At 70.9% G+C, this 226,491-nt stretch carries 204 protein-coding genes, 1 tRNA gene and 1 pseudogene (2 of these 206 cut by a window edge); 78 read left to right on the top strand and 128 right to left on the bottom strand.

Annotated elements, in window-relative coordinates:
- The 9 genes from ACFY0U_RS29525 to argH form a co-directional block, all read right to left on the bottom strand.
- Positions 1-506 carry the 5' portion of a response regulator transcription factor gene (locus ACFY0U_RS29525; protein ID WP_388640974.1) on the bottom strand. Its footprint begins 163 nt before the window's first position, so 506 of the gene's 669 nt are visible here — the first part of the coding sequence; its start codon is at positions 504-506; its stop codon lies off the left edge, out of view.
- A 26-nt stretch (positions 507-532) separates the two neighbouring features.
- Complete coding sequence (locus ACFY0U_RS29520; RefSeq protein ID WP_388640972.1) at positions 533-1,438, bottom strand: S1C family serine protease; 906 nt, start codon at positions 1,436-1,438, stop codon at positions 533-535.
- Between the two features lie 118 nt (positions 1,439-1,556).
- Complete coding sequence (locus ACFY0U_RS29515) at positions 1,557-2,507, bottom strand: VWA domain-containing protein (RefSeq protein ID WP_388640970.1); 951 nt, start codon at positions 2,505-2,507, stop codon at positions 1,557-1,559.
- A 28-nt stretch (positions 2,508-2,535) separates the two neighbouring features.
- Complete coding sequence (locus ACFY0U_RS29510) at positions 2,536-3,480, bottom strand: DUF58 domain-containing protein (protein WP_388640969.1); 945 nt, start codon at positions 3,478-3,480, stop codon at positions 2,536-2,538.
- Entirely contained in the window at positions 3,477-4,475 is a 999-nt protein-coding gene (locus ACFY0U_RS29505) for an AAA family ATPase (protein ID WP_388640968.1), read from the bottom strand. The genes ACFY0U_RS29510 and ACFY0U_RS29505 overlap by 4 nt, the downstream gene beginning before the upstream one ends.
- 145 nt (positions 4,476-4,620) lie before the next feature.
- On the bottom strand, positions 4,621-6,147 hold the full coding sequence (locus tag ACFY0U_RS29500) for an MFS transporter (RefSeq protein ID WP_388640966.1): 1,527 nt from the start codon (positions 6,145-6,147) through the stop codon (positions 4,621-4,623).
- Entirely contained in the window at positions 6,144-6,695 is a 552-nt protein-coding gene (locus tag ACFY0U_RS29495; protein WP_388640964.1) for a TetR/AcrR family transcriptional regulator, read from the bottom strand. The genes ACFY0U_RS29500 and ACFY0U_RS29495 overlap by 4 nt, the downstream gene beginning before the upstream one ends.
- Before the next feature lie 83 nt (positions 6,696-6,778).
- Complete coding sequence (locus tag ACFY0U_RS29490) at positions 6,779-7,750, bottom strand: aldo/keto reductase (protein ID WP_388640962.1); 972 nt, start codon at positions 7,748-7,750, stop codon at positions 6,779-6,781.
- Between the two features lie 152 nt (positions 7,751-7,902).
- Positions 7,903-9,333: an argininosuccinate lyase gene (argH, locus tag ACFY0U_RS29485; RefSeq protein ID WP_388640960.1), complete on the bottom strand. Its 1,431-nt coding sequence runs from the start codon at positions 9,331-9,333 to the stop codon at positions 7,903-7,905.
- 202 nt (positions 9,334-9,535) lie between these two features.
- Here argH and ACFY0U_RS29480 point away from each other — a divergent pair, with 202 nt between their 5' ends.
- From ACFY0U_RS29480 to ACFY0U_RS29455, 6 genes are all read left to right on the top strand, one after another.
- On the top strand, positions 9,536-10,429 hold the full coding sequence (locus tag ACFY0U_RS29480) for a hypothetical protein (RefSeq protein ID WP_388640958.1): 894 nt from the start codon (positions 9,536-9,538) through the stop codon (positions 10,427-10,429).
- Positions 10,430-10,574: 145 nt separating this feature from the next.
- Positions 10,575-11,159: a pyridoxamine 5'-phosphate oxidase family protein gene (locus ACFY0U_RS29475; protein WP_388640956.1), complete on the top strand. Its 585-nt coding sequence runs from the start codon at positions 10,575-10,577 to the stop codon at positions 11,157-11,159.
- Between the two features lie 3 nt (positions 11,160-11,162).
- Positions 11,163-11,864, top strand: coding sequence for a L,D-transpeptidase (locus ACFY0U_RS29470; protein ID WP_388640954.1), 702 nt, complete (start codon positions 11,163-11,165; stop codon positions 11,862-11,864).
- 124 nt (positions 11,865-11,988) lie between these two features.
- Positions 11,989-13,371 (top strand): ferric reductase-like transmembrane domain-containing protein, encoded by a 1,383-nt coding sequence (locus ACFY0U_RS29465; RefSeq protein WP_388640952.1) that lies wholly within the window; start codon positions 11,989-11,991, stop codon positions 13,369-13,371.
- 39 nt (positions 13,372-13,410) lie between these two features.
- The gene (locus ACFY0U_RS29460) at positions 13,411-14,202 is read left to right on the top strand and encodes an FMN-binding protein (RefSeq protein ID WP_388640950.1); all 792 of its coding nucleotides are present in this window, start codon (positions 13,411-13,413) and stop codon (positions 14,200-14,202) included.
- Positions 14,195-14,995, top strand: a complete 801-nt coding sequence (locus tag ACFY0U_RS29455) for an FAD:protein FMN transferase (protein ID WP_388640948.1) — start codon at positions 14,195-14,197, stop codon at positions 14,993-14,995. The genes ACFY0U_RS29460 and ACFY0U_RS29455 overlap by 8 nt, the downstream gene beginning before the upstream one ends.
- Positions 14,996-15,076: 81 nt before the next feature.
- Here ACFY0U_RS29455 and ACFY0U_RS29450 read toward each other — a convergent pair whose 3' ends face one another.
- The 9 genes from ACFY0U_RS29450 to ACFY0U_RS29410 all read right to left on the bottom strand — a co-directional run bounded on the left by ACFY0U_RS29450 (position 15,077) and on the right by ACFY0U_RS29410 (position 26,626).
- A complete protein-coding gene (locus ACFY0U_RS29450) occupies positions 15,077-15,616 on the bottom strand; it encodes an arginine repressor (RefSeq protein ID WP_388640946.1) in 540 nt (179 codons plus the stop codon).
- 20 nt (positions 15,617-15,636) lie between these two features.
- Positions 15,637-16,824 (bottom strand): acetylornithine transaminase, encoded by a 1,188-nt coding sequence (locus ACFY0U_RS29445; protein ID WP_388640945.1) that lies wholly within the window; start codon positions 16,822-16,824, stop codon positions 15,637-15,639.
- Complete coding sequence (gene argB, locus ACFY0U_RS29440) at positions 16,821-17,729, bottom strand: acetylglutamate kinase (protein WP_388640943.1); 909 nt, start codon at positions 17,727-17,729, stop codon at positions 16,821-16,823. The genes ACFY0U_RS29445 and argB overlap by 4 nt, the downstream gene beginning before the upstream one ends.
- Positions 17,726-18,877 carry a bifunctional glutamate N-acetyltransferase/amino-acid acetyltransferase ArgJ gene (gene argJ / locus ACFY0U_RS29435; protein WP_388640942.1) on the bottom strand — a complete coding sequence of 384 codons (1,152 nt, stop codon included), beginning with the start codon at positions 18,875-18,877 and terminating at the stop codon, positions 17,726-17,728. Before argJ ends, argB begins: the two co-directional genes overlap by 4 nt.
- On the bottom strand, positions 18,874-19,902 hold the full coding sequence (gene argC / locus ACFY0U_RS29430; protein ID WP_388640940.1) for an N-acetyl-gamma-glutamyl-phosphate reductase: 1,029 nt from the start codon (positions 19,900-19,902) through the stop codon (positions 18,874-18,876). Before argC ends, argJ begins: the two co-directional genes overlap by 4 nt.
- A gap of 45 nt (positions 19,903-19,947) precedes the next feature.
- The gene (locus ACFY0U_RS29425; protein WP_388640939.1) at positions 19,948-20,331 is read right to left on the bottom strand and encodes a GtrA family protein; all 384 of its coding nucleotides are present in this window, start codon (positions 20,329-20,331) and stop codon (positions 19,948-19,950) included.
- The gene (locus tag ACFY0U_RS29420; protein ID WP_388640937.1) at positions 20,331-21,281 is read right to left on the bottom strand and encodes a glycosyltransferase family 2 protein; all 951 of its coding nucleotides are present in this window, start codon (positions 21,279-21,281) and stop codon (positions 20,331-20,333) included. The genes ACFY0U_RS29425 and ACFY0U_RS29420 overlap by 1 nt, the downstream gene beginning before the upstream one ends.
- Before the next feature lie 22 nt (positions 21,282-21,303).
- Positions 21,304-23,928, bottom strand: coding sequence for a YfhO family protein (locus ACFY0U_RS29415; protein ID WP_388640935.1), 2,625 nt, complete (start codon positions 23,926-23,928; stop codon positions 21,304-21,306).
- A 223-nt stretch (positions 23,929-24,151) separates the two neighbouring features.
- The gene (locus tag ACFY0U_RS29410) at positions 24,152-26,626 is read right to left on the bottom strand and encodes an alpha-L-arabinofuranosidase C-terminal domain-containing protein (RefSeq protein WP_388640933.1); all 2,475 of its coding nucleotides are present in this window, start codon (positions 26,624-26,626) and stop codon (positions 24,152-24,154) included.
- A gap of 144 nt (positions 26,627-26,770) precedes the next feature.
- Between ACFY0U_RS29410 and ACFY0U_RS29405 the strand changes: the two genes are divergently transcribed.
- Entirely contained in the window at positions 26,771-27,214 is a 444-nt protein-coding gene (locus ACFY0U_RS29405; protein WP_388640931.1) for a DUF6314 family protein, read from the top strand.
- Between the two features lie 3 nt (positions 27,215-27,217).
- Here the strand turns inward: ACFY0U_RS29405 and ACFY0U_RS29400 are convergent, their stop codons facing one another.
- The 3 genes from ACFY0U_RS29400 to ACFY0U_RS29390 all read right to left on the bottom strand — a co-directional run bounded on the left by ACFY0U_RS29400 (position 27,218) and on the right by ACFY0U_RS29390 (position 29,867).
- Positions 27,218-27,811 (bottom strand): histidine phosphatase family protein, encoded by a 594-nt coding sequence (locus ACFY0U_RS29400; RefSeq protein WP_388640929.1) that lies wholly within the window; start codon positions 27,809-27,811, stop codon positions 27,218-27,220.
- 122 nt (positions 27,812-27,933) lie between these two features.
- The gene (locus tag ACFY0U_RS29395) at positions 27,934-28,359 is read right to left on the bottom strand and encodes a GNAT family N-acetyltransferase (RefSeq protein WP_388640928.1); all 426 of its coding nucleotides are present in this window, start codon (positions 28,357-28,359) and stop codon (positions 27,934-27,936) included.
- A 74-nt stretch (positions 28,360-28,433) separates the two neighbouring features.
- The gene (locus ACFY0U_RS29390; RefSeq protein WP_388640926.1) at positions 28,434-29,867 is read right to left on the bottom strand and encodes a PLP-dependent aminotransferase family protein; all 1,434 of its coding nucleotides are present in this window, start codon (positions 29,865-29,867) and stop codon (positions 28,434-28,436) included.
- Here ACFY0U_RS29390 and ACFY0U_RS29385 point away from each other — a divergent pair.
- Together ACFY0U_RS29385 and ACFY0U_RS29380 are read left to right on the top strand one after the other, a co-directional pair.
- Positions 29,866-30,780, top strand: a complete 915-nt coding sequence (locus ACFY0U_RS29385) for a DMT family transporter (protein WP_388640925.1) — start codon at positions 29,866-29,868, stop codon at positions 30,778-30,780. The two genes, ACFY0U_RS29390 and ACFY0U_RS29385, sit on opposite strands and share 2 nt — an antisense overlap.
- 92 nt (positions 30,781-30,872) lie before the next feature.
- Positions 30,873-31,067: a DUF1918 domain-containing protein gene (locus ACFY0U_RS29380; RefSeq protein ID WP_388640924.1), complete on the top strand. Its 195-nt coding sequence runs from the start codon at positions 30,873-30,875 to the stop codon at positions 31,065-31,067.
- A gap of 1 nt (position 31,068) precedes the next feature.
- Here the strand turns inward: ACFY0U_RS29380 and ACFY0U_RS29375 are convergent, their stop codons facing one another.
- Entirely contained in the window at positions 31,069-32,298 is a 1,230-nt protein-coding gene (locus tag ACFY0U_RS29375) for a glycoside hydrolase family 10 protein (RefSeq protein WP_388640923.1), read from the bottom strand.
- Between the two features lie 167 nt (positions 32,299-32,465).
- On the opposite strand from ACFY0U_RS29375, the gene ACFY0U_RS29370 reads away from it, so the two are divergent.
- Together ACFY0U_RS29370 and ACFY0U_RS29365 are read left to right on the top strand one after the other, a co-directional pair.
- The gene (locus ACFY0U_RS29370; protein WP_388640922.1) at positions 32,466-33,326 is read left to right on the top strand and encodes a 3-hydroxybutyryl-CoA dehydrogenase; all 861 of its coding nucleotides are present in this window, start codon (positions 32,466-32,468) and stop codon (positions 33,324-33,326) included.
- A gap of 223 nt (positions 33,327-33,549) precedes the next feature.
- The gene (locus ACFY0U_RS29365; protein WP_388640920.1) at positions 33,550-33,807 is read left to right on the top strand and encodes a hypothetical protein; all 258 of its coding nucleotides are present in this window, start codon (positions 33,550-33,552) and stop codon (positions 33,805-33,807) included.
- Positions 33,808-33,831: 24 nt separating this feature from the next.
- Here the strand turns inward: ACFY0U_RS29365 and ACFY0U_RS29360 are convergent, their stop codons facing one another.
- The 10 genes and pseudogenes from ACFY0U_RS29360 to infC form a co-directional block, all read right to left on the bottom strand.
- Positions 33,832-34,377 carry an NUDIX hydrolase gene (locus ACFY0U_RS29360; protein WP_384173930.1) on the bottom strand — a complete coding sequence of 182 codons (546 nt, stop codon included), beginning with the start codon at positions 34,375-34,377 and terminating at the stop codon, positions 33,832-33,834.
- Between the two features lie 107 nt (positions 34,378-34,484).
- Positions 34,485-35,825 carry a transcriptional regulator gene (locus ACFY0U_RS29355; RefSeq protein WP_388640919.1) on the bottom strand — a complete coding sequence of 447 codons (1,341 nt, stop codon included), beginning with the start codon at positions 35,823-35,825 and terminating at the stop codon, positions 34,485-34,487.
- A 285-nt stretch (positions 35,826-36,110) separates the two neighbouring features.
- Entirely contained in the window at positions 36,111-37,142 is a 1,032-nt protein-coding gene (locus ACFY0U_RS29350) for a PP2C family protein-serine/threonine phosphatase (RefSeq protein ID WP_388640917.1), read from the bottom strand.
- Positions 37,143-37,338: 196 nt separating this feature from the next.
- On the bottom strand, positions 37,339-39,849 hold the full coding sequence (gene pheT, locus ACFY0U_RS29345; RefSeq protein WP_388640915.1) for a phenylalanine--tRNA ligase subunit beta: 2,511 nt from the start codon (positions 39,847-39,849) through the stop codon (positions 37,339-37,341).
- On the bottom strand, positions 39,849-40,970 hold the full coding sequence (gene pheS / locus ACFY0U_RS29340; protein ID WP_388640914.1) for a phenylalanine--tRNA ligase subunit alpha: 1,122 nt from the start codon (positions 40,968-40,970) through the stop codon (positions 39,849-39,851). Before pheS ends, pheT begins: the two co-directional genes overlap by 1 nt.
- A gap of 129 nt (positions 40,971-41,099) precedes the next feature.
- The gene (locus tag ACFY0U_RS29335; protein WP_388640912.1) at positions 41,100-42,236 is read right to left on the bottom strand and encodes an ATP-binding protein; all 1,137 of its coding nucleotides are present in this window, start codon (positions 42,234-42,236) and stop codon (positions 41,100-41,102) included.
- Positions 42,237-42,286: 50 nt separating this feature from the next.
- Positions 42,287-43,129, bottom strand: a complete 843-nt coding sequence (locus ACFY0U_RS29330; protein WP_388640910.1) for a TrmH family RNA methyltransferase — start codon at positions 43,127-43,129, stop codon at positions 42,287-42,289.
- A gap of 92 nt (positions 43,130-43,221) precedes the next feature.
- Positions 43,222-43,605, bottom strand: coding sequence for a 50S ribosomal protein L20 (gene rplT, locus ACFY0U_RS29325; RefSeq protein WP_020132316.1), 384 nt, complete (start codon positions 43,603-43,605; stop codon positions 43,222-43,224).
- 101 nt (positions 43,606-43,706) lie between these two features.
- Positions 43,707-43,901, bottom strand: a complete 195-nt coding sequence (rpmI, locus tag ACFY0U_RS29320) for a 50S ribosomal protein L35 (RefSeq protein ID WP_003977225.1) — start codon at positions 43,899-43,901, stop codon at positions 43,707-43,709.
- A gap of 112 nt (positions 43,902-44,013) precedes the next feature.
- A pseudogene (infC, locus tag ACFY0U_RS29315) lies at positions 44,014-44,704 on the bottom strand (translation initiation factor IF-3).
- A 348-nt stretch (positions 44,705-45,052) separates the two neighbouring features.
- Here infC and ACFY0U_RS29310 point away from each other — a divergent pair.
- Positions 45,053-45,412: a DUF1844 domain-containing protein gene (locus tag ACFY0U_RS29310; RefSeq protein WP_351686537.1), complete on the top strand. Its 360-nt coding sequence runs from the start codon at positions 45,053-45,055 to the stop codon at positions 45,410-45,412.
- A gap of 3 nt (positions 45,413-45,415) precedes the next feature.
- On the opposite strand, the gene ACFY0U_RS29305 is transcribed toward ACFY0U_RS29310, so the two are convergent.
- Positions 45,416-46,144 carry an SseB family protein gene (locus ACFY0U_RS29305; RefSeq protein ID WP_388640908.1) on the bottom strand — a complete coding sequence of 243 codons (729 nt, stop codon included), beginning with the start codon at positions 46,142-46,144 and terminating at the stop codon, positions 45,416-45,418.
- A gap of 150 nt (positions 46,145-46,294) precedes the next feature.
- On the opposite strand from ACFY0U_RS29305, the gene ACFY0U_RS29300 reads away from it, so the two are divergent.
- Complete coding sequence (locus ACFY0U_RS29300; RefSeq protein ID WP_388640906.1) at positions 46,295-47,242, top strand: serine hydrolase; 948 nt, start codon at positions 46,295-46,297, stop codon at positions 47,240-47,242.
- Between the two features lie 90 nt (positions 47,243-47,332).
- Here the strand turns inward: ACFY0U_RS29300 and mycP are convergent, their stop codons facing one another.
- On the bottom strand, positions 47,333-48,499 hold the full coding sequence (gene mycP, locus ACFY0U_RS29295) for a type VII secretion-associated serine protease mycosin (RefSeq protein ID WP_388640992.1): 1,167 nt from the start codon (positions 48,497-48,499) through the stop codon (positions 47,333-47,335).
- A 5-nt stretch (positions 48,500-48,504) separates the two neighbouring features.
- The gene (locus ACFY0U_RS29290) at positions 48,505-50,301 is read right to left on the bottom strand and encodes a hypothetical protein (RefSeq protein ID WP_388640904.1); all 1,797 of its coding nucleotides are present in this window, start codon (positions 50,299-50,301) and stop codon (positions 48,505-48,507) included.
- Between the two features lie 243 nt (positions 50,302-50,544).
- On the opposite strand from ACFY0U_RS29290, the gene ACFY0U_RS29285 reads away from it, so the two are divergent.
- Positions 50,545-51,747 carry an amino acid deaminase/aldolase gene (locus ACFY0U_RS29285; protein WP_388640902.1) on the top strand — a complete coding sequence of 401 codons (1,203 nt, stop codon included), beginning with the start codon at positions 50,545-50,547 and terminating at the stop codon, positions 51,745-51,747.
- A 1-nt stretch (position 51,748) separates the two neighbouring features.
- On the opposite strand, the gene ACFY0U_RS29280 is transcribed toward ACFY0U_RS29285, so the two are convergent.
- Genes ACFY0U_RS29280 through ACFY0U_RS29265 form a run of 4 tightly spaced genes read right to left on the bottom strand, consistent with a single transcriptional unit; the run spans position 51,749 to position 56,235 of the window.
- Entirely contained in the window at positions 51,749-52,678 is a 930-nt protein-coding gene (locus ACFY0U_RS29280; protein WP_388640991.1) for a DUF2510 domain-containing protein, read from the bottom strand.
- A 28-nt stretch (positions 52,679-52,706) separates the two neighbouring features.
- Entirely contained in the window at positions 52,707-53,498 is a 792-nt protein-coding gene (locus ACFY0U_RS29275; RefSeq protein WP_388640900.1) for a 3-oxoacyl-ACP reductase, read from the bottom strand.
- Positions 53,495-54,868 carry an aldehyde dehydrogenase family protein gene (locus ACFY0U_RS29270; protein WP_388640898.1) on the bottom strand — a complete coding sequence of 458 codons (1,374 nt, stop codon included), beginning with the start codon at positions 54,866-54,868 and terminating at the stop codon, positions 53,495-53,497. The genes ACFY0U_RS29275 and ACFY0U_RS29270 overlap by 4 nt, the downstream gene beginning before the upstream one ends.
- An 8-nt stretch (positions 54,869-54,876) precedes the next feature.
- Positions 54,877-56,235 (bottom strand): glutamine synthetase family protein, encoded by a 1,359-nt coding sequence (locus ACFY0U_RS29265; protein WP_388640897.1) that lies wholly within the window; start codon positions 56,233-56,235, stop codon positions 54,877-54,879.
- Positions 56,236-56,329: 94 nt separating this feature from the next.
- Here ACFY0U_RS29265 and ACFY0U_RS29260 point away from each other — a divergent pair, with 94 nt between their 5' ends.
- A complete protein-coding gene (locus ACFY0U_RS29260; RefSeq protein WP_388640895.1) occupies positions 56,330-57,064 on the top strand; it encodes a FadR/GntR family transcriptional regulator in 735 nt (244 codons plus the stop codon).
- Between the two features lie 76 nt (positions 57,065-57,140).
- Positions 57,141-57,827, top strand: coding sequence for a gamma-glutamyl-gamma-aminobutyrate hydrolase family protein (locus ACFY0U_RS29255; protein ID WP_388640893.1), 687 nt, complete (start codon positions 57,141-57,143; stop codon positions 57,825-57,827).
- On the opposite strand, the gene ACFY0U_RS29250 is transcribed toward ACFY0U_RS29255, so the two are convergent.
- Entirely contained in the window at positions 57,824-58,753 is a 930-nt protein-coding gene (locus tag ACFY0U_RS29250) for a LysR family transcriptional regulator (RefSeq protein ID WP_388640892.1), read from the bottom strand. The two genes, ACFY0U_RS29255 and ACFY0U_RS29250, sit on opposite strands and share 4 nt — an antisense overlap.
- Positions 58,754-58,823: 70 nt before the next feature.
- Between ACFY0U_RS29250 and ACFY0U_RS29245 the strand changes: the two genes are divergently transcribed.
- Complete coding sequence (locus tag ACFY0U_RS29245; RefSeq protein ID WP_388640890.1) at positions 58,824-59,963, top strand: TDT family transporter; 1,140 nt, start codon at positions 58,824-58,826, stop codon at positions 59,961-59,963.
- On the opposite strand, the gene ACFY0U_RS29240 is transcribed toward ACFY0U_RS29245, so the two are convergent.
- The 4 genes from ACFY0U_RS29240 to ACFY0U_RS29225 all read right to left on the bottom strand — a co-directional run bounded on the left by ACFY0U_RS29240 (position 59,911) and on the right by ACFY0U_RS29225 (position 65,258).
- Positions 59,911-60,630: a helical backbone metal receptor gene (locus tag ACFY0U_RS29240; protein ID WP_388640888.1), complete on the bottom strand. Its 720-nt coding sequence runs from the start codon at positions 60,628-60,630 to the stop codon at positions 59,911-59,913. The genes ACFY0U_RS29245 and ACFY0U_RS29240 overlap by 53 nt on opposite strands.
- On the bottom strand, positions 60,627-61,196 hold the full coding sequence (locus ACFY0U_RS29235) for a helix-turn-helix domain-containing protein (RefSeq protein WP_388640886.1): 570 nt from the start codon (positions 61,194-61,196) through the stop codon (positions 60,627-60,629). The genes ACFY0U_RS29240 and ACFY0U_RS29235 overlap by 4 nt, the downstream gene beginning before the upstream one ends.
- Before the next feature lie 374 nt (positions 61,197-61,570).
- The gene (locus tag ACFY0U_RS29230) at positions 61,571-64,177 is read right to left on the bottom strand and encodes an ABC transporter permease/substrate binding protein (protein ID WP_388640885.1); all 2,607 of its coding nucleotides are present in this window, start codon (positions 64,175-64,177) and stop codon (positions 61,571-61,573) included.
- Positions 64,170-65,258, bottom strand: a complete 1,089-nt coding sequence (locus ACFY0U_RS29225) for a glycine betaine/L-proline ABC transporter ATP-binding protein (RefSeq protein ID WP_388640883.1) — start codon at positions 65,256-65,258, stop codon at positions 64,170-64,172. Before ACFY0U_RS29225 ends, ACFY0U_RS29230 begins: the two co-directional genes overlap by 8 nt.
- A 157-nt stretch (positions 65,259-65,415) precedes the next feature.
- Here ACFY0U_RS29225 and ACFY0U_RS29220 point away from each other — a divergent pair, with 157 nt between their 5' ends.
- Entirely contained in the window at positions 65,416-66,345 is a 930-nt protein-coding gene (locus ACFY0U_RS29220) for a 5'-3' exonuclease H3TH domain-containing protein (RefSeq protein ID WP_388640989.1), read from the top strand.
- A 147-nt stretch (positions 66,346-66,492) separates the two neighbouring features.
- Positions 66,493-67,332 (top strand): siderophore-interacting protein, encoded by an 840-nt coding sequence (locus tag ACFY0U_RS29215; protein WP_388640881.1) that lies wholly within the window; start codon positions 66,493-66,495, stop codon positions 67,330-67,332.
- Positions 67,333-67,385: 53 nt separating this feature from the next.
- Here ACFY0U_RS29215 and ACFY0U_RS29210 read toward each other — a convergent pair whose 3' ends face one another.
- From ACFY0U_RS29210 to ACFY0U_RS29200, 3 genes are all read right to left on the bottom strand, one after another.
- Positions 67,386-68,162, bottom strand: coding sequence for an ABC transporter permease (locus ACFY0U_RS29210; RefSeq protein WP_388640879.1), 777 nt, complete (start codon positions 68,160-68,162; stop codon positions 67,386-67,388).
- Complete coding sequence (locus ACFY0U_RS29205; protein WP_388640877.1) at positions 68,159-69,157, bottom strand: ATP-binding cassette domain-containing protein; 999 nt, start codon at positions 69,155-69,157, stop codon at positions 68,159-68,161. The genes ACFY0U_RS29210 and ACFY0U_RS29205 overlap by 4 nt, the downstream gene beginning before the upstream one ends.
- 174 nt (positions 69,158-69,331) lie before the next feature.
- Complete coding sequence (locus ACFY0U_RS29200) at positions 69,332-69,922, bottom strand: PadR family transcriptional regulator (protein ID WP_388640874.1); 591 nt, start codon at positions 69,920-69,922, stop codon at positions 69,332-69,334.
- Between the two features lie 255 nt (positions 69,923-70,177).
- On the opposite strand from ACFY0U_RS29200, the gene ACFY0U_RS29195 reads away from it, so the two are divergent.
- Together ACFY0U_RS29195 and ACFY0U_RS29190 are read left to right on the top strand one after the other, a co-directional pair.
- Entirely contained in the window at positions 70,178-71,704 is a 1,527-nt protein-coding gene (locus ACFY0U_RS29195; protein ID WP_388640872.1) for an amino acid permease, read from the top strand.
- 117 nt (positions 71,705-71,821) lie between these two features.
- The gene (locus ACFY0U_RS29190; protein ID WP_388640869.1) at positions 71,822-72,769 is read left to right on the top strand and encodes an RluA family pseudouridine synthase; all 948 of its coding nucleotides are present in this window, start codon (positions 71,822-71,824) and stop codon (positions 72,767-72,769) included.
- Here the strand turns inward: ACFY0U_RS29190 and ACFY0U_RS29185 are convergent.
- The 6 genes from ACFY0U_RS29185 to ACFY0U_RS29160 form a co-directional block, all read right to left on the bottom strand.
- Positions 72,763-74,238 (bottom strand): cytochrome P450, encoded by a 1,476-nt coding sequence (locus ACFY0U_RS29185; RefSeq protein ID WP_388640867.1) that lies wholly within the window; start codon positions 74,236-74,238, stop codon positions 72,763-72,765. The two genes, ACFY0U_RS29190 and ACFY0U_RS29185, sit on opposite strands and share 7 nt — an antisense overlap.
- 63 nt (positions 74,239-74,301) lie before the next feature.
- Positions 74,302-74,922, bottom strand: a complete 621-nt coding sequence (locus tag ACFY0U_RS29180; protein WP_388640864.1) for an ATP/GTP-binding protein — start codon at positions 74,920-74,922, stop codon at positions 74,302-74,304.
- Positions 74,903-75,310: a DUF742 domain-containing protein gene (locus tag ACFY0U_RS29175; RefSeq protein WP_388640861.1), complete on the bottom strand. Its 408-nt coding sequence runs from the start codon at positions 75,308-75,310 to the stop codon at positions 74,903-74,905. Before ACFY0U_RS29175 ends, ACFY0U_RS29180 begins: the two co-directional genes overlap by 20 nt.
- Positions 75,307-75,714, bottom strand: coding sequence for a roadblock/LC7 domain-containing protein (locus ACFY0U_RS29170; RefSeq protein WP_046261836.1), 408 nt, complete (start codon positions 75,712-75,714; stop codon positions 75,307-75,309). Before ACFY0U_RS29170 ends, ACFY0U_RS29175 begins: the two co-directional genes overlap by 4 nt.
- Entirely contained in the window at positions 75,711-77,294 is a 1,584-nt protein-coding gene (locus ACFY0U_RS29165) for a sensor histidine kinase (protein ID WP_388640858.1), read from the bottom strand. Before ACFY0U_RS29165 ends, ACFY0U_RS29170 begins: the two co-directional genes overlap by 4 nt.
- 251 nt (positions 77,295-77,545) lie before the next feature.
- Entirely contained in the window at positions 77,546-78,172 is a 627-nt protein-coding gene (locus tag ACFY0U_RS29160) for a TetR/AcrR family transcriptional regulator (protein WP_388640856.1), read from the bottom strand.
- Between the two features lie 210 nt (positions 78,173-78,382).
- Here ACFY0U_RS29160 and ACFY0U_RS29155 point away from each other — a divergent pair, with 210 nt between their 5' ends.
- Genes ACFY0U_RS29155 through atzF form a run of 4 tightly spaced genes read left to right on the top strand, consistent with a single transcriptional unit; the run spans position 78,383 to position 84,985 of the window.
- Positions 78,383-79,207 (top strand): urea amidolyase associated protein UAAP1, encoded by an 825-nt coding sequence (locus ACFY0U_RS29155; protein ID WP_388640854.1) that lies wholly within the window; start codon positions 78,383-78,385, stop codon positions 79,205-79,207.
- Positions 79,204-79,821: an urea amidolyase associated protein UAAP2 gene (locus tag ACFY0U_RS29150; protein ID WP_388640851.1), complete on the top strand. Its 618-nt coding sequence runs from the start codon at positions 79,204-79,206 to the stop codon at positions 79,819-79,821. Before ACFY0U_RS29155 ends, ACFY0U_RS29150 begins: the two co-directional genes overlap by 4 nt.
- Positions 79,818-83,321, top strand: coding sequence for a 5-oxoprolinase/urea amidolyase family protein (locus tag ACFY0U_RS29145; protein WP_388640849.1), 3,504 nt, complete (start codon positions 79,818-79,820; stop codon positions 83,319-83,321). Before ACFY0U_RS29150 ends, ACFY0U_RS29145 begins: the two co-directional genes overlap by 4 nt.
- Positions 83,322-83,332: 11 nt before the next feature.
- Positions 83,333-84,985 carry an allophanate hydrolase gene (gene atzF / locus ACFY0U_RS29140; protein WP_388640847.1) on the top strand — a complete coding sequence of 551 codons (1,653 nt, stop codon included), beginning with the start codon at positions 83,333-83,335 and terminating at the stop codon, positions 84,983-84,985.
- 89 nt (positions 84,986-85,074) lie between these two features.
- Here the strand turns inward: atzF and ACFY0U_RS29135 are convergent, their stop codons facing one another.
- The 12 genes from ACFY0U_RS29135 to ACFY0U_RS29080 form a co-directional block, all read right to left on the bottom strand.
- Entirely contained in the window at positions 85,075-87,936 is a 2,862-nt protein-coding gene (locus ACFY0U_RS29135; protein ID WP_388640845.1) for a DEAD/DEAH box helicase, read from the bottom strand.
- A 40-nt stretch (positions 87,937-87,976) separates the two neighbouring features.
- Positions 87,977-88,867, bottom strand: a complete 891-nt coding sequence (locus ACFY0U_RS29130) for a diacylglycerol kinase (RefSeq protein WP_388640842.1) — start codon at positions 88,865-88,867, stop codon at positions 87,977-87,979.
- A gap of 31 nt (positions 88,868-88,898) precedes the next feature.
- Positions 88,899-89,855 carry a twin-arginine translocase subunit TatC gene (tatC, locus tag ACFY0U_RS29125; protein ID WP_388640839.1) on the bottom strand — a complete coding sequence of 319 codons (957 nt, stop codon included), beginning with the start codon at positions 89,853-89,855 and terminating at the stop codon, positions 88,899-88,901.
- A gap of 47 nt (positions 89,856-89,902) precedes the next feature.
- Entirely contained in the window at positions 89,903-90,193 is a 291-nt protein-coding gene (gene tatA / locus ACFY0U_RS29120; RefSeq protein WP_388640836.1) for a Sec-independent protein translocase subunit TatA, read from the bottom strand.
- Positions 90,194-90,454: 261 nt separating this feature from the next.
- Positions 90,455-90,649 carry a hypothetical protein gene (locus ACFY0U_RS29115; protein ID WP_388640834.1) on the bottom strand — a complete coding sequence of 65 codons (195 nt, stop codon included), beginning with the start codon at positions 90,647-90,649 and terminating at the stop codon, positions 90,455-90,457.
- Positions 90,650-90,659: 10 nt separating this feature from the next.
- Positions 90,660-90,953 (bottom strand): hypothetical protein, encoded by a 294-nt coding sequence (locus ACFY0U_RS29110; RefSeq protein WP_388640831.1) that lies wholly within the window; start codon positions 90,951-90,953, stop codon positions 90,660-90,662.
- Positions 90,950-91,990 (bottom strand): helix-turn-helix transcriptional regulator, encoded by a 1,041-nt coding sequence (locus ACFY0U_RS29105; protein WP_388640829.1) that lies wholly within the window; start codon positions 91,988-91,990, stop codon positions 90,950-90,952. The genes ACFY0U_RS29110 and ACFY0U_RS29105 overlap by 4 nt, the downstream gene beginning before the upstream one ends.
- A gap of 18 nt (positions 91,991-92,008) precedes the next feature.
- Positions 92,009-92,962: a helix-turn-helix transcriptional regulator gene (locus ACFY0U_RS29100; protein WP_388640826.1), complete on the bottom strand. Its 954-nt coding sequence runs from the start codon at positions 92,960-92,962 to the stop codon at positions 92,009-92,011.
- Between the two features lie 129 nt (positions 92,963-93,091).
- A complete protein-coding gene (locus tag ACFY0U_RS29095; protein WP_388640823.1) occupies positions 93,092-93,463 on the bottom strand; it encodes an FKBP-type peptidyl-prolyl cis-trans isomerase in 372 nt (123 codons plus the stop codon).
- 60 nt (positions 93,464-93,523) lie between these two features.
- Complete coding sequence (locus tag ACFY0U_RS29090) at positions 93,524-94,531, bottom strand: FKBP-type peptidyl-prolyl cis-trans isomerase (protein ID WP_388640821.1); 1,008 nt, start codon at positions 94,529-94,531, stop codon at positions 93,524-93,526.
- Positions 94,532-94,659: 128 nt separating this feature from the next.
- Entirely contained in the window at positions 94,660-96,021 is a 1,362-nt protein-coding gene (gene pafA / locus ACFY0U_RS29085; RefSeq protein ID WP_046261820.1) for a Pup--protein ligase, read from the bottom strand.
- Positions 96,022-96,030: 9 nt separating this feature from the next.
- Positions 96,031-97,290 (bottom strand): MFS transporter, encoded by a 1,260-nt coding sequence (locus tag ACFY0U_RS29080; protein WP_388640819.1) that lies wholly within the window; start codon positions 97,288-97,290, stop codon positions 96,031-96,033.
- A 119-nt stretch (positions 97,291-97,409) separates the two neighbouring features.
- Here ACFY0U_RS29080 and ACFY0U_RS29075 point away from each other — a divergent pair, with 119 nt between their 5' ends.
- The gene (locus ACFY0U_RS29075; protein ID WP_388640817.1) at positions 97,410-98,426 is read left to right on the top strand and encodes a LacI family DNA-binding transcriptional regulator; all 1,017 of its coding nucleotides are present in this window, start codon (positions 97,410-97,412) and stop codon (positions 98,424-98,426) included.
- Between the two features lie 63 nt (positions 98,427-98,489).
- Here ACFY0U_RS29075 and prcA read toward each other — a convergent pair whose 3' ends face one another.
- The 6 genes from prcA to arc all read right to left on the bottom strand — a co-directional run bounded on the left by prcA (position 98,490) and on the right by arc (position 104,445).
- Positions 98,490-99,227 carry a proteasome subunit alpha gene (gene prcA / locus ACFY0U_RS29070; protein WP_046261817.1) on the bottom strand — a complete coding sequence of 246 codons (738 nt, stop codon included), beginning with the start codon at positions 99,225-99,227 and terminating at the stop codon, positions 98,490-98,492.
- Positions 99,228-99,288: 61 nt separating this feature from the next.
- Positions 99,289-100,134 carry a proteasome subunit beta gene (gene prcB, locus ACFY0U_RS29065; RefSeq protein ID WP_388640815.1) on the bottom strand — a complete coding sequence of 282 codons (846 nt, stop codon included), beginning with the start codon at positions 100,132-100,134 and terminating at the stop codon, positions 99,289-99,291.
- Positions 100,086-100,304: an endonuclease VII domain-containing protein gene (locus tag ACFY0U_RS29060; RefSeq protein ID WP_388640813.1), complete on the bottom strand. Its 219-nt coding sequence runs from the start codon at positions 100,302-100,304 to the stop codon at positions 100,086-100,088. Before ACFY0U_RS29060 ends, prcB begins: the two co-directional genes overlap by 49 nt.
- A 209-nt stretch (positions 100,305-100,513) precedes the next feature.
- Positions 100,514-100,732, bottom strand: coding sequence for a ubiquitin-like protein Pup (locus tag ACFY0U_RS29055; protein ID WP_206327399.1), 219 nt, complete (start codon positions 100,730-100,732; stop codon positions 100,514-100,516).
- 189 nt (positions 100,733-100,921) lie between these two features.
- On the bottom strand, positions 100,922-102,433 hold the full coding sequence (gene dop, locus ACFY0U_RS29050) for a depupylase/deamidase Dop (protein WP_388640811.1): 1,512 nt from the start codon (positions 102,431-102,433) through the stop codon (positions 100,922-100,924).
- Between the two features lie 245 nt (positions 102,434-102,678).
- A complete protein-coding gene (arc, locus tag ACFY0U_RS29045) occupies positions 102,679-104,445 on the bottom strand; it encodes a proteasome ATPase (RefSeq protein WP_353695638.1) in 1,767 nt (588 codons plus the stop codon).
- A gap of 434 nt (positions 104,446-104,879) precedes the next feature.
- On the opposite strand from arc, the gene ACFY0U_RS29040 reads away from it, so the two are divergent.
- Positions 104,880-105,185, top strand: a complete 306-nt coding sequence (locus ACFY0U_RS29040; protein ID WP_388640809.1) for a ferredoxin — start codon at positions 104,880-104,882, stop codon at positions 105,183-105,185.
- 52 nt (positions 105,186-105,237) lie between these two features.
- Here the strand turns inward: ACFY0U_RS29040 and ACFY0U_RS29035 are convergent, their stop codons facing one another.
- The 3 genes from ACFY0U_RS29035 to ACFY0U_RS29025 form a co-directional block, all read right to left on the bottom strand.
- Positions 105,238-105,816 carry a hypothetical protein gene (locus tag ACFY0U_RS29035; RefSeq protein ID WP_388640806.1) on the bottom strand — a complete coding sequence of 193 codons (579 nt, stop codon included), beginning with the start codon at positions 105,814-105,816 and terminating at the stop codon, positions 105,238-105,240.
- A 214-nt stretch (positions 105,817-106,030) separates the two neighbouring features.
- The gene (locus ACFY0U_RS29030) at positions 106,031-106,933 is read right to left on the bottom strand and encodes a tRNA (adenine-N1)-methyltransferase (protein ID WP_388640803.1); all 903 of its coding nucleotides are present in this window, start codon (positions 106,931-106,933) and stop codon (positions 106,031-106,033) included.
- A gap of 46 nt (positions 106,934-106,979) precedes the next feature.
- Positions 106,980-108,563, bottom strand: a complete 1,584-nt coding sequence (locus ACFY0U_RS29025; protein ID WP_388640800.1) for a site-2 protease family protein — start codon at positions 108,561-108,563, stop codon at positions 106,980-106,982.
- Between the two features lie 174 nt (positions 108,564-108,737).
- Between ACFY0U_RS29025 and ACFY0U_RS29020 the strand changes: the two genes are divergently transcribed.
- Together ACFY0U_RS29020 and ACFY0U_RS29015 are read left to right on the top strand one after the other, a co-directional pair.
- Positions 108,738-109,712 (top strand): RecB family exonuclease, encoded by a 975-nt coding sequence (locus ACFY0U_RS29020; RefSeq protein ID WP_388640797.1) that lies wholly within the window; start codon positions 108,738-108,740, stop codon positions 109,710-109,712.
- A gap of 14 nt (positions 109,713-109,726) precedes the next feature.
- A complete protein-coding gene (locus ACFY0U_RS29015; RefSeq protein ID WP_046263744.1) occupies positions 109,727-110,398 on the top strand; it encodes a response regulator transcription factor in 672 nt (223 codons plus the stop codon).
- 77 nt (positions 110,399-110,475) lie between these two features.
- Here ACFY0U_RS29015 and ACFY0U_RS29010 read toward each other — a convergent pair whose 3' ends face one another.
- From ACFY0U_RS29010 to metH, 4 genes are all read right to left on the bottom strand, one after another.
- Positions 110,476-112,056, bottom strand: a complete 1,581-nt coding sequence (locus ACFY0U_RS29010) for an ABC transporter substrate-binding protein (RefSeq protein ID WP_388640795.1) — start codon at positions 112,054-112,056, stop codon at positions 110,476-110,478.
- A gap of 77 nt (positions 112,057-112,133) precedes the next feature.
- On the bottom strand, positions 112,134-113,738 hold the full coding sequence (locus tag ACFY0U_RS29005) for an ABC transporter substrate-binding protein (protein ID WP_388640792.1): 1,605 nt from the start codon (positions 113,736-113,738) through the stop codon (positions 112,134-112,136).
- A gap of 422 nt (positions 113,739-114,160) precedes the next feature.
- Positions 114,161-114,862, bottom strand: a complete 702-nt coding sequence (locus ACFY0U_RS29000) for an HAD family hydrolase (protein WP_388640790.1) — start codon at positions 114,860-114,862, stop codon at positions 114,161-114,163.
- Between the two features lie 150 nt (positions 114,863-115,012).
- On the bottom strand, positions 115,013-118,528 hold the full coding sequence (metH, locus tag ACFY0U_RS28995) for a methionine synthase (protein WP_388640787.1): 3,516 nt from the start codon (positions 118,526-118,528) through the stop codon (positions 115,013-115,015).
- Between the two features lie 305 nt (positions 118,529-118,833).
- Between metH and ACFY0U_RS28990 the strand changes: the two genes are divergently transcribed.
- The 5 genes from ACFY0U_RS28990 (at position 118,834) to ACFY0U_RS28970 (ending at position 124,355) form a co-directional block, all read left to right on the top strand.
- Positions 118,834-119,598, top strand: a complete 765-nt coding sequence (locus tag ACFY0U_RS28990) for an IclR family transcriptional regulator (protein WP_388640784.1) — start codon at positions 118,834-118,836, stop codon at positions 119,596-119,598.
- A 338-nt stretch (positions 119,599-119,936) separates the two neighbouring features.
- A complete protein-coding gene (locus ACFY0U_RS28985) occupies positions 119,937-120,737 on the top strand; it encodes an MIP/aquaporin family protein (protein ID WP_388640781.1) in 801 nt (266 codons plus the stop codon).
- Positions 120,738-120,799: 62 nt separating this feature from the next.
- Positions 120,800-122,341 (top strand): glycerol kinase GlpK, encoded by a 1,542-nt coding sequence (glpK, locus tag ACFY0U_RS28980; protein ID WP_388640779.1) that lies wholly within the window; start codon positions 120,800-120,802, stop codon positions 122,339-122,341.
- A 51-nt stretch (positions 122,342-122,392) separates the two neighbouring features.
- A complete protein-coding gene (locus tag ACFY0U_RS28975; RefSeq protein ID WP_388640776.1) occupies positions 122,393-124,009 on the top strand; it encodes an FAD-dependent oxidoreductase in 1,617 nt (538 codons plus the stop codon).
- A gap of 154 nt (positions 124,010-124,163) precedes the next feature.
- Entirely contained in the window at positions 124,164-124,355 is a 192-nt protein-coding gene (locus ACFY0U_RS28970) for a hypothetical protein (RefSeq protein WP_388640773.1), read from the top strand.
- On the opposite strand, the gene mtnK is transcribed toward ACFY0U_RS28970, so the two are convergent.
- From mtnK to ACFY0U_RS28950, 4 genes are read right to left on the bottom strand one after another with little or no spacing between them, the layout of a single operon-like run.
- Positions 124,344-125,516, bottom strand: a complete 1,173-nt coding sequence (mtnK, locus tag ACFY0U_RS28965) for an S-methyl-5-thioribose kinase (RefSeq protein ID WP_388640770.1) — start codon at positions 125,514-125,516, stop codon at positions 124,344-124,346. The two genes, ACFY0U_RS28970 and mtnK, sit on opposite strands and share 12 nt — an antisense overlap.
- A gap of 15 nt (positions 125,517-125,531) precedes the next feature.
- Positions 125,532-126,578 carry an ABC transporter permease gene (locus ACFY0U_RS28960; protein WP_388640767.1) on the bottom strand — a complete coding sequence of 349 codons (1,047 nt, stop codon included), beginning with the start codon at positions 126,576-126,578 and terminating at the stop codon, positions 125,532-125,534.
- 38 nt (positions 126,579-126,616) lie between these two features.
- Positions 126,617-128,146 (bottom strand): sugar ABC transporter ATP-binding protein, encoded by a 1,530-nt coding sequence (locus tag ACFY0U_RS28955; protein WP_388640764.1) that lies wholly within the window; start codon positions 128,144-128,146, stop codon positions 126,617-126,619.
- Positions 128,133-129,230, bottom strand: a complete 1,098-nt coding sequence (locus ACFY0U_RS28950) for a substrate-binding domain-containing protein (RefSeq protein ID WP_388640762.1) — start codon at positions 129,228-129,230, stop codon at positions 128,133-128,135. Before ACFY0U_RS28950 ends, ACFY0U_RS28955 begins: the two co-directional genes overlap by 14 nt.
- Positions 129,231-129,769: 539 nt before the next feature.
- On the opposite strand from ACFY0U_RS28950, the gene ACFY0U_RS28945 reads away from it, so the two are divergent.
- Genes ACFY0U_RS28945 through mtnB form a run of 3 tightly spaced genes read left to right on the top strand, consistent with a single transcriptional unit; the run spans position 129,770 to position 131,696 of the window.
- The gene (locus ACFY0U_RS28945) at positions 129,770-130,369 is read left to right on the top strand and encodes an acireductone dioxygenase (protein ID WP_388640760.1); all 600 of its coding nucleotides are present in this window, start codon (positions 129,770-129,772) and stop codon (positions 130,367-130,369) included.
- A complete protein-coding gene (mtnC, locus tag ACFY0U_RS28940; RefSeq protein WP_388640758.1) occupies positions 130,366-131,091 on the top strand; it encodes an acireductone synthase in 726 nt (241 codons plus the stop codon). Before ACFY0U_RS28945 ends, mtnC begins: the two co-directional genes overlap by 4 nt.
- Positions 131,088-131,696, top strand: a complete 609-nt coding sequence (gene mtnB, locus ACFY0U_RS28935) for a methylthioribulose 1-phosphate dehydratase (protein ID WP_388640755.1) — start codon at positions 131,088-131,090, stop codon at positions 131,694-131,696. The genes mtnC and mtnB overlap by 4 nt, the downstream gene beginning before the upstream one ends.
- A 58-nt stretch (positions 131,697-131,754) precedes the next feature.
- On the opposite strand, the gene mtnA is transcribed toward mtnB, so the two are convergent.
- Positions 131,755-132,786, bottom strand: a complete 1,032-nt coding sequence (mtnA, locus tag ACFY0U_RS28930) for an S-methyl-5-thioribose-1-phosphate isomerase (RefSeq protein ID WP_388640753.1) — start codon at positions 132,784-132,786, stop codon at positions 131,755-131,757.
- Between the two features lie 297 nt (positions 132,787-133,083).
- On the opposite strand from mtnA, the gene ACFY0U_RS28925 reads away from it, so the two are divergent.
- The 8 genes from ACFY0U_RS28925 to ACFY0U_RS28890 all read left to right on the top strand — a co-directional run bounded on the left by ACFY0U_RS28925 (position 133,084) and on the right by ACFY0U_RS28890 (position 141,708).
- On the top strand, positions 133,084-134,133 hold the full coding sequence (locus ACFY0U_RS28925; protein ID WP_388640750.1) for a BMP family ABC transporter substrate-binding protein: 1,050 nt from the start codon (positions 133,084-133,086) through the stop codon (positions 134,131-134,133).
- Entirely contained in the window at positions 134,114-135,643 is a 1,530-nt protein-coding gene (locus tag ACFY0U_RS28920) for an ABC transporter ATP-binding protein (RefSeq protein ID WP_388640747.1), read from the top strand. The genes ACFY0U_RS28925 and ACFY0U_RS28920 overlap by 20 nt, the downstream gene beginning before the upstream one ends.
- 1 nt (position 135,644) lies before the next feature.
- Positions 135,645-136,697 (top strand): ABC transporter permease, encoded by a 1,053-nt coding sequence (locus ACFY0U_RS28915; RefSeq protein WP_388640746.1) that lies wholly within the window; start codon positions 135,645-135,647, stop codon positions 136,695-136,697.
- A complete protein-coding gene (locus tag ACFY0U_RS28910; RefSeq protein ID WP_388640743.1) occupies positions 136,697-137,563 on the top strand; it encodes an ABC transporter permease in 867 nt (288 codons plus the stop codon). Before ACFY0U_RS28915 ends, ACFY0U_RS28910 begins: the two co-directional genes overlap by 1 nt.
- A complete protein-coding gene (locus ACFY0U_RS28905; RefSeq protein WP_388640740.1) occupies positions 137,560-138,312 on the top strand; it encodes a nucleoside phosphorylase in 753 nt (250 codons plus the stop codon). Before ACFY0U_RS28910 ends, ACFY0U_RS28905 begins: the two co-directional genes overlap by 4 nt.
- Entirely contained in the window at positions 138,309-139,604 is a 1,296-nt protein-coding gene (locus ACFY0U_RS28900) for an amidohydrolase (protein ID WP_388640737.1), read from the top strand. The genes ACFY0U_RS28905 and ACFY0U_RS28900 overlap by 4 nt, the downstream gene beginning before the upstream one ends.
- A 98-nt stretch (positions 139,605-139,702) precedes the next feature.
- Positions 139,703-140,374: a FadR/GntR family transcriptional regulator gene (locus tag ACFY0U_RS28895; RefSeq protein ID WP_384177092.1), complete on the top strand. Its 672-nt coding sequence runs from the start codon at positions 139,703-139,705 to the stop codon at positions 140,372-140,374.
- Positions 140,375-140,724: 350 nt separating this feature from the next.
- Entirely contained in the window at positions 140,725-141,708 is a 984-nt protein-coding gene (locus tag ACFY0U_RS28890; RefSeq protein ID WP_388640734.1) for a PAC2 family protein, read from the top strand.
- Positions 141,709-141,744: 36 nt separating this feature from the next.
- On the opposite strand, the gene ACFY0U_RS28885 is transcribed toward ACFY0U_RS28890, so the two are convergent.
- Positions 141,745-142,683 (bottom strand): SMP-30/gluconolactonase/LRE family protein, encoded by a 939-nt coding sequence (locus tag ACFY0U_RS28885; protein WP_388640731.1) that lies wholly within the window; start codon positions 142,681-142,683, stop codon positions 141,745-141,747.
- Positions 142,684-142,959: 276 nt separating this feature from the next.
- Between ACFY0U_RS28885 and ACFY0U_RS28880 the strand changes: the two genes are divergently transcribed.
- Positions 142,960-144,690: a S8 family peptidase gene (locus tag ACFY0U_RS28880; RefSeq protein WP_388640728.1), complete on the top strand. Its 1,731-nt coding sequence runs from the start codon at positions 142,960-142,962 to the stop codon at positions 144,688-144,690.
- A gap of 41 nt (positions 144,691-144,731) precedes the next feature.
- Positions 144,732-145,406, top strand: coding sequence for a hypothetical protein (locus ACFY0U_RS28875; RefSeq protein ID WP_388640725.1), 675 nt, complete (start codon positions 144,732-144,734; stop codon positions 145,404-145,406).
- Between the two features lie 65 nt (positions 145,407-145,471).
- Here ACFY0U_RS28875 and mshC read toward each other — a convergent pair whose 3' ends face one another.
- The 4 genes from mshC to ACFY0U_RS28855 form a co-directional block, all read right to left on the bottom strand.
- Positions 145,472-146,701, bottom strand: a complete 1,230-nt coding sequence (mshC, locus tag ACFY0U_RS28870; RefSeq protein ID WP_388640722.1) for a cysteine--1-D-myo-inosityl 2-amino-2-deoxy-alpha-D-glucopyranoside ligase — start codon at positions 146,699-146,701, stop codon at positions 145,472-145,474.
- Between the two features lie 113 nt (positions 146,702-146,814).
- Positions 146,815-147,624 carry an SCO1664 family protein gene (locus tag ACFY0U_RS28865; RefSeq protein WP_388640720.1) on the bottom strand — a complete coding sequence of 270 codons (810 nt, stop codon included), beginning with the start codon at positions 147,622-147,624 and terminating at the stop codon, positions 146,815-146,817.
- Entirely contained in the window at positions 147,588-148,178 is a 591-nt protein-coding gene (locus tag ACFY0U_RS28860) for a DUF3090 domain-containing protein (RefSeq protein WP_388640718.1), read from the bottom strand. Before ACFY0U_RS28860 ends, ACFY0U_RS28865 begins: the two co-directional genes overlap by 37 nt.
- 66 nt (positions 148,179-148,244) lie before the next feature.
- Entirely contained in the window at positions 148,245-148,931 is a 687-nt protein-coding gene (locus tag ACFY0U_RS28855) for a histidine phosphatase family protein (protein WP_388640716.1), read from the bottom strand.
- Between the two features lie 149 nt (positions 148,932-149,080).
- On the opposite strand from ACFY0U_RS28855, the gene corA reads away from it, so the two are divergent.
- Entirely contained in the window at positions 149,081-150,076 is a 996-nt protein-coding gene (corA, locus tag ACFY0U_RS28850; protein ID WP_388640713.1) for a magnesium/cobalt transporter CorA, read from the top strand.
- 9 nt (positions 150,077-150,085) lie between these two features.
- On the opposite strand, the gene ACFY0U_RS28845 is transcribed toward corA, so the two are convergent.
- The gene (locus ACFY0U_RS28845) at positions 150,086-150,874 is read right to left on the bottom strand and encodes a ferritin-like domain-containing protein (protein ID WP_388640710.1); all 789 of its coding nucleotides are present in this window, start codon (positions 150,872-150,874) and stop codon (positions 150,086-150,088) included.
- A 234-nt stretch (positions 150,875-151,108) separates the two neighbouring features.
- Entirely contained in the window at positions 151,109-152,164 is a 1,056-nt protein-coding gene (locus ACFY0U_RS28840) for an LLM class F420-dependent oxidoreductase (protein ID WP_388640707.1), read from the bottom strand.
- 178 nt (positions 152,165-152,342) lie between these two features.
- Between ACFY0U_RS28840 and ACFY0U_RS28835 the strand changes: the two genes are divergently transcribed.
- The gene (locus tag ACFY0U_RS28835; protein ID WP_388640705.1) at positions 152,343-153,326 is read left to right on the top strand and encodes an aldo/keto reductase; all 984 of its coding nucleotides are present in this window, start codon (positions 152,343-152,345) and stop codon (positions 153,324-153,326) included.
- Positions 153,323-155,485, top strand: coding sequence for a helix-hairpin-helix domain-containing protein (locus ACFY0U_RS28830; RefSeq protein WP_388640702.1), 2,163 nt, complete (start codon positions 153,323-153,325; stop codon positions 155,483-155,485). Before ACFY0U_RS28835 ends, ACFY0U_RS28830 begins: the two co-directional genes overlap by 4 nt.
- Before the next feature lie 114 nt (positions 155,486-155,599).
- Here ACFY0U_RS28830 and ACFY0U_RS28825 read toward each other — a convergent pair whose 3' ends face one another.
- The gene (locus ACFY0U_RS28825; RefSeq protein ID WP_388640700.1) at positions 155,600-156,289 is read right to left on the bottom strand and encodes a hypothetical protein; all 690 of its coding nucleotides are present in this window, start codon (positions 156,287-156,289) and stop codon (positions 155,600-155,602) included.
- A 47-nt stretch (positions 156,290-156,336) separates the two neighbouring features.
- Between ACFY0U_RS28825 and ACFY0U_RS28820 the strand changes: the two genes are divergently transcribed.
- Positions 156,337-156,525: a DUF5703 family protein gene (locus ACFY0U_RS28820; protein ID WP_005485166.1), complete on the top strand. Its 189-nt coding sequence runs from the start codon at positions 156,337-156,339 to the stop codon at positions 156,523-156,525.
- Positions 156,526-156,590: 65 nt separating this feature from the next.
- Here ACFY0U_RS28820 and ACFY0U_RS28815 read toward each other — a convergent pair whose 3' ends face one another.
- From ACFY0U_RS28815 to ACFY0U_RS28805, 3 genes are all read right to left on the bottom strand, one after another.
- Positions 156,591-157,403, bottom strand: coding sequence for a chaplin (locus ACFY0U_RS28815; protein ID WP_388640697.1), 813 nt, complete (start codon positions 157,401-157,403; stop codon positions 156,591-156,593).
- Between the two features lie 124 nt (positions 157,404-157,527).
- Positions 157,528-157,761 carry a chaplin ChpH gene (gene chpH, locus ACFY0U_RS28810; protein WP_093774589.1) on the bottom strand — a complete coding sequence of 78 codons (234 nt, stop codon included), beginning with the start codon at positions 157,759-157,761 and terminating at the stop codon, positions 157,528-157,530.
- 158 nt (positions 157,762-157,919) lie between these two features.
- Complete coding sequence (locus ACFY0U_RS28805) at positions 157,920-159,245, bottom strand: M20/M25/M40 family metallo-hydrolase (protein WP_388640695.1); 1,326 nt, start codon at positions 159,243-159,245, stop codon at positions 157,920-157,922.
- A 187-nt stretch (positions 159,246-159,432) separates the two neighbouring features.
- Between ACFY0U_RS28805 and ACFY0U_RS28800 the strand changes: the two genes are divergently transcribed.
- From ACFY0U_RS28800 to ACFY0U_RS28785, 4 genes are all read left to right on the top strand, one after another.
- A tRNA-Leu gene (locus ACFY0U_RS28800) sits at positions 159,433-159,520 on the top strand.
- A gap of 156 nt (positions 159,521-159,676) precedes the next feature.
- Positions 159,677-161,230: a polysaccharide lyase family 1 protein gene (locus ACFY0U_RS28795; RefSeq protein ID WP_388640693.1), complete on the top strand. Its 1,554-nt coding sequence runs from the start codon at positions 159,677-159,679 to the stop codon at positions 161,228-161,230.
- A 265-nt stretch (positions 161,231-161,495) separates the two neighbouring features.
- Positions 161,496-165,347 carry a Pls/PosA family non-ribosomal peptide synthetase gene (locus ACFY0U_RS28790; protein ID WP_388640691.1) on the top strand — a complete coding sequence of 1,284 codons (3,852 nt, stop codon included), beginning with the start codon at positions 161,496-161,498 and terminating at the stop codon, positions 165,345-165,347.
- A gap of 74 nt (positions 165,348-165,421) precedes the next feature.
- Positions 165,422-166,786 (top strand): M1 family metallopeptidase, encoded by a 1,365-nt coding sequence (locus tag ACFY0U_RS28785; RefSeq protein ID WP_388640987.1) that lies wholly within the window; start codon positions 165,422-165,424, stop codon positions 166,784-166,786.
- A gap of 33 nt (positions 166,787-166,819) precedes the next feature.
- Here the strand turns inward: ACFY0U_RS28785 and ACFY0U_RS28780 are convergent, their stop codons facing one another.
- Genes ACFY0U_RS28780 through ACFY0U_RS28750 form a run of 7 tightly spaced genes read right to left on the bottom strand, consistent with a single transcriptional unit; the run spans position 166,820 to position 176,428 of the window.
- Positions 166,820-168,361: a M20/M25/M40 family metallo-hydrolase gene (locus ACFY0U_RS28780; protein ID WP_388640689.1), complete on the bottom strand. Its 1,542-nt coding sequence runs from the start codon at positions 168,359-168,361 to the stop codon at positions 166,820-166,822.
- A complete protein-coding gene (locus ACFY0U_RS28775) occupies positions 168,358-169,557 on the bottom strand; it encodes a hypothetical protein (RefSeq protein WP_388640687.1) in 1,200 nt (399 codons plus the stop codon). Before ACFY0U_RS28775 ends, ACFY0U_RS28780 begins: the two co-directional genes overlap by 4 nt.
- 12 nt (positions 169,558-169,569) lie before the next feature.
- Complete coding sequence (locus tag ACFY0U_RS28770) at positions 169,570-172,479, bottom strand: carboxypeptidase regulatory-like domain-containing protein (RefSeq protein WP_388640685.1); 2,910 nt, start codon at positions 172,477-172,479, stop codon at positions 169,570-169,572.
- Between the two features lie 22 nt (positions 172,480-172,501).
- Complete coding sequence (locus ACFY0U_RS28765; protein ID WP_388640683.1) at positions 172,502-172,966, bottom strand: hypothetical protein; 465 nt, start codon at positions 172,964-172,966, stop codon at positions 172,502-172,504.
- A 2-nt stretch (positions 172,967-172,968) separates the two neighbouring features.
- Positions 172,969-174,321 carry a hypothetical protein gene (locus tag ACFY0U_RS28760; protein WP_388640681.1) on the bottom strand — a complete coding sequence of 451 codons (1,353 nt, stop codon included), beginning with the start codon at positions 174,319-174,321 and terminating at the stop codon, positions 172,969-172,971.
- A gap of 13 nt (positions 174,322-174,334) precedes the next feature.
- Positions 174,335-175,426 carry a hypothetical protein gene (locus ACFY0U_RS28755; protein WP_388640678.1) on the bottom strand — a complete coding sequence of 364 codons (1,092 nt, stop codon included), beginning with the start codon at positions 175,424-175,426 and terminating at the stop codon, positions 174,335-174,337.
- A 33-nt stretch (positions 175,427-175,459) separates the two neighbouring features.
- Positions 175,460-176,428, bottom strand: a complete 969-nt coding sequence (locus ACFY0U_RS28750) for a hypothetical protein (protein WP_388640676.1) — start codon at positions 176,426-176,428, stop codon at positions 175,460-175,462.
- A gap of 228 nt (positions 176,429-176,656) precedes the next feature.
- Here ACFY0U_RS28750 and ACFY0U_RS28745 point away from each other — a divergent pair, with 228 nt between their 5' ends.
- Both ACFY0U_RS28745 and ACFY0U_RS28740 read left to right on the top strand, forming a co-directional pair.
- Positions 176,657-177,079, top strand: coding sequence for a LuxR C-terminal-related transcriptional regulator (locus ACFY0U_RS28745; protein ID WP_388640673.1), 423 nt, complete (start codon positions 176,657-176,659; stop codon positions 177,077-177,079).
- Between the two features lie 78 nt (positions 177,080-177,157).
- Positions 177,158-177,559, top strand: coding sequence for a YchJ family protein (locus ACFY0U_RS28740; protein ID WP_388640671.1), 402 nt, complete (start codon positions 177,158-177,160; stop codon positions 177,557-177,559).
- 217 nt (positions 177,560-177,776) lie between these two features.
- Here ACFY0U_RS28740 and ACFY0U_RS28735 read toward each other — a convergent pair whose 3' ends face one another.
- Positions 177,777-178,478, bottom strand: coding sequence for a FadR/GntR family transcriptional regulator (locus ACFY0U_RS28735; RefSeq protein WP_388640668.1), 702 nt, complete (start codon positions 178,476-178,478; stop codon positions 177,777-177,779).
- Between the two features lie 148 nt (positions 178,479-178,626).
- Between ACFY0U_RS28735 and ACFY0U_RS28730 the strand changes: the two genes are divergently transcribed.
- The 5 genes from ACFY0U_RS28730 (at position 178,627) to ACFY0U_RS28710 (ending at position 183,710) form a co-directional block, all read left to right on the top strand.
- Entirely contained in the window at positions 178,627-179,133 is a 507-nt protein-coding gene (locus ACFY0U_RS28730) for a gluconokinase (protein ID WP_388640666.1), read from the top strand.
- A gap of 51 nt (positions 179,134-179,184) precedes the next feature.
- Complete coding sequence (locus ACFY0U_RS28725) at positions 179,185-180,582, top strand: GntP family permease (RefSeq protein WP_388640663.1); 1,398 nt, start codon at positions 179,185-179,187, stop codon at positions 180,580-180,582.
- 10 nt (positions 180,583-180,592) lie between these two features.
- Positions 180,593-181,351, top strand: a complete 759-nt coding sequence (locus tag ACFY0U_RS28720) for an SDR family oxidoreductase (RefSeq protein WP_388640660.1) — start codon at positions 180,593-180,595, stop codon at positions 181,349-181,351.
- The gene (locus tag ACFY0U_RS28715; protein ID WP_388640657.1) at positions 181,351-182,379 is read left to right on the top strand and encodes an L-idonate 5-dehydrogenase; all 1,029 of its coding nucleotides are present in this window, start codon (positions 181,351-181,353) and stop codon (positions 182,377-182,379) included. The genes ACFY0U_RS28720 and ACFY0U_RS28715 overlap by 1 nt, the downstream gene beginning before the upstream one ends.
- Positions 182,380-182,591: 212 nt before the next feature.
- On the top strand, positions 182,592-183,710 hold the full coding sequence (locus ACFY0U_RS28710; protein ID WP_388640654.1) for a hypothetical protein: 1,119 nt from the start codon (positions 182,592-182,594) through the stop codon (positions 183,708-183,710).
- Here the strand turns inward: ACFY0U_RS28710 and ACFY0U_RS28705 are convergent.
- From ACFY0U_RS28705 to ACFY0U_RS28690, 4 genes are all read right to left on the bottom strand, one after another.
- Positions 183,621-184,241 carry a cytochrome b/b6 domain-containing protein gene (locus tag ACFY0U_RS28705; protein WP_388640652.1) on the bottom strand — a complete coding sequence of 207 codons (621 nt, stop codon included), beginning with the start codon at positions 184,239-184,241 and terminating at the stop codon, positions 183,621-183,623. The two genes, ACFY0U_RS28710 and ACFY0U_RS28705, sit on opposite strands and share 90 nt — an antisense overlap.
- Positions 184,225-184,950 carry a molybdopterin-dependent oxidoreductase gene (locus ACFY0U_RS28700; RefSeq protein WP_388640649.1) on the bottom strand — a complete coding sequence of 242 codons (726 nt, stop codon included), beginning with the start codon at positions 184,948-184,950 and terminating at the stop codon, positions 184,225-184,227. The genes ACFY0U_RS28705 and ACFY0U_RS28700 overlap by 17 nt, the downstream gene beginning before the upstream one ends.
- 74 nt (positions 184,951-185,024) lie before the next feature.
- Complete coding sequence (locus ACFY0U_RS28695) at positions 185,025-186,554, bottom strand: APC family permease (RefSeq protein ID WP_388640646.1); 1,530 nt, start codon at positions 186,552-186,554, stop codon at positions 185,025-185,027.
- Between the two features lie 33 nt (positions 186,555-186,587).
- Complete coding sequence (locus tag ACFY0U_RS28690) at positions 186,588-187,538, bottom strand: hypothetical protein (RefSeq protein ID WP_388640643.1); 951 nt, start codon at positions 187,536-187,538, stop codon at positions 186,588-186,590.
- Between the two features lie 356 nt (positions 187,539-187,894).
- Between ACFY0U_RS28690 and ACFY0U_RS28685 the strand changes: the two genes are divergently transcribed.
- A complete protein-coding gene (locus ACFY0U_RS28685; protein WP_388640640.1) occupies positions 187,895-188,791 on the top strand; it encodes a DMT family transporter in 897 nt (298 codons plus the stop codon).
- Positions 188,792-188,932: 141 nt separating this feature from the next.
- Positions 188,933-189,448, top strand: a complete 516-nt coding sequence (locus ACFY0U_RS28680) for an NUDIX hydrolase (protein ID WP_388640637.1) — start codon at positions 188,933-188,935, stop codon at positions 189,446-189,448.
- On the opposite strand, the gene ACFY0U_RS28675 is transcribed toward ACFY0U_RS28680, so the two are convergent.
- A complete protein-coding gene (locus ACFY0U_RS28675; protein WP_388640635.1) occupies positions 189,430-190,218 on the bottom strand; it encodes a hypothetical protein in 789 nt (262 codons plus the stop codon). The genes ACFY0U_RS28680 and ACFY0U_RS28675 overlap by 19 nt on opposite strands.
- Before the next feature lie 65 nt (positions 190,219-190,283).
- On the opposite strand from ACFY0U_RS28675, the gene ACFY0U_RS28670 reads away from it, so the two are divergent.
- The gene (locus tag ACFY0U_RS28670) at positions 190,284-190,676 is read left to right on the top strand and encodes a YidH family protein (RefSeq protein WP_388640633.1); all 393 of its coding nucleotides are present in this window, start codon (positions 190,284-190,286) and stop codon (positions 190,674-190,676) included.
- Positions 190,673-190,996: a DUF202 domain-containing protein gene (locus ACFY0U_RS28665; protein ID WP_388640630.1), complete on the top strand. Its 324-nt coding sequence runs from the start codon at positions 190,673-190,675 to the stop codon at positions 190,994-190,996. The genes ACFY0U_RS28670 and ACFY0U_RS28665 overlap by 4 nt, the downstream gene beginning before the upstream one ends.
- Positions 190,997-191,002: 6 nt before the next feature.
- Here the strand turns inward: ACFY0U_RS28665 and ACFY0U_RS28660 are convergent, their stop codons facing one another.
- On the bottom strand, positions 191,003-191,974 hold the full coding sequence (locus ACFY0U_RS28660) for an NADP-dependent oxidoreductase (RefSeq protein ID WP_388640627.1): 972 nt from the start codon (positions 191,972-191,974) through the stop codon (positions 191,003-191,005).
- A 112-nt stretch (positions 191,975-192,086) separates the two neighbouring features.
- Between ACFY0U_RS28660 and ACFY0U_RS28655 the strand changes: the two genes are divergently transcribed.
- The 3 genes from ACFY0U_RS28655 to ACFY0U_RS28645 all read left to right on the top strand — a co-directional run bounded on the left by ACFY0U_RS28655 (position 192,087) and on the right by ACFY0U_RS28645 (position 194,854).
- The gene (locus ACFY0U_RS28655) at positions 192,087-192,383 is read left to right on the top strand and encodes a hypothetical protein (protein ID WP_388640625.1); all 297 of its coding nucleotides are present in this window, start codon (positions 192,087-192,089) and stop codon (positions 192,381-192,383) included.
- A 218-nt stretch (positions 192,384-192,601) separates the two neighbouring features.
- Positions 192,602-193,624, top strand: a complete 1,023-nt coding sequence (locus tag ACFY0U_RS28650) for a phosphotransferase family protein (RefSeq protein ID WP_388640622.1) — start codon at positions 192,602-192,604, stop codon at positions 193,622-193,624.
- A 6-nt stretch (positions 193,625-193,630) separates the two neighbouring features.
- Complete coding sequence (locus ACFY0U_RS28645) at positions 193,631-194,854, top strand: acyl-CoA dehydrogenase family protein (RefSeq protein ID WP_388640619.1); 1,224 nt, start codon at positions 193,631-193,633, stop codon at positions 194,852-194,854.
- 59 nt (positions 194,855-194,913) lie between these two features.
- Here the strand turns inward: ACFY0U_RS28645 and ACFY0U_RS28640 are convergent, their stop codons facing one another.
- From ACFY0U_RS28640 to ACFY0U_RS28630, 3 genes are read right to left on the bottom strand one after another with little or no spacing between them, the layout of a single operon-like run.
- Positions 194,914-195,507, bottom strand: coding sequence for a TetR/AcrR family transcriptional regulator (locus ACFY0U_RS28640; RefSeq protein WP_388640616.1), 594 nt, complete (start codon positions 195,505-195,507; stop codon positions 194,914-194,916).
- A 25-nt stretch (positions 195,508-195,532) separates the two neighbouring features.
- The gene (locus tag ACFY0U_RS28635) at positions 195,533-197,200 is read right to left on the bottom strand and encodes a class I adenylate-forming enzyme family protein (RefSeq protein ID WP_388640614.1); all 1,668 of its coding nucleotides are present in this window, start codon (positions 197,198-197,200) and stop codon (positions 195,533-195,535) included.
- Positions 197,197-197,970 carry an SDR family oxidoreductase gene (locus ACFY0U_RS28630; protein ID WP_388640612.1) on the bottom strand — a complete coding sequence of 258 codons (774 nt, stop codon included), beginning with the start codon at positions 197,968-197,970 and terminating at the stop codon, positions 197,197-197,199. Before ACFY0U_RS28630 ends, ACFY0U_RS28635 begins: the two co-directional genes overlap by 4 nt.
- Before the next feature lie 112 nt (positions 197,971-198,082).
- Between ACFY0U_RS28630 and ACFY0U_RS28625 the strand changes: the two genes are divergently transcribed.
- Positions 198,083-199,315, top strand: coding sequence for an exo-beta-N-acetylmuramidase NamZ domain-containing protein (locus ACFY0U_RS28625; protein WP_388640610.1), 1,233 nt, complete (start codon positions 198,083-198,085; stop codon positions 199,313-199,315).
- 96 nt (positions 199,316-199,411) lie between these two features.
- On the top strand, positions 199,412-200,728 hold the full coding sequence (locus ACFY0U_RS28620; RefSeq protein ID WP_388640607.1) for a serine-threonine protein kinase: 1,317 nt from the start codon (positions 199,412-199,414) through the stop codon (positions 200,726-200,728).
- An 18-nt stretch (positions 200,729-200,746) separates the two neighbouring features.
- Here ACFY0U_RS28620 and ACFY0U_RS28615 read toward each other — a convergent pair whose 3' ends face one another.
- Complete coding sequence (locus tag ACFY0U_RS28615; protein ID WP_388640604.1) at positions 200,747-203,530, bottom strand: penicillin acylase family protein; 2,784 nt, start codon at positions 203,528-203,530, stop codon at positions 200,747-200,749.
- A 222-nt stretch (positions 203,531-203,752) separates the two neighbouring features.
- On the opposite strand from ACFY0U_RS28615, the gene ACFY0U_RS28610 reads away from it, so the two are divergent.
- Positions 203,753-204,355, top strand: a complete 603-nt coding sequence (locus tag ACFY0U_RS28610) for a hypothetical protein (RefSeq protein ID WP_388640601.1) — start codon at positions 203,753-203,755, stop codon at positions 204,353-204,355.
- 116 nt (positions 204,356-204,471) lie between these two features.
- Positions 204,472-205,200, top strand: coding sequence for a 3-keto-5-aminohexanoate cleavage protein (locus tag ACFY0U_RS28605; RefSeq protein ID WP_388640598.1), 729 nt, complete (start codon positions 204,472-204,474; stop codon positions 205,198-205,200).
- A gap of 300 nt (positions 205,201-205,500) precedes the next feature.
- On the opposite strand, the gene soxR is transcribed toward ACFY0U_RS28605, so the two are convergent.
- A complete protein-coding gene (gene soxR, locus ACFY0U_RS28600) occupies positions 205,501-205,989 on the bottom strand; it encodes a redox-sensitive transcriptional activator SoxR (protein WP_388640595.1) in 489 nt (162 codons plus the stop codon).
- Positions 205,990-206,100: 111 nt separating this feature from the next.
- On the opposite strand from soxR, the gene ACFY0U_RS28595 reads away from it, so the two are divergent.
- Positions 206,101-206,562, top strand: coding sequence for a MaoC family dehydratase (locus ACFY0U_RS28595; protein ID WP_388640593.1), 462 nt, complete (start codon positions 206,101-206,103; stop codon positions 206,560-206,562).
- A gap of 4 nt (positions 206,563-206,566) precedes the next feature.
- On the opposite strand, the gene ACFY0U_RS28590 is transcribed toward ACFY0U_RS28595, so the two are convergent.
- The 3 genes from ACFY0U_RS28590 to ACFY0U_RS28580 form a co-directional block, all read right to left on the bottom strand.
- Positions 206,567-207,193 carry a TetR family transcriptional regulator gene (locus ACFY0U_RS28590; protein ID WP_388640590.1) on the bottom strand — a complete coding sequence of 209 codons (627 nt, stop codon included), beginning with the start codon at positions 207,191-207,193 and terminating at the stop codon, positions 206,567-206,569.
- 70 nt (positions 207,194-207,263) lie between these two features.
- Positions 207,264-207,509, bottom strand: coding sequence for a YiaA/YiaB family inner membrane protein (locus ACFY0U_RS28585; RefSeq protein WP_388640587.1), 246 nt, complete (start codon positions 207,507-207,509; stop codon positions 207,264-207,266).
- Positions 207,510-207,569: 60 nt separating this feature from the next.
- Positions 207,570-208,721, bottom strand: coding sequence for an acyl-CoA dehydrogenase family protein (locus tag ACFY0U_RS28580; RefSeq protein ID WP_388640985.1), 1,152 nt, complete (start codon positions 208,719-208,721; stop codon positions 207,570-207,572).
- 90 nt (positions 208,722-208,811) lie between these two features.
- Between ACFY0U_RS28580 and ACFY0U_RS28575 the strand changes: the two genes are divergently transcribed.
- From ACFY0U_RS28575 to ACFY0U_RS28565, 3 genes are all read left to right on the top strand, one after another.
- Positions 208,812-209,453: a TetR/AcrR family transcriptional regulator gene (locus tag ACFY0U_RS28575; protein ID WP_388640585.1), complete on the top strand. Its 642-nt coding sequence runs from the start codon at positions 208,812-208,814 to the stop codon at positions 209,451-209,453.
- A 34-nt stretch (positions 209,454-209,487) separates the two neighbouring features.
- Positions 209,488-210,210 (top strand): ArsR/SmtB family transcription factor, encoded by a 723-nt coding sequence (locus ACFY0U_RS28570; RefSeq protein ID WP_388640582.1) that lies wholly within the window; start codon positions 209,488-209,490, stop codon positions 210,208-210,210.
- Between the two features lie 112 nt (positions 210,211-210,322).
- Positions 210,323-211,237, top strand: a complete 915-nt coding sequence (locus ACFY0U_RS28565; RefSeq protein WP_388640983.1) for a DMT family transporter — start codon at positions 210,323-210,325, stop codon at positions 211,235-211,237.
- Here ACFY0U_RS28565 and ACFY0U_RS28560 read toward each other — a convergent pair.
- The 12 genes from ACFY0U_RS28560 to ACFY0U_RS28505 all read right to left on the bottom strand — a co-directional run bounded on the left by ACFY0U_RS28560 (position 211,229) and on the right by ACFY0U_RS28505 (position 225,456).
- Entirely contained in the window at positions 211,229-212,551 is a 1,323-nt protein-coding gene (locus ACFY0U_RS28560; RefSeq protein ID WP_388640579.1) for an MFS transporter, read from the bottom strand. The two genes, ACFY0U_RS28565 and ACFY0U_RS28560, sit on opposite strands and share 9 nt — an antisense overlap.
- A 187-nt stretch (positions 212,552-212,738) precedes the next feature.
- Positions 212,739-213,818, bottom strand: a complete 1,080-nt coding sequence (locus ACFY0U_RS28555; RefSeq protein ID WP_388640577.1) for a Zn-dependent alcohol dehydrogenase — start codon at positions 213,816-213,818, stop codon at positions 212,739-212,741.
- Between the two features lie 10 nt (positions 213,819-213,828).
- The gene (locus tag ACFY0U_RS28550) at positions 213,829-215,217 is read right to left on the bottom strand and encodes an aldehyde dehydrogenase family protein (RefSeq protein ID WP_388640575.1); all 1,389 of its coding nucleotides are present in this window, start codon (positions 215,215-215,217) and stop codon (positions 213,829-213,831) included.
- Between the two features lie 107 nt (positions 215,218-215,324).
- Complete coding sequence (locus tag ACFY0U_RS28545) at positions 215,325-215,768, bottom strand: DUF3574 domain-containing protein (protein WP_388640572.1); 444 nt, start codon at positions 215,766-215,768, stop codon at positions 215,325-215,327.
- 65 nt (positions 215,769-215,833) lie between these two features.
- Positions 215,834-217,174 (bottom strand): ABC transporter ATP-binding protein, encoded by a 1,341-nt coding sequence (locus tag ACFY0U_RS28540; protein ID WP_388640569.1) that lies wholly within the window; start codon positions 217,172-217,174, stop codon positions 215,834-215,836.
- A 166-nt stretch (positions 217,175-217,340) separates the two neighbouring features.
- A complete protein-coding gene (locus ACFY0U_RS28535; protein ID WP_388640567.1) occupies positions 217,341-218,273 on the bottom strand; it encodes a class F sortase in 933 nt (310 codons plus the stop codon).
- Positions 218,274-218,331: 58 nt separating this feature from the next.
- The gene (locus ACFY0U_RS28530; RefSeq protein WP_388640565.1) at positions 218,332-218,955 is read right to left on the bottom strand and encodes a hypothetical protein; all 624 of its coding nucleotides are present in this window, start codon (positions 218,953-218,955) and stop codon (positions 218,332-218,334) included.
- 101 nt (positions 218,956-219,056) lie between these two features.
- Positions 219,057-220,289, bottom strand: coding sequence for an MFS transporter (locus tag ACFY0U_RS28525; RefSeq protein WP_388640562.1), 1,233 nt, complete (start codon positions 220,287-220,289; stop codon positions 219,057-219,059).
- Positions 220,290-220,356: 67 nt separating this feature from the next.
- Positions 220,357-221,769, bottom strand: coding sequence for a CitMHS family transporter (locus ACFY0U_RS28520; RefSeq protein ID WP_388640560.1), 1,413 nt, complete (start codon positions 221,767-221,769; stop codon positions 220,357-220,359).
- A gap of 138 nt (positions 221,770-221,907) precedes the next feature.
- The gene (locus ACFY0U_RS28515; protein ID WP_388640557.1) at positions 221,908-224,145 is read right to left on the bottom strand and encodes a molybdopterin oxidoreductase family protein; all 2,238 of its coding nucleotides are present in this window, start codon (positions 224,143-224,145) and stop codon (positions 221,908-221,910) included.
- Between the two features lie 103 nt (positions 224,146-224,248).
- On the bottom strand, positions 224,249-224,863 hold the full coding sequence (locus ACFY0U_RS28510; RefSeq protein WP_388640555.1) for a TetR family transcriptional regulator: 615 nt from the start codon (positions 224,861-224,863) through the stop codon (positions 224,249-224,251).
- Positions 224,860-225,456, bottom strand: coding sequence for a hypothetical protein (locus tag ACFY0U_RS28505; RefSeq protein WP_388640553.1), 597 nt, complete (start codon positions 225,454-225,456; stop codon positions 224,860-224,862). Before ACFY0U_RS28505 ends, ACFY0U_RS28510 begins: the two co-directional genes overlap by 4 nt.
- A gap of 171 nt (positions 225,457-225,627) precedes the next feature.
- Between ACFY0U_RS28505 and hmgA the strand changes: the two genes are divergently transcribed.
- On the top strand, positions 225,628-226,491 hold the 5' portion of the coding sequence (hmgA, locus tag ACFY0U_RS28500) for a homogentisate 1,2-dioxygenase (RefSeq protein WP_388640551.1). The gene runs 453 nt beyond the window's last position; 864 of the gene's 1,317 nt are visible here — the first part of the coding sequence; its start codon is at positions 225,628-225,630; its stop codon lies off the right edge, out of view.

Raw genomic sequence — 226,491 nt, 5'->3', positions numbered from 1 at the left:
GGTACGACGCGGCCGGGGCGGGTCATCAGATAGTGCAGGACGCTGAACTCCTTCGGGGTGAGCTGGAGTCGGCGGTTGCCGCGGTAGGCCTCGAAGCGGGCGGTGTCCAGGCGGAGCTCGCCGACCTCGACGACCGCGGTGCCGCCGTCCTCGCGGCGCAGCAACGCCCTGATGCGGGCGAGGAGTTCGGGCAGCGCGAAGGGTTTGACGAGGTAGTCGTCGGCGCCCTCGTCGAGGCCGCGTACCCGGTCGGCGAGGCGGTCGCGGGCGGTGAGCATGAGGATACGGGGGCCGCCGGGGGTGGCCCGGATGGCGCGGCAGACCGAGAAGCCGTCGCCGTCGGGGAGGTTGAGGTCCAGCAGGACGAGGTCGTAGTCGTTGACGGCCAGTTTCTCGGTCGCGGAGTCGACGTCCGGGGCGACGTCGACGGCGTAACCCGCCCTGACCAGGCCGACCTTGAGCGCGACGACCAGGTCCTCCTCGTCCTCGACCACGAGCAGTCGCATGTCCGCCCCCTCGGTCTCCTCGGCATTCAGCCGCCGTCGATGATGGTGCGGGCCGCGGCCGCCGCGTCGCCGACGGGGATGGCGAAGCCGATGCCGATGGAGCCGCCCCTCTGCTGGTCCAACGTCGCGATGGCCGTATTGATGCCGATGACCCGCCCGTCGGAGTCGACCAGGGGCCCGCCGGAGTTCCCGGGGTTGATCGAGGCGTCGGTCTGCACCGCCCGCTGCTGCCGGCCACTCTCGCCCAGCCGCACGTCACGGTCCAGGGCACTGACGATCCCTGAGGTGACCGTGCCGCTGAGGCCGAGCGGGGAGCCGATGGCGAGGACGGTGTCGCCGACGCCGGGACGGGTGCCGGGCGTGGCCAGCTGGGCGGGGCGCAGTCCGCGCGCCGTCTCGGGCTGGAGGACGGCCACGTCGTGGTCCGGGTCGTCGCCGATCACCTCGGCGCTGAGCCGGCGGCCGTCCTGGAGCTCGACGGTCACGGTGGAACTGCCGTCCACGACATGGGCGTTGGTGAGGATCCGGCCGCGGGCGTCGAAGACGAATCCGGAGCCCTGGCCGTCGGGGGTGACCACGGAGACGACGCTGGGCAGGACGCGCGCGGCGACGGCTTCCAGGTCACCGGAGGGGCGGGCGGCGACGGCCGGGGCGGCGGGGTCGTCGTCGCCGAGGGTGCCGGCCGCGTATCCGGCGGCGCCGCCCGCGAGGACGGCGGCGAGGAGGGCGGTGGCGAGGGGACGGGGGGTGCGGGTGCCTTTGGGGGGCGGGGGCTTCGGGGTCTCGTACGGGGTGGGTACCGGTGGTGCGGTCGGGGTGGGGAGCGTCGGGGGGCGGCCGGCCAGGAAGGCGGGGCCGCGCGGGGTGCCGAGGCCGGTGGGCGGGGTGGGGGCCGGTGCGCCCGGGGGGCCGGAGTGCTCGGGGTGCGTCACGGCTGGCTCCTTGGTCGGGGGGATCGGTGAACCGGTGGCTGTCCTCAGGGCCGTTGCGGCGCCGGCCGGCTGCGCCGCGCTCCGGAGCCGCCGCGATCGGGCTTTCTCGGCCGCCCGTTCACGGCAGCCTCGAGAACCACAGCAACGACGTCGCCGCCGCGATCAGCGCGGTGCCGAGGCCCGCTGCCACGAACCACTGCCAGATCTCGCGTTCCTCGGTGCGGTGGCCGACGGAGCTGCCGATGTCGTCGTAGACGGCCTGGAGCTCCTCGCCCGTGGCGGCCTCGTGGTAGTCACCGCCCGTGACGGCGGCGAGGTTCTCCAACGCGGGTCCGTCGACGGGGACTTGGAGGACCCGGCCGTCGGGGAACTCGACGACGCCGTCTTCGGTGCCGTACGCGATCGTCGAGACCGGGATCTTCTCGGCGGCCGCTTCCCGTGCCGCCGACTCGACCGAGCGGCCCACCGTGTTGGAGCCGTCGGAGAGGAGCACGATGTGGGCCGGGGGCGGTTCGGTCTCGGCCTGTTTGTCGAGCGCGCGGATGGCGTTGCGGGCGGCGATGACGGCCTCGCCGATCGCGGTGCCCTGGCCGGTGGTGAGCTGCTGGATGGCCGAGCGGAGCAGGGCGCGGTCGGTGGTCGGCGGTACGGCGACCGTGGCGTTGCCGCTGAACGTGACCAGCCCGGTGTTGAAGCGTGCGGGCAGCCGGTCGACGAAGGCGAGGGCGGCGCGCTGGGCCGCCACGAACCGGGTGGGCTCCACGTCGGTGGCCTCCATGGACCCGGACGTGTCGAACGCGACGACGATCGTGGCCCGTTCGCGCGGGACCTGCACCTCGGCCGTCGGGCGGGCGAAACCCACCACCAGCAGGGCGAGCGTGGCGCAGAAGGCGCCCGCCGGGACGTGCTTTCGCCAGCCGGGCCGCGCGGGCGCGACCTTGTCGAGCAGGTCGAGATTGGTGAAGCGGACGGCGTACCGGCCGCGGCGGCGCTGCGTCAGCAGATACGCGACGATCAGCGCGGCGAGCGGCACCAGGAGCAGCAGCCAGCCCGGTGAACGCAGACCCATGATCCCTCCTTTCCCGCGAGCGGACGCGTCACGCGGCACCGCCTCCCGCTCGGCGCCGCTGGTCCTCGACGTACTTCACGACGTCCCGCACCCAGTCCCGGTCGGTGCGCAGCCGCAGGTGGGCTGCGCCGGCCCGGTGGATGGTCTGTTTGATCAGGGCCCGCTGCTCCAGCGCGGCCTCGGCGTACCGGTCGCGGAACTTCCGTGCGTGCGTGGGCACTTCACGTCGGCGTCCGGTCTCCGGGTCCACGAGGGTGAGCAACCCGACGGCGGGCAGCTCGAGTTCTCGCGGGTCGACCGTCTCGATCGCCAGTACCTGGTGGCGGCGGGCCACGGTCCGCAGCGGCCGCTCCCAGCCGGTCTCCAGGAAGTCGGAGACGACGGCGACGAGGCCTCTGGCGGGCAGCGCGCGCAGGGCGCCGAGCGCGTCGGCGAGGGTGCCGGTGGCGGCTCCCGGCTGGACGCGCGGGCGGTCCAGGGCGGCGCGCAGGATGGTGAGCAGGTGCTGTCTGCCGGTGCGCGGCGGGATGCGGCGGAGGCCGTGCGGACCGCGTCCATCGGGGGGATGACCCCCTGGCCCCCAGCCGGAGAAGATCGCGCCGAGCCGGTTGCCGGCCCGCTCGGTGAGGAAGGCCACGGCCGCCGCAGCGCCCACGGCCAGGTCCCGTTTCTCCATGCGGGCGGTGCCGAAGTCCATGCTCGCGGAGGCGTCGAGGACGATCCAGGTGGTGAGTTCGCGGTCGGCGAGGGTGAGGCGGACGTGCGGGACGGTGGTGCGAGCGGTGGCGTTCCAGTCCATCCGGCGTACGTCGTCGCCGATGACGTAGGGCCGGGTCTCCGCCGGCTCGCCGCCGGGGCCGGGGAAGAGGGAGGGGTGGTCGCCCTGGAGGAGCCCGTCGGGGTGCCGGGTGAAGAGCAACTCCAGGTGCTTCAGGGCTTGTTCGGGGGTGAGTTCACCCAGCGTGGGGGTCATGCGACGACCTCCCCGACGTCGGTGGCTGCCTGGCGGGGGCTGATCCGCGGCTGCTCCACGGCGGCGAGGACCTCGTCGACGATCTCGCCCGGTGTCACACCGTCGGCGAGCGCCTCGAAGGAGAGGACCAGCCGGTGGCCGATCACCTCGTGGGCCAGGTCGCCGATGTCCTCGGGGAGGACGTATCCGCGACCGCGCAGCAAGGCGAGCGCACGGGCCGCGGCGACCAGGCCGAGCGTGGCGCGGGGGCCCGCCCCGTGCGCCAGCCGCTGTGCCGGTCCGGCGAGTTCACGGGTCGCGCAGACCAGTCGTACGGCGTATTCGGCGATCGCGTGGTGCACGAACACCTCGTCGGCGGTGCGCTGGAGGGCGATGAGCCGGGCCGGGGTGAGGACGCGGCGGGGGCTGGGCGGGTCCACGCTCATCCGGTAGAGGATGGCCAGTTCCTCGGACTCGCTGGGTGCGGGTACCTCGACCTTGAGCAGGAAGCGGTCGCGTTGTGCCTCGGGGAGGCGGTAGACGCCCTCGGACTCGATGGGGTTCTGGGTGGCGAGGACGAGGAAGGGCTCGGGGACGGACAGGGTGGTGCCACCGATGGAGACCTGGTGCTCGCCCATGACCTCCAGGAGGGCGGACTGCACCTTCGCGGGGGCGCGGTTGATCTCGTCGGCGAGGACGACGTTGGCGATGACCGGGCCCGGTTCGATGTCGAACGCCTCTTGGGAGGGGCGGTAGATGCGGGTGCCGGTGATGTCGGAGGGGATGAGGTCGGGGGTGAACTGGAGGCGGGCGAAGTGGCCGCCGGCGACGTGGGCGAGGGTTTTTGCGGCGAGGGTCTTTGCTACGCCCGGGACGCCTTCGAGGAGGCAGTGGCCTCTTGCCAGGACCGCGGTGAACAGGCGTTCCACCATGCGGTCCTGGCCGACTATGACTCGCTTGACCTCGAAGAGGGCCTCTTCCAGGAGCTTGGCCTCCGGGGGTTCGGGGGTTGTCATGGAGGCAAGACCATCAGGCCGGGGCGAAAAGGGGCTTAAAGCCGTCGGATGTGGGGGCTGGTCGGGGTTCGGTTTGCGGCTGCCGGCCGGTGGGGGTTGATCGCGCCCACGCGGCGGAGCCGCACACCGACACAGCCCCGCGCCCCTAAACCCCGCCTTCCAGCCGTTGGTCCCGGAGCATGAACCACGCTGCTACCGCCGTCGCCAACAGGACCGCCGCGCCCACACCCGCCGCCAGCGACAGGCCGTCCACGAACGCCTGCCTCGCCGAGTCCAGCAGCGCCGCCGACTGCTGCGCCGGCATTCCCGCCGCAGCCTCCACCGCGCCGCCCAGCGACTCGTGCGCCCCTTGCGGTGTGCCCGCCGGGCCGGTGAAGTCGCGGTACACGCCCGTCACGATCGAGCCCAGCACCGCGATACCCAGGGCCGCGCCCAGTTCGTACGCCGTCTCCGAGACCGCCGACGCCGAGCCCGCCTGTTCCTTCGGCACGCTCGACAGGATCACGTCGGCCGTGACCGTGAAGGAGAAGCCGGCCCCGATGCCGACGACCAGCAGGGCCGCACCCAGCAGCGGGTAGCCCGTCGACTGGTCGAGCACTGTCAGCGCGGCCAGTGCCACACCCACCGCCGCCAGTCCGCCCGCGACCACCGAGCGGACCGAGAAGCGGCGGGCCGCGCGCCCGGCGATCAGGCCTGCCGCCACCGCGCCGATCGCCGCGGGGAGTTCGGCCAGGCCAGCCTCCAACGGGCGCCTGCCCTGGACGAGTTGCAGGTACTGGGACAGGAAGAACACCAGGCCCGACAGGCCGAGGATGGTGAGCAGATCGGCCAGGACCGCCGCGCTGAAGCCCCGGTTGCGGAACAGCCGCATGTCCAGCAGCGGCGTCGGCAGGGTGAGCTGGCGGCGGACGAACCAGACCAGCGCGCCCGCGCCGAGCAGGGCGACGGCGGCGGCCTCGCCGCCGATGCCGTGGGTGGCGGCCTCCTTGACGGCGTAGACCAGGGCGATCATGCCGATCAGGGACAGGGCCACGCTGAGCATGTCCCACGGACCCGGGTTCGGGTTCTTGGACTCCGGCAGCAGCTTGACGCCGACGACGACGAGGACCGCCATCACGGGCAGGTTGATGAGGAAGACCGAGCCCCACCAGAAGTGTTCGAGCAGGAAGCCGCCCGCGATCGGGCCGATCGCCGTACCGGCGGAGGCGGTCGCGCCCCAGATGCCCACGGCGAGGCTGCGTTCACGCGGATCGTGGAAGAGGTTGCGGATCAGGGCGAGGGTCGCCGGCATCAGCGTCGCGCCCGCCACGCCCAGCAGGGCGCGGGCGAGGATCATCAACTCCGGTGTCGTGGCGTAGGCGTTGAGGACGGATATCGCGCCGAACGCCGTGGCGCCGACGAGGAGGATCCTCTTGCGGCCTATGCGGTCGCCGAGGCTGCCCATCGAGACGAGCAGGCCGGCGATGACGAAGGAGTAGACGTCGCCGATCCAGAGGAGCTGGGTGCCCGACGGCTTCAGGTCCTCGCTGATGTAGGGGGTCGCGAGACCGAGGACGGTCGCGTCGACGGCCACCAGCAGCACGGCGAGCACGAGGACGGACAGCGCGAGCCACCGTCCGGGGCGCTTGGTCACCGCCTCGGTCGTCGACACCGGCTGCAAGGCGCTGGTCATGATTCCTCTCTCCGTAGTGCGCCGCCGAGCAACAGCTCGACGATCATGTAGGTGAAGTCCTTGGCGGCCACGCGGCCTTCCGACACCGCCCAGGCGCCGGAGGCCAGCAGGCCGTACACCGCCTCCGTCAGCCAGGCCGGCGTCAGGTCGATACGGAACTCGCCGCTCTCCTGTCCGCGCCGGAACAGCGCGGAGACGCGGTCGTCGATACGGGTCCAGCCCGCGTTCTGCTCCTCGCCCTCGAACAGCTGGTTCTCGGTGTAGAGGAAGGCGAGCAGGGCGGCGGCCGGTTCGATCTCGCGCACCAGCCGGCGTACGGCGTCGCTCGCGGGGCCTTCGTCGAGGCCGGCCGCGTCCAGGGCGGCCTCGCACTCGGCGATGCCGAGCGCCTCCAGGGCCCGTACGAGCGCGTCGCGCCCGGCGAACTGGCGGTGCAGGGTGGCGCGGCTGATCCCGGCGGCCTTCGCGACCTCGTCCATGGTCGCGGTGGATTTGCGGGTCAGCAGGGCCGCGGCGCTGCGCAGCACGTGGTCACGATCGACAGCCATGAGACAACGATAGCCCATGTGAGACATTCTTGTCTCACCACGGGCATGTGCGTCTCATGGCTGGCTGTCGAGCCGCGTTTCTGTCAGTGCCAGGGCAGCTGCCCGCGCCGCGCCCAGTACGCCCGCGGCTCCTCCACGAGCGTCGCGAGCCGGGTCAGCTGGTCCTCGTCGAGGTCGACGACGGCGGCGTGCAGGTTGGAGGCGAGCTGATTCGTCGTGGCGGCACCGGAGAGGACCACGCCCGCCCAGGGCCGGCGAAGGATCACCGCGAGGGCGACCGCGTCGCAGCCCAGGCCCGTCTCCGCGGCCACCGCCTTCAGGGCGTCCGGCGCGTACGGGTCCGCGAGCCTGCCGTTGGCCATGCCCTCCTTGACGATCACCGTCAGTCCGGCGTCGTGGGCCTCGGCGAGGGCGGGGGCGGCCGAGGTCTCCAGGGCGTTGTAGGTGGACTGGACCGTTCGGAAGAGGGGCTCGCCGTCGACCGTCACGGCGAGGGCGGCGCGGATGGCGTCGGCCTGGGCGGGGCCGCTGGTGGAGAAGCCGATGCTCACGCCCGCGGCGGCCGCTTCGGCCAGCTTCGCGTGGAGTTCCTTGTCGGTGAGGGCCGGGCTGTCCGGGGTGACCGAGTGGATCTGGTACAGGTCCAGGCGGTCGCCGAGGAGTTCGGCGGTTTCGCCGCGCTGGCGGACGTAGGTCTGGACGCTGTGGTCCTTGACCTCGTGCTGCTCGGCGTCGGTGGTCCAGCCGGCCGTGTAGGTGTAGCCCCATTTGCTGCCTACGACGATGTCGTCGATGTCGGGGCGGGCGTTGAGCCAGTCGGCGAGGAACTCCTCGGAGCGGCCGTAGGAGCGGGCGGCGTCGAAGTAGCGGACGCCCTGGAAGTAGGCGGCGTCGAGGAGTTCGTGGGTGCGTTTGCGGAGCGCTTCGACGCTGCGGTTCTCTCCGAGGGCTTCGTCGCGGCCGAGGTTGATGTAGCCGGGGCGACCGACTGCGGCGAGGCCAAGGCCGATGTGGCAGGTGGGGGTTGTCGCTGTTGCCAGGCGGGCGAAGGGCATCGCGGGCTCCGTTCGGTCGGTTCCTTACGGCTTCGACCAACGTAACCCGCGATGACCTTCGCTTCAGAGCTCGGGTGGTGCGGTGCGTTCGCGAGTGCGGGTGCTTCGTGGTTGCTCGCGCAGTTCCCCGCGCCCCTATCGGGGCGCTTTCCTTAGGCCTTCTTGGCCGTTGCCCACTCGTGCTGTGCCGCCACGTTCGCCTTCACCTCTGCCAGTTGGATCGCCACCGCGCTCGGTGCCGTGCCGCCGCGGCCGTTGCGGGAGGCCAGCGCGCCCGGCACGTTGAGTACCGTCCGCACCTCCGGCGTCAGATGGGCGCTGATCTTCGCGAACTGTTCGTCCGTCAGGTCGCCCAGCTCCTTGCCCTCGGCCTCGGCGGCCTTGACGCACTCGCCGGCGACCTCGTGGGCGACGCGGAAGGGGACGCCCTGCTTGACCAGCCACTCGGCGATGTCGGTGGCGAGGGAGAAGCCGGCCGGGGCCAGTTCCTCCATGCGCTCGCGGTGGACGGTGAGGGTGGCCATCATGCCGGTGAAGGCGGGAAGGAGGACCTCGAGCTGGTCGCAGGAGTCGAAGACCGGCTCCTTGTCCTCCTGGAGGTCGCGGTTGTACGCCAGCGGGAGCGCCTTGAGCGTGGCCATGAGGCCCGTCAGGTTGCCGATGAGGCGGCCGCTCTTGCCGCGCGCCAGCTCCGCGATGTCCGGGTTCTTCTTCTGCGGCATGATCGACGAGCCGGTCGAGAACGCGTCGTGCAGGGTCACGAAGGAGAACTCCTTCGTGTTCCAGATGATGATCTCCTCGGCGATCCGGGAGAGGTTCACACCGATCATCGCGGTGATGAAGGCGAACTCGGCGACGAAGTCACGCGACGCCGTGCCGTCGATCGAGTTGCCGACGCTGCCGTTCTCGAAGCCGAGGTCCTTCGCCACCGCCTCCGGGTCCAGGCCCAGGGAGGAGCCGGCCAGGGCGCCCGAGCCGTACGGGGAGACCGCCGTCCGCTCGTCCCACTGACGCAGCCGCTCCGCGTCCCGGGACAGGGACTGCGCGTGCGCGAGGACATGGTGGGCGAAGAGCACCGGCTGGGCGTGCTGGAGGTGGGTGCGGCCGGGCATCGCCACGTCCGGGTGGGCCTCGGCCAGGCCGACCAGCGCGTCCTGGAGGTCGGCGATCAGGCCGCCGATGATCCGGGCGTGGTCCCGGAGGTACATCCGGAACAGGGTCGCGACCTGGTCGTTGCGGGAGCGGCCGGCGCGGAGCTTGCCGCCGAGGTCGGGGCCGAGGCGCTCCAGGAGGCCGCGCTCCAGAGCGGTGTGGACGTCCTCGTCGGCGATGGTGCCCACGAAGGAGCCGTCGGCGACGTCTGCCGCGAGCTGGTCCAGGCCCGCGATCATCCGCGTCAGCTCGTCGTCCGTGAGCAGCCCCGCCTTGTGGAGCACGCGCGCGTGGGCACGCGAACCGGCGATGTCGTAGGGCGCCAGCCGCCAGTCGAAGTGGACGGACGCGGACAGCTTCGCCAGGGCCTCGGCGGGACCGTCGGCGAAACGGGCGCCCCAGAGCCGGACATCACCGCTGTTGCTGCTCACTTGCGTTGCTCCTAGAGAGGGTGTGGCGCCTTCACTGTCATGCATGAGTATGCAGTGCTATGCATGATTCGTCAATTGCGGGCGGTTCGGCCGCGAATTTGAAGATCCTTTGAACGCGGGTAACCGCTTACCCGTACTTGCCGCCGAACGCAGGCGCCGCGTTTGTACACGACGACACCCCCGACCCTTGTGAGGCATCAGCATGTCCAGGGCTCTTCCGAAGTACAACAAGCGCCGCGTCGCGTTGATCGGCGGTGCCACCGCCCTCGTGCTGACCGGTGCGGTGATCGCCGGTTCCGCCCTCGCCGGGGAGACCTCCAAGGGCAACGGCACGACCAACGCGCAGACCCTCGCCGGCCCGGGCACCATCAGCTGCCCGGACGTGGCCTCCCAGCTCCCCGCGATCCCCGCGACCGCGCAGGCCGAGGTCGACCGCAACATCGCCCTCCTCCAGACCCAGATCGACGAGGCCAACCAGCGTCTGATCGACACGGTCGGCCAGGGCGGACCCAACTTCGTCCAGAACGCCATCCTCGGCCCGCTGGAGGACAAGCGGATCGCCGTGGTCAACCGCATCGCCACCGCCATCGGCCGCACCGCCGACCGCCCGGCGGGCCTGGAGGCACTCGCGCCCTGCACCCTGAACGCGGGCGGTGTCGCCGAGGAAGAGGCGGGAGCGGGCGAGGAGGCCGGCGCCGGCGAGGAGGCCGAGGCCGCCCCGAGCGCCACGGCGTCGGACGCCGCGGAGGGCGCCGGCGAGGAGGCGGGCAACGAGGCCAGCGGGGACGCGGGCAACGCCGGCGTCGGGACCATCAGCTGCCCGGACGTCGCCTCCCAGCTCCCCGCGATCCCGGCGACCGCGCAGGCCGAGGTGGACCGCAACCTCGCCCTCCTCCAGACGCAGATCGACGAGGCCAACAAGCGCCTGGTCGACACCGTCGGCCAGGGCGGACCGAACTTCGTCCAGAACGCCATCGTCGGCCCGCTGGCCAGCAAGCGCACCGCCGCCATCGAGCGCATCGCCATCTCCATCGGCCGTACCGCCGAGAAGCCGCAGGGCCTGGAATCCCTCGCCGCCTGCACGGTCACCCAGTGACGTGACAGGTGCTGCGGCCGCCCCGACTCCAGCGCCGGCCGGGGCGGCCACGGCGATGCCGTTCAGGACTCCGCCAGGACGTTCTGCGAAACGGATGCCGCAATTCATTAGACAGGCGAAAGAGTCGCACCCATAATCGTTAGACATGGGAAAGATCTATGAACGCATAGACGGCAGGCTGCGCACCTTCATCGAGGCGCAGCCTCTTTTCTTCACCGCGACCGCCCCGCTCTCCGGGGACGGCACGGTCAACCTCTCCCCCAAGGGCCTCAAGGGCTCTTTCGCGGTTCTGGACGAACTCACCTTCGCCTACCTGGACTTCGCGGGCTCCAACGCCGAGACGGTCGCGCATCTGCGGGAGAACGGCCGGATCACCCTGATGTGGTGCGCGTTCGAGGGCCCGCCCAACATCGTCCGGGTCCACGGCCGCGGCGAGGCGGTCCTGCGGGACGACCCGCGCTTCAAGGAACTCCTCGGCCGCTTCCCCGACATCGACCCGAGCCTGCACGGACTGCGGGCGATCATCGTCGTGACGGCCGAGACGATCCGCGACTCCTGCGGCTACGCGGTGCCCTTCATGACGTACGACGAGGACCGCGACCTGCACGCCAGGCGCTTCGCACGCGAGGACGACGACTCGCTGAGCGCCTACTTCGCCACGCGGCAGATCGCCACGAGCCTGGATGGCCTACCCGGGCTGCCGCTGCCGCTGCCGCCCTCTACGGTCTGAGCCATGGCCTCCCCCGCCGTCGCCACGGCCCTCGTGTCCGCGTCCCTTCTCGTACTCGGTGCCGCGCCCGGCGGCGGGCAGCCCCTGCCCGCCCGTATGGCCGACACCGGGGGCGGCACGCAGTTGATCACCGCGGTCGCCGCGCGGTCCGGCTCCACCACCGGCACGCTCACCTGGTGGGATCTGCGCGACGGGCAGTGGGTGCGGGCCGGTTCGGCCAAGGCCCGGTTCGGGGCGAACGGCCTCGTCGAGGGAGCCTCGCGCAAGCAGAACACCAGCACCACACCGACGGGGCTCTACCACCTGCCGTACGCCTTCGGCATCAAGGCGGCGCCGGGCGGGACGTCGTACAAGTACCGTGCCGTGCGCGCGAAGTCCTGGTGGTGCCAGGACAACGACTCGCGCTCCTACAACCGTTGGAGCGAGCCCCGCGCCAAGGACTGCCGGGCCGCCGAGTCCGAGCGTCTGATCTCGTACCCGAAGCAGTACGCCCACGCCATGGTCATCGGCTTCAACTACACCGAGCCCGTGCGCGGCCGGGGCGCCGGGATCTTCCTCCATGTCAACGGCAGCGGGGCGACGGCGGGTTGTGTGTCGGTGGCCGCGGACGCCATGCGGCGGATCCTCAAGTGGGCCGACCCGGACGACGATCCGCACATCGCGATCGGCACGACGAGCGGGCGGACGGCGATCACCCGGTACTGAGGGTTACCCCGAGTCACTCGAGTCCACCTCGAACTCGAACGGGCACTGAACACACCGGCGTCGCCGCACGTACCTCTGGGCCAAGGGACCACGCCACCCCCCTTGCCCCGCTCCCGGAGGAACCGTGACCACCACGCTCGCAGGCGGCCGCGCCGCCCGCCGCCAGACGATGCGCCGCATCCGCCCGCGCCGCTCCCCGGCCGTCCCCCTGGTGATCGCCCTGTGCGCGGGCGCGGCCGCGGTGCTGTGGCTGTGGTGGGACAACACCCCGTCCCTCGCGGACAACACCGCCAAGATCCTCGCCGCGGGGCGGATCACCGGTCTGCTCGCCGGCTACCTCATGGCACTCGTCGTGCTCCAGATGGCCCGGGTGCCCGCCCTGGAACGGCGGGTCGGCTCGGACCGGGTGGCGCGCTGGCACGCGATGAGCGGCCGCTACACGATCTTCCTGGTCGTCGCGCATGTCTTCCTCACCATGTGGGCGTACGCGCTTCAGGCCGGCAAGTCGCTCGGCGACGTGGTCCAGCAGACGATCGACTCGGTCAACACCCTGCCCGACATGGGCAAGGCGGGCATCGGCACCCTGCTGCTGTTCGCCATCGCGTTCCTCTCGATCGGCGGGATCCGCCGGATCATCGGGTACGACACCTGGTACCACATCCACCTGCTGACCTACGCGGTCGTGTACCTGACGTTCTGGCACCAGATCAGCACCGGCAACGAGTTCGCCGTGCAGCCGGCCGCGAAGACCTTCTGGTACGGGCTGTACGGCGTGGTCACGGCGCTGGTGGTCTGGTACCGGATCCTCACCCCGATCCGTCTCAACCTGCGGCACCGGATGTATGTCGAGGCGGTCATCGAGGAGACGCCGGGCATCGTGTCGGTGCTCATCGGCGGCAAGAAGCTGCACCGGATGGGCGCGGAGGCGGGGCAGTTCTTCCGGTGGCGGTTCAAGGCGCCGGGCATGCGGTTCAGCTCGCACCCGTACTCGCTGTCGGCGGCCCCCCGCCCGGACATGCTGCGGATCACGGTCAAGGCGATCGGCGACCACACCGAACGGCTGCGCGAGCTGACGCCCGGCACCAAGGTGTGGGCCGAGGGCCCGTACGGCGCCCTCACCGCCCAGCGCCGCAGCCGCGGCAAGGTGCTGCTGGTCGCGGGCGGGGTCGGCATCACGCCGATGCGGGCGCTGTTCGAGACGCTGCCCGGGGCGTCCGGTGACATCACCCTGCTCTACCGGGCCAACAGCACCCAGGACCTGGCGCTGTGGGACGAGCTGGCCGCCATCGCCGACGAGCGGGGCGCCCGGCTGATGTACGCGGTCAACAGTCCGGACGGTGAGCGGCCCGACATCTCGGCGGAGCGGCTGCAACAGAAGCTGCCGGACATCGACGAGCACGACGTCTTCATGTGCGGGCCGCCCGGCTTCGCGCAGGGCGTGTACGAGGCACTGCGCGGCGCGGGTGTACCCGCCCGCCGCATCCATCACGAGTCGTTCGAGATGTGAGCGACGGGAACTTCAAGGACTTCAGGAGCTGTTGAAGCGATGAGGAAGAGTCACCCCCTTCGGCGTGTCGTCCTGGCCGGCGTCGCCACGGTCTCCGGGATCGTGGTGCTGCTGTCCCTGAAGCCGGGGACCGCCGCGACCGACGCGTCCGCGGCCGGCGGCGCGGCCCCGCAGCAGTCCGCGGCGGCCCAGGAGTCCGCGCAGGGCGGCGCCCAGGCGGCCACCGGCACGGCCACCGGGGACGCCGTGGACACCCAGTACGGGGCCATCCAGGTCCGTATCACCTTCGTCAACAACAAGATCACCAAGGCCGAGACGGTCCAGCAGCCCAAGGGCGGCCAGAGCGACCAGATCACCGGCAACGCGGTGCCGAAGCTCAACGCGGCCACGCTCGCCAAGCAGAGCGCGCAGATCGACACGGTCTCCGGGGCGACCTACACCAGCGAGGGCTACAAGAAGTCGCTCCAGTCCGCCATCGACAAGGGCAACGCGGCGGCCGCGTCGGGAGCGTCCTCGCCGGCCCCCTCGAAGAGCCCGGGCAACGCCCAGGCCGCGGCCCCCAAGACCGTCACCGGCGCCGTCTCGCAGACCCAGTACGGGCCCGTCCAGGTCCGTGTCACCGTCGCCAACGGCAAGATCACCAAGGCCGAGGCGGTCCAGCAGCCCAAGGGCGGCCAGAGCGACCAGGTCAACGGCAACGCCATCCCGAAGCTCAACCAGGCGGCGGTGGCGGCGGGCAACGCCGACATCGACGCGGTGTCGGGCGCGACCTACACGAGCGCCGGCTACAAGCAGTCCCTGCAGTCGGCGCTGGACCAGGCCGGTGGCTGACACGGTGGCCGAACCGGCAGAAGCTCCCGCCGCGGTGCGTCACACGGAGGAGGTCATGGGGACCGTCTTCTCCTTCGACGTCCGCGGCGGGGAACCGGCCGCCGTCGAGGCGGCCCTGGCGAAGGCGGTCGCGGGTCTGCACCGCGCCGACGCCGTCTTCAGCACGTACCGCGACGACAGCCAGATCTCCCGGCTGGTCCGCGGTGAACTGACGGTCGACGACTGCGACCCCGAGGTCGCCGAGGTCCTGGCCCTGGGCGCCAAGGCCGAGGAAGCGAGCGACGGCTGGTTCAGCCTGCGCTACGAGGGCCGGCTGGACCCGACGGGCATCGTCAAGGGCTGGGCCGTGGAACGCGCGGCACGCACCCTCTCCGAGGCCGGCGCGACCGGGGTGAGCCTCAACGGCGGCGGCGACGTACAGCTGCTGGGGACGCCGGGGCCGGCGCGCCCGTGGCGGGTGGGAGTGGCCGATCCGCTGCGGCCGGGGGGCCTGGCGGCGGTGGTCTCGGCGGCGGGCACGACCGAACTGGCCGTGGCGACATCCGGTACGGCCGAGCGCGGCGCCCACATCGTCGACCCCCGCACGGGCCGCTCGGCGGTCACGGACCTGGTCGCGGTGACGGTGGTGGCCCCGAGCGTGACGTGGGCGGACTGCTGGGCGACAGCGGCGTTCGCGATGGGGTCGCGGGAGGGCCTGCGCTGGCTGGAGTCGCTGCCGGACGTGGAGGCACTGCTGATCACAGCGGGCGACGAGGTCAGGTGCACCGGGGGCTTGGCTTCAAGACTGGGCTGAGTGGATCGACCTCAGGGGCGCGGGGAACTGCGCGACCAGCCACAGACGACCCGCACCCGGCCCCTTTCGTCACCACCCCACTCAGTGGCCGTTCTGTGCCAATCGCAGGAGATGCTCGGCCAACGCCTGCCCGCCCATGGGATCCCGGCTGATCAACATCAACGTGTCGTCCCCCGCGATCGTCCCGAGAATGTCATGCAGCTCGGCCTGATCGATCGCCGACGCCAGAAACTGCGCAGCACCGGGCGGCGTCCGCAGCACGACCAGGTTCGCGGACGCCTCCGCGGAGATCAGCAGCTCCTGGGAGAGCCGCCGCATCCGCTCCTCCTTGGCGGACTCCCCCAGCGGCGCCCGAGGAGTACGGAAACCGCCCTCGCTCGGCACCGCGTAGATCAGGTCACCGTCGGTGTTGCGGATCTTCACCGCGTTCAGCTCGTCCAGGTCCCGGGAGAGCGTCGCCTGGGTGACGCTCAGCCCGTCGTCGGACAGCAGCTTCGCCAACTGGCTCTGCGAACGCACCGGTTGCCGGTTGAGGATGTCCACGATCCGGCGGTGCCGTGCGGTGCGGGTCTGCGGTACGGCGGGCCCGTGGGCCTGCTCGTGATCCTGCGCCTGGCTCATCGACGTCTCATCTCTCCGGCTCATCCATCCCCGTTGGCCACGTCCAGAACGCCCGGCAGCGCCTGGAGCAGCGCCGCCACGTCGTCGTCGCCGAGGTTCAGCGGTGGCATCAGTCGTACGACATCGGGGGCGGGCGCGTTCACCAGGAAACCGGCGTCCTGAGCCGCCTGCTGCGCCTGGGGCGCGAGCGGCTCGGTGAGCACGATACCCAGGAGGAGGCCGGAGCCCCGGACGTGGGAGACGAGCGGGTGCCCCAGTGCCTCGATTCCGTCGCGCAGCGCACCGCTCTGCCGCTTGACGTTGTCGAGCAGCCCCTCGTTCGCGATGGTGTCCAGCACGGCGAGTCCGGCGGCGCAGGCGACCGGGTTGCCGCCGAACGTCGTGCCGTGGTGGCCGGGCTGGAACAGCTCGGCGGCCCGCCCGAAGGCGACGGTCGCGCCGAGCGGCAGGCCGCCGCCGAGCTGCTTGGCGAGGGTGACGATGTCCGGCAGGACGCCTTCGTGGGCCTGGTACTCGAACCAGTGCCCTGTCCGGCCGATCCCGGTCTGCACCTCGTCCAGCACCAGCAGCGCGCCCTTGGCCGCCGTGATCGCCCGGGCCGCCTTGAGGTAGCCGGCGGGCGGCATGATCACGCCGTTCTCGCCCTGGATCGGCTCGATGACGACGAGGGCGGTGTCCTCGGTGACCGCGGCGGCCAGCGCCTGCGCGTCGCCGTAGGGCACGTGCGTGACGTCACCCGGCAGCGGCAGGAACGGCTCCTGCTTGGCGGGCTGGCCGGTGAGGGCGAGGGCGCCCATGGTCCGGCCGTGGAAGCCGCCGCTGGTGGCGACCATGTGGGTCCGCCCGGTCAGCCGGCCGATCTTGAAGGCGGCCTCGTTGGCCTCGGCGCCGGAGTTGCAGAAGAAGACCTTGCCGTCCCGCCCGAAGTGCTGGAGGAGCCGTTCGGCGAGGGCGATGGTGGGCTCGGCCATGAAGAAGTTGGAGATGTGGCCGATCGAGGCGATCTGCGTGCTGACGGCCTCGACGATCGCCGGGTGGGCGTGGCCGAGCGCGTTGGTGGCGATGCCGCCGACGAAGTCGTAGTACTGCTTGCCCTCGGTGTCCCAGACCTTGAGGCCCTCACCGCGGACGAGGGGCAGCCGGGGGGTGCCGTAGTTGTTCATGAGCGAGCCCTGCCACCGCTGGGTGAGCTCCTGGTTCCCGGTCATTCCCCATCCCCCTCTGCCGCGTCCGGCACGACCATCGTGCCGATGCCTTCATCGGTGAAGATCTCCAGCAGGATCGAGTGCTGGACCCGCCCGTCGATGACCCGAGCCGTGGTGACGCCGTTGCGCACGGCGTGCAGACAGCCCTCCATCTTCGGGACCATGCCGGAGCTCAACTCCGGCAGCAGCTTCTCCAGTTGGGAAGCCGTGAGGCGGCTGATCACCTCGTCGCTGTTCGGCCAGTCCTCATAGAGACCCTCGACGTCCGTGAGGACCATGAGAGTTTCCGCTCCCAGAGCAGCCGCGAGTGCCGCAGCCGCCGTATCAGCATTGACGTTGTAGACATGTCCGTCGTCCTGGCTACGGGCGATCGACGAGACGACCGGGATCCGGCCGTCGGCGAGGAGTGCCTCGATCGCGCCCGTGTCGATCGCGGTGATCTCGCCCACCCGCCCGATGTCGACCAACTCGCCGTCGATCTCAGGCTGGTGCTTGGTGGCGGTGATGGTGTGCGCGTCCTCGCCGGTGAGTCCCACGGCGAGAGGTCCGTGCTGGTTGAGGAGCCCGACGAGCTCCCGCTGCACCTGCCCGGCGAGCACCATCCGTACGACGTCCATGGCGTCCTCGGTGGTGACGCGCAGGCCGGCCTTGAACTCGCTGACGATGCCGGCCTGGTCGAGGGCGGCGCTGATCTGCGGGCCGCCGCCGTGCACGACGACCGGCTTGAGGCCGGCGTGGTGCAGGAAGACGACGTCCTGGGCGAAGGCGGCCTTGAGGTCCTCGTCGATCATGGCGTTGCCACCGAACTTGATGACGACCGTCTTGCCGTTGTGGCGGGTCAGCCAGGGCAGCGCCTCGATGAGGATCTGGGCCTTCGGCAGTGCCTTGTGCTTCCTGGTCTCGCTCATGAGGAGTACGCGCTGTTCTCGTGGACGTAGTCGGCGGTGAGGTCGTTGGTCCAGATGGTGGCGGTCTCGGCGCCCGCGGCCAGGTCGGCGACGATGTGCACCTCGCGGTAGCGCATGTCGACCTTGTCGCGGTCCTCGCCGACCCCGCCGTTCTTGCAGACCCAGACGCCGTTGATGGCGACGTTGAGCTGGTCCGGCTCGAAGGCGGCCTTGGTGGTGCCGATCGCGGAGAGCACGCGGCCCCAGTTGGGGTCCTCGCCGTGGATCGCGCACTTGAGGAGGTTGTTGCGGGCGATGGAGCGGCCCACCTCGACGGCGTCGGCCTCGGTCGCGGCGTTGACCACCTCGACCTTGATGTCCTTGCTGGCGCCCTCGGCGTCCCGGATGAGCTGCTGACCGAGGTCGTCGCAGACGGCCCGTACGGCCTCGGCGAACTCCTCGTACCCCGGGGTGACCTCGGCGGCACCGGAGGCGAGCAGCAGCACGGTGTCGTTGGTGGACATGCAGCCGTCGGAGTCGACCCGGTCGAAGGTCGTGTGCGTGGCGGCGCGCAGCGCCTTGTCCAGGACGTCGCTCTCGACGTCGGCGTCGGTGGTGAGGACGACGAGCATCGTGGCGAGGCCGGGGGCGAGCATGCCCGCGCCCTTGGCCATGCCGCCCACGGTCCAGCCGTCCTTGGTGACGACGGAGGTCTTGTGGACGGTGTCGGTGGTCTTGATGGCGATGGCGGCCTTCTCGCCACCGTGCTCGGAGAGCTGGGCGGCGACCGTCTCGACTCCGGGGAGCAGCTTGTCCATCGGAAGCAGCACACCGATGAGCCCGGTGGACGCGACCGCCACCTCTCCGGCACCGATGCCCAGCACGTCGGCGACCTTCTCCGCGGTGGCGTGGGTGTCCTGGAAGCCCTTGGGACCCGTACAGGCGTTGGCGCCGCCGGAGTTGAGGACGACGGCCGTCAACTGGCCGCTCTTCAGCACCTGCTCGGACCACAGGACCGGAGCGGCCTTCACACGGTTGGAGGTGAAGACGCCCGCGGCGGCGCGGCGCGGCCCGGTGTTGACCACGAGGGCCAGGTCCGGGTTGCCGTTCTCCTTGATCCCGGCGGCGATGCCCGCCGCCGTGAATCCCCTGGCTGCCGTGACGCTCACGGTGCGACTCCGATCGTGGAAAGCCCGGTGGACTCGTCGAGTCCGAGGGCGATGTTCATGCTCTGTACGGCACCGCCCGCGGTGCCCTTGGTCAGGTTGTCGATGGCGCTGATGGCGATGATGCGGCCGGCGGCCTCGTCGTACGCGACCTGGATCTGAACGGCGTTGGAACCGTAGACGGACGCCGTGGCAGGCCACTGCCCCTCGGGGAGGAGGTGGACGAAGGGCTCGTCGGCGAGTGCCTTCTCGTAGGCGGCGCGGACGGACTCGGCGGTGACGCCGGGCTTCGCCTTGGCGCTGCATGTGGCGAGGATGCCGCGGGACATCGGCGCGAGGGTGGGCGTGAAGGAGACGCTCACCGCAAAACCGGCCGCCGCGCTCAGGTTCTGGATCATCTCGGGCGTGTGCCGGTGGCCGCCGCCGACGCCGTACGGCGACATGGAGCCCATGACCTCGCTGCCCAGCAGATTGGCCTTGGGCGCCTTGCCGGCGCCGGAGGTCCCGGAGGCGGCGACGATCACGGCCTCGTTCTCGGCGATTCCGGCGGCGTAGGCCGGGAAGAGCGCCAGCGACACGGCGGTGGGGTAGCAACCGGGCACCGCGATGCGCTTGGACCCCTCCAGCGCGGCGCGGGCGCCCGGAAGTTCGGGGAGCCCGTACGGCCAGGTGCCGGCGTGCGGGGAGCCGTAGAACTTCTCCCAGTCGGCGGCTTCCTTGAGCCGGAAGTCGGCGCCCATGTCGACGACGAGGACGTCCGGGCCGAGCTGCTCGGCGACGGCGGCGGACTGTCCGTGGGGCAGGGCGAGGAAGACGACGTCATGGCCGGCGAGGACGTCGGCCGTGGTCTCCTGGAGCACGCGGTCGGCGAGCGGGAGCAGGTGCGGCTGGAGCGCGCCCAGCTTCTGCCCGGCGTTGGAGTTGCCGGTCAGGGCGCCGATCTCGACCTCGGGGTGCGCCAGGAGCAGCCGCAGGACTTCGCCGCCCGCGTATCCGCTCGCTCCGGCCACTGCCGCACGTACCGCCATGGAATCCTCCTCTTGGATGGCATGACTATACGTTTCGATGCACGTTTATGCAATCTCGGCAGTCTCCGCCTTGGGCACCATGATCCGCCGGGAGACGACGAAGGTCACCGGGATCGCCGCCAGGGAGGCGAGCAGGGGGGCGTACCGGCTGTCGAGGTGGAGGAGATCGACGAGCACGTAGACACCTGCCGTGGTGACCAGGAAATTCGCGGCGTTGGTGAGGGGGAACAACAGGAATTTCCGCAGGGTCGGACGGGTGCGATAGGTGAACCGGGCATTGAGGAAAAAGGATCCGGTCATACTGAGCAGGGTCGCGAGAACATGTGCGACGAGATAGGGGAAGCGGGTCAGGAGCACGAGGTACGGACCGTAGTAGGTGCCTGTGTTCACGACCCCGATGACCGCGAATGTGAGAATCTGCCGCGACATCACGGAACGAGGTCCTTCGCCGGCTCCGTATTGGTCGCCTTCACCAGGAAATGCGGGCGCCCCTTGACCTCGTAGTAGATCCGCCCGGTGTACTCACCGATCACCCCGAGCATGATCATCTGCACTCCGGCAACCCCGGTGACGGCGGTGATGATGGTGACATAGCCGGGTGTCTGCACTCCGTGGATGAGCGCGGCCCCCACGATCCAGGCGGTGTACAGCCCGGCGACGGTCAGCAGCCCCATGCCGAGGTAGAGGGCGGCGCGCAGCGGGCGGTTGTTGAAGGAGAGCAGCCCGTCGAGCCCGTAGTTGAGCAGGCCCCGCATGCTCCAGGAACTGCGGCCGTGGGCGCGTACGGCGTTGGTGTACTCGAACGTGGTGCCGGGGAAGCCCACCCAGGCGAACAGGCCCTTGGAGAAGCGGTTGGACTCGGTCAGGTCCAGCACCGCGTCCACCACCCGCCGCGACAGCAGCCGGAAGTCGCCGACGCCGTCCACGAGTTCCACGTCCACGAGACGGTTCACGAGCCGGTAGTAGAGCCGGGCGGTGAGGGTGCGGGTCATCCGGTCGCCGGTCCTGGTGCGCCGGGCGATCACCTGGTCGTAGCCCTGGGCACGCAGCTCCACCATCCGTTTGATCAGCTCCGGCGGGTGCTGGAGGTCCGCGTCCATGACGACGACGGAGTCCCCCGAGGCGTGCCGCAGTCCGGCGAGCAGCGCCGCCTCCTTGCCGAAGTTGCGGCTGAAGGAGACGTACCGCACGCGCGGGTCCTGTCCGGCCAGCCGCTCCAGCACGGCGAGCGTGCGGTCGCGGCTGCCGTCGTCGACGTACACGAACTCGACGTCATGGCCGAGCGGCAGCAGTTCCTCCGCCACCTTCTGCACCTCTTCGTGGAAGCGTTCGAGGACGTCTTCCTCGTTGTAACAGGGTGCGACGATCGATATGAGCATGGTTCTTCCCCCTGGTACGCGGTCAGCGAGCGTCGGTCACGCGCTCGCGTGGTCGTGCGGTGATGGACTGGGACGCCGGTGGCCACGCGAGCCGCCGACGGCGGAGTGCGGTGGCGGCGCCGAGCACGAGCAGGGTCAGCAGCGACACGCCCCCCACGGCGACGCCAAGGCGCAGCCCGGGCGGATGGAACGTGCAGGTCAGAGTGGTCGAGGAGGCGTCCAGCGGTACGGCGATCAGGCCGTGGTACGCCTGTGCCGGTACGGCGGTGGCGTCGCCCGTGGCACAGCGCCAGCCCGCGATGCGGGGAGCCGCCACGACGGCGATTCCCTTGCTGCCCGCGGGGAGTTCGGCCCGCAGTGTGGCGCCGGAGACGCTCACCCGGGTGGCGCCGGTGGCCCTGAGGCGCTCGGCGGCGGTGTGCAGCCGGTCGGTGTCCAGGCAGCCGACGGCGCCCTCGGGGATGCGGCCGGCCCGGTCGGGCGCCAGCTCGATCGTCAGCCGCCCGGAGGATGGGACCGCTCCCAGGCGCTGCATGGCGGCGATCTTCTTGCCGTCGCCGTCCGACCGGAACCGTCCGGTCGGACCGTCGTCCAGCCGCGCGGCGCCGTTGAAGTGCGGCGCCCACAGATAGACCTCGTCGCCGGCCGGGCACTGGGTCGTGATCGTCGGCTTCCGCTCGCTTCCGGGAGCGGGGGCGCCGACGAGGAGGCCGGTGGCGCCGCGGCTCGGGGGCTTGCCGGTGCCCGTGCGGACGGTGATACGGGGGACCGTGTAGACGCGGGTGCCGAGCAGCAGTTCCTGGTTGCGGTAGGGCGAGGGGCCGAAGGCGGCGCGGGACGCGTCGGAGGGCCGTACCGTCACCAGCGGCGGCACGTCCTGCCGGGTGACGGTGAGCCGCTCGCCGTTCTGCGGGAACCAGTTCTGGTGCGGGTCGGGCGGGGAGTGCACGCGGGCGCCGACCGAGAAGACGACGTCGGTGACGGCGTTGTCGAGGCTCTGCAGGCTGCGGCCCCGTGAGGTCCAGCCGCCACCGAGGGCGGTGAGGGTGCGGCTGAGGACGTCCGAGGTGAGGCTGCTGTAGTACTGGGCGCCCTGGCCGCCCACCAGGAGCGGGTCGTTGGAGACCGTCTGGTCCCGGCCGGGGTCGGTGCGGTACCGGGGCCAGCCGTCGGCCTGTGCGATCGCCTCCGCCTGCCGCTGCTGCCGGGCTCCCCAGGGCGCGTAGTCGTCCAGGTGCCCGTAGCGCAGCCGGGTCGCTTCGGCGGAGGTGGCCACCGCCTCGCCGAACTGTCCGCCGAACAGCAGCGCCAGGGCCAGCCCGGCGATCACCGTGCGGTGTCCGCCGTCGGCGCGGCACAGCAGGGCGAGTCCGCCCAGCGCGCCCACGACGGCGAGGAGCAGCACCGCCCAGGTGACGGTGTGCTGCGCGATGGGGCTGCGGCCTGCGGCGACGGCGATCAGGGCGAGCAGACCGCCCGCCGCGCCCAGAGCGCGCGGGTCGGGCGGGCCGTACGAGAGCGCGTGCCAGGCGGCGATCACCAGCAGCGCGCACAGGACGAAGGTCTGGCGGTACGGGCTGCCCTGCGGGGTGGCGAAGGCGTGCCAGAGCAGATGGGTCGGGCCCCACTGGAGCGAGAGGGGCACGAGGACGGCCAGCAGTGTCCACCCGGCGCGCACCCGCCGGGGCACCGCCCGGTGGAAGGGCAGCGCCAGGGCGAGCAGCAGCGCGGCGGTCCCCACGTACAGGGCGGGGCTGCCGAAGGTGTACGTCGTCGGCAGCAGCCGGGCGAGCAGGTCCTGCGTCGGTACGGGCGCGAAGTCCACGACCCGGCCGGGGTAGGCGTGCTCGGTGCCGAAGTACACGACGGCCACCAGCGGTGCGGCCAGGCCCACGCCGAGGGCGACGGTGGCGACGGCGCGGCCCGCCGCCACGAGCCGTCTGCGGACCGTGAGGTCGGACAGCCACAGCCGGAGCAGCAGCACCAGTCCGGCGCCGAGGGTGGCCATGTACGCGGTGTAGAAGTTGGCGATCCAGGCGAGGGCCACGATCAGCGTGCCGAGGAGCGGGCGGCGCTTTTGGAGCGTCCACTCGCCGACCAGGCACAGCAGCGGCAGGGCGACGAGGCCGTCGAGCCACATCGGGTTGTACGAGGCGACCGCCACGCTCCAGCCGCACAGCGCGTAGGAGGCGCCCACCAGTCCCGCCGCCCACCAGCGGCCCGGGCGCAGGGCGAGCAGCAGGAAGGCCATGGCGGCGCCCGCGGACGCCGTCTTCAGCACGGTGATCACATACACCGCGAGGTCGATCTCGTCGCGTGGAAACACGGCGACGAGCAGGGCGAACGGGCTGCTGACGTAGGTGCCGAGGTCGGGCAGGAAGCTCGCGCCGTATCCGGACCGCCAGTTGACGAGGAGACCGCCGTCGGCCCTGCCGTGCAGCAGGTCCCACAGGTGTGCGTGGAACGGCACGTACTGGTTGCCCAGGTCGTTGACGCTCCGGGTGCGGGGGCCGAAGGGGTAGCTGTGGGCGAGGGCGTCGGCGGCGCAGAAAGCGGTGACGGTGATGACGGCCGCGAGCAGCGCCGCGGCCTGCCTCGGCCGTGCCGGAGAGGTTATCCGTTTCACACCGTATTCCTGTCCGGACATCGCCGCGAGTTCCTGTGGATTCGCCGACTTAGACGGCCCGAGTTTCCGGTTGGTTGTGCCGTCCACAAAAATGGATGCGGTGAATTCCGAATACAGGTGAGGCAGTACGGAAGGAATTGGTGAACGCCTGGGAAACGGATGATTTACCAGGTGTCATACGACGGTGAACTGCCGTGGGCTGCCGCCGTCGAGGACGGCAGCCCACGGCTGAAAGAGGGCGCTCCTACCTCTGCTTGATCCTCAGGAAGGTGATGGAGTTCGCCGGGAAGGTGTACGTGAACTCGGCGGCGACCCCGTCGAAGGTGGATTTCACGGGGGCGACCGGTGTCTCGGTCTCCGAGTTCACCGCGTTCGGGTCGGCGGTCAGCGTGGTCACCCGGGCCTTGGACGCCACCTTGGCGCCGCCCAGGTCGATCGCCGTGCGGGCGGCCGCCGCCTGGGCGTTGACGACCTTGACGATCAGGTCACCGGTCTTCTTGTCCTTGGTGACGACCTGCCGGAACGGCTCGGCCGGCTTGTCGTCGGTGAAGCTGCCCCACTCCTGGCCGTCGAGGTAGAGCGTGACCTGGCGGCCCCGCACCTTGACGTCGATGTCGTAGGCGCGGCCCGTCTCGACGGATCCGGCCTTGGAGATCAGCGTCGACTTGCCGCCATCCACGGCCTGCTCGACGGCGGACTGGGTGTTGTTCCAGCCGCCGAGGTTCCACCAGTAGTAGTTGCCGGTGTCCTTGACGCCGAAGGCGACGAGGAAGCCCTCCTTGCCGGACTTCTTGGTGGCCTTCACATGCAGGTCGTAGTCGTGCCACTCGGTGTCGCCGGCCGAGACCATGGTGTTCTCGGCGGCCACGTCGGTCTGCACGTACTGGCCGTCCTGGACGCTCCAGCTGCCGCCGCCGGTGTGGGTCCACTTCGAGGCGTCACCGGAGAAGTCGTCGGTCAGCAGGGGGTTGCCGTCCGCGTCCGTGACCCGCACATCGTCGTACGCCGCTGTCGTCGCCCAGGTCGACAGGCCGACCGCACCCGTGATGGGGCCCGTCAGTGACGGTGTCCCGGTCGCGGTGGAGGGCACCACGCGGTCGCCCACGTTGGTCATGAACAGCTTCTGGACCTCGTAGTTGGCGGAGTTCCAAGAGGCGTGGTTGTTGAACCACACCATGTCCGGACTCCACTGGACGTAGTCCTCGTTGGCGAACAGCGGGGCGTAGGAGGCGAGTTTGACGACGTCCGCGTTGCGTTCCAGACCGGTCATGAAGGCGGCTTCGGCGAGGCCGTTCTTGAAGGCGTTGCCCCAGGAGGCGTATTCGCCGAGGAAGACCTTCGGGCCGTTGCGGTCGTAGGAGTCGTAGCGGTCGTTGTTCTGGAGGAACCACTGCGTGCTGTTGTAGTAGTGCTCGTCGACCATGTCGACGTTCTCCTGGCGGTTGAGCTGCCAGGCCGTGTCGAAGGTCTGACCGGCGTCATCGGGGCCGGAGTTGGAGACCACGGTGATGTCCGGGTACTTCGCCTCGATGGCCGCGCGGAACTGCTTGAACCGGGCCATGAACTCGACGGGCAGGTTCTCCTCGTTGCCGACCCCGAGCGTCGTGAGGTGGAAGGGCCTTGGGTGGCCCATCTGGGCACGCTTCTTGCCCCAGGTCGAGGTGACGGGGCCGTTGGCGAACTCGATGAGGTCGAGGGTGTCCTGGATGTGCCGCTTGAGCAGGGCGTCGTCGTCGGTGGCCCTGTTCTGGCCGCAGCCGGTCACCAGGGCGGGGACGACGGGCAGCGGCATGGCGCCGATGTCCTCGGCGAAGCGGAAGTACTCGTAGTAGCCGAGGCCGTAACTCTGGTTGTAGCCCCAAAAGTTGGAATTGGTGGCGCGCTCCTCGACCGGGCCGATGGTGTCCTTCCACTGGTAGGACCGCTTGCGCTCATAACCGGAGGCCTCGCTGTAGTCCTCCATGGAGCCGGTGTTCACCAGGCAGCCGCCGGGGAAGCGCAGGAAGCCCGGCTTCAGGGCGGCGACCTTCTCGGCGAGGTCCTTGCGCAGGCCGTTGGGCTGGTGCTTGTAGGTGTCGCGCGGGAAGAGGGAGACCATGTCGAGGGCGGCCGCGGCCGTGGAGGCCACGGTCAGCCGGCCGTCGCTGCTGGTGCGGGTGGCGGTGAAGGTCGCCCTGTACTTGGCCCAGCCGCCCCTCGCGGCGACCTGCCGGGCGGTGGCGAGGCCGCCGTCGGCGTCCTGGAGCGAGACCGTGAGGGTCGTGCCGTTCTCGGCGCGGGCCCACACGGAGAAGTCGTACTTCTTGCCCTCCTCGACATGGACACCGGTGTTGTATCCGGCGTTGGTTACGCTCGAACCGGCGCCAAGGGAGAGGTAGTTGCGGTTGCGCGCGTTGAGCCGGCCGTCGTCGTTCACGACCTGTCCGGTGCCGTCGACGGTCCAGGAGGTGAGGGGGGTGTACGAGCGGTTGTCGTCGGTGGAGTACTCGAAGGACCGGTTCTGGACGAGTTCGGCGTACAGGCCTCCGTCGGCGGCCCGGTTGATGTCCTCGAAGAAGACGCCGTACATCGTGTCGTCGATCTTCGCGCCCTTGGCGGCGGGGTCGACGGTGATGGCGTAGTCGGTGGCGTCCTCGGCATGGGCCGGGGCCGGAACGAGACCGGCCGCCACCAGGAACGCGGTGGCGGCGAGGCCGAATCTCCAGCGGGTGCGTGACATGGATACTCCGCGGCTCGATCGGGGGAGCTATGCGACTGTTCGAAATACCAGACACTGATCAGGACTTCGAACGGCAAGATAGGGAGGGGGATTCGCGAGCGTCAACGGGTCGCGCGGTACCGAAAGTGTCGGAAGGGAGAGCGGATGGGCGGATTCTGGCCAGTGCCGGAGGTACTGACCTATCTGGCCGGGAGCTGGCGGGCCGAACGTTCCGTGCGAGACCTGGCGAGCGGGGAGGCCGGGCACTTCACGGGCACGACGGTTTTCGGCCCCTGGGACGGCGAAGGGCTGTTGCACCAGGAATCCGGCACGTTCACCTGGCAGGGCGTCTCCCGCCCCGCCGAGCGCACCCTGCGCTTCCTGCCCGGGACTTCGGCGGGAGAGGCCGACGTGCGCTTCGCCGACGGCCGCCTCTTCCACGACCTGGACCTGACCTCCGGCCACCACATCGCCGACCACCCCTGCGCGGCGGACCTCTACCGCGGCGAGTTCACCGTCCTCGACGAGCACCACTGGCGGACGGTGTGGCGGGTGGGCGGCCCCGCCAAGGACCTCGTCCTCACGACCGAGTACACGCGCGAGACCTGACCGCTACAGGTGCGGAACCTGAGCCCGGGCCCCGTCGAAGCGCAGGTTCCAGCGCCCCGCGTGACCGGTGACGGTGGTGGTCGACAGGGGGCGGACGTCGATGTTCCAGTACGTCGACGGCGGCGCCTTCAGGGCGTACACCAGCGCGGCGCGGACCACCGAGGGCTCGGCGACGGCGACGATACGGCCGCCGTCGCCCACGGGTCGGGTGTCGAGCCAGCCGCCGACCCGGCCGATGAAGGCCAGCAGCGACTCACCGCCGTGCGGGGTGCCGCGCGGGTCGGCGAGCCAGGCGTCCACCAATGCCGGTTCGCGCGCCATCGCCTCGCCCAGGGTCAGTCCGCGCCAGCGGCCCATGTCGCAGTCCCGCAGGGCGAGTTGCACGAGCGGGGCGTAGCCGAGGGCGTCCCCGGTCGCGCGGCTGCGTGGAGTCGGTGAGCAGTAGCGCAGCTCTGCCGCGGCCAGCGGCAGCAACTCCCCCGCGGCGCGCTGCACCTCGTCCCAGCCGGCCTGGTCGAGCGGCCGGTCGTCCTCGAAGCGCTCCGCGAGCAGCGGGGAGCTGCGGGCGGCTGCGACGAATGTGACCCGAAGTGACATGCGGCGATGGTGAGTGGAGAAAGTGCGCAGGTCAAGAGGTGTTACCCGGGAGTTACGCAGGGTTGGCAAAACCTTACTGCAAGGTCAGGACCTGCCAGACAACTCACCCGAAACGAGGGGCCTTAGTAGAGGTGCGCCATCCACTGGTCCGGGTTCGCGAGCGGCGCGAAGCCGGCCTTCTCGTACACCCCGTGCGCGTCATGCGTGGCGAGCAGGATGCGGCGCAGCCCGTGAGGCCGCAGTTCCTCGCGTACGGCCTCGACGAGCGCGGTCCCGATCCCCTTGCCCCGCACGGACGGATCGACGTACACATCGCACAGCCACGCGAACGTGACCCGGTCGGTGATGATCCGGGCATACGCCACCTGCTCCCCCGAAGCCGTCTCATAGACGCCGAAGTTGAGCGATCCCTCGATCGCCCGGTCCTGCTTCTCCCTGGGGCGGCCGATCGCCCAGTAGGCGTCGGTGGAGAGCCAGTGATGGACGCGGGCGGCGTCGATACGGCCGGGGTCGGTGGAGATCTCGTAGCCAGCGGCGAGGTCGGTCATGCCGGGATCCTCGCAGTCCCGCAAGCCGGGGGGCGAACGGTTTCCCGGGGGCGTTGTCGGTGCCGGGGCCGCCGCTAGAGCACCTCGTCGCAGGCCGCCCGCAGGCGCCGTACCCCCTCCGCGATCTCCCCGACCCCCGCCACGGCCGCGAAGCTCAACCGCACATGCCCCGCGGGCGGTTCCGCGCTGAAGTACGGGCGCCCCGGCGTGATCGCCACCCCCGCGCGCAGGGCGGCCGCCGTGAGCGCGCTCTCGCTCACCCCGTCCGGAAGACGCAGCCAGAGGTGGTAGCCGCCCGACGGGACGTGCGGGAGGGCCAGTTCGGGCAGGTGCAGGCCGAGCGCCGTGGTCATGGCGTCCCGGCGCGTCTTCAAGTCCGCGGAGATCGCCCGCAGATGGCGCGGCCAGGCGGCCGAGCCCACGAGTTCCAGCGCCGCCTCCTGCAAGGGACGGGGCACGAAGAAGGTGTCGACGACCTGGATGGCTCGGAGCCGTTCCAGCACCGGGCCGCGCGCGGCCAGCGCGCACACCCGGAAGCTGGGCGAGGTCGCCTTGGTCAGCGAGCACACATGGACGACGACCCCGTCGGCGTCCTCGGCGGCCAGCGGACGCGGCAGTTCGCCCGCGTCCGCGTGCACGAGCCGTCGTACGAAGTCGTCCTCGACGACGAACGCGCCGGCCTCACGCGCGATGCGCAGCACCTCGCCCCGGCGTTCGGGGGCGAGCACCGCGCCGGTCGGGTTCTGGAACAGCGGCTGGCAGACGAACACCCGGGCGCCGGTGGCCCGGAAGGCGTCGGCCAGCAGCTGCGGCCTGACCCCGTCCGGGTCGACCGGGACCGGCACGGGCCGCAGCCCCGCCGCCCGGGCGATCGCCAGCATGCCGGGATAGGTGGGCGACTCCACGAGCACCGGCGCCCCGGGAGAGGCCAGCGCACGCAGCGCGATGGTCAGCGCCGACTGCCCGCCGGCGGCGATCAGCACCTCCGCCGCCGTGACCGAGCCGCCGATGCTCCGCGCGAACCACGAGCGCAGCTCCGTCAGCCCCTCCATGGGCGGCCGGCCCCAGGCACCGGGACGGCGTGCGGCACGGGAGAGCGCGGCGGCGAGCGCCTGCTCGGGCTGGAGCGAGGGGTGCAGATAGCCGCCGGTGAACTCGATCACCCCGGGCGGCGGCTCGGCCAGCGAGACCAGGACGCCGCTCGCGTCCACCGAGCGCGGCACGAGGTCGGTGGCGGCGTCCGCGCTCAGCGCCACCTCCTGCCAGGAGGTGTCCCCGACCGGCGCGACCGCCGTCCGCGGCGCCGCCCGGAACACCCCGGCGCCGGGCCGGGTGACGACGAGCCCCTCGGCGGCCAGCTGCGCCAGCGCGCGGGAGACGGTCACCGGGCTCACCCGGTACTGGTCGACCAGAGCTCGGCTGGACGGGAGCTTTCCACCGATAGAGTAGCGGTTCAGTTCACTTCTTAGCCGTTCCGCCAGCTCATTGACGCTGCTACGCTCTTGCATGAGAGTACAGAGTAGCGCTACTGACCCGATCACGATAGCGGTCGACGCCAAGCCGAACACCGCTGCCGGCACCCTGGTGGCAGCCCTCGGTGTGGTCGCCTTCTCCCTCACCTTCCCGGCGACGGCATGGGGTCTGGAGGGCTTCGGGCCCTGGTCGCTGGTCGGGGTGCGCAGCGTCCTCGCCGCGCTGATCGCCGGGTCCTGTCTGCTGGCGCTGCGCGTTCCCGTTCCCGCCCGGCGGCACTGGGCGGGGCTCGCGGTGGTGGCCGGCGGTGTCGTCGTCGGCTTCCCGTTGCTCACCACGCTCGCGCTCCAGACCTCGACCACCTCCCACGCCGCCGTGGTGGTCGGTCTCCTCCCCCTCACCACCGCGCTGTTCTCCGCCCTGCGCATGGGCACCCGCCCGTCCCGCACCTTCTGGACGGCCGCTCTCGCGGGCGCCGCCGCGGTGCTCGCCTTCACCGTGCAGCAGAGCGGCGGCACCCTCACCTCCGCCGACCTGTATCTCTTCGGCGCCCTGCTGGTGTGCGCGGCCGGCTACACCGAGGGCGGCCGGCTGGCCAAGGTCATACCGGGCTGGCAGGTCATCGGCTGGGCGCTGGTGCTGTGCCTGCCGCTCACCGTGCCCGCCGCCGCGGTGGCCCTGTCGTACGAACCCGTGCACCTCACCGCGCACAGCGTGACCGGACTGCTGTGGGTCGCGGCGGGCTCGCAGTTCCTCGGTCTGGTCGTCTGGTACCGGGGCATGGCCATGATCGGCATCCCCAAGGCCAGCCAGTTGCAGTTGGCCCAGCCCCTGCTCACACTGGTGTGGTCGGTGCTGCTGCTGGGCGAGCACCTGACGCCGGCCGCCCCGCTGACGGCCGCGGCGGTGCTCGTCTGCATCGCCGTCACCCAGCGGGCGCGGGGCTGAGCGGCGCGCACGGGCCGGTCCAACCGGGCCCCCGCGCCGTAAACTCAAGGCCAGGGACCGCTGCTCCCGCACCTCGTGAGGAGGACCGACAGATGCGTGCAACCGTGGGCGACCAGCTTGTCCAGCACGGCAGGGTGGTCGGACAGCACGACAAGATCGGCGAGATCGTCGAAGTGATGGGACAGGGGGGCAACCCCCCTTACCGCGTCCGCTTCGAGGACGGGCACGTGGGCGTGTGCTCGCCCGGCCCCGACACCGAGATCCGCCACAAGGACACCGCGAACTAGTTCAGCGTGACGACCTCGCCGGCTGCTGATAGTGGTCGGCGACCACGCGTGCCATCGCACCGATGGGATCCGCCGACACCTCCTTGGCCGCGAAGAAGACATGCCCGCACAGCTCCGGGTGGTCCTTGGCCAGGGTGAGGTGCCGGGACAGCTCGGCGGGGTCCTGCCAGGCGGCGGGCTGAGCCGGGTCCCCCGCCTTGTACAGGGCCTCGCCCAGGTACAGCTTCGTCCTGCTCCCCCGCGCCACATCGGCCCACCAGCGCGCCAGTTCCGCGTAGTCGGCGGCGGCGAAGCCGATGTTCCAGTAGAGCTGCGGCACGAGGTAGTCGATCCAGCCCTCGCGGACCCACTTGCGGGTGTCCGCGTAGTTGTCGTCGTACGACTGGACGCCCGCCCGTGTGCTGGAGCCGAGTGGATCGGTGGCGACGTTGCGCCACACCCCGAAGGGGCTGATGCCGAACCGGGTGGTGGGCCGGGTCTGCCGGATGCGGGCCGCGGTCTCCAGCACGAGCCGGTCGATGTTGTCCCGCCGCCAGTCGGCCCGGGTGGCGAAGCCGCCGCCGTACTCGTCGTAGGCCGCGTCGTCGTCGAAGGTCTGGCCCGCCACCGGGTACGGGTAGAAGTAGTCGTCGAAGTGGACCGCGTCCACCGGATACTTCTCCACCGCGTCCAGGATGGCGTCCTGCACGAAGGCGCGGACCTCGGGCAGCCCGGGGTTGTAGTAGAGCTTCCCGCCGTACGTCACCACCCATTCCGGATGCTGCCGGGCCGGGTGCGAGGCGACCAGTTTCGTCGGGTCCGCCTGGAGGGAGATGCGGTAGGGGTTGAACCAGGCGTGCAGTTCCAGGCCCCGGTCGTGCGCCTCCCGCACGGCCGTGCCGAGCGGATCCCAGCCGGGGGCCTCGCCCTGGGTGCCGGTGAGGTACTGCGACCAGGGCTCGTACGGCGAGGGCCAGAGCGCGTCCGCGGTGGGCCGTACCTGGAGGATCACCGTGTTGAGCCGGTCCGCCACCGCCTTGTCGAGGTGCGCGATCAGCTCGGCGCGCTGCTGGGCGGCGGTCAGCCCGGTGCTGGAGGGCCAGTCGCGGTTGGCCACACTGGCGATCCAGACGCCCCGCATCTCACGGACCTCGCGCGACCGGCGGGCCGGTGCGGCCTGCGCGGTGCCCGACGCGGTCGTGACCGTGGAAAGCAAGGCCAGCCCGAACGCCCGACGTGACAAACGCCCCATCCGTACACCCCGAAACACTGCGGATCCGCCCGTCCGCGGACCGTTCGCGCCCAGGATGCCCGACCCCGTCGATCGATCATCGATACTTTCCAGTAACGTGCACGAACGGAGCAGGGCATCTCCACAAAGAGCCCCTGCACAGTCCGTAGACCAGCGAAAGGGACGATGTGAGCGACATCGAGCGCGTCGGAGTAGTGGGCTGCGGCCAGATGGGGGCCGGCATCGCCGAGGTCTGCGCCCGTTCCGGACTGGACGTGAAGGTCGCCGAGACCACCGGTGAAGCCCTGGAGATCGGCCGGACCCGGTTGCTCAACTCACTGACGAAGGCCGCCGAACGCGGCAAGATCAGCGAGGAGGAGCGCGACGCGACCCTGGCGCGGCTGTCGTTCACCACCGACCTCGGCGAGTTCTCCGACCGCGATCTGGTGATCGAGGCCGTCGTCGAGAACGAGCAGGTGAAGATGGAGATCTTCCAGGTGCTCGACCAGGTCATGACCCGGCCGGACGCGATCCTCGCCTCCAACACCTCCTCCATCCCCCTGGTGAAGCTGGCGGTCGCGACCTCGCGCCCCGACCATGTCATCGGCATCCACTTCTTCAACCCGGCCCCGGTGCAGAAGCTCGTCGAGCTGATCCCGGCGCTCACCACCTCCGAGGGCACGATCAGCCGCGCCCAGACCTTCGCCGAGAAGCTGCTCGGCAAGCACGCGATCCGCGCCCAGGACCGCTCGGGCTTCGTGGTCAACGCGCTGCTGGTGCCGTATCTGCTCTCCGCCATCCGGATGTTCGAGTCGGGCATCGCCGGCCGCGAGGACATCGACAACGGCATGGAGATGGGCTGCGCCCACCCGATGGGCCCGCTGAAGCTGTCCGACCTGATCGGTCTGGACACGATCGTCTCCATCGCGAATTCGATGTACGAGGAGTACAAGGAGCCGCTGTACGCCGCTCCCCCGCTGCTCCAGCGCATGGTCGACGCGGGCCGTCTGGGCCGCAAGACCGGCTCCGGCTTCTACACCTACGGCTGACACCTCTCGGCGTCTTGCACAGTGCCCGTTACAGGGTGCTGATGACACAGTGCGACGAACACGGGCTCGGCACTCTTCGGAGCGCCGGGCCCGCCGTATTCACACACCGTGTGCGCGCCGGGCCCGCATATGCCTGTCGCACACGCTCCCCACGCGTCCACCAGGCGAGTTGACTCTTCATGCGCATGCAAGGGATGTGACGACTACGGAAAGGAGCGGACCAGTGACCGCCGACCCGGAGCATCCCGTGGTCCATGGAGAACTCGCAGAGTTACGCCGCCGGCTCGATGTCGCGTACGCGCGCGTCGAGGGAGGGCTCGCTCTGCTCAGCCATCGCACGGAGGAGACGGACAAGGAACTGGACGACCTCAGCGCACGCATCGTCGTACTGGAGCACGCCCGTTGGCCGCTGCCCGCCGTCGCGGCCATCACGGCCATAGGCGCGCTGATCGCGACGGTCTGGCAGGCCATCGGGCACTAGGGCGTGGGACGCGGTGGGGGGAAGTCAGGGCAAGGCGTCCTGTCCGAGCCTGAGATGGTGCAACAGGAGCAGCGCGGCCGCCATGTTGGCGGCCGGGACCTCGCCCCGGGCGACCATGTCGGGGACGAGCTTGAGGGGGACCCATTCCCGGCGGTCCGACTCGAAGTCGTCGACCGGGTGTCCGACGTACTCGCCTTCCTCGGCCCAGTAGATGTGGTGCCGGGCGTCGGTGAGTCCGTTGGACGGTTCCACGCTCATGAGGTGGTGCAGAGGTCCCGGTCGCCAGCCGGTCTCTTCCTCGAGTTCCCTGGCGGCCGCGCACACGATGTCCTCGCCGTCCTCGACGACGCCCGCGGCCAGTTCCCACCCCCAACTGTCGGTGATGAAGCGGTGGCGCCACAGGAGGAGGACCTCATTGGCCTCGTTCACCACCGTGGCCACGGCGACGGGCCGCAGCCGTATCAAAAAGTGATCGAGGTGCCGACCGTCCGGCAGCTCGACATCCGCGAGGTTGACGCTGAACCAGCGGTTTTCATACACAGTTTGTTCGTTCTGTTTCGTCCACTGCACGGTTCTGCCACCTTCCGCCGAGTAAGTGGCAATATCGCAGCAGGAGCAGTTCGGCAGCAGACGCAGAACGACCTCTCACAGCTGTGGCGCAGTGTGGTGCCAGGGGTTCACAGCGGTACGCGCAGGGCTCCGTCGATCAGTTCGGCTGCCTCGGCCGTGCCCGCGCAGCCGCTGCGGACCAGGTGTTCGCGCACCGCGCGGAGTCTGTCGCGCAGGCGCTGGGACTCCATTCCACGGGCCTGCTCGGCCATCTGCACCGCGGTGGCCACCGCCTTGTCGGCGTTGCCCTGCCGCAGCTCGATCGTGCTGAGCATCGCGAGCCGGTGCACCCGGCCCCGGTCGTGGGCCGGATTGTCGACGGCCACGGAGGCGTGCTCCCGCGCCGCCACCAGCTCGCCGAGGCTGAGCAGCGCCTCCGCCACCTGGACATTGACCAACCCCGGCTGGACATAGCCGGTTTCGTCGGGTTCGTATCCCCGCCGGATGCGTTCGGCGGCCTGCTCGGCACGCCGGATGCAGGACAGCGCGCTCGTGCCGTCGCCGAGGTGTGCGTACGCCTTCGCCTGCATCGCGTACAGGTCGGAGGCGAGCGCGGGGGTGATGTGCTTGCCCGCGGCCCGCAGCGCGGCCTCCGCGAAGGCGACGGCCTGCCGGTTCTCCCGCATGAACAGCGACTGGTTGACGAGGAGCGCGATCACATACGCGCCGAGTCCGCGGTCCCCACTGGCCTTCGCGAGCCGGAGCGCCTGGTGGAAGTAGCGCTGGGCGAGGCCGTGGGCGTCGGAGTCGTAGGCGCAGATACCGGCGACCGCGACCAACCCACCGGTGGCCCGGTGCAGTTGACGCCCGGTCTCGTCGGTGTAGCTGCCGCGCAGCAGCGGGGCGGCCTCGGCGTTGAGGAAGCCGACGATCCGGGTGCGGGTCGCGATGCCGCCGGCCTTCCGGTACATCTGCTCGTAGTGCGTACGGGCGGCGCGCAGCATCTCCAGATCACCGGCGGTGACCCGGTGCCGCCCGCCCCGCGACACATCGACGTCCTCGGGCGGGTTCTCCCACTCCCACACCGGCATGACGGCGGGCGTGCCGGTGACCGCGGGGGCGCCCAGTATGTGCGGCCGCTGCTGCTCGTCGGAGCGCCACAGGGCGGTGGCCCGCTCCACGAACCCGGACAGCGAGGTGCCGTGCGGGGCGGAGGGCTCGCCGGGGACGCCGAGGCCGATGTCGTCGAGGTTGACGGTGCGGTGCAGCCGGGCGGCGAGCACCTCGCAGATCAGGTCGGGCACCTGACCACGGGGGCGCTGGCCCTTCAACCACCGTGCTACGGCGGTGTGTTCGTACCGGAGCGCGAGCCCGCGCGCACGTCCGGCCTGGTTCACGTGTGCGGCCAACCCCGCGTGCGAGATCCCCGCTTCGTCCAGGATCGCGTCGAGCAGAGTGTTGGGCTGCATATATGCCCCCCGGGTGGCTCGGTGCCGACCGTGCCGTCAGAGTAATGGGTGTGTCTTCACACGGGGTGTGAACGGAGTGCCCGAATCCGTAGCGTGCGCGCACTGTCGCGGAGAGTTTCCAGCCGGTTGACTGAAATGCCTCGCAAGAGGCCGGCCGGGCCGCCGGCTCCCCCTCGTACAGTGCGGCGGCCCGAATCCGCGCCGTCCGCCCAGCTGCCTGCCCGACACTCCGTGGCGGGGCGGACGGCTGCCGCCGGCTTGGCCGCACGACTGATCGCCGGGTGCCTAGAGGTGCGTTGTCGGCTGCGGGTGCATCGTGGCTGGTCGCGCAGTTCCCCGCGCCCCTAAGGCATGCCGCGGGCAACGTTCGTTTCGCAGTACCAGTAGCGCGATGTCGTCCGCGGGAGCGCCCGCCGCGTGGCGCATCAGGTCCGCGAAAACCGAACCGAGCACAGCCTGAGGAGCCTCGCCCGCAGCTTTCACCAAAGCCCCTGACAAAGAGAAGAACCGGCCATGAGCGTCTCTCGCGTCCTCGGCTCCGTCCGTGTGGAGGACCAGGGTCTCGCCGGGGAGCAGGAAGCCGCACTGCATGGGCTGTAGTTCGGGCGGGAGCGGGAACGGCCCGAGCGGAGGGAGGGGGTCCGCTCGGGTCAGGGGGTCGACCCGGGCGCCGCTGAGCAGGTACGGCCACGGGTGACCGCAGTTCAGTGCGTACACGTCGCCGTCCCGGCCGATCTCCAGGAGCAGTACGGTGACGAACTCCTCGGCGACCGGGTCGTCGTCCCGGGCCCGCTCGCGCAGGTGTCTGGCCAGCGCGCGCTCCAACCGGCGCAGCACACCGCCCAGTTCGGGCTCGTCATGGACGGCCTCGCGGAAGCTGCCGAGTACGGCGGCGACGGTACCGAACGCGGCGAGGCCGTGCCCGCGGACGTCGCCCATGACGACGCGGACGCCATGCTCGGTGGCGATCACCTCGTACAGATCACCGCCCACGGAGGCACCACGGTCCGCGGAGAGCTGGGCGGCGGCGATGTCCAGCCCGTCGACGCGCGGCGGCAGCGGTCGCAGCAGGGCGCGCTGCGCGGCACCGGCGACCTGCCGGATCTGCCGGAGCTCGCGCAGCAGCGCTTGCCGGACGTGAAGTATCAACCCGGTGCCGACGGCGAAGAACACGGCACTGGTCACCAACCGCGCCTCGAAGTCGTTCTGCTGAGCGAGCGGGCAGGTCAGCTTGTACGTGACGGCCACGGCACCCCACGCAGTGGGTAACCCCAGCGAGAGCACCCGGCGGGGAACCCGACCCCTGATACGGATCATGCCGATGGCCCCCCAATAGGCCCAGACAGCACAGACGGACCGACCCCTAGAGGCCGGTCCGATTCTGTCGACAGCATGACCCGGAAGGACCAGATCACCCGCAAACGTCACCCTATTGAATGAGGTGACTGAATGCCGCTAGGGGCGCGGGGAACTGCGCGACCAGCCACAGCTCACCCGCACCCGGCACACAACATCAGCCGCGCAGGACCGCCCCCGTACGCTCACCCGCAAGAGCAACAGCCGCATCCCGCGCAGCCGAAGCCTCATCCACGGTCAGCGTCCGATCCACCGCCCGGAACCGCAACGCATACGCCAGCGACTTCTTGCCCTCACCAAGCTGATCGGCGTTCTCATACACGTCGAACAGCCTGATCGCCTCAAGCAGCGACCCCGCACCCTCACGCAGCGCGGCCTCGACATCGGTGTGCGGCACGAACCGGTCCACGACCAGCGCGACATCCTGCGTGGCGACCGGGAACGTGGAGATGCTCGGCGCCTGAGGCGTGTCGTCCCCGACGGCCTCCAGCGCGTCCAGGTCCAGCTCCATCGCGGAGGTACGCGCGGGCAGCCCGAACGCCTTCACCACCCGCGGGTGCAGCTCACCGGCATGACCGACGACCTTCTCCACACCCTCGGCGACGACCACGAGCTCGGCGCACCGCCCCGGGTGCCACGGCCCGTACTGCCCACCGCGGACGACCAGTTCGGCACCGGCCTCACGGGCGACCGCCCGCGCCGCCTCGACGGCGTCGGCCCAGTCCGCCGGACGGCCCTTGCCCCACCAGCCGGCCTGCTCACGGGCGCCCGCGAGCACGGCGGCCACATGCCGCGGCTGCGCGGGCAGCGCGGCGTTCAGGGAGGCGAGCTCGTCGTCCGTGGGACGCCGGTCGACGGGCAGCGAGGCTGCGACGCGCTGCTCCTCGCGCGGCTGGAACACCAGCCCCGTCTCGAAGAGCGCCAGGTCGTGCGAGCCCCGCCCGTCGTTGCGCCGCAGCGCACCGAGGAGGCCCGGCAGCAGCGACGTACGGAGCGCGGGCTCCTCGTCGTTGAGCGGGTTCGTCAGCTTGACGACACGGCGGGCCGGGTCGTCGGCCTCCAGGAGGAGCTGGTCGAAGACCTGCTCGCCGATGAAGGGGTAGTTCGGCGCCTCGACGAACCCGGCACCGGCCAGCGCCCGGCCGACGCGGCGGTGCAGCCGCTGCCGGTGGGTGAGGCCGCGGCCCGACGGGGGCTTGGGCAGCGTGGAGGGCAGGTTCTCGTAGCCCTCCAGGCGGATGACCTCTTCGGCCAGGTCGTTGACCTCGGTGAGGTCGGGGCGCCAGGACGGCACGGTGACGATCAGCTCGTCCTGCCCGTACACATCGCAGCCGACCTGCTGGAGACGGCGTACGACGGTCTCGCGGCCGTACTCCACTCCCGCGACCTTGTCCGGGTGGTCGGCCGCGACAGCGATGGTGTGCGGCGCGGACGGCGTGGCGACCTCGGTGACACCGGCGTCGGCGGTGCCGCCCGCGAGCAGCACGAGGAGGTCGACGGTGCGCTGGGCGGCGGCAGCCGCGGCGGCCGGGTCGACACCGCGCTCGAAGCGCCGGGACGCCTCGGAGGAGAGCTTGTGGCGGCGGGCCGTACGCGCGATCGACACCGCGTCGAAGTGGGCGGCCTCGATGACGACGTCGGTCGTGCCCTCCCCCTCCTCGTGGTCGGCGATCTCCGTGTTGGCGCCGCCCATGACACCGGCGAGGCCGATCGGGCCCCGCTCGTCGGTGATGACCAGGTCCTCGGCGTGCAGCTTCCGCTTCACCCCGTCGAGGGTGACGATCTCCTCGCCCTCACCGGCCCGGCGGACGCCGATGGTGCCCTGGACCAGCTTGCGGTCGTAGGCGTGCAGCGGCTGGCCGAGCTCCATCATCACGTAGTTGGTGACGTCGACGGCGAGCGAGATCGGGCGCATGCCGACCTTCTGGAGGCGGCGCTGGAGCCAGAGCGGGGAGCGGGCCTCAGGGCTGAGGCCCGACACCGTACGGGCCGTGAAGCGGTCGCAGCCGAGCGGCTCGGAGACCTGCACCGGGTAGCCGTAGGCGTTGGGGCCCGGGACGTCGAGGAGGGCCGGGTCGCTCAGCGGCAGGCCGTAGGCGATGGCGGTCTCGCGGGCGACGCCGCGGATGGAGAGGCAGTCGCCGCGGTTGGCGGTGACGGCGATGTCCAGGACCTCGTCGACCAGTTCGAGGAGCTCGATGGCGTCCTTGCCGACCTCGGTCTCCGGCGGCAGCACGATGATGCCGTGGCTGCCGTCGTCGCCCATGCCCAGCTCGTCGCCGGAGCAGATCATGCCGTGGGACGTCTTGCCGTACGTCTTGCGCGCGGAGATCGAGAAGCCGCCCGGCAGGGTGGCGCCGGGGAGGACCACGACGACCTTGTCGCCGACGGCGAAGTTACGGGCGCCGCAGACGATCTCCTGGGGCTCACCGGTGCCGTTGGCCTGGCCCACGTTGACCGTGCAGAAGCGGATCGGCTTCTTGAAGCCCTCCAGCTCCTCGATGGTCAGCACCTGGCCGACGACGAGGGGGCCCTTGAGGTCGGCACCGAGGTGCTCGACGGTCTCCACCTCAAGCCCTGCCGAAATGAGCTTGGCCTGGACGTCACGGCCGGTTTCGGTCGCCGGCAGGTCGACGTACTCCCGCAGCCAAGAAAGCGGGACCCGCATCAGATCTCCATCCCGAACGGCCGAGTGAACCGGACGTCACCCTCGACCATGTCTCGCATGTCTTCGACGTTGTGGCGGAACATCAGCATCCGCTCGATACCGAACCCGAAGGCGAACCCGCTGTACTTCTCCGGGTCGACGCCACAGGCGGTCAGCACCTTGGGGTTGACCATGCCGCAGCCGCCGAGCTCGATCCAGCCCTCGCTGGAGCAGGTGCGGCAGGGGCGGTCGGGGTTGCCGACGGACTCGCCGCGGCACACGTAGCAGACCATGTCCATCTCGGCGGACGGCTCGGTGAAGGGGAAGAAGTTCGGCCGCAGCCGGGTCTTCATGCCCTCGCCGAACAGGGCCTGGACCATGTGGTCCATGGTGCCCTTGAGGTCGGCCATGGTGAGGCCCTCGTCGACGGCCAGCAGCTCGACCTGGCGGAAGACCGGGGTGTGCGTGGCGTCCAGCTCGTCGGTGCGGTACACGACGCCGGGGCAGATCACGTAGACCGGCAGCTCACGGTCGAGCAGCGAGCGGATCTGCACGGGCGAGGTGTGGGTGCGCAGCACGACGCCGGACTCGGTGCCGCCTTCCGGGCCCTGCACGAAGAAGGTGTCGGCCTCGCCGCGGGCCGGGTGGTCCGGGCCGATGTTGAGGGCGTCGAAGTTGAACCACTCGGCCTCGACCTGCGGGCCCTCGGCGACCTCGTAGCCCATGGCCACGAAGACGTCCTCGATGCGCTCCGACAGGGTGGTGAGCGGATGCCGGGCGCCGGCCGGTACCCGGTCGTACGGCAGCGTGACGTCCACCGACTCCTCGACCAGCACGCGGGCGTCGCGCTCTTCCTCCAGCTCCGCCTGACGGCCCGCGAGGGCCTTGTTCACGGCGCCACGGGCCTGTCCGACGAGCTTTCCGGCGGCGGCCTTGGCCTGCGGGGGCAGGGCGCCGATCTCGCGGTTGGCGAGGGCCAGCGGCGAGGTGCCGCCGGTGTGGGCGACCTTGGCCTCCTGGAGCGCGTCGAGGGAGTCCGCGGCGGCGAAGGCGGCGAGCGCCTCGTCCCGCATGCGCTCGATCTCTTCTGGCTTCAACGCCTCGACCTCTACAGGGTCGTACGACTTGTTCGGTGCCGACATCTCTTCCCGTGCTTCCGATTGGCTGGCTGACGGTCCCCGTCACCGACTCTCGACGGCCGTGTGAAGGACACAAAGGTGCCAAAGGCCGAGTCTAACGGGGTGGAGGTATACGAATGCGCCCGTGGGCCGCTAGGCGAGATACGCCGGCGCCGCCACGGGCAACGTAAATCGGAACTCCGCGCCGCCCTCGGGGGCGCGGCCGACGGTGATGGTGCCGCCGTGGGCTTCGACGATGCCCTTGACGATGTACAGCCCGAGGCCCGTGCCGCCGCGCTTGCTGCCCCGCCAGAAGCGGGTGAAGACGCGGTTCATGGACTCCTCCGGGATGCCGGCCCCCTCGTCGCTCACCGTGACCGACGTACCGGTGTCCTCCCCTTCCCGGGGGGACGCCGAGGGCGTGACGTCAATCGTGACCGTTCCCTCGCCGTGACGCACGGCATTTTCGAGCAGGTTGCTGAGCACCTGGTCGATCTTGTCGGGGTCGGCCCACAGCATGGGCAGCGGCTGTTCGATACGGAGCAGGAACCGGTCCGCGGTCTGCCCGGCAGCGACGTACGCCTGGATGTGCCGCCCCACGGCCGCCCCGATGTCGACGGGCTGGCGGCGCACTTCGAGCCGCCCGGAGTCGATGCGCGAGATGTCGAGCAGCTCGGCGATGAGCCGGGTGACCCGGTCGGCGTCGGCGTCGACGGTCTCCAGCATCAGCCGCTTCTGGTCGTCGGTGAACCGTTCCCACTTCGCGAGCAGCGTGGCGGTGAAGCCCTTGACGGAAGTGAGCGGCGAGCGCAGCTCGTGGGCGACGGTGGCGATCAGCTCGGCGTGGCTGCGCTCGGTACGGCGCCGGGCCTCGGTGTCCCGCAGGCACACCACGACACGGTGGACGGGTCCGGTGGGCTCGGTGCGCACGTACTGCGCGGAGACGAGGACCTCACGTCCGCCGGGCAGGAGCAGATTCCGCTCGGGCTGGCGCCGCCGGATGGCGAGGCCGCCGTACGGATCGGTCACCTGCCACCAGCGCCGCCCTTCCAGGTCCTCTAACGGCAGCGCCTTGTCGAGCCGCTGTCCGAGGGCCTCGGCGGCGGGGACGGCGGTGATGCGTTCGGCGGCGGCGTTGAAGCAGACGACCCGGCCGTGCTCGTCGGCGACGACCAGTCCGTCGGGCAGGAGGTCGGGGTCGATGCCGAGCCCGGCCAGATCACCGGCGCCGGACGCGGACTCGTGCCGCACGCCCCGTGCTCCCGGTGCGCTGCTCGTGCCGACGCTCATATCCCCGTACCCCACCTCTTCGACGGAGGGCCCCCGAGCTGGTCACCCTACTAGCTCTCGGTGACGGAGCGGCACCCTCCGGAGGCGCGCTGTGCACGGGCCGACGCGTAGAGACATACGGCCGCGGCGGTCGCCAGGTTCAGACTCTCGGCCTTCCCGTGGATCGGGACGCGCACCACGGCGTCCGCGAGTGCGCGGGTCTCCTCCGGGAGCCCCCACGCCTCGTTGCCGAACACCCAGGCGGTCGGCCCGCCCATGGTCCCCTTGTCGAGCTCGTCGTCGAGGTCGTCGGTCCCGGCCCCGTCGGCGGCGAGGATCCGCACACCGGCGTCCTTGAGCCCCTGGACCGCCCGCTCCACGGGGACACCGACGGCGACGGGGAGATGGAAGAGGGAGCCCACGGAGGCCCGTACGGCCTTGGGGTTGTACAGATCCACCGACGCGTCGGTCAGTACGACGGCCTCGGCCCCGGCGGCGTCCGCGCACCGCAGGACGGTCCCGGCGTTCCCGGGATCCCGGACGTTCGCGAGCACGGCGACGAGCTTGGGGCGGGCGGCGAGGATCTCCTCGAAGGGGGTGTCGAGGAACCGGCACACCCCGACGAGCCCCTGCGGGGTGACGGTGGTGGAGATGTCGGCGATGACGTCCTCGGAGGCGAGGTGCACCCGCGCTTCGACGGCACGGGCCTCCCCGATGATCTCGGCGTACCGCTCCGCGGCCTCGACGGTGGCGAACAGCTCCACGAGCCCGTGCCCGGCGGCCTCCCGCACGGCCTGCGGCCCCTCGGCCAGGAACAGCCGCTCCTTGCTCCGGAAGTTCCGCCTGGCGAGCCGCCGGGCGGCGGAGACTCGGGGGGAACGAGGGGAGATCAGCTCAGGGGTTGCGGAGTGCATGAGGCTCACTTTCAAGAACTACACAACAGGACCCGCAAGCCCGAAAGCCTGCGGGTCCCTCATGTCACGTCGGCTCGAAGCCGGCGCTTACGTCACGCGGCCTTGGGCGCGTTGACGTCGGCCGGAAGAGCCTTCTGCGCAACCTCGACCAGCGCGGCGAACGCGGTGGCGTCGTTGACGGCCAGCTCGGCCAGGATCTTGCGGTCGACCTCGATGTTCGCCGCGTTCAGACCCTGGATGAAGCGGTTGTACGTGATGCCGTTGGCGCGGGCAGCGGCGTTGATGCGCTGGATCCACAGCCGACGGAAGTCGCCCTTGCGCTTCTTGCGGTCGTTGTAGTTGTAGACCAGCGAGTGGGTGACCTGCTCCTTGGCCTTGCGGTACAGGCGCGAACGCTGACCGCGGTAGCCGGAGGCCGCCTCGAGGATCGCCCGGCGCTTCTTGTGGGCGTTGACTGCCCGCTTGACGCGTGCCACTTTTTAACTCCTTGTAGCGGGGCCGTGGTTGGACTCACACGGCCCGGAATCGAATAGGTCCCGGTCCAGACGTACGGCGCTCAGTCAGGGCGCCGCGTACGTCACTTGCCGAGAAGCTTCTTGATCTTCGCGGCGTCGCCCGGGGCCATCTCGGCGTTGCCGGTGAGGCGGCGCGTCACGCGGGACGACTTGTGCTCGAGCAGGTGGCGCTTGCCGGCGCGCTCGCGGAGCACCTTGCCGGAGCCGGTGATCTTGAAGCGCTTGCTGGCACCGCTGTGCGACTTGTTCTTCGGCATAGCGCCGTTCTCTCCTCTGGGTGGCGCTCCGGTGCCCGGTCGTGAAACCGGGCACGCGGTGGAGCGTCGCTCTTGTATCGGTTACGTCCTGGGGGACTCGCGTCCCCTGGGATCACGCCTCGGCGGGAGCCTCGGCAGGGGCCTCGGCCTCGGCGTCCGCGTTGACGGCGTCGGGGTCCGCGGCGTTCTGCGACTTGCCGGGGTTGGCCTTCGCCTCGGCCTTGCGGGCTTCCTGCGCCTGACGGGCCTCGGCCATCGCCTCGGTCTTCTTCTTGTGCGGACCGAGGACCATGATCATGTTTCGGCCGTCCTGCTTCGGGTTCGACTCAACGAAACCGAGGTCCTGGACATCCTCCGCGAGACGCTGCAGCAGTCGGTAGCCGAGCTCCGGCCGGGACTGCTCGCGACCACGGAACATGATCGTGATCTTGACCTTGTCGCCCTGCTTGAGGAACCGGACGACGTGACCCTTCTTGGTGTCATAGTCGTGCGGGTCGATCTTCGGCCGGAGCTTCATCTCCTTGATGACCGTGTGCGCCTGGTTCTTGCGCGCCTCACGGGCCTTCATGGCCGACTCGTACTTGAACTTCCCGTAGTCCATGAGCTTGCACACGGGCGGACGGGCGTTCGCCGCGACCTCGACCAGGTCCAGGTCGTACTCCTGCGCAAGCTCCAGTGCCTTGGCCAGCGGGACAATGCCCACCTGCTCGCCACTGGGACCGACAAGTCGCACCTCGGGAACGCGAATCCGGTCGTTGATGCGGGGCTCGGCGCTGATGGATCCTCCTCGGTTAGCACCACACAGCCGTCTGGCGGACGGCCGCGTTTGTCTCTTTTCGACAGACCTAACCGCGCCGAGGTACAAAAAATGCCCCGGACGATCACAAGACGGGGCTCCAAAGCACTGCCGGAGCACCGCCGCGATGTGATCGCGGGGCGCACATTCGGGCGACTCCATCGTCCGTACGGAACGATGGTGGCCGCCTGACCGGGGTGACCCGCCGTCCCGGGGGACGGTCAGGTGGGAGATCGGAGCCTCCACTTGTGGGCCGGGCACGCGAGTGTCCAGCCGGTCGTCAAACAGGTTAGCAGGATCGCTTGACAAGGACCAATTGGAGGAACGGCATCAGGGACCGCCTATCGTGTGGGCCATGAGTGACACCCCTCCTGAGTCCCCCGCCGGCTTCGACGAGATGACCCGCGACATCGCCGAGGTCCCCGCCGTCGAGGTGATCGTGACGGTCGCCGTGAACCTGATGAGCGCCGCCGCGGTGAAGCTCGGTCTGACCGAGGAGGGCGACAAGTACAAGGACCTGGACGAGGCCCGCAAGCTGATCCACGCCCTGGCCGGCCTCCTGGACGGCAGCGCCACCGAGATCAGCTCCTTCCACGCCGCCCCGCTCCGCGACGGCCTGAAGTCCCTCCAGCTGGCCTTCCGCGAGGCGTCGATCGTCCCGGACGAGCCGGGCCAGGGCCCGGGCGAGAAGTACACGGGCCCGGTCTACGGCTAGGGCCTACCGCACGTACAAGGGCTCGCCCGGAGGCGTCGCCCCGGCCGGCAGCAGTGCCAGGTCGAGGCCGCGCACCAGGCGGGCCCTCAGTGTTTCGTCGGCGGCGAGGCGCCGGGCGACGGACCGGGCCGCCTCGGCGGGTGCGGCGGAGTCGTCGAGTACGAGGGCCAGGGTGCCGTCGGCCTGTCCGGGCCCCAGATGAGCACGGAGTACGGCGGACTCGGCGGCCACCGCGGCGCGTACCGCCTCCCGGACGGCCGGATCGGCCAGCGGGTCGGTCGTCGTACGACCCTCGGCGAGGGCGAGCAGCGCAGGGCCGGTCAGTTCGAACGGCACCGGACCGGCCAGGTCCAGCACGACCGTGTCCGCCTTCTCGTGCGCGGCGGCCTGGAGCGCCTGGTGCAGCGGTACGGCGACGGGGCGGGCCGCCGGGTCCCAGCGCGCCAGCGAGTCGGTGGAGGTGAAGGCGGGCAGGGCGGTGCGGCCGCCGGCCTTCAGGGTGGGGACGGCCATGTCGCTGGTCTTCTCGCGGCGCAGTCCGTTCTCGTCCTCCTCGACCTCGCCGAGCACGGCCACGACGGGGACGAGCAGCCGGGCGCCCTTCAGGGCCTCCAGGACGGGTCCCACGGCGGTCCGGTCCTCGGTCCAGGCGGCGAGCGCCGCGCTCAGCCGGGGGTCGGCGGAGCCGTCGTCGTCGGAGAAGCCGGGGTCGGGAATGTTCTTGTTCGCCACGGTCACCGACCCTATAGGGGGGATGCTGCTGGGCTTGTGCGGCCCCGGAAACCTCTCCGTGACGCACTTCACCGGAATCTCAGATTTCCCTGACACACATCTAACTTCCGTCTAACGGCCCACACAGTCGGCGGCCCGACCATCACGGTCATGGAGTCCTCCAGAGCCCGCCGAAGCCGTAGCTCGCGCCCGTCCCGGCGGCGCCCGTTGATGTACGCCGCCCTCGCCTCCGTGGCGGTCGTCGGCGCCACGGCCGGGGGGACCGTGTACGTGAAGGCCCAGGCGCACTCCGGCGCTCCCTCCGTATCCTCGGCCCCGTCGCCGACCCCGGAGGCGGCGAGCGAGGAGGCATCGGTGGAGCCCGTGACGCAGCCGACGGTGGACTACGACAAGCTGCTGGCCGACGCCATGGAGTCGGTGACCGTGCCGGGCGACGCGGACGTGTCGGTCGCCGTGCTCGACCTGGACGCCGGGGAGAGCGCCACGTACGGGGATGCCGCGTTCGACACGGCGAGCATCGTCAAGGTCGACATCCTGGTGGCGCTGCTGCTCCAGGCGCAGGACGAGGACCGGCATCTCACGGCGGCCGAGAAGTCGTACGCCACCTCGATGATCGAGAACAGCGACAACGCCTCCGCGTCCGCGCTGTGGCGGATCATCGGGCAGGCAAAGGGGCTGGACGCGGCCAACTCCCGTCTCGGGCTCACGGACACCGAGGGCGGTGACGGGATGTTGTGGGGGCTGACCCAGACCACGGCCGCCGATCAGCTCACCTTGCTTCAGCAGGTGTTCGGTGACGACTCGGAGTTGAGTGAGGCTTCGCAGCGGTATGTGCAGGGGCTGATGGGTGAGATAGCCGTCGGCCAGCACTGGGGGGTGTCGGCCGCCGCCAAGGGATCCGCGTGGGCTCTGAAGAACGGGTGGCTGCCGCGGTCGACCACCGGGCTGTGGGACATCAACAGCGTCGGGCGGGTCACCGCGTCGGACGGGAACGCGTACTTGGTCGTGGCGCTGTCGAACGGCAACGCGACGAAGGAGAAGGGGATTTCGCTCGTGGAGGCGGCTGCGAAGGCTGCGGTGTCGGTGTTCACGGGTTGAGAGTGCCTCGGTAGGCCGTCGGCGGGCTGCGGCAGCGTCGTGGCTGGTCGCGCAGTTCCCCGCGCCCCTGACGGGGCGCCATGCGCACCGTCAGACTTCTTCGTACTGCCCTCTTCTGCCCCGCCACAGCACCACCGCCGCGATCAGCAGGACTCCGCCCGCACCACCCGCCAGGGGGGCCGCCCAGCCTGCCGCGTCGTCGTCCTTCTCGGCCGCGTCCGGGCCCGAGCCGAAGTACTTCTCGCCGTAGGACGCCGCTTGCAGGCCCTCCGGCTTCAGCTTGGCCGCGGCCTTGATCGCGGCGGCCGGGTCGACCATGCCGTAGCCGCGGGAGTCGTCGCGACCGCCGACGGGGGCGTCGCGGGCCGTGTCCTCCAGGAGCTTCTTGATCTGGGCCGGGGTCAGGCCGGGGTGGGCCGCCTTGACCAGGGCGACGGCTCCGGAGACGAAGGCCGCGGCGGCGCTGGTGCCCCAGCCCTCGTAGTACTTGTGGTCGGGGTCGGCGATGACGACCTTGTCGCCGGGGGCGCTGACCGTGGAGTACCAGCGGCGGGTGGAGAAGGCGGCGCGGGTGCCGTACCGGTCGACGGCGGTCGCGGCGATGACACCCGGGTAGGCGGCCGGGTAGGAGATGTGGTCGCCCTTCTCGCCGCCGTTGCCGGCCGAGGCGACGACGACGGAGCCCTTCTTGAGGGCGTACTGGACGGCCTCGTCCTCGGCGGGTTCGGGGTGGGCGGACTTGGAGTCGTCGCCCAGGGAGAGGTTGATGACGTCGGCGCCGTGGTCGGCGGCCCAGCGGATGCCCTCGGCGAGGGCGTTGCCGCGGGTGTTACGGGCCTTGCCGCGGGCCGAGTCGCCGTCCTCCAGGATGACGCGGACGGGGAGGATCTTGGCCTCGGGGGCGATGCCCATCACGCCGTCGCCGTTGCCGATCCCGTGTCCGTGGCCGGCGATGATGCCGGCCATCGCGGTGCCGTGGCGGGCCCAGGCGCGGTCGCCGCGGCTCGCTCCGAAGCCGACCATGTCCTTGCCTTCGAGGACGTTGCCGACGAGGTCGGGGTGGTCGTCCTCGACGCCGGTGTCGAGGACGGCGACGGTGATGCCCTTGCCCTTGGTGGTCTGCCAGGCCTCCTGGGTGTGCATGGCGTCGAGGGCCCACTGCTGGGCGCGGATGCCGTCGGCGTGCGCCGCGGTGGGCGGTACGAGGGCGAGGGAGGCGGCGAGGAGGGCGCTGAGGAGGCCTGCGCGGCGGGTCATGGCGTTCACGACGGTTTCTCCGTGGCCGAGGCGACGGTCTTGCGGAAGCCGCGTTCGATGCGGTCGACGAGACCCTGGGCCTCGTGGCCGAGACCGGCCTGGGCGATGTCCGTGGTGGCGCCGGACGCCGTGGCCTTCCCGGCGGGCTCCGGCTCGTCGACGGTACGGCCGTCGGCCCAGCCGGAGACGGCGTAGGCGACGACGGGGGCGTCGGTGAGGACGGAGACGGCCCAGGAGGCGCGCTGCTTGGTGCCGAAGCCGGCGGCGGCGGTGTTCTCGGCGGCGTAGGTCCGGGGCATGAGGTCGGTGCGGTCGCCGAGTTTCTCCTTGCCGAACCGGGTGTCGAGGGCGGTCATGCCGGCGGCGTCGGCCTTGGTGAAGAGGAGTCCGACGGTGGTGACGTAGCTCTGGGTGGCGTCGGTGTAGGTGGCGCGGAGCAACCGCTGGCAGCCGACGGGGGCGAGTGCCTTGCGCAGGAGGGGGTCGAAGGCGTCCTTGCAGCCGCTGTCGGGGGCGACGGCGATCCGCGTCCAGGTCCGGTCGGCGCCGCCGGGGCCCGCGCCCTGTCCCTGGACGGTGGGCGGGAAGAGCTGGTCCACGGGAACGCTGTGCCACATCTCGGCGGCCGCCGCGAAGCTGCTGCCGGACCCGGCGGCGGCCGAGTCGCCGACGAGCCAACTCCCGGTCGCGGCACCGCCGATGAGCCCGAGCCCGAGCACGAGACACACGGCCACACCGACGGCCCGCAGCCGCCCCCGCCCGCCGAGCACCCGCGGCCGCGCCTGCTCGTCGTACCCCTCGGGCTGCCCGAACGACACGACGGGCCGCCCGGACCCAGGGGTGTCACCGGGTGCCAGGGGGGCGCTCCAGGAGAGGGAGGGGTCGGGTTGCCGGGGGGACGGGTGCCCTCCGGGGATGTCGGCGGGCGCCGAGGCCGACCGGGGGCCGGGCATGGACGCGTCACCGAAGGGAGCCGAACCACCGAATGCGTCAGCGGACGTGGCGGCCGGACGGGAGCCGGGCCGGGGCGGCACACCGGCCGGAGCACCGGAGGACGCCGCAGGGCCGGGCGCGGAGGTCGGGCGGGTGCCGGGCCGAGGCGGAGCGTCGGAGGACGCCGCTGGACCGGACGCAGAGATCGGGCGGGTGCCCGGCCGAGGCGGAGCAGCCGAAGGGGCCGTCGAAGCGGGCCCGGAGGACGGGCGGGTGCCTGGGCGAGGCGGAGCGTCGGGGGACGTGGGGCGGCTCAGGGAGGGGTCGCGGTCCGTGTCGACCGGTACCGGGCGGAGGCGGAACGTGGTCTCGAAGGCCGTCTCCGGGGGTGTGCCGTTGCGGCGCGGGGGTGTCGCGGGGCGGGGCGGCGTGGTGGTTCCGCGGGTGTCCTGACCGGTGGGCGGCGGCGTGTCCGGGAAGCGGGCGGAGGCCTTCGGCGGGGGCGGGGTCAGCGGGGCGGCGTCGCCGGAGGACGGGGCGCGCAGGCGGGGGAAGCGCGGAGGGGTGTCCAGGGAGGCGTCACGGGTCGGTTCCGCGGTGCCGCCGTGCCGGGAAGGCACCTCACGTGCCCCCTGCTGCTCCCCCGGTCGCGAACCCGGCATCGGAGGAACGGCCGTCGTCGGCGTGGGCGCCCCGCCCGTCGGCTGCGTACCCGGCGCCTGGGCCGCCGGCCGTTCCTCGGTGGTGTCCGGGGTGGGCACCGGCTCCTCGCGGTCCGTGGCCTCGGGGCCCGGCTTCGGAGGGGCCGTGGGGCGTGGGGGTGTCGTGGGGCGCGGGGGGATGGAGGCGTGCCGCGCTTCCGTGCTCATGCGCCCCCCGTTTCCCTTGTGCCCGGGTCCGTCGTCGTGCCCGGTGCGAACAAGCCCGCCCGGCACACGCATACCCGCACGGACGGACCGGCATCCCCTGACTGCGGGCCCCTGCCGTCCTCACATGCGTGCGCGTCACTCTACGGGTTGTCCCGGGCCGGACGGGAACCAGTCCACGAGCCCGGGGCTTTAGCCCGGATCGTCCCCCTACCCTGCGGTAATCCTGTCTGGCAGGCTTCGTTCATGACTGCGCGCGCCGCCGACCGGGCCCGTTACGACCGGGCCACCGCCCACCTCGACGCCCCTGTGGCGATCGTGGATCTGGACGCCTTCGACGCCAACGCGGACGATCTCGTCCGCCGGGCCGGCGGCAAGCCGATCCGTGTGGCCAGCAAGTCCGTACGGTGCCGAGCGCTGCTCGAACGCGTCCTCGCCAAGGACGGGTTCGAAGGGCTCATGTCCTTCACCCTCGCCGAATCCCTGTGGCTGGCCCGCTCCGGCTTCGACGACATCCTGCTCGCCTACCCCTCCGCGGACAGCGCCGGGTACGCCGAGCTGACCTCGGACCCCAAGCTCGCCGCCGCCGTGGCCGTCATGGTCGACGACGTCACCCAGCTCGACCTCATCGACCGCTCCCGGGACGGCGGACGTGAAGTCGTCCGCGTCTGCCTGGAGTTGGACACCTCCCTCAGGCTCCTCGGCGGCCGGGTGCGGGTGGGCGCCCGGCGCTCCCCGCTGCACTCCCCCGCGCAGGTCGCCGACCTCGCCCGCGCGGTCGCCCGGCGGCCCGGATTCAAGGTCGTCGGGATCATGGCGTACGAGGGTCATATCGCCGGTGTGGGCGACTCCGTCGCCGGGCATCCGTTCCGGTCCCGTGCCGTGCGGCTGATGCAGGCCACCGCCCGCAAGGAGCTGGCCGAGCGGCGCGCGGAGGTGGTGCGGGCCGTCCGGGCCGTCGTGCCCGACCTGGAGTTCGTCAACGGCGGCGGCACCGGCAGCGTCCAGACCACCGCCGCCGAGGACGCCGTCACGGAGATCGGGGCCGGGTCGGGGCTGTACGTGCCGCGGCTCTTCGACAACTACACGTCGTTCAGCGGGCGTCCGGCCGCGCTCTTCGCCCAGCCCGTCGTACGGCGGCCGGGCGTCGGTGTCGTCACGGTGCTCGGCGGCGGCTATCCGGCCTCCGGGGCGCCCGGGCCCGACCGGCTCCCGGTGCCCTATCTGCCCGAGGGGCTGAAGTACGACCCGCAGGAGGGGCCCGGCGAGGTGCAGACTCCGCTGCTCGGCTCCCCCGCCGACGACCTCCTCCTCGGGGACAAGGTGTGGTTCCGGCACGCCAAGGCCGGGGAGCTGTGCGAGCGGTTCGACGTACTGCATCTGATCGAGGGCGACTCCGTCACCTCGACCGTCCCGACGTATCGGGGCGAGGGCCGGACGTTCCTGTAGGTCAGTCCGTCGGGCCGATGCTGCTGCCCACGCCGCCGCCGTTCGCGTCGCCGCTGGACCGGATGCCCTTGGTGATCCGGTCCATGTCGGCCAGCGGCGGCCCGTCCTCGCCGGCGTCGAAGACGTAGCGCACGACGACCGGGGACTCGGTGCCGACGCTGGACTGGAAGGCGAGGGACTGGACGTAACCGCCGGGCCCCTTGGCGGTCTTGACGCGCCAGCGGACGAAATACCCGGCACGGCCCGCCACCGCGACCGGTCCCGACTTCACGACCTCGTGGGACTCGATGCCGCCGAAGGGCCGCTTGCCGACGAGGTCGCGGTCGTAGGCGTCGTCGGCCGCGTCGGAGATGTCGGCCTTGGCGAGGGCTTCGGGGGACGTCTCGTCGTCGGAGGTCACCGTGCGCGAGATGACGAGTCCGTGCCGGCACACTCCGGGGTCGCCGGGGCAGTCGTAGGTGCCGTCGGTGGACATGAGGACGTCGTCGTCGACGATGTACTGCGGCCGCACCCAGCCGTCGAGCAGCGGCACGGTGATGCCGTTGAGCTGGTCCTCGACGACGGCCGGGTCGTCGGCGGAGGGCTCGCTGGTGGACTCCGACGGCGTGGGCGTGGGCGTCGGGCTCGTCGGGGCGAAGGTGGGGGTGATGGACTCGGTCACCGTCGTACTGTCCTCGGCGCCCTGGTCGTCACGCAGCACGAACGCTCCTGTCACGATCGCCGCGACCAGGACCACCCCCGCCGTGGTGAGGGCGATGACCTTCGCGCGCCCCGAGGCCTGGTCACCCGGCGGCCGCCCCGGCACCGGCGGCACCGGCGGCGGGCCCGCGGGTGCGGGCTCGCGCCGGTGCTCGGTCCAGGCCGTGCCGTCCCACCAGCGTTCCAGATGCGGATGCTTGGGGTCGCGGTACCAGCCGGGCGGGGGCGTCATGCTCATCCCGGCACTCTAGGCCGCGGGCCTACAGCGGTGTGACGTAAGCCCCCGAGATCCCGCCGTCGACGAGGAAGTCGCTGGCGTTCACGAACGAGGAGTCGTCGCTGGCCAGGAAGGCGACGGCGGCGGCGATCTCCTCGGCCTCGGCGAAGCGGCCGAGCGGGATGTGGACGAGCCGGCGGGCGGCGCGCTCGGGGTCCTTGGCGAACAGCTCCTGGAGCAGCGGGGTGTTGACCGGGCCGGGGCAGAGGGCGTTCACGCGGATGCCCTCGCGCGCGAACTGCACGCCCAGTTCACGGGACATGGCCAGGACACCGCCCTTGGACGCGGTGTACGAGATCTGGGACGTGGCCGCGCCCATCCGCGCCACGAAGGACGCCGTGTTGATGATCGAGCCCTTGCCCTGGCGCCGCATGTAGGGGATCGCGGCCTTGCAGCACAGGTAGACGGAGGTCAGGTTGACCTCCTGGACGCGCTTCCAGGCATCGAGGCCCGTCTCCAGGATGGAGTCGTCGTCGGGCGGGGAGATGCCCGCGTTGTTGAAGGCGATGTCGACGCTGCCGTAGGTGTCGTAGGCCGTCTTGAAGAGGGCCTCGACCTGCTCGGCGTCGGTGACGTCGACCTTCACGAAGATCCCGCCGACCTCCTCGGCGGCCGCCTTGCCGCGCTGCTCGTCGACGTCGCCGCAGACGACGTGCGCACCTTCGGAGGCGAGCCGGCGGGCGGTGGCGAGTCCGATGCCGCTGCCGGCCCCGGTGATGACGGCGGTACGGCCGACCAGGCGTCGGCAGACAATCTCTTCGGTCGATGCGGTCACTGTGCGGGGCCCTCCGTGCTGATGAAGACGTTCTTGGTTTCGGTGAAGGCGGCCAGGGCGTCCGGGCCGAGCTCGCGGCCGACGCCGGACTGCTTGTAGCCGCCGAAGGGGGTCCAGTAGCGGACGCTGGAGTGGGAGTTGACGGACAGGTTGCCGGCCCGGACCGCCTGGGAGACCCGGAGCGCACGGCCGACGTCCCGGGTCCAGATGGAGCCGGAGAGGCCGTACGGGGTGTCGTTGGCGAGACGGATCGCGTCCTGCTCGTCGGTGAAGGGCAGGAGGACGGCCACGGGGCCGAAGATCTCCTCCCGGGCCGCCGCGGAGTCGTGCCGCTCCCCCGTGAGGACGGTCGGCGGGAACCAGAAGCCGGGTCCTTCGGGGGCGCTGCCGCGCAGGGCCGGGGCGTCGTCCGGTACGAACGACCGTACGCGGTCCAGCTGCTGACGGGAGATCAGCGGACCCATCTGGGTCTTCTCGTCGGCCGGGTCGCCCACGACGACGGCGGAGAGCGCGTCGGCGAGCAGCTCGCGGACCTCGTCGTACACGGACTCCTGGACCAGGACGCGGGTGCGGGCGCAGCAGTCCTGGCCGGAGTTGTCGAGGAAGGAGAAGGGGTCGACGGCAGTCGTGAGGTCGGCGTCGGCGAAGACGATGTTCGGGCTCTTGCCGCCGAGTTCGAGGGTGACCGGCTTGACCTGGTCGGCGCAGAGGGCCATGACGCGCTTGCCGACCCGTGTGGAGCCGGTGAAGACGATCTTGGCGACGCCGGGGTGCCGTACGAGGGCGTCTCCCGCGATGTCGCCGCGGCCCGGCAGCACCTGGAAGAGGTGTTCCGGGAGTCCGGCCTCCAGGGCGAGTTCGGCGAGGCGCAGTGCGGTCAGCGGGGTGGTCTCGGCGGGCTTGAGGAGCACCGCGTTGCCCGCGGCGAGGGCCGGGGCCGTGCCCCAGGCCGCGATCGGCATGGGGAAGTTCCAGGGCGCGATCACCGCGACGACGCCCAGCGGTTCCAGGAGGGTGACGTCGAGGCCGCCGGGCACGGGGATCTGCCGGCCGGTGAGCCGCTCCACTCCGCCGGCGGCGTAGTCGAGGAGGTCGCGGACATTGCCCGCCTCCCAGCGGGCGTTGCCGATGGTGTGGCCGGCCTCGCGGACCTCCAACCGCGCGAGTTCCTCCACGTGTTCGTCGACGACGGCGGCGAACCGGCGCAGCAGCCTGGCCCGGTCGGCGGGCGCGACGGCCGCCCACGCGCGCTGTGCCCGCTCGGCCCGCTGGACGGCGGCGTCCACGTCCTGCTCGACGGCGCCCGGAACGGTGGCGATCACCTCCTCGGTCGCGGGGTTGAGGACGTCGAGTTCGTACTGTTGCGACAAGAGATGCCTCACAGGCGTTCGAAGGAGCGGCGCAGCTCCCAGTCGGTCACCGCGGCGTCGAAGGCGTCCAGCTCGACACGCGCCATGTTGCGGTAGTGGGCCACGACCTCGTCGCCGAAGGCGGCCCTGGCGATGGGGCTGTTCTCCCAGAGCTCGGCGGCCTCGCGGAGTGTGGTGGGGACGTGCGCGTACTCGGCGGTGTAGGCGTTGCCGGGACAGGCCTCGGGCAGCTCCAGCTTCTGTTCGATGCCGTAGAGGCCCGCCGCCACGAGTCCGGCGACCGCGAGGTGGGGGTTGACGTCGCCGCCGGGCAGCCGGTTCTCGAAGCGCATCGAGCGGCCGTGGCCGACGACCCGCAGGGCGCAGGTGCGGTTGTCGTGGCCCCAGGCGACGGCGGTCGGGGCGAAGGAGCCGGGCTGGAAGCGCTTGTACGAGTTGATGTTGGGGGCGTAGAGCAGGGAGAAGTCCCTCAGGGCCGCCAGCTGTCCGGCGAGGAAGTGCCGCATGACCTCGGACATACCGCCGTTGCCCGCCATCACGTTGTTGCCGGCCGTGTCGGCGAGCGAGAGGTGGATGTGGCAGGAGTTGCCCTCGCGCTCGTTGTACTTGGCCATGAAGGTGAGCGAGACGCCCTCCTGGGCGGCGATCTCCTTGGCGCCGGTCTTGTAGATGGCGTGCTGGTCGCAGGTGACCAGGGCCTCGTCGTACTTGAAGGCGATCTCGTGCTGACCGGGGTTGCACTCGCCCTTGGCGGACTCGACGGTGAGCCCGGCGCTCGCCATCTCGTTGCGGATGCGCCGCAGGAGCGGCTCGATACGGCCGGTGCCGAGGACGGAGTAGTCGATGTTGTACTGGTTCGCCGGCGTGAGCCCGCGATAGTGCGCGTCCCAGGCCTGCTCGTAGGTGTCCTTGAAGACGATGAACTCCAGCTCGGTGCCGACCATGGCGGTGTAGCCGAGTTCGGCGAGGCGCTCCAGCTGGCGGCGGAGGATCTGGCGCGGGGCGGCGACCACGGGTGAGCCGTTGTCCCAGGCGAGGTCGGCGATGAGCATGGCGGTACCGGCGTTCCAGGGGACGCGGCGCAGGGTGGAGAGGTCGGGGTGCATGGCGAAGTCGCCGTATCCCCGGTCCCAGGACGACATCGCGTACCCGTCGACCGTGTTCATCTCGGTGTCGACGGCGAGCAGGTAGTTGCAGCCCTCGGTGCCGTGGTGGAGGACCTCGTCGAGGAAGAAGCGGGCGGCGAACCGCTTGCCCTGGAGCCGCCCTTGCATGTCGGGGAAGGCCAGGACGACAGTGTCGATCTCACCGCCGGCGACGAGAGCGTGCAGCTCCTCGACGCTCAGCGGGGGTGTGCGGTCTGCCACGGGAGAGCTCCTTCGGCTTCTGCGCTTTTTTCGGCCGGGCCGGAAGCCATAAGGTATTGCCGAGAACCATTGCTTGGGAAGGGGGTGCGACGGGATGTCACTGGATCCGGAGGGCGATCTGGAGGACCGGTTGACGCCGGTGCTGCGGCCGGTACGGGCGGGCAACGGCTTCGAGGAGGCACTGGAGCAGATCCTGCAGGTCGTACGGCTCGGTCTGGTGCCGGGGGGCGAGCGGCTGCCGGCCGAGCGGGAGCTGGCGGAGCGGCTCGGGATCAGCCGGGTGACGCTGCGCGAGGTGTTGAAGGTGCTCCAGGACCAGGGGCTGGTGGAGTCGCGGCGCGGGCGGTACGGCGGGACGTTCGTGCTGCCGAAGTCGGACGCCGGGGGCGAGGACGAGCTGCGGCGGCGGATCTCCGAGGTCGACATCGAGGACGTGCTGCGCTTCCGTGAGGTCCTGGAGGTGGGGGCGGCGGGTCTGTGCGCGGCGCACGGGCTCGCCGACGACCAGGCGGAACGGCTGCGCGAGGCGCTGGCCCGCACCCAGGACGCTCCGCTGGCGGACTACCGGCGCCTGGACACGATGCTGCATCTGACGCTGGCCGAGCTGTGCGGATCTCCGTCGCTGACCGCGCAGTACGCGGCGGTACGGGCCACGGTGAACGACCTGCTGGACTGCATCCCGCTGCTGGTGCGCAACCTCGAACACTCCCAGCGGCAGCACACCGCGCTGGTGGAGGCCGTGCTGGACGGGGACGCGGACGGGGCGCGGGAGATGATGCGGGAGCACTGCGGGGGGACGGCGGCGCTGCTCAGGGGGTTCCTGGCGTGAGAACGGTGGACCTTGTCTTCGAGGGCACCTCTGGGCAAAGGTATGGAAACAATCCTTTGCGGGACCGGGAGGGCGCATGGCGGACAGGCCGCTGATCGGCATCAGTACCTATCTGGAGGCCGGGGCGCGCTGGGGCGTGTGGGAGCTGGCGGCGGCGCTGCTGCCCGTCGGGTACCCGCGGCTCGTGCAGCGGGCGGGCGGGCTGGCCGCGATGCTTCCGCCGGACGCGCCCGAGCATGCCGCCGGGGCCGTGGCACGTCTCGACGGGCTGGTGATCGCCGGCGGGCCGGACGTCGAGCCGGTGCACTACGGCGCCGAGCGCGAGCCCCGTACCGGGCCACCGGCGCCCGAGCGCGACGCGTGGGAACTCGCCCTCATCGACGCCGCCCTCGCCGCGGGCGTCCCGCTGCTCGGGATCTGCCGGGGCATGCAGCTGCTGAACGTCGCCCTCGGCGGCACGCTCGTCCAGCACATCGAGGGGCATGCGGAGGTGGTCGGCGTCTTCGGGTGGCACACGGTGAAGCCGGTGCCGGGAACGCTGTACGCCGGCGCGGTCCCGGAGGAGACGTCCGTACCCACCTACCACCACCAGGCCGTGGACCGCCTGGGCACCGGCCTCCTCGCCTCGGCCCACGCGTCGGACGGAACGGTCGAGGCGGTGGAACTGCCTTCCGCCGACTGGGTGTTGGGGGTGCAGTGGCATCCGGAGATGGGTGAGGATCAGCGGGTGGTACGAGGGTTGGTGGAGGCTGCGGGAGGCTAGCCCCGTGTCAGGGACAGCAGTTCACGTGCGGGTCCCACCGGGCGGTGTCCCGTCGGCCAGACCGCTCGCAGGTCGCGGGCCAGGGAGACCCCCTCCACCGGCACCCGGACCAGTCGGCGCATGGCCAGCTCCTCCCCCACCGCCAGCTCGCTCAGGACCGCCGGCCCCGCCCCGCTGACCGCCGCCGCCTTCACGGCGGTCGTCGAGGACAGCTCGATCAGGGGTCTGGCCAAGCCGCCCAGCGCCGCGTCCAGCACCTGTCGCGTCCCTGAGCCCTTCTCCCGCAGGATCAGTGGGGTCACCGCCAACTCGTCGGCGGCCAGGGGCCGTCGGCGGCGCGCCCAGGGGTGGGCCGGGGCGGTCACCACGATCAGGTGGTCGTGGGCGATGACGACCGAGTCGAGGCCCGTCGGTACGTTCAGACCCTCCACGAACCCCAGATCCGCCTCATCCGAGAGCAGCCGGTCGGCCACCGCCGCCGAGTTGCCGGCCAGCAACGACACCGCGGTGTCCGGTCGTTGGGCGCGCAGCGCCAGCAGCCAGCCCGGCAGCAGATACTCCGCGATCGTCATGCTCGCCGCCACTCGCAGCCGCGAGTCCCGCCGGTCCCGCAGGGCCTGCGCCCCCGCGTCGAACGCCTCCGCCGCCTCCACGATCCGCCGCGCCCAGTCCGTCACCAGCGCCCCCGCGTCCGTGAGACGGGAACCGCGCGGAGAGCGGTCCACCAGCGCCACACCCAGCTGACGTTCCATCGAGCGGATACGGCTGCTGGCCGCCGGCTGGGTGATGCCGATCTCCCGCGCCGCCGCCCCCAGGCTGCCGAGCCGGGCCACCGCCAGCAGCAGTTCCAGCGCCCCCAGATCGGGGACGCGGTGCGCCAGCATGCCACCGGGGGTCGAGGGAGAGCCCTCCCGCTCACTGCTCATAAATCCAGTTTATGCCCTCATAGAGGCGTCGTCCCTGGTGGCGGCCCCACATCCACGCGATCGTCGAATCATGGTCACCGCAGCCCAACCCCTGCTCCCCCGTGCCACCGCACGAACCCCGCGCGCCATCGCCGTCCGTCACCTCGGGCCCAACTGGTACGCCACCGTCATGGGCACCGCCATCGTCGCCACCGCCGGAGCCGGACTGCCGGTCTCCGTTCCCGGTCTGCGCACCGCCCTCACCGGCGTCTGGGCACTCTCCCTCGCCCTCCTCGCCGTGCTGCTCTGCGCCCGCGCCCTGCACTGGATCCACCATCGGGACCAGGCCCGCACCCATCTCCTCGACCCGGCCATGGCGCCCTTCTACGGCTGTCTGTCCATGGCCCTTCTCGCCGTCGGCGGCGGCGCCGTCACCGTCGGCTCCGACTGGATCGGCACACCGGCCGCGGTCGCCCTCGACGCCGTGCTGTTCACCGCCGGCACGGCCATCGGACTCACGGCGGCCGTCGCCGTCCCGTACCTCATGGCCGTACGCCATCGGATAGAGCCGTCACAGGCCACGCCCGTGTGGCTGCTGCCGCTCGTTGCGCCCATGGTGTCGGCCGCGCTCGGTCCGCTGCTGGTGCCCCATCTCCCGGCCGGGCAGGCGCGGGAGACCCTGCTGCTGGCGTGTGTGGCGATGTTCGGGATCAGTCTGCTGGCGACCCTGCTCATGCTGCCGCTCGTCTTCGGACGGATCGTCACCGGCGGTCCGCTGCCCCTCGCCCTCACCCCGACCCTGTTCCTCGTGCTGGGCCCGCTCGGGCAGTCCACCACCGCCGTCAACCACTTCGCGGACGTCGCGCCCGGTGTCGTACCCACGCCCTACAGCGGCGGCTTCGGCGTCCTCGCCGTGCTCTACGGCGTGCCCGTCATGGGGTTCGCGCTGCTGTGGTTCGCGCTCGCCGGCGCGCACGTCCTGCGCGCCCGGCGGGACGGCATGGGGTTCGCGATGACGTGGTGGGCCTTCACCTTCCCGGTCGGCACCTGTGTCACCGGGGCGGAGGGTCTGGCCCGGCACACCGGGCTGATCGCCTTCCAGTGGCTCGCCGTCGCGCTGTACGTCGTGCTCGTCGCCGCCTGGGCCACCGTCGCCCTGCACACCGCGCGCGGGCTGCTCAGCGGCGCGCTGCTCGCAGGGCCTTCGTCAGCAGCCGTGGCGCCTCGGTGAGGGACGGGCCGTACCAGGTGAGGTGTCTGCCGCTGACGAGGGCGCAGGGCAGGCCGGGGAAGGCCTCCGGGCCGTCGTCGGCGGTGAAGCGGTAGGGCTCGTCCGGGAGGACGACGACGTCCGGAGCGGCCGCGTTCAGGTCGTCGATCAGGATGCGGGGGTAGCGCTCGGGGTGGGTCGCGTACACGTGGTCGACGCCCAGGCGGGCCAGCACGTCTCCGGCGAAGGTGTCCCGGCCCAGGACCATCCAGGGCCGGCGCCAGATCGGCACCACGGCCGTCGGCCGGTACGACGGTTCCGGCAACGCCTGCCACGCCGACTCCGCCTCGTCCAGCCAGCGCGGGCGGGTCCGCGCGCCGCAGGCCGTCAGTACGCGGGCCAGTTCCCCGAAGGCCTGCGGGACGTCCCGCACCTCGGTCACCAGGACCTCGACGCCCGCCTCGCGCAGCGCGGCGAGGTCCGGCTCCCGGTTCTCCTCCTCGTTGGCGATCACCAGGTCGGGGGTGAGCGCGAGGACGCGGTCGAGCTTGGGGTTCTTGGTGCCGCCCACGCGTGCGACGTCGAGGTCCGCCGGGTGGGTGCACCAGTCCGTGACGCCGACGAGGGCGCCGGGGACGGAACGGGCCACCGCCTCCGTGAGGGACGGGACCAGGGAGACGACCCTCACTTGCCGGGCCGGTCCCGGACCGCCTCGATGTGTTCGGCCACCGCGACGACCACGATCCGGGTCTCGGGCACGGTCGCCCGCCACCGGTGCCGTACCCCGCCGGTGAGATAGAGCGTGTCGCCGCGGCCGAGCCGGTAGGCCCGGCCCTCCGCCTCGATCTCCACCGCGCCGTCGGCGACGTACATCAACTGGTCGTTGCGGAACTGGAATTCACGGCCGGCGTCATGGTCGCCGGTGAACTCCTGGGCGTGCATCTGATGGTGACCGCGCACCAGGGAACGCACCCGGGACCGGCACTCCGGATCGGTGTCGTCGGCGCGGACGACGTCGACGCTGCACGCCGGGTCGGCGGCGGCGAGGAGTTCCACGGCGGTGGTGCGCAGGGCGTCGGCCACCTTCTCCAGGGAGCTCTGGCTGGGCCGTGCCCGTTCGTTCTCGATCTGGCTCAGGAACGGCACCGACAGGCCGCTGCGTTCGGCCACGACGGCGAGGGTGAGCTCCAGCGCACGGCGTCGCCGCCTGACGGCCGCGCCCACCCGCAAGGGTTGTTCTTTGTGGTCGCCCATCGCTCCGGCTCCCTCCTTCGCTCGTCGGTCCGTTCACACTCTCTGATGAGTTGTCTGCACCCTACGCATGTTCGGCAAACCGTTTCATGCGCCCGTCACATTGCCGTAAACCCCGCGAGGGCCATCTCGCCAACTCCGGCCAGTAGATCAGCTCTCCGCCCGCCCCGTGCGGGGTTTGCGCCGTCAGGACGAACCAGCTGACCACGACGGTCCGATGAGGCTCAGGGGGCGGCATAGCTCTATGTGGTTGTCCGGATCCTTTTCATCGACCGCGTACGGACGCACCGGCCCCGGACATGCCCGAGGGGCGGGTCTCGCCACACGCCGTCAGGTCACGTGGGGAGCCCGCCCCTCGGGCGGCTTCACCGGGCCGGCTACTGCGGTGTCATCCGCTCCGCCACGTCCGGGTGCTCCTTCAGCCAGGCGGCGACGGCCTCTTCCTCGTGGCCCTGGCCCCGCTGGTTGATCTCGGCCTCCAGGGTGCCGAGCTCGTCCTCGCTCATCCTGAAGTTCTTGATCCACTTGGTGAGCCGCGGGTACTGCTCGGGGAACTTCTCGTTGGCGATGGTCCGGATCGTGTTGCCCTCGCCGAAGAGCTTCTTGTCGTCCTTCAGCTTGGTCAGGTCGTACTGGCTGTACGCCCAGTGCGGCGACCAGAGCACGACGGCCACGGGCTGCTTCTTGGCGTACGCGCGCTTGAGCTCGGCGAGCATCGCGGGCGTGGAGCCGTCGACGACGTCGTACTCCTTGTCCAGGCCGTAGCCCGGCAGCACCTTCTTCTTGAGGAGGTTCATCTCGCCGGTACCCGGCTCAATGCCGATGATCTTCCCGTCGAAGAGGTCAGCCTTGCCCTTGAGGTCCTCGTACGACTTCACGCCCTTGACGTACGAGGGCACCGCGATCTCCAGCGAGGTCGGCTCGTACCAGGTGCCGAGGTCGGCGAGTCTGTCCTTGTTCTTGTCCCAGTAGTTCGCCTGCGCGTACGGCAGCCAGGCGTCGAAGTTGAGATCGAGGTCCCCGGAGGCGAGGCCGGTGTAGACCGGGCCGACGTCCATCTGCTTCAGGTTCAGCCGGTAGCCGCGCCGCTCCAGGACGTTCTTCCAGAGGTAGGTGACGGCGATGTCCTCGTCCCAGGGGAACCAGGCCACGTCGACGGGCCGCTTCGCCTCGGCGGGGGCGGCGGTGTCCGCGACCGGTGCGAGCTTGTCCAGCACACCGGGGTTGGCCTTCAGCCAGGCGCGTACGGCGTCCTGCTGCTTGCCCTTGCCGGCCTTGTTGATCTCGGCTTCCAGACCGGTGAGCTGCTTCTCGCTCATCGTGAAGTCCTTCAGCCACTTCGCGACGACCGGGTTGTCGTCGGCGAAGCCCTTGCGGGACACCGTGTGCACCCCGTCGCCCTTGCCCCAGGCGCCCTTCGGGTCCTTGAGCTTCTTCAGCTTGTAGTCGCTGTACGCCCAGTGCGGCGACCAGAGTGTGGCGACGATGGGCTCCTGCTTGCTGTACGCCCGCTTCAGCTCGGCCAGCATCGCCGGCGTGGAGCTGTCGACGACCTTGTACTCCTTGTCGAGGCCGTACTCCTTGAGGACCTTGCTCTTGAGCAGGCCCATCATTCCGGCGCTGGACTCGATGCCGGTGATCTTCCCGCCGAACTCGGCGGACCTGCCCTTCAGGTCCTCCAGGGAGTCGATGCCCTTCATGTACGAGGGGACGCTCAGCTCCAGGGAGGTCGGGCCGTACCAGGAGCCCAGGTCGTCCAGCTGGTCGCCGTACTTCTTCCAGTACTCGGCGTGCGTGGTCGGCAGCCAGGCGTCGGTCTGGAAGTCGACGTTGCCGGAGGCCAGGGAGGTGTAGAGCGGGCCGGCGTCGAGCTGCTTGGCCTCCACCTCGAAGCCGCGCTCCTCCAGGAGCTCCTTCCACAGGAAGGTGGAGGCGACGCCCTCGTCCCAGGGGATGTAGCCGATGGTGACCTTCTTGCCCTGGCCGACGTTCTCGCCGACCGGAGCGGTGCTGTCGGCCTTGCCGCCGAACATCCCCATGCCGCCCGCGACGAGGGCGAGGACCACGACACCGATGACCGCGACCTGCGGACGGGGGCGGTACGACCAGATCTTCAGGCCCTGTGCGGCACGCGCCTTGGCGGCGGCGCGGCGGCCCAGCGGGGAGACCTGGGTGCCCAGGGCGCCGGTCATACGGTCGAGGTAGATCGCGAGGATCACGATGGCGACGCCGGCCTCGGAGCCCAGGCCCACGTCGAGCTGTCCGATGGCCTCGTTGACGCGTCCGCCGAGGCCGCCGGTGCCGACCATGCCGGCGATCGCGGCCATGGACAGGCCGAGCATGATGACCTGGTTGACGCCGGCCATGACCGTGGGCAGGGCGAGCGGGAGCTGGACCCGCACAAGGGTGTCCCTGGGAGTCGTGCCGAACGCCTCGGCCGCCTCGACCAGTTCCTTGTCGACCTGGCGGATGCCCAGCTCGGTCATGCGCACGCCGGGGGCGAGCGCGAAGATCAGGGTGGCCACGATGCCCGCGGAGGCGCCGGTGCCGAAGAAGAGGATCGCCGGGATGAGGTAGATCATCGCGGGCAGCGTCTGCATGAAGTCCAGGACCGGCCGGACCAGGCCGCTGACCCGGTCGGAGCGGGCCGCCCAGATGCCGACGGGCACGGAGATCACCAGGGCGATGATCGTGGCGACGAGGACCAGCGAGAGGGTCACCATCGCGTCGTCCCACAGTTCGAGGGAGTCGATGAAGGCGAAGCCCGCGAAGGTGAGGACGCCGGCCGTGGTGCCGCGCAGCCAGAAGGCGATGACGGCGAAGATGCCCGCGAGGAGCAGGGGCTGGGGCGCCTGGAGGACGGCGTCGATACCGTCGTAGGTGCCGGTGAAGACGGTCTTGAGGAAGTCGAAGAGCCAGGCCATGTGGCCGAGCAGCCAGTCGACCGCGTCGTTGACCCAGTCGCCGAGCGGGATCCTAGGCACGGGCCACCGCCTTGTCGCCGCCCTTGTCCCGGGGCGAGTCGCAGGCGGACGGGTCGGACTGCTCGTCGCCGAGGAAGGCGACGAGGCGTTGTCTCGGGACGCGGCCGACGAGTTCGCCGGTCTTGTCGAGGACGGCGACGGGGTGCGTCAGCCGGGCGCTGATCGCGCAGAGCTCGGTGAAGGGGGTGTCCGGTGTCGCGGTCTCGCAGCGACAGCTCACCTCGTCGCCGAGGACGTCGGTGTCCATGACGGAGCCCGCGGTCAGGACCCGCGAGCGGTCGACGTCCTGGGTGAAGGAGGCCACGTAGTCGTCGGCGGGCCGCACGAGGATGTCCTCGGCGCTGCCGATCTGGACGATGCGGCCGTCGCGCATGACGGCGATGCGGTCGCCCAGGCGCATGGCCTCGTTGAGGTCGTGGGTGATGAAGACGATGGTCTTCTTCAGGGTCTTCTGGAGCTCCAGGAGCTGGTCCTGCATGTCGCGGCGGATCAGCGGGTCCAGGGCGCTGAAGGACTCGTCCATGAGGAGCAGGTCGGCGTCGGTGGCGAGGGCGCGGGCTAGGCCGACGCGCTGCTGCATACCGCCGGACAGCTCGTCGGGCCAGGACTTCTCCCAGCCGGCCAGCCCGCACAGGGCCAGCGCCTCGGTGGCGCGCTTCTCCCGCTCGGCGCGGGGCACGCCCTGCACGGCGAGGCCGTAGGCGGCGTTCTCCAGGACGCTGCGGTGCGGGAAGAGCGCGAAGTGCTGGAAGACCATGCTGATCTTCCGCGCCCGGACCGCGCGCAGCTCACGGTCGCCGAGGGCGGTCAGATCCTGCCCGTCGAAGCGGACGTGTCCGGCGGTGGGTTCAAGGAGGCCGTTGAGCATGCGCAGCAACGTGGACTTGCCGGATCCGGACAGTCCCATGACGACGAAGATCTGGCCGGGCTCCACGGTGAAGGAGGCGTCGACGACCGCGGCGGTGGTGCCGTCGGCGCGCAGCTCCTCCCGGTCGGCTCCATCGCGCAGTCTCTCGACTGCCTCACTCGGTCGTCTGCCGAACACCTTGTAGAGATGTTCGGCCTCTAGGCTGGCTGACACGCGTACCTCTTGACTCGGGGGCGGGGGTCAGTGGCGGCGCCTGCCCTCGACCGACCAGGGCAAACGCCGAAGTGGTTCAGTTCACAACCAGTCCGTGGGATCGCCGTCGGGGCTTCACATCGTCGAGGAGCCGTCACTGTCGGCGCCGTACGGCATGATGCGAGGCGTGACCGGACGACTCATGCTCCTCGACACCGCCTCCCTCTACTTCCGCGCCTACTTCGGCGTCCCGGAGTCCGTGAAGGCCCCGGACGGCACGCCGGTGAACGCCGTGCGCGGACTCCTGGAATTCATCGACCGCCTGGTCAAGGACCACCGCCCCGACGAGCTGGTGGCCTGCATGGACGCCGACTGGCGTCCCCAGTGGCGGGTCGACCTGATCCCCTCTTACAAGGCGCACCGCGTCGCCGAGGAACGTGAGGTGGGGCCGGACGAGGAGGAGGTGCCGGACACGCTCTCGCCGCAGGTCCCGGTCATCGAGGAGGTCCTCGACGCGCTCGGCATCGCGCGCGTGGGCGTCGCGGGGTACGAGGCGGACGATGTGATCGGCACGTTCACCGCGCGGGCCAAGGGCCCGGTCGACATCGTCACCGGCGACCGCGACCTGTACCAGCTGGTCGACGACGGACGCGGGGTACGGGTGCTGTACCCGCTCAAGGGTGTGGGCACCCTCCAGCTCACCGACGAGGCGTGGCTGCGCGAGAAGTATGGGGTCGACGGGCGGGGGTACGCGGATCTGGCGCTGCTGCGGGGCGACCCGAGCGACGGTCTGCCGGGGGTGCCCGGCATCGGGGAGAAGACGGCCGCCAAGCTGCTGGCCGAGTTCGGCGATGTCGCCGGGATCATGGCGGCGGTCGACGACCCGAAAGCCAAGCTCACGCCCTCGCAGCGCAAGCGTCTGGACGAGTCGCGGCCCTATGTCGCGGTGGCGCCCACGGTGGTGCGGGTCGCGGACGACGTGCCGCTGCCGGACGTGGACACCGTGCTGCCGCGCGGCCCTCGCGATCCGGCGGCGGTGGAGCGGCTGGCGGCGCGCTGGGGGCTGGGCGGGTCGCTTCAGCGGCTGCTGACCACCCTGGCGCCGTAAATCATGTTCTCTGCTGAGTGAATGAGCTTCTCGTCGGAAGGGATCCCGGCTCTCCACAATGGCTTAATCTTGCCCTCATACAAGGGGTGTTAACTGGGGGGAGATGCTAACTTAGGTAAGCCTAAGCCAACAGGCAGGGAGGCCGCCATGGCAGAACGACCGGGACGCAAGCCGCGGAAGCCGCATTCCGCTCAGGTCGTCCGCACCGAGCGGCTGACCCCGCACATGCAGCGGGTGGTACTCGGAGGTGAGGGGCTCGCCGACTTCGCGGCGGACACCTGCTCCGACCACTATGTGAAGCTGCTGTTCCCGGCCGGGGGCGCGACCTACCCGGAGCCCTTCGACATGGAGCGCATCCGCGAGGAGTTCCCGCGCGAGCAGTGGCCGGTGACCCGGACGTACACCGTGCGCCACTGGGATGCCGAACACCGTGAGCTGACCCTGGACTTCGTGATCCATGGCGACGAGGGCCTCGCCGGCCCCTGGGCGGCGAGCGTGCAGCCGGGCGAGACCGTCCGGTTCATGGGCCCCGGCGGCGCCTACACCCCCGATCCGGCCGCCGACTGGCATCTGCTCGCCGGAGACGAGAGCGCGCTGCCCGCGATCGCCCGCTCCCTGGAGGTGCTGCCCGACGGCGCCACGGCGTACGCCTTCATCGAGGTCTCCGGGCCCGAGGAGGAGCAGAAGATCGACTCCGATGTGGAGGTCGTCTGGCTGCACCGCGGGGACCGGCCGATCGGCGAGACGCTGACCGAGGCCGTGCGGGCGCTGGAGTTCCCGGCGGGCCGGGTGCACGCCTTCGTCCACGGCGAGGCGCACTTCGTGAAGCAGCTGCGGCACCTGCTGCGCGTCGAGCGCGAGATCCCGCGCGAGGACCTGTCGATCTCCGGCTACTGGCGCCTTGGCCACAACGAGGACGGCTGGCAGGCCTCGAAGCGGGACTGGAACGCGCGGATCGAGGCGGAGCAGGAGAGCACGCCCGCCTAGGCTCGCCGGGCAGATATTCGGGCGGGAGGACGCACTGGCGCCCTCCCGCACTGCTACACGGACCGCTGGTAGGACCGGAACGTGCGGATCGACAGCCACACCGCCGCCACCGCCAGCGCGAGCAGCGCACCGCCCCGGATCAGCACATCGCCCCAGTCGGGGTTCTCCGACAGTGCCGAACGCCCCGCCACCATCGCCCAGTCGAGCGGGTTGAGGTCGGCGATGTGCCGCATCCACCCCGGCATCCGGTCGGGCGCCATGAAGGCGGACGACAGGAACGTCAGCGGCAGCAGCAGGAACGTGTTGATCCCGATGATCGACTCCCGCTCCCGCACCAGCATCCCCAGCGCGTTGGACAGCGCCCCGAAGACCGTGCCCAGCAGCACCGAGGCGAGCACCAGGACCGCGATCCCGGCGATCCCGCCCGGGTAGTCCGCCCCGCCAAGGAGCCCGAGCAGCACGATGATCACCGACTGCGCGGCGGTGACCAGGCCGTTGTTGACGACATTGCCGTTCATCAGCGCGGCCCGGCTGACCGGGGTGGTCAGGAAGCGGTCCAGGGTGCCGCGCTGGATCTCGTCGAGCGTGGTCATCCCCGCCCACATGTTGGAGCTCAGCGCGCTCATCACGACCACGCCGGGGACGAGGTAGTCGAGGTACGAGGTGGTGCCGAAGCCGCCGAGTTCGACGACCTCGCGGAACAGGCTGCCGAACAGGAACAGCCAGATCACCGGCTGGATCAGGGTGATGACCGCGTACGCGGGCTGCCGTACGAACACCATGAGTTGACGCTGCGTCATATACCAGGTCTGGGCGACGGCGGTGCTCATCGGGCACCTCCGGTGAGCACGAGGTCGTCGGCGTCCGAGTAACGGCGGCCCGCGTAGCGCAGGTAGACGTCGTCGAGCGAGGGCCGGGCGACGGTCGCCGCGGCGACACCGACTCCGGCGCGTTCGAGTGCCGCCAGCAGCGAGGGCATCGCCACCGCCCCGTCGTCGGCGCGGACACTGACCCGGCGCCCGTCGACCAGCACCTCGTGCACGCCCGGAAGTCCGCCCAGCGCGCTCCTGAGCAGCGTACGACCGGCTTCCCCGACGCCGGAGCGCAGCTCCAAGTGGACGGCGTCGCCCCGGAGTTCACCCTTGAGACAGTCCGGGGTGCCCTCGACCACGACCCGTCCGCGGTCGACGATGGCGACGCGCCCGGCGAGCCGGTCGGCCTCTTCGAGATAGTGCGTGGTGAGCAGGATGGTCAGCCCCTCCTCACCGGAGAGCCGGCCGATCTCGTCCCACATCGCGCCGCGGGCCCGGGGGTCGAGACCGGTGGTGGGCTCGTCGAGGAAGAGCACCTCGGGGCGGTGCACCAGGCCGAGGGCGACGTCGAGGCGGCGCCGCATACCGCCGGAGTAGCCCTTGACCTGACGGTCCGCGGCGTCGGTGAGGGTGAAGCGATCGAGGAGTTCGGCGACGCGCCCGTCGAGGCCGGCTCCCCTCAACCCGTAGAGCCTGCCCTGGAGTCGGAGGTTCTCGCGGCCGGTGGCCCCCGGGTCGGCGCCGGAGTTCTGCGCGACCACGCCGATCGCGCGGCGCACCCGGTCCGGGTGGCGCAGCACGTCGTGGCCGGCGACGGTGGCCGTGCCGGAGTCGGGGCGGGCCAGGGTGGTGAGGATCTTGACCGTGGTGGACTTGCCGGCGCCGTTGGGGCCGAGCAGGCCGAAGACGGTGCCGGGTTCGACGGTGATGTCCATGCCGTTGAGGGCGGTGACATCGCCCGGGTAGGTCTTGGTCAGCTGACGCGCCTCGACTGCGGGCGCACGGGTGTTCATGACAGGTGCTCTCCTGGGTGAGCGGATGACAGCTGATCCGCGTGAGGAGCACCGGGCTATCCTGGGTGTGCCGCACCTCGATCGCCTGGATGTGCCTCACGGCGGATTCAGCTCGGGGTTCGAGGCCCCGGCGGGCTGCTGCAACAGCCGTGCCGGGGCCTGTTCTTCGTCAGGTCACGGTTCGTGGAACGCCTTCCACTCCTCGATGCCGGGCAGCTCGCCCTTCCTGATCTCGTCGAGGAAGCCACGGACCCAGCGCGCCTCCGCCTCGGTCATGTGGAGCTGGTACTCGTTCTCCACCAGGAAGAGCCGGGGCAGCGTCTCGTACAGCTTCTCCAGTGCGCCCCGGCCGGCGGCGATCCGGACCTCCAGGGCCTCCAGCCGTTCCTCCAGCAGTGACACCACGTCGTCGGGGTGCAGTACGCCGAGCAGCGAGAGCGCGGTCTCGAAGATCGGGTACTCCTTGGCCGGGGAGGCGACCAGGTCCGACATCCACTCGGTGGTCTCCTGGCGGCCGGCCTCGGTGATGCCGTAGACCGTCCGCTCGGGCCGGTTGCCCTGCCGCTCCACGTCCGTGACCTCGACGAAGCCGTGCTTCTCGAGGTTCTGCACGACCGTGTAGAGCGAGCCGTAGTTGATCTTCGTACTGGAGTCCTTGCCCTGGCGGCGCAGGGTCTGGGCGATCTCGTAGGGGTGCATCGGCTTCTGCCACAGGGTCGCCAGCACGGCGAGCGCCAAGGGGTTGCGGAGTTTGCGACGTTTCATGGGCCGATTCACCTCGCACCTCTACCTCGTAACCGAATATCCGTGGCCGAACATATCGCGACCCACGGCAACCCGTCAATAGACACGATGTATCGCGTTTGGATCGGGCACGCAAGAGAGGTGAGGACTTGGGCCCCTCTTCGACATGGTCGCGTCACGCGGGCGAAACAGGCTCTCCCTAATTTCTGTCGCCCGACAGGAATTCAGCGCCCGCACCGCTGTCCCGCTCTTCCGCCGCCGAAGGCAGGTGCCGCCGTGACGACGACCAGCCCCTCCGAACTCCGCCCCGATCCACCGCACTCCCCCGACGACCGCTCGCTCGCCGAGTTCGGCTACCGCCAGGAACTCCACCGCAGCCTGGGCCGGTACGCCTCGTTCGCGGCCGGGTTCTCCTTCATCTCCGTCCTGACGACGGTCTTCCAGTTCTTCGCCTTCGGGTACGCGTTCGGCGGCCCCGTCTTCTTCTGGGCCTGGCCGGCGGTGCTGGTCGGGCAGCTGCTGGTGGCCGCCTGCTTCGCGGAGCTGGCGGCGCGCTATCCGATCTCGGGCGCGATCTATCAGTGGTCGTCGCGGCTGTCCAACGTCACCTTCGGCTGGTTCGCGGGCTGGATCATGGTGATCGGACAGATCGTGGTGGTCGCGGCGGCCGCGCTGGCCCTGCAGATGGTGCTGCCGGCGATCTGGTCGGGCTTCCAGCTGATCGGCACCGATCCGGCGCCGACGTCGGCGGACGGCGCGGCCAACGCGGCGCTCCTCGGCGTGTTCCTGCTCGCGCTGACGACCCTCGTGAACGTGCTCGACAACCGGGTGATGTCCGTGATCAACCGGGTCGGGGTGACAGCCGAGATCATCGGCGCGGTCCTGATCGTCGTCCTGCTGCTCACCCACTCCGAGCGCACCCCCGGCATCACCTTCCACACCGAGGGCGCGGCCCAGTCCGGCCTGCTCGGGGCCCTGCTGGTGGGTTCGTTCACGGCGGCGTACGTGATGATCGGGTTCGACAGCGCGGGCGAGATGAGCGAGGAGACCCGCGATCCACGGCGTACCGCGCCCCGCACGATCCTCACGGCACTCGGCGCGGCAGGCCTCCTGGGCGGTCTGATCGTGCTGGGCGGCCTGCTGGCGGCGCCGAGCCTGACCGACGGCCGGCTGGCGGTCGACGGGCTGAGCTACGTCCTCACGAGCAGCCTGGGCGACGGGGTCGGCAAGGCGCTGCTGGCGGACGTGGTGGTGGCCATCGTGGTGGCGACCCTCGCGATCCAGACGTCGGCCTGCCGGATGCTGTTCTCCATGGCCCGCGACGGCCAACTCCCCTTCGCCGCCCGCCTCGCCCGCGTCCACCCCCGCACCGGCATGCCCAACGCCCCCGCCCTGGTGGTCGGCGTCCTCGCCGCGGCCCTGCTGCTCCTCAACTTCGCCTCCCCGGAGGCGTTCCTGGCGATCGGCACGACCTGCATCGTGATGCTGTACCTGGCGTACGCGATGGTCACCGGCCCCCTCCTGGTGGCCCGCCTCCGCGGCCGCTTCACCTCCGAGGGCACGGACGAGAAGGGCGGCAAGCTCTTCTCCCTGGGCCGCTGGGGAGTCCCGGTCAACGCCCTCGCCCTCCTCTACGGCCTGTTCATGACGATCAACCTGGCCTGGCCGAGGGCGGACGTCTACGACCCGGCGGGCGGCCACTGGTACTTCCAGTGGTTCACGGTGCTGTTCCTGGGAGTGACGCTGGTACTGGGGGCGGGCTGGCGGCTCTACTACCGGCGTACGTCAGCGGTCGCGCCCTGAAGGGGCGCGGGGAACTGCGCGACAAGCCACGACGCCGCAGCACCCGACCACCGACACATCCCGGCACCCCCTTGGTCGCCCCCGCCCACCGCCGGAGGCCCCCGTAGGCTTGATCCGATGAGACGCCGCACCCCTCCCCCGCCCTCCCCGCTGCCCCAGCGTGACGGTGTGGACCCGGTGCGGGTTCGGCTGCCGGGCGAGGGCGACTGGGCCACCGTGCGGGAGCACCTGGTGGAGCGGCTCAGGGGTGCGGGTGCCGGAGTCGTCGAGAAGATGTTCGCGCGGGGGCTCGTCGTCGGGGCGGACGGCATCCCCGTGGCACCCGACGCCCCGTATGTCCCCGGCATGTACGTGTGGTTCCACCGCGATCTGCCGTACGAGGTGCCCGTGCCGTTCGAGATGGAGATCGCGTACCGCGACGAGCACATCGTCGTCGTGGACAAACCGCACTTCCTCGCCACCACCCCGCGCGGCAGCCACGTCACCGAGACCGCGCTCGCGCGGCTGCGGCGGGAGCTCGGCATTCCGGAGCTCGGGGCCGCGCACCGGCTCGACCGGCTCACCGCCGGACTGGTGCTGTTCACGGTGCGGCCCGAGGAGCGGGGCGCCTACCAGTCGCTGTTCCGGGACCGGCGGGTGCGCAAGGAGTACGAGGCCGTCGCACCCTACGATGCCGCGCTCGCCCTGCCGCGGACCGTGCGGAGCCGGATCGTGAAGGAGCGCGGGGTGCTGGCCGCCTACGAGGTCGAGGGCGAGCCGAACGCCGTCAGCCATGTCGAACTCGTCGACCGACGTGACGACTTGGGCCGGTACCGGCTCACGCCCACCACCGGCCAGACCCACCAGCTGCGCGTCCACATGAACGCCCTCGGCGTGCCCATCCTCGGCGACCCGCTGTATCCCGAGGTCGCCGCCCCCGTGCCGGCCGGTGAGTTCCGGCGGCCGCTCCAACTGCTGGCGCGGGCACTGGACTTCACCGATCCGATCACAGGGGCGGAGCACCGGTTCCGCAGCACCCGGGTGCTGGGAGCCTGGGCCGACCACGGCGACTGGGCCGGTCAGTAACCGCGCCACCAGCGCAGGAAGCGGCGCCAGGCGCCCATCGGACGGGCCGGTTCCGGCATCGGCACGGGCTGTGGCGGGGCGGCGGGCTCGGGCCGGGGTTCGACGGCCACGGGTTGCGGCCGCTCCGTGCCGACCTGCCAGCTGGGCCGCTGCTGCGGGACCGGGGCGTGGCCCGGCTTCTGCATGATGTCCTGCTGCGGCTTGGGCGCGAAGCGGACGGGCAGTTCCACGAGGTGGCGCGAGGAGATCGACTGCCGCCAGTCCAGCTCGTCCTCGTCGCAGTCGAGCTGGACGTCCGGCAGCCGCATCAGCAGCGCGTCGACACCGGTGTCCGCGATGCCACGGGCGATGTCCTGACCGGGGCACTCGTGCGGGCCGCCGCCGAAGGCGAGGTGCGAGCGGTTGCCCTGCATGTTGGCGTCCAGGTCGGGCCGTACCCGCGGGTCGACGTTGCCCGGCGCGATGCCGAACAGCAGACCGTCGCCCTTGCGGATGCGCTGGCCGCCCAGCTCGGTGTCCTGCTTGGCGTAGTAGGCGAAGACGGTGCTGAACGGCGGCTCGTCCCACAGGGACTGCTCGACCGCCTGCGGCACCGTCATCTGACCGCCGTTGAGCTGGGCGCGGAAGCCCGGGTTGGTCAGCACGGCGCGCAGGACGTTGCCGATGAGGTTCACCGTCGCCTCGTAGGCCGCCATGAGGACGAGCCAGAGGTGGGTGGTGACCTCTTCGTCGGTGAGTTTCGCCGGATGCAGCACGAGATGGCTGGCGAAGTCGTCGCCGGGCCGCTCACGGCGGCGTGCGGCGAGCTTCTGGAGGACGCCCATGACGTACGCCTGGCTGGTGTTGGCGGTCTCGGTGCCCTTGAGGAGGTCGCGGGTGGCCTGTACGAGCCGGTCGTTGTACTCCTCCGGCATGCCGAAGATCTCGCACATGATGGCCATCGGCAGATGCTCGGCGAACTGGGCGATGAGGTCGGCCTCGCCCCGCTCGCAGAACTCGTTGACCAGGCGCTGGGTGTAGCGGTTGATGTGGCGACGGATGGAGCGGTAGTTGATGGTCGACATGGCGCCGGTGACGGCACCGCGCAGCCGCAGGTGCTCGTCGCCCTCGGCGTAGGAGCAGATGGGCGCCCAGGCGATGTGCGGCATCATCGGGTGGTCGGGCTTGACCATGCCCTCGATCTGCGGGGTCCAGATGCGGCTGTCCCGGCAGAAGTGCGAGGGCGTGCCCACCATGTGGAGGTTCTCGGCGTGGCCGAGGACGATCCACATCGGCACGTCGTCGTGGAGGAGAACGGGCGCCACCGGGCCGTGTTCCTCACGGAGTTTCTCGTAGAGGCCTTCGAGGTCCTCCGCCTCGGGTCCGTACAGCCGGTGCAGCCCTCCGGGGCCACGGCCGTGGGCGGGGCAGCCGGGGGGCGGGCCGGCCGTGGGGTCGGCACCGGTCAGGGATTGGGGTTCAGGCGTCACTGTGATCGCTCCGAAGTGGATCCGGTTGCTGGGGAGTCGGGGTCGGGTGGCGTCACCGGGCGGTCAGGTGAGCCGGCCCGTCAGCGCGAGCGAGTGCAGGAAGCGCATCAGGGTCATCAGGGTGTCGCGGCTGGAGGCCCGGCGGCGCGCGTCGCACTCCACGATGGGGATGCCCTCGTCGAGGTCGAGCGCGCCGCGCAGGTCCGCGATGGGATAACGGGGACCGTCCGGGAAGGAGTTGACGGCGACGATGAAGGGCACGCCGCGCTCCTCCAGCCGTCCTATGACGTCGAAGCTGACCTCCAGACGGCGGGTGTCGACCAGCACCACCGCGCCGAGCGCACCCTCGAACAGGCCGTTCCACAGGAACCAGAAGCGTTGCTGGCCGGGGGTGCCGAAGAGATACAGCACGAGTTGGTCGGTGATGCTGATGCGACCGAAGTCCATGGCCACGGTGGTGGCCGTCTTGGTCTCGGAGCCGTAGTTGTCGTCCACTCCGATCCCGGCCTGGGTCATGGTCTCCTCGGTGGTCAGCGGCCTGATCTCGCTGACCGAGCCGACCATCGTCGTCTTGCCGACTCCGAAGCCGCCCACGATCACGATCTTCACCGCGGCCTGGGCCGTGTGCGGCAGTTGATCCTCTGCGCGTGGTCCGGGGATGGTGTCAGAGCCTTTGAAGTCCATGCATCACCGCTTCGAGAAGGGAACGGTCGGGGAGCGCCTGGCGGACGATCGGGGCGCGCGCCGTCACCAGTTCGGCCGTCAGCATCTCCGTGAGCAGGACGGTCATCACACTGAACGGCAGGCTCAGATAGGCCGAGAGCTCGGCGACCGAGATCGGGGCCGTGCTGAGCCGGAGGATCGCCGTCTGCTCCGGGGTGGCGGAGGGCGGCGGGTCGGCGCGCGCCACGATTAACGCGACGAGGTCGAGGTCGGCCCGCTCCCCGTCCGGTCCGGCGACCACGTAGAGCCGCTCCGGGGGACGCTTTCCGTCGCCCTCGCCCACGGGTTTCGGGGGCGGTTGTTCCGGCGCTTGACTGGGGTACCGCCGCCGGCGTTGCGGAGGAGTCATACGGTCTGCCCGTTCCGCCGGGGCGGACTCGTGAGGTGGGCGCCGATTCTGACGACGAGGTCGCGCATGCGGTTGCTCATCAGGCCGGGTTCGGCGACCACGTCGGACAGGACCGCGAGATAGGCGTTGGCCCCCGCGGCCATCAGATAGAAGTAGCCGCCGTTGATCTCGATGATGACCATCTTCATCCGGCCGTCGCTGTCCGGGATCTCGTGGGCGACGGCATGGGCGAGGCTCTGGAGCCCCGCACAGGCCGCGGCGACACGGTCGGCGGCGTCCGGGTCGCCGCCGTAGCGCGCGATGCGCAGGCCGTCGGCGGAGAGCACCACGATCATCTCGATGCCCGGTACCCCGTCGGCGAGATCCTTGAGCATCCAGTCGAAGTTGGCGCGCTGCTGGATCACGTGTGGTCCCTCTCGTCGTCGGCCTCGATGCGGGCCGGCTCGTTGGTCGGCTGGGTGAGTGTGCTCGGGTCGGGGTCGCCCTTGAGTCCGTTCCAGAAGGCCTCCACCCACAGTCCGGGCTCGGGTTCCTTCTTCTCCGGCTCGGGGGCGGGCGCGGGCGTGGACCAGATGGTCGGCCTGCCCTCCCGCTCGGCCTTCTCGATGGCGGCCTGCTCGGCGAACCGCTGTGCCAGCGGTGTCTTGACCCGGCTGCGGCGCTGCGGCAGCCCTCCGGCGGTCCACTCGGTGACCTCGGGGACGTCGTCCTCCATGGACATGCCGGCGGGGATGCGCGGGCTGGTGGGGCGCCGCCTCTTCGGTGCGCGCTTGGGACCTTCGAGCGCACCTTCGGTCTTCGGCACGGCGCCGGCGCCGATGCCGTGGGCGAGTCCGGGGGCCGGATCGCTGGTCATCATCTCGCGCGGCACGATCAGGACGGCGCGGACGCCGCCGTACGCCGAGGAGCGCAGCGAGACCTGCATGTTGAACTGCGTGCACAGCCGGCCGACGACGGCCAGGCCCAGGCGCGGGGAATCGCCCAGGTCCTGGAGGTCGACACCGGCCTTGGCCTGCTCCAGCATGGACTCGGCCTTGGCCCGGGCCTCCTCGCTGAAGCTGACTCCGGCGTCCTCGATCTCGACGGCGACGCCGGTCTGCACCTCGCTCGCGGTGACGTGGACCTTGGTCTGCGGCGGCGAGTAGCGCGTGGCGTTGTCCAGGAGCTCCGCGACGGCGTGGATGACCGGCTCGACGGAGATGCCGCGGATGTTGACCTGGGCGATGGAGTCCAGCTTGATGCGGCGGTACTCCAGGATGCGGGACATGCCGCCGCGCAGCACGCTGTACAGCGGGACGGGATCGGGCCACTGACGGCCGGGGCGGCCGCCGCCGAGGACGGAGATGGAGTCGGCGAGGCGGCCGATCAGCGCGGTGCCGTGGTCGATGCGCAGCAGGTCGTCGAAGACCTCGGGGTTGCGCCCGTGGTCCTCCTCCATCTCGCGGAGTTCGTTGTTCTGCTGGTGCACGATCGCCTGCACACGGCGGGCGATGGAGACGAAGGAGCGCTGCGTGGAGTCGCGGAGCGCTTCCTCGCGGTCGATGATCTCGAGGACTGTCCTGATCAACATCAACTGCGACTCGGGGAGTTCGCGGTAGGAGGGGTCGATGTCGCCGATGTGGCGAATCACCTCCCCGGGGGAATTTCCGGATCGCAACCGGTGGATGGCGGCGGGTGCGATCTCCTGCGCGAGGCGGAGCATGTCCTCCTCGTGCGTGGCGACCCGTCGTTCCAGATACGCGCTGTTACGGGCGTGCTCGGCACGCAGGTCACGCAGGGCCCGGCCACGGCGCACCACTTCGGAAGCCACCGCGAGCACCAGGAGCGTGGCGACGGCACCGCACCAGACGACGGCCGTACGGGCCGGTTCCTGGACCACGGCGGCTGCGGCTCCGGTGGCCGCGGCCATCAGTATCGCGGGGAGCAACAGCACGCGCGCGTAGGGAAGTTCACGGCGTACGGGTGGAGATTGAACACTCACCATGTAAGGCCCTCGAAAAGGAATCGGCTTGGATGCGCATACATAGGGAACAAGCGCACGAATACATCTCAACTCGGTGCGCCGCGGGCGAGCTTAGTCCGACCGGATCATCGCTGTGTCATATTCGGCAAGCACCTGAAATGGGGTGCGGACAAGGAGTACTCTCAGCTCCATTTACACGCAGAGGCTCCGCTCGTACACGCTGCGTGACGGCGTACGGGCATGCGAAAACCACTCACCGTGACGGGTGAAGGTCAGCTGCCCGCGATCCTCAGCGCCGCGTCCGCGGTGGCTTCCGCAAACACCGCCACCGGACGGTCGGGGTCCGAGCGATGGACGAGGATGACCCCCTCGATCAGCCCGAACAGCAGATCCGTACGGAGATCGAGCTCGCTCTTGGCGAGTGCGCCGCCGGCCTCGGTCGCGGCGAGCAACTGCCGGTAGGCGTCCTTGAGTTCGGCGCGCACGGCATGGAAGCCGGCGAACCGCTCGGCGCGCACCTCGGGCAGCAGATAGAGGCCGCCCAGATTGTGCGGGCCGCCGCACAGCAGCTCCACGTCCGCGCGGCACAGCTCCCACAGCCGGTCCTCGGCCGCGGTCGTGTCGTCGGCGAGGAGCTCGCGGGCGTACCCGAGCGACGGGGTGACCGTGGACTCCAGGAGCCGGGCGAGCAGCTCCTCCTTGCCGGAGACGTAGTGGTACATGGACGCCTGACGCATGCCCGCACGTTCCGCGACGGCCCGGGTCGTGGTGGCCGCGTAACCCCGGGTGGTGAACAACTCGGCCGCGGCGGCGAGCAGTTCGTCACGCGGCTCCAGCCCACTGTCCGGCCGCTGCGCGGCACGCGGCCTGCCGACCCGCCGTCCACCCGTCGTTCCCATACGCCGATCCTCGCACAGGGCCCCATCCGGTGATCTTCGACGGAGCCCGGCCAGCACGGACGAGGCGCCTGGCGCGCACGGATGAGGCGCCCCGCGCACACGGGTGAGGGCTCGGTAACCACCCCGCAACCCCCGGGCAATCCCCGCGACCCACCCCGCTCCTAATTTCTGTCGCACGACAGAAATAGCACCGGAGCCGGAGGTCCCGCGATGGCGACATCGACCACTTACGGAGCCCGCGATCACGCTCGCGCCCAGGAGGGCGCCCGCGCCGAGGCCATGCCCGTCGTGCCGGCGGCGGACTGGCCGGAACCGCCGCACGAGGCGGGACCCCTGGTCTGGGCCGAGACAGTGGCGGGCGGCAACTACACGCACCGCGTCCTCGCCCGCGGCACCGAACTGCGCCTGACCGACCTGCGCGGCGACGCCTGCGCGCATCTGCTCCTGTACGCCGCGGACCGCCCCTGGGAGCGCCTGAACGTGGCCGACACGGTGAAGGTGCAGTGGAACGCCTATCTGGGTGAGGGCGTGCTGCTCCTGTCCGACCAGGGCCGGGTCCTCGCCTCGCTGGTGGCCGACACCTCCGGCCGGCACGACGCCCTGTGCGGCACCTCCACCCTCGTCCGCAACACCGAGCGGTACGGCGACGGCACCCCGCAGTCCGCCTCCCCCGCCGGACGGGAGCTGTTCAAGCTGGCTGCCGCGAAGAACGGACTCGCCCCGCGCGATCTGCCGCCCTCCCTCTCCTTCTTCCAGGGCGTGGAGGTCCGCGAGGACGGCGCCCTCGACTTCACCGGATCGGCGGGCCCGGGCGCGAGCGTGACGCTGCGCACCGAGCAGGACGTCACCGTGCTCGTCGCCAACGTGCCGCACCCCGCCGACCCGCGCCCCGACTACGTCAGCACCCCGCTGGAGGTGCTCGCCTGGCGCGCCGCCGCGACCGAACCCGTCGACCCGCTGTGGGACGCCACCCCCGAGGGCCGCCGCGCCTTCCTCAACACCGCCGAACTCCTTGCCGCGAGGGGGCTCGTATGACCACGACCGTCGTTCCCGCCCGTGCCGCCTGGTCCGCCGTCGTCCGCGCCGGTCAGACCCTCACCGTCACCGATCTGCACGGCAACCAGGCCGTCGACTTCCTCGTCTACGACGCCCACGACACGTCCGTGCGCTACAGCGCGCCCGACACGATCCACGCCCAGGGCAACGTCTTCCTGACCACGGGCACCGTGCTGATGTCGAACGAGCACACCCCGCTGATGACCGTGGTCGACGACGAGGTGGGCCGCCACGACACGGTCGGCGGCGCCTGCTCCAAGGAGTCCAACACGCTCCGCTACGGCCACCACACCTGGTCGCAGCACGCGTGCGTGGACAACTTCCTGGCGGAGGGCGCCCGTCACGGCCTCGGCAAGCGGGACCTGGTCTCCAACATCAACTGGTACATGAACGTGCCGGTCGAGAAGGACGGCACCCTCGGCATCGTCGACGGCATCTCGGCCCCCGGTCTGAAGCTGACCCTGCGCGCCGAGTGCGACGTCCTGGTGCTCGTCTCCAACTGCCCGCAGATCAACAACCCCTGCAACGGCTTCGAGCCGACCGCGGTGGAGATGACGATCGGGGCCGCGGTGACGATCGGGGCCACCGGATGACCTTCGACACCCTGCTGGTCGCCAACCGGGGCGAGATCGCGGTACGGATCATCCGCACCGCCCGCGAACTCGGCCTGCGCACGGTCGCCGTGTACTCCGACCCGGACCGCTCGGCACCCCATGTGCGGCTCGCGGACAAGGCCGTACGACTGGGCCCCGCGCCCGCCAAGGAGTCGTACCTCGACGCGGACCTGGTGCTGAAGGCGGCCAAGGACACGGGGGCGGGGGCCATTCACCCCGGATACGGCTTCCTGTCCGAGGACGCGGCCTTCGCACGACGCTGCGAGGAGGCCGGGATCGTGTTCGTGGGCCCGACGCCGGAGCAGCTGGAGCTCTTCGGCGCCAAGCACACGGCACGGGCGGCGGCCGAGTCGGCGGGGGTGCCGCTGGCGCCGGGGACGGGACTGCTGGCCTCGCTGACGGAGGCGCAAGCGCAGGCGGAGGTCATCGGCTATCCCGTCATGCTCAAGGCGACCGGCGGTGGCGGCGGCATCGGCATGTCGGCATGTCGCTCCGGCGATGAACTCGCGGACGCCTGGGAGCGCGTGCAGCGCGTCGCCGCCGCCTCCTTCTCCTCCGCCGGTGTCTTCCTGGAACGCCTCGTCGAGCACGCCCGCCATGTCGAGGTGCAGGTCTTCGGCGACGGAGCGGGCCGGGTCGTCACCTTCGGCGACCGCGACTGCTCTCTGCAGCGCCGCAACCAGAAGGTGCTGGAGGAGGCACCGGCACCGGGGCTGCCGGACCGCGTGCGCCAACAACTCGCGCGCTCGGCACGCGACTTGTGCTCCTCGGTCGGCTACCGCTCCGCCGGAACCGTCGAGTTCGTCTACGACGCCGCCCGCGAGGAGGCGTACTTCCTGGAGGTCAACACCCGCCTCCAGGTGGAGCACCCGGTCACCGAGGAGATCTACGGCGTCGACCTGGTCGCCTGGATGCTGCGGCTGGCCCGCGGCGAGAGGGACGTCGTGCGCGAGCCGGACGCCCCTCGCGGCCATGCCGTCGAGGCCCGGATCTACGCCGAGGACCCGTCACGCGAACACCGGCCCAGCGCCGGGCTGTTGACGCGGGTCGAGTTCCCGCCGGGCGTGCGCGTCGACGGCTGGGTGGAGACCGGTACCGAGGTGACGACGTCGTACGACCCGATGCTCGCGAAGGTGATCGCGTACGGCTCGGACCGGGCCCACGCGCTCCAGCGGCTCGACGAGGCGCTGGCCCGCACCCGCGTCGACGGCATCGAGACGAACCTGGGCCTTGTCAGGGCGGCGCTAGCGGACCCCCGGTTCGCCGGGGCGACCCACTCCACGGCGACCCTTGCCGGGGTGCGCGACCGCACGCCCCGGATCGAGGTCGTCTCCGCGGGCACCCTCACCACCGTGCAGGACTGGCCGGGCCGCACCGGCTACTGGCAGGTCGGGGTGCCCCCGTGCGGCCCGATGGACGACCTGTCCTTCCGGCTCGGCAACCAGGCACTCGGCAACCACGAGGGGGCGCCGGGCCTCGAATGCACCCTCCAGGGCCCGTCGTTGAGGTTCAGCCACACCACCACCGTGTGTGTGACGGGAGCCCCCGCACCGGTGACCGTGGACGGCTCCGCGGTCGCCCAGTGGGAGCCGGTGACCGTGCCCGCGGGGGCCGTGCTGGACATCGGGGCGCCCCTGGAACACGGTCTGCGGACCTATGTGCTGTTCGCCCGGGGGCTCGACGTACCCGCGTTCCTGGGCAGCGCGAGCACCTTCACGCTGGGCCGCTTCGGCGGACACGGCGGACGGGCGCTGCGGACCGGTGACGTCCTGCACGGGGGCGGCCGGGTCGAGGGCAGGCCGGTCGAGGACCCGCCCCGCTTCACCCGGACCTGGCACATCGGCGCCGCCGAAGGCCCCCACGCGGCACCGGAGTTCTTCACCGAGGACGACATCCGCGACTTCTACGCCGCCGACTGGAAGGTCCACTTCAACTCGGCCCGCACCGGAGTCCGCCTCGTCGGCCCGAAGCCGCGCTGGGCGCGCACCGACGGCGGTGAGGCGGGCCTGCATCCCTCCAACATCCACGACACCCCCTACTCCGTCGGCGCCGTCGACTACACCGGCGACATGCCGGTGCTGCTGGGCCCGGACGGCCCCTCGCTCGGCGGTTTCGTGTGCCCGGCGACCGTGCTGAGCGGCGAGCGCTGGAAGCTGGGCCAGCTGCGGCCCGGCGACACCGTGCGGTTCCTGCCGGTGGACGTCGACGGAGAGCCCCGCCCCGCCATCGTCGACGGCGGCATCCTCGCCCGCGACGGCGATGTGACCTACCGCCGCAGCGGCGACGACAACCTGCTCGTCGAGTTCGGCCCGATGCAGCTCGACCTGGCGCTGCGCATGCGCGTCCACGCGCTGATGGAGGCGGTGTCCGACGCCTGCCCGGACGGGGTCACCGACCTCACGCCCGGTATCCGCTCGCTCCAGATCCAGACCGACCCACGGCGACTCCCGCAGCACGAACTCCTCGCCACGGTACGGGAGATCACCGCGTCCCTCCCCCCGAGCGACCAGCTCGTCGTGCCCTCCCGGACCGTCCACCTCCCCCTGTCCTGGGACGACCCGGCGACCCGCGAGGCGATCGCCCGCTACATGGCGGGGGTACGGGACGACGCGCCCTGGTGCCCGTGGAACATCGAGTTCATCCGCAGGGTCAACGGGCTGGACTCGGTGAACGACGTCTACGACACGGTCTTCGACGCGGAATACCTCGTCTTGGGCCTGGGCGACGTCTACCTGGGCGCGCCCGTGGCCACGCCCCTCGACCCACGGCACCGCCTGGTGACCACCAAGTACAACCCGGCCCGCACCTGGACCGCGGAGAACTCCGTCGGCATCGGCGGCGCCTATCTGTGCATTTACGGCATGGAGGGGCCCGGCGGCTACCAGTTCGTGGGCCGTACGACCCAGGTGTGGTCGGGGTGGCAGCAGCGCGGCGCGTTCGAGCCGGGGTCGCCCTGGCTGCTCAGGTTCTTCGACCGGATCAAGTGGTATCCGGTCGACGCCGACGAACTCCTGGAGCTGCGGGCCGACATCACCTCCGGGCGGTTCGTGCCGCGGATCGAGGAGGGCACCTTCTCCCTCTCCGCGTACCAGGCGTTCCTCGCCGAGAACGCCGAGTCCATAGCGGAGTTCAGGGACCGCCAGCAGACGGCCTTCGCCGCCGAGCGGGACGCCTGGGAGGCGGCGGGCGAGTTCGCCCGGGCGGACGCGGTGAGCGCCCCGGCCACACCCCCGGCGTCCTTCGAGGTCCCCGAGGGCGGCCGGATCGTCGAAGCCGAGTTCACGGCCTCCGTCTGGCAGGTGAACGTCGAGCCGGGCGACGAGGTCACCGCAGGCCAGCCGCTGCTCGCGCTGGAGGCGATGAAGATGGAGTCCAGGGTGCACGCACCGATGGACGGCGTGGTGACGGAGATCCTGGCGAGGCCGGGCGACCAGGTGGAGGCGGGGACGGCGTTGGTCGTCCTCGCGCCCGTGAAGTGAGAGAGGCACACATGCTGTCGAGAGTCCGAGCGGCCTACGCACGCATCGAGGCGGTGGACCGCCCCGAGATCTGGATCGACCTGCGCCCGCAGGACGAGGTCGAGGCGGAGGCCCGCGCCCTGGCCGAGCGCGTGGCCGCCGGTGAGCACCTCCCCCTCGCCGGCCGCCTCCTCGCCGCCAAGGGCAACATCGACGTCGCGGGGCTGCCCACGACGGCGGGCTGTCCGGCGTACGCCTACCACCCCGAGGCCGACGCACCGGCGGTGGCCCGACTGCGGGCGGCGGGCGCGATCGTCCTGGGCACCACGAACCTGGACCAGTTCGCGACCGGCCTGGTCGGCACCCGCTCCCCCCACGGCGCGGTACGCAACGCCCACGACTCGCGGCGCATCAGCGGCGGCTCCAGCTCCGGTTCGGCAGTGGCGGTGGCCCTCGGCATCGTCGACCTCGCCCTCGGCACCGACACCGCGGGCTCGGGCCGGGTACCGGCCGCCTTCAACGGCATCGTCGGCCTCAAGCCCACCCGGGGCCTGGTCCCGACGGCGGGAGTCGTCCCGGCCTGCGCCTCCCTCGACTGCGTGACGGTCTTCGCCCGCACCCTCCCGGAGGCCGAACAGGCACTGGCCTTCATGACCTCCCCGCCGACCCGCGACCTCCCCCCGCTCCCCCAGCGCGAGCCGGGACCATGGCGCGTCGCGGTCCCGTCCCGCGACCAGCTCGGCGAACTGGACGAGGGCTGGGCGGAGGCATACGAGGCGACGGTGGAGCAGCTGGTCACGGCGGGCGCGTCGGTCCGCGAGATCGACCTCGCCCCGTTCACCGAGGCGGCCGCGATGCTCTACGAGGGCGCCTTCGTCGCCGAGCGCTACACCGCGGTCGGGAGCTTTGTCGACAAGTTGACCTCAGAAGGCGGCGCCGGTCTCGACCCCACCGTCGCCGGCATCATCACCCGCGCCCGCGACATCCCGGCCCACCAGCTCTACACCGACCAGGACCGCCTCACGGCCCTGAGGGCACGGGCCGAGGCCGAACTCGCCGACGCGGACGCCCTGCTGCTCCCCACCACACCGGGCCACCCCACCCTCGCCGAGGTCACCGCCGACCCCCTGGGCGCCAACGCCCGCCTGGGCCGCTTCACCAACTCCACCAACCTCTTCGACCAAGCGGCCGTGGCCGTCCCGGCGGGCGAGGTGAACGGCCTCCCCTTCGGCGTGATGCTGATCGGCCCGGCGTTCACGGACGAGCGACTGGCACGGATCGCCGCGCTGCTTCAGCCGGAGACACGACTGGCCGTGGTCGGCGCCCACCTCTCGGGCCAGCCCCTCAACCCCCAACTCCTGGCCTTGGGGGCCCGCCTGGACCGTACGACCACGACGGCCGCCGTATACCGGCTGCACGCCCTGCGCACGACCCCACCGAAGCCGGGCCTGGTGCACGTCGGTGAGGGCGGGGCCGCGATCGAGGCAGAGGTGTGGCACCTGCCGCCCGAGGGCCTGGGCCGCCTGCTGTCCGCACTCCCCCGCCCGATGACCCTGGGCAGCGTGAAACTGGCAGACGGATCCGAGGTCCCCGGCTTCCTGTGCGAACCAAGCGCCTTGGAGGCAGCCGAGGACATCACCCAGTACGGAGGCTGGCGGTCCTATGTGAACGCCGAGGAGGCCTGACTCCCCAGGGGCGCGGGGCTGTATCGATGTGCGGCTCCGCCGCGTGGGCGCGACCAGCCACAGTCCCCCCGCACCCGCCCACGCACCCGTCACCCCACAGACGAGTAGGCGACAACTCCCCGCAACAGCTCATCAACCGCCTTACGCGCGTTCTTCGCGACCGTAGACCCCTGCCCACCGGAAACAGGCGCGGCCGCGGAGATCTGCCCCAGCACATCGATCACCTGCTTGCACCACCGCACGAAGTCCCCCGCCGGCATATCCGCCTCACGCAGCACCTCGTCGAGCCCCTTCCCGGAAGCCCACATGTACGCGGCCCAGGCGAACCCCAGATCCGGCTCCCGCTGCCCCACACCCTCGGTCTGGGTGATCCGGAAGTCCTCCTCCAGGGCGTCGAGCCGCCCCCAGATCCGCACCATCTCCCCGAGCGCGGCCTTCGCCTTGCCCGACGGCAGCTTGGGCGCCATCGCATCGTCACCGACCCGCGCCTCGTACACCAACGCCGAGACGCACGCCGCGAGTTCGGCGGGAGCGAGCCCCTCCCACACCCCGGCCCGCAGACACTCGCTGGCCAGCAGATCGAGCTCGCCGTAGAGCCGCGCCAGCCGCTTGCCGTGCTCGGTGACCTCGTCGCCGCGCAGATAGTCCAGCTCGGTCAGCAGCGCGACGATCCGGTCGAAGGTCCGCGCGATGGTGTTGGTGCGGCCCTCGATACGCCGCTCCAGCTGCGAGGTGTCCCGCAGCAGCCGGTGATAGCGCTCGGCCCACCGCGCATGGTCCTCACGCTCGTCGCACCCATGGCAGGGATGGGCCCGGATGGCCGTCCGCAAGCGCGCGATCTCACGGTCGTCCGCGGCCTGCGAGCGCTTCTTGCGCGCCCGCTCCGGCGGAATGTGCCCCGCCTTGGTGCGCAGTGCGGAGGCGAGGTCCCGACGCGACTGCGGGGAGCGCGGGTTGAAGGACTTCGGGATCCGCATCCGCTCCAACGCCTCGACCGGCACCGGGAAGTCCATCGAGGCGAGCCGCTTGACCTGCCGTTCGGCGGTCAGCACCAGCGGGCGCGGCCCGTCGTGCTGCTCGAATCCGCGATGCCCGTTGGACCGCCCGGCGGGCAGCCCCGGATCCAGCACCAGCGCGAGACCGGCGTACTTGCCCGTCGGCACATGGATGACGTCACCCGGCTTGAGCTTCTCCAGCGCGACGGCCGCCTCGGCCCGCCGCTCGTTGGCACCCTGCCGGGCCAGCTCGGTCTCGCGGTCCTTCAGCTCGCGCCGCAGTCGCGCGTACTCCTCGAAGTCGCCGAGGTGGCAGGTCATGGACTCCTTGTAGCCCTCGAGCCCCTCCTCGTTGCGCTGCACCTGCCGCGAGATCCCCACGACCGACTTGTCGGCCTGGAACTGCGCGAAGGACGTCTCAAGGAGCTCACGCGAGCGGTGCCGCCCGAACTGCTCGACGAGGTTGACCGCCATGTTGTACGACGGCTTGAAGCTGGAGCGCAGCGGATACGTACGCGTGCCCGCGAGGCCCGCCAGATGCTCGGGGCTGCTCCCGCGCTGCCACAGCACGACGGCATGTCCCTCGACGTCGATACCGCGCCGCCCGGCACGCCCGGTCAACTGCGTGTACTCACCCGGGGTGATGTCCGCGTGCTGCTCGCCGTTCCACTTGACGAGCTTCTCCAACACCACCGACCGCGCGGGCATGTTGATGCCCAGCGCGAGCGTCTCGGTCGCGAACACGGCCTTCACCAGGCCCCGGACGAACAGTTCCTCGACGACCTCCTTGAACGTCGGCAGCATGCCCGCGTGATGGGCCGCGATGCCGCGCTCCAGGCCCTCCAGCCACTCGTAGTAGCCCAGGACGTGCAGGTCCTCGGTCGGAATGGCGGCGGTGCGCTCCTCGACGAGGGCACGCACCTTGCCCCGCGCCTCGTCGTCGTTGAGCCGCAGACCGGCGTACAGACACTGCTGTACGGCGGCCTCGCAGGCGGCCCGGCTGAAGATGAAGGTGATCGCGGGCAGCAGCCCTTCGGCGTCGAGCCGCTCGATGACCTCGGGCCGGCCGGGGGTCCACACCCGCGACCGCTGTCTGCGGTCCCGCTCCCGGTCGGCCTCGCGCATCGCACGGCCGCGTCTGCGGTCCTGGTACGACGGGCGCTGGGCCTCCATCCGGGCCAGCCGTTTGAGGTCGGGGTTGACGGCCTTCTTCTGGCCCTCGCCCTCCTCGAACAGGTCGTACATCCGCCGCCCGGCGAGCACGTGCTGGAACAGCGGCACGGGCCGGTGCTCGGAGACGATCACCTCGGTGTCGCCGCGGACGGTGTCCAGCCAGTCGCCGAACTCCTCGGCGTTGGACACGGTCGCGGAGAGGGAGACCAGGGTGACGGACTCCGGAAGGTGGATGATCACCTCCTCCCAGACGGCGCCGCGGAAGCGGTCGGAGAGGTAGTGCACCTCGTCCATGACCACGTACCCGAGCCCGAGCAGGGTCTGCGAACCCGCGTACAGCATGTTCCGCAGCACCTCGGTGGTCATCACGACCACCGGTGCCTCGGAGTTGACGCTGTTGTCGCCGGTGAGCAGACCGACCTTGTCGGCGCCGTAACGGCGCGACAGGTCGGCGTACTTCTGGTTCGACAGTGCCTTGATGGGTGTCGTGTAGAAGCACTTCTTGCCCTGTTGCAGGGCGAGGTGGACGGCGAACTCGCCCACGATCGTCTTGCCCGAGCCGGTGGGGGCGGCCACCAGCACGCCCTTTCCCGTCTCGAGCGCCTGACAGGCCTCGATCTGGAAGGGGTCGAGGCCGAAGTCGTACATCTCGCGGAAGTCGGCGAGCGCGGTGGCCTGCTCGGCAGCGCGCACGCGCGCGGCCGCGTACCGCTCGGCCGGTGAGAGGTCCTCTGTCATCGTGCTTTCGAGCGTACCGGGCCCCACTGACAACAGGACGATCATTATCCGGATCCCGTCTTGTCAAACCCCGGGTCCGTGCACTTCAGAGCGCCGCGACGCGCACCGCCCCCGGAACGCAGCGCGCGGTCAGCGGCAGCGGCCCGAGCGGCTCCCCGTCGGCGTACCCCGTGATCCTCTCGGCGCTGATCTCCACTTTCGCCGCCCGGTGCACGGTGACCTTGGCGTGGTCGACGTGCGTGCCCCGGTACACGCTCGGGAACACCCTGAGCAGCGTGGCCCGGCTGCAGTCCCCGACCACGGTGATGTCGAACAGCCCGTCGGTGAGGTCGGCGCCGGGACAGATCCGCATGCCGCCGCCGTACGACGACCCGTTGCCGACCGCGACGAGGGTCGCCTCGATCTCCCGGACCTCGCCGTCGTCGAGCCTGATCCGGTACGGGAAGGGCCGGAAGGCGGCCAGCTCGGCGATCATCGCCAGGTCGTACTTGAAGCGGCCGGTCGGCCATCGCATGCGGTTGCCCCGGTCGTTGACGCGGGAGTCGAAGCCGGAGGCGAGGACGGTGCCGAACCAGCGGTCGTCCACCTGTCCCAGGTCGATGTCGCGCAGGTCGCCTCCCTTGAGCGCCTCGGCGATCCGCCGGCCCGCGGCGGCCGGGTCCCGTACCGGCAGGCCCAGGGCGCGGGCGAGGTCGTTGCCGGTGCCGACGGCGACCAGACCGAGCGGGGTGCGGGTGCCGGCGACGGCCTGGAGGGCCAGGTTGGCCATGCCGTCGCCGCCGACGGCGACCAGGGCGCCGGTGCCGTCCGCGACAGCGGCACGCGCGCGTGTGAGGGCGTCCTCGGCGTTCTCCCCGAGGACCGTACGCACGGAGAAACCGGCCGCCCGCAACGCGGAAGCGGCCGGCTGCGCCGCGTGGGCGCCCCGGCCGCGACCCGCGGTGGGGTTGACGAAGAGGGTGATCTCGCTGGTCACGTCACTGACCCTACGAGCGGCTGGTCGATCTTCAGGTCACGTCGTCATAACCGTTGACCCGCTCCGGTCCCGACGCCTGCTCGGGCAGTGCCCGGCTCGCGGAGACCGTCTCGATCTCGCCGATGTCCTCGGGGGTGAGGTCCAGGTCGGAGGCCTCGTCGTCGGCGGGGCCCTCGGCCTCCTTGTTGCGTCGACGCCTGTCGTTGAGCAGGGAGAAGAGCGTCGCGATGAAGTACAGCACCCAGATGGGCCCGGCCAGCGCGAGCATGCTCAGCGGGTCCGTGCTCGGCGTCGCCACGGCGGCGAACACGGTGATACCCATGATCATCCCGCGCCACCAGCCGAGCATCCGCTTGCCGGTGATCATGCCGGTGAGGTTGAGCATGACCAGGAGCAGCGGCAGCTCGAACGAGAGACCGAAGACGATCACCATGCGGGTGACGAGCTGGAGCAGATCGTCCAGCGGCAGCAGGTTGTCGATGCTGCCGCTCGGTGTGAAGTCGATCAGCACCTTCGCCGTGGTGGGGAGCACCGAGTACGCGAAGTAGGCGCCGCCGATGAACAGCGGGGCGCCCGTGAAGACGAAGGCGTAGGCGTACTTCTTCTCGTGCCGGTGCAGGCCCGGGGCGATGAACGCCCACAGCTGGTACAGCCAGATCGGCGAGGCCAGCACGATGCCTGCCGTCAGCGAGACCTGGAGGGCCAGGGTGAAAGGCGCGAGCAGACCGTTGATCGTGATCCGGGCGCACTTCTCGGTGGTCTCGGACGCGTTGGCGAGCTGCTCGAAGCTCTGATCGCAACCGATCGAGTCCAGGATCGGCTTCGTCAGGAAGTTGATGATGTCGTTGTAGAAGAAGGCGGCGACGACCGTCACGAGGACGATGGCCAGCAGTGCCTTCGCGAGCCGGTTGCGGAGCTCACGAAGGTGATCCGCAAGGGGCATCCGCCCCTCGGGATCCTTCTCCTCATTGCGGGCAGACTTCAGCAACCCACGTTCCCATCTCGTGCGGCGGGCCGGAGGTCACCGGCCCTGCGTCAGCGCTTGGTCGTGTCCGTCGGCTCGGTGACCGGGCGGGAGCTGGTCACATCGCCGGGAGCGGCCTGGATGGTGCGCTGGACCTGGGACTGCTGGTCGTCCTGGGGCGGAGCGGACGCGGCGGTCGCGTTGTCCTGGCCCTCGGACTTCATCGCCTTCGCCTCGCTCTTGAGGATGCGCGCGGACTTGCCGAGCGAGCGCGCCATGTCGGGAAGCTTCTTCGCGCCGAACAGCAGGATGATGACGACGAGGATGAGAATGATCTCGGGGGCGCCGAGCCTTCCGAACATAAGTCTTTACCTTCTCACCGAGGCGGCTGGGGTGGGGTGCTGTCCGACCGGTCGGACAGGTGTCCGAACGATCGTGTTGTCAGCGATCGTAACGCTCAGGGGTGAACGTGAGGCAATCCCCGTGCGTACTCCCGGTCCGCGACCCGGGCCTCGTTCTCCGGTCCGCGACCAGCAGCGTACCTGGCCCCGCCCCCGGGGTGACAGGGCGAAGTGACCCAAAACGCTTCCGGCGCAGGACTCACATCCCGTGCACAGCGGGACTTACAGCGCGTCCACGGAGCGGGCGGTGCTCACGGCGGCCCGCTCCAGGTCCTCCGCGGCCCTGCCGATGCACTGGGCGGAGTCCGCGACCTGCCGTCCCAGCCGCTGCGCCTCAAGGAACACCCGCACGGCGAGCACTCCGAGCACGAGAAGACCCAGGAAACCCACAGCGATCGCGAACATCGGCCAGAACATGGTGCCGAGCCTAGAGGGTGGAGTGCAGCCGCAGGGTGCTGACCCCACCACCGGTCAGCAGCTCGACGATCCGCTCCCCCGCGGGCTTGCGGACGGAGGCGTCGCAGTCGGGGCAGGTGAAGGAGTAGAAGGTCGTCTTGCTGGTGGCGCCGACGACCAGCCGAAGCGCCCCGGCGGCGAGCTCGAACCGGCCACGGCAGTCCGGGCAGCCCGCCCGGAACACCATCGGGGAGACGCTCCGCATTCCCGCGAACGCGGACGCCACCGACATCCCCTGCACACCAGACGCCGCCGACTCGCTCAAAGCTCCTGCTCCTGCCTGTCGTACTGCCCGTCGTCCTTCGTATGAGTTCGGTGTGAACCCTGCGCCTCGACCCCGTCGTACGCCGCCAGCGCCTCGCGGGCCGCCAGCCGGGCACTGTCGGCGAGCTCGGGCGGCGAGACGATCCGGCCGTCGCGGCCGAGCCGCAGCGCCAGCCGGCGCAGGGACGTGGGGTCGGGGGTGCGCAGGGTAATACGCAGCCCGCCGTCCGGAAGCTCATCCGCACTGTCGTGCGGGTAGTACTCGGCGACCCAGCGCCCGCCCGGGCTCACCTCGACGACGACCTCCGGGTCCTCGGCGGCCGGCTGCACCAGCGCCTCGGAGAGGTCCCGCAGCTCGATCTCGGGCGGCGCGGACGGCTCGTCGAGGATCTTGATCTCGGCGACCCGGTCGAGCCGGAAGGTGCGCCGCGCCTCGGAGCGGCGGCACCAGGCCTCGACGTAGGTGTGACCGACGCTGACCAAGCGGATCGGGTCGATCTCGCGCTCGGTGACCTCGTCGCGGGCGGGCGAGTAGTAGCGGATCCACAGCCGGCGCCGCTCGGAGATCGCCCGGTCGACGTCGGCGAAGACGCCGCCCTCGGACTCGAAGGTCACCGACAGCCGGGAGCTGGCGCTGGCCTGCTCCCCCGCCGCGGCCTCCACCTTCGCGGTGGCCCGCAGCAGCGCCTGCCGGTCGCCCTCGCGCAGACCGGGCAGGGTCGAGACGGCGCGGGCGGCGACGAGCAGCGCGGTGGCCTCGTCGGCGGCGAGCCGCAGCGGTTCGGCGACGTCATCGGGGTTGTGCCACCAGATGCGCTCGCCGTCGGTGTCGATGTCGAGAAGGTCGCCGCCGCGGAAGCTGGTGCCGCACATGGGCAGCACGTCGAGGTCGGAGACGAGCTCGTCCTCGGTGATCCCGAAGGCGCGGGCGACGTCCTCGACACGGGCGCCGGGCCGCTCCTTCAGATACGTCACCAGGGAGAGCATCCGCCGGGTCTGGTCGATGGCGTTGACGGGCCTGACCGGTTTGCCTGCCACTGTGTTGCTCGCTCCCCCTCAGCCCTTGGCCACGGCACGCAGCCGGTCCACCACATCGGCCCGCAGTTCGGCGGGTTCCAGGACGACCACGTCCGGACCGAACTCCACCAGCCAGGCGTCCAGGCCATGGCCGTACGGAATCTCCAACTCGTCCCACCCGTCGCCCAGTTCCCGCACCGCGGTGGCCTTCGCGCGCAGCGGGTAGCCGGCGTCGGTGCGCAGCCGGATCAGCGCGCTGCGGTCGGCGGTCTCCCCCGCCCAGCTCGCCACGGTCTCGCGGACGGTCACCACGTCGGGCACCTCGGCGGTGAAGCGGGCCCCGCGCGAACGCACCTTGCCGGTGATCCGGGACAGCCGGAACACCCGCTCGGCGCCCCGGTCGCGGTCCCAGCCCGCCAGATACCAGTGGCCGCGCCAGCACTCCAGCGCCCACGGCTCGACATGGCGGGTCTCGGGGCGTGCGGCGGTGGCCTTGCGGTACTCGAAGACGACCGGGCGGCGGTCGCGGCAGGCCAGCATCAGCGGCTCGAACGCGGCCTCGTGCACGGGGATCCGGGGCTCGAGGGCGCCATGGGCCTCGTACGGGTCGAAGTCCTCGGGCAGCCCGGCCGCGCGCAGCTTCTGCAGGGCGCCACTGGCCGCGCCCGCGAGCCGCGCCTGCTGCCACACCTTGGCGGCGAGACCGAGGGCGGCGGCCTCCTCGGCGTCGAGGGTGACGGGCGGGAGGCGGTTGCTGTCGCGGCGGGCGAGGTAGCCGACCTCGCCGTCGAGGTTCTCCACGGTCTCGATGACGAGCCCGAGTTCGCGCAGATCGTCCTTGTCGCGCTCGAACATGCGGTTGAAGCTGTCGTCCGAGTTCGCTTCCAGATAGGCCTCGATGGACTCACGCAGCTCACGCTTGCTCAGCGGCCTGCGCGTCCCCAGCAGACACAGCGCCAGGTTCATCAGCCGCTCGGCCTTGGCAATGGCCATCGACGCCCTTCGCCTCCCTATGGTGCTTACGGACGATGACCGTACCGCCCCGCGGTGGCGCGGCAAAAGCCGAGGGCCCATGCCCGGACAGGCATGGACCCCAGGTGATCAACAATGATCGTACGACGATCAGACGCCGAGCAGGTCGACGACGAAGATCAGCGTCTCGCCGGGCTTGATGGCCGGAGTCGGGCTCTGGTTGCCGTAGGCGAGGTGCGCGGGGATGGTCAGCTGACGACGGCCGCCGACCTTCATACCCTGCACGCCCTGGTCCCAGCCCTTGATGACACGGCCGCCACCGAGCGGGAACTTGAACGGCGTACCGCGGTTCCAGCTGGCGTCGAACTCCTCGCCGGTGCTGAAGGCGACACCCACGTAGTGCACGGTCACGTTCTGACCGGCCTTCGCGACCTCGCCGTCGCCCTCCCAGATGTCCTTGATCTCGAGGTCCGCCGGGGCTTCGCCCTCAGGGAAGTCGATCTCGGGCTTCTCGATGCTCACGTCTCTAGCTCCTGCTTGTCTGCGGAAAGGCAACGCACACAGTCTTACACCCCGAAGGGGTCAGAGCTTCGCCAGGATGTCGACCGTGAACACCAACGTCGAGTCCTTCTCGATGCCACTGCCGCTGGGCGGGTTGTCGCCGTAGCCCAGGGCCGGCGGGATGACGATGAGGACGCGGCTGCCGACCTTCTTGCCGGTCAGACCCTGCTTCCAGCCCTTGACGACCCCGTCGAGGGAGAACGACGTCAGGGTCTTCCTGGCGTACGTCGAGTCGAACTCCTTGCCGGAGTCCCACAGCACGCCCTTGTACTGCACCAGCAGGCTGCTGTCGGCCTCGGCCTCCTCGCCGTCACCCTCGATGATGTAGCTCGACACGAGCTTGGTGGGCGCGTCCTTCTTGGGGATCTCGATGGAGGGCGCCTTGCCGTCGGTGTTCGTCCCCACCTTGGGCAGGTCCACGTTGTCCTGCGCCACGTCCGTGCCCTTGGCGGAGCTCGTGACCGGGTACACGCCCTTCATGTCCACCACGAACACCAGCGTGTCGGTGCCCTTGATGCCACCCTCCGCGTAGCCCTCCTTTCCGTAGCCCCAGGTGGGCGGGACGGAGAACTCGACACGGCTGCCGACCTTCTTGCCCACCAGCGCGTACCGCCAGCCGTCGATGACGCTGGCCTGGGAGAGCTGGATGGCGAGCGCGGCACCCCGGTCGAAGGAGTTGTCGAAGACCTTGGCCGTGTCCCAGATCTGGCCGAGGTAGTCGGCCACCAGGAAGTCGCCCTCCGCGGCCGTCCGGCCGTTGCCCGCGACAAGCGTCTTCACCGCGATCTGGTCGGACGGGTCACCGCTGCCCTTGGCGACGGTGGGCTTCTCACCGAACTTCGCGCCCGCGGTGATCGCCGGCAGCGGACCGTCCACGATCTTCGGCGCCGGCGCCGGCGCGGCGGACGTGGCCGAGGCGGACGGCGACGCGCTGTCACCGCTCTCCGCCGAACTCGCCCCGTCGTCGTTGCACGCGGCGAGCGTGGCCATTCCAGCGGGTACGGCAATCAGTAGTGAGCGTCGGCGCACGGTAAGAGCCTCGTAATCGGTCGATCTTGTGGATGGCGTGCGCGCAACTCTACGGCGTGAGAAGGGCGCCGTACGGATAACGTACGGCGCCCGTGTGGCGTTCCGGAAGGCGATCCGGAACGCATTGCTCACATACCGGCGATCAGCTTCTCCACCCGGTCGTCGACCGAACGGAACGGGTCCTTGCACAACACCGTGCGCTGGGCCTGGTCGTTGAGCTTGAGATGCACCCAGTCGACGGTGAAGTCCCGGCGCTGTTCCTGAGCCCGGCGGATGAAGTCACCGCGAAGGCGGGCCCGAGTGGTCTGCGGGGGCACGGACTTGCCCTCGAAGATCTTCAAGTCGTTGCAGATACGGGCCGCTTGGCCCTTCCTCTCCAGAAGGTAGTAGAGACCACGACGACGGTGGATGTCGTGATACGCGAGGTCTATCTGCGCGACCCTCGGGTGGGACATGGTCATGTTGTGCTTGGCCCGGTACCGCTCGATGAGCTTGTACTTCATGACCCAGTCGATCTCGGTGCCGATCCGGTCGAGGTCCTCGGCCTCGATCGAGTCCAGCACCCGGCCCCACAGCTCCAGGACCTGCTCGACCGTCCCGGTGCGGATGCCGCGGCGCTCCACGAAGTCCACGGCCTTCTCGTAGTACTCGCGCTGCACCTCCAGCGCGGAGGCCTCCCGGCCACTGGCCAGACGCACCTTGCGCCGGCCGGTGATGTCGTGGCTGACCTCGCGGATCGCCCGGATCGGGTTCTCCAGGGTCAGGTCGCGCATCACGGTGCCCGCCTCGATCATGCGCAGCACCAGGTCGGTCGCGCCGACCTTGAGGAGCATGGTCGTCTCGGACATGTTCGAGTCGCCCACGATGACGTGCAGGCGGCGGTAGCGCTCGGCGTCGGCGTGCGGTTCGTCGCGCGTGTTGATGATCGGCCGGGAACGCGTCGTCGCCGAGGAGACGCCCTCCCAGATGTGCTCGGCCCGCTGGCTGACGCAGTACACGGCGCCACGCGGGGTCTGCAGGACCTTGCCCGCGCCACAGAGCAGCTGGCGGGTGACAAGGAAGGGAATGAGGATGTCCGCGAGCCGGGAGAACTCCCCGTGGCGGGCGACGAGATAGTTCTCGTGACACCCGTAGGAGTTGCCCGCCGAGTCGGTGTTGTTCTTGAAGAGGTAGACGTCGCCCGCGATTCCTTCCTCGTGCAGGCGTCGTTCGGCGTCCACCAGGAGTCCTTCGAGAATGCGCTCGCCTGCTTTGTCGTGCGTGACCAGTTCCGTCACGTTGTCACATTCGGGAGTCGCGTATTCCGGATGTGACCCGACATCGAGATAGAGGCGGGCGCCGTTTCGCAGAAAGACATTGCTGCTGCGGCCCCATGACACGACACGGCGGAAGAGGTACCGCGCCACCTCGTCGGGAGACAGGCGTCGCTGTCCCCTGAACGTACACGTGACGCCGTACTCGTTCTCCAGCCCGAAAATGCGGCGGTCCATGACTGAACATTACGCCCGATCCCCTGTGCTGAAACGGGGTTCGACGGCACGGTTTGGATCATTTTCCGATGAAGCCGCAACCACCCCCCGCCCATCGGGAGCTGCGAGGACCCGTCCGGTGGCCAGCAGAACAAGCAGCGAGACACCCCCCGCGACACCCGGTACGGCGAACCCCCACAGGGCCCCTCCGGCCTCTACGACCGGCCCCGCGACGCCCGTTCCGACCGAGGCACCCACGGTGAACGTCGTCACGAGCCAGGAGAAGGCCTCGGTGACCGTACCCCGCGGCGCGTGATGGTCGACCAGCACGAACGCACAGGCGATGGCGGGCGCGAGGAACACCCCGGCGACCACCATGAGCAGCACCATGGCGACCGCGCCGGGCATCAGCAGCAGCGGCAGATAACACACCGCCAGCAGAGCCACCAGCACCCGCAGTCGACGCGCCGGCTCCCCGGTCCACTGCCGCGCGCCGTACACCGTGCCGCCGATGAGGGCACCGAGACCGATCGCGGCCATCAGCCAGCCGTACACCGCGTCGCCGCCGTGGTCGTCGGCGTACGGCACGGAGGCCACCGTGATGGAACCCAGCGCGATGCCGACGAACAGGAACGCGCCCAGCAGCGCCAGCAGCCCCGGCGAGCGCAGCGCGCCGAGCCAGTGCGCCTCGCGCGGAGCCGAGCGCCACGCGCGCGACGGCCGCGAGACGACCACGGAGAGCGCACCGAGCACCCCGACGACGTTCAGCACCAGCAGCGCGGCCCGGGCCGACCACAGCGACGTGCACACCGTCACCAGCAACGGCCCGACCGTGAACATGACTTCCTGCGCCACGGCGTCCATCGCGTACGCCCTGTGCACCTGGCCCTCCTTGCGCAGCACACTCGGCCACAGCGCCCGCAGTCCGCCCTCCAGCGGCGGCGTGAAGAGCCCGGCGAGCGCCACGGCGGCATAGGCGGCGACGAGCAGGTCGGGGCCGGTGAAGGCGAAGGCGGCCATCGCGAGGGCCGAGACGATCGCCGCGGGCAGCTGGACGCGCGGCTGGCCGTGCAGATCCACGAGCCGGCCCAGCACCGGCTGACCGACCGCGTTGGCGACGCCGTAGACCGCCGCGAGCGCCCCGGCGAGGCTGTACGAGCCGCCCTCCGCACGCACGAACAGCACGATCGCGATGGCGGCGGTGGCGTTCGGCAGCCGGCCCACGAGGGTGCCCACCAGCAGCCGCGTGGCGTGCCTCGCCCTGAGGATCTCCAGGTATCCCGCGGCCATGTCCCGCCCTTCCCGTGCCGTGACGTGCGCCCGTGACGCATGAGGTTTTACGTATAACGTCCTCCGTCATACGTACCATGTGCGCTGACGACGAGTCCAGACGAAAGAGCAGGCAGCCGGTGGCACGAGGCAGCGCACGCCCCACCAGCCGCGACGTCGCCCAGGCCGTCGGCGTCTCCCAGGCCGCCGTCTCCCTCGTACTCGGCGACAAATGGCGCGGCCGCGTCTCCGAGGCCACCGCCGAACGGGTACGCCAGGCCGCCCGCGAACTCGGCTACCGCCCCAACCTCGCCGCCCGCAACCTCCGCCTCGGCCGCACCCGCACCGTCCTGCTCGTCGTCCCCGCCCTCACCACCGAGTTCTTCGCCGGCGTCTACACCGGCGCCGCACGCGTCGCCGCCGAACACGGCTTCGGCGTGGTCCTCTACCCCTCCCCCGAAGGCGTCGGCCCCGCCAGGGACCCCTTCGCCTCCGCCCAGGCCGCCCTCGACGGCGTCCTCGCCTCCTCCATGGCCGCGGACGCCCTCACCGCCATCCGCGGCGACCAGCTCCCCCTCGTCATGCTCGACAGCGACCCCCACGGCAGCCTGGGCGCGGCCACCGTCAACCTCGACATCGCCGACGGCACCCGCCAGATCGCCGACCACCTGCTGAACCTGGGACACCGACGCTTCCTGCACCTCGCCGCCGACATCCCCTCCTGGACCTTCGAGGTACGCGCCCGCGAACTCGCCGCCCGCCTCGCAGCGGTGCCGGGCACCTCGCTGCGCACAGCACCCGCCCCCATGTCCATCGAAGGCGCCCTCACCGCCACCGAGACAGCCCTGCACACATCCGGCCCGCACCCCACCGCCATCGTCTGCGACGACGACAAACTCGCGGCCGGCGCCTACAAGGCCCTACGCCGAAAAGGCCTCCGTGTCCCCGACGACGTCTCCGTCACCGGCGTGGACGACATCGCCCTGGCAGCCGCCCTCGACCCGGAACTGACCACCGTACGACTGGACGCCGAGCTCTTCGGCGAACGCGGCATGCGCGCCCTCCTGGCCGTCCTGGAGGGCCGCACACCCGATGCCGGGGACATCCCCGTCGAACTGGTCGTACGAGGCTCCACGGCACCGCCCACCGCCCCCTGAACGCCCTGTGCCCCGGCCGAGACACCGGCCGGGGCACACAAAAGGGCGAGATGAGGCGCGAGGCTACTCCTCCTCGGAGCTCTCCGCCTCGGTGGCCGCACCACCGGCCTCCAGAAGCCGGTCGAGCTGACGACCCACGATGCGCTTGAACTTGCGCTGCTGCGGACGCGTACGATCCAGCACCGCGACCTCCAGACGCTCGGCGGGAATCTCCCGCTCCGTGCCGTTCGTGTCCCGGGACAACGCCTGAACCGCCAGCTTCAGAGCCTCGGCGAGACTCATGCCGTCCTGATGACGCTGATCCAGATAGCCACTGATCTGCTCGGCATTGCCGCCCACCGCGACCGAACCGTGCTCGTCCACGATCGAACCGTCATGCGGCAGCCGATAGATCTGGTCACCCTCGGGCGTCTCACCCACCTCGGCGACGACCAGCTCCACCTCGTACGGCTTCTCGGCCGCACTGGAGAAGATCGTGCCCAGCGTCTGGGCGTAGACGTTCGCGAGACCACGGGCGGTCACGTCGTCGCGGTCGTAGGTGTACCCACGCAGATCCGCGTACCGCACACCACCGATCCGCAGATTCTCGTACTCGTTGTACTTGCCGGCGGCCGCGAAACCGATCCGGTCATAGATCTCACTGAACTTGTGCAGCGCGCGGGACGGGTTCTCGCCGACGAAGACAATGCCGTCGGCATACTGCAGCACCACCAGGCTGCGACCGCGAGCGATGCCCTTGCGGGCGTACTCCGCCCGGTCGGCCATCGCCTGCTGGGGGGAGACATAGAACGGCGTCGACACCGGTTATCCGTCCCTTTCTGTCGAAGTCACTGCGATCACCTTGAAAGAACCGGATCCGCCGCTACAGCAGCGCGGCCCGCGGACCGTCGGGCTGCTCCAGACGCCGTTCCAGGATCGAACGGGCGATGTCGGAGGACTCCTCGTCCGTGAGCCGGCGGAAGCCGTCCTCGGTGATCACGGTGACGATCGGGTAGATCCGGCGCGCGACATCGGGACCACCGGTCGCCGAGTCGTCGTCAGCCGCGTCATACAGAGCCTGCACCACCAGCATCGTGGCCTCGGCCTCGGACAGACCGTCGTGGAAGAACTTCTTCATCGCGCCCCGGGCGAAGATCGAGCCCGAGCCCGTGGCGGCGAAGTTGTGCTCCTCGGAACGACCGCCCGTGACGTCGTAGGAGAAAATTCGGCCCTTGCCACGGTCCACGTCGTACCCGGCGAAGAGCGGCACCACGGCCAGGCCCTGCATGGCCATGCCGAGGTTGGAACGGATCATGGTCGACAGCCGGTTCGCCTTGCCCTCCAGCGAGAGCTGCGCCCCCTCGACCTTCTCGAAGTGCTCCAGCTCCAGCTGGAACAGCTTCACCATCTCCACGGCCAGACCGGCGGTGCCGGCGATACCGACGGCCGAGTACTCGTCCGCCGGGAACACCTTCTCGATGTCCCGCTGCGCGATGACATTGCCCATCGTGGCCCGCCGGTCACCGGCGAGCACGACCCCGCCGGGGAAGGTCACGCCGACGATCGTGGTGCCATGAGGCGCCTCGATCACACCCTGCGTCGGCGGCAGTTGACGGTTGCCCGGCAGCATCTCCGGCTGGTGGTCGGACAGGAAGTCCATGAACGAGGACGACCCAGGCGTCAGGAAGGCAGCTGGTAGACGCCCGGTGCTACGAGTGTTGGCTTCCACGCGATTCCTTCCAAGTAAGCGGCGGCCCGGCGGACGGCGTCGGGGTCATCCCCCAACTTGCCGATGGCCGAATTGCAGTTGAAGCACAGTACGCCACGGACCCTACCCGTCTTGCGGCAATGATCCACATGCACGGCCGGAGCCTTTAGGCAGATGACGCGGAGCCCCATCCGAGACGCTTCGGTGAGGCCGTAGTGGCGCTTCGGACGGCCCGCACACCCTCGGGCCGCCTCGCACGACTCACAGCGTTGCGCCCCATGGCTGCCTGACGCTGCCGGTGGTACGCCGCTCGCGGCTCGTGTTGCTCACACCGCGAGCAGCGCTTCGCGCCACCTTCGATACCCACCTCGACGGTCCCCCGTAGCCTTCAAGTTGAAGGCTACTGTCCGCCCTTCTGAACGAAGCTTCGAACGAAGTCCTCTGCGTTCTCCTCGAGGACGTCGTCGATCTCGTCCAGAACCGAGTCCACGTCATCGCTCAGCTTCTCGTGGCGCTCCTTGAGGTCCTCGGTGGCTGCCGCTTCCGGCGCCGCCTCCTCGACTTCCTCGGTGGAGCGTGTGGCCTTCTGCTGGCCGCCGCCGGTGTCCTTGGTTGACATAACCCTCACCCCGCTCGTTTCGCCCGACATGGTCGCCAGGTCGGCTTATCCGCCGATCGGTGATGATCAGACCCTACAAGCCCGGTCTGACATCGGCCCCGCAGTTTCCTCAACGTACGGGGGCCACCTCGATGATTCCCGGACGTCGGGATTTCCACCCTGTCCGGAGGTCTCGTTCCGGGTACCCGCTCAGCCGCCGGAGAGCACCCTGACCAGGTCTTCCGCGGTGCGACAGCGGTCCAGGAGCTCCTTGACGTGATTACGCGTTCCGCGAAGCGGTTCCAGGGTTGGAACGCGCTGCAGAGAGTCCCGCCCCGGCAGATCGAAGATCACCGAGTCCCAGGAGGCCGCGGCGACGTCGTCGGCGTACTGCTCCAGGCATCGGCCCCGGAAGTACGCACGGGTGTCCTCCGGCGGCTTCGTACGGGCCCGCTCGACGTCGTTCTCGTCCAGGAGGCGCTTGATCCTGCCGCGGGCGGCGAGACGGTTGTAGAGGCCCTTCTCTGCCCGTACGTCGGCGTACTGGAGGTCGAGGAGGTGGAGCTTGGCGGCGTCCCACTCGAGGCCGTCGCGGCGCCGGTAGCCCTCCATGAGCTCGCGCTTGGCGACCCAGTCCAGTTCGCCGGCGAGGCTCATGGGGTCGTTCTCGAGCCGGTTGAGAGTGTCCTCCCAGCGGGCGAGGACGTCCTTGGTCTGGTCGTCGGCGTCCGCGCCGAAGCGCTCCTCGACGTACTTGCGGGACAGCTCGAAGTACTCCATCTGCAACTGGACCGCGGTGAGTGTCCGGCCGCTGCGGAGGGTGACCAGGCGCTGGAGCGTCGGATCGTGGGAGACCTGGTGAAGGGTGCGGACGGGCTGGTCCACCGCCAGGTCGACGGCGATGAAGCCGTCCTCGATCATGGAGAGCACCAGGGCCGTGGTGCCGAGCTTGAGGTAGGTGGAGATCTCCGAGAGGTTCGCGTCGCCGATGATGACGTGGAGGCGGCGGTATTTCTCGGCGTCGGCGTGCGGCTCGTCGCGGGTGTTGATGATCGGGCGCTTGAGGGTGGTCTCGAGGCCGACCTCGACCTCGAAGTAGTCGGCGCGCTGGCTGATCTGGAAGCCGTGTTCGTGGCCGTCCTGGCCGATGCCGACGCGGCCCGCGCCGGCGAAGACCTGGCGGGAGACGAAGAAGGGCGTGAGGTGGCGCACGATGTCCGAGAAGGGGGTCTCCCGCTTCATCAGGTAGTTCTCGTGCGTGCCGTAGGAGGCGCCCTTGTTGTCGGTGTTGTTCTTGTAGAGGTGGATCGGCTGGGCGCCGGGGAGCTGGGCGGCGCGTTCGGCGGCTTCGGCCATGATGCGTTCGCCGGCCTTGTCCCAGAGGACGGCGTCACGGGGGTTGGTGACCTCGGGGGCGCTGTATTCGGGGTGCGCGTGGTCGACGTACAGGCGTGCGCCGTTGGTGAGGATGACGTTGGCGAGGCCGATGTCCTCGTCGGTGAGCTGGCTGGAGTCGGCGGATTCGCGGGCGAGGTCGAAGCCCCGCGCGTCCCGCAGCGGGTTCTCCTCCTCGAAGTCCCAGCGGGCCCGTCGGGCCCGGTGCATCGCCGCCGCGTAGGCGTTGACGATCTGGGACGAGGTGAGCATGGCATTGGCGTTGGGGTGGCCGGGGACGGAGATCCCGTACTCCGTCTCGATGCCCATTACTCGCCGTACAGTCATGCGGCCCTCCTTGCCCGGCGGCGCCCTCGGTCGGGGGCGGCGCTCAAGTACCGCTGGCGCTCCGGTGCGTGTGCGGTGCCCGTCCCCGCACTGCGCGACTCGGCGGTACCGAAGAGCCTAGAACGGCTTTGCGCTGGTGGGGAGATCATTTGCGTCATTGCCTTGCACGCCTCTTGTTCCGGTTAGTTGCCTGAAAAACAGTCGGCTGCGGGTACCCGGTGAGGGCACCCGCAGCCGCCCCGCTTTTACAGGTACTGACCGGTGTTGGCCACCGTGTCGATGGAGCGTCCGGTGTCGGCGCCCTGCTTTCCGGTGATGAGGGTACGGATGTAGACGATCCGTTCGCCCTTCTTTCCGGAGATCCGGGCCCAGTCGTCCGGGTTGGTGGTGTTGGGCAGGTCCTCGTTCTCCTTGAACTCGTCCACGCAGGCCTGGAGGAGGTGGGAGACCCGAAGGCCCTTGGCGTTGTGGTCGAGGAAGTCCTTGATCGCCATTTTCTTGGCGCGGCCCACGATGTTCTCGATCATGGCGCCGGAGTTGAAGTCCTTGAAGTAGAGGACTTCCTTGTCGCCGTTGGCGTAGGTGACTTCCAGGAAGCGGTTTTCCTCGGATTCGGCGTACATGTGTTCCACGGCGGTCTGGATCATGCTCTGGACCGTGGTGGTCTTGCTGCCGCCGTGCTCGCCGACGTCGTCGGAGTGGAGCGGGAGGCGTTCGGTGAGGTACTTGCCGAAGATGTCCTTGGCGGCCTCGGCGTCGGGACGCTCGATCTTGATCTTCACGTCCAGGCGGCCGGGGCGCAGGATGGCGGGGTCGATCATGTCCTCACGGTTGGAGGCGCCGATGACGACCACGTTCTGCAGGCCTTCCACGCCGTCGATCTCGGCGAGCAGCTGCGGGACGATGGTGTTCTCCACGTCCGAGCTGACACCGGAGCCGCGGGTGCGGAAGAGGGATTCCATCTCGTCGAAGAAGACGATGACGGGTGTGCCCTCGGAGGCCTTCTCACGGGCACGCTGGAAGACGAGGCGGATCTGCCGCTCGGTCTCGCCGACGTACTTGTTGAGGAGTTCGGGGCCCTTGATGTTGAGGAAGAAGCTCTTGCCCTGGGCCTGGCCGGTGACCTCGGCGACCTTTTTGGCCAGCGAGTTGGCGACGGCCTTGGCGATGAGCGTCTTGCCGCATCCGGGGGGTCCGTAGAGCAGGACGCCCTTGGGCGGCCTGAGTTCGTGCTCCTTGAACAGGTCCGGATAGAGGTAGGGAAGTTCGACCGCGTCGCGGATCGCCTCGATCTGGCCGCCCAGACCGCCGATCTGCTCGTAGCCGATGTCGGGGACTTCTTCGAGGACGAGTTCTTCGACCTCGCTCTTGGGAACGACTTCGTAGACATAGCCGGAGCGGGGTTCGAGCAGGAGGGCGTCGCCGGGGCGGATGGTGATGTCCAGCAGCGGCTCGGCGAGCCGCACCACCCTCTCCTCGTCGGTGTGGCCCTGCACCAGTGCGCGTTCGCCGTCCTCGAGGATCTCCTTGAGGGTGACGATGTCACCGACGCTCTCGAACTCCATGGCCTCGACCACGTTGAGTGCTTCGTTGAGCATCAGCTCCTGGCCGCGCCGGAGCTCTTCGAGTTCGACGCTGGGGCTGACGTTCACCCGGAGTTTGCGTCCTCCGGTGAAGATGTCGGCGGTGCCGTCCTCGTTGGCCTGCAGGAAGACGCCGAAGCCGGCCGGGGGCTGGGCGAGCCGGTCGACTTCCTCCTTGAGGGCCACGATCTGGTCGCGGGCCTCGCGGAGTGTGTTGGCCAGTCGCTCGTTCTGGGCGGACACGCCGGCCAGATTGGTCTGCAGTTCGACGATCCGCTCTTCGAGAATCCTCGTGTGCCGCGGAGAGTCGGCGAGCTTGCGTCGCAGGACGGCGATCTCCTGCTCAAGGTAGGCAATCTGCCCGGCCGGGTCGTCGGACCCTCGTCCCGGGCGGATGCCGCGGTTCATGTCGTCGTCGTGGGCTGCCACGGTCCTCACCTCCTCCAAGGGGAGCTGGACGCTTCCAGACCCTACCTGGGTGGGTGTCGATTGAAACCCCTAGATCACAAAGAGTGTCAAGGTGTGTCGTCGGTCACCCTGCGCCATCCCTCTACGCCGTGTGGATACCCAGTGAACGTGCTTCAGAAGCGGACTGTTCCAAGGTCGGAGTGCTCGAAATCTTCCACGGCGGGGCGGAGTTGCCCACAGCGTCGCCGGTCGGGGGCCCGTGAATCACCGGCTCGGGCGCCTGTGGCCCGCTCCAGCGGGGCTCCGGTCCGGCTCGATCGCGCCTTGAGTTCGTTGACGGAGCGTGTACGGACGGGCGGGACGTGTCACTGCCCGAGGTGCTCCTCGTGGGGCGGTCGGGCGTGGGTGGCCGGAGGTAGGGTCGGGGGTGTTCAGCACCCGATGGGGCAGGAGACATGAGCGTGCAGCAGGAAGCCGGGGCCGACGGTGAGGCGCTGGAGGTCTGGATCGATCAGGATCTCTGTACCGGCGACGGGATCTGTGTGCAGTACGCGCCCGAGGTGTTCGAGCTGGACATCGACGGTCTGGCCTATGTGAAGGGCGCGGGCGAGGAGCTGCTGCAGGACAAGGGCGCGACGACGCCGGTGCCGCTGCCGTTGCTGACGGACGTGGTGGACTCGGCCAAGGAGTGTCCTGGCGAGTGCATCCATGTGCGCCGGGTGTCGGACCTGGTCGAGGTCTTCGGGCCCGACGCGGACTGAGTCGCCGGGCGCTTCGCGCGCGTGGCTGAGTCGTCGGGCGCCCGCGTGCGTATCAGACGCTGTGGGCGCCCGCGGGCGTGGAGCGGACGAACGTGCCGCCCTTCCACTGCCACTTGGCGCTCGTCTTCACGTCGGGGCAGCAACTGGGGACGGAGTCCGAGGAGTAGCCGACCATGTCGGCGGTGACCGTCGCGTCGGAGACCGTGAGGGCTTTGACGGTGATGCGGTCCTTGGGGTCCACGAGGGTGGCCACGACGCGGGGGGTCTTGGCGTCGGCGGCCCGGGTGAGGACGTAGACGCCGTCGGGCGGGGTGCCCATGGGGGCGTCGCAGTGGACGACCGCCACGGTCTCGGGCCTGTCGTCGCCGTCGAGGTCGCCGGTGGCCTTCTTCACCACCAGTGCCTTGACCGGGCCGCATTCGATCGGGAAGTCGACGTCGGTGGGGTCGGGGGCGGTGACGGCGGCGGGGGCTCTGTGCGACGGGGGGCCGGCGGCCTGGGCGGCCGTGGCCGGATTCGGCTGGAGTACCGAGGAGAGCGCCACGACGCCGGCGACCGCTGTGGCGGTGGCGACCCAGTGGATGGGGCGGGTGTGGGTGTGAGCGAGTTCCGGGACCGCGGATTGCTGCACTAGGGGTGACTCCCGAGAGGGCTGGTGCCGGTGGGGGTGGCCAGCATGGTGCCACACGTCACAGCGCGGCGGAACGGCGGGGTCGGTGCTTGTCGGCTCGCGGCCTTGCGTTTTCTGGTGCGGTGTCAAGGAAAAGGCGCCGTGGCCGAGTTCCGGGACGGCTGTCGGGAACTCGGCCACGGCGCGGTTGCGTTGTACGCGGCACGGGGCCGCCTCAGCGGCCGGTGCCTCCGTCGGCGTTCGGGCCGGTGTAGTCCTCGCCGTAGGCGCCCTTGGCGGGGCGGCGGCGGCGCATGGGGGGCTCGACGCCGTCGGCGAGGCGGCGGGCGGTGAGCAGGAAGCCGGTGTGGCCGATCATGCGGTGGTCCGGGCGGACGGCGAGGCCCTCGACGTGCCAGTTGCGGATCATCGTCTCCCAGGAGGTCGGCTCGTTGAAGGAGCCGATCTCGCGGATGGACTCGACGGTCCGGGCGAGCTGGGTGGTGGTGGCGACGTAGCAGCAGAGGATGCCGCCGGGGACGAGCGCCTTGGAGACGGCCTCCAGGCACTCCCAGGGGGCGAGCATGTCGAGGATGACGCGGTCGACGTCGGTGTCGGAGAGGTTGTCCTGGAGGTCGCCGACGGTGAGCTGCCAGGCGGGGTGCGGGCCGCCGAAGTAGCGCTCCACGTTCTGCTGGGCGATCTCGGCGAAGTCCTCGCGGCGCTCGTAGGAGTGCAGCATGCCCTGGTCGCCGATGGCGCGCAGCAGGAAGCTGCTCAGCGAGCCGGAGCCCACGCCCGCTTCCACGACGCGTGCGCCGGGGAAGATGTCGGCGAAGGCGAGGATCTGCCCCGCGTCCTTGGGGTAGACCACGGCGGCGCCGCGGGGCATGGACAGGACGTAGTCGGGGAGCAGGGGGCGCAGCGCGAGGTAGGCGACGTTCCCGGTGGTGCGGACAACGCTGCCCTCGGGAGCGCCGATCAGTTCGTCGTGGGGGAAGGAACCCTTGTGGGTGTGGAAGTTCTTCCCGGCCTCGAGCGTGAACGTGTAGTGGCGGCCCTTGGGGTCGGTCAGCTGAACCTGGTCCCCGACCTTGAAGGGCCCGCGCCTGCGGGCGGCACCGGTCGGTTCGGACATGTGAACAGCCTACCGGCGTTTGTGGGGGGCGCCGACCACGTGGGGTTCAGTTGGGGCGGGCCATGGCTTTGACGAAGGCGCGCTCGACGTCGGCGGCGGACAGGACGCCATAGATCTCTCCCGTCTCCTCGACCACCAGGTACTCGGTGGCGGGGGTGGCGCGCAGGGTGTCCAGGAGGTCTTCGCCGGCGAGTTCCACGGAGACGCGCATGCCGTCGGTGAGGTCCTGGGCGAGGCCGCTGACGGCGACCCAGGGGCGGCGGTGTTCGGGGACGCCGACGATGGCGGCTTCGCGGACGAGGGAGAGGGGTTCGCCGTCGGCGTCGACGACGACCAGGGCGCGGGCGCCGGCTTCGTTGGCGCGGCGCAGGGCTTCGGAGAGGGGGGTGTCGGTCTCTACGGGGACGGCGCGGCGGGTGAGGTTGCGGGCGCGCAGTTCGGGGAGGTGTTCGCGCAGTCGGGCCATGCGGAGGCTGTTGCCGGCGCCGGTCCAGATGATCGCGGCGAGGATGGCGGCGAGCAGGGCGTCCATCACGGTGTCCATGCCGACGTTGTCCTCGGCGTTGGAGCCGAGGGCTCCGGACTGGGTGAGCAGGGGGAGGCCGATGAGGACGGAGACGGCGAGGGCGCGGCCGACCCAGGCGGCGGCGACGGTGCCGGTCATGGGTTTGCCGGTGATCTTCCAGACGACCGCGCGGAGCATGCGGCCGCCGTCGAGGGGGAGGCCGGGCAGGAGGTTGAAGGCGGCCACGATGAGGTTGGAGATCATCAGGCCGGCCAGCAGGACGCCGGGGACGGTGCCGGGTTCCACGGGCTGCATGGCGAGGTAGAAGAGGCCGGCGAGGACGAGGGAGAGGAGGGGGCCGACGAAGGCCAGGACGAACTCCCGGCCCGGGGTCTCGGCTTCCTTCTCGATCTCGGAGACACCGCCGAAGAACTGGAGCTGGATGCGGCGTACGGGCAGTTTGAAGCGCAGGGCGGCGACGGTGTGGGCGAGTTCGTGCACCAGCACGGAGGCGTAGAAGGCGACCGCGAAGAAGAGCGACACGAGGTAGCGGGCGGCTCCGAGTTCGGGCAGGACGCGGTCGAGCTGGCCGCCGAAGACCCAGGTGATGAGGGCGGCGACGAGGAACCAGCTGGGGGCGACGTACACGGGCACGCCGAAGGGGCGTCCCATGAGGAGGCCGCCGCCGGGTTCTTTCGGGCGCCGGGGCGGGCGGCCCTTGGCCGTGCCGGAGTGGGCGAGGGTGCGGTCGGGGTGGGTGTCGGTGGGAGGGGCCGGGCTGGGCTCGGGTGCCGTTTCCGTGCCGGGTGCGTCGGCCGTGGGGTGCTGCGACGGGGTGGCGTCGGTGGAGGGCCGCTCCTGTGCGTCTGGTGCGGTGTCCTCGTCCGAGGCCGGCGTCTGTGCGGAGGGCGCCGTCGCGGAGGTGTCCGTGGGCTCGCTGTCGTGCTGGGAGGCCTCCGCGGAGCCTTCCTCGGAGCGGACGTCGGCAGCGGCGTCGGCGCCCTGCGTGCGGGCGTCCGTGTCGGGGTGTTCGGGGTCGGCAGTCGGGGCCGCAGGGCCTGCGTGGTGCTGGGCCGGCTCGTCGTTGCCGGACCGCGGCTGCCCGCTCCCGCCGCTCTCGTCCACGGTGTCCCCTCGTTCGAAGCGTCTTCCGCGCCTGCCGGCGGAAGGGTCTCGGGACGATGGTATGCGGCGGTCGTCACGTGTTCCGCCCCGGCACCCCCTCTGTTTTCTCTGTTGTCGCAGGGGTCTCGGCCGCGACTGGGTCACTGTCAGTGGTGGGCCGTAAGGTCTGGGGTCATGGAGACGAGCACAGAGGGCGCGGCCGAGACCCCTGGCGGCGGGATCGCGGAAGCGGATCCGCCGGTCACGGACGAGCAGGCGACGACGCGGGAGACGGCGGCCGTCGTCGAGGCGCCGGTCGCCATAGCGCCCGCGTCCCTGTCGCCCTCGCGTGCCAGTGACTTCATGCAGTGCCCGTTGCTGTACCGGTTCCGGGTGATCGACCGGCTGCCGGAGAAGCCCAGTGAGGCGGCGACGCGCGGCACTTTGGTGCACGCGGTCCTGGAGCGGCTCTTCGACGCTCCGGCGGCGGAGCGGACGCCGCCGCGGGCCAAGTCGCTCATTCCGGGTCAGTGGGACCGGCTGCGGGAGACCCGGCCGGAGGTCGTGGAGCTGTTCGCGGACGATCCGGAGGGCGAGCGGCTGGCGCGGTGGCTGGGTGAGGCCGAGCGGCTGGTCGAGCGGTGGTTCGGTCTGGAGGATCCGACGCGGTTGGAGCCCGCCGAGCGTGAGCTGTTCGTGGAGGCCGTGCTGGACTCGGGGCTGAAGCTGCGCGGGATCATCGACCGGGTGGATGTGGCGCCGACGGGGGATGTCCGCATCGTCGACTACAAGACCGGCAAGGCGCCCAGGCCGGAGTACGCCGAGGGTGCCCTGTTCCAGATGAAGTTCTACGCCCTGGTGGTCTGGCGGCTGAAGAACGTGATCCCGCGCCGTCTCCAGCTCGTCTACCTCGGCAGCGGTGACGTGCTGACGTACGACCCGGTCCTGGCCGACCTGGAGCGCGTGGAGCGCAAGCTGCTCGCGCTGTGGGAGGCGATCCGGGAGGCGACGGAGACGGGCGACTGGCGCCCGCGCCCCACGAAGCTGTGCGGCTGGTGCGACCACCAGGCCCACTGCCCGGAGTTCGGCGGCACTCCCCCGCCGTATCCGCTGCCGGTGAGGGCGGCCGAGTCCGGCGGTCAGGAGCAGGGCAGAATGGGGCCGGACTAGCGAAGGAGACTCACGTGGCCATCCGCGTCCTACTGGTCGACGACCAGCCGCTGCTGCGTACCGGCTTCCGGATGATCCTGGAAGCCGAGCAGGACATCGCTGTCGTCGGTGAGGCCGGAGACGGTCTGCAGGCGCTCGACCAGGTGCGGGCTCTGCAGCCCGACGTGGTTCTCATGGACATCCGCATGCCGCGGATGGACGGTGTGGAGGCGACCCGCCAGATCACCGGCCCCGGGCGGGACGGCCCGGCGAAGGTGTTGGTGCTGACGACCTTCGACCTCGACGAGTATGTGGTGGAGGCGCTGCGGGCGGGGGCCAGCGGCTTCCTGCTCAAGGACGCCCCGGCCAATGAGCTCGTGCAGGCGATCCGTGTGGTGGCGGCCGGTGAGGCGATGCTCGCGCCGAGCATCACGCGCCGGCTGCTCGACAAGTACGCCACGCATCTGCCCTCGGGCGACGACCCCGTCCCGGACACCCTGCACACGCTCACCGACCGTGAGGTCGAGGTGCTGAAGCTGGTGGCGCGGGGGCTGTCGAACGCCGAGATCGCCGCGGACCTGTTCGTGAGCGAGACCACCGTGAAGACGCATGTGGGTCATGTCCTGACCAAGCTGGGGCTGCGTGACCGGGTGCAGGCGGCGGTGTACGCGTACGAGAGCGGGCTGGTGCGCCCCGGCGCGCAGTAGCAGCACGTCGTACGACGGCAGAGGGCGCCCCTTCGTGAGAAGAGGCGCCCTTCGTCGTGTCCGGCCGGTGTCCGGTCTCAGCCCTTGCTGATCTCCCAGAAGCGGAAGACCGTCGAGGCGTCGAGGCAGTACTCCAGGCCGTAGACGTCGTCGTGGACGACCGCGTACTGCTTGGCCTGCCAGAGCGGGATGACCGGGACCTCTTCGGCGACCAGGTCCTGGAGGCGGTCGAAGTCGTTGTCGGTCGCGGCGCGGTCGCTCTGGGCGGCCGTGCGCGGGATGAGGGTGTCGGTGATCGTGGTGTTGGCGTAGTTGTTGTCCAGCACGTTGCCCTTGCCGAAGAAGGGGGCCGTGAAGTTGTCGGGGTCCGGATAGTCGGGCACCCAGCCCTTCACGTAGACGCCGTACTTGCCGTCGGCTATGTCCTTCTCGTACTGCTCGAAGTCGACGGACTTGACGTCGGCGTCGAACAGGCCGCTCTTGTTGAGCTGTCCGGCGATCGCCTTGAGCTCCTGGTCGGTGGCCGGGCCGTAGCGGGTGGGGGTCGACCAGAGGGTCAGCTTGACCTTGCCGGTGATGCCGTCGGCGTTCAGCGCCGCGGCGGCCTTGGACTTGGACGGGTTGGCACCGTAGGTGTCGAAGAAGGCCGTGTTGTGGCCCGCGATACCGGCCGGGATGATCGAGTACAGCGAGGTGGCGGTGCCCTGGTAGACCTCGGTCATGAGGGCGTCGCGGTCGAGCAGGTAGGCGATGGCCTTGCGGACGCCGAGCTGTCCGGCGACCGGGTCCTTCATGTTGAAGACCAGGTGCTGGACCTCGGCGCTGGTGCCGTCGACGAGTTCGACGCCGGCGTCGGTACCGGCGGCCTCGATGTCGGCGATGTCGTCGGCGCTGAGACCTCGGTAGGCGATGTCGATCTTGTTGTCGATCAGGGACTGCTTGAGCTCGTCCTGGTCGCCGTGGAAGAACTTCAGGGTGACGCCGGAGTTCTTTACGTCGGCGGTGCCCTTGTAGTTCTCGTTGACGGAGAAGACGGCCTCGTCGTCGCCGAAGGAGTCCAGCTTGTAGGGGCCGGAGCCGACCGCCTCGCCGTCCTTGCGCAGCCCGTCGGCGTCGTACTGCTGGTGGTCGACGATGGAGCCGGCGCCGGAGGCGATCTTGCTCGGGAAGGTGGCGTCGGGCGTGTTCAGCTTGAAGACGACCGTCTTCTCGTCCGGCGTCTCGACCTTTTCGAGCATGGGGAACATGATCGCGGGGCCGGCGTCGTCGTTGATCTTCAGCATGCGGTCGAAGGAGAACTTGACGTCCTCCGAGGTGAGCGAGTCACCGTTGCTGAACTGCAGGCCGTCCTTCAGCTTGCATGTGTAGACCTTGGTCTCGGTGTCGCTGAACTTGCAGCTCTCCGCGGCCTCGGGCTCCGGCTCCGTGCCGCCCTTGGGGAAGCTCAGCAGCGACTGGAAGACGTTGTTGAACAGGAGCCAGGACCCGGGGTCGTAGCCGGAGGCGGGGTCGGTGGCCAGGACGTCGTCCGACATCCCCATCACCACGGTGGAGCCGTCGCTCCCCGAGCCGCCGCCTTCCGTACCGCAGCCGGTCAGCAGGCCGGAGGCCAGTCCCGCCATGATCGGCAGGACCGGCCACTGGTTACGCATGTTCACTTACGGATGCCTTGTCGTCGGTTGTCGAATCCCGGGGCCGTCGTCCGCGGCCCGGGCAGGGCAGGGCAGGGCAGGGATCAGTCACTCACGCCACGGCCGAGCTCCCACAGCTGAAGGGTCGAGGAGGAGTTGAGGACATAGGCGGTGCCCGTCACGTCGTCGCGGGCGGCGACGTACTGCTTGCCCTGCCACAGCGGCAGCACGGGGACGTCGTCGGCGACGATGTCCTGGATGTCCGTCAGGCTGCTGGAGGCGGACAGCCGGTCGGCCTCGCGGCGGGACTCCGGGATCAGGGTGTTGCGGATCTCGCTGTTGGCGTACGGCGAGCCGAGGAAGTTGTCCTTGTCGAGGAAGGGCGCGAGGTAGTTGTCGGCGTCCGGGAAGTCGGGGAACCAGCCCATGCCGTAGACGTCGTACTCGCCCTTCTGCTCGGCGGGGCGGAAGGTCGCCCAGGGCGTGCCCTTGATGCTGACGTCGAACAGGCCGCTGTCGTTGAGCTGCTTCTGGAGCTGCTCGAACTCGCTCTTGGTGGCGGCGCCGTAGTGGTCGGTCGTGTAGTGCAGGGTCAGCTTGACCGGGGTGGTGATGTTCGCCCTCGTCAGCAGCGCCGCGGCCTTGGCCTTGCTCGGGTCGCCGTACTTGTTGAAGAACGAGTTGGAGTGGCCGGTGATGCTCGCCGGGACCAGCGAGTACAGCGGCTCGGCCTCGGAGCCGTAGACCTTGGAGACGAGTTCGCTGCGGTTGACGATCTGGGCCATCGCCTGGCGCACGGCCTTGGTCTTGACGGTCGCGGCGTTGGTGTTGAAGGCGAGGTAGCGGATCTCCAGGCCGGGCATCTCGACGAGGTCGACGTCGCCGTCCGAGGAGGCGGAGAGCTTCTCGATCTGCTCCGGCGACATGGTGCGGGACATGACGTCGATGTCACCGTCGTTGATGGCGGTGCCCATGGCCTCGGCGTCCTCGAAGGAGCGCAGTTCGACCTTGTCGTTGTTCACCTTCAACGTCCCCTTGTAGTTGGGGTTCTTGGTGAACACGGCGTCGACGAGCTCGTCGTTCTTGACCTCGGCCGACATGGTGTACGGGCCGGAGCCGTCGACGTCGAAGCCGTCGCGCAGGGCGCCCCGCTTGTAGTCGTCGGGGTTGACGATGCCGGCGACGGGGGTCGAGAGCTTGTACGGGAAGGTGGCGTCGGCCGTCTTGAGGTGGAAGATGACCTCGCGGTCGCCCTTGGTCTCGACGGTGTCGACGGTGGACAGCAGGGCGAAGACACCGCTGTCGGCCTTGAGGGAACGGGCGCGGTCGATGGAGTACTTGACGTCCTCGGCCGTGACGGCGTCGCCGTTCGCGAACTGCAGGCCCTTGCGCAGGGTGCAGGCGTAGCGCTCGTTGCCGGTGTCGGTGAAGCGGCAGCTCTCGGCGGCCTCGGGCACGGGTTCGCCCTCGCCGCGCGGCTGGATCATCAGGGTCTGCACGGTCTGGCGCAGGATGTTCCAGGTGCCGACGTCGTAGGCGTACGCCGGGTCGAGGGGCGCGGGGGCCTCCTTCGAGGCGGTGAACCGGTCCGTGGTGCCGACGACGATCGCGTCCCCGCCGCCACTGCCGCCGTCGGACCCGCCGCACGCGGCGAGGACCGGCGCGAGCAGACCGATGACGGCCGGCAGCACCAAAGTCTTGCGGTTCATGCTCGAGTTTCTCCAGAGCTGTTGAGTCCGTGTACCCGGCATGCATGGGTGGTGCGGCGGGTCACGGGGGGTTTCGTCGATGTTCTCGCGACGAGATTAGTCCGCACCCGCACGAGGGTTGACGGCCACCGGAGTTGAGGTGCCATCACGCAGTGAAACCGGGTGTGGACGCATTGAAAACCCGACAGGGGAAGGATTCGTGCAGGGTCCCACCAATCGGGACACAAGGGCACGCGCAAGACGCCCGAACCGGGCGTCGATGCACACACCTCATCGACTGTCGATCCCCCGTCGCGTGGGGAACGTCACATCGGCAACGCTATGTGGCCGTACCGGAATTCAGCCATCCATCGGGCTCGCGAATTCCTTTGCGTGCGCCCGGGAAATGCGGCCTCTATCGGTGTCGCACGCTGGGTGAACGCTCAGCGCATTTCCGTCATGAGGCCGCGCAGAAATGCCAGGTCCACCTCCTCGAGCGAGGTCACGACAGTGCGCCGGGCGGCCGGGGTGATGGGCTGGACCGAGGGCACGGCCACGACATGGCAGCCCGCGGCCTCGGCCGCCGCGATGCCCGTCGCGGTGTCCTCGACGACCGCGCATCTGGCCGGATCCACGCCGAGGCCGGCGGCGGCGAAGAGATACGGGTCGGGGTGCGGCTTGGTCCGGGCCACCTCGTCGCCCGCCACCGTGAGCGCGAAGTACTGGGGGCCGAGCGAGGTGAGCACCCGGTCGATGATGCGCCGGTGCGAGGCGGAGACCAGCGCCGTGGGGATCTCGTACTCGGCGAGCTCCGCCAGCAGCCGGGCGGCGCCCGGCATCAGCGGCAGGGTGCGGCCGATGCGGTCCTCGAACCCCTGGTTGAGCAGCACGGTGAGCTCGGCGAGGGTGATGTCGGCGCCGGTGGCCTCGATGAGGAATCCCGCGCTGCGGGTCATGGGGCCGCCGACCACGACATGGCGCCATGAGTCGTCGAGGGTGTGGCCGAGGCCGGCGAAGATCTCGACCTCGACGTCCCACCAGAACCCCTCGGTGTCCACGAGGGTGCCGTCCATGTCGAGGAGCACCGCCTGCAGCGCTGAGCCTTCGGCCGTACGGGTTACTGGCGCTGGGATCGTGCTGGTCATCCTGGCGCACCTCCTTGAGGGACGATCAGGCCGGCCCCCACGAAGGGGGCCGGCCTGCGGTGGACCGACCAGTGTACGTCGCGGTACGACGACATGCCTTGTTTAACCGGTGTGCCCAGGGGCACACCGGAGTCACGGTCGAGGGGTGCTTCAGCGTGCGTTGAAGTACTTGGCCTCGGGGTGGTGGATCACGATCGCGTCCGTGGACTGCTCGGGGTGCAGCTGGAACTCCTCGGAGAGCTGGACGCCGATGCGCTCGGGCTGGAGCAGGTCGGCGATCTTCGCCCGGTCCTCCAGGTTCGGGCAGGCGCCGTAGCCGAGGGAGAAGCGTGCGCCCCGGTACTTCAGGGCGAACATGTCCTCGATGTCGCCCGGGTCCTCACCGGCGAAGCCCAGTTCCGAACGCACGCGCGCGTGCCAGTACTCGGCGAGCGCTTCGGCCAACTGGACGGACAGGCCGTGCAGTTCGAGGTAGTCGCGGTAGGAGTTCGACTCGAACAGCTTGGCCGTCTCCTCGCCGATGCGGGAGCCGACGGTGACGACCTGGAGGCCGACGACGTCCGTCTCCCCCGACTCCTCGGGGCGGAAGTAGTCCGCGAGGCACAGTCGGCGGCCGCGGCGCTGGCGCGGGAAGGTGAAGCGGGTGCGCTCGTTGCCCTGGTCGTCGAGGATGATCAGGTCGTCGTCCTTGGACACGCACGGGAAGTAGCCGTAGACGACGGCCGCTTCGAGCAGGTTCTCCGTCTGGAGCTTGTCCAGCAGGCCGCGCAGCCGGGGCCTGCCCTCGGTCTCGACGAGTTCCTCGTACGTCGGTCCGTCGCCCGTGCGGGCCTGCTTGAGGCCCCACTGGCCCTTGAAGAGGGCGCCCTCGTCGAGCCAGGTCGCGTACTCCTTGAGCTGGATGCCCTTGATGACGCGGGTGTCCCAGAACGGCGGGGTGGGCACGGGGTTGTCGACGGCGACGTCGGAGCGGACGTGGCCCTCCTCCGGGCGCTCCTCGACCTCGACGGCGGCGGTCGCACGCACCCTTCGCTGCTTCAGCTCGGGGAGCTTCGCCCCGGGCACGCCGCGCTTGACGCCGATCAGGGCGTCCATGAGCCGCAGGCCCTCGAACGCGTCGCGGGCGTAGCGGACTTCGCCCTGGTAGATCTCGTGCAGGTCCTGTTCGACGTACGCGCGCGTGAGGGCCGCTCCGCCCAGGATGACGGGGTAGTCGGCGGCCAGGCCGCGCTGGTTGAGCTCCTCCAGGTTCTCCTTCATGATCACCGTGGACTTGACCAGGAGGCCGGACATGCCGATGACATCGGCCCGGTGCTCGGTGGCGGCGTCCAGGATCGCGGAGACCGGCTGCTTGATGCCGAGGTTGACGACGGTGTAGCCGTTGTTGGACAGGATGATGTCGACGAGGTTCTTGCCGATGTCGTGCACGTCGCCGCGGACGGTGGCCAGCACGATGGTGCCCTTGCCGTCGTCGTCGGTCTTCTCCATGTGCGGTTCGAGGTAGGCGACGGCGGTCTTCATGACCTCGGCGGACTGGAGGACGAACGGCAGCTGCATCTGGCCGGAGCCGAAGAGTTCGCCGACGACCTTCATGCCGTCCAGCAGCGTGTTGTTGACGATGTCGAGGGCGGGAGTGTCCTGGAGGGCCTCGTCGAGGTCGGCCTCCAGGCCGTTCTTCTCGCCGTCGATGATGCGCCGCTTGAGGCGCTCCTCCAGCGGGAGGGCGGCGAGTTCCTCGGCCTTGCCGGCCTTCAGGGACTTGGTGGTGGCGCCCTCGAACAGCGCCATGAGCTTCTGGAGCGGGTCGTAGCCCTCGGCGCGACGGTCGTAGATGAGGTCGAGGGCCGTCTGCACCTCTTCCTCGCTGAACCGGGCGATCGGCAGGATCTTGGAGGCGTGCACGATCGCCGAGTCCAGGCCGGCCTTGACGCACTCGTCGAGGAAGACGGAGTTCAGCAGGATGCGGGCGGCCGGGTTGAGGCCGAAGGAGATGTTCGACAGACCCAGGGTGGTCTGGACGTCGGGGTGGCGGCGCTTGAGCTCGCGGATCGCCTCGATGGTGGCGATGCCGTCCTTGCGGGACTCCTCCTGGCCGGTGCAGATGGTGAAGGTCAGGGTGTCGATGAGGATGTCCGACTCGTGGATGCCCCAGTTGCCGGTCAGGTCCTCGATGAGCCGCTCGGCGATGGCGACCTTGTGCTCCGGGGTGCGGGCCTGGCCCTCCTCGTCGATGGTCAGCGCGATGAGCGCGGCGCCGTGCTCCTGGGCGAGCTTGGTGACCTTGGCGAAGCGGGACTCGGGGCCGTCGCCGTCCTCGTAGTTGACGGAGTTGATGACCGCGCGCCCGCCGAGCTTCTCCAGCCCGGCCCGGATCACGTCGACCTCGGTGGAGTCCAGGACGATGGGCAGGGTGGAGGCGGTGGCGAACCGCCCGGCCAGTTCCTCCATGTCGGCGACGCCGTCGCGGCCGACGTAGTCCACGCACAGGTCGAGCATGTGCGCGCCCTCGCGGATCTGGTCGCGGGCCATCTCCACGCAGTCGTCCCAGCGGCCCTCCAGCATGGCCTCGCGGAACTTCTTCGACCCGTTGGCGTTGGTGCGCTCGCCGATCGCCATGTACGAGATGTCCTGGCGGAACGGGACGGTCTGGTACAGGGAGGCGGCGCCCGGCTCGGGGCGCGGGTCGCGCGGGGTGGGGGTGAGGTCGCGGACGCGTTCGACGACCTGGCGCAGGTGCTCGGGGGTGGTGCCGCAGCAGCCGCCGATGAGGGACAGGCCGTAGTCGCGGACGAAGTTCTCCTGGGCGTCCGCCAGGCCCTCGGGGCCGAGCGGGAAGTGCGCGCCGTCCTTGGTGAGCACCGGCAGGCCCGCGTTGGGCATGCACAGCAGCGGGATGCGGGAGTGCCGGGCCAGATAGCGCAGGTGCTCGCTCATCTCGGCGGGGCCGGTGGAGCAGTTCAGACCGATCATGTCGATACCGAGCGGCTCCAGCGCGGTCAGCGCGGCGCCGATCTCGGAGCCGAGCAGCATGGTGCCGGTCGTCTCGAAGGCCATGGAGACCACCAGCGGCACCTCGGTGCCGGTCGCCTCCATGGCGCGGCGGGCCCCCAGGACGGAGGCCTTGGTCTGGAGCAGGTCCTGGGTGGTCTCGACGATCAGGGCGTCGGAACCGCCGGCGAGCAGGCCCTCCGCGTTGGCCTGGTAGCCGTCGCGGATCGTGGTGTAGTCGATGTGGCCGAGGGTGGGCAGCTTGGTGCCGGGGCCCACGGATCCCAGGACCCAGCGCTGACGGCCGTCACGGGCGGTGAACTCGTCAGCCGCTTCGCGGGCGATACGGGCGCCCGCCTCGGAGAGCTCGTGCACGCGGTCGGCGATGTCGTACTCCGCCGCGGCCGTGTGGTTGGACCCGAAGGTGTTGGTCTCGACGCAGTCCACGCCCACCGCGAAATACGCGTCGTGGACGGAGCGGACGATGTCCGGGCGTGTCAGGTTCAGGATCTCGTTACAGCCTTCGAGGTCCTGAAAGTCCTCCAGCGTGGGGTCCTGCGCCTGCAGCATGGTGCCCATCGCGCCGTCGGCGACCACCACACGGGTGGCGAGCGCCTCGCGGAGCGCGGACACACGGGTCCGGCTGTCGGCGGAAGGGGTCGGTGGCAACGAGGCCATGAAAGGGCTCCCTTTGGGTGCGACGGCTGTCGGCTTTGCGTCCTGCCGCGGGGCTTCCCACAACGGGCGCACGCCGTCAGGGTAGCCGGGACCCGACCCGGACGGTCGGAGCGTCCACGGGACGGACGAGGATGACGGGCAGGTCGTTCCCGGGATACGAGTGACGCTCGTGCGCATCACGAGTGACGTGAAGGTGTCGTACGACCATTGGCGGTCGGTCGGCATGGGCTAGTAGTGTTCGACATTGCCGAACAGCGGCAGCGACGTCGCGGGTCGACGGCGAAGGGGACGGAGGCAGAACGGCGATGGCACGGAACATCCAGTCGCTCGAACGGGCGGCCGCGATGCTGCGCCTGCTCGCGGGCGGCGAGCGACGGCTCGGCCTCTCGGACATCGCCTCGGCCCTGGGCCTCGCCAAGGGCACCGCGCACGGCATCCTGCGCACCCTCCAGCTGGAGGGGTTCGTCGAGCAGGACGAGGCCTCCGGGCGCTACCAGCTGGGCGCCGAGCTGCTGCGCCTGGGCACCACCTATCTCGACGTGCACGAACTGCGGGCGCGCGCCCTGGTGTGGACCGACGATCTGGCCCGCTCCAGCGGCGAGAGCGTCTATCTGGGGGTCCTGCACCAGCAGGGCGTGCTGATCGTGCACCACGTCTTCCGGCCCGACGACAGCCGGCAGGTGCTGGAGATCGGGGCCATGCAGCCGCTGCACTCCACAGCGCTGGGCAAGGTGCTGTCGGCGTACGACCCGGTGGCGCACAGCGAGGCGATCGAGGCGGACCGCAAGCCCTTCACCGATCGCACGGTGTGTGAGCTGGAGGAGTTCGAGAACATCCTCGACATCACCCGCGCGCGTGGTTACGCGGCGGACGTGGAGGAGACCTGGGAGGGCGTGGCCGGTGTGGCCGCCCCCATCCACGACCGGCGGCGGATGCCGGTGGGTGCCGTGTGCATCACCGGGGCCGTGGAGCGGCTGTGCCGGGACGGTGAGCTGCGTCCCGAGCTGATCGCGGCGGTGCGGGACTGTGCCCGCGCGGTGTCGCGGGACCTGGGCGCGGGGCGCTTCTAGAAATCGGTAAGACCACACCGGGACGTTCTTCACGGCGTTCCGGTCCTCCCCATACCCTGAAGCGGACATATCGGGCGAGGCCTTCTAGCGGCCCCGTACGAAGATCGATAACTCACAGCAATCAATAACGATCGCGCTTTCGACAACAGAACCCTTGACGCACATGTAACGCCGGAGCGAGACTCCCGTCCATCGGTCGGCATTGTCGAACACCTACCGGCAATACGCGCTAGAGTGTGACAACGCCAAGGGCCGGCATCGCTCTCACCCGAGAGCAGCTCGAACCTCCGGAGGGACCCGGGGTTCGGTCCCCTGGACGAAGGACAAAGGAGTCGCGGGTGTCCAGCTCCGACATCTTCATCGGCGAGACCATCGGTACCGCCATACTCATCCTGCTCGGCGGCGGCGTCTGCGCGGCCGTCACGCTGAAGGCCTCCAAGGCCCGCAACGCCGGCTGGCTGGCCATCACCTTCGGGTGGGGTTTCGCCGTACTGACGGCCGTCTACACCTCCGCGCCGCTCTCCGGCGCGCACCTGAACCCGGCCGTCACCCTGGCGCTCGCGCTCAAGGACAACGGCATCGAGTGGAGCCAGGTCCCGACCTACTGGGGCGGACAGCTCCTCGGCGCCATGATCGGCGCGGCCCTGGTCTGGGTCGCCTACTACGGCCAGTTCCACGCGCACCTCACCGACAAGGAGATCGTCGGCGGTCCGGGGGCGCAGGCCACCAAGGCCAAGGCCGTCGAGGCCCAGGAGCAGGGCGCGGGCCCCGTCCTCGGCATCTTCTCCACCGGTCCGGAGATCCGGAACGTCGTGCAGAACCTCGCCACGGAGATCATCGGCACCGTCGTGCTGGTCCTCGCGGTCCTCACGCAGGGCCTCAACGACGGCGGCAACGGCCTGGGCACCCTGGGCGCCCTGATCACCTCGCTGGTCGTCGTCTCGATCGGTCTGTCTCTCGGTGGCCCGACCGGCTACGCGATCAACCCGGCCCGTGACCTCGGCCCGCGTATCGTGCACGCCCTCCTGCCGCTGCCCAACAAGGGCGGCTCGGACTGGAGCTACGCGTGGATCCCGGTGGCCGGTCCGCTGATCGGCGGCGCGATCGCCGCGGGCATCTACAACATCGCTTTCGCTTAGAAGCAGCCCTAGCAAGCAGTCGTAGACAGTCCCCTCTTACTTACGGAACCCAGGAGCACACCGTGACCGACGCCCACACCGCCGGCCCCTTCATCGCCGCCATCGACCAGGGCACCACCTCCAGCCGCTGCATCGTCTTCGACCGCGACGGACGTATCGTCTCCGTCGACCAGAAGGAGCACGAGCAGATCTTCCCGAAGCCGGGCTGGGTCGAGCACAACGCCACCGAGATCTGGACCAACGTCGAGGAGGTCGTCGCCGGAGCCATCTCGAAGGCCGGCATCACCCGCGACGACATCAAGGCCATCGGCATCACCAACCAGCGCGAGACCACGCTGCTCTGGGACAAGAACACCGGTGAGCCCGTCCACAACGCCATCGTCTGGCAGGACACCCGCACCGACGCCCTGTGCAAGGAGCTCGGCCGCAACGTCGGCCAGGACCGCTTCCGCCGCGAGACCGGCCTGCCGCTGGCGAGCTACTTCGCGGGCCCCAAGGCCCGCTGGCTGCTCGACAACGTCGAGGGCCTGCGCGAGCGCGCCGAGGCCGGCGACATCCTCTTCGGCACCATGGACACCTGGGTCATCTGGAACCTGACCGGTGGCGTCAACGGCGGCAAGCACTACACCGACGTCACCAACGCCTCCCGCACCATGCTGATGAACCTCCACACGCTGGAGTGGGACGAGAAGATCGCCGAGTCCATCGGCGTGCCGCTGTCGATGCTCCCGGAGATCCGCTCCTCCGCCGAGGTGTACGGCGAGGTCACCGGCGGCAAGCTGGGCGAGCTGCTCGGCGGCATCCCGGTCGCCTCGGCGCTCGGTGACCAGCAGGCGGCCCTGTTCGGCCAGACCTGTTTCGCCGAGGGCGAGGCCAAGTCGACGTACGGCACCGGCACGTTCATGCTCATGAACACCGGCGAGAAGATCATCAACTCCTACTCGGGCCTGCTGACCACGGTCGGCTACCGGATCGGCGACGACAAGCCGGTCTACGCCCTGGAGGGCTCGATCGCCGTCACCGGTTCGCTGGTGCAGTGGATGCGCGACCAGATGGGCCTGATCTCCACCGCCGCCGAGATCGAGACGCTCGCGCTCTCCGTCGAGGACAACGGCGGCGCCTACTTCGTGCCGGCCTTCTCCGGTCTGTTCGCCCCGTACTGGCGCTCCGACGCCCGCGGTGTGATCGCCGGTCTGACCCGGTACGTCACCAAGGCGCACCTCGCGCGTGCCGTCCTGGAGGCCACCGCCTGGCAGACCCGTGAGATCACGGACGCCATGACCAAGGACTCGGGCGTCGAGCTCGCGGCCCTCAAGGTCGACGGCGGCATGACCTCCAACAACCTGCTGATGCAGACCCTCTCGGACTTCCTGGACGCCCCCGTGGTCCGTCCGATGGTCGCCGAGACGACCTGCCTCGGTGCCGCCTACGCCGCCGGTCTCGCCGTCGGCTTCTGGACCAGCACCGACGACCTGCGTGCCAACTGGCGCCGGGCCGCCGAGTGGACCCCCCGCATGGACGCGGACGCCCGCGACCGTGAGTACAAGAGCTGGCTCAAGGCCGTCGAGCGGACGATGGGCTGGCTCGAGGACGAAGAGAGCTGACCAGAGCCACTCGCAGGCTCAGCACGCTCTGATGAGGAGTAAGAACCCGAAATGACCAGTCAGACCACCCTGCAGTCCGTGCCTGCCCTCGGTACGCGCCCGGCCTCCGGCTCCAACCCGAGCCGCGCCGAGACCCGGGAGCAGCTCTCCAAGGCGTCGTACGACCTTCTCGTGATCGGCGGCGGCATCCTGGGCATCTCCACCGCCTGGCACGCCGCGCAGTCCGGCCTGCGGGTGGCCCTGGTCGACGCCGGCGACTTCGCCGGCGCCACCTCTTCCGCCTCCTCCAAGCTGCTCCACGGCGGTCTGCGCTATCTGCAGACCGGCGCGGTGAAGCTGGTGGCGGAGAACCACTTCGAGCGCCGTGCGGTCTCCCGCCAGGTGGCCCCCCACCTGGCGAACCCGCTCACCTTCTACCTCCCCGTGTACAAGGGCGGGCCGCACGGCGCCGCGAAGCTCGGGGCGGGCGTCTTCGCCTACTCCGCGCTCTCCGCGTTCGGCGACGGCGTCGGTCACCTCCTGTCCCCCGCCAAGGCGGCGCAGGACGTGCCCGAGCTGCGCACCGACAACCTCAAGGCCGTGGCCGTGTACGGCGACGACCAGATGAACGACGCGCGCATGGCGCTGATGACGGTCCGCGCGGCCGTCGAGGCGGGCGCGGTGGTCCTGAACCACGCCGAGGTGACCGGCCTGCGGTTCACCAAGGGCCGGGTCACGGGCGCCGAACTGCGCGACCGCCAGTCCGGCGACGAGTTCGGCGTCAGCGCCCGGCTCGTCCTCAACGCGACCGGCCCGTGGGTCGACCACCTGCGCAAGATGGAGGACCCGAACGCGGCCCCGTCCATCCGCCTCTCCAAGGGCGCGCACCTGGTCCTGAAGCGGACCGCGCCGTGGAAGGCCGCGCTGGCCACCCCCATCGACAAGTACCGCATCACCTTCGCCCTCCCCTGGGAGGACATGCTCCTGCTGGGCACCACGGACGAGGAGTTCGAGGGCGACCCGGCGGACGTCTCGGTCACCGAGAAGGACACGGCCCAGATACTCGACGAGGCCGCGTTCTCCATTCGGGACCAGCAGCTCGACCGTGACCTCATCACGTACGCCTTCGCGGGTCTGCGGGTGCTGCCGGGTGGCCCCGGCGACACCGCGAAGGCCAAGCGGGAGACCGTGGTGACCGAGGGCAGGGGCGGCATGCTGTCCGTCGCGGGCGGCAAGTGGACGACCTTCCGGCACATCGGCCGTACGGTCATGCAGAAGCTGGAGGCCTTGCCGGGCGCTCCGCTGGGTGACGACTACGAGCCGGTCTCGTCCCTGCCGAAGAAGCTGCCGCTGCCGGGTGTCGCCAACCCACGCGCGGTGGCCCACCGTCTGCTGGTCGACAACCCGGCGCCGGGTCCGCGCATGGCGGCGGACACGGCCAAGCACCTGGCCACGCACTACGGTTCGCTGGCCTTCGACATCGCCCGGCTGGCGAACGACAACCCGGAGCTGGCCCAGCGTGTCCACCCGGACGCCCCGGAGATCTGGGCGCAGGTCGTCTACGCCCGGGACAACGAGTGGGCCGAGACGACGGACGACGTGCTGCGCCGCCGTACGACGCTGACGATCCGCGGTCTGGCCACGGACGAGGTCCGCGGCAAGGTCCAGGACCTGCTCGACAAGAAGTAGACCTCGGGCCGGCCCCTCCCTGACCTGGCCGGCACCACCGAGAAACGGCCCCTCTCCCCTATGGGGGCCGGCACGCGAAAGGGGCGACTCCGCGCCGACGGAGCCGCCCCTTTCGTGCGTCCGCGTTGTCAGTGGCGGGTGTTCTCATGGGCCTGTGAACATCGATCAGGCGGTGCGTGCCTTCGAGGCGGAGCACGGGATCGTGCCGCCGGAGCCGTACCGGACGTTCGTGGCGGAGATGTTCGGCGCGGAGTTCGGTTTCACGACCTCCGCGCCCGGCTTCGTCGGCTGGGTGGCGCACTGGGCCGCCGGCAAGAAGTGGTTCTACGTCGGGTCAGCCGAGTGAGGCCACGGCGTCGCGCACGGCCTGCGGTGACGTCAGCTCCTCGCGCCTCACGATGAGTTCGCGTCCCAGCAGCAGCGACCGGCGGGACGCCGGGACCGGGTCGGGGAGAGTGGTCAGGTCGGTCAGGTGGGCGAAGCCGATGATCCTGCGGATGATCTCGGTGCCGGCGAAGCCGAGGGACTCGGTCCACACCCTCGCCAGGAAGCGGTCCAGGTAGGCGTCGTCGAAGAACGTGTCCGCCCGTGTCGGCCACAGACTGCGGAACTCCGTCTCGAAGGCCTCCCAGGACAGGAGGAGTTGGTCCGCGTGGTCCGTCAGCCGGCCGAGCGCCCGTGCTCGTTCCTCCGACACCAGCGCGTTGGCCCAGTACAGGCCGAGGTCGAAGCCGATCGGGCCGACGAAGGAGAACTCGGGGTCGAAGACCCGTACGACGGGGGCGCCTTCGCGTTCGCCGACCATGATGCTGCCGGTGTGGAGGTCGCCGTGGAGGAGGGCCTGGGCGCTGGTCATGAAGACATGCCTGAGGTCGGCGACCTCCGTGCGCAGGCGGGCGTCCGCGCGGAACTCCGCCGCGAGGTCGGCCACGCCCTCGTGCCAGTGGTTGTGTTCGTGCTCGATGTACGGCTCGGACAGGACCACGTCCTCGGTGATCTTGCAGAGCTCGGGGTTGACCGAGACCGCGATCAGGGCCTTGCGTTCGGCCGAGGACATGCCGAAGTCGCTGGTGGCGAAGGAGAGCCGGGCGACGAGACGGCCGATCTGCGGTGAGGTCTGCGGGCCGTACGCCGCCCCCTCGTTGAGGAGCGTGCGCAGGACCTCCAGGTCGGAGAGGTCCTCCATGACCAGGGCGTAGTTCTCGGGGTCGTAGCCGTGGATCCCGGGGATCTCCTCCGGGGCGACCTTGGCGAGCTGCTCGTAGGCGCGGGCCTCGGCGTGGGCGCGGTCCGGGCTCAGCGGCCAGGAGGGACCGGCGACCCGGACCCAGGGCAGCGCCTGCTTGAGGGCGAGGCTGCGGGTGCCGGCGGCGTTCGAGGCGAGGAAGACCCGGTTGACGTTGCCGTCCGAGACCTCGCGGACGTGGATGTCGCCGACGTCCTCCCAGTGGCCCCGCTCACGCAGGTACGCGGGGATGTCGTCGGTCTCCAGGATGCGGTAGCCCATGGTCGGTGAACTCCCCTATGCGGTGCGGCGCTTGGACAGGGTGAAGCTGAAGACGAGGGCGAGGATGAGGACCGCGCCCTCGACGACGTCCTGCGTGTAGTACGGCAGGCCCTTGATGGTCAGGCCGGTCGTGATGATGCCGATCAGCACCGCGCCGAGGGCCGTGCCCCAGACGTTGGGGCGGCCCCGGCCGAGGACCGAGGTGCCGACCAGCGCGACCGCCACCGCCTCCAGCAACTGGGAGGTTCCGGCGCTCACATCACCCTGGCCGATGCGGGACGCCAGGATCAGGCCGCCGATCGAGGCGAGGACGCCGGAGATGACGTAGGCCAGGGAGCGGTACGCGCCGACGCGGATGCCCGCCAGACGGGAGGCCTCGGGGTTGGCGCCGATGGCGTACAGGACGCGGCCCCAGCGGGTGCGGGCGAGGAAGACCCACGCGGCGATCGTCAGTCCGCCGAAGACGAGGACCGAGATGGGGATGCCGAGGACCGTGCCGCGGTCGATCTTCAGGAAGCCCTCGGTGAACTTGCCGGGGGCCGTGGTGCCGTCCTCCAGGGTCATGCCGGGGGTGATCGACTGGCCGTCGACCAGGATGAGCTTGGTGCCCTGGATGACGAACATCGTGCCGAGCGTGGCCAGCATGTCGGGGATCTTCAGCACCACGATCAGCAGGGCGTTGAGCAGGCCCGCCAGGGCGCCCGCCGCGATCACCGCGATGATCGCGACCGTGCCGATCTGGTTGTGGACGACCATCGTCTGGGCCGCGACGGAGACACCGAGTCCGGCGACCGCGCCGACGGACATGTCCATTCCGCCGACGGCCATGGTGAGGGTGACGCCGAGGCCGAGGATGGCGGCGACGGAGACATAGCGCAGGGTGTCGAGGAGGGTCGCCGACTCGCGGAAGGAGCCCTCGCTCAGCGCGAAGTACAGGAAGAGCGCGACCGTCACGAAGATGAAGCCGTACTTGATGACGGCGTTCTGGACGCGCACGGCGGTGGTGGTGGCGGGCGGGATCGCCGCCTTCACCGGGACCTCGGTGCTCTGCTGGGTGGTCATGGGGGGACTGCTTCCTTCGGCGGCCGGTGTCGGCGCGGCTAGACGGACACGGCGATGGTCTGGATCACGCGGTCGCGTTCCGCGTCTTCGCCGTAGGCGTCGAGGTGGATCTCGCCGGACGCGAGGACGACGACCCGGTCGGCGATCTCGAGGATCTCGTCGACGTCGGCGGACAGGACGAGCACGGCGGCGCCCTCGGCGGCGAGGGAGCGGGCCCGGCGGCCGATGTCGCGCCGGGCGCCGATGTCCACGCCCCGGAACGGCTCGTCCAGGATGAGGACACGAGGGGTTTCCGCCAGCCAGCGGCCGACGACGACCTTCTGCTGGTTGCCGCCGGACAGCTCCTCGACGGTGCTGTGCTCGTCGCGGGCGACGACGCCGAGGGCCTCGATGGTGGCGCGGCCGAGGGCGTCCTCCTTCCCGCGCTGCACGAGCCCCGCTCTGGACAGGGACTTCAGGAACGGCAGCGAGATGTTCTGCGCCAGCGACCAGCCGGGCACGAGGGCGTCGGCGTGCCGGTCCTCGGGGACCAGATGGATGCCGGCCCGGATCGCGTCGGCGGGCCGGCGGGGCGCGTAGCCCTCGCCGTCGAGCTCGACGGAGCCGGCCGCGAAGGGCTCGGCGCCGAACAGGCCGCGGGCCAGCTCGGTCTTGCCGGCGCCCAACAGCCCGACGACGCCCGTGACCTCGCCGGTGCGGAGGTCGAGGTCGAGCGGTGCGCGGCCTTCGAAGAGTCGTACGCCTCGCAGGGACAGCACGACGTCGCCTTCAGAACCCTCCCGCACCGGGCGGGCCGTGGTCGCCTCCTGGGCCTGCGCGAGCATCGCCCGCAGGGCCGCGTCCCAGTCGAAGGGCTTGGCCTGGTCGTCGGTGAGACGGCCGTCCCGCAGAACGACCAGACGGTCGGCGAGCGCGTCGATCTCGCCGAGGCGGTGGGAGACGTAGAGCACCGCGATGCCGTCGTCGCGCATCCGCTCGACCAGCGCGAACAGGCGCTCCGCCTCGGTGGCGGACAGCGCGGAGGTCGGCTCGTCGAGGATGAGCAGGCGCGGGCGGGTGGCCAGGGCGCGGGCGAGGATGAGCAACTGGCGGTCGGAGATGCCGAGTTCGGTGACGTCCCGCTTGAGCAGGCTGTCGCTCCAGTCCAGGCCGAGGCCGGCCTGGATCTCGCGGGCGCGGGCGAGCAGCCTGCCCCCGTTCAGGAACGGGTTGCCGCGGCTCTGTGCCAGCTCCTCGAAGACCAGGTTCTCGGCGACCGTGAGACCGGGGACGATGCCCTCGCTGATGCGCTGGTGCACCGTCTGGATGCCCAACTGGCGTGCGGCCAGCGGCGACTGGAGAGCCGCGGGTTCCCCCGCGACCCGCACCTCGCCGCCGTGGTCGGTGTGCACGCCGGACAGGATCTTGATCAGCGTGGACTTGCCGGCGCCGTTCGCACCGAGCAGCGCGACGACGCTGCCCGGTGCGATGTCCAGGGAGACGGAGGCAAGGACGGTCTTGCCTCCGAAGGCCATGCTGACGTCGGTGAGACTGACCGCGGGCGTCTCGGTCGTCTCAGTGGGCGACATTCGAGATCCAGTCCGCGGTCGAGACCTGGGACAGGTTCAGCGCGGGCAGCGCCTCACGCAGCTGGTCCATGTTCTCGATCTTGTTCTTGTTCAGGAAGTCCTGGGTGATGGCGACGGCCGGGAACTCGACGGAGGTCTTGTTGAGCTGGCCGGCCAGTTCCAGGGCGGTCGTACGGACGACGGCGGCACCAACCGCGGACGGGTCGGTGCCGGCCGTGGCGACCCACGGGCTGTCGGCGGCGGTCATCTGCTGGATGTCGGCGTTGGAGACGTCCGCGCCGAAGACCTTCACCTTGTCCTGGAGCTTCTTGTTCTGGACGGCGAGGACGGTGCCCTTGGCCAGCTCGTCGTAGGGGGCGAAGATGCCCGCCACGTCCGAGTGCTGGGTGAGCGCGGCGGAGACCAGGGGGACGTTGTCGGTGGCCGTGGAGTCGGTCACCTTGCCGACCTTGAACTCCTGCTTCCAGCCCTGCGCGGCGAGTTCCTTCGACCAGACGGTGTTCCGCTTGTCGAGGGCCGCGTAGCCGGCGACGTTGACGTAGCCGACCTTGGCGTCCTTGCCGACCTCCTTGGCCATCACGTCGAGGACGGCCTGGGCCATGCTGGCGTCGTCCTGCTTGGTGGAGACGACACCCTTGGTCGCGGTCTCGACGTCGTAGACGACGACCTTGATGCCCTTCTTCACGGCCTTGTCGATCTCCGGCTGGATGGTCGCCGGGAAGCCGTGGTCGATGATGATCGCCTTGGCGCCGGAGTTGATCGCCGAGGAGAGGTCGGTGGCCTGCTTGGCGTTGTCGGCCTGGGCGTCGTACACCGTCAGGTCGATGCCGAGGGCCTTGGCCTGCGCCTTGGCGCCGTTGCCCCACTGCTCGAAGTAGTCGCCGGCGCCGCTCTGGCGGACCAGGGCGACCTTGACCGCGCCGTCGCTGAAGGGGGCGGGCTTCTTGCCGGTGGCGGCCGAGGCGGAGGCGGCGGTGTCGCCGGTGTCCTTGGAGGCGTCCGTGGACTGCGAGCAGCCGGCGAGCAGGAGCGCGGAGACGGAGGCCAGCGAGAGCGCGGCAAGGGGGAGGCGGACACGGGACATGAGGGGCTCCAGGTGCGGGGTGGTGCGGAGAGGGGTGAAGCGGAGGGGAACGCGCGACCCGGAGCGAGGGAAAGGAATGCGCCACCTCGGGCAGGAGGGTGGCCGCGCCCGCGGCGAACATGGCGTGCGGGGGCTCCGGGTGGGGTCAGCGACAGCTGGCCGTGGCCGTCCGGAGCAGATCCACGTGCAGCCGCCGCACGAGCAGCAGCGTCTTCATGCACCGATCATGGGAACGATTCCGGCCATTCGTCAAAGCACTGAACACGCTTTCTCACTGCTTGAGACAACAACTTCGTCACACCGGGTTGACGTGCCGTGTCGAGTTACCATCACGGAACCGGCACCCCACCCCGGACCAGTGAGGCCCTGATGACGACACCACGCGCGACAGCGCTGCGCATGCCCCGCATGCCCCGCTGCTGTCCCGGCGCCGCGTGTCGCGGCTGACCGCTGTCCGTCGCCGTCCCTCTTCCTCCCCCGCCCGTCCGGTGCTTGTCTCGGTATCCGGACATCCCTTCCAGACGCCTGGAGTTGCTCCCATGACCCTGCTGACGACCTGGTCCGAGTCCGGCCCCGAGACGCTGGTCCGCCGCACCTCGGACCCCGCCGAGATCGCCGAGGCCCTCAAGCCGCTCGGTGTGCGCTACGAACAGTGGCCCATCCGCGAGGACGTCCCGTTCGACGCCGACAGCGACACCGTGTTCGCCGCGTACGGCCCGGAGATCGACAAGCTGAACGCCGAGGAGGGCTTCACCACCGTCGACGTCCTCGGTCTGCACCCCAGCGACGACCCGGAGTTCCCGGCGAAGGCCGCGGCCGCGCGCGCGAAGTTCCTCCAGGAGCACACGCACGACGACGATGACGAGGTCCGCTTCTTCGTCTCCGGGTCCGGCATCTTCTATCTGCACGTGAACGGCGAGGTCCACGCGGTCTTCTGCGAGAAGGGCGACCTGCTGGGCGTGCCGCGCGGCACCACCCACTGGTTCGACATGGGCACCAGCCCGTCGTTCACCGCGATCCGCTTCTTCCACGAGGAGGACGGCTGGATCGGCAACTTCACCGGCTCGACGATCGCCTCCCGCTTCCCGGACTACGACACGATCGCGGCGGGCTACGAGGCGGACAAGGCCTCCGCATGAGCTCGGTGTACGACGTGGACGCCGTGGTGCTCGACATCGAGGGCACCACGAGCGCCACGGGCTTCGTCGTCGACGTGCTGTACCCGTACTCGCGCTCCCGTTTCGGCGCGCTGCTGAACGGGCGGGCCGACGATCCGGACGTGGCGCGGGCCGTCGCCCAGGTGCGCGAGGAGCTCGGCGATCCGCGGGCCGACGCGGCCGCGGTCGAGAAGGCCCTCAACGCCTGGCTCGACGACGACGTCAAGGCCACGCCGCTCAAGACCCTCCAGGGCATCATCTGGTCCGAGGGCTTCGCGCGCGGCGACCTCGTCTCGCACTTCTACGCCGACGTCGTACCGGAGCTGCGCGCCTGGCACGCCGCGGGCACCAGGCTGTACGTCTACTCGTCCGGCTCGGTGGCCGCCCAGCGGGCGTGGTTCACGAACAGCCCGGAGGGCGACCTCACCTCGCTCGTCTCCGGTCTCTACGACACCGAGAACGCGGGACCCAAGCAGGAGCCGGAGTCGTACCGCCGTATCGCGGAGTCGACCGGCGTCGAGCCCGCGCGGCTCCTCTTCCTCTCCGACCGCCCCGGCGAGCTGGACGCGGCCCGCGCGGCCGGCTGGCACACGGTGGGCATCCGGCGGACCGGGGAGCCGTACTACGAGCAGGGCGTCGGCGACCACGCCGAGGCGGGGGCGTTCGACGAGATCACCATCAGCACCACCGGGAGCACCGTATGACCGCCGAGATCACCGAACTGGACCTGGAGGAGGCGGGGGCGGTCCTCGCCGCCGAGTCCGCGCGCTTCGCCGGCTTCGGCTGGATGCGGGGCACCTCCGGCAATCTGTCCGTGGTGCTCACCCGCGACCCGCTGCGGCTGGCCGTGACCGCCAGCGGCCACGACAAGGGCGAACTGACCCCCGCGGACGTGGTGCTGGTCGACGGACAGGGGGCCGCAGTCCAGGGCGGCAAGCCGTCCGCGGAGGCCGAGCTGCACGCGCGCGTGGCCGCGCTGACCGGCGCCGGCGCCGTGGTGCACGTGCACACGGTCGCGTCGGTCGCCATGGGACGTCGTGAGCCGGGCGGGATCGTCTTCAAGGACGTCGAGATGCTCAAGGGCGTCGGCCAGCCCGCGCACGACGTCGAGGTGACGCTGCCGGTCATCGCCAACAGCCAGGACATGAAGGTGCTCGGGGACCGCCTGGAGGCGGCGCGCAATCCGCGGATGCCGGCGGTGGTGGTCGCGGGGCACGGGCTGTACGTGTGGGGCGCTGATCCCCGTCAGGCCCGGCACCACACCGAAGTCGTGGAGTGGCTCCTGGAGTTGGAGCTCAGCCAGCGCTGACAGCACGTCAAAAGGCGGCCCGGTCACACCGACCGGGCCGCCTTTGTCGTACGACGGTCTAGCGCAGGTGCTCCTCCGGGAGCTCCCCCGCCGACACCTCCAGCACGCCCCGCTCCGTCACCAGCCCCGTCACCAACCGCCCCGGCGTCACGTCGAACGCGGGGTTGTGGCCGCGCGACTCGGCGGGCGCCGTCCGCACGCCGCCCCACTCCAACACCTCGGCCTCGCCGCGGAGTTCGATGTGGATGTCGTCGCCGGTCTTGGTGGACAGGTCCACCGTGGTCGTGGGCGCGGCCACCAGGAACGGGATGCCCGCGTCGGCGCAGGCCAACGCGACCCCCACCGTGCCGACCTTGTTCGCGGTGTCGCCGTTGGCGGCGATACGGTCCGCGCCGACGATCGCCGCGTCGACCTCACCGCGCAGGATGGTCCCGGCGGCGGCGCCGTCCGCCTGGACGTAGTGCGGGATGCCTTCCTGGACCAACTCCCAGGCGGTGAGGCGGGATCCCTGGAGCAGGGGGCGCGTCTCGTCGGCGTAGACGACCTCCAGGCGGCCGCGCGCGTGGAGTTCGCGGATGACGCCGAGTGCCGTGCCCCACCCGGCCGTCGCCAGGGCGCCCGTGTTGCAGTGGGTCAGGATGCGCAACGGCCGCTCCGCGCCCACCTTTTCGAGCAGCCAGTCGGCGCCGTGGGCGCCCATCGCCCGGTTCGCCTCGACGTCCTCGCGCTGGACGGCGACGGCCTCCTCGAGGACCGCGTCGAGGCCCTCGTCGAAGCGGGTCATCACGCGGTCCACGCACACCATCAGGTTGACGGCGGTCGGCCGGGCCTCCCGGATGCGCGCGACGGCGGCCCGCACCTCGTCCTGCGACCAACCCTCCCGCTCGCCCTGCACCAGCGCGAGCGCGACGCCGTACGCGCCGGCCGCGCCGATCGCGGGAGCGCCGCGCACCACGAGCCGCTGGATCGCGTCGACCAGAGTGTCCACATCGCGGACAGCCATCGTCTCGTTGCGATGCGGGAGCAGCGTCTGGTCGATGAGCGCGAGACCGTCTCCGGTCCAGTCGACGGCACGCAATTCCTGGGACATATCGGGACACTCCTGATGTTCCGGTGGTGTCCGGCCACGGTACATGACCTGGGAGAACCATAGTTCGAGACAATCGGGCGGGTGTCCGGAAACGGATGCTACTGTCCGGCAATCAGTCCGCAGACCGAGACGAAGGAGGAAGCCCGTGCTGCTGACCAAGCGCCGTTTCCTCGACTTCGGCCGGTGTGCCGGTGACGGCTGTCGACGCTGACCCGTCCCCGTTCCAGCGTCCCTCCCTCTCTCACCCTCCCGCCGCTCCCGCCCGAGCGAGCCTCGCCGTACCCGGAAGGTCCCCCGATGTCTCGTAGACACCGCCGTTCCCTGCGAATCGCCGCCACCACGGCCCTCATGGTCACCGCGGCCACCGCCTGCAACGCCGCCGCCAAGGACGAAGCCTCCGACAGCGCGAGCGGCGGCAGCGGCAGGACCTTCACCCTCGTCACGCCCGACGCCGTCGGTCAGAACGAGTTCCTGAAGCTCGCCGTCAGCGGCGTCAAGGACGCGGCGAAGCAGCACGACGGCTCGCAGAAGGTCTACGAGTCCACGGACACCGCCTCCCAGCAGCAGAACGTCCAGGCCGCGGTCGACGCCAAGCCGGACGTCATCGTGCTGGTCGGCTTCGAGTTCGCCGACATCGTCGCCCAGCAGGCGGAGAAGAACCCGAAGCAGCAGTTCCTGATCATCGACGCCTGCACCACGAAGACCTTCAAGAACGTCAGTTGCGCGGTCTTCCGTGAGCACGAGGGCGTCTACCTCGCGGGCGCCGAGGCCGGTCTGCTCAGCGAGTCGGGCAAGGTCGGCGCGGTCGACGTCCTCGACACGCCCCAGTTCCGCCGCTACAGCGACCCGTTCGCGGCCGGCGCCAAGAAGGTCGCCGCCAAGACGGAGACCTCGACCCGGTTCGTCGGCGGCCAGTCCCCCTTCGACGACTCGGCGCGCGCCAAGGAGCAGGCGAACACCCTGCTCTCCAAGGGCTACGACCAGATCATGGCGGCCGCGGCGGCAGGCAACTACGGCGTCTTCGAGGCCGCGAAGGCCAAGGGCGCCTACGCGTACGGGGTCGACGTCAACCAGTGCGTCTCGGCGCCGGGCACGGTCGTCGACAACGTGATCAAGCGCACGGACGTCGCCGTGGAGAAGGGCGTCGAGTCGGTCCTGGCCGGCAAGACGGGCACCGTCTCCTACGGCCTCAAGGAGGGCGGCATCAGCCTGACCGGCCTGGAGGACGGCGTCGACTCCTCGAAGTGCGTGATCGCCGAACACAAGGACGTCCTGGCGAAGGTCAAGGAGCTGCGCGACCAGATCGTCTCCGGAGAGCTGAAGGTCGATGACCCCGCCGCGAGCTGACGCCGAAGGGCTCGCTGTCGAACTCCGGGGAATCACCAAGCGGTTCCCCGGCACGCTCGCCAACGACTCCGTCGACCTGACCGTCCGGCACGGCGAGATCCACGCCCTGATGGGCGAGAACGGCGCGGGCAAGTCCACGCTCATGTCGATCCTGTACGGCATGGAGCGCGCCGACGCCGGGTCGATCCGCATCGACGGGCGGGAGGTCGACTTCGCCAGCCCGAGCGACGCGATGGCCGCCGGGCTGGGCATGGTCCACCAGAGCTTCAAGCTGTTCGACTCGCTGACGGTCGCCGAGAACGTCGTCTACGCCGCCGAGCCGCGCCGCTTCGGCCTGGTGGACCGGGCCGCGGCCCGCCGCCGGGTGCGCGAACTCGCCGAGGAGCACGGCCTGGCCGTGGACCCGGACGCGCGCGTCGGCGATCTGCCGGTCGGCCTGCGCCAGCGGGTGGAGATCCTCAAGCTGGTGCACCGCGGTGCCCGCACGCTGATCCTCGACGAGCCGACGGCGGTGCTCACACCGGCCGAGGCGGACGCCCTGTTCGCGGTGCTCAAGTCGCTGGCCGCACAGGGCCGTACGGTGATCCTCGTCACGCACAAGCTGCGCGAGGTGCTGGAGGGCAGCGACCATGTGACCGTCCTGCGGGACGGCCGGGTGGTCGCCCGTCTGGTCACCGCGGAGACCTCCGCCGACGAGATCGCGGCCGCGATGACCGGCCGCGCGGTCGAACTCGACCGCATCCACGCCGAGGGCACACCCGGTGACGCCGTACTGGACGTGACCGGGCTCGCCACCGACGGGGTGCGCGACGCCGCGCTCACCGTCCGCGCCGGCGAGATCGTCGGTATCGCGGGCGTCGCGGGCAACGGCCAGAGCGAGCTGATCGAGGCGCTGGCCGGACTGCGGCCGACCACCGCCGGGCGGGTGACCCTGAAGAACGAGGACATCACCCACGCCTCCGCCACCGAGCGTCGCCTCAAGGGCCTGGCGTACGTCCCGGAGGACCGGCACGCGGTCGGTACGGCGCCCGCGGCGTCCGTCGCCGACAACCTCGCGATGGGCCACCACCGTACGTCCCTGTCCTCCCGCGGACTGCTGCCGCCGACGGCGGTCCGGGAACACGCGAAGCGGCTGATCGAGCGGTTCGGCATCAAGGCGTCGAGCCCCGACGTCCCCGCCACCGCACTGTCCGGCGGCAACCTCCAGAAGCTGCTGATCGGCCGTGAACTCGCCCACGACGCACCGCTGTTGCTCGTCGAGCAGCCCACGCGCGGTGTCGACATCGGCGCCATCCAGAACATCCACGACCAGCTGATCGCCTACCGCGACGCCGGGCACGCCGTCCTCCTCGTCTCGGCCGAGCTGAGCGAGATCCGGGGCCTCGCGGACCGGGTTCTGGTCATGTACGAGGGCCGCATCACGGCGTCGTACGACAAGAACGAGGCGGACGAACGGACGCTGGGTCTTGCCATGGCGGGCGCTTCCGCCGCTGTGGAGGCCGTCGACTGACATGAACAACCGGATATCCGGAGCCCTGCGCTCCCCCATCACCTTCTCCGTGCTCGCCGGCGTCCTCATCGGCGCGCTCTTCCTGGTCGGCACCGGCGCGGACCCGATCGCGGCGTACGAGGCGGTCCTCACCGGCTCGCTCGGCGCGGACGGCATCGGCTCCACGCTCACCACCGGCACCAGCGTGCTCGGCATGGCCCTCGCGCTGGCGATCCCGCTGCGCGCCGGGCTCATCAACCTGGGCGGCGACGGCCAGATGGTCCTCGGCGGCATCACCGCGGCCGTGACCGGCCTGTACTCCCCGCTGCCGGCGCCCCTCACCGTCGTACTCGCGCTGCTCGCGGGCATGGCGGCGGGCGCCGCGTACGCCACCCTTGCCGCCCTGTGCGAGAACCACCTCGGTGTCCCGCTGCTGGTCAGCAGCCTCCTGCTGAGCTACCCGGCGGTCTCGCTCGCCTCCTATCTGGCGCGCTACCCGCTCAAGGAGCCCGGCTCCAGCCTGCCGCAGACGCGTGCGCTGCCCGACGGGGTGGCGCTGCCCGCCTTCGGCGACTCCACGGTCACCTTCGGACTGGTTCTGGTCGTTCTCGTGGCGGCCGCCTACTGGTTCACGGACAAGCGGACCGCGGTCGGGTACGAGATACGCATGACCGGTCTCAACGCCCGCTTCTCCGCGTACGCGGGTGTCGAACGCCGGGGCCTGACCCTGAAGTTGATGTCCGTGTCGGGGGCGATCGCCGGACTCGTGGGCGCCATCGGGGTGTTGAGCTTCCCGTACCGCTTCGTCGACGGTTCGCTCACCGCACCCGGCTACACCTGGACGGGACTCACGGCCGCGCTGCTGGCGGCCGCGGCCCCGCTCGGCACGGTGATCGCGTCGTTCTTCTTCGCCGTCCTCGCGGTCGGCGGTCTCGCGATGGAGCGGACGACCGAGGTGCCGCGCGAGCTGACCCAGGTGCTCCAGGCGATCGTGATCGTGTTCCTGGCGGCCCGGCTGACCTTCCCGCGCTTCACGCGCCGCAAGGTCGAGGTCAAGGCCAAGGAGGCCGTGTGATGTTCTTCGACTCCGACCTCCTCATGTCGGCGCTCCGCGCGCTGACCCCGATCCTGCTGGCCGCACTCGGCGGAGCCATCTGCGAGCGCGCGGGCGTCTTCAACATCGGCCTCGAAGGCATGATGCTGATGGGCTGCTTCACGGCCGTGGCGACGAGCTGGTTCACCGGCAGCCCCTGGCTGGGAGTCCTCGCGGCGGCGCTGGCCGCGGCGGCGTACTCGCTGATCCTCGCGGTCGGCACCGTGACTCTGCGCGGGGACGCGGTGGTTCTGGGCATCGCGATGAACCTGCTGGCCGTCGGCCTGACGAGCTTCCTGCTCCGTACGGTCTTCGGCGTGCAGGGCACCTTCGACGACCCGTCCCTCCTCGGCCTCCCGCTGATCGGCGGTCTCAGTCCGCTCGCCTATCTGTCGTGGGCGGCGGTCGCGGTGGCCGCGGTGATGCTGTCCCGGCACGTGTGGGGACTGCGTCTGCGCGGCGTGGGCGAGGCACCGGACGCGGCGGCCACGCTCGGGGTGAGCCCGGCGAAGTACAAGTACGCGGCCGTGCTGGTGAGTGGTGTCCTGTGTGGTCTCGCCGGGGCCCAACTCGCCCTCGGCAACGTCACGTTGTTCACCGAGAACATGACCGCGGGCCGCGGCTGGATCGCCGTCGTGGCCGTCATGCTGGGCCGGGCCCTCCCGCTCGGCGTACTGCTCGCCGCGCTGCTCTTCGGCCTCGCCGAGGCGGCCGGCTTCCGTCTCCAGGGCCTCGGTCTGCCGCAGCAGGCGACCGACGCCGCGCCGTACGTCGTGACGCTCGGCGCCCTCTTCCTCACCACGGCGCGCCGTCGCCGTACCCGTCCGTCCACCGGAGCCGCCACATGACGCAGGACCTGCTGCCCATCACCCGCATACCCCGCACCGGCCTGCCGGCGCACGCGGTCGTCGTCGGCGACCCGGCGCGCGCCGCGGCCGTCGCCGCGCTGCTCGACGGCGCGGAGGAGGTCTCGTACCACCGCGAATACCGTGTGTTCAGCGGCAGTTGGAAGGGCCTGCCGGTCGTCGTCGCCTCGCACGGGGTGGGCGGTCCGGGCGCGATCCTGCTGTTCCAGGAGCTCGCGGACGCGGGGGTGCGCACCATCCTGCGGTTCGGCACGGCGGGCGCGATGAAGCCGGGCATCGGCGACGGCGACCTGGTCATCGCCGAGGCGGCGGTCCGCGACGACGGCGTCACCCAGCAGCTGCTGCCGCCGGAGTACCCGGCGGTCTCCTCCCCCGAGGCGGTCATCGCGCTCCAGCGCGCGGCCCGCGAGGCGAACGCCCCGCACCACCGCGGCATCGTCTGGACCCGGGCCGCCTTCCAGCCCGGCCTCCTCCCGCTCTTCTCCTACGGCGGTGCCGGCCTCGTCGCCATCGAGATGGAGCTCTCCGCGCTGCTGGTCACGGCGTCCCTGCGCGGGCTCGTCGCCGGCGGTGTCCTCGTCATCGACGGGGCGAACGCGGACGAGCTGGTGGACGAGGAGGGCGCCAGCGCCTACGACCCGCACCGCGACGTCGTCGCGGCCGGCGTGGAGCGGGGCGCGGTCGTGTCCCTCGAGGCGCTGCGACTGCTGGCGGAGGAGTACCAGGCATGAGCATCGATCTGCTGGTCCACGGCGGTGACGTCCTGACCGTGGACGACGAGGGAACTGTCGTACGGGACGGGGCGGTCGCCGTCCACGAGGGCGAGATCGTCGCTGTCGGCCCCGCCGAGGAGCTGCGTGCGCGCTTCACCGCCACCGAGTCCATCGACGCCGCGGGCTGTCTCGTCCTGCCCGGCCTGGTCAACACGCACACTCACCTCGCGATGACCCTGCTGCGCGGGCGCGCCGACGACGTCACCCTCCAGGGCTTCCTGGAGCGGGTGCTGAAGTGGGAGGCCGAGCTGCTGACGCCGCAGAACGTGGCGGCGGCGGTGCGGCTGGCGGTCGCCGAGAGCGTACGGGCGGGGGTGACCTCGGCGCTCGACATGTACTGGTTCCACGAGGCGGCCGAGCAGGCGGCCCGTGAGGCGGGCTGGCGGCTGCACACCGGGCCCACCTTCATGGACGTGCCCGGCCCGCCCGACGGCATCGCCTACGAGGACCGCCTGGAGTGGGCGCGCAGGGATCTGGAGGCCCGCGGCACGGCCCGCCCCGGCACCCGCCCGATCCTCTTCGCGCACTCCACGTACACGCTGAGCCCGGACCAGCTCACCGAGATCTTCGCGCTGGCCCGGGAGTTCGGGGCGCTGATCCACATCCACGCCTCGGAGAACGCGACCGAGGTCGCCACCGTCGAGGTCAAGTACGGCAAGCGTCCGGTGGAGTTGCTCGACTCGCTCGGTCTGCTCGGCCCGGACGTGCTGCTGGCGCACGCCGTGGACCTGACGGGCCCGGAGATCGCGGCGCTGTCCCGCACCGGCACGTCGGTGGCCCACTGCCCGGTGTCCAACCTGAAGCTGGGCTGCGGGATCGCGCCGGTGCCGCGGCTGCTGAGCGCCGGGGTGACCGTCGGGCTCGGCACGGACGGGGCCGTCAGCTCCAACACGCTGGATGTGCTGGGGGCGGTGCGGCAGGCGGCGCTGGTGCACAAGGCGGGCGGCGACCCCACGGCGGTCGGTGCCGAGCAGGCCGTCCGCATGGCGACGATCGAGGGCGCGCGGGCGCTGGGGCTCGGGGAGCGGCTGGGGTCGCTGGAGGCCGGAAAGCGGGCCGACCTCCTCGTGCTCGACCTGGACGCACCGCATCTGCGGCCGCTGCACGATCCGTGGTCGACGCTCGCGTACGCGGCGCACTCGGCGGATGTGCGGGACACCGTCGTCGAGGGCCGGGTTCTCCTGCGGGAGCGGGTGCTGACGACGCTCGACGAGCGCGCGGTGATCGCCGGCCTGGAAGACCTTGTCTGAGCGGGGCATTCAGCCCCCCGATCGGCAGGTCGGCCCCCATAATGACGTAAGACATCGGATGTCTTGACGGGCATGCGGGAACCACAGGGAGGCCGGCCATGGCAGTCACCGACGAGGCGATCGAGAAGATCAAGGGCATGATCGTCTCGGGCGCCCTGCGCCCCGGCGACCGGCTCCCCAAGGAGAGCGAGCTCGCCTCCGAGCTCGGGCTGTCCCGCAACTCCCTGCGGGAGGCGGTGCGGGCCCTGTCGCTGATCCGGATCCTGGATGTGCGGCAGGGCGACGGCACCTATGTGACGAGCCTGGACCCTCAACTCCTGCTGGAGGCGCTGAGTTTCGTCGTCGACTTCCACCGCGACGACACGGTCCTGGAGTTCCTGGCCGTGCGCCGCATCCTGGAGCCGGCCGCGACCTCGATGGCGGCCCTGCGGATCAGCGAGCAGCAACTGGACGCGCTGTCGGCCCAGTTGGACAAGCTGGGTTCCGACCCCTCGGTGGAGGAACTGGTCGCCTGCGACCTCGACTTCCACCGGGGCATCGTGCAGAGCTCCGGCAACTCCGTCCTCTGCTCCCTCCTCGACGGCCTGTCCGGCCCCACGACGCGGGCTCGCATCTGGCGCGGCCTGACCCAGGAGGACGCGGTCAGCCGCACCCTGCACGAACACCGCATGATCCTCGCCGCGCTACGGGATCGCGACGCGGAGGCGGCCCGGTCGTGGGCGACGGTGCACATCGCGAGCGTGGAGCAGTGGCTGCGGGCGTCTCTCTGAGCCCCGACACGCCGTACTCGCGTCCCCGGGACACCTGCGCTCACCCGACGAAGAGGTGCGCACGCGCCCCACGTCGGGTGCCCTGATCGACGTACCGTCGCACGAGTGAGCGAACAATCCCGCAGGTCATCGGAGCAATCCAGGTCATCCGACGTCTACCCGGGTCACATGGCCACCGCAGGGGCAGGCGTGCACGGTGATCCGGCACAGATCCGAGGAATGGGGGGTGTTCCTGGGTGGCTAATGGGGCAGTGATGCGTTCACTCCCCCGTGCAAGGGGGCTGCGGACGCCCCCGTTGGACGCCGTAAGGTTGGGGCGTACGTGAGGGCACGTCGGAAGGAGGCACTGGGTGATCGAGCTCGAGGGGGTACCCGAGCTGATCGACCCGGTCATGGTGGCCGCGTTCGAGGGCTGGAACGATGCCGGCGACGCCGCCTCCACCGCGGTCGCGCATCTGGACAGGGAATGGAAGGGCGAGGTGTTCGCGGCGCTGGACGCCGAGGACTACTACGACTTCCAGGTGAACCGCCCCACGGTGTGGATGGATGCCGGAGTGCGGAAGATCACATGGCCCACGACCCGGCTGTCGGTCGTGCGCGTCGGCGGCGACAAGCCGCGTGATCTCGTACTGGTCCGAGGTATCGAACCGTCCATGCGCTGGCGCTCGTTCTGCAACGAGCTCCTCGGCTTCGCCCACGAGCTGGGCGTGGAGCTGGTCGTGATCCTGGGCGCCCTGCTCGGCGACACCCCGCACACGCGTCCGGTTCCGATCAGCGGGACCACGTCCGACCCGGACCTGGCCCAGCGCATGGACCTGGAGGAGACCAAGTACGAGGGCCCCACGGGCATCGTCGGCGTCCTCCAGGAGGCGTGCACGCACGCGGGCGTGCCGGCGGTCAGCCTCTGGGCGGCCGTACCGCACTACGTGTCGCAGCCGCCGAACCCGAAGGCCACGCTGGCGCTGCTGAACCGGCTCGAGGACCTGATCGACGTACGCATCCCGCTGGGCGAGCTGCCCGAGGACGCGCGCGCCTGGCAGGTGGGGGTGGACCAGCTGGCCGCCGAGGACACCGAGGTCGCCGAGTACGTGCAGACGCTGGAGGAGGCCCGGGACACCGCCGAGCTGCCGGAGGCGTCGGGTGAGGCGATCGCCCGCGAGTTCGAGCGGTATCTGCGCAGACGGGACGGCGGCGGTCCGACCCCGCCGGGCGGGCACGCGACCGAGGGCGACGGTACGTATCTGCGGGACAACCCCACCGGTCGTTCGCGGCCGCCGAAGCCGCCGAAGTCGGGCGGCGGCGGTACGGACGACGAGGAGTCGTCGGAGGAGTGAGCCGGAGGAGGGCGGTTCGCACCGCCCTCCTCACGGTCACACCTGCGGTACGGCCACGACGTCGTACTCGGTGTCGGGCGTCGGTTCCACGTCGAAGCGGGCGTTGGGCAGATACAGCTGGCTGCCCCAGGCCGCGACGGTCGTCGGGATACGGAAGCGCGGGTCGGTGATCCTGACGATCGCCGTGCCCTTCGTGCCGGCGGCGTTCAGCCGGAACACATCGATCGCGTTCTGCTGCTGCTGGACGACGTAGAGGATCCTGCCGAGCAGCAACAGGCCGTCCCCGTTGGGGATCTTGGCCCCGCCGAGGTCGACGGCGCGGGCGACTCCGGTGCGCGGGTCGACCCGTTCGAGGGTGCCGCCGTCGGCGAAGGCGTTCACCACGAGCAGGGCGCGGCCGTCGGGGGTGCGCTCGATGCCGTTGGCGGTGAAGTCGTCGCCCTGGACCCAGTCGCCGGTCAGCGGCACCGTCTCCACGCCGGCGCCGGTCAGCTTGTAGAGCCGCGGCTGGAACGAGTCGGTGAACCAGGCGGCGCCCGGGGTGAGGATCACATCGTTCACGAAGGTGCCGCCGGTGGCGTACACCTTCTCGATCTCGCCGGAGCGGACGTCCACCGTGCGGATCTCACCGCTGCCGCCACCGGCGAGGAAGAGCCGACGGCCGTGCCGGTCGATCTTCAGGCCGACGGTCTGGTGGCCCGCGCCGAGGCCTTTGCTGATCACGGAGCCGCGGCCGGTGGCGAGGCTCGCCCGGTATACGTCGCCGTTGGCGAGGGACCCGAAGTACGCGACGGGTTTCGTACCGATGGCGATGCCCTCGGGCTGGAAGCCGTCGGGCAGCGGGAACTGGTCGGGCCAGGCGCCCTTGGGCGTTTCGGCCGCCTGGGCCGTGCCGCCGAGCAGCGCTGCTCCGGTCAGCGCCGCGGTCGCGGTGAGGAGTCTTCGACGTGCGAAGGAACGGTCTGTGGGTGCCACTGTGCGTCCTTCTGCCAGGGGCCGGCGGATGGCCGGCCGGACGGTCAACAGACGCCTGCCACCCCATCACACGACAGCCGCCTCCGCAGTCTTTGGCCGGATTGTGACGTGACATCTGTTTCAGGACGGATTGCACACGTTACCCAATTCAACTGTTTCCAAACCGAGTTCACGGATTAGGGGGTGGACGGCGGGCTGCGGGAGTGCTTGGTTGTCCCCGGGAGACGCACCAACCCGCAACCAGGCACCCGCAAGGAGCGAAGGGAGCGGTACCCGATGACGGACCAGGTACAGCCGGCGCAGGGCCCGGGAGCCTCCGGGCCGGGGCCCGAAGGAGCGGGATTCACCTATCGAGGAGCCGAGCAGGAACTGATCGTGGTCGCCCGTCCCGAGGCCCGGCTGCGCGCCCGGGCCGAGGACGTCCGGTCGGCGGCGGGCGCCGACGTGTCGGCCCTCAACATGTTCCTCAGCGACGAACAGCTCGCTCTGGAGCCGCTGTTCGGAAACGAGGAAAGGGTGCAGCAGTCGGCCACGGCCGGCTCCGAGGACGTGCCCGACCTCGCGCTGTTCTACCGGGTGCGCGGCGACCTCAGCCGCGCCCAGGAACTGCGGTCACGGATCGCCGCGTTGCCCGGCATCGACACGGCGTACGTGAAGCCGCCCGCCGTGCCGGCCGCCCTCGGGCAGGTCGGCGAGGAGAGCCGGCGGCTGAAGGAAGGCGCCCCGGTCACCCCGGACTTCAGCAGCCGGCAGGGCTATCTGCGGCCGGCGCCCGAGGGGATCGACGCGCACTGGGCCTGGCAGCGGCCCGGCGGGACCGGTCAGGGCGTGACCGTGATCGACGTCGAGGGCTCCTGGCAGCTGGGCCATGAGGACCTGGCCGCCAAGCTGGCCGGTGTCGTGGTCGGCACCCCGCTGACCGACATCGCCTGGCGCAACCACGGCACCGCCGTGATCGGTGTGATCGGCGGCGACCAGGGCGAGCACGGCGTCACCGGCATCGTGCCGGAGGCGACGACCGCGGCCGCGTCCTTCCAGGGCATCGGCACCGCGGCCGCGATCCACGCGGCGGCGGACCGGCTCGGCCCCGGTGACATCGTCCTCATCGAACTCCACCGGCCCGGACCGGGTTCGGAGTTCGCCGAGCGCGACGACCAACGCGGCTATGTCGCGCTGGAGTGGTGGCCGGACGACTTCGCGGCCGTCCGCCACGCCACCGCCAAGGGCGTCCTCGTCGTGGCCGCCGCCGGCAACGGCGGCGAGTCCCTCGACGACGCGGTCTACGAGCGCCGCCCCGACGAATTCCCGGAGTGGTGGCGCAACCCGTTCAACCCGTCCAACCAGTCCTCCGGTGCCGTCCTGGTCGGCGCGGGCGCCCCGCCGCCCGGCACCCACGGCCGCGACCACGGACCGGACCGGTCACGGCTCGCGTTCTCCAACTACGGCGCCCGCGTGGACGCCCAGGGCTGGGGACGCGAGGTCACGACCACCGGCGGCTTCTGGGACAAGCCCGGCGACCTCCAGGGCGGGCCCGAGGAGATCGCCTGGTACACGGACACGTTCTCCGGGACCTCCTCGGCCGCCCCGATGGTGGTCGGCGCGCTGGCCGCGCTCCAGGGCATGCTCCGGGCGGCCGCCCAGGCACCGATGGCCCCGGAGCGGGCCCGCGCGGTCCTGCGGGCCACCGGGGCCCCGCAGCAGGACGCGCCGGGCCGGCCCGCCTCCCAGCGGATCGGCAACCGGCCCGACATCAAGGCGGCGGTGACCCATCTGCTGCCGCACGCGGTCGGCTCCGGCCACGCCGAGCGGTACTGGGACGAACTCCTGCCGTATCCGCGCGAACTCCCGCCCAGGCTCCGGCTGTTCGTGGCCGGCGGCTGGCGGAACCTGAACCGTCCGTCCCCCGAGATCCGCCAGGCGGTGCACTCCGCCTTCGCGGGGGGACGCCCCGACGTCCGCGTGTGGTTCGCGGACGACGAGATCGTCGGCCTGGTCGTCACGGGCTGACGGCCGGCACATCCCCACCATCAAGGGAAGGTGACACCCGCATGAGCACCACCCCGCAGATGAGCCAACTGGGACAACAGCAGGGACAGCAGTTCCCGAGCACTTCGCCGTACCAGCAGCAACAGCCGTTCGAGCAGCAGGCCTTCGGCCAGCAGCAACAGCCGTTCGGCCAGCAGGGCTTCGGCCAGCAAGGACAGCAAGGTCAGCAGGGGCAGCAGGGGCAGCAGGGCCAGCAGCCGTTCGGCATGGGCGGCGGCTCACTGGAGCAGCTCCAGCAGCTCGGCCAGCAGCAGCCGTTCCAGCAACTGCTCCAGCAGCTCGGCCGGCAGCCCTTCGAGCAGCAGCAGGGCTACGGCCGGCAACAGCAGCAGGGCCAGCCCCAGGGCCAGCAGCAGCAACAGCAGGTCGAGCAGCAGGTGCAACAGCATCTCCAGCAGATCGCCCAGATCGCCGTTCAGCACATCCAGCAGCAGGTCCAGCAGCAGGCGCTGCAGGCCGGCATCGCGAGCGGCTACATCGACGTCGTCCAGCCGCTGCCGGGCCAGCCCAGCCTGATCGCGCTGGTCATCGACAGCCAGGTGAGGGTCCTGTTCAACCCGAACGCCCAGACCCACGACCAGGTCCAGGAGGCCTTCGCCTTCGGCCACCAGGTCATCGGCATCTGGGACTCCCAGAGCCCGCAGATCCTGCGCAGCATCCAGATCCGCAGGCTCTGACCGGCACCAGGTGACACGAAGGGCGCTTCCTCCGCGCGGAGGAAGCGCCCCTTCACGTGCCGTGTCTAGAGGGCCACGCCGAGCAGCGCGTCCACAGCCCTCGATACGAGGCCGGGTGCGCCCTCGTCCGTGCCGCCCTGTTCCCGCTGCGTCGCCGCCCAACGGTCCACGGCGGCCAGCGCGGTGGGGGTGTCGAGGTCGTTCGCGAGGGCCTCGCGGATCTCCTCGACGAGGGCGTCGGCGGACGGACCGTCGGGCCGGGAGACGGCGGCACGCCACCGGCCGAGCCGGGCGACGGCGTCTTCGAGCACCTGGTCGGTCCACTCCCAGTCGGCCCGGTAGTGGTGGGCCAGCAGGGCGAGCCGGATCGCGGCCGGGTCGACGCCGTCGTAGCGCAGCTTCGAGACGAAGACCAGGTTGCCCTTGGACTTGGACATCTTCTCGCCGTGCAGCGCGACCATGCCGGCGTGGACGTACGCCTTGGCCATGGGGAACTCGCCGGTCAGCACCTGGGCGTGGGAGGCGCCCATCTCGTGGTGCGGGAAGGCGAGGTCGGAGCCGCCGCCCTGAACGTCGAAGCCCATGCCGAGGTGGTCCAGGGCGATGGCGACGCACTCGATGTGCCAGCCGGGCCGCCCGCGGCCCAGCGAACCGCCGTCCCAGCTCGGCTCGCCCTCACGGGCGGCCATCCACAGCATCGGGTCGAGCGGGTTCTTCTTGCCCGGACGGTCCGGGTCGCCGCCGCGCTCGGCGGACAGCAGCCGCATGGCGGCGGCGTCGAGGTTCGAGACCTTGCCGAAGTTCGGGTCGGACTCGACGGAGAAGTAGACATCCCCTTCGAGTTCGTACGCGGCGCCCGCGTCCCGCAGCCGTTCGACGAGCGGGACGATCCCGGGTATCGCCTCGACCGCTCCGATGTAGTGCTTCGGGGGCAGCATCCGCAGGGCGGTCATGTCCTCGCGGAAGAGGGTCGTCTCCTTCTCGGCGAGGGCGACCCAGTCGACGCTGTCCCGCTGGGCGCGCTCCAGGAGCGGGTCGTCGATGTCGGTGACGTTCTGGACGTAGTGAACCTGGCGCTTGGTGTCGAGCCACACGCGCTGCACGAGGTCGAACGCGTTGTAGGTCGCCGCGTGTCCCATATGGGTCGCGTCGTACGGCGTGATGCCGCAGACGTAGAGACGGGCGACGGGACCGGGGTCAAGGGAGACCAAGCCACCGGTCGCGGTGTCGTGGATCCTCAGGTCGCGGCCCTGACCAGGCAGGGCGGGGACCTCGGAAGCGGGCCAGGCATGCATGTCATGAGCCTAACCGGACGGATGTTCCGTATACGAACCGGACCGGGCTGGATGGCCATTAAGGCGTTCTTGCGCAAAACCGGCCGCTGTGCAGGGACACGGCCAGTGTGCTCCTACACCGGCGGCCAGGGAATGGCCGGCCACTCGCCGCTCGGCTCCGGATGCTTTCCCGAGGTCAGCAGGGCCTCGACACGCGCGCGTGTGGCGTCCAGTTCGGCGGGCGTGATCAGTTCGGCCAGGCGGGTGGCCAGCTCCCCTGCGAGAGCCTCCTTGAGGCCCTTGAGGACGTCGACGGCTTCGCCCGGCAGCGGCTCGCCCGCCCAGCCCCACAGCAGGGTGCGCAGTTTGTTCTCGGTGTTGAAGGTGACGCCGTGGTCGATGCCGTACAGGCGGTCCCCGGCCGGCAGCAGATGGCCGCCCTTGCGGTCGGCGTTGTTGATCACGGCGTCGAGCACGGCCAGCCGGCGCAGCCGCTCGTCGTCGGCGTGGACCAGCAGCGCCGTCTTCCCGTCGCCGACCTCGGCGAACCCGATCGCCTTCCAGCCCGGCTCCGGTTCCTCGGTGTCGACGAGCGCCAGCAGCTCGGGGCCCGGCTCGGCCTCGATCCACAGCTGGACCATCCCCTCGCCGTAGGGCCCGTCGCGCAGCACGGTGGGCGGGACGAGCCCCCAGCCGGTCGCCTCGGAGACCTCGTACGCGGCGACCTCGCGCTGGGCGAGGGTGCCGTCGGGGAAGTCCCACAGGGGCCGCTCACCGCGTACGGGCTTGTAGACGCACACGGCCTCCTGCCCCTCGTACGAGACGGCGCAGTACAGCACCGCGTTGGAGGCCTCGCGGATCTGGCCGCGCACCGTCAGCTCACCCCGGGTGAGCAGTTCCGCCGTGGTCACGCTCCGCGGCGGTATCCGTTCTGGCGCGGACATACGTGTCCTTCCGGGTCGAGCGGGAGACTGCACAGCGGACACGGCGGCCGCCCGGCGTTGACGACGTCCAGGGCGCGCTTGGCGAAGGCTCTGGCCTGCGCGCCGGTGAGCCGGACCCGCAGCATCGGGGGGCCGTTCTCCTCGTCCTGGAGGAGCCGCTCCTCGGCCTCGGCGAGGTCCTCCTCGGAGTCGGCGTCGAGCTCCACGAGGGCCTGCGCCTCGACGATCATGCGCTGCTCCTCGCCGTCCCAGGCGAGCGCCATGGTGCCGACGCGGAACTCCTCCTCGACGGGGGTGTCCAGCGGGGCGGCGTCGGACACCTCGGTGGGTGCCATGGCCGGGACGGAGGCGCTGCCGCCGCTGCGGCGCACGACCTCGTCCAGCAACTCGTCCATCCGCTCGGCGAGGGCGGCGACCTGGGTCTTCTCCAGGGCCACGCTGGTCACCCGGGAGCCGGCTGAGGCCTGGAGGAAGAACGTACGGCGCCCGGGCAGTCCGACCGTGCCGGCCACGAAACGCTCCGGTGGGTCATAGAGGAACACCTGACGGGACACGTCCTGTCTCCATTGGAATCGGGGTACGGCGCTGCTTCGACCGCTTCACCCTACTGCGCCCGACGATCACGGTGCGCCCGCACCACCACCGACGGTGGCATCACCGGCGGAAGGCTCCTCGCGCGGTGCGAGCGAGGCGAAATCACCGGTGTCGCCGAGGCGCACGAGAAACGGCCGCAGACGGGTGTAACGGATCGCGGTGATGGAACACGGTTCTACGGAGATCCGCTGGAAGAGGTCGAGATGGAGTCCGAGCGCGTCCGCGACGAGCGACTTGATGATGTCGCCGTGCGAGCACATGAGGTAGACGGCGTCGGCGCCGTGGTCGCGCTCCACGCGCGCGTTCCACTCGCGTACGGCCTCGGCGGCGCGGGTCTGCATCGCCCGCATCGACTCGCCGCCGGGGAACGCGGCCGCCGACGGGTGGGCCTGGACGACCTCCATCAGCGGCTCGTCCATGAGCTCGGCGAGCTTGCGGCCGGACCAGTCGCCGTAGTGGCACTCGCCGATCCGCTCGTCGGTGTGCGGGGTCAGCTCGGGACGGGCGTCGAGAAGCGGCTGAATCGTTTCCTGGCAGCGCTGGAGCGGGCTGCTGACGACCTCGGAGATCGGCAGCCCGGCGAGCCTCCCGGGCAGCGCGGCGGCCTGCGCGGCCCCGCGTTCGTCCAGGGCGACCCCGGGCGTCCACCCGGCGAGCAGTCCCTCGGTGTTGGCGGTGGATCGTCCGTGGCGTACGAGGATCAACGTGGGCATGCGGCCCAGCGTAGGCGTACGCGCCCAGCCGAAGGGGCGCGCCGGTGTCGAGAGGTCGAGCACGGTCGGGCTCTCGACACCGGCTGGAGCGCCCCGGAGGCGAAAATGTCACCGTGCGTCGGATCGCGAGCGACGGGAGAATACGCAGCGTGATCGTCGACTGTGCCATCTACAGGGACGGGTACCGCGCCGAGGGCCCCGATGACCTGTCCGACGCCCTGGGCGAGGCGCGGGCCGCGGGCGGGTTCGTCTGGATCGGGCTGCACGAGCCCTCGGAGAAGGAGTTCGACCTCGTCACCGAGGAGTTCGGGCTGCATCCGCTGGCGGTCGAGGACGCCTTGAAGGCCCACCAGCGGCCCAAGCTGGAGGTCTACGACGACTCGCTCTTCATCGTCCTCAAGCCCGTCGTGTACGAACCGGACAGCGACCAGGTCTCCTCCGGGGAGGTCATGCTCTTCATCGGCGACGCCTTCGTGGTGACCGTCCGGCACGGCGAGGGCTCTCCGCTGGGGGCCGTGCGGGAACGCCTGGAGCAGGAGCCGGAGCTGCTCGGCAAGGGCCCCACGGCGGTGCTGTACGCGGTCTCGGACGCCGTCGTCGACCACTATCTGGACGTGGCGACGGAGCTCCAGACCGATCTGGAGGAGCTGGAGGCGGAGGTCTTCTCGCCGGACGGCGGCGGTTCGCGTCACACGGCGTCGCGGATCTACACCTTCAAGCGGCAGATCCTGGAGTTCCGCCGGGCGACCGGCCCGCTGGCGCTGCCGCTGACCCGGCTGGCGGCCGTCGGCCAGTTCGGCTCGGGGGTGCCGTTCGTCAACGAGAGGGCGCGGCCCTTCTTCCGGGACGTCAACGACCACCTCACGCGCGTGAACGAGTCCGTGGAGGGCCTGGACCGGCTGGTGTCGGACATCCTCTCCGCGCATCTCGCGCAGATGAGCGTCCGTCAGAACGACGACATGCGGAAGATCTCCGCGTGGGCGGCCATGGCCGCGGTCCCCACGATGATCGCGGGGATCTACGGGATGAACTTCGAGCACATGCCGGAACTCCACTGGGTGTGGTCGTATCCGGCGGTGATCGCGCTCATGGCCGCCCTGGAGGTCGTGCTGTACCGGCTGTTCAAGAGCAGGGGCTGGCTGTAGGGCCGCGGCTCAGGCGAACTCGGGGGCCGAGGTGGCCGGTCCGCCGAGGGCGTCGCGCCGCTCGGGCATCCGCAGGGAGACCATCCGGCGCCAGCCCGCGGCGCGCTCGTACGCGTAGACCGCGTGGATGCCCGCCGCGAGGACGGCGGACTTGGCCGTCGGCCAGCCCAGGATGCGGCCCATGTGGGCCATGACCGCGAGGCTGACGTCCCGGTAGACGCGGATCTCGGCGAGAGCGCACTCCCGGAGCGTGCGCTGGATGTCCCGGCCGTGCCCCGCGTGGGCGAAGCGCAGCAACTCCTCGTGGCAGTAGGCGAGGTGGTTGTCCTCGTCGTTGGAGATCATCTTCACCGCGCGGCCGAGGTCGGGATGGTCGGCGAAGTGCTTGCGCAGCAGTTCCATCTGCTCGGAGGCGCGCTGCTCGGTGACGCGGCTGTGGGCGAGGTAGGTCACGATGTCCTGCACGGTCAGTGCCTGGTCGGCCTTGAGCTTGTCGTGGGCGAGACCGATGCCGTTGCGCTCCAGGAGCATCGTGTAGTCGGTGTCGGGCGGTACAGGGACGGGTTCGAGGCCGCGCTTCTTCATCAGGGCGTTGAAGATCCGCCCGTGCTTGTCCTCGTCGGCGCCGTGCCGGGTGATCTTGGGGGCGAGGGCGCGCTCGCCGTCCGGGACGAGCGCGGCGATGCGGGCGTTCTCCCAGCCGCCCTGTGACTCCCCGCTGGCCGCGATGGAGCAGAACAGGCGGAAGGACTCGTCGTTGTCGATGATCTCCTGGAACAGACTCTTGGCCGAAAGCATCGTGGGCACCTCTCTGCGGGACTCCGCGGCATTCCGCAAAGAACGAGTCAAATGCGGCGCGAGGGGTGCTGCAACAGCTGTGTCGGACAACTCCGCCAAAAGGAGGACCCCGGCGGTCACGACGGGGGCGTAACCACACGGGCGCGAGCGCGTTGTTCCGCGTGACGGCCGTGGCGGGGAAGACCCCCGAGCCCCCACCACGGCCGCGGAAACCTCCGGCGGCTCCGGCGCGCGTTACGCCAGTCCGGCCCGCTCCAGGGCCTCGGACCCGGCCCGCAGCGCGGCGATCCGCTCGTCGAGCGTGAAGCCCGCGGGAGACAGGCTCAGCGTGGTGACGCCGGCCGCCGCGTACTCCTTCATCCGGTCCGCGATGCGGTCCACGGAACCGAGCAGCGCCGTCTTGTCGATCAGGTCGTGCGGGATGGCCGCCGCGGCGCCCTGCTTGTCACCGGACAGGTACTTCTCCTGGACCTCGGCGGCCGCCGCCTCGTAGCCCATGCGCTGGGCGAGCTGGTTGTAGAAGTTCTGCTTGGCGCTGCCCATGCCGCCGACGTACAGCGCGGTATAGGGGCGGAAGAAGTCGGCGAGGGCGGCCACGTCCTTGTCCTCGCCGAGGGCGAGCGGGAGCGTCGGGTGGATGTCGAACCCGTCGAGGGTCTTGCCCGCCTTCGCGCGTCCCGCGCGCAGGTGCTTGAGCGTCGTCTCCTCGAGGTGCTCGGCGGACGGGAAGATGAGGAGCGCGCCGTCGGCGATCTCGCCGGTCTGCTCCAGATTCTTCGGCCCGATCGCGGCGATGTACAGCGGGATGTGCTCGCGCTCGGGGTGCACGGTGAGCTTGAGCGGCTTACCGGGGCCGCCGGGCAGCGGCAGCGTCCAGTGCTCGCCCTCGAACGACAGACGCTCGCGCGTCATCGCCTTGCGGACGATCTCGACGTACTCACGCGTGCGTGCCAGCGGCTTGTCGAACTTGACGCCGTACCAGCCCTCGGAGACCTGCGGTCCGGAGACGCCGAGGCCGAGGCGGAAGCGGCCGCCGGAGAGCGAGTCGAGGGTGGCGGCGGTCATCGCGGTCATCGCCGGCTGGCGGGCCGGGATCTGGAAGATGGCCGAGCCGATGTCGATGCGCTCGGTCTGCGCCGCGACCCAGCTGAGCACGGTGGCCGCGTCGGAGCCGTAGGCCTCGGCCGCCCAGCACACGGCGTACCCGAGTCGGTCGGCCTCCTGGGCGACGGCGAGATTGTCCGCGTCCATTCCGGCGCCCCAGTAACCGAGGTTGATGCCGAGCTGCATGGCCGATTCCCCTTACCCATCAGTAACGTCCCTGGTTTCCCGACCTTAGCGCGGGGCGTACGGATCGGGGCAGCCGGCGGTCGTGTTCTTCCGCCCACATGAACGCGTGTGTCGCTGACGGAAACTGGTTGTCCACAGGCCCCCACACCACTGGTTCCGGCCAGTAATGTCGGCGTTCATGGAGCAGAGGCATCTCGGCCGCACCGGCCTGCGTGTGTCCCGCATCGGACTCGGAACCCTCACGTGGGGCAGGGACACCGACGAGCACGACGCCGCGGACCTCTTGAAGACGTTCTGGGAAGCGGGCGGCAGCCTCGTCGACACCGCGGACGTGTACGGCGACGGGGAGTCCGAGTATCTGCTCGGACGCCTCATAGAAGGGCTGATCCCGCGCCGGGATCTGGTCATCTCCACCAAGGCGGGCAGCGTGCCCGACCCGGACCGGCGGTTCGACGGCTCGCGCGGCCATCTGCTCTCCGCGCTGGACGCCTCGCTGGCCCGGCTCGGCACGGACTACGTCGATGTGTGGCAGGTCCACGCCTACGACCCGGACACCCCGCTGGAGGAGACCCTCCAGGCCCTCGACCTCGCGGTCAGCAGCGGCCGAGCGCGGTACGCCGGGGTCTCCAACTTCTGCGGCTGGCAGCTCGCCAAGGCCGCGACCTGGCAGCTGGCGGCCCCGGGCACCCGGACCCGGCTGGCCGCGACCCAGCTGGAGTACTCCCTGCTCCAGCGGGGCATCGAGCGCGAGGTGCTGCCCGCCGCGCTGGACCTGGGCATCGGTCTGCTCCCGTCGTCCCCGCTGGGCCGCGGGGTGCTGACGGGCAAGTACCGCAACGCCACGCCGGCCGACTCGCGGGGCGCCTCGGAGCATCTCGCCCCCTTCGTCGCGCCGTATCTCGACGAGACGGCCGGTCACATCGTGGACGCCGTGCAGACCGCCGCCGACGGGCTCGCGGTGACCCCTCTCCAGGTGGCCCTCGCCTGGGTCCGCGACCGGCCCGGCGTGACCGCGCCGATCGTCGGCGCGCGCAACGCGCAGCAGCTCACGGCGGCATTGTCAGTGGAGGCCCTTAGTCTTCCTGACGAGATCTGCCGGGCGCTCGACGATGTGTCGGCGCCCGTGCACCGCTATCCCGATCACGACTGGAGCACGCTGTGAGCACGGAGCCGGAGCCCACGGAGGAGACCGAGCCTGAGTCGCCGGGCACCGCACAGGACGCGGGCCCCGAGGCCGACGGCACCGAGGCGGGGGCGGCGGCCGGAGGCGAGGAGGCCGAAGGCGGCGCGGACGAGGCATCCGCCGAGGCTTCCGACGGCGAGCAGGGCGAGGCCGCGGCGAAGCTGTCCGAGGCCGCGGCCGAGCTCGCGGCGCAGAAACTCGAACGCGAGCGGATCGCCCGGCGCAAGGCCGAGAAGCAGGGTCCCGTCGAGGCCGGGGCCAAGCTCAGCGGGACGGCCGCCGATCTGCTGGCCGCCGTACGGGCCGTCGAGAGCGGGGCCAAGCCGGCGGCGACCGTGTTCGCCGAGCCCGAGCCACCGCGCCGGCCCGCGCCGGAGCCCGTCCAGCGCCCTCAGCCGGTGGCGGCCGACGTGCCCGCGGCTCCCGCGGCGCAGACCGTGGAGTCCGTACGGCGGGTGCTGGCCGACGGCGGTGCGCCGGAGTCCCTCGTCGCGCAGGTCGCCGCCGCGCTCGGCGAGGGTGCCGCCGAGCAACTGCGCGAGGACCCCTGGCAGTTGCTGCGGGTCGCCGGGGTGCGGCCCGAGCAGGCCGACGGGTTCGCGCGGGCGCTGCTCGGCGCGGAGTGCGGTCCGGACGACGAGCGGCGGGGCCGGGCGGTGACCGTCTGGCTGCTGGAACAGGCGGCCGTGGCCGGGCACACGGCTCTCGAACTCCCCATGCTCACGGCGGCATTGGGCAAGCAGGGGGTGCCGGACGCCGACGCGGCCGTCCAAAGCACCCTCGCGGAGGCCGAGGCACTGGCCTTCCAGGACGCCCTCGACCCGCGGGCCCCGGAACCGGAGGAGGGCGAGGAGCGCCCGGTCCGCGTCCTGGTCGGCCTGGAGCGGTACGCCATGGCGGAGGAGAGCCTCGCCGACGGACTGGCCCGGCTGATCAACTCCGTACCGAAACAGGACGGTTCGGCCGAGGACTGGGAGCGCGCCGCCGACTCGGCCAAGGGCTCCGCCGGCGAACTGATCCGCGCGGTCGCGAGCAGCGGACTGGTCCTCCACACCGGCGGCGAGGCGTCCCTGGCGGAACCGGCGGCCCTGCTCCGGACGGCCCGCGGACTCGGCCTGCGCGCCTGGGCTGCGGCCCACGGCCCCCTGGGACGGGACCGCTTCGCGGCCCTGGCCTCCCGCGACACCGCCACCACCGTCACCGGTCTCCTCTCCGGCGCCGAGGGCCCCGGCCGCGATGCCGACGGCGCACTCGACCTCGACCTCCTGGTGGTCGTCGACGCTCCGCAGTTGGACGTGGAGAGTGCGGCGCTGCTGACCGAGTCGTTGCCGGACGGGGCGCGGCTGGTGCTGGCCGGGGATCCGGCGGTGCTGTGGTCGGCGGGGCCGGGGCGGGTGTTCGGTGATCTGCTGGCCGCGCGCGTCTGCCCCCAGATCGCCTCCCGGCGGCCGGACCCGGGCCCCCTCGGCGAGCTGGTCTCCGGTATCGGCATCGGCGAGCTGAACCAGGTCGAGGCCCCCGGCAAGGAGGTCGTGATCGTGCCGGCGCGGGACGCGGGCGAGGCCGTGCACCGGACCGTGCAGCTGGTGGCCGACTCGGTGCCGCGCGCGATCGGCGTTCCGCCCGAGGAGACCCAGGTGATCACGCCGGGCCATGGCGGCGCGGCGGGCACCCGGGCCCTGAACGCGGCGCTCAAGGAGCGTCTCAACCCGGGCCCGGGCCGCTTCGGCGGCTTCGACCCGGGCGACCGCGTCGCCTACTCCCCCACCCCCGGCCGCACCCTGCCGGGCCACGTGGTCAAGGCGGACGCGGAGGGCCTCCATCTGTCCTGCGCCGGCGAGCCCGTCGTCGTACCGAAGGAGCGTGTCGAGGAGTCCGTGCGCCACGGCTGGGCCCTCACCGCCCACCAGGCGGCGGCCGGCCGCTGGCCGGCGGTGGTCGTGGTCCTGCCGGGAGACGCGACCCAGGCCCTGACCCGACCGTGGGTCTACACGGCGTTCAGCCGAGCCGAGCGCCACCTCTCCGTGGTCCAGGGCGCGGACCAGGCCCTCCCCAGGGCGGTGGCCGAGATCCCGGCGAAGCCCCGCACGACCCGCCTCCCCGTCCTGCTCGGAACCCAGGTACCAACGGCCGGCTGACCCACCCCAGGGGCGCGGGGAACTGCGCGACCAGCCACGACGCAGCCGCACACGCAAGACGGCGGCGGCCACGGAACCCGTCCGCGACCGCCGCCGCCCAAGCCCAGCGCAGCGCTACGCGTGGCGTTCCAGATCCTCGTCCTCGTCCAGCTCCGTATCGAGCTCGTCCAGCTCGTCCTCGCCGTCATCGATCTCGCCGTCATCGATCTCGTCGTCGAACACCGCGCTGACGTCGAACCGGCACACCACCCGCTGCGGGTCGATCTGCTCGAACGGCCCCTCCAGCCACTCACCGGGAGCCGCCTGCTCGTCCGCCGCGGTCACCCACAGCGTGGAGTCGCCCTCCTCCAGGCCGAACTCCTTGTGCCGCGAGGCGATCTCGTCCGGTTCGAACTCTCCGAACAGGATGTCCAACGCTCCGTGCACCGTGCCGGAGGCCTCCGCACCGTCCGCGTAGTCCGCCGCCTCGATCCGCTGGGCCTGCGCCAGCAGCCGCTGCGGCTCGGCCACGGCGTAGTCACGGCGGATCAGCACGCTCACCGCGTGCGGTTCCTCGGGACCGGTGTACGGCGGCACGTCGTCCGTGCCGGGGATCTCGAAGGGGGTGACCTCCTCGTAGCGGTCGTAGAGCAGCTCGTCGTACGCCTCGGCGGCCGCGGCGAGCTCGTTGAACGCCTCGTAGACGGCCGGGTCGTCCTCCCCCGACCGGCGTTCGACCGCGGCCAGGTGGCGGTCGAGCGCGGTCTTGACCGCCTCGGCGGCGGCACGTACCTCGGCAGCGGTGGGCTGCACAGCATCAGACATAGTGCAGACGCTATCCGTACCGGGCCCCAGCCCGCACAATAGATGCGATGCCGGAATACGAATTTGTCGACGTGTACGTGCCGCGCGGGGTCTCCCGCAAGGACGCCACCCGACTGCTGACGGACCATGCAGAGTACGGACACTGGGAGTTGGACCGCCTGAGCCTGCTGCGTGACGGAAGCCGCAGGGTGCGGCTGCGCCGCAGGATCATCCGCCAGGTTCGCGCCACCTGGTGAGATGACGCGACGAAAACGGAGCGGGCCCCGCCGATGCGGGGCCCGCTCCGTCATGCGCCGTGCCGCTACGCGGATGCCCGCGCCTTGCGGTAGAGCACCGCGCCCGCCAGCAGCACGCCCGCCCCGGCCGGCAGGGCCAGCCCCAGCGGCAGGTCGCTGCCCGTGTGGGCGAGCTGGGCCTCGCCGTGCGGCTGGGTGACCGTCTGCGCACCGGGGTGGTTGCCGCCCGGTGCGCCCGGCGTCCCGTGCGCCGACGACGGTGGCGTGCCCGGGGTTCCGGGGGTGCCCGGGGAGCCTGGGGTGCCCGGCTCCACGGGGTTGCCGGGGTTGCCCGGACTGTTCGGCTGCCCGGGGTTGCCCGGCTGGTCAGGGCCGCCGGGAGGCGTCTGGCCGCCGCCGCCCGGGGTACCGGGCTGCCCGCCGCCGTTCGCGCAGTCGTTGCCGGTGGCGGGGTTGCCGATCCCGATGACGTCGACGCTGTTGCCGCAGACGTTCACCGGGACGTGCACCGGGGCCTCGACATGGTTGCCGGAGCCGACGCCCGGCGAGCCGCTCGCGTGGCCGTCGGACGACGAGCCGCTGCCGCCGGAGTCGCCCCCGTACCCACCGTCGTCGCCGTACCCGCCGGACGATCCGCTCTTGTTGGCGCACTTGTTGCCCATGGCCGGGTTGAGCACCCCGACCACGTCGACGGTGTTGCCGCAGACGTTGACCGGCGCGTGCACGGGCGCCTGCACGGTGTTGCCCGACAGCACGCCGGGCGAGTTCGAGCTCGATCCGTTCGCGGCCGAGTCGGCGTGGGCGGCACCGCCCGCGCCGGCGATCACGCCGGTCGCGGCCGCCACGGTCATCAGGCCTTTGCGGGTGACCTGTCGCATTCCTGAATTCCCCCTGCCTTTTCGATTCCGACCTGCAATCCTCGTGAAAAGACCGGTCGGCCCCGGAGCGCATGGCGCGCGCTCCGGGGCCGACGGGTGTCAAACGACCCTCAGCGGATCGATGTCACTTGTTGATGCAGGTGTTGCCGAAGGCGGGGTTCAGCAGCCCGATCACGGAGATCGTGTTGCCGCACACGTTCACCGGGACGTGGACGGGCACCTGAACGACGTTGCCGGACAGGACACCCGGGGAGTGCACAGCGGCACCCTGGGCACCCGCGTCGGCGACAGCCAGGCCCGCACCCGCGAGAACCAGGCCACCAGTGGCAGCCGCAGCGGCGACGACCTTCTTGATCATTATTCCTCCTTGTTGGCAAAAGCGATCTCGTGTTGCCGATCGCATCACCTGTAACGAGGAGGGGGTATTGAAGCTACGAGCCTATGAGCGCATTCACCCTTCTCATTCATTTCCGCACGGGCTGTCGAATATCGACGTCAAGGCTCGGCTTACGGCCGTCAGGAAGCGTCGATGAACCGGTCGAGCACCCGCACGCCGAACTTGAGCCCCTCCACGGGCACCCGCTCGTCCACACCGTGGAACATGCCGGCGAAGTCGAGCTCCGGCGGCAGCTGGAGCGGCGCGAAGCCGAAGCAGCGGATGCCGAGGTCGTCGAAGGACTTGGCGTCGGTGCCGCCGGAGAGCATGTAGGGCACCGCACGGGCGATCGGGTCCTCGGCGCCGAGCGCACTCTGCATGGCGTCGACGAGCTTGCCGTCGAAGTCGGTCTCCAGCGCCTTGTCCCCGTGCACGTCCTCGCGCCGCACGCGCGGGCCGAGGATGCGGTCGAGGTCGGCGAGGAACTCCTGCTCGTAGCCGGGCAGGAAGCGGCCGTCGACGTGGGCGGTGGCCTGGCCGGGGATGACGTTGACCTTGTAGCCGGCGCCGAGCATGGTGGGCGCCGCCGAGTTCCGCAGCGTGGCCCCGACCATCTTGGCGATGCCGCCGAGCTTGGCGAGGGTCTCGTCCATGTTCTCGGGGTCGAGCTCGGTGCCGAGCGCGTCGGAGAGCTCGTCGAGGAAGGACCGTACGGTCTTGGTGACCCGCACCGGCCACTTGTGCCGCCCGAGCCGGCCCACGGCCTCGCACAGCTCGGTGATCGCGTTGTCGTCGTTGGTCATCGAACCGTGGCCCGCGGTGCCGTCCACGGTGAGCCGCATCCAGTGCATGCCCTTCTGGGCGGTCTCGACCAGGTAGAGCCGCAGGTTCTCGTTGACGGTGAAGGAGAATCCGCCGACCTCGCCGATCGCCTCGGTGACGCCCTCGAAGAGATCGGGGTGCTTGTCGACGAGGTACCGGGCGCCGTACGTGCCGCCCGCCTCCTCGTCGGCGAGGAAGGCGAGGACGATGTCGCGCGGGGGCTTGCGGCCGCTGCGCAGCCGGTCACGGACGACCGCGAGGGTCATCGCGTCCATGTCCTTCATGTCGACGGCGCCACGCCCCCACACACATCCGTCGGCGACCTCGCCGGAGAAGGGGTGGTGGGTCCAGTCCGCCGCGTTGGCCGGTACGACATCGGTGTGCCCGTGGATGAGCAGGGCCGGCTTGGAGGGGTCCTCGCCCTCGATGCGGGCGACCGTGGAGGCGCGCCCCGGGTGGGATTCGAAGATCTGCGGTTCCAGGCCGACCTCGGCGAGCTTCTCGGCGACGTACTCGGCCGCCCTGCGCTCGCCCGGGCCCGAGTGGTCGCCGTAGTTGCTGGTGTCGATCTGGATCAGCTCACGGCAGAGGTCCACGACCTCGTCCTCGCCGGTGACGTGCCTGGTCGTGTCCGTCCCGCTCACGCTGGTTCCTCCCGCTGTCACTGCTGGTGGTTCCCCTCATCCTCCCTCTCCGACCGGCCGCGCCCAAGAGCGGACCCGGCCCGTCACACGCCGTTCACGCCGGGACGAGGGGGTGATCGGGGCACCTCGAAAGCCTGGTAATGTTTCCTCTGTCGCCGCGAGGGGAACCCCGCGCGACAGACACCTTGTCCGGGTGGCGGAATGGCAGACGCGCTAGCTTGAGGTGCTAGTGCCCTTTATCGGGCGTGGGGGTTCAAGTCCCCCCTCGGACACCAGCTGAAACCCCTGTTGATCAGGGGTTTTTTGCTTTTCCCGCACATCCGCGAAATCTCCCCCGCCGAGTCGGCAACCTCGCGTCCCTCCGCGGTCACTACGCCCTGACAGTGCACCATCCAGCACCCCTTATTCAGGGACGAACAGGGATGAAGCGGATGAGACGAGCACGTGCACCACAGTTGTACGCGGCGCTGGCCGGGCTGGGCCTGGCGGTCGCGACCGGCGCGCTACTGGTGACGCCGGAGGCCTCGGCGGCCGGCGCGGCCGCCACCGGCTACGCGACCCAGAACGGCGGAACCACCGGCGGAGCGGGCGGGACGACCGTGCGGGCCACCACCGGGACCCAGATCCACGCGGCCCTGTGCGGCCGGGCCAGCAGCAGCACCCCGATCACCATCGAGGTCGAGGGGACGATCAACCACGGCAACACGACGAAGGTCTCGGGCGGCAGCTGCAACACCGCCGACGGTGTGATCGAGCTGAAGCAGATCAGCAACGTCACCCTGATCGGTGTCGGCAGCGGCGCCGTCTTCGACCAACTCGGCATCCACATCCGTGAGTCGAGCAACATCGTCATCCGGAACGTGACCGTCCAGAACGTCAAGAAGTCGGGCTCGCCCACCTCCAACGGCGGCGACGCCATCGGCATGGAGAGCGACGTCCGCAACGTCTGGGTCGACCACACCACCCTGGTCGCCTCGGGAGGGGAGTCGGAGGGCTACGACGGCCTGTTCGACATGAAGGACAACACGCAGTACGTGACCCTGTCGTACAGCGTCCTGCGCAACTCCGGGCGGGGCGGTCTCGTCGGGTCCAGCGAGAGCGACCTGACGAACGGCTTCATCACGTACCACCACAACCGGTACGAGAACATCGACTCCCGTACGCCGCTGCTGCGCGGCGGCACCGCCCACATCTACAACAACCACTACGTGAGCCTGAACGAGTCCGGGATCAACTCCCGGGCCGGCGCCAGGGCCAGGGTCGACAACAACTACTTCGAGGACTCCAGGGACGTCCTTGGCACCTTCTACACCGACGCGGCCGGGTATTGGCAGGTCAGCGGCAACATCTACGACAACGTGACCTGGTCGGCCCCGGGCGACGACTACAAGCCCGCCGGTCCCGCCCCGGTGTCCAACACCTCGGTGAGCATCCCGTACGGCTACGCCCTCGACCAGGCCTCCTGTGTGCCCGGCGTCGTGAGCAGGACGGCGGGCGCCGGCAAGGGGCTGGCGGTGTCGGACGGCACCTGCACGGCGACGACGCCGACCGCGACCGCCACACCGACCACCACCACGACGCCCACGGCCACGCCCACCCCCACCGCCACCGCGCCCGTCGGTACCAACCTGAGCGTCGGGGCGGGTTCCGACGGCTCCAGCAAGGCCGACGGCACGAGTTACGGCAGTGTCCGGGACGGTGACACGAGCACCTACTGGTCGCCGAGCGGCTCCACCGGCCATGTCTCGATCAAGTGGGGCTCCGCCACGACCGTCTCGAAGATCGTCATCAAGGAGACCTCGTCCGCCGCGGGCCGCATCGGCTCCTGGCAGGTCCTCGACGGCGACACCGGCGCCGTCCTGACCTCCGGCAGCGGTGCGGGGGCCATCGCCTTCACTCCGACCTCGCTGAAGAAGGTCACCTTCGCGATCACCGGCGCGAACGGCACACCACAGATAGCCGAGTTCGAGACCTACGCCCCGTAAACAAAAGCACCAACTCGGCCTGTTCGCGGAGCTCTTGGACGATGTGGGGCATGTCTCGTCCGGCGCCGGGATCCGCAGGTCAGACCGTGTGCGGCCCGTTCGGGTAGCCACCCGGACGGGCCTCTCCGGTGGCCGTTCGCAGGGCCCGGACCTAGCGTCGTACTAAAATTTCCGGCTTGTTACGGAGCTGGACCCGGACAACCCCAGGCAGACCTGCGGGCCCGCCAGCGCCCCGGAGGCTTCCGGGATCGAGACGCGAGGACCGATGGCAGCCATACACGAGAGCAGCGCTCTCGGCCTGCTCGAGGAAGAGATCCGCGAGCGGTTCGGTGATACGGCACGTTTCTCCGGGGGCCCGGCGGCCTCCGCGCGCACCCTCGTCGACGTCTTCGACGCCTCCGTGCGGTCGTACCCGGACGAGCCCGCGCTGGACGACGGTACGACCTGTCTGACCTACCGTGCGCTGGCCGTGGAGGTCGAGCGGCTACGCCGCGCTCTCGCGGACGCCGGGGTCGGGCTCGGCGACCGGGTGGGTGTCCGTGTCCCGTCCGGGACCAACGACCTCTACATCGCGATTCTCGCCGTGCTCGCCGCCGGTGCCGCCTACGTCCCGGTGGACGCCGAGGACCCGGACGAGCGGGCCGAGTTGGTGTTCGGGGAGGCGGACGTACGCGCCGTCGTCGGGGCCGGTCACGAGCTGACCGTCACCGGACGCAGCGAGATCCCCGCCGCGCGGCCCGGCATCGAGCACGACGCGTGGATCATCTTCACCTCCGGGTCCACCGGAAAGCCCAAGGGCGTCGCCGTCAGTCACCGCAGCGCCGCCGCGTTCGTGGACGCCGAGGCCGCGCTGTTCCTCACGGACGACCCCATCGGTCCGGCTGACAGGGTCATGGCGGGGCTGTCGGTCGCCTTCGACGCGTCCTGCGAGGAGATGTGGCTGGCGTGGCGGTACGGGGCCTGTCTGGTGCCGGTGCCGCGTGCGCAGGTCAGGAGCGGTGCCGATCTGGGGCCCTGGCTGGTGGAGCAGGAGATCACCGTCGTGTCGACGGTGCCGACGCTCGCCGCGCTCTGGGAGCCGGAGACCCTCAACGACGTACGGCTGCTGATCTTCGGCGGTGAGGCCTGTCCGCCCGAGCTGGCGCAGCGGCTGGTGACCGAGGGCCGCGAGGTCTGGAACACGTACGGGCCGACCGAGGCGACCGTCGTGGCCTGTGCCTCGCTGATGAGCGGCGAGGAGCCGATCCGGATCGGGCTGCCGCTGGACGGCTGGGAGCTGGCCGTCGTCGACGAGGCCGGGGAGCCCGTACCCATGGGCGCCAGCGGGCAGTTGGTGATCGGGGGCGTCGGGCTCGCCCGGTACCTGGACGCCGAGAAGGACGCGGAGAAGTACGCGCCGCTGGAGTCGCTGGGCTGGGAGCGGGCGTACCGCAGCGGTGACCTCGTCAAGGCGGAGCCGGAGGGGCTGGTCTTCCTCGGGCGGGCCGACGAGCAGATCAAGCTCGGCGGGCGGCGGATCGAGCTCGGTGAGGTCGACGCGGCTCTCCAGGCGTTGCCGGGGGTCGCGGGAGCGGCCGCCGCCGTGCGCACCGCCCGCAGTGGCAACCAGCTCCTCGTCGGGTACGTCGTCACACAGGACGGCTGGGACCACGCGACCGCCGTCGAGAAGCTGCGCGCCGAACTGCCCGCGGCCCTGGTGCCGTTGCTGGCGCCGGTCGACGAGCTGCCGACGCGCACGAGCGGCAAGGTCGACCGCAACGCCCTGCCCTGGCCCCTGAAGGGCCTGGAGACCGGTGGTCCCGCCGAGCAGTTGTACGGCACCGAGGCATGGCTCGCCGAGCAGTGGAGCGAGGTGCTCGGCATCCCGGTGTCCAGTGCGCGCGACGACTTCTTCGCGATCGGCGGCAGCAGCCTCGCCGCCGCCCAGCTCACCACACGGCTGCGCACCCGCTACCCGAGCGCGGCCGTCCTCGACATCTACCAGCAGCCCGTGCTGCGGAAGTTGGCGCGGCACCTGGAGGAGTCCGCGCAGGACGACGGCGCCGCGCGGATCGTCGCCCCGGTCCCGGTGCGCGCCCAGGCGATCCAACTCCTCGCCATGATCCCCCTGTTCACCCTGCTCGGACTGCGCTGGACCGTGGTGCTGGCCGCGCTGGGCAACGTACTGCCGTACGCCTGGCTGCCGACCGCGTCCTGGTGGCTGGTCGGGGCGGGAGCGCTGGTGCTGTTCAGCCCGCCCGGCCGGCTCGCGATCGCGGCGGGCGGTGCGCGGCTGCTGCTGCGGGGTGTGCAGCCGGGACGGTACGCGCGCGGTGACGGTGTGCATCTGCGGCTGTGGGCGGCCGAGCGGCTGGCCGAGTTCAGCGGGGCGACCTCGCTGACCGGGTCGTGGCTGGAGCGGTACGCACGGGCGCTGGGCGCCAAGGTCGGCCCCGATGTCGACCTGCACTCGCTGCCGCCGGTGACCGGCATGCTCAAGCTGGGCCGGGGTGCGGCGGTCGAGTCCGAGGTGGATCTGTCGGGGTGGTGGCTGGACGGCGACCGGCTGGAGATCGGCACGGTCAAGGTGGGCGCGCACGCGGTCGTCGGGACGCGCAGCATCCTCTTCCCTGGCGCACGGGTCGGCAAGCGGGCCGAGGTGGCGCCGGGTTCGGCGGTCACCGGGCAGATTCCCACCGGTCAGCGCTGGGCGGGCGCTCCCGCGGTCAAGCTGGGCAAGGCGAAGCGGAACTGGCCCAAGGAGCGGCCGCGCAAGGGCACTTACTGGCGGGTGATGTACGGCCTGACGGGCTTCGCGCTCACCGCGCTTCCGGTGCTGGCCGGGGTGGCCGCCTTCCTCGTGGGACGGGAGTTCTTCACGCCGGACCGGCCTCTCCAGGGCGCCATGGCCGCCCTCGTGCCGGCGACGCTCGCCTTCGGGCTGGCGTACGCGCTGCTGATCCTGGTCGCCGTACGGCTGCTGAGCCTGGGGCTGCGCGAGGGCACGCATCCGACCCACAGCCGGGTCGGATGGCAGGCCTGGACCGTCACCCAGCTGATGGACCGCTCGCGCGAGACGCTCTTCCCGCTGTACGCGGGGCTGGTCACGCCGGTGTGGCTGCGGCTGCTCGGGATGCGGATCGGGCGGGGCGCCGAGGTGTCGACCGTGCTCGCGCTGCCGAGCCTGACGACGGTCGGCGAGGGCGCGTTCCTGGCCGACGACACGCTGACCGCGCCGTACGAGCTCGGTGGCGGCTGGATGCGGATCGGACGGGCGGAGATCGGGCGCCGGGCCTTCCTCGGGAACTCGGGGATGACCGCGCCGGGGCGGTCCGTGCCGGACGGCGGGCTGGTCGGGGTGCTGTCGGCGACGCCGAAGAAGGCGAAGAAGGGCAGCTCGTACCTGGGACTGCCGCCGGTGAAACTGCCCCGGGCCGCCGCCGACGGCGACCAGAGCCGGACGTACGACCCGCCGGCGCGGCTGCTGTGGGCGCGCGGTCTGGTGGAGCTGTGCCGGATCGTGCCGGTGTTCTGCTCGGCGGCGATCGGCGTGCTGACGGTGGCGGCGCTGTGCGCGCTGGGGGTGTGGGCGTGGGCGCTGGCGGGCGGGGTGCTGCTCGCGGCGGGTGCCTTGGCCGCGCTGGTGTCCATCGTGGCCAAGTGGCTGCTCGTGGGGCGGCACCGCAGTGGGGAGCATCCGCTGTGGAGCTCCTTCGTGTGGCGCAACGAGCTCGCGGACACGTTCGTCGAGGTCGTGGCGGTGCCGTGGCTGGCCGGTTCGGTGCCCGGTACGCCGCTGATGACGGCGTGGCTGCGGGGGCTCGGTGCGCGCGTCGGCAAGGGCGTGTGGGTGGAGAGCTACTGGCTGCCGGAGACGGATCTGGTGACCCTGGAGGACGCGGCGACGGTGAACCGGGGCTGTGTGCTCCAGACGCACCTCTTCCACGACCGGATCTTGCGGACGGATACTGTGGTCCTCCGTGAGGGCGCGACGCTGGGTCCTGGCGGGATCGTGCTGCCCGGCAGCACGATCGGGGCCCGGACGACCCTGGGTCCCGCGTCGCTCGTCATGGCAGCGGAGTCCGTCCCCGACGACACCCGCTGGCTCGGCAACCCGATCGAGGCATGGCGTCCCTGAACGCCGGCCACTCGGCACGGGAGAGCGGTGCACCCGAGCGGAGTGGTGGCATGGCACAGGGAGTAGACACAGCGGTGGCGGTTCAGCAGGCGGCGGGTTCGGACCCGTACTTCCCGGAGAACGGTGACGCGCGGTACCGGGTGCACCGGTACGAGCTCGCGCTGGACTACCGCCCGGGCCCGAACCGGCTGTCCGGCACGGCCCGGATCAACGCGATAGCGGGCCGGTCGCCGCTGGGCGAGTTCTTCCTGAACCTGGCCGACTTCAAGGTCGGCCGGGTGCGGGTGGACGGCCGGCAGCCGCACTACACGCATCGCGGCGGCAAGCTGCGCATCCGGCCCGCGAAGCCGGTCCGGCCCGGGGCCGCGTTCACGGTCGAGGTGCACTGGGCGGGCAACCCCAAGCCGGTGAACAGCCCGTGGGGCGGTCTCGGCTGGGAGGAGCTGGAGGACGGGGCGCTGGTGGCGAGCCAGCCGATCGGGGCGCCGTCCTGGTACCCGTGCAACGACCGGCCCGCGGACAAGGCGTCGTACCAGATCTCGATCACCACGCCGTCGGCGTACTCGGTGGTGGCGGGCGGGCGGCTGCTGACCCGCACCACGAAGGCGTCCACGACGACCTGGGTGTACGAGCAGTCGGCGCCGACGTCCAGCTATCTGGTGGGGCTGTCGATCGGCAAGTACCAGACGGTGCTGCTGGGCGACCCCGGCCTGGGCGGGGTGCCGCAGCACGGGCACATTCCGTCGCAGCTGCTCCCCCAGTTCTCAAGGGACTTCGCGCGTCAGCCGCAGATGATGGACCTCTTCCAGGAGCTGTTCGGCCCGTACCCCTTCGAGGAGTACGCGGTCGTGGTGACGGAGGAGGAGCTCGATGTCCCCGTCGAGGCACAGGGGTTGTCGCTGTTCGGCGCCAACCACGTGGACGGGGCGCGGGGTTCGGAGCGGCTGGTCGCGCACGAGCTGGCCCACCAGTGGTTCGGCAACAGCGTGTCCATCGCGGACTGGCGGCACATCTGGCTGAACGAGGGGTTCGCGAAGTACGCCGAGTGGCTGTGGTCGGAGCGCTCCGGCGGGCGGACGGCCCAGCAACTCGCCGCCGCCGCGCACCGGTTGCTCTCGGGCCTCCCGCAGGATCTGAAGCTGGCCGATCCGGGCCGCAAGTCGATGTTCGACGACCGGCTCTACGAGCGGGGCGGGCTGACCGTGCACGCGGTGCGCTGCGCGATGGGCGACGTGGCCTTCTTCCGCATGCTGCGCGGCTGGGCGGGCCTGCACCGCGGCGGCGCCGTGACCACGACGACGTTCACCGCGCACGCCTCCCGCTTCTCGCCCGAGCCGCTGGACGAGGTGTTCCAGGCCTGGGTGTACAAGGCGGCACTGCCGCCCCTGCCCGTGGCAGGCACACCCATTCCGGCGCGGCCCGCCCAGCCGCCGGCGTGATCCGCCGGACAGCCTGCGGCAGTTCGTGACGTCCTACCGGCCCTCGCCTCGGAGCGGGGCTCCGGCGAGGGCCGCGTAGAGCTCGATACAGGCCTCCGTGCCGCGATGCAGGTTGCGCAGCGGGAAGCGTTCGTTCGGGGCGTGCATGCCGTCGTCCGGGAGGCCGAAGCCGAGGAGCAGGGTCTGGGTGCCCGTGGTGGCGGCGAGTTCGCTGACGAAGGGGATCGAGCCGCCCGACGGCAGCAGCAGGGGCGGGCGTCCGAACACCCGCCGGCACGCGTGGTCCACCGCAGGCAGGCCCGGACCGTCGGGCGTCAGGGCGTAGGGCGGGCAATCGGCGAGGACGGACAACCGGGCGCGGACGCCTCTCGGGGTCCGCTCGGCGAGATGGGCGCGCAGCGCCCGGGCCACGACGCCCGGCTGCTGGCCCGGGACCACGCGGACGCTCAGGTCGGCCGCGGCCCGGGCGGGAATCGCCGACCTCGCCGCGCCGGAGAGTGCCGTGACGACGATCGCGGGGCGGATGGTGGTCCGCTCGAAGGCGGAGTAGCCGGGCTCTCCGTGTCCGAGCGAGACTCCGGTCGGAGCCAGGAGCGCACCGGCGGACGGACCGTCGCGGGCGAGCCGGGCCCGTTCAGCCGGGTGCGGAGGCCGTACGTCGTCGTAGAAGCCGGGGACGGCGATGCGGCCGTCGGGGTCGTGGAGGCTCGCCACCAGGGCGCACAGCACCTGTGCGGGTTCGGCCACCGCACCGCCGAAGGCGCCGGCATGCAGGTCGGTCCCGGGGCCGGTCACCTCGACGCGGGCGGCGAGCGAGCCCCTCAGACCGCTGACGAGCACGGGTGTGGACGCGTCTCGCATCCTGGTGTCGGACACCACGGCCAGACCGGCCCGCAGATACGCGGGATCACGCTCCAGGGCCTGACGGAGGGTGGGGCTGCCGATCTCCTCCTCGCCGTCCAGGACGACCCGTAGATTCACGGGTGGACCGCCGGTGGCCAGCCACGCCTCGATCGCGGCCAGGTGGGCGGTGAGCTGACCCTTGTCGTCGGTGGCGCCGCGCGCGTACACATGGGTGCCGTCGACTACCGGCCGGAAGGGGTCCGTGGCCCAGGCGTCGCGCGGCCCGGCGGGCTGGACGTCGTAGTGACCGTAGACCAGGACCACGGGGGCGCCGGGTCGGTGCAGCCACCGGGCGGTGACGACGGGGGCGACGCGGCCGGGCCGTACCGTGACCGCGTCCAGGCCGATGCGCCGCAGGTGCGCGGCGAGACGCCCCGCGCAGCTGCGCAGGTCCGGCCGGTGCGCGGGCGCGGCGCTGACCGTGGGGTGGCGCAGGAGCGCGCACAGCAGGGCGAGCGCGGCCGGACGTCCGGCCCGGGCGAAGCGGAGAGCGGCCTCCGTCCGGGCCCGGGGCACGGGGGTTGCCCAAGCCGCGCGTGGTGCCGACGACGGCCGTACCGCGAGCGCCGTCGCCCGCTGCGCGGGGGACACCCGGACGCCCCCCGCGAGCCGTGCGGCCGGGGACCACGGGTAGGTCTCGGTCGCTCGTGCCGCAGGGGCGGGTCCGGTCACACACGGACCCCGTTGAGCGGGGCGGCCGCCCGGCCGCGCGTGCCGGTGCCGCGTGCCGTGGGTGGCACGGGTGGCCTGCGGGCGCCCTGGCGGCCACCCGTGAGCGGCGCCGCAGGGCGGTCCCACGGCAGGCCGCGGCGGGCCTCCTGAGGGGGGCCGCCGCCCAGCGACCGGGCGCTGGTGAGCCACTCCTCGGAGCTCTCCGCGATCTCCAGCAGCAGCGTCTCGAACGTGACGCGCTGGTTCTGCAGCAGATGCGGCTGGGCCAGCCAGCGCAGCACCTCGCGGCCCGCGATGGCCATGCGCTGCCGGGGCGAGGTGACCAGGCGCTCGCCGAAGTACTGGGCGAGCACGATCTCGACGACGTCCCACGCGGTGTCGGCGCCGTACAGCCGCTTGATGTCGTCCGAGCCGAGGATGCGGTAGGCCTCGTCGAGGAGCTGCATCACTTCGACGCGCAACACGTTGACATGGCCGTACGAGGTGAACTTCAGGTTGTTGCGCAGGTCCAGGCCCGCCCGGCGGACCACCGCGATGCTGCCGAAGCTCGGGTCGTAGGCCCGCTCGCGGACCACGTCCGCGATCCGCTTGTCGCGGTGGAAGAGGGCGACCTGGTTGACGAAGTGCTCGAACAGCCCGTGGAAGTCGCTGTTGGACCGGGAGCCGGCCGGCACCTGGGCGCGGCCGTACCCGAAGGCCCTGCGGTAGGCGGCGAGCCGGTCCCGCCGGGTGTAGCGCAGCACCTGACGCCGGTCGAACTGGTAGAGCGCGTACGCGCCCGCTCCGCTGGACAGGTAGACGGCGCCCGCGCGGAACAGCTCCTGGAGCTTCTGCACCGCGCGGAAGACCCCGATCATCTCGTGCTGGTAGATGTAGTAGAGGTCCCCCATCGCCACCAGCCGCTCCGACGAGACCGTCTCGTCGTAGGGCTCGATGGCCTGTGGCAGGCGGGTCCTGCCGAGCGCGTCGGCGGCCTGTTCGCCGAGGCCGACGAGCTGGGCGAGCCCCTTGTCGGGCGGTGGTTTCTCGGCCAGGTCGGCCTTGATGGCGTCCTGGAGCAGGTCGTCGATCTGCTTGGTGAGGACGTCCGCGAGCTGCGGGTCGGCGACGAGCTGCGCCGACAGCCGGTCGGTGACGGTCTCCCGGAGGGCCGCGATGCGGTCGAGGAAGGCCTGATAGTCCTGTTGGTTCGCCATGGGTCTCCTCCGTCAGGTCCGTAGGGCCTCGACCGTGTTGCTGCGGATGCCGCCCGGATTGACCACCGTGATCAGCCAGTCGACGGAGCCCGTGGGCGAACCGGCGGGCAGGTCCGGGAACTCGAAGTGCGCCCGGCCGCCCTGCAAGGTCACCCTCGTGGACTCGACCTCGCCGAACTCGGGCCTGCCGTCCGCGACGAGCACCGCCTCGGCGTCGGCGGCGAATCCGCGGCCGGCCAGGGTGACGATCACCGGGTCGTCGATGACGCGGTCGACGAAGACGATCACCGGCGTCTCGGTGCGGCGTACAGCGCCGGCGAGCCGGGCCGTGTCGTCCAGCTGGCCGCTCAGTTCGCGCAGGGCCCGCAGTACGCGAGGGGTGCGCAGGCCCCCGGGCAGGTTGGGGTCGTTGCCCCGCTGGTTCGGATCGGCGAGCCGCTGGGTGCCGCGCACCAGGTTGGTCAGGTTGACCAGGACCGGCCTGAGCGCGATCACTCCGTCCTTGCCCGCGTCCTGGATCAGCCGCGGCCCCTCGGCCGTGGAGACGCGGACCACCCAGTCCAGCAGGTCGGACAGGAGGATGGACGGCGCCGCGCCACCGAAGTCGAGCCGGATCGTCTGGCGTTGTGCCGCGTCGACGAAGACCGACTCCAGGGCGAAGACCAGTTCCTCCACCGACTGGGCGACGACGTCCAGGCTGCGGGAGAGCCGGATCAGGACGGTGCCGAGCGCGGTGCGGTCGGTGGTGCCGGAGAAGAGGTCGCGGTCGGTGTCCCAGCCCGCGGCGAGGGCGAGGACGTGGTCGACGACGATGCGGAAGTTGGTGACGATCCGTTCCTCGTCCAGCGTGCCGATCCGGGCGCCGCTCAGGCCGAACCGGTCGCGCAGCTGGGCGAACTGGCCGCCGACGGCGTCCGGGTCGGGTCGGGTACCGGAGCGGCGGTCGCCGAGCAGCAGGTTGAACAACTCGTCGACGCGCTGGATCCGCGGTCCGCCCTCGACCGCCAACTCGTCGACCAGTTCGCCGAGTTCGGTCCTGATGATGACGCGGATCGCCTCGGCGTCCTGGACGTCGGCGGCGGGGTCGAGCGGGGTGAGGCCGTCGAGCAGCGGAGTGATCTGCTCCAGCGCGTTCCTGGCCCGCTGGTGGATGCTGGCCTGGGCGCCGGTGAGGGCCCCGAGGTCGGCCTGGACGGCGTAGCCGCGCGGGTGCCAGGTGAACTCGGTGTGGCCCTGCACCTCGCGCAGTTCGAAGGCACCGGTCAACGCGGCCTGGAATCCGGAGGTGTTGGAGCCCGGACGCCAGCCGAGAACGTCCCGCAACGCGCCTTCCACGCTCTGGGCGTATCCGGAGGACCGGTCCCCGCCCTGCTGTACGGCGGTCCGGCCCGCGCCGCCGATGCTCTCGGTGAGCACGGGGAAGGTGGCGAGGTCGACGAGGTTCTGGTCGGCGGGGGTGCCGGCGGGCGGCGGACCGGCGCCCTGGGGTTTGCGTGCGAAGACGATGCTTCCGTCACCGATGGAGTTCACGTCGACCGGGAAGCGCCGCACGGGTTCGCCGTCCTCGCTCAGCACATTGACGAGGAACCTGCCGGGGGCGGGTGCGGGCCACTCGTAGAAGCCGCGCGCGTCGGTCTGGCGGGTCGCGAGGACCTCGCCGTCGCTGTCCCGGATCTCCACCGTCGTGAAGGCGAGTGGCTGCCCGTCCTGGTCGCGGACGATGCCACGGATACCGTGCTCCTCCTCGGCGAGGACCAGGTCGGGGACTTCGGTGAGGGACGCGTCGACCACGTCGACGGTGTGCTCGGCGGGCGGGTCGGCGGTCAGCCGGCGGCCGCCCACGTCCACCGGTGAGCGCAACAGGCCCACGGTCCACTTGCGGAAGGGGAGTTGGTCGATGACGTACCTGCCGAAGGTGTCGGTGACGTCCGTGGCCTCGACGGCGCCGTCACCGGCGGCGATCTCGACGCCCGGCAGGGGGGTTCCGAGACGGTCCAGGACACGGCCGCTCACCGTGCCGGCCGGCGCGGCGAGTTCACGGAACACGAAGAAGGCCGAGAGGTCGATGTCGTCGCCGGCCCGGACCTCCGCGTCGATGCGCTCCTGGCCGGGGACGACGGTGACCCGTGATCCGGCACCGAAGGTCGCCCGGGTGGTGTCGACGACGGCGAGGGTGACCCTGCCGACCGGCACGTCCTCGAAGACGCACTCGGTGGTGTGGGCGTCGGTGGCCAGTCGCACGGCGGGCCGGGCGAGGCCGTCGGCGCGGGCGAGTTCGAAGACGATGCCGGTCACACTGTCCACGCCGACGGTGGGTGTGACACGGATCCGTGCGGGGCCCGCCTCGTAGTACACCGTGCTCATGTCCGTGCGCAGCGTGCGCCGGTCGACGACGAAGTGGCCGTCGCTCGGGACGGCTCCGCTGCGGGAGTCGGGCCGGGGCCGCACCAGCACCAGTTCGTCCGGGCAAGCGGCGTAGACGGCGCCGTCGGCCCGGCTGGTGAACTCCTCGCCGGCCACCTCGACGGTGACACCGGAGACCGGTGTGCCGTCTCCGTGCAGGGTCCGGAGCTCGAACAGTCGACGGCCGTCCTCGGGGGCCAGGAGGATGTCGACCGAACGGTCCTCGACGGACGCGATGTGCAACGTCCGCTCGTAGGTGAGACCGCAGACGACCAAAGGACGGCTGAATCCGGGGACCGGCTGTCCCTCGACCGCGATCGCGTGGTCACCGGGCTTGAAGTCCTCCCATTCGGTCCTGCCGTCCGCGTCCGTCGCTTCCAGGCGTGTGCCGTTGTGGCCTCCTCGCCCGTCCACCACCAGCACCACACCGGAGGGCGTCGGCCAGCCCTCCCGCCAAGCCTCGGCGTGCCGGTCCAGCGGATGAGGGCTGAGGAAGACCCGGATCGTGAGCTTCGCCATCGTGCTCTCCTTCCCCTCCAGGTCAGCGGCCGGTGCCGGACGTGGAGCAGTGGTTCTTCAGCTCGGCGAACTCCTGCCAGTAGGCGAGGGCCGCCGGCAGCACATCGCTCCAGAGCGACTGCTGGCATGCGTGGACGCAGCGGACCACCTCGTCCGCCCAGGTGCCGGCTTCCCGGCCGTGCTCCCCGCCGAGGGCGCCCAGTTCGGCGAGGCGTTCCGGGGCCGCCAGCTGGGCGACCAGGATCCGGCCCAGGGTGTGGACGTGCGCCTGGCACCGGGCCACCGACGCGGCGTCCTCGCGCAGGGCGGCCGCGGCCTGTTCCGCCGCACCCGTCGTTTCCAGGACGGCGCCGGCCACCTCGTCCACCAACAGCACATCTCCGCCGTGCGGTTGGTCGGACACGCCGATCAGCTCCAGTTCGCGTGCCGTGTCGCGGAGCCGGCGCACCGCCGCCGTCAGATCGGCGTGCGCGGACTGGACGGTCACCGTCATCGCCTCGCCAGTTCGGTGTAGAAGTTGCGGCTGATCACGCCCGGGCGGGCCAGGCGCCGGTCCAGGGCGGAGCGGGTGGCGCCGACCAGGAAGCGGGCCGGGATGATGCCGGGATCGGTGCCGGCCGCGAGGCGCTCGGCGGCTTCCCGCTGCATCGCGTCCTCCTTGGCCCCGAACGGGATCACCTGGGCGAGACTGCGCCGGCCGAGTTCGGGGAACGGCCGGTAGCACAGGGCGTCCACCACGGCGGGATGAGCGGTGGCGAAGGTCGCGACCAGCTCACGCGGCAGGGTGCCCGCCCTCGGATCGGGGTAGATCGCGGACCACAGGCGGCCGTAGCGGTCGGCCTGTTCGGCGAAGCCCATGCGGCGCAGGAGTTCGACGGAGATCCAGACCCGGAACCACGGAGTGGGGTGCGGACCGCGCGGGTTGTACGTCAGGACGCTCGCCGGGGAGCGGCCCACCACGTCGAGCAGGGAACCGACCACCGCCGGCCCGCCGAGCAGCAGCGCCGACAGGTCGGCGTAGATCTCCCGGTTCCAGCGCACCCAGGTGCGCACCACTGAGGGCGGGAGGCCCTCGGCACGGAGCCTGGCCGCGACCGCGCGGGGCACCGCCTGGTTGAGCCCCAGGTCGCTCTGGAGGTTGTGGGAGACCTCGTGCAGGACGGCGCCCAGGGTCCACGGGTTGACCAGGCGGTGGTACGGGAGTTGGACCAGCGGGAAGGGGTTGAGCCGGCGGCCGAGGCGGCGCAGCGGGATGCCGCGGCGGAAGGTCGCCGGGGAGAACCCGGTCCGCATGAACGAGAACGGGGGCGGTGCCGGCAGCGGCTTGGCCTCGCCCACGCCCAGGTAGGCGGCCTGGTAGCAGGACAGGGCGATGCGGTCGCAGGACAGCAGGGCGTCGGCGAAGACGGACTGGCGCTGGCCGAACAGCTCGAAGTAGAAGTCCCAGATGCGTTCCACCTCACGCACCCAGGTGTGTGCCCGCTCCTTGGTGGTGAGCAGTTCCTGAAGGTGCCGGGTGTCCGGCCGGGCGGCGGCCTGCCGCGCCTGCCGGCCCACCCGGTCGCTGTACCGCAGCAGTTCGACGCGCAGTCGGCCGAGCAGGGCGTTGACGGCCTGGAGGTGACCGGCGGTCGGCGCGGCGGCGCCGGTGCCGAACTCGCCCGGACGGAACGGGCGCAGCGCCGCCGCGTGCCGGGTGACGTTCAGCCCCTGTGCCCGCAGCCAGGGTTGGCGGACGGGCGTCGTGGCCGGCCGGCGCGGCAGCGGGCGGCCGGCCCGGGCGGTGGCGGTACCCGGGTCCGGCGTGCGGGCCGGTGCGGCGGGAGCGGTGGGTGCGCTCATCGGGGGCCGCCGGTCAGACGCCGTAGGGCCCGCGTGGGCGGACCGGACGGTAGGCGGGCACCGGCACCCATGCCACGGACAGCGGCGGCAGCCCGGCGGGCGGGCGCGGTCCGGGGGTCTGCCACACACCGGGGTGACGGGCGGGTGCGCCGCGGCGTCGCGGGAAGGAGCGGGGCGGCCCGGCCACCGGTACCCGCAGGGCGCCCCGCGCGGGGGCCGCGGCCACCCTGCGGACGGCAGCCGCGGAGACCGGTGCCACGCCGGGGGCTCCGGTCCGCACCGCTCGGTGGTAGCGGCGGTCGAGGACACGGGAGCGGCGGACGGCCGCCCTGCGCCGGCGTGGATCGGACAGGACGGCGGCGGTCTGGCCGGCCAGGGTCCGCACGGCCGAGCGTGCGGTGACCGGTCGGCCGCGCGCGACCTGACGGGCCAGACTGCGCGTCGTGCGCAGGGCGATGGTGGGCACGGCCCGGACCAGTGAGCGCGTCGCGGGGTTGCGCCGCAGGGTGCGGGTGACGTTGGCGAGGCCGCGCACGAGTTGCGGTGCTCGCCGGACGACCGCGGGCGCGGCGCTGCGAACCGCTCCGACGGCGAGGGGCACCAGGGCTCCGGCGAACGCCTCGGCCTCCGCCTCGGACCGGGCCGTGGCGGCGGCGTGGCCGAGGTGCTCCATCAGGGCGTCCGTGGAGATCCGGCGCAGCGGGTCGGTCGCCTCGAACTCGCTCTCACCCTCGTCCTCGTCCTCGAAGAGGGCTTCGTCCTCGTACAGGGACTCGTCCTCGTACAGAGCCTCGTCCTCGTACAGGAACTCGTCCTCAAGGAGCGATTCCCCCTCGTACAGGGCCTCGTCCTCGTAGAGGAACTCGTCCTCGTGGAGGGCTTCGTCCTCCCCTTCGAGGAGGAACTCGAACTCCTCCTCCCGGTCACCGTCGGTGAGGGCCCCGAGGGCCGAGCGGGCCGCCCGTCCGGCGAGTCCGGCAAGGCCGGACAGAAAGTCCTCGCCCTCGTCCTCGCCCTCGTAGAGGCCCTCCCACTCGCCCTCCAGCTCGGGGAGCGGAGACGCTCCCGACGTCCTGGGGCCGGCTCCGTTGGTGCTCACGCTCATGGCCGCGGTCCTTCCTGGTCCAGGGCGTCTCGGTCAGCGCAGCCCGGCGTATCCGGGGCGGCGGCGCGCCGGGGTGGCCGGACGGCGGGGGCGTCCCGCGCGGGCGGCCGGTCCGGTGGCGCGGCGCACCGCGGTGGCGGCGCGCACATTGCGCTGCAGTGCGCGGGTGGTCTGCTGCGGGCTGCTGAGCACGCGGCGGGTCTGCCCGGCCATGACCCGGGCCGCGGTACGGCGGGTCACGGGCCGTCCGGCGGCGGCGCGGGCGCCGAGGACGCGTGCGGTGCGCCGGACGATCACCGGTACGGCGCGGACGGCGGGGCGAGTGGCGCGCTGACGGCGGAGCAGCCTGGTCAGTACGCAGGTGGCGCGGACCAGGTGTGGCTGGAGCCGGCGCAGGGCGGCACGGTCCTGGGCGGACAGCGCGGCGACGGTGGCGGCGCCGATCATCGCCTCGGCCTCCGCCTCGGTGCGGGCCTGCGCGGCGACCGCGGCCATCATCTCGGCCATGGCCTCCTGCTGGGTGAGCGGACGGGACGCCTCCTCCTCGGCCTCCGCCTCGAACTCGTCCTCCGCCTCGAACTCGCCCTCCGCCTCGTCCTCGTAGAGGTACTCGTCCTCCCCCAGGGCGCGGGCGGCCATGTTGCCGAGGGCCCCGCCGAGCGGGCCGCCGACGGCACTGCCCACGAGCGGTGCGGCGATGCGGGCCACCCGGCGCAGGGCCGGGGCGGCACGGCGGACGAAGGCGCCGATACGGCGGAAGAAGGCCTCGTCCTCGTACTCCTCCTCGCCTTCGTCCTCGTAGAGGTACTCGTTCTCGAACTCGTCCTCTCCCTCGCCCTGCCCCAGCAGACCGCCGAGGCCGGCCGCGATCCGGCCGAGGAACTCCTCGCCCTCGCCCTCCTCTTCGTAGAGGTACTCGTCCTCCTCTTCGCCGGCGCCCTCGAACTCGCTCTCCAGGGCGGCTTCGTTCTCGTACTCCAGCTGGGCGTGACGCATCTGCATGGCCGCCTCCCTCTGCGCGGTCGGACAACTCACCCTCGGTTCCGGGAGGTTGGCGGGCCAGTGACATGTTCGGCGGTCAGTCGGTCCGGTCGCGCTCGGATGAGCGTCGCTCGGACGTGCTACGCCCGAATCGGGCACGGAGCGGTCGGCCCCGCTGTTAAAGTGCGCTCCATGCCTGTGTGCGTCGCACCGGCCGAGCCGCCGGTCCGCTGAGGCAAGGGGGCCGCCATGAAGGACGGGGCACGAACCGCACTCCTGGACATGGGCGGGACCGCCGCCGAAGTCGAGGCGCTGGTCCAGGCGTTGATAGGAAGACTGGCCGCGTCCGGCGAGCGGGTACTGCTGGACCTGGCGGTGGGCGACATCCGCTGCCTGGTCATCCGGTGCGACCAGGCCGGGCCCATGACCCTGCTGAGTCCTCGCGAGCGGGAGATCGCGCGTATGGTCGCCTGCGGTCATCCCAACAAGACCATCGCCTCGGTGCTGGAGATCAGCACCTGGACGGTCGCCTCCCATCTGCGTCGCATCTTCGTGAAGTTGGACGTGTCGTCACGGGCCGCGATGGTCAACCGGCTGGCCTCGGGAGGCGACCGGCCGGACTCCGAGGCGGACGCGGGCCTCCTGGTGGCGCCGCTCGTACGCCAGGGTTGACGCATGGGGGCGGCGCCGTCCGCCGCCCGCGCCGAGGTCGTCGCCATGAGCGCCCTCGTGCGGCGGCACAATGGGCACATGCCCCGACGCAGCACCCGTCCCACGCACCCCGCCGGCACCTGCCCCTGCGGGCTTCCCGAGCCGTACGAAGCGTGCTGCGGCCGCTACCACTCCGGCACCGCGGCCGCCCCCACCGCCGAGGCGCTGATGCGGTCGCGGTACTGCGCCTTCGTGCGGCAGGACGCCGCCTACCTGCTGCGGACCTGGCACCCCCGGACCCGCCCGGCGAGCCTCGACCTCGACCCCGGCATGCGCTGGACCGGTCTGGAGATCCTCGCCACGGGCGACGGGTCGGCGTTCCACTCGGTCGGGACGGTGACCTTCCGGGCCTCGTTCCGGGGCGGGTCGCTGCATGAGCGGAGCCGGTTCGAGCGGGTGGACGGGGCGTGGGTCTATGTGGACGGGGACTTCCTGGAGTGACCGGCACGGCGGGGGCCGGGCGGAACTCGGTGCCGTCGGGGTGGGTGACCGTGGCGAACCAGGAAGTCGCCCGGACGGTGACACAGCCGGGTTCGTGGACCGTCACCCGGGTTGACCAGGCGCCGGATCGCTTCGAAGCCGAATTCTCAGGCCCGGTCCATGTTCTGCTCCGGCGGATCGACGAGCCGCTCCATGTCCGCGCGTCTGTCTGCCTCGGTCACGGCGCCAGGATGTCCAGCTCCTGGAGCGCCCCCACCGTGATCTCCCGGGTCAGCGTCTCCGCGCGGACCGCGTCGCCCGCGCGGACCGCCTCGGCGACCTGGACGTGCAGTGTGACGGCCTCCGGGTCGGGGTCCTCGAACATGACCTCGTGATGGGTGCGGCCCGCGAGAACCTCGGCGACGACGTCTCCCAGGCGGGCGAACATCTCGTTGCCGGAGGCGGTGAGGATCACGCGGTGGAAGGCCATGTCGTGAATCAGATAGCCCTCCAACTGGTGGCCCCGTGAGTGGGCGACCATGCCGAGCGCGCACTCGGTGAGTTCGGCGCACTGGTCCGCCGTGGCGTACTTCGCCGCGAGGCCCGCCGCGACCGGCTCGATCGCCGAGCGCAGGACCGTCAGGGAGCGCAGCTGTCCGGGGCGGTCGGCGCCGGCCAGACGCCAGCGGATGACCTGCGGGTCGTAGACGTTCCACTGCGCCTTCGGACGGACCGTGACGCCGACGCGGCGGCGGGACTCGACCAGGTGCATGGACTCCAGGACGCGGACCGCCTCCCGCATCACCGAGCGGGACACATCGAACTGCTGGGCGAGTTCGTCCGTGCGCAGGACGCTGCCCGGCGGGTACTCGCCCGCGGTGATCGCGGGGCCGAGGGATTCCAGTACTTGGCCGTGCAGCCCCCGGCCCGATGTGCTCATGCACTCAGCGTACGCGTCAGGTCACGGACTCAAAAAGTCAGACTTATTCATCACAGGCTCTTGAATTTGTCGTACCTAATAGGTTTCAGTTGCGTCGACGCCCGAGGGCGCCGACGTGTCGATGAAGACAGCAGACAGTGAGGCAGCGATGAACACCCCCCATGTCGTCGTGGTGATGGGCGTCGCGGGCACCGGCAAGACCACCATCGGTCCGTTGCTCGCCGCCCGTCTCGGCGTCCCCTACGCCGAGGGCGACGACTTCCACCCGCCCGCCAACATCGCCAAGATGTCGGCCGGCACCCCGCTCACCGACGAGGACCGGTGGCCGTGGCTGGACGCCATCGGCCACTGGGCGGACGGACGGGCGGGACTCGGCGGGGTGGTCAGCTGCTCGGCGCTGAAGCGCTCGTACCGCGACCGGCTGCGCGCCGCCGCTCCCGGGCTCGTCTTCGTGCACCTCGCGGGTGATCGCGCCCTCATCGAGGACCGTATGTCCCATCGGCAGGGGCACTTCATGCCGACCGCGCTGCTCGACTCCCAGTTCGCGACCCTCCAGCCGCTCCAGGAGGACGAGGCGGGAGTCGTCGTGGATGTCACCGGCAGCCCCGAGGAGATCACCGGCCGGGCCGCGAAGGCCCTGACCGAGCTCCCGTAACACCCCCGCGCACCACCTCTCTCCCACCCCCGTACCTGCAAGGGAACCCCCGTGACCAGACTCAGCGTCGAGTTGCTGGCAGCGGATCCGGTCGAGCCCATCACCTCGGCCGGTCACGCTCAGCTGGGCATCGCAGTCCTGGCGGGCATCGCCGTCATCGTCCTGCTCATCACCAAGTTCAAGCTCCACGCGTTCCTGTCGCTGACCATCGGGTCGCTGGCACTGGGCGCGTTCGCCGGAGCCCCGCTCGACAAGGCCATCGCCAGCTTCACGACCGGCCTCGGCACCACCGTCGCCGGCGTGGGCGTGCTGATCGCGCTGGGCGCGATCCTCGGCAAGATGCTCGCCGACTCCGGCGGCGCCGACCAGATCGTCGACACCATCCTCGCCAAGGCGGGCGGCCGCTCGATGCCGTGGGCGATGGTGCTGATCGCCTCGGTGATCGGTCTGCCGCTGTTCTTCGAGGTCGGCGTCGTGCTGCTGATCCCGGTCGTGCTGATGGTCGCCAAGCGCGGCAACTACTCGCTGATGCGCATCGGCATCCCGGCGCTGGCCGGTCTGTCCGTGATGCACGGCCTGGTCCCGCCGCATCCCGGCCCGCTGGTCGCGATCGACGCGGTCAAGGCCGACCTGGGTGTCACGCTGGCGCTCGGTGTGCTCGTCGCGATCCCGACGGTGATCATCGCCGGACCGCTGTTCTCCCGTTACGCGGCCCGCTGGGTGGACGTCCCGGCCCCCGACAGGATGATCCCGCAGCGCGCCTCCGAGGACCTGGACAAGCGTCCCGGCTTCGGCGCCACGCTGATCACGATCATGCTGCCGGTCATCCTGATGCTCTCCAAGGCGCTCGTCGACATCGTCATCGACGACCCCGAGAACACCACGCAGCGCGTCTTCGACGTCATCGGTTCGCCGCTGATCGCCCTGCTCGCCTCCGTGCTCCTCGGCATCTTCACGCTGCTGCGGCCCGCCGGCTTCGGCAAGGACCGGGTCTCCGGCCTGGTGGAGAAGGGGCTCGCGCCGATAGCGGGCATCCTCCTCATCGTCGGCGCGGGCGGCGGCTTCAAGCAGACGCTGATCGACACCGGCGTGGGCGCGATGATCCTGGACATCTCCAAGGACTGGTCGATCCCGGCCCTGCTGCTCGCCTGGCTGATCGCGGTGGCCATCCGCCTCGCGACCGGTTCCGCGACGGTGGCCACGGTCTCCGCGGCCGGTCTGGTGGCCCCGCTGGCCGCCGACATGTCGACGACCCACGCGGCCCTGCTGGTCCTCGCCATCGGCGCCGGCTCGCTCTTCTTCAGCCATGTCAACGACGCCGGGTTCTGGCTGGTCAAGGAGTACTTCGGCCTGAGCGTGGGCCAGACCCTGAAGACCTGGTCCGTGATGGAGACGATCATCTCGGTGGTCGCGGGCGGCATCGTCCTGCTTCTCTCCCTCATCATCTAGGGGTACGACGATGAGTCACCCTCTGTTCGACATCAGCGGCCGGACCGCCCTGGTCACGGGCTCCAGCCGGGGCATCGGACTCGCCCTGGCCCGGGGTCTCGCGGAGGCCGGCTGCACGGTGGTCCTCAACGGACGGGACGGCGAGCGGCTCACCAAGGCCGCCGCCGGACTTCCGGGGGACGTGCACACGGCCGTGTTCGACGTGACCGACGGTGCCTCGGTGGCCGCCGGGATCGCGGACGTCGAGGAACGCGTCGGCCCGCTCGACATCCTGGTCAACAACGCCGGCATGCAACTGCGCGCCCCGCTCCTGGAGTTCACCGACTCCGACTGGCACCGCATCCTGGACACCAATCTGACCAGCGCGTTCCTGGTCGGCCGGGAAGCGGCCCGGCGGATGACGGAACGCGGCCACGGCAAGATCGTCAACATCTGCTCGCTCCAGAGCGAGGTGGCCCGCCCGGGCATCGCGCCCTACGCGGCCACCAAGGGCGCGCTGAAGATGCTCACCAAGGGCATGTGCGCCGACTGGGGCCCGCACGGCGTCCAGGTCAACGGCCTCGGTCCCGGCTACATCGAGACCGAGCTGACCCAAGCCCTCGTCGAGGACGAGGAGTTCAGCTCCTGGGTGCGTCGGCGCACCCCGGCCGGCCGCTGGGGCCGCACCGAGGACCTGGTGGGCGGGGTGCTCTTCCTCGCCTCGCCCGCCGCGGACTTCGTCAGCGGGCAGATCCTGTACGTCGACGGCGGAATGACGAGCGTGCTGTGATGACTCTCGGTTGTGTGATCCACGGTCAGGGCGACCTGCGGGTCGAGGAGGTGGCGGCGCCGTCGCCGGGTCCGGGGCAGGCACTGGTCGCGGTCCGCTACGGCGGGGTCTGCGGCTCCGATCTGCACTACTGGCGGCACGGCGGGGTCGGCGACTTCCGGCTGAGGGAGCCGATGCTCCTCGGGCACGAGGTGGTCGGCACGGTCGTCTCGTACGGTGCCGGAGCGTCAGGTCCGGTTCCCGGTACGGCGGTCGCGGTGCACCCCGCCACGCCCTGCGGGGTGTGTCCGGAGTGCGCCGACGGTCGGCGCAATGTCTGCCGGGACACCCGCTACCTCGGCAGCGCGGCACGCTTTCCGCACGTCCAGGGCGGGTTCGCCGCCGAAGTGGTCGTGCCCGCGGAGCAGTTGAGGGCTCTCCCGGAGGGACTGGAGCTGCGCCGGGCGGCGCTCGCCGAGCCCCTGTCCGTCGCGTTGCACGCGGTGCGGCGGGCCGGGGAGGTCGCGGGCCGGCATGTGCTCGTCACCGGTGCCGGGCCCATCGGCTGTCTGGTGGTCGCGGCGGCGAAGGCGGCCGGTGCGGCCCGGGTGACGGTGACGGACCTGCTGCCCGCGGCGCTGCGGTACGCGGAGATCGCCGGCGCCGACATCGTCGTACGGGCCGACGATCCGGATGATGCCGGGTGGCCTTCCGAGGTGGACGTGGCCGTCGAGGCCTCCGGGGTCGCCGCCGGGCTGGACACCTGTCTGCGGCTGGTGCGGCGCGGGGGTGTGGTGGTGCAGCTCGGGATGTTGCCGCCGGGGCAGTCGCCGTTCGCCGGGAATCTGGTGGTGAGCCGGGAGATCGAGCTGCGGGGGGCGTTCCGTTTCGACGGGGAGTTCGACGCGGCGCTGGAACTGCTCGCGGCCGAGCCGTCGTTCGACGGGCTGGTCAGCGCGGTGGTACCGGTCCGGGCGGCGGAGTCGGCGTTCGTGCTGGCCGCGGACCGGAACGTGTCCTGCAAGGTGCTGCTGGACTTCGCGGGCTGAGCCGGTATCCGCGGCGTCGCCCTGCAAGATCCTGCTGGGCTCAGGGGGTTGACTACGGCTTCCGCTTCGGAAAAGCGGAATCCGGGAGCCCGCCTGCTTGCAAGATCCTGCTCGACTTCGGGACGGAATCGGCTTCCGTCCCGACGCGGTCGGCCCGATGATGGGAGGCCCCTGGGAACGGCATCCCAGGGGCGACCGTGTCGGGGGGCGTCATGGCGGTTTCCCTCGGGATGCGCATCTCGGGGCTGCTCGTCGTCGGAGCGGTGGCGGTGGCCGCCGCGGCCTTCACCGGTGACGGGAGTGATACGTCGGACAGAGGCGACGGCGGAGGCACGATCGTCACGGTCGGTCCCTCGGGCCGTGGACCGGCGGGGCGTACCGGCTCGCCCTCCCCCTCCGCCGTTCCGGGACAGCCCAGGCCCGACGGTCATGTGATCAGCCCCTCCGCGACTCCCGGACCGCTGCGGAGCCCGGACGCCTCGCCCACCCCCAGCCCCTCCCCCTCCCCCACTCCCGCCCCGAGCAAGAGCCCCCTCGACATCCCCGTCTGGCTCCCGCCGGGCCCGGGTTCACCGAACGCCGACGGCGTACCGGACCCGTCCAGCGTCTACGACGGACTCCGCGCGCCCACCGAGTGCCGGACCGCCCTCGACGTCATCCCCGGGGCACCGGCGGACGACGAGTGGCGGCTGCTGCGCGGGCTCGCTTCCGCCTGTCTCGCCGTGCAGGGCAAGGGCGGCAGCTGGGAGACGGCGGCCCGGGACTTCGCGGCGCTCGCGGGGAAGTCCGGCACCTGCAAGGGGCGGGCCGGGTACACGGTGCTGGGCGGGCTGCTCGACTTCCACCGGCGGTACCCCACCGCCACCGTGCGGCTCCAGGCGGCCTCCGGTGGCACGCCCGCGTGCGCGTACGCGATCGCCGGCGTCGATGCGGGCGACGACGGTCAGGCGCGGCCCGGGGAGACGGTCGGCGTCGAACTGTCCGGAACGTACTTCGACCATGGTGAACTGCTGCGGGACGGGCGGGTGTTCGTCGACGGCCGGCAGCTGGACGGGCCGCCGGTCCTGGCCTCCGAGGCGGGTGACCGTCTGGTGCTGGACGTGGTGGTGCCGGTGGTGGAGGGGCTGCCGAGGGCCGTCGACGTGGCCGTCCGGTTCGGAGGTGCCGAGGTGCGGGCGGAGGACGCGTTCACCGTCGTGGCGCCCGCTCCCACGGTGTCCGAGTCGGCGACGCCCACCGCGTCAGTGGCGCCACAGGGAGTGTTCCCGCTTCGCCCATTCCCTGCTCACCGTGCCCGTCCGCAGGCCGCGCCGGGCCTCCGGGTCCCCTAGCGCCATGCCGATGTGGCCGGCGAGGACGATGCCGATGGTCAGGGCCAGCCAGTCGTGGACGAAGGTCGCGCTGGTGCGCCACTGGATCGGGGTGAGGTGGGTGAACCACATCAGCAGTCCGGTGCCGAGCATCACCAGCGTGGCGCCGGCGATCCAGGAGGCGTAGATCTTCTGCCCGGCGTTGAACTTGCCCGCCGGGCGCGCCGAGGGCCGCTTGTCGCGGCGCAGGGCGGCCCGCAGCCAGATCCGGTCGTGCGGGCCGAAGCGGTTCAGGAGGCGCAGGTCGGCGCGGAAGCGGCGGGAGGCGAGGCCGGCCAGGACGGGGACCGGCAGGGCCAGGCCGGACCACTCGTGGACGCGGACCACCAGCTCTCGGCGGCCGACGAGCTCGGCGAGCTGAGGGACGTAGAGACAGGCGGCGGTGAGCACGCAGACGCCCATCAGGGCGGCGGTCGTGCGGTGCACCCAGCGCGGGGCGCGGCCGAAGCGGCGTACGCGCGTCTGCGGCGGGGCTTCAGCTCGTAGGCTCATCGTCCCGTCCGTTCGACCTGCCGACCCAGGCGTCGATGTCGTAGCCGCGCTCCTCCCAGTAGCCGGGGTCCACGTCCTCGGTGACGGTGATGCCGGAGAGCCACTTGGCGGACTTGTAGAAGTACATGGGCGCCACGTAGAGGCGGACCGGGCCGCCGTGGCTGTGGCCGAGCTCCTTGTCCTGCATGCGCAGGGCGACCAGGACGTCCGCGCGGCGGGCCTGGTCGAGGGTGAGGCTCTCGGTGTAGGTGCCGTCGAAACAGGTGAAGCGGATGGCCGTGCCCTTGGGCTGTACTCCGGCGGTGTCGAGCAGCCGGGAGAGGCGTACGCCCTCGAACGGGGTGTCGGGGACCCGCCAGCCGGTGACGCACTGGACGTCCTTGACCATCCGGGTCTGGGGCATCGCCCGCAGGTCGTTCAGGGTGTAGGTGGCCGGGCGGTCGACGAGACCGTCGATCTTCAGGCGGTAGTTCGAGGCGTTCTTGTGGGGGACGGAGGAGGCGACCGAGTAGTAGCGGAAGCCGCCCCCGTTGGGGAGCAGACCGGTGAGGCCGGTGGGATCCTTGTCGGCCGCGCTGCCCAGGAAGGACTCCAGGCCGCGTTGCAGGGTGGGGGCCGCGACCACGCCGAGGGCACCCAGGCCGAGGGTGCCGAGGAGGACACGGCGGCCGATGGGCCTGCCCTGTTCCTCGGGTTGTCCGGAGTTCACGCATTCATTCGAACACCCGCGAGCCCCGGGGGGCCAGGGTTCGCGGGTACCCGTCAGACTTCCGTAACCACTTCTTACGAAGAGGCCGCCTTGTCCAGCTGGAACGCCTCGTTGCCCTGACCGATGCGGGCGTGGGCCTCGGGCGAGCGGGCACGCAGGAACAGGCCCTGGACCAGGCCGACGACCAGGGCCAGGCCGATGATGCCGGGCAGGAGCCAGCTCAGGGACGAGTCCGGTCCGGCGCCGACCAGGACGTCGAAGTCCTTGACGGTGTAGCCGGCGATGACGAGCAGGGCGATGCCGGCGAGCGCGGAGGTGACCAGGCGCCAGGCCTGGGTGCCGGCCGCGCCGCGCCGGACGAAGAAGACGACCACCGAGAAGGAGGCCGCCGCCATCAGCAGGATCACACCGAGGGCGCCGATGTTGCCGCCCCAGGTGAACAGGTGCAGGACGGGTTCGGTGGGGTCGCCGGCCGGCTTGTCGTCGGCGAACGCGAAGGCGGCGACGATCACCACCGAGACGATCGTCTGGAGCAGGGACCCGGTGCCGGGGGCGCCGCTGGTGCCGGTGGTGCGGCCGAAGGCGGCGGGGAGCAGGCCCTCGCGGCCCATGGCGAAGGCGTAGCGGGCGACGACGTTGTGGAAGCTGAGCATGGCGGCGAACATGCCGGTCACGAAGAGGATGTGCAGGACGTCGGTGAAGGTGCCGCCGAGGCGGGACTCGGTGAGGTTGAACAGCAGTCCGGCGCTCTGCTTCTGGGACTCGCCGACGATCGCGGAGGGCCCGGTGGCGACGGTGAGCGCCCAGCTGCTGACCGCGAAGAAGACGGCGACCCCGCCGACGGCCAGGAACATCACGCGGGGCACCAGGACGTGCGGGCGGCTGGTCTCCTCGGCGTAGACGGGTGCCTGCTCGAAGCCGAGGAAGGCCGCGATGCAGAAGCACAGGGCGGTGCCGACGCCCGCGCCGGTGAGGGTGTCCGGGTTGAAGGCGTGCAGGGACAGGCCCTCCTTGCCGGGGTCGGCGACGGCGGCGATGTCGAAGATGACGACCAGGGCCACCTCGATGACCAGCAGGACGCCGAGCACCTTCGCGTTGACGTCGATCTTCAGCCAGCCCAGGGCGCCGACGGCGAGCGCGGCGACCAGGGCCGGTATCCACCAGGCGACCTCCACCTCGGCGTAGGTGGCGAAGAGGCCGGAGACCTCGAAGCCGAAGATGCCGTAGATGCCGACCTGGAGGGCGTTGTAGGCGACCAGCGCGACCAGCGCCGCGCTCGCGCCGGCCGTGCCGCCGAGGCCGCGGGAGATGTACGCGTAGAAGGCGCCGGCGTTGTGGACGTGCCGGCTCATCTCGGCGTAGCCGATGCCGAACAGGACGAGGATCACGCCGAGGAGGACGAAGAGCAGGGGCTGTCCGACGATGCCCATCACCGCGAATGTGGTGGGCATGACACCCGCGACCACCATGAGGGGGGCGGTCGCGGCGAGCACGGACAGCAGCAGGCCACCGGTGCCCAGGCGGTCGGCGCGCAGGGCCCGCTCCTGGCCCTTGAAGGTGCTGATGCCGTCGGTTCTCTTCGTACTCGAACTGTCCGTTGTCACGGGGAGACCGTCCTTTTCGGGGAGGGGAGGGCGTCACACCGTGCCGAGCGCGCTGTCGCGTGCGGCACGGAAGGCTGTGGTGGGGTCGCGGTCGGGGTAGGCCCAGGGGGCGGGGGTGGGGTGCTCGCCGATGCGGTGGAACAGGGCGGCGGCCTCGGCGCCCCGGCCCTCGCAGACCTTGGCGTGGGCGAGGAAGTTGAGGTCGACGAGGCGGCGGGGGTGGCCCTCGTGCTCCCACTCCAGCCACCAGTCGAAGGCGGCCTTCATCACCTGGCGGGCCCGGCGGCCGACCCAGTGCCCCGAGGCGGCCGGGTCGGGGGGCTCGTGGCCGGCGGCGGCGAGGACGCGGTAGCGCTCGGCGTGCGCGATGACCGGGAGGATCGCGAGCGGGGAGTCGGCGGGGGCCTGCTCGGCGGCCCAGTTGGCGAAGTCGTAGACCTCGTGCAGCGGGTCCGGGCCGGCGTCGGCGCGGTGCTCGGCGAGCCGGGCGACCATCAGATGGTGGGCGTGGTGGTGGTCGGCGTAGCGGCGGCGGACCTCCTCGAAGATCCGCACGGCGTTCCCGGCCCCGGCCGTGCCATGCTCCAGCAGGAGCAGGCCGAGCCAGGGGGTGGGGTCGGCGGGGGCGCGCTCGGCGGCGGTCCGGCAGGCCTCGACGGCGCGGTCCGGCTTCTCCTTGCCGCGCAGGGCGCGCTGGACCTGGGCGAGGGCGAGCAGGACGGCGGCGTCGGCGGACTCGGGTTCGGCGAGCAGCCAGTCGCGGGTCCAGGCGGCGCTGTAGGGCTCCAGGGCGAGGACGGTCACGCGGTGGCCGCGCAGGTCCCAGTCGTCGCCGGACTGGGCGATCAGCGAGCGGGCGGCCTGCCAGCGGCCCTGGGCCAGGGCGGCGCGGGCGGAGACGAGTTCGGCGTCGTCGAGGGCGGCGTCGAAGGCCTGGGCCGCGCGTCTTCGGCTGCGGCCCAGTGGTGGCGGGGGTGGAGACACCGCGGAGACTTCCTCACGCGACGTTGCTCGACGTCGTAGTTCGGTTGCGTGGGCAGATGGTCACGGACAGCAAACCCGCAGCCAATGGTTCCCGTCAAGGCTGGGGCGGGTGTTACACGGTTCAACTGACGTGACTGGAGGGGCAGTTGTGATCAAGAGGGGAGGGCCGCCGGGCGCTTTGTGTGGCGTACGCCATGGCGCCATCGGCCGCGCCCCCGCACGATGGCGGGACGGTCGTACGGGTGACCGCGTCAACCGCCCGGTTCCGGGTACTCCGGGGAGCAAGCCAGGCCCAAGGACGCTACAGTCGGCCCCTACCCGCCCCGCAGCCCGGCCCAGTGATCGAGGTACGCAGCGTGTCGGTTCTTGTTCTGGTTCTCGCCGTGAGCGCCGCCTGCTGCCTGGGCTTCGGTTTCGTCCTCCAGCAGAACGCGGCCCAGCGGGCACCCCTGAACGACTTCCTCTCGCCGCGGCTCCTCCTGGACCTGGTCAAGGTGCCTCGCTGGCTCGGCGGTATCGCCCTCATGGTGGCCGGCATGGTCCTCGGCGCGATCGCGCTGGGGCAGGGCGAGATCTCCCTGGTGGAACCGCTGCTGGCGACGAACCTGCTGTTCGCGATGGCTCTCTCCCGTCACCAGACCAAGCAGTCACTGGGCCGCCAGGGCTGGGCGGGCCTGCTGCTCCTCGCGGGCGGCGTGACGACGTTCATCGTCGCGGGCGAACCCCGCGGCGGTACGGCGGTCACGGACCCCTTCCGGCACTGGCTGATCATCGGCGCGATGATCGGTCTCGCACTGCTGCTGACGGCGTACGCGAAGCGGTCCCGGCTGGTCGCGGGTCCGGCGCTGCTCGCGGTGGCGGCCGGACTGCTGTACGGCGTGCAGGACGCGCTGACGCGGGTGAGTGGCGAGCGCTTCTCCGAGGGCGGCCTCGTGCACGTCCTCACCGGCTGGCAGCCGTACGCGGTGCTGGTGCTCGGCGTGACCGGCCTCGTGCTCGTCCAGAGCGCCTTCGAGACGGCCTCCCTGCGGATGTCGCTGCCCGCCCTCACCGCCGCCCAGCCGCTCGCCGGGATCATCTGCGGTGTGGGTTTCCTGGGCGACCGGCTGCGCACCGACGCGGGGGCGCTCGCGTGGGAGGCGGCGGGACTGGCCGCGGTCGTGGTGGGCATCGTGCTGCTGGGACTGCATCCGGCGATGCCGTGCGGGGCGGTGGAGCGGCCGGCGCGGGCGCGGGATCTTCAGCCCAACTGAGGGTGCGGGGGTCGACCGATCAGCGGTGGGGTGTCGGCTGCGGGCGAGTGGGGGCTGGTCGCGCCCACGCGGCGGAGCCGCAAGTCGCACACAGCCCCGCGCCCCTAGGGCGGTGTGATCAGGCCTGCTTGGATGGGCCCCATGAGTTCTGCTGACGAGATCCTCGACATCGTCGACGAGAACGACCAGGTCGTCGGGCAGTCCCCGCGCGGTGCGGCTTACGCCCAGGGGCTGCGTCACCGTTGCGCTTTTATCCAGGTGCGGGACGCCGGCGGCCGTCTCTTCGTTCATCGCCGCACTCCGACCAAGCTGGTCTTCCCTTCCCTGTACGACATGTGGGTCGGCGGAGTGGTCGGCGCGGGTGAGAGCTACGACGAGGCGGCGCTGCGGGAGGCCGAGGAGGAGCTGGGGGTCTCCGGGCTTCCGTCCCCCGCGTTCCTGTTCAAGTTCCTGTACGACGACGGCGCCGGGCAGACCTGGTGGTCGGCGGTGTACGAGGTCCGCTGCGAGCTGCCGGTGAACCCTCAGGTCGAGGAGGTCGCCTGGCACGACTTCCTGCCGGAGGAGGAGGTGGAGCGGCGGCTGTCGGAGTGGGAGTGGGTGCCGGACGGCTTGGACGCCTACGAGCGGCTGCGGGCCTACCGGGCGGCCGGCTGATCCATGGCCGGACGGCCCGCGAGCGCGTCGGCGAGGGCGTGCGCCTGCTCCCGGGTGATGCCGTGGCCCAGCGCCGCGGTCCGCGGGCTGTGCCGGTCCCCGCACACCGCGAGCGGCCCGGGCTCGGCGGTGCCGCCGCTGAGCGGGCTCCGGCCCTGGACACTCCAGGTGGGCGCCTCCCAGAACGGATGCTCCACGAACTGCTCCGCCAGGTCCGGCGCCACCTCCGCGGCGACCCCGACCGCGGTGAGCGCCCGGGATATCCGCTCCGCCATCTCGTCGACCGGCACCTCCGCGTCGCCGAACGCGGGCAGCAGCAGAAGCAGCCGCAGATCGGCGTCCCGCACCCCCTCGGCGTCCGCCGGGGCCGACTCGGCCACGGCGAGCAGCTCCGGCCAGGACAGCCCCGGCCCGCTGTAGTGGCCCTCGATCGAGGCCAGGTGGAGGTGGCGCGCCCAGTCGGGGTGGGTGACCAGGTAGTCCGTGCCCGAGTCCTCCGGGTGGTTGCGGTGGACGATCCACAGCAGGTGCCCGCCCGCCATGGGGAGGCGGTAGGCCGGCCACACCGTCGATGCCGTGCCGTACAGCTGCTCGACGGCCTCGTCGACATCCGCCGTGTCCGCGCCGAAGGCCTCGGGCTCCTCGGCTATCTCGTCCCAGACCGGGCCGTAGTAGACGGGCCAGAACCCGGGCAGGTCGAGCAGGTGCTCGGCGGGGGCGATGCCGAACTCGGGCTCCGTGTACCCGGCCAGTGACGAGGGAAGATCCATGTCCCGAACCGTAGCGGGCGGCACTGACAACGCCCCTTCGCAGAAGGCCGGGTAGGGTCCAGGGCGTGATCGATTTTGTACAGAACGTCCGTCTCTGGTTCGCCCCCCAGGAGGTTCGGCAGGACGGCAAGACGCCCGACTACCGGTTCTCGCTCGCCAACGAGCGCACCTTTCTGGCCTGGCTGCGGACCGCGCTCGCGCTCATCGGCGGCGGGTTCGCGGTGGACCAGTTCCTGCCGGATCTGCGGTGGGGATGGCGGGTCGGGCTGGCGCTCGCGCTGCTCGGGGCCGGCGTGCTGTGCTCGTTGCGCGCGGTCAATCACTGGATGCGGTGCGAGCGGGCGATGCGACGGGGTGAGGATCTGCCCGTGTCACGGTTCCCGGCCCTGCTGAGCGTCGTCGTGGCGGTCGTCGCCGTCGCGATGGTCTTCGTCGTGCTCGTCGGGTGGGAGGGGTGAGCGCGCCGGCCACCGAGGAACGGGATCCCGGACTCCAGCCCGAGCGCACCCGCCTCGCCTGGCGCCGTACGACCCTCTCCGGCACCGTCTCCGCCGTACTCGCCGTGAAGACCGCGCTGCACGGCGGTCCGTCCGCCTCCGGGATCGTCGCCTGCGCGCTGGCCTGTGTCCTCTGGCTGGGCTTCCTGCTGCTCGCGCACCGCCGTATCCGCGCCCTGGCCACCGCCGGCATCCCCGCCGCGATCGCCCCGCGCCATGCCACGACGGCGGTCCTGTGCACCGTGGCGCTGGCCGTGTGCGGGGCCGCCCTGGTGTTCTAGCCCCCGCTAGCCCACCTCGTCCGGCCCCTCGGCCCCCTCCCCCTCGGACTCCCGGTCCACCGTCACCACGATCTTCCCCCGGGTCCGTCCCTCCTGGTTCAGCCGCTGCGCCTCCGCCGTCCGCTCCAGCGGGAACGTCCGCGACACATGCACCGACACCACGCCCTGTTCCGCCAGTGCGGACAGGCGCCGGAGGTCCTCGGCGTCCGGGCGCACCCAGTAGTAGCGGCCGCCGTAGCCGACGACCTCCCCGTCGGCGATGGACACCAGGCGGCCCTCGGGTGCCAGCAGGTTCGCCGAGACCGTGAGGGTCTCGCCGCCGACGGTGTCGAACACCGCGTCCACACCCTCGGGGGCCAGCCCGCGCACCCGTTCGGCGAGCCCCTCGCCGTACTCGACGGGCTCGCCGCCCAGGCCCCGGACGAAGTCGTGGTTGCCCTTGCTCGCCGTACCGATGACCCGGGCCCCGAAGTGGCGGGCCAGCTGCACGGCGATGGAGCCCACGCCGCCCGCCGCCGCGTGCACCAGGACCGTCTCGCCGCGTTTGACCTGGAGCGCCTTCACGAGGACCTGGTAGGCGGTGAGCCCCACCAGCGGCAGGCCGGCCGCCTCCTCGTAGGAGAGGTTGCGGGGTTTGGGGGCGAGGGTGCGGACCGGGGCGGCCACGTACTCGGCGAAGGTGCCCCGGGAGAGGAAGTCCTCACGGACGTATCCGATGACCTCGTCGCCGACCGCGAACTCGGTGACGGAGACCCCGAGTCCGACCACGACCCCGGCGACGTCCCAGCCGGGGACCACCGGGAAGACGGGGTCGAGGATGCGGTCGAGATGGCCCTCGCGCGCGTGCCAGTCGACCGGGTTGACCGCCGCCGCCCGGACCTTGACCAGCACCGCGTCGACGCCGACCTTGGGGTCGCGCACCTCCCCGTATGCGAGGACCTCGGGTCCGCCGTAGCGTGAGTAGCTGATGCCCTTCATGGCTCCGACACTCCGGGGTACTCGGACGCCACGCAAGCGGGATGCCCGGATATGCGGCGTTCGCGTGGCAGCCTGTCCGACGGCATCGGCAACATCTCCGAAGGTGAGCAGCATGACCACCCTCCACCAGGAACACGCCTCCCACGCGCACGTGCACGGCCCCGACTGCGGGCACACCGAGGTGCCGCACGGGGACCACGTCGACTACGCGCACGGCGGGCATCTGCACCGCGAGCACAGCGGCCACTGGGACGAGTGCGAGCCGGGCGGGCACGTCACCCATGACGGTCACGAGCACGCGCACGGGGACGACTGCGGCCACGAGAGCGTGCTGCACGGCGACCACGTCGACTATCTGCACGACGGTCACCGGCACGCCAAGCACGACGGCCACTGGGACGACCACTGATCCAGGCCACGGATCCAGGCCGCTCATCCACGCCGCCAGGCCGAGAAGCAACCCCCGACAGCTCCCCGTCGCACCGCGCGGGGAGCTGTCGGCCTAGGGTGGCGAACCGGGGTGATGCCGAGGGTGGCTCAGATCACGTTCGCGCTACGCACTGGACGGCATACCGACCGGTCGGCATCATGACTCGGGAACCGTTCACCTGCCCGTAGGAGCGATGCATGAGCCCCGACCATCCGCCCGGACTCGACCTCGACCGGCTGCGCGGCCTGCTCGACCGCGAGCGGCCCGGACTGGTCCACGGCCCCCTGACCGGCCGGCTGATCGAGGGCGGACGGTCGAACCTCACCTACGCGCTCTCCGACGGCACGTCGAAGTGGGTCGTACGGCGTCCTCCGCTCGGCCATGTCCTGGCCACCGCGCACGACATGAAGCGCGAGCACCGGGTGATCAGCGCCCTGCACCCGACGAAGGTGCCGGTGCCGCGGCCCGTGCTGCTGTGCGAGGACGAGGAGGTGCTGGGAGCGCCGTTCTACGTCATGGAGTTCGTCGAGGGCACGCCGTACCGCACCGCCGACCAGCTGCTCCCGCTCGGCCCCGAGCGCACCCGGGGCGCGGTGCTGTCCCTCGTGGACACCCTCGTCGAGCTGCACGCGGTGGACCCCGCCGAGGTGGGTCTCGCGGACTTCGGCCGCCCCGAGGGCTTCCTGGACCGGCAGCTGCGCCGCTGGGGCAAGCAGCTGGACGCCTCCCGCAACCGTGAGCTGGCCGGCATCGACGAGCTGCACGCGGCGCTCGGCCGGCAGCTGCCGACGTCCCCCGAGGCGACCGTCATCCACGGCGACTACCGGCTCGACAACGTGCTGATCGGTGACGACGACAGCATCAAGGCGATCCTCGACTGGGAGATGTCGACCCTCGGCGACCCGCTCACCGACCTGGGCCTGCTGGTCATGTACAGCCTGCCGCTGGGCATGCCCGACTCCCCCGTGTCCACGACGGCCGAGGCGCCGGGGCACCCGGATCCGGCCGAACTCATCGAGCGGTACGCGGCGCGCTCCGGACGCGATGTCTCCACGGTCTCCTGGTACACGGCGTTCGCCTGGTTCAAGCTCGCCGTGATCCTCGAGGGCATCCACTACCGCTACACCCAGGGCCAGACGGTCGGCGCCGGCTTCGACCGCATCGGCGACCTCGTCCCCGTCTTCATCTCGCACGGCCTGACCACCCTTCAGGAAGGCTGATCCGCCATGGACTTCGCGTTCGACGCCCGCACCGAGGAACTGCGTGCCAAGCTGCTCGCCTTCATGGACGAGCACGTCTACCCGGCCGAGGCCGTCGCCGAGGAGCAGCGCGCGCGGCTGGCCTCGCCGTGGGACACCCCGGCCGTGGTGGAGGAGCTGAAGGCCGAGGCGCGCAGGCAGGGTCTGTGGAACCTCTTCCTGCCGGACTCCGAGTACGGCGCCGGGCTGACCAACCTCCAGTACGCCCCGCTCGCCGAGATCACCGGCCGTTCCCCGCAGCTCGCGCCGACCGCGCTGAACTGCGCGGCACCGGACACCGGCAACATGGAGGTGCTGAGCCAGTTCGGTGACGAGCAGCAGAAGAAGCAGTGGCTGGAGCCGCTCCTGGCCGGGGAGATCCGCTCGGCGTTCGCGATGACCGAGCCGGAGGTGGCCTCCTCGGACGCCACCAACATCACCACCTACATCGAGCGCTCCTCGGACGGCACGGACGAGTACGTCATCACCGGCCGCAAGTGGTACATCTCCGGGGCGATGAACCCGGACTGCAAGATCTTCATCGTGATGGGCAAGACGGACCCGGACGGCGAGGACATCCGCCGTCAGCAGTCCATGGTGCTGGTCCCGCGCGACACCCCTGGTGTGACGGTCAAGCGCGCGATGCAGGTCTTCGGTTACGAGGACCACTCCCACGGCGGTCACGCCGAGGTGGTCTTCGACCACGCGCGTGTGCCGGTGTCGAACCTGATCGGCGAGGAGGGCGGCGGCTTCGCCATCGCCCAGGCCCGACTCGGTCCGGGCCGGATCCACCACTGCATGCGGCTGATCGGCATGGCGGAGCGGGCGATCGAGCTGATGTGCCGGCGGGCGGTGTCCCGTACGGCCTTCGGCAAGGCGCTGGCCCAGCAGGGCGTGGTGCACAACTGGATCGCCGACGCGCGCGTGACCGTGGAGCAGCTGCGGCTCCTGGTCCTGAAGACGGCCTGGCTGATGGACACCGTCGGCAACCGGGGCGCCCACACGGAGATCCAGTCCATCAAGATCGCCACGCCGCGTGCGGTGGTCGACATCATCGACCGGGCGATCCAGTTGCACGGTGCGGGTGGCGTCAGCCAGGACTTCCCGCTGGCCGAGCTGTACGCCGGCGCCCGGACGCTGATGATCGCCGACGGGCCGGACGAGGTGCACCAGCGGTCGCTGGCGCGGCGGGAGCTGAAGAAGTACCTGTGAGGTGAGCTGTAAGGGGCGGTCACCAATGGCGACCGCCCCTTACACATGTCCTCAGGTGCTCAGGGGCGCAGGGCTCTCAGCAGAAGGTCGGCCAGATGGTCGGCGACCTCCTGCGAGGTCATCGGACCGTCGGGGCGGTACCAGGTCGACAGGTGGTGGACCGAACCGAAGTGGTAGTCCACCACCAGGTCGGCCGGGGTCGCCTTCGAGAAGACGCCCGCCTCCTGGCCTTCCTCGACGAGCGCGCGGAACTGCTCGTGGTAGCGCCGGCGTTCGGCGCGCACCTGCTTGTTCTTCTCCGGGCTCAGGTGGTGCATGGAGCGGAAGAAGATCATCGCGTCGTCGAGGTTCTCGATCGTCGTGACGACGACGTCCGCCGCCGCGCCGCGCAGCCGCTTCTCGATCGGCTCGTCGGAGCTCGCGAAGGCGTCGAGGCGCTCCTGCTGGACGCGCAGCACGCGCGCGTACACCTCGTGCAGGAGGTCGTCCTTCGAGCCGAAGTAGTGGTACAGCGCCCCCTTGGTGACGCCGGCCGCTTCGACGATCTCCTGCACCGAGGTGCGGTCGTAGCCCCGCTCGGCGAAGAGCCGGGTGGCGGCGGCCAGCAGCCGCTGCGGGACGGGCGTACCGTCTCCGTCGGTCGTCCTGGGCACTGTGCCGCCTCCTGCTTTCCGTTCGCTACTGCTCGTTCTGCCTGCGGGAACGCAGTTCCCGCCGGAGGATCTTCCCACTCGCCGTCTTCGGCAGGTCGGGCAGGATCTCCACCTGCCTGGGGTATTTGTAGGCGGCCAGTCTCTCCTTGCAGTACACCGCGAGTTCATCCGGGTCCGTGTCGGCGCCCGGACGCAGGCTGATGTACGCCTTCACGGTCTCCCCGCGGTACCCGTCGGGCACTCCGACGACGGCCGCCTCACGCACCGCCGGGTGGGTGTACAGGACGTCCTCGACCTCGCGCGGCCACACCTTGAAGCCGGACGCGTTGATCATGTCCTTCTTGCGGTCGACGACGTAGAGCCAGCCTCGCTCGTCCATGAAGCCGATGTCGCCGGTGCGCAGTTCGCCGTCCGGGAAGGTCTCGGCGGTGGCCTCGGGGCGCCGCCAGTAGCCGGGCACGACCTGCGGGCCGCGCACGAGGATCTCGCCCTGCTCACCGAAGGGCACCTCCTCGCCCTGGTCGTCGACGATCCGTACGACCGTCTGGGGGCCCGGCAGGCCCACGGCCAGCGTCCCGGACACCGGGTCGACGGGCGCCTCCAACTGGGGCGGCACGGAGGCGCAGGGGGCAGTGCACTCGGTCAGCCCGTAGCCGTTGCGGATGTAGGGACCGAAGCCCGCCCGGAACTTCTCCACCAGGGCGGGCGGCACGGGCGCGCCGCCCGAGGAGATGTTCACGAAGGACGAGAAGTGGTCCGGGGTGACGTCCGGGTGGGCGGCCAGCGCCATGAAGGCGGTGGACGGGCCGACGGTGTAGTGCGGCCGGTGCTCGGCGAAAGCCTCCAGCACGACACCCGTCTCGAAGCGGTACGTCAGCACCAGCGTGCCCGCGCTGTTGAGACAGGCCCCGAGCTCGCACACCATCCCGGTGATGTGGAACAGCGGCGCGAGGGCGTAGTAGACCGGCGCGTCCGGCAGGCCCAGGCCCGTGCGCTGCCGCTCGGCGTTGCACATGATGTTGCCGTGCGTGTTGGTGGCGCCTTTGGGGGTGCCGCTGGTGCCCGAGGTGTAGCTGATGAGCGCGATGTCGGACGGGTCCGGGTCACGGCCCTCGGGCGCCGGGTGGCCGGCGCGGGCCACGGCGGCCAGGTCGTCGGCGTCGGCGGCCTGCGACAGCCGCTCGAAGGCCAGCACGCGCGCGTCGTCGCGGGTCTGGAAGTCCAACTCGCAGCCCGTCAGCACGATCCGCACCGGCGAGTCCGCCGCCGTCTCGCGCAGATACGACTCCCAGGCCCGGTCGGAGCAGATCAGCGCGGCCACCTCGCCGTCGCGCAGGACGTGGGTGACCTCCCCCGCCTTGTACATGGGGTTGACGGGCACGACGATCGCGCCCGCCTTCCAGGCGCCCAGCAGGGCGAGCACGAAGTGCGGGGAGTTCTGGAGCAGGATCGCCACCCGGTCGCCGCGCTCCAGGCCGCGCGCGGCGAGATGCCCGGCGACGGAGTCGCTCAGCTCGTCGATCTCGCGGTAGGTGAGGCGGCCGTCGAAGTAGGCGAGGAACGCGCGGTCCGGGGTCTCGGCGACGACCCTGCGCAGGGCGTGCACGAGGGAGTCGTCGGGCGCTATGGGAGCGCGCTGGGCCTCGTTGAGCAGGGCGACCCAGGGCTTGGCGGCGTACAGGGACTCGGTCACCTGGTCTCCTCCCACTTCTGCTGGAGGTGGTTCATGTTGCCCAGCCAGCGGTCCGGGTCGGCGGCCCGGGCCTGGTAGTACTCGGCGACCTCGGGGTGCGGCAGGATCAGGAAGCGGTCCTCGGCGATGCCCTTGAAGAGGGCCTCGGCGACGTCGTCCGGTTCCACGGCCGTCGGCTTCAGGACCAGATCGCCCGCGCTGCCGGTGGCGTCCAGCATGTCCGTGCGCACGCCCTGCGGGCAGATGGCGTGGACCTTGATCCCCCGGTGGCGGTACGTCAGTGACAGGTACTCGGCGAAGGCGTACGCACCGTGCTTGGTGACGCTGTAGGGCGCGGCCCCGATCATGGTGAGCAGTCCGGCGGCGGACACGGTGGACACGAACCGCCCGCTGCCCCGCTCCAGCCAGGCGGGGAGCAGTTCGTGAGCGGCACGCACGTGTGCCATGACGTTGACGTCCCAGGAGAGTTCCCAGGCCTTGGTGTCACCGAGATCGTCCACCTCGGGCCCGCCGAAGGCGACGCCGGCGTTGGCGCAGTAGACGTCGACGGTGCCGCCGAGCGCGTCCCGCGCGGCGGGCACGATCATGGAGGCGTCCCCCGGCACCGCGATGCCGCCGATCTCCTCGGCGACGGCCTCGGCGCGCTCGCCGTCCAGGTCATTGACGACAACGCGGGCCCCCTCGGCGGCGAACCGCCGGGCAAGGGCGGCACCGATGCCCCCTCCGGCCCCTGTGACGACCACACCAGCACCCTGCACGGCTTCCACCATCGGTCTCCTTCGACTGCGGCTCTGCGGAGATGACCAGACTAACCAGTCGGTATGTATCAAGGAAGGGGCGAGGTCGTTCCCCGCGGCCTGCGGGAGCAATACCGTGCCCCTCATGCGCCTATCCAGACGAGCACTACTCGCAGCGACCACGGCAGCAACCGCACTCTCCAGCGCATCCCCCGCAGCTGCGGCCCCACGCCGCCCGCGCACCGGGTTCGAACGCCTCGCCGCGGACGGCTACGCGCTCCTCGACGGCCAACGCGTCGGCGTCGTCACCAACCCCACCGGCATCACCCGGGACGTCCGCCACATCGTCGACGTCATGCACGCCGACGACCGGGTGAACCTGATCGCCGTCTTCGGCCCCGAGCACGGCTTCCGCGGCACCGCCCAGGCCGGTGGCTCCGAGGGCCGCTACGACGACCCGGCGACCGGGCTGCCCGTCTACGACACGTACCTCAAGAGCGGGCAGCCACTCGCCGACATCTTCACCGCCTCCGGCGTCGACACCGTCGTCTTCGACATCCAGGACGTGGGCGCGCGCTTCTACACGTACATCTGGACGCTGTACGACTGCATGGAGGCGGCCCGGCTGGCGGGCAAGCGGTTCGTGGTGCTGGACCGGCCGAACCCGGTGACCGGACGCGCGGCCCAAGGGCCCGTCCTGCACAAGGAGTTCGCCACCTTCGTGGGGCGCCAGCCCATCTCGCAGGCGCACGGCATGACCGTCGCGGAGCTGGCGCGGCTGTTCAACGGGGAGTTCCTCAGCGCGCCGGTGGCGCTGGAGACCGTACTCATGTCGGGGTGGAAGCGGTCGGAGTTCTACGACACGTCGGGGCTGCCCTGGGTGCCGCCGAGCCCCAACATGCCCACTCCGGACACCGCGTTGGTGTACTCGGGGACGTGTCTCTTCGAGGGCACGAACCTGTCGGAGGGGCGTGGCACCACCCGGCCCTTCGAACTGCTCGGCGCGGAGGGCGTCGACGGACGCTGGGCCGCCGCCGTGGGCGAACTCGGGCTTCCGGGCGCGCACTTCAGGGAGGCCTACTTCGCACCCACCTTCTCCAAGTTCCAGGGCAAGACCATCGGAGGCGTGCAGATCCATGTGCACGACCGGGCGGCGTACGACCCCGTGCGCACCGGGATCGCCCTGCTGGTGACCGCGAAGCGGGTGTGGAGCGGCTTCGCCTGGCGGTCCGACAACTGGATCGACAAGCTGACCGGCTCCACCCAGGTGCGTACCGCGATCGACGCGGGGGCCGGCCCCGACGAGGTCGTGGCGGGCTGGCGGGAGGAGCTGGCGGCGTTCAGGGCGACCCGCAGGGAGTACCTCCTGTACAGATGAGCCCCCGGCAGTTGAGCCGTCGAGTATGGCCAACTTCGCCCCGTAGCAGGACGATGCGACCGCATCGCACCACTACGGGGGACAAGGGGGCCTGTCATGGCGGATCCTGCGATGAGCGTGAGTCCGTACTGGGAGCTGACCTTCGACGCGGACGGCGATCCGGACGACAGGCGGCGGGACCGGCTCATCGCCGGGGTGGCGGAGCGCAAGGTCCGGGATCTGATCGTCTTCGCGCACGGCTGGAACAGCGACCGCTCCGGCGCGACCCGGCTCTACAGCCGCTTCTTCGAGCCGATCCCGGCGCTCGCCCCGAAGGCCCGCCTCGGGTTCGTGGGGGTGGTGTGGCCGTCGATGCGGTTCTCCGACGAGCCGATCCCGGACTTCCCGCGCTCCGTGGCCGCCGAGTCCGCCCGGCGTCCGGTGCTCGACAAGGACACCCGGCACGCCCTCCTGGAGACGTTCCCCGGCCGGGCGACCATCGTCGAGCAGATCACCCGCCTGCTGGACCAGCAGCCGCGCGAGGAGGCCGAGTTGGAGGAGTTCGGCCGGCTCGTGCGGATGCTGGTCGAGCTGGTGCCGCCGGGGCCGCAGGCGCTGTTCGGGGCGGACACCCTGGCGGAGGGGGTGCCGCAGAGCGAGCCGGACATGTTCTCCGGGCCCGTGACGGCGGTCTGCGAGGACTTCGCGCAGGCGCTGGCGCACCTCGAAGCGGCAGACGGCACGGCGGGGTTCACGATCCCCAATCCCTGGGACGGCGCCCACGAACTGCTGCGGCAGGCGACCTACTACGCCATGAAGCGGCGCGCGGGAACGGTCGGCGAGCGCGGGCTCGGGCGGGTGATCGGGCAGCTCGCCGCGAAGGCGCCCGAGGTGCGGGTGCATCTGGTCGGGCACAGCTTCGGCGGGCGTCTGGTGTCGTTCGCGCTGCGCGGACTGCCCGAGGGGGTGCGCACGGTGAAGTCCGTGACGCTGCTCCAAGGGGCTTTCTCCCACTACGCGTTCGCGTCCCGGCTGCCGCACGACACGCGCGCGGGAGGCGTGCTCCAGGGCCAGCAGAACCGGATCGACGGTCCCCTGGTGTGCTGCTTCTCCCGTCACGACTCCGCGCTGAGCACGATGTATCCGCTGGCCTCGCGGATGGCCGGGGACGCGCAGGGGGTCGCCGGGGCGGACGTCGGGCGGATGCTGGGCGCCAAGTGGGGCGCGATGGGCTTCGACGGGGTGCAGGCGGTGCCGGGCACACGCGCGTGGAAGCTCGCCGACGCGCTGCGGGAGACGCTGCCCACCTCGGGGTGCGTCAACATCGACGCGGCCGAGGTGGTCAGGCGTGGCGGGGCGCCGGCCGGGGCGCACAGCGACATCGTGCACCGGGACCTGGCGCGGGTGGTGCTGGCGGCGGGCCGCGTCCGCTGACCCGCCGCCGCTGTCAGGTCACCTGTGTGAGGTGAACTCCACGACCTGCTGGAAGGTCGGCCGGTTCTGCCAGCTGATGTTGTAGTGCTTGATGCCGCCCAGGGTGCGCTGGACGATCGAGTCGGCGCACCACTGGTTGCCCGCCGCGCACAGGTCGTCGCCGGGGTAGACCTGGGCCGCGGTCTTGCCGGCCGCCGTCTTCAGGGTGCTGATGAGGATGTCCCGGCAGGCGCCGAGGGTGCCGCCGCCGCAGTACTTCCGCGCCAGCGGGCCCTGCACCGTCTCGCCGAGCACCGCGCGGATGTCCTTGTCGACGTAGGACCACCAGCCGTACTGGAAGGAGCTGCCCGCGTGCGCGCCGGTCGGGCCGTGCGCGGCGGACGGGGCCTCGTCGACGGGCAGGTTGGCGGTGATGGCGGTGTACAGGTCGGTGCCGAGGCCGGGTTCGAACTCGGCCTTCACCAGCAGCGGCCACCACGCGTCGAGGATGCGGATCGCGTCCGCGTCGGCGTACGTCTTCGAACCCGCCGACGTCTCCGTGCGCTTGCCGCCCGCCGTGAGCCAGGTCTGGAGCTTGCTCACCGCGGCCGCGGCCGTGGAGTCGGTGACCGTACTGCTGTTGATCACCTTCAGCAGGTCCGACAGGACGTCCTCGGCGCGCAGGTCGGCCAGGGCCGCGTCGGCCATCGCCTTGACCAGCGAGGCGCGGGTCACGCCGCCCGCGGCGACCAGTTTCTTCACCCGGTCCTCCAGCAGGTTGCCGCGGTGCACGGAGCCGTCGCCCCAGGGTGCGGTCGAGTAGTCGGCGGCCTGTTTGTTGTTCCAGGAGATGTAGTAGTCCTGGTCGATGGAGTTGGGGTGGGCCGAGGCGGGCGTGTAGGTCGCCGCGTTCGTCGTCGGGTTCCAGCCCTGCCACTCGTACGCCGACCGCGCCCACACCGGGAAGTCTGCGTCGACGCCGGTCGCGCGCACCGGGTTGTCGCCGCTGTTGTAGTACGCGGTGTGCTCGGAGTCGGCGTAGAACCAGTTGAAGGTGTAGTTGATGTGCTGCACCGCGCTCTGGAAGGTCTCCGGGCTCTTCACGTAGTCCGGGTCGTTGAGCATCTGGAAGCCGATGATCGAGTCGGCCTCGCGCATGAACGACGAGCGCAGGGTGGTGTAGGCGACCTTCTTGCCGCCGACGGTCGCCCGGTACTCGACGGGGCCGTATTTCGTGCGCCAGACCCGCATCGTGTACGAGCCGGCGGCGGTGTCGTCGGCGGTGGTCGGGGCCCAGGAGTTCTTCTGCTCTATCTTCTCCATCGCCGTGCAGGTGCCGCGGTACAGGTAGTGGTAGTCGTCCTGGCACAGCTCGACGGCGTAGGTGTCGATGATGTCCTGGCCGGAGGTCGTGGCGCTCCACGCGTAGTCCTGGCCGCGGCCGAGTTCGACGTACATGCTCAGGCCCGCGAAGGAGGCGCCGCGCGCGCTGAGGCCGGGGCCCTGGATCTCCTGGAGCATGAGCAGCTGGGGTGCGAAGTAGCCGGTCTGCGGGCCGAAGACGGCGACCGGGTGACCGCTGGCGGTGTGATCGCCGCTGACGACCAGGGCGTTGGACATGCCGCGCCTGGCCGAGCTGAGGGCGGTCGTGGTCGCCGCCGTGGCGGCCGCGGTGGCGCTCTGCCCCGCTCCGGTGCCCGTGGGGTCGTAGACCAGCGGCTCGGTGGTCACCGAACCGGCGTCCGGCAGTGCCGCGCCCTGCGGGTCGGCGGGCTTGGTGGCGTACGGGAAGCTCTTGTCGTGGACGGTGACGACGGCCTCGGGGTCGTTGCGCTCGCGGAAGGACTCCCAGACCTTCGTGCCCTCCGTGACGCCGTACTGCTCCTGCGCGGCGAGCAGCGAGAGCGCGTTGTTGACCTCGCCGCCGCCTCCGGAGCCGAACAGCGCGCCGATCACCGAGGCGAGGGCGACCAGGTCGGTGGGCTTGAAGTGCTCGATGGTGCCGGCGTTGGTGACGGAGTCCTTGTGGCCGGTCAGGACGTACTCGCCGGGGAAGTAGCGGCCGCTGTCGGAGGCGTCGATGTAGGCGTTGATGCCGGCGACGTAGGCGTTGACGTCGGCGAGGGCCTGCTGGCCGCGGGCCCCGGCATTGGCGACCGCGTTGTCGATCTGGGCCTGGAGGTCGGCCTCGGTGTAGGGGGCGTTGCGCCAGAACTGCTGCTCGAGGCCCTGGTTGGAGGGGTCGCCGCCCGCGAAGGTGGTCAGCTGGCCGCGGCCGACGTGACGGAAGACATCCATGAGCCACAGCCGGTCCTGAGCCGCCGCATAGCCCGCTCCGTACTCAGTGCCGTATCTGGTGGTACCGGTGATGTGCGGCACGCCCGTCTTCTTGTCGCGGACGATCGTCACATCGGTGCGGCCACCGGGATTGAGCGTGGAGGCGACTTGATCGGACGGGACGCCGAAGGAGGCGTCGTTGAAGAAGTTGTTGATCGTGGCGTTGGTGAGCGACGGATAGCCCTTGGCCAGGTTGGCGTACGGGCCGAGCTGGTCCTCGGCGTGCTCGGGTTGGGTGCCGAAGGCCTGGTTGAGGAGGATCTGGGCAAGCGTGGCATTGCCGTTCTGACCGGGCGGCAGGATGTCGGAGCACTGGCTGCCGCAGTAGTCGTTGGCGGCCGTCGCTTCGGCGGCCGCGGCCGCTTGACCAAGGGGGGACAAAAGACCGGCAATCAGGACGCATACGGAAGCGGCCTTCAGGAACCCGGTGACTCTGCCGGGAGTTCTCAGTCTGTCGAGTGCGGTGCGTGAGGTGCGCCGAGGCATGGCAGCTCCTACCGACGGGAGTTGAGTCGGACGTTACCGCCGGTATCCCCGGGTTCGAAGATGAACATGCGTCAAGTTTTGGTAGCCGGTCCGGAGGCTGATGGGAGGCATCGGAAATCGGATGGAGCCGAATCGCGTGTCGATACGTCTATTCGGCGACGTCCGAACGACGACGCCGAAGTGACCGAAGTACAGGTGCAGGTGTGACGGAGGTGCAGGGCGATGGCCGGTTTCCGGAGTCTGGCGAGACAGGTGCGAGATCCGCGATGCGATCTGGCGCTGCGACGCTACTCGTTGCGTAAGTGCCTGGAGCGTTTTGCCCCCTACGGGCACAGGGCGACCTGGGACCACTTGTGCTCCCGGGCCGGGTTCGGTCCTGAGGACCGGTCCCCCGATCCAGCGCGGCTCGTGGCCGCGTTGGACGAGTTGGAAGAGGCGCGTTCGGTCTGGCTGGCCTATGAGGTCGAGTTCGCCGAGCGGCGCAAGAAGGAGAAGCACGACGGGCTGCGCAGGCCGGGCAGTGTCGACGACTGGCACCGGCTGACCTGGGGCGGTTTCGGCGTCGCGTGGTGCGACGACCCGCGGCTCCACCCCCGTGAACCGCTGGCCGAGGTGCTGCGCAGGCTGATCTCCGCGTTGGAGCGCGAACCGGGCTCGGTGTGCCCGGTGTGCAGCGGAGAGCGGTTGACCTGGATGTACGACCTGGCCCACGAACCCTCCTCGGGCCCGGTGTGCACGGACTGCGGGATCGTGGTGCCGCGTCCGGTGCTGACGCCCGAGGCCCTTGCGGCGTCCCGACGGCAACGACTGTTGATGTCCGCCTGAGCGAGTGGAGCGACCGGGGGTGCGCCGGGGATGCCGCACCCCCTCTTTGAGCGGGCTTCGCGTGCCGACCCCGTGCGGCTTTGTGCTCCATAGGGCTTCTGCCGCACCATCGGGGCATGGTTCAGGTGTGTCTCAATGGGTCCCGCGGGGCCGTTGACGGTGCGGTCGTGCCGCTGTCGCCGGAGGCCATGGCTGAGTCGGCGGCCGCGGCTGTCGCGGCCGGGGCCACGGACCTTCACGTTCATCCCAAGTCGCCCTGTGGTGACGACACCTTGTCGCCCCGGGTGCTCGCGGCGACCCTCGACGCCATACGGGCGCGGGTGTCGGTACCGGTCGGGGTGACCACGGGTGCCTGGGCGGAACCCGATCCCGCGCGACGGCTGGAGCGGGTGCGGGACTGGACCGTGCTGCCCGATCACGCCTCCGTCAACTGGCATGAGCCGGGGGCGGAGGAGCTGGCGGCCGTGCTCATCGAGCGGGGGGTGGGTGTGGAGGCCGGCATCTGGTCCGGGACGGACGCGGCGGCGCGGTTCGCCGTTTCTCCGCTCGGGCCTCGGGTGTTGCGGGTGCTCGTCGAGGTGACCGATACCTCGCCGGACACCGCCGAGGGCACGGCGCGTGCGCTGTTGGCCGAGGTGGGGGCCGCGCACGGCCGGCCGGTGCTGCTGCACGGTGAGGACGGCGGTGCGTGGCCGGTGCTGCGGCTGGCCGGGCGTCTGCGGCTCGCGACGCGGATCGGGCTGGAGGACACGCTGGTCCTGCCGGACGGGGAACCCGCCTCCTCCAACGCTGAGTTGGTGGCCGCCGGGCTGGTCCAGTACGGGTGGGCCCAGCGGTCGTCGTAGGGCGGGGCGAGGGGTTCGGTGCGGGTCGCGAGGTCGTGTTCGCCCGGGGTGTGGAGGCGAGTGGCACCGAGTTCGAGTGCATGCCTGCGGCGGCCTGCTCGGCCTCGGTGGGGGTTCGCGTTGCGCCCTACGGTTCGTTGGGGGTCGGGGCCGCACCGGGGGGTGTCCGTCCTCGGTCGGGCGGGGCTGTTCTTCCAGGTGGTGAACTTGGTCGGGCGCCCGACGCTGCGGGCGGACACCCCCCGGTACGTCCCCTGCTCGCCGTTGCGCCGGTGCGGGTCTCGTCCCGCCTGGTGTGCGTCAGCCGCAGCGGGTTGCGTCGTGGTGGTCCGGCTTGCGTTCGACCATCAGGCGGGAGCCTGCCTGGCGTTGGCCGAACGCGTCGTCCGGGTTGGACAGGACGCAGGTGTCCAGGGAGAGGCAGCCGCAGCCGATGCAGTCGGTGAGGTGGTCTCGCAGGCGGTTGAGTTGTTTGATGCGTTCGTCCAGTTCCGCGCGCCAGGTCTCGGAGAGGTGGGCCCAGTCCTCGCGGGTGGGGGTGCGTTCCTCGGGGAGTTCGGCCAGGGCGTCGCGGATCGTGGCGAGGGGGATGCCGACGCGTTGGGCGGCCCGGATGAAGGCGACGCGGCGGAGCGTGTCACGGGTGTAGCGGCGCTGGTTGCCGGTGGTGCGGCGGCTGGTGATCAAGCCCTTGGACTCGTAGAAGTGCAGGGCGGAGACGGCCGCGCCGCTGCGGGCGGCGAGCTGGCCGACCGTGAGTTCGTGGATCTTCTCGGGAATCTGGGGCACCCCTCGGACCCTACCCAAGCGAGGGAGGCCGTGGTCCGTTGACAGGGGGACCACGGGCGACCATGCTAAGCAGTTGCTTAGACGTGACGTCGTAATGCGGGAGGCCGGGACATGGCAGAGCCGAGGGTGTTTGCAGGGGCCGATGAGCTGAAGGCCGCGGTCGGTGAGCAACTGGGGTACACCGACTGGCTGGAAGTCGACCAGAAGCGGATCGACCTTTTCGCCGAGGCCACCGGTGATCATCAGTGGATTCACGTCGACCCCGAGAAGGCCGCCGCCGGGCCGTTCGGGACCACCATCGCGCACGGGTATCTGACCCTGTCGCTGCTGCCGTTGTTCGGGCCGCAGCTGATCAAGGTCGAGAACGTGAAGATGGGGGTCAACTACGGCACCAACAAGGTGCGCTTCCCCTCGCCCGTACCGGTCGGCTCGCGGCTGCGGGCCACCGCGGTGATCACCGGGGTCGACGACGTGGCCGGCGGCGTCCAGGTGACCGTCGCCTTCAGTGTCGAGCGTGAGGGCGGCGACAAGCCGGTGTGTGTCGCCGAGTCGGTGTCGCGCTACTACCTCTGAGCGGCTACTTGGCCACTCCCACCATCCGCAGCACGAGGTCGGCGTAGAGCGCGCCGACCTCGTCGGGCGTCATGGGACCGTCGACGGTGAACCAGCGGGCCACGTCGATGCAGAGGGAGAGGACGGCCAGGGTCGTGCCCTTGACGTCCAGGACGTCGAACTCGCCGGAGGTCACGCCGTCCTCGATGATGCCGCGCACCTCGGCGTCGCACTGGCGGCGCAGGGCGAGGATCTCGGCGCGGGCGTCCGGGCCGAGGGAGTCCAGTTCGTACTGGACGACCCGGGCCGTGGTGCGGCCGCCCGCGTGCCAGCGGACGAAGGAGCTGACCGCGTCCGCGAGGCGTTCCGTGGCCGTGCCTTCGCGGTGGGATGCCGTCCGCAGGATCTCCAGGGCCTTCGCGTGGCCGATCCTGCTGATGCGGTGCAGGAGTTCTTCTTTGGTCTTGTAGTGGATGTAGAGGGCTGCCGGGCTCATGCCCGCGCGGCCAGCGATGTCCCGGGTCGTCGTGGCGTGGTACCCGCGCTCGGCGAAGGCCTCCACCGCGGCGACCAGCAGCCTCCGTGCCGCGTCGGGCGTGACCTCGCCCCACGCCGACGTCTCGCCGTCGGTCGTCTCCTTCGCCGTACCCATCGCTTGCCCCTCTCCACTGACAGAGGCACCACCATACCGCCGAAGGTGAGCGAGCGCTTAGCCTGGCCGCTCAGAGCTTTTCGAACGGGCTGTACGCACGGGTCTGGGCGTCCTGCCGGTCCCGGATGACCTTGGCCAGGGTGAAGGCGGAGGTGACCAGGTACAGCACGGCGATCGCGAGGAAGGCCCGCACCCAGGCGTCGGCGTCGAGCTTGAAGATGCCGATCGCCGTGGCGGCCATGGCGACGGCGAAGGACGCGACCGCCTGGCCGTAGAAGGCGGCGGTGTTCTGGGGCTTGCCCGATGTGTCACTCATGGGTCGAGTGTGGGCGGGTGCGGGGCGGGCCACATCCGTCCAGGTACTCAGGTCCCGTACTCAGAAGGCCGATACTCCGGTGAGCGCGCGGCCGATGACCAGCTTCTGGATCTGGCTGGTGCCCTCGTAGAGGGTCATCACGCGGGCGTCGCGGAGCAGTTTGCCCGCCGGGTACTCGTCGATGTAGCCGTAGCCGCCGAAGACCTGGAGGGCGTTGTTGGCGGCCCTGACCGCCGCTTCGGAGGCGAAGAGCTTGGCCTTGGAGGACTCGGTGGTGAAGGGCTCGCCGCGGTCGATCAGGTCGGCGACCCGCCAGGTGAGGAGGCGGGCCGCGTCGACGTCCACGGCTATGTCGCTGATCAGTTCCTGGACCAGTTGGTGGTGGGCGATCGTCCTGCCGAACTGTTCGCGTTCACCGGCGTACTTCACCGCCGCGTCCAGGGCCGCCTGCGCCAGGCCCACGCAGCCCGCCGCGACCGACATCCGCCCCTTGGCGAGCGCCGACATGGCGACCGAGAAGCCCTTGCCCTCGGGGGCGAGCATCGCGGACGCGGGGACGCGTACGTCCTCCAGGACCAGTTCGGCCGTCGCCTGGCCGCGCAGGCCGAGCTTGCCGTGGATGGTGCGGCGGCTCAGTCCGGGGGTGTCGGTCGGGACCAGGAAGGCGGAGACGCCCTTGTGGCCGGGGGCGTCCGTGGAGCGGGCGAAGAGGAGGACGACGTCCGCCCAGGTGCCGTTGGTGATGAACGTCTTCGTGCCGTTGATGACGTAGTCGTCGCCCTCACGTACGGCGCGGGTGGCGAGGTTGCCCGCGTCGGAGCCCGTGCCCGGTTCGGTCAGGCCGAAGCAGCCGACCTGCTCGCCGGAGGTGAGGCCGGGGAGCCACCGGCGCTTCTGGTCCTCGGTCCCCCATGCCGCGATCGTCTTCGCCACCAGGCCGAGGGAGACGGAGACGATCCCGCGAACCGATGAGTCGCCCCGGCCCAGCTCCTCCGTGACCAGGCAGTACGCGAGGTGGTCGCCGCCCGAGCCGCCGTACTCCTCGTCGATCGTCAGACCCAGGAAGCCGACCTCGCCGAGCTTCTTCACGATCGAGCGGTCCACCTCTTCCGCGCGGTCCCAGGTGATCACGTGCGGGGCGATCTCGCGGTCCACGAAGTCCCGGGCGAGCTGCCTTACGGCCTCCTGCTCCTCGCTGAGCCCCAGGTTCACCACGAGATCACCCCACGGATAGCAGATCTTGAACGTCGTACATTTAAATTAGCACTGCTAGTTTCGGTACGCAGCCCTACTATGTGCGCCATGGCCCGACCGCGCAAGCCCCTCCTCAGCACCGACCGGATCGTCGAGGCGGCACGCGCGCTCGTGGACGCGGAGGGCCTCGCGGCCGTCTCCACGCGCCGGCTCGCCGCGGAGCTGGGCGTCAGCGGGCCCTCGCTCTACAACCACTTCCGCACCAAGGACGAGATCCTCGAAGCGGTCGCCGACTCGGTCAGCTCACAGGTCGACCTGTCGATGTTCGAGGACGGACGGGAGTGGCGGACCGCGCTGCACGACTGGGCCGTGTCGTATCGGGCCGCCCTGCGGGACCACCCGAACATCGTCCCGGTGCTGGCCCAGGGGCCCGGGCGGCGGCCCGCCGGCCTACGGCTCGCGGACGCGGTGTACGGCGCGATGGTCGACGCCGGCTGGCCGCCCGCGCAGGCCACCTCGATCGGCGCGCTGATGCGGTACTTCATCATGGGGTCCGCTCTCGGGTCGTTCGCCGGGGGTTTCGTCGACGACCAGAGCGCGTACGACCCCGCCGACTATCCGCACCTCGGGCAGGCCCACCTCCTGGCCGAGCAGCAGGAGAAGATCGACGAGCGGGCCTTCGAGACCGGGCTCACCGCGCTCCTTGACGGGCTGGTCCAGCAGTACGAGCAGGTCCGGCGGACGGCGTAGCACGCTTCGGTGGGCGCCGAACTGTCCGGGGCCCATGCTGGAGGGCATGACCTCCAGAGATCCTCAGGCGGCGGAACTGGCCCGGCTGGCCTCTCTCCTCGCCGACGAGACCCGCGCCTCCTGTCTGCTGGCCCTGCTCGACGGGCGGGCCTGGACCGCGAGTGAGCTGGCCCGGCATGCGGGGGTCGCGGCATCGACCTTGAGCGAGCATCTGGGCAAGCTCGTCGCCGGTGGACTGCTCACCGAGGAACGGCAGGGGCGGCATCGGTACGTCCGGGTGGCGGATGCCCGGGCGGCTCAACTGGTGGAGGAGCTTGCCTCGCATGTGGCGCCGGGGGCCGTCGTACGGCCGCGGAGTCTGCGGGAGTCGAGTGCGGGGTCGGCGATGGCTCGGGGGCGGACCTGCTACGACCACCTGGCGGGGCGGCTCGGGATCGCGGTGACGGATGCGATGACCTCCCGTGAACTGCTGCGCCAGGACACGGGGTTCGCGCTGACGGATGCCGGGCTGAGGTGGTTCGGCGAGGTCGGCATCGCCCTCGACCGGAAGGGCCGTCGGCCGTTGGCTCGCGCCTGCCTCGACTGGACGGAACGGCGGCCGCACCTCGCGGGGGTCGCGGGCGCCGCGCTCTGCCGGCACGCGTTGGACGCGGGTTGGTGTGTCCGGATCGGCTCCGAGAGGGCGGTGAAGGTGACGGGGGTGGGCGAGAGCGCCCTGGCCGAGTTGCTGGGCATTTCGTCATCGGCGTTGCGCTGACCCGCCCCAGGGGCGCGGGGAACTGCGCGACCGGCAACAACGCACCCGCAGAGGCACACCGTCCGAAAGCCGCGAGCTCTTGTCCCTTCCGATTCCTAACCTCAGGAGCATGATGAACCCCCGCCGCACCGATCTCCTCGCAGCCGGCGCCGCCCTCGTGACCGTCGTCCTCTGGGCCTCCGCCTTCGTCTCCATCCGCAGCGCGGGAGCCCACTACTCTCCAGGCGCACTGGCACTAGGACGGCTGCTGGCCGGAGTCCTGACGCTGGGGATCATCTGCCTCGTACGACGAGAAGGCCGACCACCCCGCGCCGCCTGGCCCGGCATCCTGATCTCCGGAATCCTCTGGTTCGGCGTCTACATGGTCGTCCTCAACTGGGGCGAGCAGCAGGTGGACGCCGGAACCGCCGCCCTCGTCGTGAACATCGGCCCCATCCTCATCGCCCTGCTCGGCGCGCGGATACTCGGCGACACCCTGCCGCCGAGGCTGCTCGCGGGGATGGCCGTGTCGTTCGCGGGAGCGGTCGCCGTGGGGCTGTCGATGTCGGGCGAGGGAAAGTCGTCCGTGCTCGGCGTGGCGCTGTGTCTGCTCGCCGCGGTCGCGTACGCGGGCGGCGTCGTGGCGCAGAAGCCCGCTCTCGGTTCGGCGAGCGCACTTCAGGTGACCACGTACGGCTGTCTCGTCGGCGCCGTGCTCTGTCTGCCGTTCGCGGGGCAGCTGGTCCACGAGGCGGCTGACGCGCCCGTGACGGCGACCCTCAACATGGTCTATCTGGGCGTCTTCCCGACCGCGCTCGCCTTCACGACGTGGGCCTACGCCCTGGCCCGCACCACGGCCGGGCGCATGGGCGCCACCACCTACGCGGTGCCCGCGCTCGTGGTGCTGATGTCCTGGCTGGCGCTCGGCGAGGTGCCGGGGCTGCTCACCCTGGCGGGTGGGGTGCTGTGTCTCGCCGGGGTCGCGGTGTCCCGTTCGCGGGCCGCGGCCGCTGCGCCACGGCCCGCGAAGGTCACCGAATCAGCGTGAACGCGCCCTGTCCGCAAGGACCTTGATGGAGATCAGGGCGATCACCGAGAGCGCGATGATGTAGCCGGCCACCGACATCGACGTGCCCGTCGTCTCCAGCAGCAGCACCATCAGGAAGGGCGCGAGGCCGCCGCCGCAGACCGCCGCTATCTGGTAGCCGAGGGAGGCGCCGGTGTAGCGCATCTCCGGTGTGAACAGCTCGGCGAACAGGGCGGCCTGGGGGCCGTACATGACGCTGAGGAAACAGCTGGCGACGAAGGTGCCGACCGCCAGCCACAGCAGCGAGCCGGTGTCGATCAGGAGGAAGAGCGGTATCGCCCACAGGGCGATGCCGACGGCGCCGAGCGTGTAGATCCGGATACGGCCGTAGCGGTCGGAGAGCGCCGCGGCCGCCGGGATCAGCACGAGCTGGGTGAGGCTGACGCAGAGGGAGACGGTGAGGACCGCGCTCTTCTTCATGTCCAGTTCGCGGGTCGTGTAGTCGAGGACGCCGGTGATGAGGATGTAGAAGGTCGCGGTGTTCACGGCGAAGGAGCCGCCGGCCAGCAGGACCGTGCCGAGGTGGTCGCGCAGGATCGTGCGCAGCGGGGAGCTCTGTTCCGACTTCTCCTTCTCGGCCAACGCCTTCTCCGCGTCGCGGAATTCAGGGGTCTCCTCGACCTTGGTGTGGATGTACCAGGCGAGGCCGAGCACGACCAGGCCGATGAGGAAGGGCACTCGCCAGCCCCAGGCCGCGAACTGGGTGTCCGTGGTGAAGGCGCCGGCCAGCAGGAAGACCGTGTTGGCGGTCACCACGCCGATGGGGACGCCGAGTTGGACGACACTGCCGTAGAGGCCGCGCTTGCCCTCGGGGGCGTACTCGGTGGCCAGCAGCATCGCGCCGCCCCACTGCGCGCCGACGGCGACGCCCTGGAGGACGCGGAGGGTCACGAGGAGGATGGGCGCGGCGACGCCGATCGTCTCGTACGTCGGCAGCAGGCCGATGCCCGTGGTCGCCAGGCCCATGAGCGTGAGCGCGAGGACCAGCATCGGCTTGCGGCCGCGCTTGTCGCCGAGCTGGCCGGCGACGATGCCGCCGATCGGGCGGGCCAGGAAGCCGACGGCGAAGGTCGCGAAGGAGGCGAGGACTCCGGCGGTGGAACTGCCCGCCGGGAAGTACAGGTCGCCGAGGACGAGGGCCGCGGCGATGCCGAAGACGAAGTAGTCGTACCACTCGACGGCTGAGGCGAGCGCGGCCGCCGTGGCTACGCGGCGGCGGTTGACCGTGGGGAGAGCGGTCGGGGTGATGGGCTGAGCGGAGGGGGCCATGTCCATGCGGTGCACACTCCGATGGGTGCGGTGGGGACGTTGGCGGCGAACATACTAACCGGACGGTATGGAGGCAATGGTCGTGCGGGAAGGTTGCCCGGAGCACTCAAGGGGCCGGTGGACCTGCGGAAAAGGCCGGAGGGCACGGCTGTGGCCCCGGCCTCCAGGGGAGGTCGGGGCCGGCGCACGTGCTCTAGAAGACGACCAGCGCCCTGCCGCCCTTGCCCGCCAGCATGTTCTCGAAGGCCGCCGGGATGCCGTCCAGGGCGATCCGCTCCGTCACCAGCGCACCCAGGTCCAGGCGGCCCGCCCGGACGTGCTCGGCGAGCACCGGAAGGTCCTCCGCCGGGTTCGAGTTGCCGTAGACGCAGCCGGCGAGGGTGCGGCCCCAGTGGAAGATCTCCAGGGCGTTGAAGGTGACCTGCTGGTCCTTGCCGCCGATGCCGACGACCGTCGTACGGCCGCCGCGGCGGGTGGAGTCCCAGGCGGTGCGGATCGTCGTCGCACGGCCGACGCACTCGACGGCGACGTCGACGCCCTGCTTGCCGGTGAGGCCGCGGATCTCGCGGGCCGTGTTCTCGGAGGCCACCACATACTCCGTGGCGCCGGCCTCGCGGGCCAACTCCTCCTTCGCCGGGGAGACATCGACCGCGACGATCTTCGCGGCGCCCGCGATCCGGGCCGCCTGGAGCGCGGCGAGGCCCACTCCCCCGACGCCGTACACGGCGACCGTCTCGCCCTCGCGGACCCGCGCGGAGTGGTGGACGGCGCCGTAGCCGGTGAGGACCGCGCAGCCGAGGAGGGCCGCGTCCGTGAGGGGGATGCCCTCGGGGAGCGGGAGGACGCAGGACGCCGGGACGACCGTCTCCTCGGCGAACGCGGCGACGTTCAGGCCGGGGTGGAGGTCGGTGCCGTCGGCGGTACGGGCGTAGACGTCGGCGGCGCCGTTGAGGGCGTTGGCGCAGAGCCAGACCTCGCCGAGTGTGCAGGCGTGGCAACTGCCACAGGACGGGGCCCAGTTGAGGACGACCTCGTCGCCGGGCGCCACACCCGTGACTCCCTCGCCCACGGCGACCACCGTGCCCGCGCCCTCGTGGCCGAGCACGGCCGGGACCGGCACGCGCATCGTGCCGTTGGACAGGGACAGGTCGGAGTGGCAGACGCCGGCGGCGGCGAGGCGGACGCGGACCTGGCCGGGGCCGGGGTCCGGGAGTTCGATGTCGGTGACCTCCAGGGGAGCGCCCACGGCGGGAAGGACTGCTGCGCGAACCACGGATACGCTCCTAGAACTGGAGGGACTTGGTCTGGAGGTACTCGGCGAGACCGTGCGAGCCGAGCTCGCGCCCGACGCCGGACTGCTTGTAACCGCCGAACGGGGCAAGCGGGTTGAAGCGGCCGCCGTTGATGTCGACCTGCCCGGTGTCCATGCGGCGGGCGAAGGCCACCGCCTCCGCCTCCTCTCCGGCCCAGACGGCGCCCGCGAGGCCGTAGACCGTGCCGTTGGCGATACGCAGGGCGTCCTCCTCGTCCTCGTAGCGGAGGATGGACAGGACCGGGCCGAAGATCTCCTCCTGGGCGATGGTCATGTCGGGCGTGACGTCGGCGAAGACCGTCGGGGACACGAAGTAGCCCTGTTCGCGCGGGGATTCGGGTCCGCCCGCGACCAAGCGGGCGCCCTCGGCCACGCCCTTCTCGATGTAACCCCGCACCCGCACCTGCTGCTTGGCGTTGACGACCGGGCCGATGCGGTCGCCGTACTTGGCGGCGGCGGTCGCGGCGAGTTCGACCGCCTCCTCGTACTGCTCCCGGTGGACGAGCATCCGCGTCCAGGCGCTGCACGTCTGGCCGGAGTTGGACATCACGTTGGCGACGCCGACATTGACGGCCTTGGCGAGGTCGGCGCTCGGGAGGATCACGTTGGCGGACTTGCCGCCGAGTTCGAGGGCGACCTTCTTGATGGCGGCACCGGCCGTGGCGCCGATCTGGCGACCGACGGCGGTGGAGCCGGTGAAGGAGACGAGGTCGACGTCCTCGTGCTCGACGAGGGCCTGTCCGGCGACCGGGCCGTGACCGGTGACGAGGTTGAAGACACCGGCCGGGACGCCGGCCTCGTGGACGGCCTCGGCGAAGAGCTGGGCGACCAGCGGGGTGTCCTCGGCGGGCTTCAGGACGACCGTGCAGCCTGCCGCTAGGGCGGGGGCGACCTTGGCGACGATCTGGTGGAGCGGGTAGTTCCAGGGCGTGATCGCGCCGACCACGCCGATCGGTTCCTGGCGGACGATCGAGTTGCCGACCTGCTCCTCGAAGGCGTACGTCGCCGCCAGTTCGGCGTACGAGCCCGCGACGGCGAGAGGGACGGCGGCGTGGACGTTCTCGGAGAACTTCAGGGGCGAGCCGAGTTCGGCGGTGACCGTCTCGGCGATCTCGTCCTTGCGGGCCACCAGGACGTCCCTCAGGGCGGCCAGGCGGGCGGCCCGTTCGGCCGGCGCGGTCGCGGCCCAGGCCGGGAGGGCGGCGCGGGCGGCCCGTACGGCGGTGTCGACGTCCTCGGCGGTGCCGGCCGGGACCCGGCCGATCACCTGCTCGTCGACCGGGTTCACGACCTCGATCGTGTCCCGGCCGGCGGCGGGTCGCCACTCGCCGTCGATGTACATGCCGTCGTGTGCCTTCATCGTGCTTTCCTCCCGGCGGGGCCGTGTGGTCGTCCGGCGCGGTCCGGGTCATAAACTAGCGGCGATAGTTTTCGCGCGCCAGACGCCCCGGTACGTGACTCATGCCATCAGAAGTCGACCCGGGCCCTGTCGTCCACCCTCCCCACGGACTCCTGGCCGAATGCCTTCTCGTACGCCCGCCGGATCTCCTCGATCTTCCGGTCGCTCGCCCCCGCCCGCGCGACGGGGTAGAGCAGGATCAGCTCGTACGACCGCTCCTTCTCGATCGCCCCGCTCGCGTCCCGCCACTGCCCGCGCCCGGTCCGCACGGTGAGCCCGTCCGGGAAATCGGGCGTGACCTCCTTGTCCACGAAGCCCGTGAACTGCTTGTCGGTGACCGCCGGGCCACCGTCGGGCCGTTCGGTGCCGAAGAGGAGCGAGGTCTCGATGTACGGCTCTCCGCGCTGGGGTGTCCCGTCATCGAGGGTGGCGTACGCCGTGGGGGCGCCGACGGCGAGCAGGAGCGCGGCGGAGGCGAGGACGGCCCGGGTGCGGGTGAGGTGGATGTTCATGCACCCATCCCTAGCGGGACCCGCTCCTCGGGATCAGGGAGCCGCGCCGGGCGCCGCGTCCGGGCTCACTCCTCCAGGTCCGGCAGTCTCGCCGGGGCCGGGCAGATGCGTTCGCCGTGTTGATCGAAGACGAAGAGGTGGGCGAGGTCGACGAGGAGGGGGACCTGCATGCCGTGGCGGAAGTCGATGTCGGGGGTGGTGCGGACGATGAGGTCACCGGGGAGGCGGCCGTCCGGGGGTGTCACGGGGGCGGTGTCCCTCGGCTCGTCGAGGACGACCACCGGGCCCGCCCGCAGGGCGCCCGCGCGTTCCCTGAGGCGGTCCAGGACGCCGGGGCCGCCCTCGCGGCGGCGGCGCCGGGTGGGGCGGGCGGCGGGGCGCGGGGCCTCCAGGTCCGGTACGACAGCGGGGCTGGAGCCGGTGTTGAAGTGGACGAGGACCTCGTGTCCCTGGAACTCCACGTGCTCGACCAGCCCGTGCAGCGCCATCTCGCCCGGTCGCGCGGCGGACGGCTTGGCGATCCGGACCGCCTCCGAGCGCAGACCCACGATGACCTCCCGGCCCTGCTGGACCCGGAGCAACTGGTGGTCCAGGGAGAGGGGTTCGGGCAGGCGCAGATACTGCTTGCCGAGGCTGATGGTCATCGCGCCGTCGAGCGGGGCCCGGACCAGGCCGCGCAGGAGGTTGATGCGCGGGGTTCCGATGAAGGCGGCGACGAAGACGTTGCGGGGCAGCGCGTACACCGAGCGCGGGGTGCCGACCTGTTGCAGGACGCCGCCGCGCAGGACGGCGACCCGGTCGCCCAGCGACATCGCCTCGGACTGGTCATGGGTGACGTAGACCGTGGTGACGCCCAGCTCGCGGGTGAGCGCGGATATCTCGGCGCGCAGATGGTTGCGGAGTTTCGCGTCGAGGTTGGACAGCGGCTCGTCCATCAGGAACGCGGAGGGGTGGCGGGCGATGGCCCGGCCCATGGCGACGCGCTGCCGTTCGCCGCCGGAGAGCTGGCCGGGGAAACGGTCGAGGAGCTCCTCGATGCCCAGCATGCGGGCAGTGGCGTCCACGCGCGGGCGCGGGTCGGCGCCGGGGGCCTCGATGCGCAGCGGAAAGCCGATGTTGTCGCGGCTGGTCATGCTCGGGTACAGGGCGAAGTTCTGGAAGACCATCGCCATGTCCCGGCCGGACGGCGACAGGTCGTTGGCGTACTCGCCGTCGAGCAGCAGCTCGCCCTCGTCGATCTCCTCGAGCCCGGCGATCATCCTGAGCACGGTGGACTTGCCGCAGCCGGAGGGCCCGAGCAGGACGAGGAACTCGCCGGGCGCGATGTCCAGCGACATCCGGTCCACCACTCGGGTGCCCCGGGTATAGCTCTTGCTCACGTCGTGCAACGAGATGGCGCGTGTCATGGCAGGTGCCCCCGAGGGCTGACAGTGATGCTCCGTGTCGGATGCCCCGCGCGTGCCGAACGGGGCTTGTGAGTCACGGAAGTTAACGGAATGTGCCCGGCCGGGGGAAGGGAATGGGCAGGATCGGACGGCGCCGTCCAGCTGGTGAGAAAACGGACCGTCGCATTCAGCGCCGGACGGTCCTCGCGGGTGGTTCACGGGTCTCGACGAGGTGGGCGAAGACGACCAGGTTGCCCGAGTAGCCGGTCCTGCGGTTGTAGTCGCCGCCGCAGGTGATCAGCCTCAGTTCGGGGCGGCCACGGTTGCCGTACACCTCTCGGTTGGGGAAGCGGTCCTTCTCGTACGACTTGATGGTGTCGACGGAGTAGACGGCGATCCGTCCGTCGGCGCGCGTCACCTCGACCAGGCGACCGCGCCGCAATTCGCTGAGGCCGGCGAAGACGGCCGGTCCGTTGCCGGTGTCGAGGTGGCCCACGGCGACGGCGGTGCCCTGCTGCCCGGGGGACGGACCGCCCTCGTACCAGCCGACCCGGTTCGCGTCGTCGTCGGGAGGTGCGGGCAACCGCCGTTCGCGGTCGAGCCGCAGGCTCATGACCGGGGCGTCGACATCGAGGTAGTCGATGACGAGGCGCGTCGCGCGGGAGCGCGGCAGGGTCCGTTGGCGCGGCGCGGACGACGAGGGCGGGACGGCCTTCGGGGGACGCCGCGACACGGCCGGGCGGCGGGGCGCCGGCTCTCCGGTGCGTGGCGGTACGCCGGGACGGCGCGGAGCCGACTCCCCGGTGCGCGGCGGTGCGCCCGGACGGCGCGGAGCCGACTCCCCGGTGCGCGGCGGTGCGCCCGGACGGCGCGGAGCCGACTCCCCGGTGTGCGGTCGGGCGGCGGACGTATCGGTGTGTGGCCATACGTCCGGACGCCGCGGGACCGACACCCCCGTGCCCCGCGGAGGCTGTTGCGCGGCTCCTCGGGCGTCGGTCCGGTCCATGGCCGGCGAGGTCGGCGAGGCCGCCGGGGAGCCGGGCCGGGCGGCCTCGACCGCCCCGCCCGGCTCCTCGCCCTGGGCCCACCAGACGCCGCCCGCCACCAGCGAGACGGTCATCACGACCGTTCTCGCCAGACGGTAGGCGCGCGTCCGGCGCAAGGGCCGGCGACGACGACTACGCGCCATGCGGGCGGCGGCGGAGCCGGAACCACACCACCCCGCCGACCGCGGCCACGCCCACGGCCGCGGCACCGGCGACCGGGGCGAACGCCTGGTCGCGCGCGATCCCGCCACCGCCCGCGGGCGGACCGCCGTTCGGACCGCCCGGGCCACCACCGGGGCCACCGGGCGGGGTGACGCAGTCGACCTTGAACACCTTGTGCTTGCCCGCGCCCGACCCACCGGTGATGTTCCAGGTGAGCTTGTACTGTCCGTCCGGCAACGTGTAGTCCCGCGTGTGGCCGTCACCGTCCGGCAGCACGATCCCACCGGAGAGCCTGGCCCCGTTGGCGACGGGGGGCTGGGTCACGATGCTCCAGGTGATCTCCTGGCCCGGGTCGAAGTTGGCGGCGTCGATGTAGAACGTGCAGACCTTGGGCTCGTCCCGCGCGTCGCCGTACGGCGTGCGATCCATCCGCCCGAGGGGCCCGTTGTGGATCTTGACGGTGCCGTTGTCCCCGGGCGCCAGTGGCGCGGCACCCGCACTGGGCATCCCGGACAGCGGGCCGAGCGCGACGGTGAGCGCCGCGAGCGCGGCGGTGCGCGCTCCGGCTCGGCGTGCGAGAGACGTGGTGGGCATACGAAGTCCTCCGAGTCAGGTGATTGTCGTATAAATCACACTTCACCTGACTCTCTTTCACATACCTTGCGCCGAGGGGCGGAGCCTCGCCCTACGACCCGTCAGTCATCGCTCTTCCGGCCCAAGGCGACCCCCGGCCGGCGCGGCGCGACAGGCTCCGCGGCGGACTTCGCCGGTGAGCGCAGCGCGACACCCGAGGAGAGCAGCAACAGCACGCCCAGCATCACGAACGGCGCCGCCACGCCCGCCACGCCCGCGACCAGGCCCGCCGTGGCGGGGGCGGCGACCTGGCCCAGGCGGTTGCCGGTCAGCCGCAGGGCGAGGGCCGTGGAGCGGGCGCCGTCGGGGGCCGCCTGGACGACCGTCGTCATGGACAGCGGCTGTCCGACACCGAGGCAGAAGCCGAGGACGGCGAGCATCAGGGCGAGCGCCCACACCGGCACCGGCAGGGCGATCCCCGCGCACAGCACGGCCGCCAGCAGACAGGTGACGGTGAGCAGGAGCGAACGGCCCAGCAGGCGCAGCAGCGGGGTCAGCACCAGCCGGCAGGCGATCGTGGCAGCCGCGCGGAGGCTGAGCAGCAGGCCGATGACGGAGGGGGCGATGCCCCGGTGTTCGCCGACCACGGGGAGGTAGGCGGTGAGGATGTCGGTCGCGGACAGCACCGCGAGGCTGACGAAGATGCCGGCGGGTACGCCCCGGGCGCGGAGGATGCGCTGGACGGGCACGCGGTCGCCGTGTCCCGCACGGGACTTGGCCGCCGTATCGCGATGTTCTATGCGCCACAAAGAGGTGAGCGCGACCGCGCCGCCCGCGCCCGCGACGATCAGTGCGAGCGCGCTCGTGCCCACCATGTCCGGGCCGCCGATCAGCGCGCCGGCCGCGATGGGGCCGACCAGTTGGCCGAGGGAGGCGCCGATGGTGAAGTGGCCGAAGTTGCGGTCCTGTTCGTGCGGGGCGGACTGGCGGGCGACGAGGGACTGGGCGCCGATCACGAAGCAGAGGTGGCCAAGACCCATCACTCCGCTCCAGACGGCCATCGCCCACAGGGAGTTCGCCAGGCCGCTCATCGCACAGCCGCCGGATATCAGGACCACGCCGACGGGCAGCAGGGGCGCGCACCGGCCGTGGTCGGTGCGGCGCCCCAGCGGGACCGCGGCGAACAGCGGGAGCAGGGCGTAGACCCCCGCGATCACACCGATCGCCCGCTCGTCGGCGCCCAACGCCAGCGCCCGGTAGGAGACGGCGGGCCGGGCCATCGACACCGCCCCCTGCGCGAAGCTGAAGGCGATGACGAGGCGGAGCAGCCAGCCGCGGTTCCCACCGGGCGTCATGGTTCAAGTCCTCCGTTTCGGGACCCCCATTGCGGGGCCTCTCGTTCCAAGTCCCCCGTGGGCTCGGTCAGATGATGCCGAACAGCATGCCCGCCGCCAGGATGATCAGGCAGGTCAGCGCCGCCCACTTCACCACGAACCTGGTGTGGTCGCCGAACTCGACCTTGGCCATGCCGACCAGGACGTAGACGGCGGGGACGAGCGGGCTCGACATGTGCAGCGGCTGGCCGACGAGGGAGGCGCGGGCCATCTCCAGCGGCGAGACTCCGTGCGCGGCGCCGGCCTCGGCGAGGACCGGGAGGACGCCGAAGTAGAAGCCGTCGTTCGACATGAAGTAGGTGAGCGGGAGGCTCAGCAGACCGGTGACGAGGGCCATGTGCGGGCCCATGCCCTCGGGGATGACGTCGACCATCCAGCGGGCCATGTGGTCGACCATGCCGGTGCCCTGGAGGACGCCGGTGAAGACGGCGGCGGCGAAGACCATGCCGGAGACGTTCAGGACGTTGTCGGCGTGGGCGGCGAGCCGGGCCTTCTGGTCGGGGATGTGCGGGAAGTTCACGGTGAGCACGAGGGCGGCGCCGAGGATGAACAGCACCGGGATCGGCAGCCACTCCATGATCATGGAGGTGAGCAGGGTGACGGTGACCAGCGCGTTGAACCAGTAGAGCTTGGGGCGCAGGGTGGCGCGGTTGGGGTCGAGGACCGTGAAGCGCTCCTCGTCGTCGTCATCCTCGGCGTCGGTGCCGGCGCCGGAACCGCCCGTGACCTTGGTCGTGTCGGAGGTGCCCGAACCGGCACCCACGAGAACCGCCTCGGACTCCTTCTCCTCGACCTTCTCCTCCACCAGGATCTCGCCCAGCGTCAGCACACCGAGCCGCTTGCGCTCGCGCAGACCGAGGAAGTACGAGAGGACGAAGACACCCAGCAGGCCGACGAGCAGGGCCGGGATCATCGGGACGAAGATGTCGCTGGCGTCGAGCTTGAGCGCGGTGGCGGCGCGGGCGGTCGGGCCGCCCCACGGCAGGGTGTTCATGACGCCGTTGGCCATGGCGGCCACACCGGTCATCACGACCAGGCTCATCTTCAGGCGCTTGTACAGCGGGTACATCGCCGAGACGGTGATCATGAAGGTGGTCGAGCCGTCGCCGTCGAGCGAGACGATCGCGGCGAGGATCGCCGTACCGACGACGATCCGCATCGGGTCCGCCTTGGCGAACTTCAGGATCCCGCGCACGATCGGGTCGAAGAGGCCGACATCGATCATCACACCGAAGTAGACGATCGCGAACATGAGCATCGCCGCGGTGGGGGCGAGGCTGGTGACGCCGTCGATGACGTAGTCACCGAGGTGGGCGCCCTTCCCTACGAAGACGCAGAACAGTGCCGGGATCAGCACGAGCGCCGCGATCGGCGACATCTTCTTCATCATGATCAGGACCAGGAAGGTCGCGATCATGGCGAAGCCGAGGATGGTCAGCATGAGTGGATACCTAACGTTCGCCCTTGAACTCCCACCAGGGCCGGCGGTGCGATGACGTTAGGTCTCTTCAAGCGGCGTTAACAAGACGTTGACGTGCGAGCAATAAGCGCAAAACCCCAGGTCACAGCTTTGCGCTGCTCACAGGGCCGCGACGGTGGCCAGTTTTACGGGGACTCCGTTGAGGACCGCGTTGCCCGACAGCGGGTCGAGCAGGCTGCCGTCGAGGAGCTGGTTGACGTTGACGCCGGGGTCCTTGAGGGCGTGGTTGAGCCGCGTGCCGGGCCGGTCGTGACCCCATCCGTGCGGCAGGCTGACCACGCCGGGGCGCACGCCGTCCGTGACCTCGACTGGGGCGATCACCTCTCCTCCGGCCCCCTTCACCCGTACCGCCGACCCGTCCGCCACACCGAGCCGCTCGGCGTCCTCGGGGTGGATGTGCAGGGTGCAGCGGTTGGTGCCGCCGGTGAGGGCGGGGACGTTGTGCATCCAGCTGTTGTTGGAGCGCAGATGGCGGCGGCCGACGAGGACGAGCCCGTCGGGCCGCTCGGCGAGGGCCTGCCGCAGCCGCGGAAGATCGTCGACAATCGGCTGCGCCAGCAGCTCCACCTTCCCGCTGCGCGTCTTCAGCGGCTGCGGCAGCCGCGACGCGAGCGGTCCGAGGTCGATGCCGTGCGGATGCGCCAGCAGCCGCTCCAGGGTCAGCCCGTCCGGTCGTACGCCGAACCCGTCGCCGTAGGGACCGAGGCGCAGCATCATGTCGAGCCGCCGCTCGGGCCCGCTGACGCCGGTGAGCAGGCCGGCCAGCTCCTTCGGGTCCCGCCCGTGCACTGGCGAGTACGACTCCTTGACCGCCTTGCCGAGGGTCTGCCCGATGACCAGGTCGTCGACGGCCGACGGGTCGGCGCCGTGCATACCGGTCGCGGCGAGGGTCAGCCGGGCCAGGATCTCGGTCTCGGCCATCCGGCCGGGCTCCAGGGGGACGGCGGGGCGGTTGTAGCGGACCTGGTTGCGGACGGCGAGCGTGTTGAAGGCGAAGTCGTGGTGCGGGCTCTGGGAGGGCGGAGGCGGCGGCAGTACGACGTCGGCGTGGCGCGAGGTCTCGTTCAGATAGGGGTCGACGCTGACCATGAAGTCGAGCGAGTCGAGCGCCTTGTCGAGCCGGTCGCCGTCGGGCACGGACAGCACGGGGTTGGTGGCGACGGCGACGAGCGCCCGGATCGGCTCGCCCTCCGGCGTCGCGGTGTCGATCTCCTCGGCGAGCGCGGAGATCGGCAGCTCGCCCTTCGCCTCGGGGTACCGGCTCACCCGGGAGTGCCAGCGGCCGAGGGCGAACCCGTGGCTGGGTCCGGCGGGGCGGGGCGTCCGGTCGGTGGCCGCCTGCGGGAAGAGGGCGCCACCGGGGCGGTCGAGGTTGCCGGTGAGGATGTTCAGTACGTCGACCAGCCAGCTGGCGAGGGTGCCGTGCGGGACTGTACAGCTGCCGATACGGGCGTAGACGGCGGCGGTGGGGGCGGCGGCGAGTTCGCGGGCCAGGGTGCGGATGGTGCCGGCGTCGATGTCACAGGCTGCGGCGACGGCCTCGGGGGTGAAGTCCTGGAGTTCCTGCGGGAGTTCATCGATCCCGAGGAGATGAGGCGCCAACTCCCCCGTGTCCACGAGGTCTTCCTCGAACAGCGTGTACGCCATCGCCGCGAGCAGCAGTGCGTCCGTGCCGGGGCGGATCGCGAGGTGGCGGTCGGCGAGCTTGGCGGTGCGGGTGCGGCGGGGGTCGATGACGGTGAGGGTGCCACCGCGGGCCCTGAGCGCCTTGAGCTTGCCGGGGAAGTCGGGGGCGGTGCACAGACTGCCGTTGGACTCCAGGGGGTTGGCGCCGATCAGCAGCAGATGGTCGGTGTGGTCCAGGTCCGGCACGGGGATCGCGTTGGCGTCTCCGAAGAGCAGCCCGCTGGAGACGTGCTTGGGCATCTGGTCGATCGTGGAGGCGGTGCAGATGCTGCGGGTGCCGAGGCCGGCGAGCAGGACCGGCGGGTAGAGGGCGCCGGCCATGGTGTGGACGTTGGGATTGCCGAGGACCACCCCCACGGAGTTCGGCCCGTACCGCTCGACGACCGGCCGGATCCCGGCAGCCACCGCGTCGAAGGCCTCCTCCCAGGTGGCCTCGCGCAGCTCACCGTCCTTGCGCACGAGTGGGGTGCGCAGCCGGTCGGGGTCACCGTCGACCTCCCCGAAGGACGCGCCCTTGGGGCAGATGAACCCCTTGCTGAACACATCGTCCCGGTCACCGCGGGCGCCGGTGACCCTGGTCCCCTCGATGGTGAGCGTCAGGCCGCAGGTGGCCTCGCACAGGGGGCAGATACGCAGAGCGGTGCGGGACACGGGTCCTCCCGGGGCGACGGTGCCTGTTCCAGCGAGGATACCGACCGGTAGGCATGGAGGGGAGGCCCTGCGGGAGGTGAGGTCGTAAAACCGCGTATCGGCGTCAGTCCAGCACCCGCGCCAAATACGCCCGCAACATCTCCCGCGCCTCCTCGATGATCCGCTCGTCCCCCTCCGGGGCCACCCGGAAGGCCAGGTGTACGAGGGTGTCGGCCGTTTCCACGGCGATGAGGAAGGTGCGGCGCAGGTCCTCGTCGGGCTCGCGGTCGATGTAGCCGGAGAGGAGGTCGGTGAGGCGGTCGGCGACGCGGTGGTTGGGTTCTGCGTGGCGGGCGCCGACCGGGATCTGGTTGCCGAAGTCGACGAGGGAGAAGCCGGGGGCGGTGCGTTTCATGGCGAGGTACTCGTCGAGGACCGCGTCCATCGCGGCCCGCCAGCCGCCGGCGGCCTCTTTGAGGCGGTCGGTGACGCGGGCGGTGAACCGTTCGAGGTTGCGCTGGGCGAGGGCGTCGGCCATCTGCCGCTTGTTGCCGAAGAAGCGGTAGACGGAGCCGATGGGGACGCCTGCGCGCTGGGCGACGGCCCGGGTGCTCAGGTCGTCGTAGCCGACCTCGTCGAGGAGGTCGGCGCAGGCGTCGAGGATCCTGGTCAGCCGTTCGGCACTGCGCCGCTGCACGGGCGCTCGGCGTAGCGATGTCGCGTGGGGCACGGGTTTCATGATGCCTTTCCGCCGCGGTCCGGTGAACCTCGCCCCCCTGTACGTAGATGGTTGGCCGGTGCACTCAGTGCGGACGGTCCGGCGGTGGCCTCGGCGCCCGAGGCGGTGATGTCGGCGGCGCTCTCGACGGGGTCGCCGTCGACGGCCCATACGGTGCCGTCGTCGGCGTAGAGCCGTGCGGTGACGGTGTGGGTGCCGCGCGGGACGAGGTCGCCGGGGATGTGGCACTCGGGGGTGCGCAGCCGGGAGACGAGGGTGCCGTCGACGAAGAGGTAGACCAGGCCGCGGCCCTTGACCGCCTTCGGCTTCGCGCCGGGCGGGGAGAAACGGAAGTTCCGCACGGTCAGGTGCACGTCCCAGCTGTCGTCGCCGGCCGGCTGCACCTCGATGTCCACCTCGGGCGCGTTCTCGTCGTCCACCTCGCGGTAGTGGCGCCCGTCCTCGTCGGTGTCGTCGAGCACCTTGCCCACCGGCGAGGGCGACACCGCGCTCTGTTCCTGTTCCCGCGCATGATCCGCACCGCAGCTCGCGGTTCCGGCCCACAGAAGGACACAGACCGCGAGCGCGGCCGGCAGCGTCCGCGTCCACGACATGCCCGGGAGACTAGAACAACGTTCCGAAGGCCGAATCCCCCTGGAGTCTGGTTCTCCTCCTCCCTGATGAGGAGTCCCAGCGGTGGAAAGCACCCCCCACGGCCCTCTTGCGCCCACGAAACCGCAATCCTACGGTGATACATAGGAATCAGAGTCGCAAGGGAGCGATGCATGAGCGGGGACGCGCGCAAGACCGCGGAAGGGCTGACCTACCTCACCGGTTTCGGCAACGAGCACAGCTCGGAGGCCGTCCCCGGCGCACTGCCCGAGGGCCGCAACGCACCCCAGCGCGCGCCCCTCGGCCTCTACGCGGAGCAGCTCAGCGGCACGGCGTTCACCGAGCCCCGGGCCCACAACCGCCGCTCCTGGCTGTACCGGATCCGCCCCTCGGCCGCCCACCCGGCGTTCACGCACACCCACAACGGCTGGATCCGCTCGGCCCCCTTCACCGAGTCCGTGCCCGACCCGAACCGGCTGCGCTGGAACCCCCTGCCGGAGCCGAGGGAGGGCACCGACTTCCTGGCCGGCCTGTGGACCCTGGGCGGCAACGGCGACACGACCCAGCGCACCGGCATGGCCGTGCACGTCTACCACGCCACCGACTCGATGGACCGCGTCTTCAGCGACGCCGACGGCGAGCTGCTGATCGTCCCCGAGCAGGGCGGCCTCCTGCTGCGCACGGAGTTCGGCCTGCTGCACGCCGAGCCCGGCCATGTGGCCCTGATCCCGCGCGGGGTCCGCTTCCGCGTGGAGCTCCTCGACCCCTCCGCCCGCGGCTACGTCTGCGAGAACTACGGCGCCCCCTTCCAGCTCCCCGACCTCGGCCCGATCGGCGCCAACGGCCTCGCCAACGCCCGCGACTTCAAAGCCCCCGTGGCCGCCTACGAGGACGTCGACGGCCCGGTCGAGGTGGTCAACAAGTTCTGCGGCAACCTCTGGACGGCGACCTACGACCACTCCCCGCTCGACGTGGTCGCCTGGCACGGCAACCATGTGCCGTACGTCTACGACCTGCGCCGCTTCAACGTCATCGGG

It is taken from the genome of Streptomyces sp. NPDC001536 (genome assembly GCF_042894505.1).
Taxonomy (GTDB): domain Bacteria; phylum Actinomycetota; class Actinomycetes; order Streptomycetales; family Streptomycetaceae; genus Streptomyces.
Note: the sequence above shows the minus strand (reverse complement) of the source record. Positions and strands in the feature narration are given on the sequence as shown.

Excerpts from the sequence above, each read along its gene's own strand:
- ACFY0U_RS28790 (WP_388640691.1), top strand. The coding sequence starts at position 161,496 with ATGGCAGCCATACACGAGAGCAGCGCTCTCGGCCTGCTCGAGGAAGAG.
- ACFY0U_RS29350 (WP_388640917.1), bottom strand. The coding sequence starts at position 37,142 with ATGATCCGTATCAGGGGTCGGGTTCCCCGCCGGGTGCTCTCGCTGGGG.
- ACFY0U_RS29405 (WP_388640931.1), top strand. The coding sequence starts at position 26,771 with ATGGGCGGATTCTGGCCAGTGCCGGAGGTACTGACCTATCTGGCCGGG.
- ACFY0U_RS28595 (WP_388640593.1), top strand. The coding sequence starts at position 206,101 with ATGGCAGAGCCGAGGGTGTTTGCAGGGGCCGATGAGCTGAAGGCCGCG.
- metH (WP_388640787.1), bottom strand. The coding sequence starts at position 118,528 with ATGGCCTCGTTGCCACCGACCCCTTCCGCCGACAGCCGGACCCGTGTG.
- ACFY0U_RS29165 (WP_388640858.1), bottom strand. The coding sequence starts at position 77,294 with ATGGTGAGTGTTCAATCTCCACCCGTACGCCGTGAACTTCCCTACGCG.
- ACFY0U_RS29055 (WP_206327399.1), bottom strand. The coding sequence starts at position 100,732 with ATGTCAACCAAGGACACCGGCGGCGGCCAGCAGAAGGCCACACGCTCC.
- ACFY0U_RS29415 (WP_388640935.1), bottom strand. The coding sequence starts at position 23,928 with ATGTCCGGACAGGAATACGGTGTGAAACGGATAACCTCTCCGGCACGG.
- ACFY0U_RS28510 (WP_388640555.1), bottom strand. The coding sequence starts at position 224,863 with ATGAAACCCGTGCCCCACGCGACATCGCTACGCCGAGCGCCCGTGCAG.
- ACFY0U_RS29310 (WP_351686537.1), top strand. The coding sequence starts at position 45,053 with ATGAGTGACACCCCTCCTGAGTCCCCCGCCGGCTTCGACGAGATGACC.
- ACFY0U_RS29000 (WP_388640790.1), bottom strand. The coding sequence starts at position 114,862 with ATGACCAGCACGATCCCAGCGCCAGTAACCCGTACGGCCGAAGGCTCA.
- ACFY0U_RS29245 (WP_388640890.1), top strand. The coding sequence starts at position 58,824 with ATGGTCACCGCAGCCCAACCCCTGCTCCCCCGTGCCACCGCACGAACC.
- ACFY0U_RS28975 (WP_388640776.1), top strand. The coding sequence starts at position 122,393 with ATGACCAGTCAGACCACCCTGCAGTCCGTGCCTGCCCTCGGTACGCGC.
- ACFY0U_RS28840 (WP_388640707.1), bottom strand. The coding sequence starts at position 152,164 with ATGCAGCTCGGCATCAACCTCGGTTACTGGGGCGCCGGAATGGACGCG.
- ACFY0U_RS28760 (WP_388640681.1), bottom strand. The coding sequence starts at position 174,321 with ATGAGCGCACCCACCGCTCCCGCCGCACCGGCCCGCACGCCGGACCCG.
- ACFY0U_RS29005 (WP_388640792.1), bottom strand. The coding sequence starts at position 113,738 with ATGAACCGCAAGACTTTGGTGCTGCCGGCCGTCATCGGTCTGCTCGCG.
- argC (WP_388640940.1), bottom strand. The coding sequence starts at position 19,902 with ATGGCGGTACGTGCGGCAGTGGCCGGAGCGAGCGGATACGCGGGCGGC.
- ACFY0U_RS28625 (WP_388640610.1), top strand. The coding sequence starts at position 198,083 with ATGCGCCTATCCAGACGAGCACTACTCGCAGCGACCACGGCAGCAACC.
- ACFY0U_RS29355 (WP_388640919.1), bottom strand. The coding sequence starts at position 35,825 with ATGCAGCCCAACACTCTGCTCGACGCGATCCTGGACGAAGCGGGGATC.
- ACFY0U_RS29215 (WP_388640881.1), top strand. The coding sequence starts at position 66,493 with ATGGCAGAACGACCGGGACGCAAGCCGCGGAAGCCGCATTCCGCTCAG.
- dop (WP_388640811.1), bottom strand. The coding sequence starts at position 102,433 with ATGACTGTACGGCGAGTAATGGGCATCGAGACGGAGTACGGGATCTCC.
- ACFY0U_RS29450 (WP_388640946.1), bottom strand. The coding sequence starts at position 15,616 with ATGAGCCAGGCGCAGGATCACGAGCAGGCCCACGGGCCCGCCGTACCG.
- ACFY0U_RS28535 (WP_388640567.1), bottom strand. The coding sequence starts at position 218,273 with ATGACCGTCTCGCTGGTGGCGGGCGGCGTCTGGTGGGCCCAGGGCGAG.
- chpH (WP_093774589.1), bottom strand. The coding sequence starts at position 157,761 with ATGATCAAGAAGGTCGTCGCCGCTGCGGCTGCCACTGGTGGCCTGGTT.
- ACFY0U_RS29260 (WP_388640895.1), top strand. The coding sequence starts at position 56,330 with ATGTCACTGGATCCGGAGGGCGATCTGGAGGACCGGTTGACGCCGGTG.
- ACFY0U_RS29375 (WP_388640923.1), bottom strand. The coding sequence starts at position 32,298 with ATGGGGCGTTTGTCACGTCGGGCGTTCGGGCTGGCCTTGCTTTCCACG.
- ACFY0U_RS28990 (WP_388640784.1), top strand. The coding sequence starts at position 118,834 with ATGGCACGGAACATCCAGTCGCTCGAACGGGCGGCCGCGATGCTGCGC.
- pafA (WP_046261820.1), bottom strand. The coding sequence starts at position 96,021 with ATGGACCGCCGCATTTTCGGGCTGGAGAACGAGTACGGCGTCACGTGT.
- ACFY0U_RS28720 (WP_388640660.1), top strand. The coding sequence starts at position 180,593 with ATGAGTCACCCTCTGTTCGACATCAGCGGCCGGACCGCCCTGGTCACG.
- ACFY0U_RS28675 (WP_388640635.1), bottom strand. The coding sequence starts at position 190,218 with ATGGATCTTCCCTCGTCACTGGCCGGGTACACGGAGCCCGAGTTCGGC.
- ACFY0U_RS28795 (WP_388640693.1), top strand. The coding sequence starts at position 159,677 with ATGAGACGAGCACGTGCACCACAGTTGTACGCGGCGCTGGCCGGGCTG.
- ACFY0U_RS28530 (WP_388640565.1), bottom strand. The coding sequence starts at position 218,955 with ATGCCCACCACGTCTCTCGCACGCCGAGCCGGAGCGCGCACCGCCGCG.
- ACFY0U_RS29210 (WP_388640879.1), bottom strand. The coding sequence starts at position 68,162 with ATGAGCACCGCCGTCGCCCAGACCTGGTATATGACGCAGCGTCAACTC.
- ACFY0U_RS29115 (WP_388640834.1), bottom strand. The coding sequence starts at position 90,649 with ATGTTCTGGCCGATGTTCGCGATCGCTGTGGGTTTCCTGGGTCTTCTC.
- ACFY0U_RS29040 (WP_388640809.1), top strand. The coding sequence starts at position 104,880 with ATGAGCGTGCAGCAGGAAGCCGGGGCCGACGGTGAGGCGCTGGAGGTC.
- ACFY0U_RS28545 (WP_388640572.1), bottom strand. The coding sequence starts at position 215,768 with ATGAACATCCACCTCACCCGCACCCGGGCCGTCCTCGCCTCCGCCGCG.
- ACFY0U_RS29390 (WP_388640926.1), bottom strand. The coding sequence starts at position 29,867 with ATGCAAGAGCGTAGCAGCGTCAATGAGCTGGCGGAACGGCTAAGAAGT.
- ACFY0U_RS29400 (WP_388640929.1), bottom strand. The coding sequence starts at position 27,811 with ATGTCACTTCGGGTCACATTCGTCGCAGCCGCCCGCAGCTCCCCGCTG.
- ACFY0U_RS29205 (WP_388640877.1), bottom strand. The coding sequence starts at position 69,157 with ATGAACACCCGTGCGCCCGCAGTCGAGGCGCGTCAGCTGACCAAGACC.
- ACFY0U_RS29480 (WP_388640958.1), top strand. The coding sequence starts at position 9,536 with ATGTCCAGGGCTCTTCCGAAGTACAACAAGCGCCGCGTCGCGTTGATC.
- ACFY0U_RS28560 (WP_388640579.1), bottom strand. The coding sequence starts at position 212,551 with ATGGACATGGCCCCCTCCGCTCAGCCCATCACCCCGACCGCTCTCCCC.
- ACFY0U_RS29155 (WP_388640854.1), top strand. The coding sequence starts at position 78,383 with ATGGCGACATCGACCACTTACGGAGCCCGCGATCACGCTCGCGCCCAG.
- ACFY0U_RS28620 (WP_388640607.1), top strand. The coding sequence starts at position 199,412 with ATGGCGGATCCTGCGATGAGCGTGAGTCCGTACTGGGAGCTGACCTTC.
- ACFY0U_RS29030 (WP_388640803.1), bottom strand. The coding sequence starts at position 106,933 with ATGTCCGAACCGACCGGTGCCGCCCGCAGGCGCGGGCCCTTCAAGGTC.
- tatA (WP_388640836.1), bottom strand. The coding sequence starts at position 90,193 with ATGTTCGGAAGGCTCGGCGCCCCCGAGATCATTCTCATCCTCGTCGTC.
- pheS (WP_388640914.1), bottom strand. The coding sequence starts at position 40,970 with ATGTCGGCACCGAACAAGTCGTACGACCCTGTAGAGGTCGAGGCGTTG.
- ACFY0U_RS29180 (WP_388640864.1), bottom strand. The coding sequence starts at position 74,922 with ATGGACTTCAAAGGCTCTGACACCATCCCCGGACCACGCGCAGAGGAT.
- ACFY0U_RS29300 (WP_388640906.1), top strand. The coding sequence starts at position 46,295 with ATGGAGTCCTCCAGAGCCCGCCGAAGCCGTAGCTCGCGCCCGTCCCGG.
- mycP (WP_388640992.1), bottom strand. The coding sequence starts at position 48,499 with ATGACCCGCCGCGCAGGCCTCCTCAGCGCCCTCCTCGCCGCCTCCCTC.
- ACFY0U_RS28745 (WP_388640673.1), top strand. The coding sequence starts at position 176,657 with ATGAAGGACGGGGCACGAACCGCACTCCTGGACATGGGCGGGACCGCC.
- ACFY0U_RS28915 (WP_388640746.1), top strand. The coding sequence starts at position 135,645 with ATGAACAACCGGATATCCGGAGCCCTGCGCTCCCCCATCACCTTCTCC.
- ACFY0U_RS29200 (WP_388640874.1), bottom strand. The coding sequence starts at position 69,922 with ATGAAACGTCGCAAACTCCGCAACCCCTTGGCGCTCGCCGTGCTGGCG.
- ACFY0U_RS29380 (WP_388640924.1), top strand. The coding sequence starts at position 30,873 with ATGCGTGCAACCGTGGGCGACCAGCTTGTCCAGCACGGCAGGGTGGTC.
- ACFY0U_RS29385 (WP_388640925.1), top strand. The coding sequence starts at position 29,866 with ATGAGAGTACAGAGTAGCGCTACTGACCCGATCACGATAGCGGTCGAC.
- ACFY0U_RS28835 (WP_388640705.1), top strand. The coding sequence starts at position 152,343 with ATGGAGCAGAGGCATCTCGGCCGCACCGGCCTGCGTGTGTCCCGCATC.
- ACFY0U_RS29445 (WP_388640945.1), bottom strand. The coding sequence starts at position 16,824 with ATGACCGGGAACCAGGAGCTCACCCAGCGGTGGCAGGGCTCGCTCATG.
- ACFY0U_RS28875 (WP_388640725.1), top strand. The coding sequence starts at position 144,732 with ATGAGCACCACCCCGCAGATGAGCCAACTGGGACAACAGCAGGGACAG.
- ACFY0U_RS29495 (WP_388640964.1), bottom strand. The coding sequence starts at position 6,695 with ATGGCTGTCGATCGTGACCACGTGCTGCGCAGCGCCGCGGCCCTGCTG.
- mtnA (WP_388640753.1), bottom strand. The coding sequence starts at position 132,786 with ATGTCCCAGGAATTGCGTGCCGTCGACTGGACCGGAGACGGTCTCGCG.
- ACFY0U_RS28730 (WP_388640666.1), top strand. The coding sequence starts at position 178,627 with ATGAACACCCCCCATGTCGTCGTGGTGATGGGCGTCGCGGGCACCGGC.
- ACFY0U_RS29235 (WP_388640886.1), bottom strand. The coding sequence starts at position 61,196 with ATGGGCGACCACAAAGAACAACCCTTGCGGGTGGGCGCGGCCGTCAGG.
- ACFY0U_RS29160 (WP_388640856.1), bottom strand. The coding sequence starts at position 78,172 with ATGGGAACGACGGGTGGACGGCGGGTCGGCAGGCCGCGTGCCGCGCAG.
- ACFY0U_RS28865 (WP_388640720.1), bottom strand. The coding sequence starts at position 147,624 with ATGTCCGCGCCAGAACGGATACCGCCGCGGAGCGTGACCACGGCGGAA.
- ACFY0U_RS29420 (WP_388640937.1), bottom strand. The coding sequence starts at position 21,281 with ATGCTCATATCGATCGTCGCACCCTGTTACAACGAGGAAGACGTCCTC.
- ACFY0U_RS29020 (WP_388640797.1), top strand. The coding sequence starts at position 108,738 with ATGGAGACGAGCACAGAGGGCGCGGCCGAGACCCCTGGCGGCGGGATC.
- ACFY0U_RS29330 (WP_388640910.1), bottom strand. The coding sequence starts at position 43,129 with ATGCACTCCGCAACCCCTGAGCTGATCTCCCCTCGTTCCCCCCGAGTC.
- ACFY0U_RS28630 (WP_388640612.1), bottom strand. The coding sequence starts at position 197,970 with ATGGTGGAAGCCGTGCAGGGTGCTGGTGTGGTCGTCACAGGGGCCGGA.
- ACFY0U_RS28610 (WP_388640601.1), top strand. The coding sequence starts at position 203,753 with ATGGCCGGTTTCCGGAGTCTGGCGAGACAGGTGCGAGATCCGCGATGC.
- ACFY0U_RS28750 (WP_388640676.1), bottom strand. The coding sequence starts at position 176,428 with ATGCAGATGCGTCACGCCCAGCTGGAGTACGAGAACGAAGCCGCCCTG.
- ACFY0U_RS29175 (WP_388640861.1), bottom strand. The coding sequence starts at position 75,310 with ATGACTCCTCCGCAACGCCGGCGGCGGTACCCCAGTCAAGCGCCGGAA.
- ACFY0U_RS29500 (WP_388640966.1), bottom strand. The coding sequence starts at position 6,147 with ATGACCAGCGCCTTGCAGCCGGTGTCGACGACCGAGGCGGTGACCAAG.
- ACFY0U_RS29220 (WP_388640989.1), top strand. The coding sequence starts at position 65,416 with ATGCGAGGCGTGACCGGACGACTCATGCTCCTCGACACCGCCTCCCTC.
- ACFY0U_RS28570 (WP_388640582.1), top strand. The coding sequence starts at position 209,488 with ATGCTGGAGGGCATGACCTCCAGAGATCCTCAGGCGGCGGAACTGGCC.
- ACFY0U_RS29510 (WP_388640969.1), bottom strand. The coding sequence starts at position 3,480 with ATGACCCCCACGCTGGGTGAACTCACCCCCGAACAAGCCCTGAAGCAC.
- ACFY0U_RS28575 (WP_388640585.1), top strand. The coding sequence starts at position 208,812 with ATGGCCCGACCGCGCAAGCCCCTCCTCAGCACCGACCGGATCGTCGAG.
- ACFY0U_RS28845 (WP_388640710.1), bottom strand. The coding sequence starts at position 150,874 with ATGCTTTCGGCCAAGAGTCTGTTCCAGGAGATCATCGACAACGACGAG.
- ACFY0U_RS29505 (WP_388640968.1), bottom strand. The coding sequence starts at position 4,475 with ATGACAACCCCCGAACCCCCGGAGGCCAAGCTCCTGGAAGAGGCCCTC.
- mtnK (WP_388640770.1), bottom strand. The coding sequence starts at position 125,516 with ATGGGCTACCGCATCCTGGAGACCGACGACATCCCCGCGTACCTGCGT.
- ACFY0U_RS28960 (WP_388640767.1), bottom strand. The coding sequence starts at position 126,578 with ATGACCACCCAGCAGAGCACCGAGGTCCCGGTGAAGGCGGCGATCCCG.
- ACFY0U_RS28950 (WP_388640762.1), bottom strand. The coding sequence starts at position 129,230 with ATGTCCCGTGTCCGCCTCCCCCTTGCCGCGCTCTCGCTGGCCTCCGTC.
- ACFY0U_RS28910 (WP_388640743.1), top strand. The coding sequence starts at position 136,697 with ATGTTCTTCGACTCCGACCTCCTCATGTCGGCGCTCCGCGCGCTGACC.
- ACFY0U_RS28615 (WP_388640604.1), bottom strand. The coding sequence starts at position 203,530 with ATGCCTCGGCGCACCTCACGCACCGCACTCGACAGACTGAGAACTCCC.
- ACFY0U_RS28715 (WP_388640657.1), top strand. The coding sequence starts at position 181,351 with ATGACTCTCGGTTGTGTGATCCACGGTCAGGGCGACCTGCGGGTCGAG.
- ACFY0U_RS29475 (WP_388640956.1), top strand. The coding sequence starts at position 10,575 with ATGGGAAAGATCTATGAACGCATAGACGGCAGGCTGCGCACCTTCATC.
- ACFY0U_RS29080 (WP_388640819.1), bottom strand. The coding sequence starts at position 97,290 with ATGGCCGCGGGATACCTGGAGATCCTCAGGGCGAGGCACGCCACGCGG.
- ACFY0U_RS28645 (WP_388640619.1), top strand. The coding sequence starts at position 193,631 with ATGGACTTCGCGTTCGACGCCCGCACCGAGGAACTGCGTGCCAAGCTG.
- ACFY0U_RS28550 (WP_388640575.1), bottom strand. The coding sequence starts at position 215,217 with ATGAAGGCACACGACGGCATGTACATCGACGGCGAGTGGCGACCCGCC.
- ACFY0U_RS28655 (WP_388640625.1), top strand. The coding sequence starts at position 192,087 with ATGACCACCCTCCACCAGGAACACGCCTCCCACGCGCACGTGCACGGC.
- argB (WP_388640943.1), bottom strand. The coding sequence starts at position 17,729 with ATGAGCGAGACCAGGAAGCACAAGGCACTGCCGAAGGCCCAGATCCTC.
- ACFY0U_RS28520 (WP_388640560.1), bottom strand. The coding sequence starts at position 221,769 with ATGCTGACCATCCTCGGCTTCGCCATGATCGCGACCTTCCTGGTCCTG.
- ACFY0U_RS29145 (WP_388640849.1), top strand. The coding sequence starts at position 79,818 with ATGACCTTCGACACCCTGCTGGTCGCCAACCGGGGCGAGATCGCGGTA.
- ACFY0U_RS28770 (WP_388640685.1), bottom strand. The coding sequence starts at position 172,479 with ATGGCGAAGCTCACGATCCGGGTCTTCCTCAGCCCTCATCCGCTGGAC.
- ACFY0U_RS28565 (WP_388640983.1), top strand. The coding sequence starts at position 210,323 with ATGAACCCCCGCCGCACCGATCTCCTCGCAGCCGGCGCCGCCCTCGTG.
- ACFY0U_RS29335 (WP_388640912.1), bottom strand. The coding sequence starts at position 42,236 with ATGAGCGTCGGCACGAGCAGCGCACCGGGAGCACGGGGCGTGCGGCAC.
- ACFY0U_RS29135 (WP_388640845.1), bottom strand. The coding sequence starts at position 87,936 with ATGATCGTCCTGTTGTCAGTGGGGCCCGGTACGCTCGAAAGCACGATG.
- ACFY0U_RS28820 (WP_005485166.1), top strand. The coding sequence starts at position 156,337 with ATGCCGGAATACGAATTTGTCGACGTGTACGTGCCGCGCGGGGTCTCC.
- ACFY0U_RS29060 (WP_388640813.1), bottom strand. The coding sequence starts at position 100,304 with ATGGGGCTCCGCGTCATCTGCCTAAAGGCTCCGGCCGTGCATGTGGAT.
- atzF (WP_388640847.1), top strand. The coding sequence starts at position 83,333 with ATGCTGTCGAGAGTCCGAGCGGCCTACGCACGCATCGAGGCGGTGGAC.
- ACFY0U_RS28905 (WP_388640740.1), top strand. The coding sequence starts at position 137,560 with ATGACGCAGGACCTGCTGCCCATCACCCGCATACCCCGCACCGGCCTG.
- ACFY0U_RS28605 (WP_388640598.1), top strand. The coding sequence starts at position 204,472 with ATGGTTCAGGTGTGTCTCAATGGGTCCCGCGGGGCCGTTGACGGTGCG.
- ACFY0U_RS29410 (WP_388640933.1), bottom strand. The coding sequence starts at position 26,626 with ATGTCACGCACCCGCTGGAGATTCGGCCTCGCCGCCACCGCGTTCCTG.
- pheT (WP_388640915.1), bottom strand. The coding sequence starts at position 39,849 with ATGCGGGTCCCGCTTTCTTGGCTGCGGGAGTACGTCGACCTGCCGGCG.
- ACFY0U_RS28825 (WP_388640700.1), bottom strand. The coding sequence starts at position 156,289 with ATGTCTGATGCTGTGCAGCCCACCGCTGCCGAGGTACGTGCCGCCGCC.
- ACFY0U_RS29280 (WP_388640991.1), bottom strand. The coding sequence starts at position 52,678 with ATGACGCCCCCGCCCGGCTGGTACCGCGACCCCAAGCATCCGCATCTG.
- ACFY0U_RS28880 (WP_388640728.1), top strand. The coding sequence starts at position 142,960 with ATGACGGACCAGGTACAGCCGGCGCAGGGCCCGGGAGCCTCCGGGCCG.
- mtnB (WP_388640755.1), top strand. The coding sequence starts at position 131,088 with ATGACCGCCGAGATCACCGAACTGGACCTGGAGGAGGCGGGGGCGGTC.
- ACFY0U_RS28815 (WP_388640697.1), bottom strand. The coding sequence starts at position 157,403 with ATGCGACAGGTCACCCGCAAAGGCCTGATGACCGTGGCGGCCGCGACC.
- ACFY0U_RS29100 (WP_388640826.1), bottom strand. The coding sequence starts at position 92,962 with ATGGCCATTGCCAAGGCCGAGCGGCTGATGAACCTGGCGCTGTGTCTG.
- ACFY0U_RS28590 (WP_388640590.1), bottom strand. The coding sequence starts at position 207,193 with ATGGGTACGGCGAAGGAGACGACCGACGGCGAGACGTCGGCGTGGGGC.
- ACFY0U_RS28755 (WP_388640678.1), bottom strand. The coding sequence starts at position 175,426 with ATGAGCGTGAGCACCAACGGAGCCGGCCCCAGGACGTCGGGAGCGTCT.
- ACFY0U_RS28735 (WP_388640668.1), bottom strand. The coding sequence starts at position 178,478 with ATGAGCACATCGGGCCGGGGGCTGCACGGCCAAGTACTGGAATCCCTC.
- ACFY0U_RS28955 (WP_388640764.1), bottom strand. The coding sequence starts at position 128,146 with ATGTCGCCCACTGAGACGACCGAGACGCCCGCGGTCAGTCTCACCGAC.
- ACFY0U_RS28505 (WP_388640553.1), bottom strand. The coding sequence starts at position 225,456 with ATGTCGTGGACGCGGACGCTGCCGGCCGCGCTCGCGGTCTGTGTCCTT.
- ACFY0U_RS29490 (WP_388640962.1), bottom strand. The coding sequence starts at position 7,750 with ATGCCCTTCGCCCGCCTGGCAACAGCGACAACCCCCACCTGCCACATC.
- ACFY0U_RS29190 (WP_388640869.1), top strand. The coding sequence starts at position 71,822 with ATGAGACGCCGCACCCCTCCCCCGCCCTCCCCGCTGCCCCAGCGTGAC.
- ACFY0U_RS28660 (WP_388640627.1), bottom strand. The coding sequence starts at position 191,974 with ATGAAGGGCATCAGCTACTCACGCTACGGCGGACCCGAGGTCCTCGCA.
- mtnC (WP_388640758.1), top strand. The coding sequence starts at position 130,366 with ATGAGCTCGGTGTACGACGTGGACGCCGTGGTGCTCGACATCGAGGGC.
- ACFY0U_RS29255 (WP_388640893.1), top strand. The coding sequence starts at position 57,141 with ATGGCGGACAGGCCGCTGATCGGCATCAGTACCTATCTGGAGGCCGGG.
- ACFY0U_RS28895 (WP_384177092.1), top strand. The coding sequence starts at position 139,703 with ATGGCAGTCACCGACGAGGCGATCGAGAAGATCAAGGGCATGATCGTC.
- ACFY0U_RS28855 (WP_388640716.1), bottom strand. The coding sequence starts at position 148,931 with ATGCCCACGTTGATCCTCGTACGCCACGGACGATCCACCGCCAACACC.
- ACFY0U_RS28945 (WP_388640760.1), top strand. The coding sequence starts at position 129,770 with ATGACCCTGCTGACGACCTGGTCCGAGTCCGGCCCCGAGACGCTGGTC.
- ACFY0U_RS28710 (WP_388640654.1), top strand. The coding sequence starts at position 182,592 with ATGGCGGTTTCCCTCGGGATGCGCATCTCGGGGCTGCTCGTCGTCGGA.
- ACFY0U_RS29515 (WP_388640970.1), bottom strand. The coding sequence starts at position 2,507 with ATGGGTCTGCGTTCACCGGGCTGGCTGCTGCTCCTGGTGCCGCTCGCC.
- ACFY0U_RS29285 (WP_388640902.1), top strand. The coding sequence starts at position 50,545 with ATGACTGCGCGCGCCGCCGACCGGGCCCGTTACGACCGGGCCACCGCC.
- ACFY0U_RS29425 (WP_388640939.1), bottom strand. The coding sequence starts at position 20,331 with ATGTCGCGGCAGATTCTCACATTCGCGGTCATCGGGGTCGTGAACACA.
- ACFY0U_RS28525 (WP_388640562.1), bottom strand. The coding sequence starts at position 220,289 with ATGACGCCCGGTGGGAACCGCGGCTGGCTGCTCCGCCTCGTCATCGCC.
- rpmI (WP_003977225.1), bottom strand. The coding sequence starts at position 43,901 with ATGCCGAAGAACAAGTCGCACAGCGGTGCCAGCAAGCGCTTCAAGATC.
- ACFY0U_RS29470 (WP_388640954.1), top strand. The coding sequence starts at position 11,163 with ATGGCCTCCCCCGCCGTCGCCACGGCCCTCGTGTCCGCGTCCCTTCTC.
- ACFY0U_RS29250 (WP_388640892.1), bottom strand. The coding sequence starts at position 58,753 with ATGAGCAGTGAGCGGGAGGGCTCTCCCTCGACCCCCGGTGGCATGCTG.
- ACFY0U_RS29395 (WP_388640928.1), bottom strand. The coding sequence starts at position 28,359 with ATGACCGACCTCGCCGCTGGCTACGAGATCTCCACCGACCCCGGCCGT.
- ACFY0U_RS28585 (WP_388640587.1), bottom strand. The coding sequence starts at position 207,509 with ATGAGTGACACATCGGGCAAGCCCCAGAACACCGCCGCCTTCTACGGC.
- ACFY0U_RS29290 (WP_388640904.1), bottom strand. The coding sequence starts at position 50,301 with ATGAGCACGGAAGCGCGGCACGCCTCCATCCCCCCGCGCCCCACGACA.
- ACFY0U_RS28920 (WP_388640747.1), top strand. The coding sequence starts at position 134,114 with ATGACCCCGCCGCGAGCTGACGCCGAAGGGCTCGCTGTCGAACTCCGG.
- ACFY0U_RS28540 (WP_388640569.1), bottom strand. The coding sequence starts at position 217,174 with ATGACACGCGCCATCTCGTTGCACGACGTGAGCAAGAGCTATACCCGG.
- ACFY0U_RS28680 (WP_388640637.1), top strand. The coding sequence starts at position 188,933 with ATGAGTTCTGCTGACGAGATCCTCGACATCGTCGACGAGAACGACCAG.
- ACFY0U_RS28740 (WP_388640671.1), top strand. The coding sequence starts at position 177,158 with ATGCCCCGACGCAGCACCCGTCCCACGCACCCCGCCGGCACCTGCCCC.
- ACFY0U_RS28925 (WP_388640750.1), top strand. The coding sequence starts at position 133,084 with ATGTCTCGTAGACACCGCCGTTCCCTGCGAATCGCCGCCACCACGGCC.
- ACFY0U_RS28900 (WP_388640737.1), top strand. The coding sequence starts at position 138,309 with ATGAGCATCGATCTGCTGGTCCACGGCGGTGACGTCCTGACCGTGGAC.
- ACFY0U_RS29460 (WP_388640950.1), top strand. The coding sequence starts at position 13,411 with ATGAGGAAGAGTCACCCCCTTCGGCGTGTCGTCCTGGCCGGCGTCGCC.
- ACFY0U_RS28775 (WP_388640687.1), bottom strand. The coding sequence starts at position 169,557 with ATGGCGAACCAACAGGACTATCAGGCCTTCCTCGACCGCATCGCGGCC.
- ACFY0U_RS28650 (WP_388640622.1), top strand. The coding sequence starts at position 192,602 with ATGAGCCCCGACCATCCGCCCGGACTCGACCTCGACCGGCTGCGCGGC.
- ACFY0U_RS29150 (WP_388640851.1), top strand. The coding sequence starts at position 79,204 with ATGACCACGACCGTCGTTCCCGCCCGTGCCGCCTGGTCCGCCGTCGTC.
- ACFY0U_RS28705 (WP_388640652.1), bottom strand. The coding sequence starts at position 184,241 with ATGAGCCTACGAGCTGAAGCCCCGCCGCAGACGCGCGTACGCCGCTTC.
- mshC (WP_388640722.1), bottom strand. The coding sequence starts at position 146,701 with ATGCATGCCTGGCCCGCTTCCGAGGTCCCCGCCCTGCCTGGTCAGGGC.